Genomic DNA, 230,686 nt, shown 5'->3' with positions numbered 1-230,686 from the left:
AAATTCTGGCATCCGTCTTCTTGAACATGCACGCCGGAACAAACTGCCGATCATCATCATCAACCGTGGCGAAACTAAGGGCGACGCGCGTGCCAGTGTGAAGATCGATGCCGGTGCGAGCGAAACGTTGACAGCGTTGGCGGATCGGTTGCTCGCCTAGCGGGACTCAAGATCCGAGGAGCCCAGCCTCAAGTTCGGGAGCGAGGCCGACGGGTGGCCGGTCGGCGCGCTGCGGCGGTACTCCCCCGATGCTTTGGAGCCAGTTCCAGGTGTCGTGAACGGTTTCAGTGATGGGGCGGATCGTCAACCCAGCTGACATAGCTTTTGACACGTCGATGTTGAACATGGTGTCGTGGACTTCTCCGGGTGGTAACCAGATCGGCAGTTGGGTCCATGGTTCTATTCCGGCGTTGAGAACCGTCTCGGTCGACGTCCATTCGAGGTGTCCCGTTGAGTCGGTTGCGTCGAGGCACGAGGTGAGGAGTTCGCCCATGGTTGTGGCGGCGGGCTCGCTGATGACATTGACCGGACCCGAGACACTATTTTGTGCGGCGCCCAGAGACCACGACGCTAAATCGCGTGCGTCGATGTACTGAATACTCGCATTCGGTTTGCCCGGTGCCAGAATTGAGCCGCCTCGAGCTGCGCGGAGCAGCCACCACGGCAAGCGGCCGATGTTTTCATGTGGTCCGAGGATGAGGCCTGGCCGTGCAAGGAGTGAGCGGTCACCGAAGGCATCGAGAACCGCGCGCTCGGCGCCTGCCTTGGCGCGGGCATAGTCATCGAACGTTTCGTCGTCGGGTGAGCTGTTGACCAAGGGAGCATTCTCAGCGGAACCTGCTTCCGTCGGGAATCGGTAGACGGAGCAGCTGGAGACGTACACGTAGCGACCGGCATCATCCTTGAGTACGCGAGCCGTGTCACGCACTGCCGACGGGGCCCATGACCAGGTGTCTGCGACGATATCCCATTCGAGACCTGGAGTCTTGAGTGCCGCTAGCCCTTGAGGATCCGTGCGATCACCCACCAAAGGGGTGACTCCGGGCAACGGCTGTCGGGTCCCACGATTGAATGTGGTGACGTCCCAACCGCGACTGAGTCCTTCCTCGACCAGTGCGCGTCCAACGAATTCAGTGCCGCCCAAAACCAGAAGTCTCATCCGCCCATATAACCGTGTGCGGTTTGTCGAGGACCAGAGCGGTTCACTCCAGGCGTAACGGCGGGTCAGAATGGTGGTGTGTTTGGGTCTCTCGACTCGACTGTGCTCTTGCCGCTGTCGTCGTCGCCGGTGCTGTGACTGTCGCTCTTCTTCCTTTTCAGCCGCTCGACGAATTGTTTGTAGATGTTTTGGCGTCGGGCTTCGTCTTCGGCGGCTTGGGACAGCGGTTTACTTGTCGTGCTGTTCACGCCCGTTGCGTCAGAAGCACCTGCTGCATCCGTTGCGCCTGTTGCACCCGTCGGGTCCGTGTTACCTGTCGCCTCCGTTGGGCGTGCGTGGTCGGGTGGGACGGGCCCTCGGACCGGGTTCTCTGGGTGGGTGAGGTAGGTGCGGCCTTGCGGTGAGGTCCATTTCAGCACCCCGTCACCGAGTTGTTGGACTTGCCAGTCTGTTTCGTGTTTCATTTTGTGGTGCTTCGGGCAGAGGCTGGCGAGGTTGTCGAAGTCGGTGCCGCCGCCGGTGCTGAACGGGTCGGTGTGGTCGATATCGCAGGTGACGGCTTTGCGGGTGCAGCCGGGGAATCGGCAGTACCCGTCGCGGTAGCGGAGGAACCGTTTCATCGCGTTCGATGGTTTGTACTTCGTTTGCCCTAACGACAGTGCGACCCCGTTTTCGGGATGGGTCAGGATTCGGCTGAACTCCGGTGCCTGGGAGGCCAGGTCGCGGGCGGTTTCCGGGTCGATCGGACCGTACCCGTCGAGATTGCCGGGCTCATCACTTCTGCCGAGCAGGGTGAGTACCGGAACGGTGACCATCACGGTCGGCACGATCTTCCGGAAGGCGCCGACTGGATCCGCGCCGGGACCGGTGCAGGAGATTCGGTACACACCGGGCGCCACGGCAGAACCCGTACGCGGCGCGGTTGTGGTGCTGGTCCGGGTGTCGAGGTCTGTGTTGGTGTCGTGTGGGGGTTCGGTGGTGTAGCGGTGGGTGCCGAGTCCGGTGCCGAAGATTCTGGTGCCGGTCGGGTCGGGGGTGGAGAACTCTCCGGTGAAAGATTCGAACATCGCCCCGACGACCACATCAGCATCCAGTTGGGACAGGGTGCGCGGGTCGACCGGTGACTGTAACCGCATGGACTGTGCTCGGATGGTGGAGAACAACGCTTCGGCCAGGGGTGCGGTGGTGAACAGGCTGATCCATGCCATCCCGTCCGCCGCCGGCAGAATTTCCACCCGGCGGTCGCGCACGGATTTGATGCACCGGTCGACGGCGGAGTCCGGGTGTAACCGTTCCCGCAGCATCCGGGTTTTCTGCCGAAATCGTGCCACGGTCATCGTTTTCGCGAACGGTAACGCTGTCTCTTCCAGTTCGGCGGCAGCGGCGTCGGACAGGGTCGAGCTTTGATCGACAAGTTGCTGGGCATGCCGGTAACTGATCTCCCCTCCCCGGAGAGCGTGCAGGGTGAGTGGTAGTCGGTGCATCAGGGCGGCGCTGTCCTCGATCAGCCCGGTCGCGGTGCGTTCCGACACCCGTAAGGTGCAGGCCAGTTCGGAGACGAAGGACCGCAACGCCAAATCCTGACGCTGCGAGGTGGTGCGGGGGTGCTCGGTCGGGGTGACGCCTTCCTCGTTCGTGATCGCGAGGATTCTCGCCCGGTCAATGAACTCGACCTTCCACGCCGCCTGTTTCGCCTCGAGCTTCTCGACCTCAGCGACCGCGTCGATCAGGGTGCTGCAGACATCCGCGACCCGGGCATACTCCGTCGGCGGCGCCGGAGGCGACGGGGGTGGTTCAACAGCCCAATCCTCACCGACGTCGTCAGGGTTCGGATCCGGCGGAACATCGGCCTCCCAATCCGGGCCAGGCTCACAGTCGGGAGTGTCGGGATCGAAAGGGTCGGGCCCGCAATCGTCGAGCTCGCACCCGTCCGACTCGGAATCCTCGAAAGGCACACAGTCCCAACGCGGATCTCCCATGCCTGGCGCCGGTGGAAGATCGATCGCTTCCGGGAACGGATCAACCTGAGCATCATCGTCTGCACGGAGTGCGGGGTCGGGAACGAAATCAACACCGAAATCACCACCGAAATCAGGATCAAGATTGACCCTGGGATAGAGCTCGATACCGCGATCAGGATCAGGATAAGCAACGCCAACAGCATAAGCACGAGCAGCAGCGTCAGCCGCGTCAGCCGCGTCAGCAGCATCGGCAGCGGCAGCGGCGTCGGCAGCAGTAGCGGCAGCGGCATTGATAGCGGAAGCGGCATTGATAGCGGAAGCGGCAGCAACATCGGCAACCAAAGCCGAATCTCCACCCGAAGCGGCGTCGGTAAGGGTAGCGGCGCCGGCAGGGGTCGCAGCTTCGACAGGGGTGGTGGCGTCGGCATCGGCATCGGCATGGGAAGCAGCAACGTCAGCAGCATCGGCATCGTCATCGGCGGTAACGGCGGCGTCGTCGGCTGATGTAGGCGTGGGTGAAGATGCATCGACAGTTGCGGGCGCCGGCGCAAGTGGATGTGCGTTCAGTGGCTTCGCAGACGCATCTCCACGGCCATCAATCGCAGCGCCCGGGCGGACGATGTCAGCCCCGGGTGGATCGTGGTTCTCGTCGCCGGAAGGCCCGACTTCCCTGTCGTTCTCCATAGCTCAAGTCAACACCACACCACCGACATAGCTTCGAATCTAAGTCGACCTGTGGACAAGCGAAGCTGAACACAAGTTCGATGAGGACCAAGCGCCCAAACAAGTGCGCCCTCAGTTCTTCGAAGCGCTCCGCCGCGTGTTGTCGAGGTCGATAAGGACCTGTTCGAGCTGCTCAGCCGACGAACGCCACGCAGACGCATCGTCACTTGCCGTGTCCTCGGCATGCAAAGTCACAACGGGCTGCCCGGTCGCGCTGCCGGTAAGTAAACTCCGCTGCTGCGCACGGGAAACGCCGACAATCACATCGGCTCGACGCGTCATTAAGCTGCGAGTGAGCGGAAAACGCCACAGCAGAAGCCGTGTTCGCATCGACCACGGCGCATCCGCCCGCGCTTCAGGGACACCGCCAGCAATGACAAGGCCGTAGCGACGACCGAATCCTCCCCAGGTCGGCGCAGGCGAAAACATCACGTCAGCCCCGATCGAATTGAGCCGGCGTCCGGTTAGAACTTCGTTCGGACTCAGTGGACTCGGCAACAGCTCCCACGGCAGGTCCGGTAAAGCCTCCAACCGCGTTCCTGGGCCAACGAGCATGACGAACTGTCGACGCTCAGCCAGCGCGTGAATGAGCCCACGACTCATCCGACTCAGGTGGTCATCGGGATCATCGGTCACCCACCGACAATCAACAACGAGCTTCACCGGGACACCTCGTCAGAATCCGAGCTCCTCATCACGCCCGCATCCGCATCCGCATCCGCATCCGCATCCGCTGCATCCGCACCGCGATCCGCTGACGTTCCTGATTCAAAAATGCGATCGGCGTCATGCACATCAGCAGCATCAACCGCGTCTGCGGCACCGTTCTCCCCCGGCACAAGGAATTTCTCAATGAGCGACGCCGCTCGAGCCGGCAATTCATAGTGAATGAGGTGCCCGACGTCCGGAAGAACCTTGAGCGTGGCATCCGGAAACAGATCAACAAGCGTGTGCTGCGCACTCACCGGTGTGATGTCGTCACGGTCGGCCGCGATCAGCAGCGTCTGCACATCAATCGACCGCGCAAACTCACTGACGTCATGTGAAACGGATGCCTTGAACGCTTCAAGCACAACGTCACGATCGCTGAACGCACTGAAGTACCTGTCATGCTCGCTATGAATCCACCGACGCAGCGACCTCGATTTGGTCTTGGCCATCGTGATACTCATCACTCGCACGATGATCCGATTTTTGAGCAACGCAAACCCCAGCCGCTCAGGAAGAATTGCGCCCATCTGATAGTAGAAAACAGCAAGTCGAGTGAGGATGCCACGTGGCCCTGAGAGCGCGGGAGCCGCGATCGGATTCACCAGGACAAGCTGATTTGTGGAAAGGTCTGTGCGCGCCAGGGCTGCAGAGACCACGATGGACCCGAACGAGTGGCCAAGCAAAACGGGAACTTCATCGAGGTGAAGCGCATCAACAAACCGCTGAAGCCACCCGGCATACCCGTCAATGTCGTGGCGGCTGAGCCGAAGCGGTTCGGACTCGCCAAAGCCGGGCAGGTCAGGGCTGATCATGTGAAACCCGGGCAGGTGGGCGACAACCGGCTCAAGTCCGTGGTGGTCGCCTCGAAATCCATGCACCATCACGATTGTCGGACCATTCGACGGCGTTCCGTACTCCCAGTACGTGGTGAGGCTAGCGCCGATCAGAACCGAGTGCTTTGTCACCGGGATGCGACCGAGAAGAGTGGAATAGGGCGAAGTGGGTGTCATTTGTTTCCAGTTTAGGCTTTGACATCCCGTCCAGCCTGAGACCCGCACCTAGACTTGCTCCAAGTACTCACCGAGCACCTGATCTTCCTCACAGAGACGTGATTGGAATCCAGTGACGTTCACCGCACCGATCCAACTTCCCGGCCTCGCGCGCGACCCGCTCTGGTACCGCAGGGCCATCTTCTACGAGGTCATGGTTCGCTCGTACGTCGACAGTAACGGCGACGGCGCTGGCGACCTGCAGGGTCTCGTCACTCGACTCGACTACCTGCAGTGGCTCGGAATCGACGCACTCTGGCTTCCCCCGTTCTACTCGTCGCCGTTGCGGGACGGCGGGTATGACGTGTCCGACTACCGCACCATCCTGCCGGAGTTCGGCACGCTGGACGAGTTCAGGGACCTCGTCACCAGAGCCCACGAACGCAACATGCGCATCATCATCGACCTGCCGCTCAACCACACCTCAGACCAGCACCGCTGGTTTCATGAGTCACGGGAAAACCCCGACGGTCCATACGGCGACTTCTATGTCTGGAGCGACACAGACGAGAAATGGCCTGACGTCCGCATCATCTTCACCGACACCGAGGATTCGAATTGGGCGTTCGACCCGGTCCGCCGACAGTTCTTCTTCCACCGGTTCTTTTCGCACCAGCCTGACCTCAACTTCGAGAACCCCGCAGTGCACGATGCCATGTTTGAGACCGTTCGCTACTGGCTTGATATCGGAGTCGATGGCATCCGTCTCGATGCCATTCCTTATCTTTACGAATCGGATGAGGGAAACGGCGAAGGTGAGCCCAAAACCCACGATTTTGTGAAGAAGCTTCGCGCCATGGTCGATCTGGAGTACCCAGGACGGGTGCTCATCGCCGAAGCCAACCAGTGGCCACGCGAAGTTGCCGAATACTTCGGTACCGATGAGGAGCCCGAATGCCATATGGCGTTCGACTTCCCTGTGATGCCACGCATCTTCTACTCCCTACGTTCGCAACAGGCTGAGGAACTCGCTCGAGTGCTTTCTGAGACACAGGATGTTCCGGAGTGGGCCGGGTGGGGAGTTTTCCTTCGAAACCACGACGAGCTCACCCTCGAAATGGTGAGTGAGGACTATCGTCAGGCGATGTACGGCTGGTACGCCTACGACCCGCGAATGCGTGCCAATATTGGCATCCGGCGTCGGCTCGCTCCCCTCCTGGACAACTCACGCGCCGAACTCGAACTCGCCCACGCACTTCTGTTCTCGCTCCCCGGCAGCCCTTTCATCTACTACGGCGACGAGATCGGAATGGGCGACAACATCTGGCTCGCTGACCGGGATTCGTCCCGCACGCCGATGCAATGGACACCCGACCGTAACGCTGGCTTCTCGTCAGCAGACCCAGGAAAGTTGTTCCTGCCCGTCGTGCAGTCACTTGTCTTCAACTACACGCTCGTCAACGTCGAGTCACAGCTCGCCCAGTCCCGATCGCTGCTGCACTGGGTGCGCAACGTTATTCACGTTCGACGGGGACATCCGGCGTTCGGCCTTGGTGGAATCGACGTGCTCGAAGCCAGCCACGAATCGGTGCTGAGCATCGTCCGCAGCTATCAGGGGTCGGGAAGAACAGGCGACCAGAAAGAAGACATCCTCTGTGTGTTCAGCTTCTCCCATCACCCGATCGCCACGACGATCACCGCTCCGGACCTCGCGGGCTGTCGTCTGTTCGATCTCTTCGGCGGCGGTGAATTTCCGCCGTTCGACGAGAACGGCACGGTGACACTCACGATCGGAACCCAGAGTTTCTACTGGCTTCATGTTGCACGGCCAACAGACTCACCGTTTTCGCAACACCGGCACGGCTGAGTGGGGGTGTCGGTTGTCGCGCTTAGAGTGACAACCGTGGAAACAACAGCGGTAAAGCACTGGTCAGAATCACTCGCCGTCTTCGATTTGGAGACCACGGGAATCGACGTGACAACCAGCCGCATTGTCTCCGCAAACGTGGGGGTTCTCGATCAAGACGGCACCGTGCTTCGGCGTCGTGACTGGATCGCAGACCCCGGCATCGAGATCCCCGCCGAGGCAACAGCCGTTCATGGCATCACCACTGAATACGCTCGATCGGTTGGCCGTTCAGCGAGGATTGTGGTCGCCGAGATCGTTGACACCCTCCGCGAGATCTTCGATGAGGGAACCCCCGTCGTCATCTACAACGCGCCATATGACTTGTCTCTGCTCTTCAACGAAGCGCTGCGCCATGGCATCCCGCCGTTGAGCAGTCCGATGCCGGTGATCGACCCCCTCGTCATCGACAAGGCGCTCGACAAATACCGCAAGGGCAAGCGCACCCTCGAAGCGGCCGCGGCGTTCTACGGTGTCGAACTCACCGATGCCCACGACGCCGGTGCAGATGCCATCGCAGCTGGGAGAGTAGCTCAAGCCCTTGCCCGGGTCCACGAACGAGCCCTCGACATCGATGCCCTCGAGCTGCACACGCTGCAGACCGGCTGGTGCCAGGAGCAGTCAGACAGCTTCCAGGACTACATTCGCCGCACCAAGGATGCGACCTACGTCGCGTCGTCAGGATGGCCAGTTCGCTGAGTGCAATGTCAGAGCTTGCAATGTCGGTGATTGCAATGTCGGTGGCGCCAGGTGGCGCCAGGCCGGCATGAAAAAAAGACCCGCAACTTGCGTTGCGGGTCTTCTTTTCGAAAGCTGCTGATCTAGGCGCCGAAGCCCTTGAAGCGCTGGTTGAACTTCTCGACACGACCGGCCGAGTCCATGATGCGCTGCTTGCCCGTGTAGAACGGGTGTGACTCGGAGGAGATTTCAACGTCGATGACCGGGTAGGTGGTTCCGTCTTCCCACTCCATGGTCTTCGAGCTCGTCACCGTCGAACGGGTGAGGAACGTTGCGCCCGAAGCGAGGTCGCGGAAAACTACAGCCTGGTAGTCGGGGTGGATGTCAGTCTTCATGAGGACTTCCTTGTGAGTCGTGTGGATTGTTTCAGTCTCGCGCTTCATCCGAGTTGAACAACCCGGAGTGCGGCAAGAAAGCTTATGGCCCCTCGGGCCAGCTACCTACTTTATCAGATAGACAGCGTTACTGGGCACGGGCCGAGAATCGGCCGTTGTTTTCACTGAGTTCGATCGACAGTCCGAACGTCGCGGTGAGGCTCTCTGACGTCAGAGCCTCTGTCAGCGGGCCGCTCGCGACGATACCGCCGTCTTTCAGGAGCAAGGCGTGAGTGAACCCGACCGGGATCTCCTCGACGTGGTGGGTGACCATGACGATGGCGGGTGAACCTTCGGACTGCGCGTATCCGCCGAGCAGTGTGACGAGCTCTTCACGTGAGCCGAGGTCTAGGCTCGCGGCGGGTTCGTCGAGAAGCAGAAGCTCTGGGTCGGTCATCACGGCACGGGCGATCTGGACGCGCTTCTGCTCGCCGTCGCTCAGTGTGCCGAACTTGCGGTCGGCCAGGCCTTCAAGGTGCCACTCAGTCAGGACGCGCTTTGCGCGCTTGACGTCGATGTCCTCGTACTCCTCGTTCCACCTGCCGGTGACCGAGTACGCCGCGGTCATCACAACGTTGAGGACTGACTCATCGGCTGGCACACGGCGAGCCATCGCTGTCGACGCAATGCCGATGCGCGGACGAAGCTCAAAAACGTCGACCTTACCGAGGGCGGAGTCGAGGATGTCGACGGTGCCGCTGCTCGGATACATCATTGTCGACGCCAGTTGCAGCACCGTTGTCTTTCCTGCTCCGTTGGGGCCGAGAACGACCCAACGCTGGTCGGCCTCGACCGACCATGACACGGAATCCACGATCGCACGACCATTGCGTACGACCGATACGTCACTCAACTGCAAAACGCTCGACATGGTTCAAGCCTATCCGTCCGAGAGCCTCACCCTCGTCCATTTCGCCTCTGTCGGGAGGGTGGGTCAGTTGCCGGCGAGCACCGAGCGGTAGAGGTCGACGGTCTGGCGACCGATCTGTGCCCAGCTGAACTCGGATTCAGCCCGCTTGCGCCCGGCCTCACCCATCTGACGCGCGCGTGCGGGGTCCGATACAACCTCAGTGAGTGTCGCTGCAAGGTCGGCAACGAAGCGCTCCGGGTCGACAGGCGTGCCCGTTCCGTCGGTCACCTGCTCGATGGGAACGAGTCGCCCGGTGACGCCATCGTCCACAACCTCAGGGATTCCCCCGGTCGCGGTACCGACAACGGCTGCGCCACACGCCATGGCTTCAAGGTTGACGATGCCGAGCGGTTCATACACGGACGGACATACGAAGGTTGTCGCCGCAGTCAGGATCGCGCACAGTTCGTTACGCGGCAGCAGCCGGTCGATCCAGACAACGCCTGACCGCTGCTTCTGCAGTTCACGAACACCCGCCTCGACCTCGGCGAGAATTTCCGGGGTGTCAGGCGCACCGGCGCAGAGCACGAGTTGCACATCGGCTGGCAACAGCGCAGCAGCGCGGAGCAGATACGGCAGGCCCTTCTGGCGGGTGATGCGCCCGACGAAGACCACACTGGGGCGGTCCGGGTCGATACCGAGCGAACGCACAAGCTCATCGTTCGAGAGCGGCTTCCACTGGGTGAGGTCAATGCCGTTGTAAATCGTGTGCACGCGGGACTCATCCAGTGCCGGATAGCTTCGCAGGATGTCACGCCGCATTCCGTTGCTGACGGCCACGACAGCATCCGCTGCTTCAAATGCCGTCTTCTCGATCCAGCTGGAGACACGATAGCCGCCGCCGAGCTGTTCGGCTTTCCACGGGCGGAGTGGTTCAAGACTGTGCGCAGTGACGATATGCGGGATGCCATGCAGCAGCTTCGCAAGATGGCCAGCGCCATTCGCGTACCAGGTGTGTGAGTGCACAAGGTCGGCGCCCCCGGCATCCTGCGCCATCAGCAGATCGGTGCCGAGGGTGGTCAGTGCGGGGTTCGCGCCGGACAGCTCGGTTGGGATGCCGTAGGCGACGGTGTCGGGTTCGGTCCTTTCGGCGCCGAAACACCGCACAGTGACATCGATGTCCGACCGCATGGCCGTCACCAGTTCGGCCGCGTGCACTCCGGCTCCGCCATATACCTCCGGGGGAAATTCCCGGGTCAGAAGATCAACTCGCATGACACGAACGCTAGTACACCCCTGAGGCCTGCAATAGTCTGGATGCATGGTCGCATCAAAGAAGATCTTCGGGATCGTCCTCGCCGGAGGTGAGGGCAAGCGTTTGATGCCCCTGACCGCCGACAGGGCAAAGCCCGCAGTCCCGTTCGCAGGTCAGTACAGGCTCATCGATTTTGCCCTGTCAAACCTCATCAACTCCGGACTCACCCAGATCGTGGTCCTCACGCAGTACAAGTCACACAGTCTCGACAGGCATGTCTCCCAGACATGGCGCCTGTCAGGCCTGCTGAACTCGTATGTGGCCTCGGTGCCAGCGCAGCAGCGACTGGGCAAGCGATGGTTCTCCGGATCAGCCGACGCGATCCTGCAGAGCCTCAACCTCATCCGGGATGAGAAGCCAGACATCGTTGTGGTTGTCGGAGCCGACCACGTCTACCGGATGGACTTCCGCGAGATGGTTCAGGCGCACATTGATTCCGGTCGCGGTGCAACGGTTGCGGCCATTCGCCAGCCGATCGAACTCAGCGACCAGTTCGGTGTCATCCAGCTCGACGCGAACGACCCGACGAAAATTTCCGAGTTCCTCGAGAAACCCATCAACGCCGACGGCCTCGCCGATGCCCCGCACGAGGTGCTCGCGTCGATGGGTAACTACGTGTTTTCGACGGATGCCCTCATCGAGGCGGTCATTCGCGACGGGGAGCGCACCGATTCCAACCACGACATGGGTGGCGACATCATCCCCGCCTTCGTCGAGGCAGGCGACGCCGGCGTGTACGACCTCAAGAACAATGACGTCCCAGGTTCCACCGACCGCGACCGGTACTACTGGCGCGACGTCGGAACCATCGACTCATTCTTCGAGGCGCACCAGGACCTCATCTCCACGCTCCCGATCTTCAACCTGTACAACAGCGCGTGGCCAATCTTCAGCCAGCAGCTGAACTCACCCCCGGCGAAGTTCGTGAGGGATGCCAAGGGCAACCTGGGCACCACCATCGACTCGATCGTCTCGCTTGGATCGCTCATCTCAGGGGCACACATCGAACGCAGTGTGCTCGGCTCATGGTCAAAGATCGAATCCGGCGCACGCGTGGTCGACAGTGTGCTGTTCGACCGGGTCGAAGTTCAACCGGACGCCATCGTGCAGCGGGCAATCCTCGATAAGGACGTCGTCGTTGAGGCGGGAGCCACCATAGGGGTCGATCATGCTCGTGATCGGGCCAGGGGGTTCACCGTGACCGAATCCGGACTGACCGTCGTCGGCAAGGGAGTGCGCGTCACTCCATGAGTGTTTCTCCGACGCCGGGCGCACCAGCCCCGGCACGTTTCCTTGTCGTGCTCGACGCCGATTCAACACTCATCGAGAATGAAGCAATTGAGCTGCTCGCGGAAGAGGCAGGCTCCCTTGACCACGTCGCTCGGGTGACCGAGCGAGCCATGCGAGGTGAACTCGATTTCGCCGCCAGCCTTCGCGAACGTGTTGCAACGCTCGCTGGTCTCAGCGAATCGGTGTTTGGCGCCGTGCGGTCTCGCATTCGTATCACGCCTGGCGTCCCCGAACTTATTGCGGGTCTGCACGACGCCGGATCGCTTGTCGGCGTTGTGTCTGGCGGTTTTCACGAGTTACTTGATCCGCTCGGCGAGACGCTCGGGCTCGATCACTGGCGGGCCAACCGCCTCGAGGTGGTCGACGGTCGCCTCACAGGTAAGGTTCTCGGACCCATCATTGACGCTCGCGCGAAAGCAGACACCCTTGCAGACTGGGCCGCAGCGGACGGTATCCCCCTCAGGCAAACGGTCGCCGTCGGTGACGGAGCAAACGACTTGCTCATGATGGAGGTTGCTGGCCTCAGCGTCGCGTTCAATGCGAAGCCCGCTGTACGCAAGCGCGCGAACGTCACGGCCGGCCGCGTCAACCTCAGCGACGTGCTGCCGCTTCTCGGGCTCCGCGGCTGACACACCAGTCGTTGAAAGCGTGCACGCACGCCGGTTGGGCCTTGCTGCGGGTACAGTTCAGCGCACCGAGCGGCTACCGCGCATGACATTGCGGCAGTCGCTCGGTGCGCTGTAGTCCTGCTTCGGGGTTAGTGTCCCATGCCGAGGCCGCCATCGACGGGAATGACGGCACCGGAGATGTAACCGGCGTCGTCTCCGGCCAGCCACGCGACCGCTTTCGCCACCTCGGCTGGCGTGGCGAATCGGCCCGCCGGAATGCTCTTTTTGTATTCAGCCTGTGTCGCGTCAGGCAGCTCCGCCGTCATGTCGGTCTCGATGAAGCCAGGAGCAACAACGTTGGCCGTGATGCCTCGAGCACCGAGCTCCCGGGTGATCGACCGCGCCATTCCAACGAGGCCGGCCTTTGATGCTGAGTAGTTCACCTGGCCTGGTCCCCCGTACAGCCCGACGACGCTCGAGATCAGGACGACGCGGCCGAACCGCGCCTTGAGCATCCCTTTCGACGCACGCTTGACTACGCGGAACGCTCCGCCGAGGTTGGTGTTCACGACACTGTCAAAGTCATCCTCGGTCATGCGCATCAAAAGCGTGTCTTTGGTGATGCCCGCGTTGGCAACGACAACTTCGACCGGGCCGAGCTCACGCTCGATCTCCGTGAAAGCGGCGTCGATCGAATCGGCGTCGGTCACGTCGGCGCGTACCGTGAGGCTGCCCGCTGGGCCCTCGCCTGACCGTGCCGTCACGGCCACACGGTGACCCTGGGCGATGAACTCTTCAGCGATGGCGAAACCGATTCCGCGGTTGCCGCCCGTGATGAGGACCGTGCGGGGGGTGACAGATGTCTGAACCAAGAAATGACCTTCCGGAGGGTGCGTTATCGGAGGTGTGAGTCTGCTTTCACTCACACTGTGAACCAGCTTATGGGCTGAGAAAGGAGCGTAGTCTTGGGGGTGATGAAACAGCCATCCATCACCTCACTCCCACCGTCGCCCGAAGCGGAGCGACGGGCGCGGATGATCAAGTACACGATCGCCATGAGCGTTCGTGTGGTTTGTCTCGTTCTGATGCTGTTCGTCCACGGCTGGTGGCAAGCACTGTGTGTCGCTGGGGCCATCATTTTGCCATACGTCGCAGTGGTGCTCGCCAACGTTGGAACGACCGCGCCCGCAGCTGAAGTCATCAGCCCAGGTGCGCTGGTTCCGCTGCGCGAGCAGCCACGTATGCCAGACTCACATGCCGCCGAGCCTGATGTGAGCAACGGTTCGGCCCCATGGCCCGACTCCGACGAGAACAAGCGGAGCGCATGATCGGTCTGTCTTCAGAGCCGGAACGTCTGGCTTGTTCACGTGCGGGATGCTCAGTCACTGCCGATTTTCGCATCGAATGGCGTAACCCCAAGATTCACTCGGCTGATCGGGTGAAAGTGTGGCTCGCGTGCGCCGAACATCGGGAATATCTCGAGAATTTCCTCTCATCGCGGGACTTCCCGGTGAACGTCGTTCAGCTGAGCCCGGAGGATGCACCGTGAGAAATTGGCGATTCGTGATGAGCCGCCGGTGGTTTGGCTATTTGGCCGTCGCCGTCGCATTCGCGATTGTGTGCGTACTCCTTGCCAACTGGCAGCTGTCACGCAAGGACGAGAAGGCCGCAGAAATCGCGCTCGTCGAGGGCAACTACGACCGGTCTCCCGCGCCGCTGACAGACGTGCTCCCCACTCTCGACGCATTCGAGGACTTGGACAAGTGGGTTCCTGTCACGGTGACGGGAACCTACCTGGAAGACGAGGAACTACTGGTTCGGAACCGCCCACGGAGCGGCCAACCCGGTTTCGAGCTCCTCACGCCACTTCAGCTCGCCGATGGCAGCGTCTTTATCGTCGACCGCGGCTGGCTCCCGACCGGAAACGAACAGGATCTCCCCGACACCATTCCTGCCCCGCCGACAGGCGAAGTGACGGTCGTGGCGCGCCTGAAAGCGGGCGAACCGCCTTTGCCAGGGCGAGGAGCAGCGGAGGGTCAGATCGCCACGGTGAACCTCAGCGATCTGCAGCAACGACTCGATGTTCCCGTCTACACAGGGGCGTACGGTCTGCTTGAATCCGAAACTCCCCCGCCGACAGAAACACCACCGCTTCCAGCGCTGAAGCCGGTGTTCGACGAGGGCATGCACCTGTCCTATGCATTTCAGTGGTTCATCTTCGGGCTGCTTGGGTTCGCGTTCCTGGCGTACGCCGTGCGCGAGGAATACCGTCATCTCAATGCAGACCACCCGGCCGAACAGAAGCGGGCAGCGGAACGCGAGCGGAAACGCGCGGCGAAGCGTTCGGACTCGGACGTCGAGGACGAACTTCTTGACGGTGCGCCCGAATCAGAGTCGGTTCGTTAGAACGGTAATGCGCGGTCTGGCCGATACCGTCGAGTGTCGGCCAGAGGCGCGCTACGCGAGCTCGATGAGCTCGAGGTAGTCCTTGTTCCAGTGGTCCTCGACACCGTCGGGCAGGATCAGGACCCGTTCGGGGTTGAGCGCCTGCACGGCACCTTCATCGTGGCTGACCAGAACGACGGCGCCCGTGAAGTGGGCAAGTGCATCGAGGATTTCGGCGCGGCTCGCTGGGTCGAGGTTGTTCGTTGGCTCATCGAGCAGCAACACGTTGGCGCCAGAGACGACGATCATGGCCAGCGCAAGTCTCGTTTTCTCTCCACCGGAGAGCACTCCGGCCGGCTTGTGCGAATCGTCGCCGGTGAAGAGGAACGAACCGAGAACCTTGCGCGCTTCGGTTTCCGTGATGTTCGGCGAACTCGACACCATGTTTTCAAGCACGCTGCGCTTGACGTCAAGGGTCTCGTGTTCCTGGGCGAAGTACCCGATCCGGAGACCGTGGCCAGGTTCGACCTGACCGGTGTCCGGTTTGTCGACTCCGGCGAGGATACGCAGCAGCGTGGTCTTACCTGCACCGTTGAGGCCGAGGACGACGACCTTTGAACCACGGTCGATAGCCAGGTCAACCGCGGTGAAAATTTCCAGCGATCCGTAGCTCCTGGACAGGTTCGACGCCATGAGCGGTGTCCGTCCGCACGGAGCGGGGTCGGGGAAGCGCAGCTTCGCCACTCGCTCGACCGACCGAACCTCTTCAAGCCCGGACAGCATCTTCTCCGCACGCGCCACCATCTGGTGCGCCGCGGCAGCCTTCGAGGCCTTCGCCCCGAAGCGGGCAGCCTGAAGCTGCAGCGTCGAAGCCTTCTTCTCGACGTTGACACGTTCTTTCTTGCGACGCTCCTCGTCCGATGCCCGCTGGCGCTGGTAGTTCTTCCAGTTCATGTTGTAGACATCGATGACCTGGCGGTTGCCGTCGAGGTAGAACACCTTGTTGACGGTCTCACCGACGAGCTCGACATCGTGGGTGATGACGATGAAGCCGCCGGTGTATGACTTGAGGAACTCACGGAGCCAGACCACGGAGTCGGCGTCGAGGTGGTTTGTCGGCTCGTCGAGGATCATCGTCCGCGCATCAGAGAACAGGATTCGTGCCAGTTCGATCCGTCGGCGCTGACCGCCGGAGAGTGTGCGGAGCGGTTGGTCGAGGATGCGGTCTGGCAGGTTGAGGTTGCTGGCAATCGATGCCGCTTCAGCCTCAGCCGAGTATCCGCCGAGCATCTGGAATCGCTCTTCCAGGTTGCCGTACTTCTTCATGGCGGCAGCGCTCACGGCAGCATCGGTTGAAGCCATTCCGAGAGTGGCGTCCTGCATCTCGAGAACAATGGATCCGAGACCGCGAGCGTTGAGGATTCGGGTGCGGGCCAGTTCGTCCGGGTCTCCGCTTCGTGGATCCTGCGGCAGGTAGCCCAGTTCGCCAGAGCGATCCACGCTGCCGTTCGACGGCAGCAACTCGCCAGCGAGAACTTTGGTCAGAGTGGTCTTTCCCGCGCCGTTTCGGCCAACCAGACCGATCTTGTCTCCGGCAGCTACTCGAAAGTTGACGCCCTCCATGAGGACTCGTGCCCCGACGCGAATTTCGAGATCGTGCACAGTGAGCAAAGCAAAGTCCGTTTCAAGCAAGGCGCGCCAAAGAGCGCAAAAAGTGGGGGTCAGCCCTCTAGTCTACGTCGCTGGGCCTCCGCGTGATCACCACAAGTTCCCGGCAAGCCGATCATTCGGTCAATCGGCACCACCCGTACCGTCAGTTCTGGCGAGAAATTTGCGCGATTCGGGTGACAGCATCCGTCAATAAATCAGGTGAACAGGCCAGGTTCAACCGCGCATACCCGGCACCGTGCTCGCCGAAATCGACGCCAGCGCTCAACGCCACCCGAGCCTCGCGCAGAATGACGTCGGCCGGATCGTCGCCCCACCCCAGCGCCCGAAAATCGAGCCACGCGAGGTAGCCTGCATTCGGACGCGTCCAGGTCACCCCAGGAAGGTGTTCGGCGAGCAGCTGATCGAGCAGGTCGATATTGGCGGCAATCGACGCGAGGACACCATCGAGCCACGCCTCTCCCTCAGAGTACGCCGCGACGCCTGCCAGAACACCGAACTGTCCGGTGCGCCAGGAAACCTCGATCGGCAACGCTGCCATTACTTCCGCCGACTGCTCGCCCTGACCGACAATCACCGCGCACTTCAACCCGGCAATGTTCCACGCCTTGCTGGCCGAGTGCACGGCGAATCCGGTAGCACGTGCGTCGTCTGAGACACTCAGATACGGGGTGAACGTCGAGCCCGGCTGTGTCAGCGGTGCGTGGATCTCGTCGCTCACCACGGTGACCGAGTATGCGGCGGCGAGTCGCGCCACCGCCTCCAGGTCCTCGCGGGTATGCACCAAACCGAGAGGGTTGTGCGGGTTGCAGAGCAGGAACGCGCGGGCCCCGTCCCGGAACGCCGACTCGAGGGCGTCGAAGTCCAAACGGCGTTGTGTGGTGCCGGTCTGGGTCGACTCAGCGAGAGGGATGGCGAGAACGGATGCTCCGGCCTCAGTCACCAGGTCGAAGAACGGCGCGTAGACCGGTTCAGTGATCACCACGCGGTCACCGGGTTTCGTGACAGCCCGGAGTATCTCGACGATGCCCATTGAGACATCAGCCGTCGAGAGGAAGGACGCGTCCTCCAGGTCCCACGCCCAACGGCGGGAAGCGAATCCTCGGAACGCCCCGAACACGGGATTTGACGACGAGACGTAGCCGGTGTCGCCGCGATCGACAGCGGCGTGGAGGGCCGTGCGGATCGGCTCGGCCAGCGGATAGTCCATCTCGGCGACGAACATGGGGAGCACGTCCGGCGGGTGCTCTGTCCATTTCTCGCTCGTGCGCGCACGAAGGACCTCGAGTGGAGCCGCCGAAACAGGGTTCATGCTCCGACAGTACAGACTGCAGCTGTCCACAACGAACGAACGCCCCCTTCAAAAGAAGAGGGCATTCGAACACGAGCTGGTTAGATACTGAAGCCGAGCGCGCGCATCATGTCGCGACCGTCGTCCGTGATCTTCTCCGGACCCCACGGCGGCATCCAGACCCAGTTGATCCGGAACGCCTCGACGACGCCGTCCAGCGCCTGCGCGGTTTGCTCCTCGAGCACATCGGTGAGCGGACAGCCGGCGCTGGTGAGCGTCATGTGGATGACGAGCGCATCGTTCTCGTCGTCCCAGCCGAGGTCATAGATGAGCCCGAGGTCGACAACATTGATCCCGAGTTCGGGATCCATTACGTCCTTGAGCGCCTCTTCGACCTCGTCGAACTTCTGCGGACTGAGCGTTGTTACCATGACGTTACTTTAGACCGTAGCTTCGTCGGTGAGGAAGCGGTCGTAGCCTTCGTTCTCGAGACGGTCGGCGAGCTCGGGTCCACCCTGCTCGGCGATGCGTCCGTTGACGAACACGTGAACGAAGTCCGGGCGGATGTAACGGAGAATGCGCGTGTAGTGAGTGATGAGAAGCACGCCGAGGTTGGTGTTCTCCTTGGCACGGTTCACGCCCTCAGACACGATCTTGAGTGCGTCGACGTCGAGCCCGGAGTCGGTTTCGTCGAGAACAGCGAAGGTCGGTTTGAGCAGCTCGAGCTGAAGAATCTCGTGACGCTTCTTCTCGCCGCCGGAGAAGCCTTCGTTGACGTTACGCTCGGCGAAGGTCGAGTCCATACGGAGGTTCTTCATCGAGCTCTTGACGTCTTTGATCCAGTGACGGATGGGCGGTGCCTCACCGTCGATGGCCGTCTTGGCTGTCCGGAGGAAGTTCGTCACTGTCACACCTGGGATTTCGACCGGGTACTGCATGGCGAGGAACAGGCCAGCGCGTGCGCGCTCATCGACGCTCATCGCGAGCACGTCCTGGCCATCGAGCGTGATCGACCCGGAGTCAACCGTGTACTTCGGGTGGCCGGCGATCGTGTAGGCCAGCGTCGACTTGCCCGAGCCGTTTGGTCCCATGATGGCGTGGGTCTCACCCTTGTTGATGGTGAGGTCGACACCGCGCAGGATCGGCTTGGTGCCCTGGTCGGTCTCGACGCTGACGTGCAGGTCGCGGATTTCAAGTACAGCCATTGCTAAATCTCTTTCGTTACGGAGGTGTCGATGAAAATGGTGCCGTCAGCCAGCTCGACGGAGTAGACGGGGACCGGCTCGTATGCCGGCAGCGTCAGGGGCTTGCCGGAAAGGAGCGAGAACTGTGAACCGTGCGCCCAGCACTCCAGGGTCTCCCCCTCGACGAATCCCTCGCTGAGCGAAATGTCGCCGTGAGTGCAGGTGTCACCGATTGCGTGAATGTCACCGGCCGAATCAAGCACGAGGGCGATGGGGGTGCCTTCAACGACAACCCTTTTCGCTTCGTTTGTCTTCAAATCGGTCACGGCGCATACCTGGGTTCGTGCCACGTTCAGCTGCCGTCCGTCGACAGTCGTGTGCGGGTGAGCTCCTGCTCGATCGCGTCCTGAAGCTTCTCCTGAAGCTCCGGGTCGCCGATCTGCTGCACGATGTCGGTGAGGAATCCACGAACGACGAGGCGACGTGCTTCATCTTCGCGGATGCCACGCGCCTGTAGGTAGAACAGCTGCTCGTCATCGAAGCGGCCGGTAGCACTTGCGTGTCCGGCGCCGGCGATGTCACCGGTTTCGATTTCGAGGTTCGGAATCGAGTCAGCCCGGGTGCCGTCGGTCAGGACGAGGTTGCGGTTCTGTTCGTAGCTGTCGGTTCCCGTCGCGCTCTGGCGAATGAGAACGTCGCCGATCCATACGGTGCGAGCGCCAGTTCCCTGCAGCGCGCCCTTGTAGTTGACCCGGCTGCGGGTGTGCGGTGCGTCGTGGTCGACGTACACCTGCTGCTCGAGGTGCTGGCCTGCGTCGGCGAAGTACAGCCCGAGCGCGTCAACGTCAGCGCCAGTCCCGACGAGGTGCGTCGACGGGTTGATCCGGACGACACTTCCTCCGAGCGTGACGACGACGTGCTTGATCTTCGCGTCGCGTCCCACCTTCGAGAAGTGCGAAGCCAGGTGAACAGCATCGTCGTCCCACTGCTGAACAGTCACCACGGTGATGTTCGCGGCGTCGCCGACAATGATCTCCACGTTCTCGGTGAGGCGCGCTTTGCCGGTGTTGTGCAGGATGATGAGTCCACGGCTGAGCGGCTTCGCTTCGATCACTGTGTGTGCTGCCCGAGGTGCCGAACCCAGGTTCGCCCGCTCAATACGGACAGTACCGGACTCCTCACCACTGATGGTGATGGAGAGAGCCTTTTCGACCTGGCTCCACGCGTTCGCAGCGGCCCGATCTTCGGGCTTTCCTGCCGTTCCGATGCGGGCATCAGAGCGGTTCACCCACTCGACGCTCACTCCGGGCGCTTCGGTGACGGTGAAGTTGTACTCTGTCCCGTCAAGCTGGCCGTCGATCAGGTCGGAGACACGATCAACAGGGGTAAGTTTCCAGGCGGCTTCCCTGCCGGTGACAGCGGGAAAGTCGGTGACGTCGGTCGAAGCGAAGCGTTCGGACCGGGTCTGGATCGGGACGAGTCCCCATCCGCCGTCTGTGTGCTTCTTATAACCGAGCGCTCCGGTGTTCTCGAGCTTGGTCGTCGTAGTTTCTGGCGCAGAGATCGTCATTTAGCCGACTGATCCTTCCATGCCCATTTCAATGAGCTTGTTGAGTTCGAGAGCGTATTCCATGGGGAGTTCGCGGGCGATGGGCTCAATGAAGCCGCGCACGATCATGGCCATGGCCTCGTCTTCGGGCATGCCTCGGCTCATCAGGTAGAAGAGCTGCTCTTCGCTGACCTTGGAGACCGTCGCCTCGTGTCCGAGCTGGACATCATCCACACGGATGTCGATGGCTGGGTAGGTGTCGCTTCGGGAGATCGTGTCGACGAGAAGAGCGTCACAGCGAACGGTGTTGGCGGAGTGGTGAGCGTTGGCGTCCACTCGAACTTCACCGCGGTATCCGGCACGGCCGCCGCCACGGGCAATCGACTTCGACACGATGGAGGACTGCGTGTGGGGTGCCATGTGGATCATCTTGGCGCCGGCATCCTGGTGCTGTCCCGGCCCCGCGAATGCGACTGACAGGGTCTCGCCCTTGGCGTGCTCACCCATGAGGTAGATGGACGGGTACTTCATGGTGACCTTGGAACCGATGTTTCCATCGATCCACTCCATCGTCGCGCCCTCTGCGGCCGTGGCTCGCTTGGTGACGAGGTTGTACACGTTGTTCGACCAGTTCTGGATCGTCGTGTACCGAACGCGAGCGTTCTTCTTCACGATGATTTCGACGACAGCCGAGTGCAGGGAGTCCGACTTGTAGATCGGAGCGGTGCAACCTTCGATGTAGTGGACGTAGCTGCCCTCGTCCGCAATGATGAGCGTTCGCTCAAACTGGCCCATGTTTTCCGTGTTGATACGGAAATAGGCCTGCAGCGGAATCTCTACGTGCACGCCAGGCGGCACGTAGACGAACGAGCCACCCGACCAGACGGCCGTGTTGAGTGCGGCGAACTTGTTGTCACCGGAAGGGATTACGGTTCCGAAGTACTCCTCGAAGAATTCCGGGTGTTCCTTCAGCGCGGTGTCGGTGTCCATGAAAATGACACCCTGGCGCTCGAGGTCCTCGTTGATCTGGTGGTAGACAACCTCGGACTCGTACTGCGCAGCGACGCCGGAGACAAGCCGCTGCCGCTCAGCCTCGGGGATACCGAGCTTCTCGTAGGTGTTCTTGATGTCGTCGGGGAGGTCTTCCCAGGTCTGAGCCTGCTTTTCCGTCGACCGGACGAAGTACTTGATGTTGTCGAAGTCGATCTCTGAGAGATCGGCGCCCCACATGGGCATCGGCTTACGCTCGAAGAGAGCGAGCGCTTTCTGGCGGCGAGCGAGCATCCACTCGGGCTCGGCCTTGAGGGCGGAGATGTCTGCAACAACTTCGGGAGAAATACCACGGCGTGCTGAAGCACCTGCAGCATCGGAATCAGACCAACCGAATTCGTATTGCCCAAGGCTTTCCAGCTCGGGGCGGTCTATCAGAACGTCTGACATGTCAACCTCTTTCCTTACAGCTTGCGTAACAGCTTCTTCGCATCACGCATTCCCGCGCACGCCGAACCTGCGGTGATCTCTTGGATCCCCGTAGTCTCGAAAGTGTGCGGGCCGCTGAAATGCATACCTACAATGTTCAAGGACCAAGCTGCGCTGCCCAACGTCAGGATCGGCGGATTGCCGAGACGCATTGCCTGAACCCAATAATTCTACAGGCAGGCGCGGTAAATTGCAGTAAACCTGCTGGCAGTCACAGCAACAACACAACTACCCCCATAACTTTTCCAGCCGGCAGCGGCGGGGCGCCCAGCACCCACTGTCCAGGCGGGCGAGCCGGCACCAAGCAAGAGGAACTGACGAGAGTGAACGCGATCACGAAGGCAGCACAGCGATTCTGGAACTGGCTTCCAACGGAGGTTGATCGTCGGGTGCGGGTGGTCGCATGGCTCAACCTCGTGGCGCAGACCGCGCTGGTGGGGACCGGAGGCGCGGTTCGGCTCACAGGCTCGGGCCTCGGCTGCCCGACCTGGCCTCGCTGTACGGCGGAGTCGTTCATCAGCACGCCAGAGATGGGGATCCACGGCGTCATTGAGTTCGGCAACCGAACCCTGTTCTTTGTGTTGCAAATCATCGCCCTGACGGCGCTGCTCTTCGTTCTGAAGTACCGTCGCCAGCGCCGCGACCTTTTCATCCTGACGTTGATTCCGGCGTGCAGCGTGCTCTTCCAGGCCGTCGTGGGCGGCATCACCGTGCTCAGCGGTCTCAATCCGTATGTCGTCGGACTGCACTTCGTGTTGAGCGTTGTTCTCGTCGCCCTCGGCTCCGTCCTCGTTTATCGCGTTTATCACGGCAACGGCGACCGGACCCTGGCAGTCCCCCGCTGGTACGCCATCACCACTCACATCACTTCCTTCTTTGTGGCCGTCACGGTGATCGTCGGCATCCTCACCACGGGATCCGGCCCGCACGCCGGAGACTCCGGAGCCGCACGCAACGGGCTCGACTCTGAAATCCTCCAGCACCTCCACGCATGGCCGGCGTACGTGACGTTCGGCCTGACTCTTGTGCTTCTCGTCGCGGCCTGGGCCCTGCGCCTGGATTCGCAGCGACGAATCGTGGTTGCTCTCGTCGCCGTCGAACTCGTCCAAATCGCTGTCGGACTCGCTCAGGCCCGGATGGGACTTCCCGAAATCCTGGTCGGGATTCACATGGTTCTCGCCTGCGTACTCACGGCGGTGATGACGATAACCGTCCTCAGTCTGAAAGCGACAGCATCCGTTCGCTCAGGAACGGCGCCGGCCGAGGCCATTCGGGCGTACTAGGCGTCCGCGACCTCGCGGGAACTACGGCGTCGGCTCCGGCTAGCTCACAGCGGATGCGGCTGCCACGACTCTTGCGACCCGGCCGGGAAAGCCATCAGGCACCTCCGTCGGAAGCGCGCCGACCGGCCACCACCGAACATCGTCGCTTTCGTCACTGGTGATCGTCGGCAGCGCCGGGTCTGCGATCGCAACGAAGCCGACGTCCCAGTGCACGTCGCACTTGGAAAATCCGGCGTGCAGGCTGTGGCGGTCGACATCGATCGGTTCAGGGCTGAGCGGTGTTACGACGATGCCAGCCTCCTCCGTGGCCTCCCGGAATGCTGCAGCCGAAACGGTGCCGTCCGCGGCCTCGATGTGGCCCCCGAGCTGAACCCAGAACCGCCCCTTTTTGTGGAAGCAGAGCAGGACCGCAGAGAGGTCCTCTGTGAAGACAAAGCAACTGGCCGTGAGGTGCGATCTGCTGGCGTTCCGATCGAGAGCGGCCGGGCCGGTTGCAGTGAGGTACTCGAGGTAATCGTCGCGCAAGCGCGCCTGGGCGGGCGTCGCAGGTTGCCACAGGTCGAGACGGCGCTCGAGGTCGGCCAGGAGCGCTAGCGGATTCACGTCGCGGCGCGTTGGCACTGGCCGGATATCAGAACGGCAGAAGCGGGTCGATGCCGACCGCGAGGAACAGCAGCGTGAGGTAGCTGATCGAACCGTGGAAGACGCGCATGGGTGACACATGCTCGTGACGGATCGCGAGGTTATAGAGACGGTGGGTCTCGAAGATAAACCAGCCGCCCGAAACGACCGCAACCCCCGTGTAGAGAACCCCCATGGAAGCAACGGGCACGAGGAGCAGCGAACAGGCGACGGTTGCCCACGCATAGAGGATGACCTGAAGGCCTACCTGCGCACGACCACGAATGACGGCGAGCATCGGAACGCCAGCAGACTTGTAGTCGTCGCGGTACTTCATCGACAGCGGCCAGTAGTGGGGTGGAGTCCACAGGAAGACCACGGCGAAGAGAATGAACGGTGCCCAGCTCAGCGAGTTGGCGACGGCAGCCCAACCGATGAGGACAGGGAAGCAACCGGCGATTCCGCCCCAGATGATGTTTTGGCTCGTCCAGCGTTTGAGCCAGAGGGTGTACACAACGACGTAGAAGAAGATCGCGCAGACCGAGAGCGCCGCGGTCAGCGTGTTCGTGGTGAAGTACAGCCACACGGTTGAAAGTATGGTCAACGACCAAGAGAAGACGAGGGCCTCTCGCGGCGAAAGAACCCCTGTCACCAATGGACGATTCTTCGTCCGTTTCATGACCTTGTCGATGTCGCGGTCGATGTAGCAGTTGAAGGCGCCGGCAGCCCCGGCACTCATCGCCCCGCCGATCACTGTGGCGAGAACGAGCCACAGGTTCGGGATGCCACGCTCCGCAAGGATCATCACAGGAACCGTTGTGACAAGGAGCAACTCCATCACCCGAGGTTTGGTGAGAGAGATGTAACCCTTGACTTTTTCGACACGTGTCACACTTTTCAGCGCGACGCGGTCCTCTACTGCAATGTTCATCGCTCCTCTAACGGGTGGACTTCAACCTCAATTCTAGGTCATCGGTCGCTGCGCGTAATGTCCGGCGGCCGTTCAGACGCATTACCTATACTGGAACTGCTCGCCAAACTGTTCGCTGGCTCACACAACCCAGACTCTCGAAGTACGGGTGAAGTCTGTCCATCGGCGCCAATGAAGCCAACAGGCGTGGGAACACGCTTCATCGGTGGGTCAGAGATGGCCCCTGATTCGAACGAGAAGGGTCCAATATAGTGGCAGCTTTGCAATGGAACTCCATTGACGACACAGCGGTGAACACAGCGAGATTGCTCGCAGCAGACGCGGTGGAGAAGGTAGGAAACGGGCACCCGGGCACGGCCATGAGCCTCGCCCCCGCAGCGTACCTCCTGTTCCAGAAAGTGATGCGCCGTGATCCCAAGGACCAGAACTGGCTTGGCCGCGACCGCTTCGTCCTCTCAGTTGGGCACAGTTCGCTTACGCAGTACGTCCAGCTGTACCTGGGCGGATACGGACTGGAACTTGAGGACCTCAAGGCACTTCGTACGTGGGGTTCACTCACTCCGGGTCACCCCGAGTACGGCCACACGGACGGAGTGGAGATCACAACTGGTCCGCTCGGACAGGGCCTCGCCTCTGCCGTTGGCTTCGCATACGCTGCACGCTACGAGCGTGGACTTTTTGACCCGGACACAGAAGCAGGCAAGAGCCCGTTCGACCACTTCGTCTACGTGATCGCCGGCGACGGAGACCTGCAAGAGGGCATCACCAGTGAAGCGTCGTCCCTCGCTGGCCACCAGCAGCTCGGCAACCTGATTGCCATCTACGACAGCAACCAGATTTCGATTGAGGACGACACAAACATCGCCTTCACCGAAGATGTTGCGAAGCGCTACGAGTCCTACGACTGGCACGTGCAGACCGTCGACTGGAAGAAGACGGGCGAGTACGTCGAAGACGTCCAGGCTCTGAACGACGCGATCGAGGCGGCGAAGGCCGAGTCCAGCAAGCCGTCGCTCATCATCCTCAAGACCATCATCGGATGGCCAAGCCCCAAGAAGCAGAACACCGGAAAGATCCACGGATCCGCCCTCGGTGCCGACGAACTCGCCGCTGTCAAGGAAGTACTCGGCTTCGACCCGGCCGAGAGCTTCGTCGTTTCTGACGAGGTCATTGAGCACACTCGCAAGGCCATCGATCGTGGCGCAGATCAGCGGGCTGAATGGCAGGTTGGCTTCGACGCGTGGAAGAGCGCCAACCCAGACAAGAGCGCACTGCTTGACCGCCTTCTGGCAGGCGACCTGCCCGACGGCGTTGAGGATGTCCTCCCGGTCTTCGAGCCCGGCAAGGAGGTGTCGACACGTGCCGCATCTGGCAAGGTCCTCAACGCGCTCGGACCCGTTGTTCCCGAACTCTGGGGCGGCTCAGCCGACCTCGCCGAGTCGAACAACACGACGATCGAGGGCGCTTCCTCCTTTGTGCCGGCCGAGCACTCCACACACGAGTGGACCGGCAGCGAGCACGGCCGAGTTCTGCACTTCGGAATTCGCGAGCACGCCATGGGAGCCATCCTCAACGGCATTGTCCTCCACGGCCCGACCCGCGCATACGGCGGAACCTTCCTCATCTTCAGCGACTACATGCGCCCAGCGGTGCGCCTCGCTGCGCTCATGAACGTGCCGTCCATTTTCGTATGGACTCACGACTCAGTGGCTCTGGGCGAAGACGGGCCGACGCACCAGCCGATCGAGCAGCTGTCGACCCTGCGTGCCATCCCGAACCTCGCAATCGTTCGGCCGGGTGACGCAAACGAAGTCAGCTACGCCTGGCTCGAGATCCTCAAGCGACGCGGCGGGCCAGCCGGTATCGCTCTTACCCGCCAGAACATCCCGGTCTTCGAGCGTGGTGACGGCGAGGCCAGCGGAGACACCTTCGCTTCGGCCGCCAACGTCGCCAAGGGGGCATACGTACTGGCTGAGGCTCCCAACGGAACGCCAGACGTCATCCTTATCGCAACGGGCTCTGAAGTGCAGCTCGCAGTGAACGCTCGGGAAACGCTCAAAGCGGACGGCATCAACGCACGCGTTGTCTCAGTGCCATGCCTCGAGTGGTTCGAGGAACAGGACGAGTCTTACCGCGAGTCGGTTCTCCCGAAGGCGATCACCGCCCGGGTATCGGTCGAGGCCGGACTGGCCCTGACCTGGACAGGGATTGTCGGCGACCAGGGTCGTTCCGTATCGATCGAGCACTTCGGCGCCTCCGCTGACTACAAGACCCTGTTCAATAAATTCGGCATCACCACCGACGCCGTCGTTGCCGCCGCCAAAGAATCACTCGGCAAGTAGACGCCGGTAAAAGGAGAAGAACATGACGAACTCAACACCAACCACAAAGCTGTCAGACGCTGGAGTCAGCATTTGGCTCGATGACCTCTCACGCGGACGTATCGAGACCGGCAACCTCCAGGAACTCATCGACACCAAGAACGTTGTCGGAGTGACCACCAACCCGACGATCTTCGCTGGTGCTCTGAGCAACGGTGAGGTCTACGCAGCGCAGGTCGCCGAGCTGGCCGCCGCAGGCAAGAATGTGACCGAGGCGGTCTTTGAGATCACCACGGACGATGTGGCACGGGCATCGGACATCTTCCGTCCGGTCTTCGACGCATCGAACGGCTACGACGGGCGCGTCTCGATCGAGGTCGAACCGGGTCTCGCTCACGATGCGCAGGGCACCATCGAGCAGGCCAAGGCGCTGTGGGCCAAGGTCAACAAGCCCAACGCAATGATCAAGATCCCCGCGACCATTGAGGGCCTCGAAGCCATCACTGAGACGATCGCCGCAGGCATCAGCGTGAACGTCACGCTGATCTTCAGCCTCGACCGCTACCGGGCGGTCATCAATGCCTACCTGACCGGACTCGAGAAGGCAAAGGCCGCTGGAATTGACCTGTCGACCATCCACTCGGTCGCTTCGTTCTTCGTCTCGCGCGTTGACACCGAAATCGACAAGCGACTGACTGCGATCGGCACGGACGAAGCTCTCGCACTCAAGAGCAAGGCGGGCGTAGCAAACGCCCAGCTGGCATATGAGGTCTTCGTTGAGTCGTTCGCGACCGAGCGCGCCGAAACCCTTCTGGACGCCGGCGCGAACAAGCAACGGCCGTTGTGGGCATCAACCGGTGTCAAAGACCCGAGCCTTCCCGACACCCTTTACGTAACACAGCTTGTCGCCAACTCGGTCGTCAATACGATGCCCGAAAAGACCCTCGAAGCGACATTCGATCACGGTGTCATCGAGGGCGACAGCGTGACCGGTTCGTACGCGGACGCCAATGAGGTTCTCGACGCGATCGCTGCACAGGGCATCTCCTACGACGACGTCACCCTCCTTTTGGAGAAGGAGGGTGTTGAGAAGTTCATTGTGTCCTGGAACGAGCTCCTCGATACCGTCACCGCTGCTCTCGAGGCCGCAAAATGAGTTTCAGAATCCACGTGAGCGGTGCGGCACGCGATGCCGTCACCGCTGTCGTTCCGACACTCGTCACCGACCTGGTCGCGTCGGGCATCACCGGTCAGAACCCTGCACTGTGGGGCCCAGAGGCTGAGGAAGAATCCGCCAAGCGCCTGGGTTGGACGGAAGCGACAACCGTCTCCCGTCCGCTGGTGGCCGAGATCGAGGCGCTCCGCGCCGAATTGACGGCCGCTGGTATCGATCACATTGCCCTCGCCGGCATGGGCGGGTCTTCTCTCGCCCCTGAGGTCATCACCCAGACGCTGGGTGGCAACCTGACCGTGCTCGACTCGACTGCCCCCGGTCAGGTTCTCGCGGCTCTGGCGGACCGGCTCGCTTCGACAGCGATCGTTGTCTCGTCAAAGTCCGGATCGACTGTCGAGACCGACAGCCAGCGCCGGGCGTACGAGAAGGCGTTCACCGACGCGGGAATCGACCCCCGCGAACGCATCATCGTCGTCACCGACCCCGGGTCGCCTCTCGACGCATCAGCCCGCGAAGCCGGGTACCGCGTCTTCAACGCGGACCCGAACGTTGGCGGCCGGTACTCGGCGCTCACAGCATTCGGGCTTGTGCCCTCGGGGCTCGCCGGAGTTGACGTCGGCGCGCTGCTCGACGAAGCAGACTCTGTAGCCGTCGAGCTCTCGATCGACGACAAGCACAACCCCGGTCTCATCCTCGCCGCGGCGATCGCCGGAACGTCACCGCTTAAGGACAAGCTGGCCATCGTCGCAGACGGCACCCACATCGTCGGTTTCCCCGACTGGGCTGAGCAGCTCCTCGCCGAGTCGACCGGAAAACAGGGAACCGGGCTGCTCCCCGTCGTGGTGGACACTCTGTCACCTGAGGTGACTGAGCCTCAGGCTGACGTTCAGGTCGTTCGCCTGGTCGACGACGCCGACGCGCCTCACCTGTTTGCCAAGGATCGTCACAAGGGTGAGATTCTCGTGAGCGGTACGCTCGGGGCCCAGATTCTGGTGTGGGAGTTCGCGACAGCTGTCGCCGGTCGCATCCTCGGCATCAATCCGTTCGACCAGCCCGACGTCGAGTCGGCCAAGATCGCCACGCGCGGCCTCCTGGACGCACGACCCGAGCCAAGTGCACCGCTGTTCGTCGAGAACGGCATTGAGGTGCGCGGGGACGCGGCATTCCTCGAAGGTGTCACGACGGTCCGCGGAGCGATCGAAGCGCTTGTCGGTTCGATCGGTAGCGACGGCTATCTCGCCGTCCAGGCCTACGTCGACAGGCTCGCGCTTCCGCAACTCGCGGGTATCCGCCAGCTGCTCGCCGGAAACGCTCAGCGTCCGGTGACCTTCGGCTGGGGCCCGCGGTTCCTGCACTCAACGGGCCAGTTTCACAAGGGCGGACCGGCTGTTGGAGTGTTCCTTCAAATCACCGAGAACGCTCCGGTTGACCTGGAGATCCCCGGTCGCCCGTTCACGTTCGGCCAGCTCATCCAGGCGCAGGCGCAGGGCGACGCGACGGTCCTGGCCGAGCACGGTCGCCCTGTGCTCGTACTCAACCTCACCAACCCCGAGAACAACATCGTCTCGTTGTTTGAGGCTGTCAACTAAGTTCATCCGAACCGGATCCCCACGTGCCTTACGGCCGTATCTAGGAGCTGTATGTCCCCCGTGGATATCACCCCCGAGTTCAACCCACTTCGGGTGGACTCAGACCGCCGTCTCAATCGCATCGCGGGTCCGAGCGGCCTCATCATCTTCGGCGTGACAGGTGACCTGTCCCGCAAGAAGCTGATGCCGGCTGTCTACGACCTCGCGAACCGCGGCCTCCTGCCGCCCGGCTTCTCGCTCGTCGGTTTTGCCAGACGGGACTGGGAAGACCAGGACTTCATGGAGGTCGTGCACGAGGCTGTGAAGTCATACGCACGCACGGAATACCGTGAGGAGGTGTGGCAGCAGCTCGCCCAGGGCATCCGTTTCGTTCCTGGTGAATTCGGTGACGAGCAGGCGTTTGTGAAGCTGAAGGAAACCATTGATCTTCTGGACGCGGAACGCGGCACCATGGGGAATCACGCGTTCTACCTGTCGATTCCTCCGAAGGCATTCCCGGAGGTCACCGAACAGCTGCGGCGTTCGGGAATGGCAGATGCCAAAGACGGTGAGTGGCGACGCGTGGTAATCGAGAAGCCATTCGGGTCCGACCTGAAGACGGCTCGAGAACTCAACGCTGTCGTCGAATCGGTCTTTCCGCCGGACTCGGTGTTCCGGATCGACCACTACCTGGGTAAGGAAACGGTCCAAAACATCCTGGCGCTCCGGTTCGCCAACCAGATGTTCGAGCCGATCTGGAATGCACACTATGTCGACCATGTGCAGATCAGCATGGCCGAGGACATCGGTGTGGGCGGTCGGGCCGGTTACTACGACGGGATCGGCGCGGCCCGCGACGTCATCCAGAATCACATTCTCCAGCTCCTCGCGCTCACGGCGATGGAAGAGCCGCTCTCATTCGACGCCGCTGACCTTCGAGCCGAGAAGGAGAAGGTGCTTGCGGCGGTCAGCCTGCCGGAAGACCTCAGCACGGCGACCGCCCGCGGGCAGTATGCCGGCGGCTGGCAGGGCGGCGAGAACGTTCCCGGCTTCCTCGAGGAGGAAGGCATGAACCCGGAATCGACCACCGAGACCTTCGCGGCCATGCGCCTCGACATCAAGACCCGGCGCTGGGACGGTGTGCCGTTCTACCTGCGTGCTGGCAAGCGTCTCGGCCGCCGCGTGACGGAAATCGCCGTGGTCTTCAAACGCGCACCGCAGTTTCTTTTTGCCGAAAGCCAGACCTCCGAGCTGGGCCAGAACGCGCTTGTCATTCGTGTTCAGCCTGATGAGGGTGTCACCATTCGTTTCGGTTCCAAGGTGCCGGGTGCCGGTACGCAGGTGCGCGACGTCACCATGGACTTCGGATACGGCCACGCGTTCACCGAGGCAAGCCCTGAAGCATACGAGCGCCTCATCCTCGATGTGCTCCTCGGCGACCCGCCCCTGTTCCCCCGTCACCAGGAAGTCGAACTGTCCTGGAAGATCCTCGACCCGATCGAGGAGTACTGGGCACGACAGGGCGGACCCCTCGAGCAGTATCAGCCAGGCTCATGGGGCCCGGCTTCAGCAGATGAACTACTTGCCCGCGACGGCAGAGTTTGGAGACGTCCATGATCGTCGACCTGCCAGACACGACAACAAGCAAGGTCTCGAAGAAGCTCGTCACTCTGCGCGAAGACGGCGGCGTCGTCTCGCTCGGACGTGTCCTCACCCTCGTGATCGTTTCCCAACTGGGTGAGGAAGAGGAAGCCATCGAGGCCGCGAATGACGCCTCACGTGAGCACCCAATGCGCGTGCTCGTGCTCTCCCGCATCCCCGCTGACAATGAGGGTGGCGCCAAACCTGCTCGCATCGATGCTGAGATTCGCGTCGGCGGCGATGCCGGCGCAAGCGAGGTCATCATTCTTCGCGCGTACGGTGACGCAGCGAGCAACGAAGACAGCCTGATCAATGGACTGCTCCTGCCCGACGCGCCCGTCGTCGCCTGGTGGCCGATCGAAGCTCCGGCCGATGTGTCTCGCACGGCGATCGGTCGCATCGCACAGAGAAGAATTACGGATGCATCGGAGCACGAAGACCCGCACGCTGCACTTCTCGAAATTGCCAAGTCGTATGCCCCCGGCGACACTGATTTCGCATGGACCCGGTTGACACTGTGGCGTGCGCAGCTCGCCGCCGTGCTCGACCAGCCACCGTACGAACCGGTGACGGCTGTCACTGTCTCGGGAGCGTCAGACTCGGCTTCCACGGTGCTGCTTGCCGCGTGGCTTCGGATGCAACTGCAGGTGCCGATTATCCAGGAGCTCACACCACGCGGGTCAGGTGACACCGGAATTCACGGCGTAACGCTGTCTCGCCCGAGCGGTGACATCGTGCTTGAGCGTCCAACGGACAACGTTGCCAAGCTCACCCAGCCCAACCAGCCAATCCACGAACTCGCACTCCCCCGCCGCAGCCTGCGTGACTGCCTCGCGGAGGAACTGCGCCGACTCGATCCCGATCCGTTGTACGGTGAAGTGATCACCAAGGGGCTCGTTCAACTCGAGAACGAAGCCCTTGCACCGGAAGGTACCAACTGAATGACGAATGAACGCCGAGTGCTTGTTGCCACGGACAGCGACGCCCTCGCTGCATCCATCGCGGCACGATTCCTCACCAAGACCGTCGATCTGCTCGACGAACTCGAGTTCGTCAACGTAGTCCTCGAGGGAGGCCGGGTTGCGATCAAGGTGCTTGAGAGCATCAACGCATCACCGGCACGCGACAGCGTCGACTGGACCCGAGTGCACTTCTGGTGGGGCGACGAGCGCTGGGTGCCTGCGGATGACCCCGAGCGCAACGATGGCAAGGCACGTCGCGCACTTCTCGACCACATCGAGATCCCGGCTGAAAACGTCCACAGCTATCCCGCCTCTGATTCGGGCATCGATCTTGACGAGGCCGCGCGGAGCTATGCGGCCACCCTGGCCGAGTACGGCACAGGTGAGAACGGTCTCCCCCGATTCGACATCACCTTTTTGGGAGTCGGTCCTGACGGACACACCGCATCGCTGTTCCCCGACCGGCAGGAAGTACTCGAACGCGAGGCGACTGTCGTCGCCGTCCGGGACTCCCCCAAGCCGCCGGCTGAGCGGCTCAGCCTGACGCGGCACGTGATCAACTCGTCGCAGCGCATCTGGGTGGAACTCTCCGGTGCAGACAAAGCGTCGGTTCTTGGTCTCGCTCTCGCGGGTGCTGCCTACAGCGAGGTGCCCATCGCCGGCATGAAGGGCCGCAAACGTACGGTCTTCTTTGTTGACCAGCAGGCGGCATCCGAGGTTCCTGAGAACCTCATCGCCCCGACCTACTAGGCCATACCAAACGCCAGACATAGGAAAAGCCCCTGTCCTCGGACAGGGGCTTTTCCTATGTCTCTTGAGCGTGCCTTACGCGGATGCGGTTCCGCGGCGAGCACGCAGGGCCTGAAGTGCCTCATCGAGGAGAGCTTCTGCCTCTTCCTCCGTACGACGTTCCTTCACGTAAGCGAGGTGCGTCTTGTACGGCTCCAGCTTTGCGACCTCAGGCGGGTTCGCCTGGTCCCTTCCGGCAGGAAGACCTGACGAGGGGCTGTCGATTGTCTCGGGGATCTCTTCATCAGGGAGGCTTGCGGAGAAATACCGCACAGTCTCGTTTCCGAGTGCGTCCCAGTACGAGACCGCGACGCGATCCGCGTGGAACCCGTGATCCTGTTCGCCCATGGGGCCAGCGCCAACGCGCGAACCTCGAATTGCACTACCACCGGCAGCCATATGTACTCCTACGCACCCGTCGAGAACTTGGTGATGAGACCAAGCGCAACAATTGAACTGAACCAGACCAGTCCGAGCACAACGGTGAACCGGTTCAGGTTTCGCTCAGCGACCCCGGATGAACCGAGGTTTGAACCCATTCCGCCACCGAACATGTCGGACAGTCCGCCACCACGACCCTTGTGCAAAAGGATGAGGAAAGTGAGCAGGAGGCTCGTTATACCGAGCACAACCTGCAGAACGACCTGAAGTATCTCCACAAAGGACCTTTCACGTGGGCGGCCCATGATTCCATGGACCGCCCCCAATTATAGCCTGAGGCCCGTCCGGCTAAACGCCGACGTGCTTCTGGTATCGCACAATGCTGGAGAACTCGTTGAGATCCAGGCTCGCGCCACCGACAAGGGCACCATCGACGTTGGGCTCACGCATGAAACCAGCGATGTTCGCAGCCTTCACACTTCCGCCGTAGAGGATGCGGGTTTTGGCGGCGACGTCTTCCCCGAGAGTCTCGCGGAGTTCGGCGCGCAGCGCCGCAGCGACCTGCTCAGCCTGCTCCGGAGTTGCAGCCTGCCCGGATCCAATCGCCCACACCGGCTCGTACGCAACGACGATATCCGCCGTCGCCGAGACGCCGGAGAGCGCGGCCTTCAGCTGGGCTACCGGAACCGCACTCGGGCCGTGCTTCTCAAGGTCCTCAGAGGTCTCGCCGACACAGATGATCGGAACGAGGTTGTGCTTGAGCGCAGCGGAGACCTTCGCAGCCACCTGTTCGTCGCTCTCCGAGTGGAGGGTGCGACGTTCGGAGTGACCGATCAGGACGTATGCGCACTCGAGGGCCTTCAGGAAGGCTCCGGAAATCTCGCCGGTGTACGCACCCGAGTCGTGTTCGGACAGGTCCTGGGCGCCGAAGGCGATCGGGAGCTTGTCCGCCGAGACGAGCGTCTGCACACTGCGAAGATCGGTGAATGGAGGGAAGACGGCAACCTCGACACTCGCGTCGTCGTGCTTAGCGTCGGCGAGGCTCCACGCCAGCTTTTGCACGAACGCGATCGACTGCAGGTGATCGAGGTTCATCTTCCAGTTGCCCGCAATGAGCGGAACGCGATTTACTGCCATCCCAAAACCTCCAGTCCAGGAAGACGTTTGCCTTCGAGGAATTCGAGGCTCGCACCGCCTCCGGTTGATATGTGTCCAAACTGTGCGTCGTCAAAGCCCAGGGCACGGACCGCCGCGGCTGAATCGCCGCCACCGACGACACTGAGGCCGTCGGTTTCGGTGAGCGCCTGAGCGACAGTCTTCGTTCCCGCCGCGAACGGCTCGAGCTCGAAGACGCCCATCGGGCCGTTCCAGAACACTGTCTTCGATGAGCTGATGATGCCCGCGAAACGCTCAGCGGTCTCAGGCCCGATGTCGAGTCCGAGACCGGAGGCACCGAATGCGGTGTCCTCGATGGCGTCTGCCGGCTGGACGACGTGCTCAGCATCCGCACCGAACTTGCTGGCTACGACGACGTCGGTCGGGAGGATGATCTCCACACCCAGCTTCTCGGCCTCGGCCAGATAGTTCTTCACTGTGTCGATTTGATCGGCTTCGAGCAAGCTCGCACCGACCTTGTGACCCTGTGCTGCGAGGAACGTGAAGAGCATTCCGCCACCGATGAGCAGCGTGTTCACCCGTGGGAGGAGGTGACCGATGACTCCCAGCTTGTCGGAGACCTTCGATCCACCGAGTACCACGGTGTATGGGCGCTCGGGTGACTCAGTGAGACGGTCGAGCACAGTGAGCTCGGCCGTGATCAGTTCGCCAGCCGCGCTTGGCAGCAAGCTCGGGAGCTCATACACGCTCGCCTGCTTGCGGTGCACGACGCCAAATCCGTCTGAGACGAAAGCGTCGCCGAATGCAGCGAGCTTTTCTGCGAACGCTGCGCGTTCCGATTCGACCTTGCTGGTCTCCCCCGGGTTGAAACGGAGGTTCTCGAGAACAGTGATTTGTCCGTCGGAAAGATTGCTGACAGCATCCGTCGCCGATTGTCCAACAGTGTCGGTCGCGAAGGTGACCTCGGAACCCAAGAGTTCGGAGAGGCGCTGCGCGACCGGCGCGAGGCTGTACTGGGCATCGGGGGCGCCGTCGGGACGGCCCAGGTGGGACACAACGACGACGCGTGCTCCCTGGTTGAGGAGCGTGTTGAGTGTGGGAAGCGACGCACGCACGCGCCCGTCGTCGGTGATGACCCCGTCCTTGAGAGGAACGTTGAGGTCACACCGAACGACGACGCGCTTGCCTGCGAGCGAGCCCAGCGATTCGAGAGTGCGAAGCGGCACGGCTAGCCCAGGACCCTTAGAGACGGTCAGCGACGTACTCGGTGAGGTCGACGAGACGGTTGGAGTAGCCCCACTCGTTGTCGTACCAGCTGACGAGCTTGACCTGGTTGCCCATGACGCGCAGGAGGCCAGCGTCGAAGATTGAGGAGTGCGGGTCGGTGACGATGTCACTCGAGACGATCTCGTCTTCGGTGTAGAGCAGGATTCCCTTGAGGGGGCCCTCTGCGGCTGCCTTGTACGCTGCCTTAACCTCGTCAACCGTGACCGGGCGTGAGGACTCGACGGTGAGGTCGGTGATCGAGCCGGTGGGTACCGGTACGCGAAGTGCGAAGCCGTCAAGCTTGCCCTTGAGCTCGGGGAGAACGAGGCCAATGGCCTTTGCCGCACCGGTGGAGGTCGGAACGATGTTCACAGCTGCCGCGCGTGCGCGACGGAGGTCGCTGTGCGGGCCGTCCTGCAGGTTCTGGTCAGCGGTGTACGCGTGGACCGTGGTCATGAGACCGCGCTCGATGCCGAACTCGTCGTTGAACACCTTGGCGAGCGGAGCGAGGCAGTTCGTGGTGCACGATGCGTTCGAGATGATGTGGTGGTTCTCGGGGTCGTAGAGGTCCTCGTTCACGCCCATGACGAAGGTGGCGTCTTCACCCTTGGCCGGAGCCGAGATGAGGACCTTCTTCGCGCCAGCATCGATGTGCTTCTTGGCATCAGCGGCGTTGGTGAAGAAACCTGTGGACTCGATGACGATGTCGACACCAAGCTCGCCCCACGGGAGGTTCGCGGGGTCGCGCTCCGAGTAGACCTTGATGGCCTTGCCGTTGACGACGATCTTCTCTTCGTCGAACTCCACTGTGGCGTCGAGACGGCCGGTGATGGAGTCGTACTTCAGCAGGTGGGCAAGTGTCTTGTTGTCAGTGAGGTCGTTGACAGCAACGATCTCAAGGTCGCTGCCCTTGGCAAGCGCTGCGCGGAAGTAGTTGCGGCCAATGCGGCCGAACCCGTTAATACCGATCTTTACGGACAAGGATCTCTCCTGTTTCTCGAGCGCCGAAGCGCTTCTCTATTGTGCTGATGGAACAAGGTATATGGTGCGCTGTCCGGGGAATCAGACAGGCAAAGTCGGGACTACGAGAGTAGCAGCAGGCCTTTGGTCTGCTCACGAGCGGCGACGAAGCGGGCCTGCACGTTCTCCCAGTTGGTGATGTTCCAGAAGGCCTTCACGTAGTCGGCGCGTACGTTCTTGTAGTCGAGGTAGTACGCGTGCTCCCAGACGTCAAGCATGAGCAGCGGAATGGTGCCGGCCGCGAAGTTCGACTGCTGGTCGAAGAACTGCTGGATGATGAGTCGCTGGCCGATGGAGTCCCACGCGAGGACGGACCAGCCGGAACCCTGGACGCCAAGGGCCGTAGCCGTGAAGTGGGCGCGGAACTTGTCGAATGATCCGAAGAAATCATCGATGGCAGCGGCCAACTCACCCGTCGGCTTGTCTCCACCGTTCGGGGACATGTTGGTCCAGAAAATCGAGTGATTGACGTGACCGCCGAGGTTAAAGGCGAGATCCTTCTCGAGCTTGTTCACGTACGCGAGATTGTCTGAGTCGCGAGCTTCGGCAAGCTGGGCGATGGCGGTGTTCGCACCTGTGACGTAGGTCTGGTGGTGCTTCGAGTGGTGGAGCTCCATGATGGCGCCCGAGATGCTCGGCTCAAGCGCCGAGTAGTCGTATGCGAGTTCAGGGAGGGTGTATTCAGCCATTTATATTTCTCCTCTTTGTGTGTCGCCAGCGCGCCTGGATCCAGTCCGGGCGACCTCATCAGTCTAGTCAGGTCGACTGATTGCGCGATTGTGTTGGGTGTTACACCTCGTCATAGTCCGGTGGCAGATTGGCATCAGTTCCGGGAAGTCCGAGGTCTGTTGCGCGTTTGTCTGCCATCGCGAGCAACCGACGGATACGCCCGGCGATGGCGTCCTTTGTCATCGGAGGATCGGCGTAGTGCCCGAGCTCGTCGAGGCTGGCTTCGCGGTGGCTGAGCCGAAGCTCACCGGCATATCGGAGGTGATCGGGAATGTCGTCGGCGAGGATCTCCATGGCACGCTCCACGCGGGCACACGCCGCGACTGCAGCCTGAGCCGATCGGCGCAGGTTAGCGTCGTCGAAGTTGACTAGGCGGTTGGCCGTTGCACGGACCTCGCGACGCTGGCGAAGCTCTTCCCACGCCTTCACTGTGCCGTGCGCGCCCATAAGAACCAGCATGGCGCTGATGGCTTCACCGTCACGAATGACGACTCGATGAACTCCGCGTACCTCGCGTGCCTTTGCCTGGACACCAAGTCGCCCGGCTGCTCCGACTAGCGCCATGGCGCTCTCGTTACCTGGGCAGGTGATCTCGAGCGCAGCAGAACGACCGGGGTCGGTGAGCGAGCCGGCAGCGAGGAAGGCGCCTCGCCACACGGCGGCGAGCTCGGCGCGTGAACCGGTGGTCAGGCGGTTGGGCAGCCCACGAATCGGACGCCGCCGAGCGTCGAGCAGTCCGGTCTGCCTGGCAAGGGTCTCGCCGCCGTCAACGACACGCACGAGGTAGTACTCGCCGCGCCGGGACGTCGAGGGGCTGACTGAGGTGACCTCACTTCGTACTCCGTACAGTTCGGCGAGGGCTTTACGAACCCGCCGGGCGAGGTGTGGTGTGTCAAGTTCGCTCTCGACCGCGATCCGGCTGGAGATCAGGTGAAGCCCACCGCTGAAGCGCAGGGTGGACGTGAGCTCGGCAGCGCGTACCGTCGTCTTTTCTTCAACGATGTCGGCCAGTTCTTCTTTGACCTCAGCTGTCAGTGCCAAGCGGGGTCCAATCTCATTCGTGTCTGTTGTTGTTCCTGGCGGGAACGGCTTGATGCCGTTCGATCCGCGTGTGCTATTCCTTGCCGAGGTCGCGGTGTTTGACGTTCACGGCCACTCCGGGGAGCATCCTCAGTTTGTCGGCGAGCACATTCGCGAGCGCCACTGACCTGTGTTTTCCGCCGGTGCAGCCGATGGCGAACGTCGCAAAACGCTTGCTCTCTCGCTGGTACCCGTGCAACACCGGCGCGAGGGCCGCCGCGTACGCGTCAGTGAACTCGGATGCGCCTGCCTGGCCGAGTACGTAGTCTCTGACCTCGGGGTCGAGTCCAGTATGCGCCCGCAGCTCGGGAACCCAAAACGGATTTGGGAGGAAACGTGCGTCCGCGATCATGTCGGCATCAAACGGGGCCCCATATTTGAACCCGAAACTCATGACTGTCAGTTTGACGCCCGGAGTGCCTTCTGCCGCGAACAGGTCGGCGACGCTGTTGGCGAGCTGGTGGACGTTGAGGTCCGAGGTGTCGATCACCATATCGCTCGACTCGCGAATCGTCGACAGCCTGGCCCGCTCGGTGGCAATGCCGTCGAGGATTGTTCCCCCGCCCTGGAGCGGATGAGGCCTGCGAACAGCGTCAAACCGTCGAACCAGTGCCGAGTCGGTTGCGTCGAGGAAAAGAACACGGAGTTTGGTGCCGTCGCGGAGTGACTGGATCATCTGTTGCAGGTCAGTGAAAAAGTCACGGCCTCGTACGTCAACGACGGCAGCGATCCGCGGCAGCGCCCCTTCGGCCCGGCCGGCCAGATCGACGAGAGGGCGCAGCATTTGCGGTGGCAGGTTGTCTACGACGTACCAGTCGAGATCTTCCAGCGCATTGGCTACCGTCGAGCGCCCTGCGCCAGACATTCCCGTGACAATCAAAACTTCCTGGGTGGGGATCTCTTGGTCTGTCACTCTTCACTCTCCGCTTCGCTCGATCGGACGTTGCCGTCGGGCTGGACTTACTAGCCTACCGACTGTTCGCACCAGCGCGGCTTGAAAGGGTGTCCGCGATGGTTTGTGCGAGGGCGGGGCCCACCCCTTTGACCGCTGCAATGTCGTCTGGTGTCGCGTCACGCATTGCCGCAACCGAGCCGAAATGCACGAGTAACGCCTTGACGCGTGCCGGGCCAAGGCCGGGGATCTCGGTCAGCACGCTTGCGATGTCACGTTTACGCTTGGTGCGCTGGTAGGTGATAGCGAACCTGTGTGCTTCATCGCGGGCCCGCTGGAGGAGGAACAGGGCCTCCGAGTTGCGGGGCAGGATGACGGGATAGTCGTTGTCTGGCAGCCAGATCTCCTCGAGGCGCTTCGCCATACCCACCAGTTGGATATCGGTCCGGCCTGACTCCACGAGCGCGCGCTGAGCCGCCTGCACCTGAGGCTGGCCGCCATCAACGATCAGCAGTTGTGGCGGGTACGCGAATTTCTTGCGCTTCACGTCATCGGCGACCACTTCGTCTGTCGTCGGGTCAACAGTTGGTTCGACGGTTTCCGGCTCCCTGAGATAGGCGAGGCGCCGCGTGAGGACCTGATAGATCGAGTCGGTGTCGTCGGTGGAGCTGGGGATACTGAACCGGCGATAGTGATCCTTTCGAGCCAGGCCGTCTTCAAAGACGACCATCGACGCGACGATGTTGGTGCCGGAAAGGTGTGAGACGTCGTAGCACTCGATGCGGAGCGGGGCCTGCTCCATCCCTATGGCTTCCTGGATGTCCGTGAGCGCCTGGGAGCGCGCAACGAAATCAGCGGTGCGACGCATCTTGTAGAGCTGAAGCGCATTCTTGGCGTTGACATTCGCGGTCTGCATGAGCGCCGCTTTCTCGCCGCGCTGCGCGGTTTTCAACTTGACCCGCCCCTTACCACGGATCTCAGCGAGCCAGGTTTCCAGCTCGGCGGCGTCCTCAGGGAGCTCGGGAACGATCACTTCCTTGGGAACCTCAGTGGCAGCGCCGTCGTAGGCGCGCTGGAGGATGCTGTCGACCAGTTCCGCCGTCGACAGGTCGAGTTCCTTGTCGACGGTCCACGAGCGCACTCCTCGAATTCGTCCGCCGCGCACGAGAAACTGCTGCACGGCCGCGGACAATTCGTCGTGCTCCACACCGAACAGGTCGGCGTCAACCGAATCGTTGAGGACGACGGCGCTCTTCTCGAGAACTGCTTCGAGAGCCTGGAGGCGGTCGCGATATCGAGCAGCACTCTCGTAGTCCTGCGCGGCCGCCGCTTCCTTCATCTTCTTCGTGGCATCCGTCACAAATCGGCGATCGTTACCGGCCATGAAACTGATGAAATCGTTGACCATGGCGCGATGCTCTTCGAGCGTCACCTTGCCTGAGCATGGCCCGCCGCAGCGCCCGATCTGGCCCGGAAAACAGGGCTTGCCCGACTGCGTAGCTCGCTTGTAGCTCGAGTCCGAGCACGTGCGGATTGGGAATGCCTTGATCATCAGGTCGATCGTGTCGTGAACTGCCCAGATCTTGGGATACGGGCCGAAGTATTTGGCTCCCTTGATCCGCGGGTTTCGCGTGACGAGCACCCTGGGCGCTTCATCGCCCAGGGTGATCGCCATGTACGGATAGGTCTTGTCGTCCCGAAACTTCACATTGAAGGGCGGATCGAACTCTTTGATCCAGGTGTATTCGAGCTGCAGGGCTTCGATATCGCTTCCGACGACCGTCCACTCCACGCTCGACGCCGTCGTGACCATCCGTCGGGTGCGCTCGTGGAGCGTCCGCAACGGGGCGAAGTAATTGCTCAGCCGCGCCCGCAGGTTTTTGGCTTTACCGACGTACAGCACTCGGGAGTTCTCATCGCGAAACCTGTAGACGCCGGGGGTCGTCGGAATTTCACCGGGTTTGGGCCGGTAACTCAGTGGTGGTGCCACCTATCCCGCCTTACGCGCCTGAACTTCTTCGGCCTCGAGAACTTCGTTGAGGTAGAAACCTGTGTGGCTCTTCTTTACCTTCGCGATCTTCTCGGGCGTGCCGGTCGCGAGAACCTTGCCTCCGCCTGCACCGCCCTCGGGTCCGATGTCGATGATCCAGTCCGCCGACTTGATCACGTCGAGGTTGTGCTCGATGACGACAACGGTGTTGCCCTTGTCGACAAGGCTGTTCAGCACGAGGAGAAGTTTACGAACGTCTTCGAAGTGCAAACCGGTTGTCGGCTCGTCCAGCACGTAGATGCTGCGCCCGTTGGTGCGCTTCTGGAGCTCTGTCGCCAGCTTCACGCGCTGAGCCTCACCACCGGACAGGGTGGTTGCGCTCTGGCCGAGGCGAACGTACCCAAGCCCGACCTCGACCAGGGTCTTCAGGAAGCGGTGGATCGACGTGATCGCTTCGAAGAAGTCGGCGGCCTCGGCGATCGGCATGTCGAGCACCTCGGCGATGTTCTTGCCCTTGTAGTGCACCGACAGTGTCTCGCGGTTGTACCGGGCTCCCCCACAAACCTCACATGCCACGTAGACGTCGGGCAGGAAGTTCATCTCGATCTTGATGGTGCCGTCGCCGGAGCATGCCTCGCAGCGGCCTCCCTTGACGTTGAAGCTGAATCGGCCGGGCAGGTAGCCCCTCGCTTTCGCTTCCGTCGTCTCGGAAAAGAGCGTGCGGATACGATCGAAGACGCCGGTGTAGGTGGCAGGGTTGGACCGTGGCGTACGCCCGATGGGTGCCTGGTCAACATGGATAACCTTGTCGAGCTGGTCGATACCAGTGACACGGGTGTGCTTGCCCGGTACTTTTCGAGCGCCATTGAGCTTATTGGCGAGAACGCGGTAGAGGATGTCGTTGACCAGCGACGACTTTCCTGAGCCGCTCACCCCGGTGACCGCCGTGAATGTTCCCAAAGGGAAGTCGACGTTGATCTTGCGCAGGTTGTTAGCTTCGGCGCCGATGACAGAGATCATCCGGTTGGGGTCGACAGGGCGACGGATGTCTGGAATCGCGATTTCTTTTCGGCCAGACAGGTAATCACCGGTGAGTGACTCCGGGTTGTCGAGCAAGTCTTCGTATGATCCCGAGTGCACGACACGACCACCGTTGACGCCCGCTCCGGGTCCGATGTCGACAACCCAGTCCGCCGTTCGGATGGTGTCTTCGTCGTGCTCGACGACGATGAGCGTATTGCCCAGATCCCGCAGGGTCACGAGGGTCTCGATCAGGCGACGGTTATCCCGCTGGTGGAGGCCGATGCTCGGCTCGTCGAGGACATAGAGTACTCCGGTCAGACCGGAGCCGATCTGCGTTGCGAGGCGGATGCGCTGGGCTTCACCACCGGACAATGAGCCGGCCGTTCGTGACAGGTTCAGGTAGTTCAGGCCGACCTGGATGAGGAAGTCGAGGCGGAGCTTGATCTCGCGCAGCACCTGCGCGGCGATGGTTGACTCTCGCGCCGACAGCTCCATCTGGTCCATGAACGCTCGTGCGTCTGTGAGGCTCAGCTGAGCCACATCCGCGATGTTCTCGCCGTGGATGAGTACAGACAACACCTCGGGCTTGAGGCGCTTCCCGTCACAGACGGGGCAGGGGATCTCGCGAAGGTACTCGCCCCACCTGGCTCGCTGAACATCTGTCTCAGCCTGTGCGTACTGGCGTTCGATGTACGGCATGACGCCCTCGAAGCCCGAGGTGTAGCTGACCTCACGGCCGTAGCGGTTCTTCCACTTGACCTTGACCTTGAAGTTCTCGCCGCGGAGGACCGCTTCCTGGACCTTCTTGGGCAGTTCGCTCCACGGTGTGCGAAGCGAGAAATCGAGGTCTCGCGCCAATCCGTCGAGGAGTTTTTCGTAGTACTGGTAGAGGCCCTTCCCCTGTGTCGTCCAGGGGATGATGACGCCCTCGTCGATGCTGAGGCTGGGGTCGCCGATGAGGAGGTCGGCGTCGACGGACATACGGGTGCCGAGCCCGGAACATTCGGGGCAGGCGCCGAACGGAGCGTTGAAGCTGAACGTGCGCGGTTCGATCTCGGTCAATTGGATCGAGTGATTGTTGGGGCAGGACAGCTTCTCGCTGAACGTGCGCACCGAATCGGGTCCTTCTTCGTCGACGAGTTTGATTTCTACGATGCCGTCGGTGAGGCGCAGGGCAGTCTCGAGTGAATCGGTCAGTCTGCTCAGTGCATCAGGACCGGCTACCAGCCGGTCGACTACAACGGAGATGTCGTGTTTGTAAGACTTCTTCAGCGTGGGCGGCTCGGAGAGCTGAATTTGCTCGCCGTCGACGACCGCGCGGGCATATCCGCTTGCAGCGAGCTCTTTGAAGAGGTCAACGAACTCGCCCTTTTTCTGTGAAACGACAGGGCTCATCACCATGTAGCGTGTGCCGGTTTCGAGCTCCATGAGCTGGTCGGCAATCTGCTGGACGGTCTGTCGCTGAATCGGTTGGCCGCACTCGGGGCAGTGCGGAATCCCGATGCGCGCCCAGAGCAGGCGCATGTAGTCGTACACCTCGGTGATCGTGCCCACAGTCGAACGTGGGTTGCGGTTGGTCGACTTCTGGTCGATCGACACGGCAGGGCTGAGGCCCTCGATGAAGTCGACATCGGGCCTGTCGACCTGGCCAAGGAACTGTCGGGCGTATGCAGACAGTGATTCGACGTACCGGCGCTGACCTTCAGCGAAAATTGTGTCGAAGGCAAGCGACGACTTTCCTGACCCGGACAGCCCGGTGAACACGACCAGGGAATCGCGCGGGATATCCAGATCCACATTGCGTAAGTTGTGAACGCGCGCTCCGCGGACACTGAGTTTTGACGTTGAATTTACCTTCGTTATCGACACCTCAGAAGTCTACGATGACCCGCTGACATCAAGCTGGGCACGGGAGCACAATGAGACCCATGTACGACTTTCGTCGACTGCGGGAGCGGATGGTTTCGGAACAACTCGAGTCCCGCGGTATTCGGGACGAGCGAGTTCTCGACGCTATGCGACGGGTGCCTCGCGAGGAGTTCGTACGGCAGAGCACGAGACGCAACGCCTACGAAGATCACCCGCTGCCGATCGATGAAGGACAAACGATCTCTCAGCCCTACATCGTTGCGTTGACGCTTCAGGCCGCACAGCTTGCAGAAACCGACTGCGTGCTCGACGTGGGGACCGGCTCCGGCTACGCAGCAGCAGTCGCAGCGGAGCTCGCGGGGCGCGTTATCTCGATCGAACGCCACCCGGAACTCGCCGCCGCCGCGGAATCGGTACTCAAACGGCTCGGCTGCGACAGAGTCACCGTCATTGTAGGCGACGGCACGCTGGGCTACCCCGACCTGGCGCCATTCGACGCGATCGTTGCCGCCGCGGCCGGGCCTCGCATCCCCGCCCCGTGGGTGCACCAACTTGCGGTCGGCGGTCGCATTGTGATGCCCATCGGCGACTCCCGATTTGGCCAGGCTCTCACCAGGGCGACCAAGTCATCGGACGGAGCCCTCCGGCGGGAGAACCTGGGTGCTGTCGCGTTCGTGCCTCTCATCGGTGAGTACGGAGTTTCCGACCGGAGCTGACGAGCGGGTTAGAGGTGCCCTGCCTTCTCCATCTGCCGCAGATCACGTTTGAGGTCTGAGAGCTCGTCGCGGAGTCGCGCCGCCAGCTCGAACTTGAGTTCAGCGGCCGCCGTCAGCATCTGGTCGTTGAGGTCGGCGATGATCGACTCGAGCTGGTCTGCGCCCTCCCCCGCAATTCCCTGCCGTTTGAGCCGCGGTGTTGGGCTCTTCTTCTTCGCGTCGCGACCAGCCAACATCTTTGCGGTGTCTGCACCTTCGCGCGCGAGTACCTCCGTGATGTCTGCAATGCGCTTCCGAAGAGGCGTTGGGTCGATGCCGTGTTCGAGGTTGTAGGCGATCTGGGTGTCGCGGCGCCGGGTGGTCTCGTCGATTGCCCGCTTCATGGAGTCCGTCAGGACATCGGCGTACATGTGAACTTCGCCCGACACGTTTCGGGCTGCACGACCGATGGTCTGAATGAGTGATGTCGACGAGCGCAGGAAGCCTTCTTTATCTGCGTCGAGGATGGCGACAAGCGAGACCTCAGGGAGGTCGAGTCCCTCACGGAGGAGGTTGATGCCCACCAGGACGTCGTATATGCCCGCCCTCAGTTCGCTCAGAAGCTCAACACGGCGAAGCGTGTCGACATCGGAGTGCAGGTAGCGCACACGAACGCCGGCCTCGGTCAGGAAGTCGGTCAGCTCCTCCGCCATCTTCTTGGTCAGCGTCGTCACCAGGATGCGCTCGTCGCGGCTGGTGCGAATCCTGATCTCTTCGAGCAGGTCGTCGATCTGGCCGTGTGATGGCTTCACAATGATCTGAGGGTCGACGAGCCCTGTCGGCCGAATGATCTGCTCGACGATTCCGTCGGCGATGCCCATCTCGTAGCGCCCAGGGGTCGCCGAGAGGTACACCGTCTGTCCAACACGATCTTTGAACTCGTTCCACTTCAGTGGCCGGTTGTCCAGGGCGCTCGGCAAGCGGAAGCCGTGCTCAACGAGCGTGCGCTTCCGGGAAGAGTCACCCTCGTACATTGCGCCGATCTGCGGCACCGTGACATGCGACTCGTCGATGACGACGAGGAAATCGTCGGGGAAATAGTCGATAAGGCAGTGCGGTGCCTCCCCCGGTCCACGGGCTTCCATGTGGCGAGAGTAGTTCTCGATTCCGGAGCAGAATCCGATCTGCTGCATCATCTCGAGATCGAACGTGGTTCGCATCCGGAGTCGCTGTGCCTCCAGCAGCTTGCCTTGGCGTTCAAGCTCGGCGAGGCGCTGCTCCAACTCTTCCTGAATCGTCCCGATAGCCCGCTGCATGACGTCAGTGCTTGCAACGTAGTGCGAGCCCGGGAAGATCGAGACGTTGTCGAGCTTGCGAACGATGTCTCCCGTGAGCGGGTGGAGCGAGTACAGGCCCTCAATCTCGTCGCCAAACATCTCGATACGAATGGCGAGTTCTTCATAGACCGGGATGATCTCGATCGTGTCGCCGCGGACACGGAAGTTGCCGCGCGAGAAGTCGACGTCGTTGCGGTTGTACTGCATCGAAATGAACTTGCGGATGAGCCAGTCACGGTCGAGCCGCATGCCCACCTGCAGAGCCATCATCGCGTCGAGGTATTGCTCTGGTGTGCCGAGGCCATAGATGCACGACACCGTGGAGACCACGATGACGTCCCTCCGCGAAAGGAGCGAGTTGGTGGTCGAGTGCCTGAGCCTCTCCACCTCCGCGTTCACGGATGAGTCTTTTTCAATGAATGTGTCGGTCTGCGGAACATACGCTTCGGGCTGGTAATAGTCGTAGTAGGACACGAAGTATTCGACAGCGTTGTTCGGCATGAGCTCACGAAATTCGTTGGCCAGCTGCGCGGCGAGCGTTTTGTTGTGGGCGAGCACCAGCGTCGGACGCTGGACTGCTTCGATCAGCCAGGCCGTCGTCGCGGACTTTCCGGTACCGGTCGCACCGAGCAGGACGACGTCGGTCTCACCTGCGTTTATTCTCGCGCTGAGCTCGGCGATGGCCTTCGGCTGGTCACCTGAGGGCGAGTATTCACTGACGACTTCAAAGGGGTGAACTGCGCGGGTTGCCATAGTTCGAGTTTAGGCACCGCCACTGACATTGCTGCCCTTGGGGCCGTCGCTTGACTTTTCGATCAGCTTGGCCCAGAGGTCGTTGGCCTGGCGAAGGGTCTCAGCGAGAGTACCGTCTGTATCGATGACCACGTCGGCGAGAGCAAGCCTCTCCTCGTCACTGGCTTGCACTCCGATGCGTCGGTCAGCCTCCTCCGGGCTCATCCCGCGGAGGGACACCAGGCGCTCCCGGCGTGTGCCAGCGTCAGCGTGCGCGACGACGATCAGGTCGTACGAGCGGGGCAGCTTCGCCTCGGCGAGCAACGGGACGTCGTAGACGATCACAGCGCCAGGGTCTTTTGAGGTGGCTTCCGCGATGCGTTTCTCGGTGAGCGCTCGAACGGCTGGGTGCACGATGCCGTTGAGGGTAGCGAGCGCCTTCGGGTCAGAAAAGACCAGCGCACCAAGCGCAGCGCGATTGAGCCGACCATCTTCGGCAATCACATTTTCGCCGAAAGCGTCCCGGATCAGGTCGAGGGCCGCTGTACCCGGCTCGACAGCATCTCGAGCGAGTTGATCTGCGTCGATATGAACCGCGCCCAGACCAGCGAGGTGGCGGGCGATTGTGGACTTTCCGGAGCCGATTCCCCCGGTGAGGCCGACGAGGAACATACGTACCTTTCGGGAACTGGCTGTCGCCTAGACGGCGGGAACCAGGTGGCCTTCGAGGTAGGCGATGGGCACAGCGCGAGCTTCCTGGAGAAGCCAGGAATCGCCATCCGGTGACTGGTCGAACGCGAGGCGCTGCAGTGCGCGGGACAGCTCGACCGCAACACTCACGTGCCCGCGCCAGCGCTCATCACCGGGGAAGTCGAACTGCGACAGCATCTTCACAACTGCGGCAACGTACTCGCGCTGGCTGCGGCTGTACTGCTCTTGGCTGTCCTCGTCTCCGAGAATCCGATACTGCGTGGCCTTGAATCCCGGAATTGTGCGACGCGCGACGACGGATGTATCCATCATGATGCCGAGAGCGTCTTGCCAGGTGTCCGGCTTTTCCTCAAGCAAACGATCGATGCACAGGGCCACAAACTGGTCCTGCATGTACTGGTAGACACCGATCATGAGTGCGATGCGATCGGGGAAGAACCGGTAAACGGTGCCAATCGCCATCTCGGCGCGCTTCGCGACCTCGGCCGTTGTCACCCCGGCGTGTCCGGATTCGTCAATGATCTGTCCGCAGACCCGAAGAATCGACTCGAGACTCTGCCTGCTGCGTTCCTGCTGCGGATTGTTTCTCAGTGACTTCTCGGCGGACGTGTCCGTTTCGAGGTACTGCTTCAGGGATTCAACGTCCACGTCGCACCTTCGAATAGTGTTTGGGCTTTGATGTCGGCAATCGGCCGCGCCGCAACGTTATCAGCGGATTCCTCGGGGAAGCTGGAGGCGCTCCGACCGCGCTTCGTGTTGCGTGGGCCGAAAAAACTGGCCGGCCCCAGGTGGAGCCGGCCAGTTTTCGGGTGTTGCTTAGGAGTTGCTCGAGAGCTTCTCGCGAAGAGCCGCGAGGGACTCGTCGTCAGCAAGGGTTCCTGCGCCTGCGGTCTCGCTCGAGAACGAGGATCCGGCGGCCGGAGCCGCTGCTGCTGCCTCTTCGACAGCTGCGGAAGCGACAACCTGCTTCTTGTGAGCTTCCCAGCGAGCCTGGGCTGCAGCGTAGTCCTGCTCCCACTTCTCGCGCTGGGTCTCGAAGCCCTCTTTCCACTCGTTGGTCTCGGCGTCGAAGCCCTCAGGGTACTTGTAGTTGCCCTGCTCGTCGTACTCCGTGAGCATTCCGTAGAGTGCCGGGTCGAACTCGGTGCCCTCGGGGTCGACACCCTCGTTGGCCTGCTTGAGGCTCAGCGAGATGCGGCGACGCTCGAGGTCGATGTCGATGACCTTGACGAAGACCTCGTCGCCAACCGAAACGACCTGCTCGGCGAGTTCAACGTGCTTGCCGCTGAGCTCGGAGATGTGAACGAGGCCTTCGATGCCGTCTGCGACGCGAACGAACGCACCGAACGGAACGAGCTTGGTGACCTTGCCCGGTGCAACCTGGCCGATGGCGTGGGTGCGGGCAAAGACCTGCCACGGGTCTTCCTGCGTCGCCTTGAGCGACAGGGAGACACGCTCGCGCTCGAGGTCGACCTCGAGGATCTCGACGGTGACCTCCTGGCCAACCTCGACAACCTCAGATGCGTGCTCGATGTGCTTCCAGCTGAGCTCGGAGACGTGAACCAGACCGTCAACGCCACCGAGGTCGACGAACGCACCGAAGTTGACGATCGACGAGACGATGCCCTTGCGGACCTGTCCCTTCTGGAGGTTGTTGAGGAACGTGGTGCGGCTCTCGGACTGAGTCTGCTCGAGGAGCGCGCGACGCGAAAGCACAACGTTGTTGCGGTTCTTGTCGAGCTCGAGGATCTTGGCCTCGATCTCCTGGCCGAGGTACGGAGTCAGGTCGCGAACGCGGCGAAGCTCGATGAGCGATGCCGGCAGGAAGCCACGGAGTCCGATGTCGACGATAAGTCCACCCTTGACGACCTCGATGACCGAACCGGTCACGACGCCATCGGTTTCCTTGATCTTCTCAACGTCGCCCCACGCACGCTCGTACTGTGCGCGCTTCTTGGACAGGATGAGGCGGCCTTCTTTGTCTTCCTTCTGGAGGACGAGGGCTTCAACCGTGTCGCCGACCTGAACAACTTCGCTCGGGTCAACGTCATGCTTGATGGAAAGTTCGCGCGAGGGAATGACACCCTCGGTCTTGTAGCCAACGTCGAGGAGAACCTCGTCGCGGTCGATCTTCACGACTGTGCCTTCGATGAGGTCACCGTCGTTGAAGAACTTCAGGGTTTTTTCGACCGCGGCCAGGAAGTCTTCAGCCGATCCGATGTCGTTGATAGCGACCTGCTTGGCGGTCGTTGCGGTTGTCATGTAGTAGTTGCTCCAGTGAGGACATATTTCGGGCCGTGCGCGACCTTCCATAATCAAGGGATCATCGAAGGCTGTTACCGCGCCAGGCGAACGGATAGAACGTCACAAATGTGACATGCCAGTTTAGCTGGAAAATTGCCGCGAGAGCAAACGGCGAAACGACGGCGGGCGGATGCCATCTCAGCGGCTTCGGATCGTCTCGATCCGTCGCGAGACGGCCTCGACAAATCGCCTAACGGCATCCGGATCGGTATCGATGAAAAGTGACGGTTCGAAGAGCTCAGCTTCGAGGACAAGCGGTCCAGTCGACGGGTCGTCGACGATGTCAACGCGAGCGTAAAGCGGGAGCGCGTCGAACTCGGACAGGCCACGCGCCAGTAGCACGGTATGCACCGCGGCGATGAGCTGGTCGCCCACCGCACGCTCTTCGGGCGTCGGGGTGACCGGGGCGATCTCTTCGACGTAGGTTCCGCCGCGAAGCCCTCCGCCCACAGCCAGGAGCGGGCCCTTCGAAATGGCGTGCGAGAAGTCGCCGTCGAAGTACAGCAGCGCGCGTTCGCCGCGGTGCTGGACCGATGGGATCGCCGGTTGAACCATGACGGTCTTGCCGATCCGCAGAATGTGCCCGGCGAGGAGGAGTGCTGCGGGGTCGTTTCGCTCGAAGAGCCCGGTGTTCTGCGAACCGGCTGACACCGAGGGTTTGACCACGACGCGTTCTTCCGAGACGGTCGACAGGGCCGCCCGAACCTCGTTCGACGTGAGGCAGAAAGTGGTCGGCACAATAGGCACATCGGAGACGGAACCGAGCTCGCGCAGGTGCACCTTGTCGATATTCCAGCGGATGAGACTCGGGGCGTTGAGCACGGGGGCAACTGCCGCTGCGCGATCCAGCCAGTCGAGGAATTCGGACGGCGAGTCGGGATAATCCCACGGCGAGCGGATCACGATCAGCTCGAAGCTCGCCCAGTCCACGTGGGGATCGTTCCAGACCACGATGCGTGGGGCGAATCCGGATGCTGTCAGCCCGGTTTCGAGGAACGGCAAGTCGGTATCCACATATGGCGCGGGCCGAGCGTTGGTCACCAGTGCGATGCGGCCTCGGGTCATGTGGTGTGCTCCTGCCTTCGGGGGTGAGAGCTGCGTGTCGGGCTGGGACGGAGGATCTCGGTGAGGGCGGCGCCGAGGTGCGGGTGGGAGAACCGATAGCCGGCCTCGACCAGCCGCTCGGGCAGCACCCACCGGCTCTTGAGCACGAGTTCGGGTTCTGTTCGGAGAACAAACATGCCGAGCTCGAGCATCCAACGGAACGCAGGAAGGCCGATCGGTACCGTCAGGATGCGCCGGATCGTGGCCATGACCGTTCGGTTGTCGCTGGGGTTCGGTGACGAGACGTTGAGCGCGCCGTCGATGTCGGGGCGCTCTCGAACGAACCGGAGCACGCCGACCACGTCATCAATGTGTACCCAGCTGAACTTCTGACGGCCACCTGGGGTGCGGAACTCGTGGAATGTCCCCGCGTCCCGGCGGCGTCGCCCGGCGAGCCATCGCCCGTCGAGCTGAGGGCCTCCGAGGCCGAAACGGGCCAGCATCACCAACGGGCGAAGTGCACCACCGTCACCGAGCACGATGGCCATCCGAAGAGCCACCCGGCGCGTGCTCGGAAGGTTCCCGGTGAAGAACTCCTCTTCCCACGCGCGGGCGATGCTCACACTGAACCCTGAGCCGATGTCGCCCGAGGACTCGGTCATCGGCCGGTCGTCCGCGTGCCGATAGATGGTCGCTGTCGATGAGTTGACCCACAGCTCTGGCGGAGCAGCGCAGCGCGAGATCGCCGTGCGGAGTTCTCGGGTGGTTTCAACTCGAGACCGGAAAATCTCGTCACGGTTTCGCGCCGTGTACCGGCAGTTGACGCTCTTGCCGGCGAGGTTCACGACCATGTCAGCCCCATCAAGAAGCCGGACAATCCCGTCACTGTCGCCCCACGCGACGTCAGCCGAACCGCGGCCGATCGTGCTCACGATTGCGCCGTCGGCGCGATAGTGGGCGACAAGGTGTCGTCCGAGAAAGCCCGAAGCGCCAGCGATGACAATGCGGTTGGTCATAGTGGTTCTCCCCCGGTGGCAACGGGATACCGAGCGGTCCCGCAGTCTTTCTGAAGCGTAGCGAGTCGGGGCACCTCGACGCCTCGTCGGTGACCAGGCTCAGTCGGCAAGAAGGAAGTGCTTCAACGTATCGAGTCCGACGCCACCGAGGTCGAGGGCGTTCCGATGGAACTCCTTGATGTCGAACGCGTCGCCCTTCCTGCGTTTCGACTCGTCGCGCAGCTCTTCCCAGATCCGCTGGCCCACCTTGTACGACGGTGCCTGGCCTGGCCAGCCGAGGTACCTGTTGACTTCGAAATGCACGAAGCCCTCGTTCATGTTGACGTTCCTGCCGAGGAACTCGAATGCGTCCTCCGCCGTCCACGTTCCCGTACCGTCTGGGTGCTGCTTGCCCAGGTGCACTCCGATGTCGAGGACAACACGCGCTGCCCGCATCCGCTGCCCGTCAAGCATGCCCAACCGGTCGGCCGGGTCGTCGAGGTAACCCAGCTGCTGCATGAGACGCTCGGCGTACAGCGCCCAGCCTTCCGCGTGCCCGGACGTGCCGGCCAGTTGCCGCCGCCAGGTGTTGAGCTTCGCACGGTTGTAGACGGCCTGGCCGATCTGCAGGTGGTGCCCGGGAATACCCTCGTGGTACACGGTTGTCAGTTCGCGCCAGGTGTCAAATTCGGTGACGCCCTCCGGCACTGACCACCACATGCGGCCCGGCCGCGAGAAGTCATCGGTGGGGCCGGTGTAGTAGATCCCGCCCTCCTGGGTCGGCGCGATCATGCACTCCAGCGTGCGGATCTCCTCGGGAATGTCGAAGTGCGAGCGGCCCAGCTCCTCGACGGCGCGATCGCTCGTCTCCTGCATCCACCTCTGCAGGGCGTCCGTGCCGTGCAATTTCCGGCTCTGGTCGTTGTCGAGGAAGGCGATCGCTTCTTCGACGCTTGCGCCTGGCTTGATCTCGCGCGCAATGGCTTCCTGCTCGGCGACCATACTGCGCAGTTCCTCGATACCCCACTCGTAGGTTTCGTCGAGGTCGATCGTTGCTCCGAGGAATCTGCGTGACTGGAGGGCATAGATCTCCCGGCCGACGGCATCCGCTTCTGTTGCTACAGGTTCGAGTTCGTGAGCCAGGAACTCGGCCAGCGAACGATAGGCGACGGCAGCCTTGCCCGCGTTCTGAGAGAGGTCGGACGCGAGCGAGGCGGGCAGTTGGCCTTCAGTCGGAGCGGCCGTCGCGGCAAGTTCCACGAAGAAACCCTGGTCGGCGTAGAGTTTTTTTGTCTGTTCGAAGACCTCGCGAACCTGACGCTTCGCCGGAGTGATGCCGCGTTCGATACCGAGCCTGAGCGTCTCGATGTAGCCGTCGATCGCCTCGGGAAGCGCGTTCAGGCGGGACGAGACGTTCTCCCAGTCGGAAACGGTTGCCGTTGGCATGAGATCAAAAATCTCGCGGATGCCCTGGGCGGGTGACGCGATGACGTTCAGGTCGCGCAGGTGGAGACCGGCGTCCGCGCTCTCGACGTCGAGTAGTAATTCGTTGCGCAGGTCGGTGCGGGTGACACGGTCGACGTCGTCGACGGGTTCGGCGTGATCGAGTGCGGTGATAACCTTGCGCGCCTCGTCGATAAAACGCTCGTGTCCGGCCGGTGAGAAGTCGCCGAAGCGCCCGTTGGCCTCGTCGCGGCCGATGTAGGTGCCGACGAGCGGATCGATGTCGACGAGGGTATTGACCCAGTCCTCGGCGATGGCGTCGATGGGGGTCGGCGTGCGCTGCAGTTCAGTCATGACTGCGAGCCTACGACAGGGCCGCCCCGCGAGCACAGGCCGGTTTCCGAACGAGCTCGCGGGGCGCCCTGGTTAGTGCGCTGCGGCGTCCCAGTTGTGGCCGCGGCCGACCTGAACGTCGAGCGGGACGACGAGTTCGCCAGCCGACGCCATGTGCTGCCGCACGACGGCTTCGAGGTCGTCCCACTCCCCAGGTGTGACCTCAAAGATGAGCTCATCGTGCACCTGCATGAGCATGCGGCTCGACAGTTGCTTCTCGGTGATGTCCTTCTCGATGTTCACCATGGCGATCTTCATGATGTCCGCGGCCGAACCCTGGATGGGGGCGTTGAGCGCGGCACGCTGGGCGTTGTCGCGCAGAACCCGGTTGGGGCTCTTCAGGTCGGGGAACGGCCGGCGCCTGCCGAAGATCGTTGTCGTATATCCGTCTTCGACGGCCTGTTCGACGACGTTGCGCAGGTAGTCGCGCACGGCTCCGAACCGTTCGAAGTACCCGGCCATAAGTTTTTTCGCTTCGGACGAGTCGATCCGCAGCTGCTTCGAGAGCCCGAACGCACTGAGCCCGTAGGCGAGCCCGTACGACATGGCTTTGACCTTGGTTCGCATTTCGTTGGTGACGTCTTCCGGGTCGACCAGGAATATCTTCGAGCCGACAAACCTGTGCAGGTCTTCACCTGTGCGGAACGCTTCGATCAGGCCGGGGTCACCCGAGAGGTGGGCCATGATCCGCATCTCGATCTGCGAGTAGTCAGCGGTGAGGAGCGTCTCGTAGCCCTCACCGGCCTGGAAGGCGGCACGGATGCGACGACCTTCTTCGGTGCGGACCGGAATGTTTTGTAGGTTCGGATCGGTTGACGAGATGCGTCCGGTCGTGGTTCCGGTCTGAACGTAGCTGGTGTGCACGCGCCCGTCGGAGCCGATCGCCTTATCGACGGTTTCAACGATCTGGCGCAGCTTTGACGCGTCACGGTGTTCGAGCAGGAGACCAAGGAAGGGATGCGGATTGGAGGCTTGAAGGTCGGCGAGAGCGCCGGCATCCGTCGAATAACCGGTCTTGTTGGCACGAGTCTTCGGCATGTCGAGCTCGTTGAAGAGGACCTCCTGGAGCTGCTTTGGCGACCCCAGGTTCACCTCGTGCCCGATGATCGCGTAGGCCTGGCTGGCCAGGTCGGCGGCGCGCGCGGCCAGCTGGCCCGAGAGCTCTGAGAGCTGCTCGTGATTGACCGTGACGCCGCGCAACTCGATGTCGACGAGGGTAAGGAGCGTCGGCATCTCGATGTCGCGAAGAACCCGCAGCGAACCCTCATCGAGTGCCTCGGTCAGCGGGGCGACGAGGCGCAGGGTATACCAGGCTTCGAGCGGAGCGGTGGCAGGGTCGTCGAGGGAAAGCTGGTTCGGGTCTGACTTCGGCAGCGACTCGTCGAGGTAGCGCGAAACGAGGTCGGCGAGAGTCTTCTCCGTGCCGTTCGGGCGCAACAGCCACCCGGCGATATGGGTGTCGAACGAAATTCCGTCGAAGGCCAGACCGACACTCTTGAGGGCCTTGAGCTGCTTCTTCGAGTCGGTCATGAGCTTGGGCGCATCGCTGGCCAGCCATGCTTCGAACGGCGCGTAGTCAGCCCGCCCGGGCTGCCAGGCAAGAGCGACGGTCTCGGTGGGTGTTGCGATGCCCGCACCGACGGGTTTGCCGTCGAAAATGTCGAACGAGAGGCCAAGGCCGCCGGGGTTCGCGGCTGTCGCGCGATTCAACCAGGCGCCGAGTTCCTCATCGAGCAGCTGCTGAGGCACGGGGATTTTCTCCGCGCCAGCACGAACGGACGGGATGCCCGTGGTTTCTTCATCGAGCCCCTCGGCCTTGAGCAGGCGGTCGAGCATGGTGCGGAACTCGAGGCGCGCGAAGATCTCGCGCACGGCCTCTTCGTCGATCGGCCGCTTCTCGAGCGAGCCGACGGTGACGGGCAGCTCGACATCGGTGAGCAGGTGGTTCAGGCGACGGTTGCGGACCGCGTTTTCCTTGTGCTCGCGGAGGCTCTCCCCCACCTTGCCTGTGATCTTGTCTGCGTTCTCGAGGATGGCATCGAGGCTCCCGTACTGGTTAAGCCACTTCACGGCCGTCTTCTCGCCAACCTTCGGGATGCCAGGAAGATTGTCGCTGGTCTCGCCGACGAGGGCGGCGACCTCGGGATACTGGTGCGGCTGGATGCCGTACCGCTCCATTACCTTGGCTGCGTCGTATCGCGTCAGGTCGGAAACGCCCATCCTCGACGGGTACAGCAGTGTGACGTCGTCGTTGACGAGCTGGATCGTGTCGCGGTCACCGGACACGACGAGCACGCGGTAGCCCTGCTCGCGGCCCTGGACGCTAAGCGTCGCGAGGATGTCGTCCGCCTCGTAGTCCTCGATCGAAATCGTGGTGATGTTCATCGCGGCGAGAACGTCCTGCAGCAGAGGGACCTGGCCGATGAACTCGGACGGGGTCTCACCACGGGTGCCCTTGTAATCCGGATATTCACGGGTGCGGAAGCTGAATCGAGAGATATCGAAGGCAACGGCGACGTGCGTCGGCTTGTGATCACGAATGAGGTTGATCAGCATGGCCAAGAAGCCGTGGATCGCGTTCGTGTGTTGACCGTCTTTGGTGGAGAAACTGTCGACCGGGAGCGCGTAAAACGCCCGGAATGCTAGGGAATGACCGTCAATGACGAGGAGGGTAGGCTTTTCGTTGTCCGACACCCTCCCAGCCTACAAGCGACCGGTGACAGCCGATCGCGGCGCGAGGTTTCGTGTAGAAGCAAAGGCGACGATGACTGAAACCACCGAGAACGCACTCGAATACGTCCTACAGCGTGGGGGTGGAGCTCTCGCGGCGAAGATGGGCATCGAGTTCACCGAGTTTTCTCTCGACCGGGCAGTGGCGACAATGCCGGTCGAAGGTAATACTCAACCGGCGATGCTGCTCCATGGCGGCGCCTATGTGGTGCTCGGCGAGTCACTCGGCTCGATGTCTGCAAACCTGTGGGCTGGACCGGGGAAGCTCGCGGTCGGTATCGACATCAACGCGACGCACACACGTTCGGCCACATCGGGCGTCGTCACCGGAGTGTGCACACCGATTCATCTCGGCCGTTCGATGACCGTCCACGAGATCGCCGTCACAGACGAGCAGGGCCGTCGGTGTTCGACCATTCGGATCACGAACCTGATCAAGGACGCGCCGACCAGCTGACGGCATCCGCTGTCTTGAGTTCGGCCGCAGAACAGGTGCCGGCTCCCAGCGCTGATGGATCGTTCCCCTTGTTGGGTTTCAATGGGGAAAGGCTCCTTTTCGGACCGATGAGCGAAGCGTTGTTCGGCGGAGCGTGGTTCATCGGTCCCGTGTGTGCCGCTTCGTCGAGGAGACGCTTCTTTACGGACCGATGAGCGAAGGGTGCTTCGGCGGAGCGTGGTTCATCGGTCCCGTGTGTGTCGCTTTGTCGAGGAGACGCTTCTTTTCGGACCGATGAGCGAAGGGTGCTTCGGCGGAGCGTGGTTCATCGGTCCCGTGTGTCCCTCTTTGTCGAGGAGACGCTTCTTTACGGTACGGACCGATGAGCGAAGGGTGCTTCGGCGGAGCGCGATTCATCGGTCCTGACTGTCGCTATCCGCCCGGTGCAGACGCACTGATACCTGCACAGCCCACAAAAAGCACGAGGCGGGCCGGATAAACCGGCCCGCCTCGTGTGAAAAATTTTGCGAACTACTTCTTCGCTGTGAGCTGCTCGACGATCGCCTGGGCGACGTCGTGCATGGTGAGGCGGCGGTCCATGGATGCCTTCTGGATCCAGCGGAAGGCTTCGGGCTCGGTCAGGCCCATCTTCTCGTTGAGGAGTCCCTTGGCCCGGTCGACGAGCTTGCGGGTCTCGAAACGCTCGACCATGTCGGCGACTTCGGCCTCGAGGGTGATGATCTGCTGGTAACGGCTGAGTGCGATCTCGATGGCGGGGAGCAGGTCGTTCGGAGTGAACGGCTTGACGACGTAGGCGAGGGCGCCCGCTTCGCTTGCGCGCTCGACGAGCTCCTTCTGGCTGAACGCGGTCAGGAGGACGACGGGAGCGATCTGCGCCTTGTGCAGGCGCTCAGCTGCGGAGATTCCGTCGAGCTGGGGCATCTTGACATCCATGATGACGAGGTCAGGGCGGAGCTCCGTCGCGAGCGCGACTGCGGTCTCTCCATCACCCGCTTCACCGACAACTTCAAAGCCGTTGTCTCGAAGGATTTCGACGATGTCGAGGCGAATCAGTGATTCGTCTTCTGCTACGACGACACGTCGCGGGGCTGGGGTTGATGCTTCTTGCTCGGTCACGACTTAATCCTACGGTAATCTTGTGGACGTTGTTGTGCGCCGGTGTGGCGGAATGGCAGACGCGGAGCACTCAAAATGCTTTGCTCGAAAGGGCGTGTGGGTTCGAGTCCCACCACCGGCACGGCACCTAGACCCCTCTACTTCCCAACGAATACGCGGAAGTAGAGGGGTCGTTCTATTTTGGTGTGCACGGTCATCCCTCCTTTCGTCCCTTCATTGGGTTCGGTTCGTGCACCTGAGGTCGACGACACCGCACAGACACCGGGTAACGATCCATCGACCCGGAGGCACTGTGCCAGCAGCAAAAAAGAACCCGAAGGAGCTCGCATTTGCGAGCGTCCAAACCAGAACCGCCGCTTCAGGAGCGACCAAATTTGTCGTCCGTTATACCGACCCGGGAAAGAAGCAGCGTTCAATCTCGTTCGACGGCCAAATGGCCGCAGAAGAGTTCGCGAGTCGCACACGACGTGTCGGGTCGGAGAAAGCCATGCAGATGTTGCTTTCAGAGACCGCCGCCGGAACGACGTTCGCTGAGTATGCCTGGGGCGCCATCGACATCAGGCGCGGTGTCATCGGACAGAAGAGCATCGACGACTACTCATACTGGATGCGTTCAAGCATCCCAGACGCCTTCGGCTTCATGCTGCTCGGCGACGTCACCCAAGATGATGTTCAACAATGGGTTCTCGGGCTGAGTGAGGCAGGTCTCGCCGAGAAGACAATGAAGAATCGACACGGTTTCGTTTCAATGGTGTTCAAGCAGGCATACGACGGCGGTGAGATCCGCATAAACCCGTGCAAAGAGACGGTTATCCCCCGGACCGTCTCCCGAGAGATGGAATGGCTCACGCTCGACGAGTTCAGCCGGATTGTCGCGTTCATCCCGGATCACTACAAAGCACTAGTTAGGACCATGGCCTTCACGGGGCTTCGATGGGGCGAAGTGACGTGTCTGACTAAAGGGGACGTCAACCGCGAGACGGGGCTCATCTCCGTTAATAAAGCCTGGGTGAAGGACCGTATGGCGACGGGCGGTCTGAGGATCGGGCCACCAAAGACGAAACGAGGCAAGCGTCATGTGCGACTTCCGCCTGAGATTCTGAAAGCGCTCATGACCCTGCTCGAGTCGGGATCACGCCGCGACCTCTTGTTTACCAAGAAGAATGGGGAAGCGATCCGTCAGCAGTACTTCTGGCAGTGGGTCTGGGTTCCAGCCCGGAATCTAGCAAATGGACGTCCGGCATTCAACTATCGCGGTAAGGCTGCCGGCGGTGTCTATAAGCCAAGAGAGGGATACGACTGGGATAAGTCCCCCATCGACGCTGACATCGCCATCGGGAAGGAGATCCGAATACATGACCTGCGGCACACGTTCGCTTCCTGGATGCTCGCCGAAGGTGTCGCTATGGATGTTCTGCAACGGTTACTTGGCCACGAATCGATCACGACGACCGTTGACCGCTACTCGCACATGGCACCGGAGCGGATCAACGCGTCGGCGGCAGCGGGTTCAAGGATCATTGCTGAAATGAGCGACTTCGTCACGGCGCCATATGGCTCATTATCGTCCCCAGGCAGTTCGGAAGAGGACGTTCAAACTAATGATGGAGGACCGGCCGTGTCTCGTAGGACTGGAGCGAACGATAGCCGGCATTCGCCCCGGGTATTGGCGGCACGCCTCGTGGAAATCGAGGGCACGATGTGTGGTGTGGAAGCCGATTGAGCCATAGCGGAAATCGCGCAACTTCTTATGAGAGCAACCCAAACGGTATAGGTTGCGTTCCGGCGACTCCTGAGGCAATGGTGCACGAGGTGGATTCGGTCATGATGTAGCTCCTTCTACTAGTGCGGCGCGGCGGGCCTTCTCTGAGTTGATGCGGTTGGTGAGCGTGTTCTTCGAGACGTTGATTTCCTTCGCGGCCCCTCGCACCGAGATGTCACCAGAGAGGACACGATCCTTCACCCGATCGAAGAGTTCCAGCGTCAGTGGCACCGTCGCGATAGAGGTGCTGGCGTCCGTCACCTGCTGTACCGGCTTCGCAACATTTGATGAGGGGGCCGCCGTCGCACGATGTACTGGAGCGATGGTCGGCTTGGCTGCCTTGCTGCCTCCCTTGCCGGTCGAACCCACCGGGACACCCTTCTTCCTCCGCCCCGGGCGGATCTTCCGTTTCGGCGCATCGGCGATGGCGAGGGTCTGCAAGGCGTGGGTTGCAGCGAACACGATTGCGGGGAATGAGGCTGCGAGACCGGCACCTACATACGTTTCGGCGGTGATAGTGGCCGCATCCAGCACGACGTGAGCCGCCTGTAGAGCCATCGACGCGGCGGTAAGTACAGCTACCGCCGTCCAAGGAAACTTATTGCCCTGATTGCGCCCGCGAAGTACCAACGCCGAGAGGCTGAACACCACCAAGCCGCCATCAAGGAGCACCGGCACGAGGGCCGGCATGACGCCGGGGAGCAATGCCAGCTGGCCCATGGCGTATAGCCCGGGAACTCCCGCCGCAAAGGAAGCAACGGCGAGCAACCCAGTGAACGCGACGGCCGTCATGACGATCGGCCGCGTATCGGCCTCGACCTGTGATGAGCGGCGGGGTGCGACCGTCACCGCATGCGCTGCTGCGGGTGCCGGTTCGGTTGCCGGCTTACTCATAGGGGCGCCTCGGTACTGGCCGAAGGCGGGGGCTGCTGTTGTGCTCATGGGGTTGTGCTCCGGTTCTCTCAGTTGTTGTATGCGCGGCACCAATTGCCAGGTGCGCCGATGGCATGTCGGCATGGGTCATGCCGGGTTGAAGTAGGCGTCGAGTAGCTCTTGCACCATGAAGGCTGGGTCCGTTTGGCGCATGTGCGCTTCCCGCATGACCGTGCGTTTGCGATCGATCGCCTCTTCGGCCCCTGCTTGTCCTAATGGGCCTTCTAGGAGGGTTCGAACCGCGACGATGAATTCCTCGAATGGCTCGCCCTGCTCCTCACGAACGCTTGCGCGGTGGCTGGGGAAATCGCAGATCCGATGGAACCTCGCGTCGAGGCTCCAGGCCGCGCGGTCATCAGGGTTGGGCAGTGCCTTCGGCAGCACCTTGCGGTGATAGCGGCTCGTATCATGTGTGGCGGTCATGGTGAATCCGATTCTCCTCAAGCGGGCGTTCGTGACTGGCGACCCCGCAAGACGCGTGGTCATACCCGTAATGTGTGCGGCTGCCCTGCTCGCCGTTCAGAACCCGCTCACGCCGGCGGTGCCGCCACGCACGCTGTACGCCTCTCTGAGCCCCCTGCGCAGTACGCGGTCCGGCTGGACGACGAGGGCCTGAAAGCCCCGCCGGCGGGCGGTGGGGGCTTTCTGGGCTAGGTTTTGTGCTTCTTATTAGCTGAACAGCGTGCTGATAATCTGCTAGTACCGGATTATCACTTCCCAGTACGAACGGAGCACCTAGATGAGTTGGCGCGCCGTGAAGTACGAGATCCTCGAATGGCGACGCCCGGGGCTGCCCGCGGTTTTATATGAGGCAGCCATCCCCGCCCTAATCGGGGACCTCACTCCTGAGCTCTCCCCAGATATCGCGGCGTTGGCTGAGGGGGCCTCTTTCGAACTTGTGAGGTTGGATGCTGAACTCGCTGGAAACGCCGCCGTCCAGTCATTGACACCGCTGGTCGAGGCAATCTCCTCTTCCCGAATCGAGGGTGTAGTTGCGACCGCCGGTGCGGTGCTGGCCGTGGAACTCACCGGGGTTGGCGAGTCGGACGCACGCGCCGTTGCCGCGAACCGGCGAGCCACACTAATGGCCTCGAACCTGCCGACGATCGGCGGCGGCGGCATGCAATCAGTTCATGCTGAACTGGTGAATGGCATCGCCGATGAGAATCCCGGCGAGTACCGAAGCAGACCGGTCTGGATCGGGCGGCCCGGATCCTCCCCTGCCACCGCCGACTTCGTGCCGCCTGCATCCGAACGGATCGCCGGGGCGACCAAGGATCTCGCGGGGTTCACCAATCGAGTGGGAATACCTGCGCTCACCCTGACCGCCATCGCCCACGCGCAGTATGAGACTGTGCACCCTCACGGAGACGGCAATGGCAGGGTTGGCCGGGCGCTCGTGCACCCTTTATTCCGCACCCGTGGCCTCACCCGAACCACCGTTACGCCCCTCGCCGCCGGGATTTTGGCTGACCCTCGGGGTTATGTTTCAGCGCTCGAGGCCTACCGGAGTGGGGACGTCGAGCAGATTGTTCGATTCTTTGCGGAATCAATCCTCCGCGGCGTCCACATCGCTCGAACGCTTCGACGCGAACTGACCGACGCTCAGGCTGGCTTGCGCAGCCGAGTTCACGCTCGCGGCAGCTCCGGAGTGTGGCATGTCCTCGACCTCTTGGCCAGGCAGCCCGTCGTCACCGCAGAGCTGCTGGCTGCGCACATGGGCATCGCGCCGACAAACGCCTACCGGCACCTCAACCAGCTTGCGGAAGCCGGCGTCATTACACCCAAGCATGTGCCGCGTGCCGGCACCACTTGGGTGGCCGAAGACGTCCTCACCCTCATTGATGGGTTAATACCCGAGCGACGAGCGGGCCACACCTCGCCGGCACTCAGTAACGCTGGTGCGAGGAATGAGCGCCAGGCGTAGGCGAAGCCTTCCCCCTCCGTTTCTTTGCCGGTTGGACGCACGCCTCGGAAGCTGAAGACGGTTCGGTCAAGAGCTACTCGAGAAAGTTCTGCGATCAATCAAAAACGCTCGTCGAGGTGTCGGACCGATGGGTTCGTCGATCACGATTTGGCCGTCGTGAGCGAACTAAAAAACATGCAGGCAATGCTGGCGCCGCTTCCGAGTTAGTCGGCTCGACGCCAAATGGTAATTTTCCGGGGTCGTAACGGCCCCGTCCGCGGTTCTATTGCCATGCCCGCGGCACGGTCGACACCCTTTTAGATCACGCTCAAAAGCACGTTGACGCCAAAGGCCACCGGGACCGTTATGGCGAACAAAACTATGGAGGCGATCAAGATGACGAGCGGCACGTTCCCGTGAACCGGCCTCCGTCTGCTCGCCAATTCCACACCAGATAGCACCGCCGCGACCGCCGCGAGGACTGTCGCGGCCAGGGAAAAGGCAATACCTGCGAGTCGCCCGTATACCTCGATGGAGGGGTTCGAACTCGGCGCAAGCACGATGACGTTCGAGATTATGAACGCGAGGAGCCCCGCCATCAACACGCGAGCTCCAGGGGCGCGCGTCCACGACTTCGCCCCAGCGCGCGGCCTTTTCACCGCGGGAGCGTCACGTCGAGATTCAAACTGAGCGCGCCGACGACGTTCGGCAGTGTTCATGGGGTGGGGTTCCGAAGGCATGGGTCGATCGTAATGGCCTCTCCGTGAATGCAGCGGGAGCGAACCCTCAAGCGCTGGAATGCGCTCGTGCAACCGCGCCAACCGCACCGGGGCTGTTCCCGTCAGCGATTGGCTCGCGCTGAGCAACGCCGGCAGATGGAGGCGACCGGGTGCTCAGCCCGAATTGGGGCACCGAGGCGGCGGATGCTCGATGTGGCGCGCCGCTAACTTTGGATTGTGTCTTCATTGCCTCCTCCCTCGCAGATTCCAGCGGGATGGTACCCAGATCCGTCCGACGCCCGCGTGTGGCGGTATTGGAACGCAACCGCGTGGACCGAGAACACCGCACCGCGGACGCTGCCCGCTCCTCTGCCTCCAGTGATCGCGCCGAATACTTCCGAGGTCCCAATACCAGCCGGTCGAACGAAGCCTGGGAAGGGTGCCGCGCCGAAGTGGCTTTGGCCGACGGTGATTGTCGTGGCGATCATCACCTCGTTGCTGCTCTCCGAGCTGGCAATGAACTTCGCGGCTGACGTGGCTGTGCGCGACTTCTAGGATCGACGTCGATGCTTCACCTGGCAAATACGAAATTTGGATAGTCGCCGGCCTCATGGAGAGTGTGACTCGCGAAGCGTCCTCCGACCTGAGCGCCCCTATTTCGTGGGCTGCCCGTGGACAACCGTTCTCAGTACCTTGAAAACGTGCGCCATGCCCCGAACCTGATCGCTGCGTTCGCGGAGGGTGAGCGCCGAATGATCTTCGCCCGGCACATCGACGGCGGAGACCTACTCTTACTCCCTGACGGGGAGGCGAAGCAATGGCGTGAGCGCACGAAGACTGAGCTGCGCTGCCCCATCCCCGGGTGCCCCTCCCCGGAACTTCGGACGGTTGCTCGCCACCCGCACAAGCGCGATGGATTCACCCACATCGGTGGCGGCAGCGGTGGACATAGCGCCGAGTCCTATGCGCACCTTGAGTCGAAGGGCAGAATCGCTGAATGGCTGCGGCGCCGCTACCCACATTGCAAAGTGACTGAGGAACAGTCGACGACTGATCGTGAGCGGATAGCCGACGTCATGATTGAAAACCCGAACGGTCGCAAGATGGCATTTGAGATCCAGTTCTCAGCCCTCACCCCTGCCGAGTGGAAAAGGCGGCACGAGTCGTATCGGCGTCAAGAGATTGTGGACATTTGGCTGTTCGGGAGCACCGGGGCGCAGTTCCGGCGTTACGCGCGCGAGGATCGCTCCGTCCTCTTGAACCCCACCCACGAGATGGTGGCAGCTAGCGGCCAACCCGTGTACTGGTTCAACCCGTTCGCCCAAAAGATTGCGGCGGCTGTGAATCTGGTTACCGCTGACGGCCGCGAGTATCCGGTTCCCGCCACAAGCCACCATGGCGAGTTGGCGGTCTACGACCTTGAGTCGTTTGCCCTGTTTGAAACCGGTTTCTGGAACGAACCGGTTCGCCAGCACCATGCCAATCGAGATGAGCTCGCCAGGCGCGAGATGGAACGTCAGGCCCGACAGGCAAAGCAACTTCGGCAGCGCGAGGTGGCACGCGCACAAACACTTCAAATGGCGGAAGCAGAATGGGCGCAATCGCTTTTGCGCCAACGGATTCTCAAACGCTTCGGTGGTGCTTTGCCTGGCTACCTCGAGGCACCGATCGGGGGAAAGCTACCGGTCGTTCCAGCTGCATGGCAGTGCTTTCTCTACGAGCGCTTTGTTCAGGGCGACCGGGATGGCCGCACGGTCAGCATTGATGAGTGTGCACGCGCGCTTTCCGGCTCCGTCGCCGCTAACCACGAGATCCGATACTCGATCGCCGCCGCATGGCTAACAGGGCTAGAGAAAGCTGGCCTGCTGACGAGAACGTCAAACGCCCCCTGGTGGGTGGGAAGCGATGAGTCCAAGTTCCTCATCATCAGCCGCGAGGATGCAGAACGGCGGCGCCAGGTGCACGCACAAAGGAAAGTGGATTGGATCGACCCATTGCCTCTGGAAGATGACGAGATAGAGACGCACCGCCCCAGGTGGGACCGACCACGTCGACCGAGTCCGATGCTTGGCCGTGCGAGACCAGCGCCAGTACCCGTCCCCCAAAAAGCCGCGGTGCGTACCTGTGGGCGCTGCGAGAAGCCGCTGGACCCAGTTCTGTGGGACATCGGGCTGCATGTAATTTGCTGAAGGCCGGCCTTTGACGAAGGGCTAACCATCGTGAGTGGTTCGCGCTCTAAGAGGAACCCGTTTCTGTTGTTGATTCTGCCCTCGGGGCGACGAGAACGGATTGGCCGTGACAGACGGCCAGCCTCGATCATGCACAGGCCGAAGCCCCAGCCGATGGTCGGCATAGTTCGGGTCGATATGGTGAATGCTGTGCAGCCCGAACGCGATGATGGTCATGACGATGCAGACGACGTCCAGTCCCCCGAAGTTACCGAGCAGCAGGGCGTCGCGCTTCTGCAACTGAGCTTTCAGCGCCTGGACACGCTCACAGGAAGAGCCGACCAGGCTCGAGTGGCCCCAACGACGTCGTTGGCTGGCGATGACCGGGCAACCCCATACGCCCCTCTCTCCTCACAGGTGAACTCAGCCATTGCGGTGGCGACAGACCATTTGATGGGTCTTCGAGTGGCGATCGAAGATTCGAACTGGAAGATCATGACCTTCGCGTGGTGGACGCTCATTCGATCCGCTTACGAATCGTGCGGCAACGCTCTATGGCTTATGAGCCCGAGGCAGCGAGACACGCGGGTACTCCGGTCGCTCCAAATCACGCATGATTCGCGGAGGAGCGTTAACAAGGTGATGCTGGAGCTTGGCCGAGACGACCCCGGCTTTGACCGCATGAACGCTCGGATGATCGAGTTGCGAGACGCGCGACCGGGGAATTTTGGAAAGTCGCTCAAGCCGGATTTCCTCACCTCTCGTCTGCGAGAAATCAGCCCACTGGTTCCAAACGCCTTTGAAACGCCCGTGGCCCTGTGGATGCTCTCCAGCGGAATGGCCCACGGCAACTCAGCGATGTTTCTGAACTTGCTGGAGCGGAAACGACTGACGCTGCCGGTCAATGGCACATCTGAACACCGTTTGACTACAAGTGTCGGAGTACTTGCAATGTTCTACACAGCCGCACTGGACATGATTGAGGTCGCGCTGGAGCTCTTTGACGAGCGCAACTGCCCGCTGATAGGTCAAAAAACGCCGACCTGGGTCGAGTGGTCACACCTCGCGCTGGCTCCCGAGATTGCGGGGCTGCTCGACCTACCTGAGCACCCGGTACGCCTGCTTCGTCGAGCTGAGTCCAACGGGGCATAACCCTTAGCGCCTCATCGCTGCCATCCCGCGCCGCCGGCCGAAGCCCGGAAGGTGTCCCGATGGTTTGAACAGTACGACGACTCGGACGCTTGCCTATCTCTTCAACGGCACGCCCCGACCTGCCAGTATGCGCTGTCCGGTCCCTAAGCGAACCCACGGCTTCATCTGTCCGAAAGGTACGCCCCGCTCAGAGCTCTTTTGCCTAAGCGAATTGGCCTCGATGTGGAACGCTGCGCTGGCGCCCGGCTCCAGACGATGCGGCAAGATCGCGGACTGCGGATGTGGCCTAATCGCAGCGAGATTGCCATGTTTTCGGACAGCGATCCCCCAATTTTCGATAGTGACAGCACCCGAACCGGTGTTGTGGGCTATTACGCAGACCAGGTCTTCACTCAGGCTGCCATCGGCGTATGCGATCCATCGATTCTCAGCTCGGACCTTGACGTTATGCGTGGACTTCCGCCAGGTCGCGACCTGCCACACCAGAGCGGCGACGCCAGTGAGGGCACCGATCCAGGCGAGCACAGTGGTGAGGTCCGGGATAGACAAGGTGATAGTCACCGGCTCAGAATACCGGTGAGCAGCGCCATGCTTGTGAAAGGAAATACAGCTCGGCCCCATCCGATGTTCCGGTTGACGACAGAGTCGTTCGAGGCGAACTCCGGTCTGCGACAGGTTCGGTTCTCAAGGGCCGGGTGCAAATTTTGCGAAGAGCAAGCACAGAGTGCATCAGGTGATGAGACACCAGTCGGACCGGAGCAAAAGCAGCAACGCCTGACAGCGGGACCGGTCTGCGGGACCCGAGCGAATAACGCCCGCAGCAGCGACACCGATGGCGGGAGCGACACCGCAATGGTTGCCCGAGCCGGGAAGACCGACCGCGGAGCCGAGCCGGAAGGAAAGACAGGGGGAAGCGAAGAGCGCGCAAGAGAGGGAGGAAACTACAAAAAGCAGAAGGAGAGGAAAGCATCTGAATGAGAGAGCTTTTGTTTCAAGACAGAACTAGCTCTGACTGAACAGAGGATCTCGACTGACCGGAGGAAAGAAGTGATCATCTGAGAGGGAGAGAGGTAGCTCTCTCTTAGAAGCATGTAGTCATCGCTCGGCCACCAAGGGGCTTGCCCCTCTTCGCCTGCTTCCCCTCGCATCGCGATCCCCCACCGCTCGCTAGCGCTCCCTCGCTCCCCCGCATTCTGTACTCAGCCCGTGGTCTGCACTCCCCGGCGGTTCGCTTCTCCGTGCTGCCGATCACAACGGTGTCGATTCGACCGCTTCTCGTGATGCTTTCTCGCTGTCACAACCTGCCCTCCACACCGCGCTCTTCCTGTGCGTTGCATGACGTCTCGATGCGCTGTCAATGAGTGGCGCCCCGAGCCTGCGAGGGGGATGCAGGCTCCACCCATATTGCTTGGTCGTTGTCTGTGTTTCTGACGCCTTGCCGCACACATTGTTTTCGAAGCCGTTGTACTACCGCGCACCGAAGAGACGGCTCTGCTTCGCGCCGCCGCTACTTCGGGCTTGTTGGACCTGGCTTTTCAACTCGTTTGCTTCAAATCTTCGAAAGGAACTCCCGGCCATGGTCACCTTCTCCTCCTACACCCCGAAACCCTCCATTGCCGTCCTCGATGCTGCCGCCCGTAAAGCTATGGCCGGGCGTTCCGACTCCGACGCTTTCTCTTGCGTTCTCACCGTCCTTTGTCGCCTGCTCGAGTACCCGCACGTCACACCGACCGACGTCAGGTTTTCGCTGTCTCGTATCGACACGGACGAGCGCTACCGCGCCGTCACGAAGAGCCAACGGCAATGGCGTCTCGCTGTTCGTAAAGCGCTACAGGCGCGCGCCCTTCGCTCTTTCGCTCCTGAGGACGCGGCCCGCGTGGCAGAGCGGATCGCCCACGCGCGCAAGTTCGTAGGTCACCTCCTCACTGAACAGAACCCGGATCGGCCGCGATTGAAACCGCAGGCGGAGGTGAACGCAAGGGATGCTCTGTTGATTGCAGGAGCCACCATCACCGGGACTCTCTTGGACGAGAAGTCTCAGAACGCAGTGTTGATGACGGGCGGTTGGCTCGCGATGCAGATGGGAAAATCGACGACCGCGTCGAAGGCTGCGGCTGATGCAGTCAAGGCAGGGTGGCTGACGAGGGTTGGCACTGCGAATGGCACGCCCCGGTACCGGGTCGCTCCGCTCCGGTCAGACGCTGCCCGAGCCACCGCCGCGGCGAATGAGGATCTCATCACAGCGCTAGCCACCGGCGCTTTCGATTCGCACGAGGCAGCCGAACTCATCATGACGGCCACGCACCCGGCTTGGTCGTTCGGTGCCGAAGCTGGCCTCAGCAGGCGCGTCTTCTTCCGCCTACTGGCCGACATGACGGCTCCGTCGCGAAGCCTGGCCGAAGGCTGGTGCTTTGGCATTGTGGCTGGCTCTGGCCAGAAGACCTTCAAGGCTTTGGCCGGCCAGGGCATCCTGGCCCTACCGAATCTGGCGACTAGTCAACCGTTGGCCGATCAGCTGGACTTGGCCGCCGCGAACGCTGGGCAGGCCAAGGCCAAACTGCATGAGGCCAACATCGCCAAGGCCGCAGCCAAAGCCGAGCTGGCCGCCGTGGCCAAAACGAACTACGTCAATGGTGGCCAATGGGGCCGGGACCTCGTAGCCCACTTCGGCGGCGCGCCGCGGATAACCAATCTGGCCGACCCGGCTCAACTCACGGCGGTCCGGGTCTTCGCGACGGCTCTACGTGACGCTGTCCTGACCAGCCCGCTCGACGTCAGCGGCCAGGCGGGCGTTCGGAACGCGGTCGCCTACGAGCGGAAATGATCTGACGCGGACGACCCACACAGGCGCAAGGATCAAACTTGCGTTTCCACTACGATGCTTTCTTGGAGTCAGGAATCACCCAGGTCTCGATCGGCTCGGCCTTCTCGCGAAGCACATCCTTTTCGTAATCTTTTCGGAGGGTTGCAGCAATGGCGTTCGACTGCGAAGGGCTCTTCAAAACTGATTTGTAATCGAATTCGCCAGCAGCTGCGACGTTGAGGTCGACGATGAGGGTCTTCAGAATCTCGGCAGAGGTCAGTAACAACGACTCGATAGTCCGCTCGTCAAAGATCGAGGGATTTTTGATCACTTGACCCGACGCCGAACCCCCCCTGAGGATTTCCGCTAATACGCTCAGAATAAAGAATCGTGTGAGGGTGTAAGACGCCATTGGCCGATTCTTCACTCGCGCCATGCTGTCTTGGACGACCAAGTTGAGTCGGTACAGGAAAACAATGCGAGCAGCGTTGACCTCGGGACGGCCGAAGATAGCCGCGTACTTTTCATCGAACACTTTGTAGATTTGGTGGGCGGACCAGGGTTCGTTCAAGTCAAATGAAAGCAGTATTCGTCCGGCCAGCTCATTGGTAATGGTTGTCTTCCCAGTGGGCGTTTTTTCGCCCCTTTTGATCTCGAAGAAATAGTCTGGCCTCGACGACGACATTTCCGTTTGGAGCCTGGTCATAAGGACGTGGTTCGACCTCATGTCTCTCGGCTTGATTGCGTTCTGATTGTTGCTGTTTTCGGTGATGGTGCGAGCGAGTGCGTCGTCACCTAGGGCAATTACTTTCACTAGAACGCGAAGATCGTCCGTCAGCTTCGCCTTGTTGTTATAGAAGTTTGTGAGACTCTGAGCACCGTTCACCACGGTATAAGTCTTTACCTTCAGTTGGCCTTCGGTGCTGGCATCGACTTCTTTGCACAAGACCGTAATCCCGTTGTGGAAGAGCAGGAAGTTAGCATGTGTGGACTTGTCCACCACCGAAGCCTTGATGGATTTGTTGACGGAGGTATTGCCCAGAGTGAACCTGACGTTGTCCTCAAATAAGGAGCCATCGCTTATCCCCTCCATATGGACGAGCTGTAGGGCTGAAGCCGGGAACACGTACATCGTCGATCGTGATGTAGGGGTGCCAGCTTCAACCTCCATCGGCTCGACATACGAGGTGTTGAAAGTGAACTCATCTTTGCCGGTCGAGGCGGCTGGGTCCACAACGCTGGCGGCAATCTCTTTTCGATCAAATATGCGCAACTCCGGTGTCAGCGCTTCATACGCGTTCGAGTCCGTGTCACTGAGCTCATTGGATACGTATATGGCCCGGATCGAGTAATCGGAAGAGAGAAGATCGGAGAGTTGAATTCGCTGGACGAGTCGTTTCAGTTCCGGGCTCGCATTCCCAGCCAATATTGTCGCCACCTTTTCGGGGGTCCCGAACTGATGCATCGACGACATCAAATTCTTTGGTCCAACGTCGCCTACGGTGCCGTTGTTCTTCTGACGAATCTTGGCCTGAAGGAAATGCACTTCTTGTTCGTTGTGGTCGACATAGATTCCGTCAATACCTTTATCGTTCGGCTTATCGCAAATCGCGTCGCGAGCGTCCGTCTCCTCCAGCCGATAGACATTGATCAAAAACCAGTAGAGAAAGGACGCCGATTCGGGCAGCCCAGTGTCCGTTTGAACTCTGCCTAGTTCGGCGGAGAGCGGCTTATAACGAAGATCATTCACATCCATGCCCAAACCCTATATGCGCGGCTCGATCGCTTCGCGCTACTCGACGGAATCTTCCTGACCCGAGTTCGGGGCGTTGAGGTTCGAACCAAGCAGCCAGCTCTGTCGCTTTCCTCGTTCGCCGAATCGAGGTGTGCCTGATCCCTCGTCGGCACCGATATGCGGTCTATCGATAGCCGGCTCATGAGGGCAATAGCCAGTTTGAGCCCGGATAGCGTCGTCGTCGTGCAGGGCATTTTTGCTCCGGCTGTTACACATCTGGCCAGCCCGACCTTCAGTTGCGCAACGAGGCGGCGTGCTCCTGGAGCACACGGGGATCCCTTCTCTCGAGATCGAGGCGTCTAGCTCTCGAGCCGCCGCACGATTCTGTCGAGCAGAAACTTCGCGGACCGATGCAGCGCGTCCACGTGCCCGAACCGCCGAACGAGCACCGGGCTTATGACGTAGTACCAGTGGATGAAACCGCGCCCTGCCGCTGAGAGGGACAGCCGTTCATCGCGGAAACGGCGAAGCGTGAGCACCGGATCTGCGTCGTATGAGCCGTACACTGCGGTGGCAATGTAACAACCACCCTTGGCCTCATTACCGCTTGTTTGGGATGTGTTTCGCTCTGTGGCCTGTCGCCTTGCCTCAGTAGCCGCTCTCAATAAAGCCTCATTTAAGCCGGGGAAGCGCTCAACGATAACGCCGTCGGCGTTCTCGTAGGCCCAAGCGGCGACCTGTCCAATGTCTTGATCCAACCAGAAGTCTTCGTGGTGGTAGTTCACCCAGCTCGCGAAGGTTTCCGGAGACTCCTCGCGAAGGATGGCGAACAGCGCGAGCCATGTCCCGTTGTCCGTGCCCAAGGAATATGCGCGTTGGTCCGAAAGTCGAACCATCAGGCGAAGGAGCGGATCTTCTATGCTGACGGGATTTTGATGCTTCACGCGTTCGTAAGCTTCAAGCAAGTGGATTCGAAACAACCCTGCTGTACCTTCATCAGGCTCTTCGACCAGTAGGTTGACCAGCAATTCTTAGCGCGGAGTCGTGCGCATCTCAATCGCCCACGGTGGCATACTGCGCAAAGTTTTCCTCCATCTTGTAGCGATCAGCCACCCGTCGCAACGGGCTCCTTCCAAGAGTCGGAGGTGAACTTGAGGCGCTCTTTCGGGCCGATTATGGTCAGCCTATCGATGCCGCCGAACAGTTCCGTTCCCCAGTCCGGGGCGGCCGAACCGCGTTCAGCTCACTCGACGCTCCCCCGGTGAAGGCGACTTCGTCGCGCCCTTCCGTCGGTCGTTCAGTCCACACCCGAAGAGCGCATACACACCGCCGCCTCCCGTAACTGTCGCTGCGCGTTACAGCTCCAACCGATCGGACGGGGCTACAGTTATCTTCTGCTCGAGCACCGAGCCCGCGGGACCAATGCAAGGACTCGGGCGCTGACACTCCCTGACAACAACCGCTTGTGGATCCACTCGTCAAACCGGTTGATGTCCCGCGTCATCAGAACGACGGTGCTGCTCGGAGCCAGAGATGTGGATCTCCGATCGGCCCCGGCTAGAGCGTGCGCCTCGGCATGGGCCAGCCGAGTGTCAACCAGGAGGCTCGTGGCCTGCCCCTGAGCGCCGCAGCATGAATGCGCTCTTGACTGGCCATCTCAATCGCTCGAGGGCGCTCCACGCCGCGCGGCTCGACAGTCCTCCAACCGCTCCCCCTCCCGCCTGTTTAGGCCGGGTTCGCCGACGCCGAGCAGTTGGTCGCTGAACGGCCTCGACCGCCGAGCGGCCTAAAGCGCTGAACGAAGAGCCGCCCTACAGCTCAGGTGAAGGGCGGCTCTATCGTGCGCACGCGGGGCCCTTCATCGTGTTGTGACGCGCAGGGTGCTCTTCGAAGGCAACACCGCTGTCTGCGGGTAGTCCCGATAAAGAAGCGCACAAACATACTGACGGGTCCGCGTCGTGCATGCAGGGCCGGTGCGCACGAATGCGATCGGGAGCGGTGACGTAAATCTCGTGGAATGTTGGGGGCTTCCGCTCGGGTGCCCCGCCCGTTCGGCGCCTCCGGTGACCTCCACGAACCTTCGTCCGCCAGGTCCGTCCTTGATAAGAGTCCGATCCCAGGGAGCGCCAACCACATAGCGGATCTCGCGCTCGGATCGGAACCCGCGGTTCTTGCACGAGATAATCAGCTCCGAGAGGGCGAACCCGGCCGACACATTCGCCCTCTGCCACATCGAAAAGGATACTGAATCAGAATCGGCCCGCTCCATCAAGTCCGCAGCAGCCGCCAACCGTTCTCGCGCAATCTGAAGTTGGTTGCGTTTGGTATATCGCATCGTCATCCAATGCAGCGGGTAGTCCATCAGGTTGGTGTCGACCGCCGACGAGAACTGCCCCGTTCGATCGAACAGCATTGGGAAGTGCCATCGGTTGACGCCAATTGCTACTCCGTCAGTTCCGGCATAACGCTCCCACTGCGAGTTGTCGTCACCGTCCCTGCTGAAGGAGATACCGAACCCGCCTGTCTCGAAGACGTTCTCAACAGCTGCCTCGACGACATCCTCAAGATCCCCGACGAACTCCCCACGCGCCGCGCGCATCTCTCGCACGGCTCTCCTCAGGCGGCGCTGGCCAAGCCGCAACTCATCCAAGTCGTTCATGTCGCGAACGGACGAGGCGCGCCAGATACTCGAGCCCACGATCGCCTCCAGCGAATTGACAGACGTATAGTGCCAGAGCACTCCACGCGTGCTTGCCGGAGGTGCATCCATCCCCGGCAGCGGGGGCTGGTAAACGGTCACGCTTAAGTTGTACCAATAGTCGTCCCGTTCGCCTGTCGCGGTCTTATTGTGGTTGTCGGACCGAGCTACGCGGACGCCTCTCTCAGGCGCGCAGACGAAGCGACCGTCGTGCGGACCACCACGATCAACTCCAGCGTCGATGTCGCACAAGCGAGAGCGTGTCTATGTAGCGGCTCCACATGAGGCCCCGCTCGTTCCTCGCGGCTGCTCACGACCCGCCTCTGCCGTTGCCGGAACGCCCACCAGCACGGTCAACAGCCGGTGTAGGAGTTGCGGCGGACCGGCATGAGGTGCAGGAGGGTCGGGCGGTGTCGCCGTAGGAAGGTGCACACTGGGGCGGCCCTCAGCAGATCTTCGCCATGCCGCGACCAACGAGAACACATTCCGCTCTGTCACGCAACCGCTGCGAGGCTTCCCGTGCCACGGTGTCCGCAGCCTCGAGCTCTGCTGCCCGCTCCTGAACTCGCTCTCCGGTTGGCCAAAGCGCGTCGTCAATCAAGGCCGCTGCCGCACGCTGTGGCCAAGTGCAGCCGGATTCGATGTACGGTTTGTCTCCGCGGTTCGCCAGGTCCACAGAACATGAAGCACTGGCCTCGAGCGCACCGAGCACCAGGCGCCCATGCCGCTCATGGATTGGCGGCGCATCGGTTGTCAACACGGCATTTAGCTCGGCCCAAGCAAATAGCCTGGCCCAACCACCGTGAGGCGCTCGGGCATCCACTATCTGTTTCTGGCGAATATGTGCAAGCTCGTGGAGGAGGACGGTCGCCCACTCACCAGCGGTCCGAAACCGGCTCTTCGGCGCCATCAGAATCTCGGTCGTAGCGGGCCCCAGAGCGGCGACAGTGCCCTCCGGTGTCTCGCCGAGAACGGTCAGGCCTTCCACCTCCGTGATGACGATGTTTTCCACGCCCTCAACATCGTAAATGGCGAAGATTCTTTGAGCAGCGGCAGTCACGTCTGTCCGTGTTTGGCCCGTCGGACCAGCGAAGACCTGCACAGCCACAGGGGCGAAAAGCAGCACTGAGAGGGCGACCGCGAGCGTGGGAAGAACCATCTGACGGCGCGGTTTGTGTTCCATGTCTGGTTCATGCGCGGCGCCGACCCTGTGATGCGCTTGGTAGCTTGCTGTGAGGCCCGCTGCGGGGCTTGCCCGGCCCTCCGTCTGGTAGCCCGCCTTGCGGCACTGCCGGCTTAGACGGCGCCGTGACGTCTCTGCTCTCAACAGGAAATGGCCGGCCGCCTCTCCTTGCACAAGGAAGCGACCGACCCGCAGAGGGTGCCCTCCGCATCCTTTATGGGCGGCGCATCCTTAGCCGTGCGCATATCTCAGGGGAGGTCAGGACACACTGGCGTCAGGACCAGGGAAGATCACCATAGCGCCGCTGGTGTGATGCCCGGGCTGCTCCGTCCATCGTCGCCCGGCGCAACGCAACGCCCACGACATGATCCCGCTGGCTGGCTCCCCCTGGCGTGACGTCCGCTGCACCCGTGAGACCACAGATGCGTAACCGCTACGCCGGCATTTCGCGGTCGAACACCTGGATGGACTCGACCCGCATAGAGCTAGGACCGGCAGCTTGAAGGGAAGCCAATGTCAATCCAGCAGATCTACACCGCAGAAGAGGCAGCAGCCATCCTGCGAACCACGCCACGACACCTCTGCACGCTGGCGAGGAACGGAGAAATCAGGGGCATGAAGATTTCCCGTACCTGGGCATTTCCAGAGGACGCCATTCAGGAGTTCATAGTTGCGAAGAGCCAACCGATCGTTTCGGGGGCCAGCCAACAGCGCACCGGTCTCTCCGCGGGTGCACTGAGAAACCTGGAGCGACGCGCGCGCCGGTAGCTTGACGACCTCGCACGTTTCGGTGTCGATGGATCATGCGGGGATTTTTGCGGTTCGAAATGAAGGGATCATCCCTTTATTCCAAGTCATTTCGTGGCATGCTGTGTTGTTACAGGCCCGGAATTGCGCGGAAACGTTGGTTCGGAGAGGGGCGTCGTGTGGGTTCGAGTCCCACCACCGGCACAACCGTTTGACCCCTCTTCTTCCCAGCGAATACGCGGGAGTGGAGGGGCTTTCTTTTGCGGGGCGTGATGCTGGCGAGCGGTTCCGCCCGAACACCGAAGCCGGGCCCTGAGCGGTACAGCCTCATCCCCTGAACGGCGCGGGTGACCTTAGCGCTGACCTCTCCTCGCAGATTGCACGCGTTCGCGGAGGAACTCTAAGGATGTTTGGCGAGTGGTTCGGCCGGTCGATGGACAATTTCCATCTACTCGTGAGCGTCGAGAACGGCCCCGACCCGCCACAGGCAGGCCCAACGTCCAGCCGCGGGGGCCTTTCAGTCGGCCGACGCTGCTTTCGCGTTTGGCGAGGGCGAGGACCACCTTTCGTCGAGGAGTCGGTCGCATGACCACCGCCTCTACTGGCAGAGCGAGGCGGGCCACGGACACCGTTTGTTGAATAGGGCCACGGTGTTCCCGGATCCTTTCGGCAATGCGGCCACCGAAACTGGCCGACTGACACCGATCAGATCAATCCGAGGTACTCGCCCAGAACGTCACCTCGCTGATGGAAGTGTCTTCGGTGGCGTTTGCGCCCGTGCCCGGTCGAGCGGACGTGAGTACAAGCCGTACGGTTGCGGTCATCCCCTGTTGGAACTCAAGTTCCTGCGCGTTCGCGTACTCACTCGGGGCCTTCACACCGAGAGAGTCGGTACTCGTTCCGGTTTGAGTCGTGATCTCAAACTGACCGACCCTGGCGTTCTTTTCATACTGTGCAAGCGTCCCCGCGTACCCGTTCACAACACAGATGAGTTTCAAATCCACGGGTTCGTCGAACGTGAAGTCCAGTTGTTCGCCGACCCCATAGCCTTCGGCTCCTTCAACCCAAGCGCGGTTGAGATTTCCATCGATCAGCCGACTCGCGCTATGCACGATCGGTGGCTCCGCGAGTTCGCTACTGGCGACGAGTCCCTCGACGGCGACTTCTTTGAGCGAGCCCGGGTCGTTGCAGGTTGGGGCGTTGGCCACCCGGGAACTGCTGAAGGCTCCGACGATCGCGGTAACACCGGCGAGTATGGTCACCAACCCAGCAGCCACCCCAACGGCCACGGACGCCTTTTTCATGCTCCAACGGCTGGATTGCGTCTTTTTTGCGGGCGGTTCGGGGACTTCGGGCATCGAGACTCCTCTGAGCCGACCCCTCGTCGTTTCCCGGATCCGGGTCCGTCCATTGTGACGCCGATCTATGGGGGCCGAAACTCTCAATTCCGCCGCCAGAGTCCGTTCATGGTGGGTTCATCTGAACGCGATTCCGGGCGCGATCGGTCAAGCCTGCCGAGGTTCGGAACGCAACAAGCTGCTGCGGGAGGAGCTTTCACGCCCGCGTGCGGGGTTATATTTCGCGGGCCGCCCGTGCGCGCTCTTTGATCGCGAGGACGACGTCGGTCTTTGCGTCTGCATAGTCGTTCATGTCGTCCCACCGCTGGTTGAGCAACGCTCGCTTGGTGTTCTCGTACAGACTGCGGTCGTCGGCATCGGACCGCAGATGATCACGGAACAGCAGATACTCGTCGACAGCAGGAGCGCCCTGCTCGTAGAGGTGCACATGGACGTCGCGGGTCGGCGTGCGGACAAGGCGATGGCCCGGCTCGCGGACCCGCAGCTCAAATCCGGCAGCAAGGAGCGGATCGAGGTAGTCCTCCTCAGCGGTGATGTCGGGCACCGCGACCACGATGTCCACGATCGGCTTCGCTGCTAGCCCGGGAACCGAGGTGGACCCGATGTGCTCGATCTGGATGGCGAAATCTCCGAGGACATTGCGGATCGTTCGTCGGTGCTCCAGGAAAATGCCAACCCAACCGTCGTCGTAGGGATGAATTGTGACGGAGAGAGGCTCAGCTCCCCCGACGATTTGTACGGTTGTTACATCGGGTCGACGCGGGCTGTCACTGTCGTTCACGTGAACATTCTTACACCAGGCTTCCTGGTGACCCAGACGGTCGGCACGCAATAGCTCGATGTAGGAAGAGGCTACCGCCGCGTCCAATGTAAACGTGGGCCGAGAGCACCCCAACAATCGGGCGGCAGGGCCGCGGTCTGCTGGGACGGGTCCGAACCGCTGAGGGCAGAAGCAGGATCGATCGGAATGGGAGGATGGCTCCATGGTTATGGAACGATCTCCCAACGCCCCACTTGCCAGAGCAGAATCCATAGCCATGTGGGAGGCGTACGCGACCGCTTTCCCCGACTCCGTGCGCGCATGTCCTGACTACACCATTGAGGCATTCGGTGACTCTGCCGAGCTGGCGGACGCACTGCTCGGTCAAGTGCTGCACGGTTCCAAGCGGGCAACGTCTGAACTCACGGAGGCCTTCCTAGCGGACGGCGATCCGCTCCCCCGTGTCGGCTCTCACTGGGTTGTGTGCGACGGGGCTGGGAGACCGCGCATCATTGTTCGCAGTACGGAGTTGCGGATCGAAACATTCGACACGGTCGACGCCGCATTCGCGTTTGACGAGGGCGAGGGTGACCGCTCTCTGGAGAGTTGGCGGCGCGAACATCGGCGTTTCTGGGAACGAACCTGCGCTGCCCGGGGCGCCATTTTCTCCGAGAGGGACGAGATTGTGCTTGAACGATTCCGCGTGGTGTGGCCACCCGATCTGGCCGACTGACTCAAAGTGTCGTCGAGCGCGGTCGACACGGCTGGTGCGCTCGGACCGTGGCGACCTGGGGCACTCCACCGCACCGTTCCCCAGTGGAACGGTTCGGCTATGCAGAACTGACTCGCACCTTGCCTCAGATTTCCACGGCATCGCTTGCTGGGCGTTTTTCCGGCCAGCCTTGGTCCGCGATTTTCCAACCAATGAATAGCATCCGCTCATTGGGTCCCAACACCGAAGGAAGCCATGCCCAACGTTGTAACCCTTATTCGCTCAGACGCGCTTTTTGCCGCTGCTGAGTACGCCTACGCGGCCACTGCCCCCGCGGACGCGCGTTTGATCTTCCTCGCTGGAGCCTGCCCGCTCGAGTCCGACGGCTCAATCGGCGCCGTCGGAGACTATGCCGCGCAAGCCGCAAAGTGTATCCAGAACCTGAATACAGCCCTCGCCGGCGCGGGCGCAGGCATCGATGATGTGATCAGCACGCGCGTTCTCGTCGCATCGACCCAACGGTCAGACCTTGTGACCGCCTGGAGTGTCGTTCGCGAGGCATTTGGTGACCACGATGTTCCCAGCACGCTCCTCGGTGTCACTGTTCTCGGGTACGACAACCAGCTTGTTGAGATCGAGGCTGTCGCCGCCGTTTCGAACTGATGAAGCGATAGGCCGGGCCCACATCTGGTCGACTACCATTCGGGTATGACGAACCCACTCCCCATCGACGATGTCGCGATTGGTGGAGAGACCATTCGCCTCGGGCAATTCTTGAAATTCGCCGGACTCCTCGACTCCGGAGGAAACGTGAAAGAGGCCATCATCGACGGCTTTGTGGCCGTGAACGGCGAGGTCGATCGCCGACGCGGAAGGCAGCTGGAACTCGGCGACATCGTCAGCTTCGACGGACGCAGAGTTCGCGTCTGTGCTTGAGAGTTGTGACCCGGGCGTGAGCTGGATCGGCGAACAACGAAACCGGGGATCCGCGGTTTGGGGACCCTGAGCGGGCTGAGGCTTTGCCCGGATGGAACGTCGAGCAAACCCGGACGGTGACGCGCGCAGTCGTTGAATGCTGCAGAAGGGTTTCAGATCGGCAAGCGGAACGATTCGCTTCGAGGCGTCTCCAGTCACTATCTCTCGGGCGTCCGCACGTCAGGGGTGCGCCGACCCGCCGCCAGCAGCCGGATCCCCTGGTGGGCAAGTGTCGCCGCGAGAGCGATGAAGATGACACCGGAAACGTAGTTGAACCACTCCGACGCGTTCCCGAACGTGAGTACTGAGAACATCAGCACGATGATCGCACCGCAGAGATAGACGACCGCGGTACTTGTCGAGCCGGCTTCGGATTTGTGGTCCTCAGGATTGGTCATGCTGGAACCCTATCGCGCTGGGTCGTCCTGGAAGAAGACCCGCTGTGGGCGAGGCGCTGCGCGGCAGACGCGCCGGAGGCCCGACGCGAACCCGGCAACGGGTCGGAGTTGGTCTACCCGCGCTCGTCGTCGCCTCCGAGCCGCGCCCACCACCGCTCTGAAGTTTTGCCCGACAGCGGCCCGCAGACGTTCTCCCGCTGACACGAATCGGCACCGAACGCAAGGGACTCCGCGCGGCTAGCGCGCCGAATGCGGCCGCCGCAATAATGGCTCACTATGAACTCTTCCCCCGCGAACGGTCCCGATTTCGCCCACCAGCGCCCCGAAGGCCTCGACGATGCCACGGTCACAGCGCTCGGCAAACTCTCCGAGGCGCTTGAGGTTGTCGAACACGCCCGCGGCCTCCTTTACGGTTTCCACAGGCTCACCGGTACGGCGGATCTCGCCCTCGGTGAAGCCGTCGATCTGCTGCGCGAGGCCGGTCATGACGACATCGCCGATTCGATCGATCGCGAGATTGTTGGCCGCAACGTGCTCGAAGGACGCTGGACCTTCCAGATCGTCGAGGACTACGACGACAACTACTACACGGCGTTCAAAGACGCGGAACGTTCGGCTCGAACCCAGCTTGCCGACGGCAAACGCCACCTGTTCGAAGCGGAAATGAAGGAAGACCGCCGCACACCACACGCTCGCCACCACGAGGCAAGACCGGCCGACGCTTCGTAAGACGCAGATCTTCCCGCACGCAACCCACACACCTTGCGTCACCCCCTAGTCCCGCTGAGGTGAACATGAGCGATCGAAAGCATTGGCTTGACGTCATCGCACCGGTGAGAAAGGGCGCGCGCACCGAGGGCGGTGCTGGGCTTCTTCTCGTAGCTGTCGTCGCGTTCGGATTGGGCATATATGGGCTGTTCCAGCCCCCGGGGGAAATGTCGACGCGCTTGCCGATCCCGTACGGAGTGTCCAGTCCGCTGCTCCTTCTGTTCGCCGTCTGGTGCACGCTGCTCGCTATCAACGTGTTTCGGCGAGCGCGCCAGCGCTGACGCGACCAGGCAGAACAACCGGAAGTCAATTTCGAGAACGGATGCTCACAGCATCCGTTTCGCAATGTTGAACGAAGGGGGCTAGATACTTTGTCGTTGCGCCGCGAGAGGGCAGTAGAACGGGTCGCTCTCGCCGAGCCCGACCCGGTTGATGTGCCGTACGACGATTCCGTACGACTCGAACAGGCCGGTCTGCGTGTATGGAACATCCAGCGACCTGCAATACGCGGCGACCATTGGCGCCGCCCTGCGCAGGTGCGGGCGCGGCATCGACGGGAAGAGGTGGTGCTCGACCTGATAGTTGAGGCCGCCCATCAGCACATCCACGAACCGACTCCCCCGGATGTTACGACTCATCAGCACCTGTCGCCGCAGGAAATCGACCTCGATCCCGCGCGGTAGCAACGGCATGCCCTTGTGGTTCGGTGCGAACGCCATACCCATATAAAAGCCGAACAGCCCGAGCTGCACACCGAGGAAGGCGAAGCCGATGCCAGGCGAGAGCACGAGAAACACCAGCGTGAGGTAGCCGGCGATGCGCAGAATGGTGAAGGTCAGCTCAATCCAGCGCCGCTGCAGCGGCTCGCGCGAGAACAGCCGCCGCACACTCGATGCGTGCAGTGAGAGGCCCTCGAGAAACAGGATCGGAAAGAAGAACCAGCCCTGGTGGCCAATCAGCCACGACGTCACAGGGTTACGGCGAATGTTCGCCTGCTCAGGCGTGAACGAGAGAACCGGCAGCTCGAGGTCGGGGTCGGCACCCTCCTGGTTGGGCCGGGCGTGATGCCTGGTGTGCTTGTGCTGCCACCAGCCGTAACTCATTCCGACGAACAGGTTGGCGATCACGAGGCTGGTCCACTCGTTCCACCTGCCAGACCGAAAGATCTGCCTGTGAGCGGCATCATGACCGAGAAACGCCGTCTGGGTGAACAGCACGGCAAGGCCAGCGGCGAGGAACAACTGCCACCAGGTATCGCCGATCCAGACAAACGCGACACCGGCGCCCGCGAAGACCACAGGCACGGCGAGCAGCTTCGTCCAGTAATAGCCATAGCGGCGGCGAAGCAACCCCGCGGCCTGCACCTGGCGGGATAGCGCCGTGAAATCGCTTCCCGGCGCTCGCACCCCAGGCTGGCGAGGATGAGTCCGGCGTATTCCGGAGCTGTGCAAAGTAGTCATGGAAAGACCTCCGTCCGAGCGGCAATTCGCGTCGGTAACCGGGGTCTTGGGCAACCTGTTTGTCACGATACGCCTGTGCAGACCCGGTGGCAGATATTCACAGCGGATGCCACGGTGTGCGTTGGTGAGACACTCTCCTGTGCGCTCCTATAGCTCATCGGACTCGAATTGGTGAGGGGTTGAACGGAGCGCGATCCGACGGTTGACTTCCGGTATGGAACGTATTTTTTACGCGACGGATTCGGTTCTCACCGGTACAGACATCGCTCGCGCACTCGTGCTCTACGCGGAGGCCCTCGCCAAGGTGGGTTCGTCCGCATCCGTCGACATTCCGACGCGGCACGAAGACGGCAGCGTCGGGAACGCGATGTTCCTCGTCGGTCCGGCCAGCCAGTTGGTGGCGGAGTCCGAGGACAGTGAGTACCCCGAACTCACCGATGACGAACTGGTCGAAAAGATCCGCAGGGCCACTCTTGCGCTCGGCGACTCACACCCGCAGTATTCGGACACCGAGGTGTTTCCTGGGGGAGGCGACATTCTGGAGTTCCCCGACCGAGCCTGACCGGCTCGGCTCGGCTTGGCTTGGCTTGGATATGCCAGCCTGTGTGTTCAGTCGCTGAGCCGCTTCACGCGTTCCCGCGCCCGCGACACCGCGCGTTCCGCAACGTCCGACTCGGTGCGGGCGTCCCCGATTTCTCGGGAGAGCTTGTCGTTCTCAGCCGAGCGTTCGGCTAACTCCGCCTCAACGTCGGCAAGCTGAGCTCTTAGCGTTCGCCGTTCCTCTGCCAGCCGATCGAGGTCTGGTACCACATCGTTCAGTTGCTTTCGCAACGCTTCGACGGCGTCAAGCGCATCGTCGGCACGGTCTTCGGCATCTCGAAGCTTGCGTCGTGCTTCGTTGACATCACGTTCTGACTCGGTTGTGTCGACCGCGCGAAGCCGTGGTGCGGATACTCTTTTTGACGCCAGCGGAGCAGACGGGGCATCGACCGCGAGTGCGCCTGCCAGATCGACCGGTTCGACACCGTTCGAGGTCAACCCACGAACGAGCACACCGGTGAGGACAGCGTCGGCAGCGGCCGGATCAGCGAGAGCCGCCTGCAGCGTTTGCTCCAACTCGTGCACAGCGGCTGCGCTGGCCTTCGAACCGGCGTTCTTGCCGAGCTCAGCGCCGATCCGTGACACCGAAGCGAGCAGCTGCTGACGGGTGCGCCCCAGTTTGCGTAACTCCTGGGGGTCGAGCTTCTGCTCAGCATCCCGCAGGTCTTTCCCCAGCGACACGACCTCCTCGACGCTGTCTCTCCGCTCAGCGACGAGCAGATTGACGAGCCAGGCACCGGTCGACGGTTTCGGCAGAGCACCGATCTCGCGTGCGAGCTCCTTCTCCCCCGTCTCTTTGGCTGCCGTCGCCGCAGCGGTACGAGCTCGGACGAACCCGTTCAGCGGCAACGCATAGAGCTCGGCGGCCACGGACTCGATCGACATTCAGCAAGAATAACGTCGTGCACATCGATCGCAGCGCCGTCAACCCCGTTCGGGGTCAGAGGTCAAAGCGGCGAAAGGGCGCCGGCGTGGGTCATGATGGAGTTTGTGACCCTCAGTTTCCTCTCGCGAATGCGCCAACGACCCGTCGCTTCGCACGGCCAGGACACGTCCTATTCACCTCCGGCTGAGGGCTGTGACCTTCTCGGAACGGGCGTCGATCATCTTCGTGCGTACCTGAGGACGCAGCCGACCAGGCTCGAGACGCTGGAGGAACTGTGCGCGCCCATCGGTGAGCACCTTCGAACAGCGCTGGACGAGCCACAGCGCACGTCGTCGAGGTCCGTTTTCTCCCATTCTCTGGCCGCAGTGGCCGCTGGCCAGCCTGTGCTGTGGGAAGCGCTGCTTCAGGATCTTCTCGACGCGACGAGCGGTGGGCCTGGCCTCACCGTCACGCCGCTCCTTGTACTGATGAGCCGCGCCATCTCGAACGTGCTCTATGACAGTGACGACAACGGCCTGTTTTTCGCGGCTTCCGAAGCGCGCACCACCGCGAACCGGCTCGTCGACGAACTGCCGACACTGCTCCCGGCCATCACCATCTTCGTCACATCGTCGCGCGACGCGATCGGACTCCGCGCCGCACGAATGGGGCTGGACAGTGTGCTCCTGCATCGCCGCATCCCCAACATCAGCGCCGAGGATATCCTCGCCCTGCACCGGATGGGCCCGCTCGGTCGAGAGCAACTCGCCGACCCGGATACGGCGAACGCCCTACGGGCGATGGCTCCGTTCCGCACGCTCTCCGCCTGGGCCTCAGACATCTCCGCTGCCCGCGACTGGCCGCTCGGCGACGATCCGGGAACCCCGAGCAGTGTTGTGGTGAGCATTCGGGTGCCAGTGACGTCGCTTTGGTTCGCTCCGCGCAGCCACGACCGCGAGTTCCTGATCAGCCCGGAGGGAGTTGTTCTCGACCACGTCGAGGTACTCCACCGTGTCTGATCGCGCGACACCGGCCGCGTCGGAAGACCGACCGTTCGACGTTGACGTGCCCACCGGCATCCGTCGTCGCTTTCGTTTGGTCCTGGTCGCGCTCGTCACTGTCGGCGTCGGCCTCGCCGTGTCGACGTTGCTCTCGGGTTTCGTCGCTGACGCCGTAGCCGACGCGCTCTACACGGTGCTCGTGTACCTGCTGGTGGCCGCGGCAGTGCTGCGGCTCAGCCCGATCGTCGTCGGCTGTGCGGCCTTCGCGGTCTCGGCGGTCATCGAGTTCTCGCAGCTGACCGGCATTCCGGCCGCCCTCGCGGTGGTGTTTCCACCAGCACGACTGGTGTTCGGCACCACGTTCGTCGCCACCGACCTGATCTTCTACGCTATCGGCGCTACCGCAGTTGCCGGAATCGACGGCCTTGTCAGGCGTCGGTCTCGTCGGCTTCAGGGTCGCCGGGGCGGTACTTCGCGTCGTCCCTGACGTCGATCCTCGTCACACCATCCGGTTTCTCGGTCACATCGATGCGCGGTGCGGCATCGGACTCATCGGCCTGCGGCGCTGTGGTCAGCTGGTCGTGGCGCTTTTCGTCAGCATCCATGGGGATCCTTTGTTCGAGGAGAGGGTGTTGTTCACGTTACAGGGCGGCGCTCAGCCGTGCCTCGCGAGCGTGCGAGACGGGTCTCAGCCGAGGACAGACCAGATCAGCAGAAGGGTCACGCAGAACCCGGAGACGAAGTTGAGGGCCAGGAAGTGTTTCCAGCCACGGTTGGCCGACTCGGCCGTTTCGTCCGTGATGTTCCAGAACGGCAGGGCGTTCACGACATACGGGATCGCCAGAATCGCGGCGAGCGACCCCGGCCAGCTCGTGACAAGCAGAAGCAACCCGGCGAGCAGATAGGCGAGTACCGAAAACCGAACCGTGGCGCGCGCACCGATCTCGGTGGCAATTGAACGGATGCCTCCCTCACGGTCAGCGAGGACGTCCTGGACGGCACCGAAAGCGTGGCTCCCCATGCCCCACAGGAAGAAACTGCCGAGGATGGCGAGAAGTCCGGCGTCGGCGAAGGACGCTCCAGCCAGGGCGAGGCCGTAAACGGCAGGACTGACGAAGTGTGTCGACGAGGTCACCGAGTCGAGAAAGGGGATCTCCTTGAACCGCAGGCCCGCGGCGCTGTACGCGATCACCGCGAAGATGCTCACGGCAAGCACCAGCCAGGACAGGGGGGAACCGACCACAACGAGATAGACGAGGAATGGGATGTTGGTTACGGCGACGGCGACAAGGATCGGCCGGTGCAAGGACCGGTCGAGAACGGCACCTTCGACACCGCCCTTACGCGGGTTGCGGAGGTCGGACTCGTAGTCGAAGACATCGTTGATGCCGTACATGGCGAGGTTGTACGGAATCAGGAAGTAGAGAGTTCCGACCCAGAACGTCAGGTCGAGTTCACGCGTGGTGAGGAAGTAGGCGGCCGCAAACGGGAAGGCGGTGTTCACCCAGCTGAGCGGGCGGGAGGACAACAGGATTGCGCCAAGACTTTTCATCGGGCACCCTCCGCTTTCTTCGCAGGCAACAGCAGCCACAGGCCAGGCAGCAGGATGGACGCCGCGATGGCGTACGCGAAGTCCTCGAGCGGCGCCAGACCGAGGAACAGTCCGCTAATTCTGTCCGGGTTGTAGCCGAACAGCCCGACCGCGATCATGAGGTTGTCAAAGATGGCCGTCATGACCAGGACGACGACCAGCGTGAGACCCATGCGGGCAAACGGACGCTGATGCGGCGTTGCGCGTTGCGCTCGAGCCGCTCCCGAAAGACCGATCACCAGCGCGGGCACCAGGAACACCAGATTGAGCAGCCAGTAGGTCACGACGCCTGCCCCGCGGCCGAACGACGGTCGAGCACCAGCCTGGCGCCTGAGAACACGTTCATGGCGACATAGCAGAGCAGGGTGAGGAAGAAGACCTCTTCGAGCGGCAGCTCCGGTGCAAGCAGGACACCGGTCATGAACTCCGTCTCACCGCGATAGAAGATCGACAGGCCGATGCCTGCGAGGTCCCAGGCCAGGAAGAACACGATCCCCACGACGAGAACGATGCTTGCGCGGCGGGCGTCTGCCCAGAAGAACAGCCGAAACCGGGAGTCGAGCAGCACCATGCAGCCGAGTGAGACGAGAAGCGCGCCGAGGTAGAGAAACCCCATCAGCTGGCCGCGCCTGCATCCCGGGCGGGCACAACAGTTTGGGTGGGAAACAAGGGCGTGGGCATCGCTTCTGTGCTGAGGTCACCGCGAAGCCGCTTGATCACCAGCTCGGCGCTGATCAGGCACATCGGCAGTCCGATTCCCGGAATGCTCGACCCGCCAGCGTAGAACAGCCCGTCGACCTTCTTGCTGACGTTGCCAGCACGGAAGAACGCGCTCTGGGTGAGGATGTGCGCCGGGCCAAGCGCTGTACCCTTCCAGGCGTTGAGGTCGCTGGCGAAGTCGGCTGGCCCCGTCACCTCGCGCACCACGATGCGCTCGGCCAGGTCAGGGACATCTGCCCACTCGGCCACCTGCGTGAGGGCACGATCCGCGATCGCCTGCACCGTGGCATCCGCTCGCCCGCCGATCGTGACGTCGGCTGGAACAGGAACGAGGATAAAGAGGTTTTCGGTGCCCTCTGGCGCAACGCTGCTGTCGGACGCGCTCGGCTTGCAGACGTAGAGCGAAGCGGGGAACGGCACGCTGGTCGGCTCGGTGAAGATCTGCTCGAAGTTGTGCTTCCAGTCGCTCGTGAAGAACAGGCTGTGGTGCGGCAGCTGCGGCAGCGTTCCTCGGACGCCGAGCGAGACCAGCACAGCGCTCGGGCCAGCGGTCTTGGAACGCCAGTACTTCTCCGGATAGGTCTGCAGCGCCCTCGGCAGCAACTGTGTCTCGCTGTGGTGCAGGTCTGCGGTAGAGACAACGATGTCGGCGGTCAGCCGCTGAGTGTCGCCGGTCGCGTTTGTCCAGGTGACGCCTGTCACCGACGGTTTGCGAGCGGATGCCGTCGGTGCGGTATCGATGGACGTCACCGTGGCGTTGGTGCGAATATCGACGCCCTCTGACCGGGCGAGCGCAGCGATGCTGTCGATGATCGTTGTGAAACCGCCGCGTGGGTACAGCACGCCGTCTACGAGGTCGAGGTGGCTCATCAGGTGGTACATGCTCGGTGTGGTGAACGGGCTGGAGCCGAGGAAGACGGCCGGGTAGCCGAGAATCTGTTTCAGCCGTTCGTCGCGGAAAAAGCGCGAGGTGAAGCTGTCGAGCGACTCGGTGAGAAGGCGCACAAGCAGCTTTGTCCGGCGAAGCACGTCGCGGCGGAGCAGCGGGAGGAAAGATTCGAACGTCGTGTAGAGGAACCGCTTTTTCGCGATCTCGTACGTCACCGCAGCGGAGTCGAGGTAGCGCTCGAGCTTCGCCCCAGCCCCGTTTTCGATGCTTTCGAAGAGCGCGACGTTCTCCTCTTTGGATGCCGCGACGGTGACAGGGTCGGTTCGACCTTCGAAGAAGACCCGGTAGGCGGGGTCGAGGCGAACGAGGTCGAGCTGCTCAGCCGCCGTCGTGCCGAGCGAGCGGTAGAAGTGGTCGAACACCTCAGGCATGAGATACCAGCTCGGGCCGGTGTCGAAGCGGAACCCGCTGTTCTCGCTCAGGCCGGCGCGACCGCCGACGTTCTCCCGCTTTTCGAGGAGGGTCACCGAGTAACCGTCACGCGCCAGCAGCGCCGCGGTGGCCAGACCAGAGATACCGCCGCCGATGACGACGGCTGACGTGCCGCGGCTCACGGCAGTTTTCCGGCCGCTGCGGCTGCGGCGAGACGCAGCTTCACCGAGTTCGGAACTCGAACCCGGGTCTGGATCAGTGCGCTTGCCGGGGTGGAGCGGATTCGCTCGGTGAGCTCACCAAAAAGCAGTTGCGCGAGTGCGACAGCGCGTCTCGACGACGCCGGAAGCCCGGGAAGTGCTGCGGACGACGCTGCGAGGTCGGTGTCGATGTCAGCGAGGAGCCTGCTCTTGTCGTTCTCGGAGAACGAGCTGAGCTCCACGCCAGGGAAGTAGTTGCGGCCGAGGCCGTCGAAGTCAGCGGACAGGTCGCGCAGGAAGTTGACTTTCTGGAACGCAGCGCCCAGGTGACGTGCACCGTCCACCAGTCGTGCTTCTTCGTCAGCGGTCACCGTGTGGCCGTAGAGGAACGCGCGAAGGCACATGAGACCGATCACCTCCGCTGAACCGTATACGTATGCCGTGAAGCTCTCAGCGGTGTGGGTGGTCTCTGTGCAGTCGGCTCGCATCGATGCGAAGAACGGACGGGTGAGGTCCCCAGGGATCCCCATCCGCCGCGCGGTCAGAGCGAAGGCGTGGATGACCAGATTGGTGCTGTACCCGGTCGCGCAGGCCAGGTCGGTCTCTGCTTCGAACGCGTCCAGCCGGCGGGCGATCTCCTCAGCGCTGAGGCCAGCCTCCTGGGCGACTCCGTCAACGATCTCATCGGCGACACGCACGAGCGCATAAATGTTCCGGATGTGCGTGCGGACGTCGGGAGCCAGAAGGCGGGATGCCATACCGAACGAAGTGGAATAGCGAGCGATGACGCGTGCGGACGTTTCAATTGCCACATCGTCGTACAGCGCACTCCCGGTTGCTGCACCCGAAGGCCGCACTCGGAGGGCAGGAAAATTCAACGGACACGCTCCAAAACTTTTCGTACGACGGGAGACAGCTCATCCCTCAGGCTGGCCGGAATTGCGTCGGAGGCCAGGTGTTCCCAGGCCCGATTCGCGAAGTCGGCGGCGAGCCGCTCAGCGAAGCCTTTCGCTCCAGAGTCTACGAGTACACCGCGGATCCGGGCGGCCTCGTCTTCATTCAGGTCTGACTTGCCGAAGAGGTCGGCGACCGAGCCCCACAACTCCGACGAGAACGCCTGCGCCGTGAGAACTGTGCGCTTGCCTTCGCGCAGGTCACCGAGGGTGCTCTTCCCCGTCGACTCCTGCCGACCGAACACCCCGAGGATGTCGTCGACGATCTGGTAGGCGATGCCGATGTTGCGCCCGAACTCACCCAGTTCATCGATGGTCTCGTCGAATGCCCCGGCAAGCACTGCACCCGATTGGAGCGGCGCCTCAAACGAATAGACTGCCGTCTTCTGCCGTTCCATCTCGACAATGTCATCGACGGACGGCGGCCGAGGGCTGAGGGAGAAGTCCACGTCAGCGAGCTCTCCCGCGGCAGCTGCCGTGACAGCGTCGTCGAGGATCTCGCGCAGCCGGAAGCGCACATTGTCGGCCGCTCCTGTGCGATCGACGAGGCGGTATGCGCCGGAGAGGGCAAGGTCGCCGGCGATCACGGCGGCTGACATGCCCCGGTGTTCAGCGGCAGGCAGCGGGATCCCGGCCGTTGTTGCGATGTCGCGGTAACTGCCGGAGACGTTGGCGTGGCCACGCCGGACAAAATCACGGTCGATGACGTCGTCGTGCACGATGAGCGCTGTGTGAAGCATCTCGTACGCCGCAGCGAGTTGCGCTGCAGCCTCGAGGTCTGCTCCACCGAGCGACGTGTACGCGGCCATGACCATGCGGGGGCGAAAGCGTTTGCCCCCTGTCGTGTTGCGTTCGATCACGTCCCAGAGACGCTCGAAACGATGCCCGTACTTGCCGGCCTGCGTTCTCGACAAACTGAAGTACCGCGCGAGCGCCGCGTCGACGTGTTCGGCCCCACGCCAGGGCACCGCGATGAGCTCGTGCTGGTCCATCCGTCCAACGTATCCGAGACGCCTCACGGGTGTCACATACTTTCGGTTGATTTCACCCGGTCCCTGCGTGCTCGCCTTTGTCCTTCCCGCCGACGGGGCACAGAATGGTCACATGAGTTCACTAGAACAGGTGGTTTTGCTCGCCGACGATGGTTCGGCGATCGGAGTTGCTGACAAGGCGGCAGTGCACACCGAGGCGACACCTCTCCACCTCGCATTTTCCTGCCATCTGTTTGACGAGACTGGACGCATTCTGGTCACCAGGCGCGCGTTGACCAAGGTGGCGTGGCCTGGAGTGTGGACGAACTCATTCTGTGGTCACCCCGCTCCGGGAGAGGACATCGAACGGGCAGTGCACCGCAGGGCCGAGCATGAGCTCGGGGTGCGCCTGAATTCGGTCGAACTGGCGCTGCCCGACTTCAGGTACCGCGCCGTTGACGCGTCGGGCATTGTCGAAAATGAAGTCTGCCCCGTCTACCGGGCAACGGTGGATGGACCACTTCGCCCGCGCCACGATGAGGTCTCGGAGTGGCACTGGGTTGACCCCGATGCTCTCGAACGCGCCGTGACGGCAACACCATGGGCGTTCAGCCCGTGGCTGACACTGCAGCTTCCCCTGCTCTCAGCGCTGGCTCAGCGACGCGTGGGGTGAGCAGAGGCAAGCGCGTCGACCCTAGCGTCCAGGAGCCGAAGAGACGCGACCACAGCTGACTCGACGATTTCCTCTGGACTGCCGCCAAGCATCCGCTCTGCGACGTAAATCTCACCGTGCGGAGAACGCAGGCCAATAAACACGGTGCCTACCTCGCAGCCGTCCTGCTCATCTGGACCACCGACACCCGTGATCGACAGTGCGAGGTTCGCGCCGGTGAGTTTGGCGATTCCCGCCGCCATCTCTTCGGCGGCCCTCGCCGACACAACCGGCCCGGGTGACAGGCCGAGCACCCGATGTTTCGTCTCAGTCATGTACGCGACGAGACTTCCGGCGAACCACGACGATGAGTTTGCTGCCGCAGCCAGTCGCATGCTCAACTGTCCGCCGGTGAGAGACTCGGCAATCGCAATGTGAAGGGTCGATCCTTCGATGCGCGCCGCGATGGACTCGGCGAGTTCACGTGCCTGGTCTGCGGAGGACGGGGAGTCTGGCGCGGTCATTCTTTGATTCTTTCGGCACGTCGGCACCGCGCCAAGGGGTTGACACCGGAAAGGCTCAGTCATCGCCGAGGATCAGGCGCCGCAGAGCGGGCTCTGGTTGTGTTCCGCGGCTGTCGAGCACCTCCCCGGCACGATATCGATCGAGCACTCGCGGGTCGATATAGCTTGCCCGAGCGATCGCAGGCGTGTTGCCGAGTGCGTCAGCTGTCTCCGCGACGGCCGCGCTGATCACCTTGGCCTGCTGGCGCCCCGACTTCACCACGCCGAAGTCACGCAACGCCCGCGCCGCGATGATGCTGCCGTGCAGCGTGCGGAAGTCCTTGGCCGTGAAGTCGCCGTTGGTGCGGAGGCGCACATAGTCGTTCATGTCCTGGGCGCTGAGCCCTCGCCACTCTCGCCCGTTTTTCCAGGCGAGAAGACGCGAGTCGCCTCCCCGGGTTTTCAGCGAACGGATGACCTTCGCGAGGTCCTCGTCTGTGGTGTCGCTCGACCAGGCCTGGCCGCTCTTGCCGGGAAAATCGAGCGAGACTGTGTTGCCTGAGACCGTTGCATGCGCGCACAGCAGCGTGGTGAGTCCATGGCTGCCGTGTTCGAGCGCAAAGCGTTCGCTGCCAACGCGCAGACGGGCAGAATCGAGGAGTCGGAACCCGGTGGCCAACGCCCGATCGCGTGAGCCGGTTGGACCTCGCAGGTCGGCGGTGACTCGCCTTCGCGCTGACGGCAGAGCGAGGGCGAGCTCGAGTGCGCGATCAAACTTCCGTTCGTCCTGTTTCTGCCGCCATACCTCGTGGTAGAGGTATTGTTTCCGACCGGCGAGGTCGGTTCCGACCGCCTGGATGTGTCCGTTTGGATACGGCGAAATCCAGACATCCGTCCACGCGGGGGGAATGACCAGGGCGGCGATCCTCTCGACGGTCTCAGCGTCGTGGACCGGTTGACCGTTCGCGTCGATGTAGCGGAAGCCCGATCGAGTCTTCCGCCGGCCGAGCCCAACTCCCCTGGTATTGCTCTTTCTCAACCGTGGCATGAGGATCCCCCGGTGTGTACAGGAAGCAGGAGGGGGAAAGCGTCGCCGCTCACGAGTTGCGCAGCGCTGAAATGAGGTCCGACTTCTTCTTTCGCGAGTACCCGGCCTGACCAATCTCCTTCGCGCGCTTTCGCAGGTCGTCCACCATCCAGTCTTCGTAGCTGCCGAACTCGCCACCCTTTTGGCCCAGTTTCGACCTGCCCTGTGTTCCGGCCGCGTTGGCGATGCGCGCTGCCTTCTGCTTCGACTGACCGTCGTCCCGAAGCTTGTCGTAGAGCCCGGGATCCTTCAGTCGTGAAGCCGCGTTTTGTGGCATTCCGGTCCCCTACAGCCCGGTGCCGCCGGTGACAGGGAGGACAGCACCCGACACGTATGACGCATCATCCGACGCGAGGTACACATATGCGCCCGCCAGTTCGGCTGGTTGCCCGGCGCGTCCGATCGGAGTGTCTCCGCCGAAGTTCTCAAGCTTGTCCGGCCAGGATGTCGCAGGAATCAACGGAGTCCAGATCGGGCCAGGAGCGACGGCGTTCACCCGGACGCCCTTTTCCCCGAGCTGCTGGGCCAACGCCTTCGTGAAGGCCACCTGCGCGGCCTTCGTCATGGCGTAGTCGATGAGTTCCGGTGACGGGTCGAATGCCTGGATGGAGGACGTCGTGATGATCGACGCCCCAGCATGCAGGTGCGGAATCGCTGCCCGCGCCGTCCACATGATGGCGTACAGGTTCGTCTTGAAGACCCGGTCGAACTCGTCGGTCGGCAGATTCTCGAGACCTTCCCTGTTCTCCTGGTATGCCGCATTGAGCACGACAACGTCGAGGCGGCCAAACTCCGCCACTGTCATCTCGACAATCTCGGTGGCGTACTGCTCGTCGCGGGCGTCTCCCGGGAGAAGAAGCGCCCGGCGGCCAGCCTTCTCCACCCACTCGGCGGTTTCCTCGGCGTCGTCCTGCTCTTCAGGCAGGTAGGAGATAGCAACGTCGGCACCCTCACGGGCGTACGCGATCGCGACAGCGCGACCAATTCCGGAGTCTCCACCTGTGATCAGCGCCACCCGGTCGGTGAGCTTGCCCGAGCCCGTGTAGTCGTTCTCGCCGTGATCAGGCCGAGGGTCGGTCCGCTCGGTCAGCCCCGGCTGGTCCTGCTCCTGTTTGGGGAAACCTCCGACGTGGTACTTGTTTCTCGGGTCCGGATTCTGCGCCTGGGTTGCCACGTGCTCTCTCTCCTTGAGTATCGACTTCCGGTCCGGCGTTTGAACGGCGGACACACTCCGCTGAGTCGCTGCGTGCGTCCCCAATCGCCGGAAACTGCCCCAACAATACGCGGCACAAATTCGGACGCTCAAGGGGTGGCGAAACACCGTTCGCCCCGCTACGGTCGGACGAGCCGCCGCGCCAGCGGGCGCAGAGAATCCTGCAACCCTGGCACCGCCCACCCGGCGGATTCAACCAGGAGACATTCGTCATGACAACGCCCTCAGTCCCCCAGGGACCCTCGCTTTGGCTCGATCGCCCGAACCGTATCGAGACGGATCCCTGGCGCGACGGACTCTCCGCTGACGTTGTCGTGCTTGGCGCTGGCCTGACCGGACTTGCAACCGCCCTCACTCTCCTTGAACAGGGCAGCTCGGTCGTTGTGCTTGAGGCTCGATACATCGGGGCGGTGTCCACCGGGCACACCACAGGCAAGGTTTCCCTGCTGCAGGGGTCCCAGCTTTCCTCACTCGACAAGACGGTGCCACGGGAGTTGCTTGAGGCCTACGTGTCCGCCAACCGTGCCGGGCAGGAGTGGATCCGGGCGTTCGCCGAGACCGAAGGAGTGACGATCGAGGTCCGGGATGCCATTACTTACGCGGCAACGGACGAGGGCGCTCCGACCATCGAGGCTGAACTTGAGACGGCGTCGTCTCTCGGACTCGGCGTTACCGCACTGTCGTCCCTCGAGCTTCCCGTCGACATCACAGGGGCGGTATGCCTCCCCGGCCAGTTCCAACTCGATGCTGTTGAGCTGCTTGCAGCGCTGGCCGCTGCTGTCCGCCGCAACGGTGGCATCATCATCGAGGGAGTCCGCGGGCTCGACGTCCACTCAAGCTCTCCGTGCGTGGTGGAGACGGAACGCGGCGACGTTCGGGGTGACCGTGTCGTCCTGGCGACCGGCATGCCGTTCCTCAAGCGCGGAGCGCAGTTCGCAACTATCCAGGCGCACCGCTCCTATGCTCTGGCCTATCGCTGGGACCAGCCGGCGCTCAGCGGGATGTATCTGTCCGTCGACTCTCCGTCACGCTCCGTCCGCGATTCGGAACAGCCGGACGGCCGTTACCTCGTGGTTGGAGGCAACGACCACCGGGTCGGAACAGGCCAGCCGACCGCAGCACGTGTGGCCGATCTGGCCGATTGGACCGCGGGGACTTTCGGAGCGTTAACCGAGACGCACTCCTGGTCGGCACAGGACTATCGGGTCTCAGACGGGCTCCCCCACTTCGGCCCGATCTCCCCGGGTGACGATCACGTGTTCGTCGCTACCGGTTACAACAAATGGGGAATGGCGAACGCAGCAGCAGCCGGTATCTCACTCGCAGGGCAGTTCGCGGACACAGCCCCCGGCTGGGCAACCGCTCTTCGCGGCCGGGTGCCGACGGGCAGCGCCATTCGCACAACGCTTGCCGCTGGGGCGACCGTGGCCGGCGACCTCGCCAAGGGCTGGGTTGGTGCTGAGCTCTCAAGCCTGCCGGAGGACGGGCCAGCGGAGGGCGAAGGCGTCGTCGTTCGCGACGGCGTCAAGCCTGTCGCCGTGTGCCGCGTCGACGGGGTCGTCTCACGCACCTCCGCTGTCTGTCCACACCTCGGTGGCATCGTCGCCTGGAACGATGTCGAGCGGTCCTGGGACTGCCCGCTTCACGGTTCGCGATTCAGCGCGACAGGCGACGTGCTCGAGGGCCCTTCCGTGACCGGGCTGCGCAACTGACGTGTAAGCGTTCGCCGGAACTTAGGCGGGCTTTTTCTTCGACGGGGCTTTCTTCTTCTTGGCGTCTCGCGACTTTTCGACGCTGCGACGGAGGGCTTCCATCAGGTCAATGACCTCCCCGGATTCCTCTTCCTTCTCGGTCTCGCCGAAGGTGGCATCCGTGTCGAGGGCCTCGCCCTGCTCCAGTTTCGCGTCGATGAGGGTGCGCAATTCTTCCTGGTACTCGTCGGAGAACTGGTCGGGCTTGAAGTCGTCGGCGAAGCTGTCGACCAGCGCGTTCGACAGCTCAAGCTCCTTGGCGGAGATTCGAACCCGCTCTTTCAGGCTGTCGAACTCGGCAGCGCGGATCTCGTCTCCCCAGAGCAGTGTCTGGATCACGAGCACACCGTCGCGCGCCCGCAACGCTGCCAGCCGTGTCTTCTGACGCAGGGCAAAGCGAACAATCGCTGTCCGCTCGGTGGATTCCAACGTCTTACGCAGGAGAACATACGCCTTCGATGATGACGAGTCTGGTTCGAGAAAATAGCTGCGGTCGAACATGATCGGGTCAACCTGTTCGGTCGGAACGAATTCGACGACCTCGATCTCCCGGCTCTTTTCCTGCGGGAGGGATGCCATATCCTCAGCAGTCAGGACGACGGTACGTTCCCCGTCGTCGAAGGCCTTGTCGATGTTTTCGTACTTGATGATCTTGCCGCAGACCTCGCAGCGTCGCTGGTAGCGGATGCGACCACCATCCTCGTCGTGGACCTGGTGAAGCGGGATGTCGTGATCTTCGGTTGCGCTGTAAACCTTGACGGGCACGTTGACGAGGCCGAACGTGATGGCGCCCTTCCAAATTGCTCTCATAGGGTTCAGTGAACACCGTTTCCCAGCCGTTGCCTAGCTCTTGACATGCACGGTTCGCTCAGGCAGCTCTCAGTTCGGACCGTCCGGGTCCGGCGGTGACCCTCGCCGGACCACAAGCGGTAGAACAAGCCCGAGGGTGACCAGCACAGCGGTGAGGGATCCTGCGGCGAGAAAACCGGCCGCCCGGCTCACGACAAAGTCGAAGATGAGCATCGCTGTGCCGATCGTCGTCAACGACACGCCGACGAGGACGGCTCGTACCATCGCGTCGCCGATGGCCACCGTCGAACCCTTGAGTTGGCGGCGAAAGAGCAGCCGATGAAGACTCACCGGGAGCAGGCTCAGGATGGTTGTAAGAATGGAAACCGAGACCAGTGCGAGGTAGAGCATGCGCTGAAAGTCATCCAGCTCGGTGAAACGGGGCTGGAACGCAATCGCCAGAAGGAACGCGGTGAGAATTTGTGTGCCAGCCTGCAATACCCGCAGTTCCTGCAACAGGTCGATCCAGTTGCGATCGGAGCGTTCCGACTCTGTTTCGTCACGCTGATCATCGGCGTCTGCGCTCGGGTGGTCGGAACTTTGAGGGGCCGCGTTACTCATCTGAGCTTCCTTCCGTCGCGGGCTTGAACCGACGTAAACCTCAGCCTAGGGTTTGTGTCGGGCGACCGCCCGAGCGAAAAGAAGGGAGACAGCGCACATGACGAACCTGTCAGACGACGACGGCACCCTGATTGCCCCGGAAGACGACGAACTCGAGGTGCTCCCAGACGACGACGAACCGGTTGATGCCGTCGCGGGTCTCGACGAAGAGCGTCCCATCGACGACACGGAGTTCGACCTCGACGGCGAACTCCCCCTCGACGACATCTGAGTCCGCCGCGCGAGCTCGGAACAACAAAACGCGGACCCGTTCGGGTCCGCGTTTCGTCGTGCGACTGGTTAGTTCTGGTAGGCGGGTGCGGCACCGTGGTGCGCGTCACCGACCTTGTGCACACGCAGGTCGTTGGTCGAGCCGCTGATTCCGGGAGGGGAACCGGAGATCACGACGACCTTGTCACCGACAGCGGCCTTTTCGAGACCGAGCATGATGTCATCGACCTGCCCGAACATGGCATCCGTGTGCGTGACACGGTCAACGAGGAACGTTTCGACGCCCCAGTTCAACTGCATCCGACGACGGATGCCTTCATCCGGCGTGAGTCCCAAAACGGGGATCTGGGTGCGGAGACGCGCCATCCGGCGAACTGAATCTCCGGACTCGGTGAAGACACAGAGGAACTTGGCCTCGACGAAGTCGGCAACCTCACTCGCCGCGAGGGTGATAGCACCGCCCTGTGTGCGCGGCTTGGTGCCGAGCGGAGCGATGCGTTCGAGTCCGTGCTCCTCGGTCGACTCGATGATGCGTGCCATGGTCTGCACGGTGATCACCGGGTACTGGCCGACGCTGGTCTCGCCGCTGAGCATGACCGCGTCAGCACCATCGAGAACGGCGTTCGCGACGTCGGAGGTCTCCGCGCGGGTCGGGATCGGGCTTGAAATCATCGATTCGAGCATCTGTGTCGCCACGATGACCGGCTTGGCCATGCGGCGGCACAGCTCGACGGCACGCTTCTGAACGATCGGCACAGCTTCGAGAGGAAGCTCGACGCCGAGGTCACCGCGGGCAACCATGATGCCGTCGAAGGCTTCGATGATCTCCTCGAGGTGATCGACAGCCTGGGGCTTCTCGATCTTGGCGATGACGGGGAGGCGCTTGCCTTCTTCGTCCATGATCTCGTGAACACGCTTGATGTCTTCGGCGTTGCGCACAAAGGAGAGCGCGATGAAGTCAGCGCCGAGCTTGAGGCCCCACCGGAGGTCGGCCTCGTCCTTGTCACTCAGAGCGGGAACGTTCACCGCAACACCTGGCAGGTTGATGCCCTTGTTGTTGGAGACGGCTCCGGCGACGATGACCTCGGTGGTCACGACGACTCCGTCGGTCTCGAGAACCTTGACCTTGACCTTGCCGTCGTCGATGAGGAGGAAGTCTCCTGGTTTCACGTCTTGAGGAAGGCCCTTGAACGTGGTGCCTGAGAGCTCCTTGGTTCCGAGTACATCTTCCGTTGTGATCTTGAAGATGTCACCCTTCGCGAGTTCGTATGGGCCACCCTCGAACTTCCCCAGGCGAATCTTGGGTCCCTGGAGGTCGACAAGCACAGCGACGGGCTGCCCTGCATCGGCTGCGGCCTTGCGCACGTTCGCGTAGACGCCCTCATGGACGTCGTAGGTTCCGTGGCTCAGGTTCATCCGGGCGACGTTCACCCCTGCGTCGATGATGGCCCGAATGTCCTCATAGCTGGCGGTTGCCGGCCCGAGGGTAGCGACGATTTTGGCTCGTCTCATACTTGTCGTTCTCCGTGCTTCTGCGCATGCGCGCTCTGGCTTGGTGTTGTGGCGGGATTTCAAAAAAGGGGCGGGATGGACACGCGGTCCAAGTCTAGAGCGCGAGAGCGCGATCCGTCGGGCGAACCGGAGCTGGAAGGTCCGTCTCACCCTCGAGGTACTTGTCGACAGCGGCTGCCGCTGCGCGACCCTCCGCGATGGCCCAGACGATCAGTGACTGGCCGCGGCCAGCGTCTCCGGCGACGAAGACGCCGGGTTCGCTCGTTGCGTACTCGCCGTCACGTTCCACGTTGCCGCGGGCGTCGAACGGCAGGTCGAGCTGGCTGTTTAGGTCGTGGGATTCAGGGCCGGTGAAGCCGAGAGCGAGGAGCACGAGGTCAGCGGGGATCTCGCGCTCGGTTCCGCTTTTCGGAACACGGCGTCCGTCAACGAATTCGGTTTCGGCCACGCGGATCGCGCGCACCTCCCCCGACTCATTGGCGAGGAATTCGACGGTCGAAACGAGGTACTGGCGTTCGCCACCCTCTTCGTGAGCGCTGGACACCTCGAACAGGGTCGGCGTCATCGGCCACGGCTGAGCGTCGGTGCGGGCGGTCGGCGGCTGCTGTCCGATGGCGAGGTTCGTCACGCTTGCCGCGCCCTGGCGGTGCGCTGTCCCGATGCAGTCCGCTCCGGTGTCACCTCCGCCGAGAACCACGACGTGCTTGTCCTCGGCAGAAATCTGCCCTGGCACGTCGTCACCGGCACCCGCTTTGTTCTGCTGCACCAGGTAGTCCATAGCGAAGTGCACACCGGCCAGGTCCCGACCCGGGATCGGCAGGTCGCGCGGGACCATCGCACCTGTTGCGATAACGACGGCGTCGTACCGTGCACGAAGAGCGTCCCAGCTGATGTCGACGCCGATGTTCACCCCGGCCCGGAACCGCGTTCCCTCGTCGGTCATCTGCTTCAGGCGAGCATCGATGTGCTTCTTTTCCATTTTGAAATCGGGGATGCCATACCGCAGCAAACCACCGATTCTGTCGTCGCGTTCGTACACGGCAACCGTGTGACCTGCGCGAGTGAGCTGCTGTGCGGCGGCAAGACCAGCCGGTCCTGAGCCGACGACGGCGACGGTCTTGCCCGTGAGGCTTTCCGGTGGGTGTGAGTCGACCCAGCCGTTGGCGAATGCCTGGTCGATGATCGACACCTCAACCTGCTTGATGGTTACCGCAGGCTGATTGATTCCGAGCACACAGGCGCTCTCGCACGGTGCGGGGCAGAGCCTGCCCGTGAACTCCGGGAAGTTGTTTGTGGCATGCAGGCGTTCGATCGCCTGGCGACCTTCCCCGCGCCAGGTGAGGTCGTTCCACTCGGGAATGAGGTTGCCAAGGGGGCAGCCCTGGTGACAGAACGGCACTCCGCAGTCCATGCAGCGCCCCGCCTGACGGCGAAGCTGTGTCGGGTCGCCCTGCTCGTAGACCTCTTTCCAATCCATTAGACGGATCGGGACGGGCCTGCGCTTCGGCAGTTCGCGTTCTGTGACCTTCAGGAAGCCTTTCGGATCAGCCACCGGTTACCTCCAGGATTCGGCCCCACACGACATCTCCGTCGGGATCGAGTCCCTCGGCGACGGCGTCCTGACGGGTACGCAGCACTGCTGCGTAGTCGCGGGGCAGGACTTTGACAAATTCCGCGAGACCCGATTCGCCTTCGGCGAGCAAACGAGCCGCGAGGGGCGAACCGGTCTCGGTGTGGTGACGCTCGAGCAGGTCGCGGACGATCTCCAGGTCTGCGCTTCCGAGCGAAGACAGTTCAAGCTCACCCGACGCGAGAGCCTCACGGTTCACCTTCTCCGCGGTAAGGCGGTAGACGTATGCGGTGCCCCCCGACATTCCGGCGCCGAGGTTTCTGCCCGTTTCGCCGAGGATGAGGGCGAGGCCACCTGTCATGTACTCGAGGGCGTGGTCACCGACACCTTCGACGACGGCTGTGGCGCCCGAGTTTCGGACGAGGAACCGTTCGCCGACGGCACCCGAGAGGAACATCGTTCCCTGCGTCGCGCCGTAGCCGATGACGTTGCCCGCGATCACGTTCTCTTCAGGCGCGAAGGCGCTGCCCTTCGGCGGCGCAATCACGATCTCGCCACCGGAGAGCCCCTTACCGACGTAGTCATTCGATTCACCCTCCAGACGGAGCGTGATTCCGCTCGGCAGGAAGGCACCGAAGGACTGGCCGGCCGATCCGGTGAGGCGGACCTCGATGGAACCGGACGGAAGACCGTTCTCGCCGTGACGCAGGGTCACCTCGTGCCCGAGCATGGTTCCGACGGCACGTTCCGTGTTGCGGATCGGCAGGCTGATCGACACCCGGCCTCCGTGATCCAGCACGTTGCGGCTTTCGGCGATGAGTTGAACGTCGAAGTGTTTGTCGAGTTCGTGCTCCTGGCTGCGCGACTGCGTCCGCGGTTCCGACTCGGCGAACTTCGGCCCGACCAGGATCGGCTCAAGGTTGAGTCCCGATGCCTTCCAGTGCTGGATGGCGGTGTTCGTATCGATGAGCTCGTTGTGCCCGATCGCCTCCTGGAGGCTTCGGAAGCCCAGCGCAGCGAGGTACTCACGGACTTCCTCAGCAATGAACTGGAAGAAGTTCACAACGAATTCCGGCTTGCCGCCGAAACGTTCACGGAGAACAGGGTTCTGTGTTGCGACGCCGACCGGGCAGGTGTCGAGGTGGCAGACGCGCATCATGATGCAACCGGAGACGATCAGCGGTGCAGTGGCGAAGCCGAACTCCTCAGCGCCGAGCAGAGCACCGATGATGACGTCGCGGCCGGTCTTCAGCTGACCGTCGACCTGCACCACTACCCGGTCGCGCATGCCGTTGAGCATGAGCGTCTGCTGGGTCTCGGCGAGACCGAGCTCCCACGGGGTACCGGCGTGTTTGAGGGAGTTGAGCGGGCTCGCGCCGGTTCCTCCGTCGTGCCCGGAGACCAGGATGACGTCCGAGAGCGCCTTAGCCACTCCAGCAGCGACGGCTCCGATCCCGGACTGGCTGACCAGTTTGGTGTGAATCCGTGCTGACGGGTTGGCCCGCTTGAGGTCGAAGATGAGCTGCTTGAGGTCTTCGATCGAGTAGATGTCGTGGTGGGGAGGCGGCGAGATGAGCCCGACGCCGGCCGTTGCGTGACGAGTGCGCGCCACCCACGGGTACACCTTCGTCGGTGGCAGCTGACCACCCTCACCCGGCTTCGCGCCCTGGGCGAGCTTGATCTGGATATCGTCGGCGTGAGTGAGGTACATGCTCGTGACGCCGAAGCGTCCTGAAGCGACCTGCTTGATGGCGCTGCGGCGTTCCGGGTCGAGAAGTCGCTCGGTGTCCTCACCACCCTCACCTGTGTTGCTCTTCGCGCCGAGGCGGTTCATCGCGATGGCGAGCGTCTCATGAGCCTCGGCGGAGATCGAGCCGTAACTCATCGCCCCAGTGGAGAATCGCTTCACGATCGATTCGACGGATTCGACCTCGTCGATGGGAACCGGCTGGCGGTCGCCGGTGCGGAGCTTGAACAGCCCGCGCAGCGTCATCAGATTCTCGGCTTGGTCATCGACCATCCGCGTGTAGTCACGGAAGATGTCGTACCGGCGGGTGCGGGTGGAGTGCTGGAGCCGGAAGATCGTGTCCGGGTTGAACAGGTGCGGCGAACCGTCGCGGCGCCAGGAGTACTCGCCGCCGGTCTCGAGCCGTTCGTGCGAGATCTTCGCAGTGTTGAGCGGGTATGCGGCTTCGTGACGCTTCAGGTTCTCTGCCTGGATGACGTCGATGCCAACACCACCGAGAGTCGATTCGGTTCCGGTGAAGTACCGGTCGACGAACTCCGAGCTGAGCCCAACGGCTTCGAAGCACTGTGCGCCTGCGTAGGAGGACACCGTTGAGATGCCCATCTTGGACATGATCTTCAGAACACCCTTGCCGAGCGCGTAGATCACGTTGCGCACGGCCTTTTCGGCGGTCACCCCGGTGATCGCGCCGCTACGTACCAGGTCTTCGCAGGTTTCCATGGCGAGGTAGGGGTTCACAGCTGATGCGCCGTAGCCGATCAGGGTAGCGACGTGGTGAACCTCGCGAACGTCCCCGGCCTCGACGACGATGCCCACCTTGAGCCGGTTCTCGGCGCGGATCAGGTGGTGGTGCACAGCGGCGAGGCTGAGCAGCGAAGGGATGGGCGCGAGGTCCTTGTTGGAGTCGCGGTCGCTGATCACAATGAACAGGGCACCGGCGGCGATAGCCTCGTCGACCTCTGTGCAGATGGCGTCGAGTCGGTCACGAAGCGCGTTTGGTCCTTCGTCGAACCGGTACAGCGCACGAATGGTTGTTGTGGTGCGCGAACCGTGCCGCGGATCGATGTGCTGGATCTTGGCGAGCTCATCGTTGTCGATGACCGGGAAGTCGAGCACCACCTGGCGTGCGTGCTCCGGCCCAGCGCTCAGCAGGTTCCGCTCCGGGCCGAGGCCCAGCTTGAGCGAGGTGACAACCTCTTCACGGATGGAGTCGAGTGGCGGGTTGGTGACCTGTGCGAACTGCTGGGTGAAGTAGTCGAACAACAATCGCGGGCGCTTCGAAAGCGCGGCGATCGGCGTGTCAGATCCCATGGCGCCGAGAGGCTCGGCGCCGTTCTGGCCCATCGGCTTGAGGAGGATCCGGACCTCTTCCTCGGTGTAGCCGAAGGTGCGCTGGCGACGGGTCACCGATGCTGGTGTGTGAACGATGTGCTCACGCTCGGGCAGGTCGGAGAGGTTGATACGCCCGGCATCGAGCCACTCCCCCCAGGGCTGTGACGCCGCGAGGGTTGACTTGATCTCATCGTCCTCGATCAGGCGCTGACCCTCGGTGTCGACGAGGAACATCTTGCCTGGACGAAGTCGTCCCTTGCGCTTGATCCGGTCTGGAGCGATGTCGAGGACACCGATCTCGCTGCCGAGGACGATGAGGCCGTCTGTGGTCTCGAGCCAGCGACCCGGGCGGAGCCCGTTGCGGTCGAGGGTGGCTCCGACGAGGGTGCCGTCGGTGAATGTCAGCGCTGCCGGACCGTCCCATGGCTCCATCTGCATGGAGTTGAACTCGTAGAAGTCACGGAGTTCCTTGGGGAGGCCGCTCTGCTTCTCCCATGCCTCAGGCACCATCATCATCATGGCGTGTGGCAGTGTCCTGCCGGTGAGCGTCAGCAGTTCGAGTACCTCGTCGAACGAAGCCGAGTCGCTTGCGCCAGGGGTGATGATGGGCAGCAGTGGCCGGATGTCGCCGAGCAGTTCGCTTTCAAGCTGCGACTGGCGGGCCCGCATCCAGTTGCGGTTGCCTTCAACCGTGTTGATCTCACCGTTGTGCGCCATCATTCGAAGCGGCTGCGCGAGTGGCCAGGACGGGAACGTGTTTGTTGAGTAGCGCGAGTGAACGATGGCGAGCTTCGACGCGAACCGTTCGTCGCTGAGGTCAGGGTAGAACGGTTCGAGCTGGAGCGTCGTGACCATGCCCTTGTAGACCATGGTTCGACAGGACAGCGAGATGAAGTAGGCGTTGATTTCACGCTCGGCGCGTTTGCGCAGACGGAAGGTCTGGCGGTCGAGAGCTATCCCGCTCACCGAGCCCCCGGCATCCGTCGTTCGTGTACTTGTGACGAAGAGCTGCTCGAACGCTGGCATCGCATCGAAGGCGAGCTTGCCGAGGTGAGAGTCGTCGACGGGCACTTCGCGCCAGCCGAGGACACGGAGCCCCTCGGAGCTTGCGATTTCCTCGATTCCGGCCTTCAGCGTCGCACGAGTGTCAAGGTCGAGCGGGAGGAAGGCGATACCGACCGCGTACTCGCCTGCGGCCGGGAGCTCGAACTCTGTGACGGCTCGAAGGAACTCGTCGGGGATCTGGGTGAGGATTCCCGCACCATCACCTGTTCCGGCGTCGGAGCCGATCGCCCCGCGGTGTTCGAGGTTTCGCAGCGCGTCGAGCGCGGACACGATGATGTCGTGTCCCGCCGTGCCGCGTAGCGTCGCGACCATGGCGAGGCCACACGCGTCTTTCTCACGAGCCGGGTTGTAGAGCCCCTGAGCGGGGGGAACAAGGCTGAACTGTGAAAAGGTGGGCCTGGGCTCCATCGATTACCGTCCTCACGTACTTAGGAATTGCGCGGGACAACGGTGGCCCTGAATGGTTGAGGAGGTCGCCTGCCCGACATTGGGCTGAGCATTGTGCTCGAAGGTGACCGCTCGGTTTTTAGAAGCCGCCCGGTAATGGCAATCCTAGGATTTCGAGCCGATCTCGCTTGTGGCGGTGGTCTCTGACGATTCGACAGCTGCGTGGTCAGGCTCGCTGACATCCACATAGTCCGAATCCGTGTGTGTCGATTGTACACCGGGCGCGCCGCCGTCCCACTCACGGCCGGGAACGTAAGCGCTCGGCTCGAATCCGGTGTGGCGACGCGACTGAACGACCACGATGACCAGGCCGACGACGATGGCGAGCAGAGCAGCCCAGATGTTCACACGCAGGCCGAGGATGACCTCACTCGGGTCGACGCGGATCGACTCCCAGACCGTGCGTCCGAGGCCGTACCAGATGAGGTAGAGGCCGAGGACTTTGCCCCACTGCAGACGGAAACGGCGCTCGAGGAAGATCAGGACGACGACGCCGATCAGGTTCCAGATCGCTTCGTAGAGGAAGGTGGGGTGGAAGAGTGTGCCTTCGGGCAGGCCCTGTGGCCACGCCGGGTTCGAGGAGTCGATCTCGAGTCCCCACGGCAGGGTGGTCGGTGTGCCGAACAGTTCCTGGTTGAAGTAGTTGCCGAAACGGCCGAGGGCCTGGGCCAGCAGCAATCCGGGAGCAACGGCATCCGCAAACGTCCAGAACCGGATACCGGTCATCCTGCAGCCGAGCCACGCTCCGACAGCGCCACCGAGGATCGCGCCGAAGATGGCGATACCGCCCTCCCAGACGTAGAGGGTGCGGAGCAGATCAGCGCCGGCGTAAAAGTAGTCGTTCGGGTGAGTCAGCACGTGGAAAACGCGGGCACCGATGATGCCGAACGGCACAGCCCAGAGGATGATGTCAAGGACGATCCAGGGCTCTGCGCCACGGCGCTTCAGGCGCGCGTTGGTGAGGAAGGTGGCCGCGATGATGCCAGCAAGGATGCAGAGGGCATAAAAGTGGATCGTGAAGTTGCCCAGCTGGAATGAGCTGACGTCTGGACTGGGGATGCTGAGGTGGAAGGACACTGAGCTCCACGCCTTTCTCGGGGGAATGCTTCGGACGTGCGCGTATAACTTTAGTTCGGGGCTCGGGTGCCGCGGGACAACTCCCTGGCGACGGAGGCGACACTGTCGATTCCGCCGGTGGCAAGTGCCTTGACGAGGGCGGATCCGACGATCGCGCCGTCCGCGTACTCGAGGACCTCACGGACCTGGTCTGCGGTTGAAATTCCGAGTCCGACGCAGGCGTTCTGGGCGCCGACCTCGCGCAGCCGGGCCACGAGCGACTTCGCCGCTGAGTCCACGTCTGTGCGCGCGCCGGTGATTCCCATCGTCGACACGGCGTAGACGAACCCGCGGCTCGAATCGACGGCCTGCTGAAGGCGAGCTCGAGTCGATGACGGCGCTGCCAGGAAGACCCGGTCAAGTCCGGTGCGCTCAGAGGCATTCAGCCACGGCTCTGCCTCGTCAGGGATCAGGTCGGGTGTGATGAGCCCTGCTCCCCCTGCAGCGGCGAGGTCGTCGGCGAACCGATCGACGCCGTATTGCACGACGGGGTTCCAGTAGGTCATCAGGAGCACGGGAACGTCGACCTGCGCGGTGATGGCGCGCACAGCGTCGAAGCCGTGTTTGAGCCGGAAGCCGTTCGCGAGGGCCTTCTGTGTCGCCTGCTGGATGACAGGGCCATCCATGACGGGGTCCGAGTACGGCAAACCGAGCTCGATGACGTTCACGCCGTTCTCCGCGATGGCGACGGCCGCGTCGACGCTCTCATCAAGCGTGGGGAACCCGGCAGGCAGGTACCCGATCAGCGAACCGGTTCCGTTATCGCGACGGAGCTGAAGAGCGGATGCCACGCTTGTCACGATTGTTCTGCTCCCGAGTCGATGAGGTCGAAGTACCGACCGGCTGTCTCCATGTCCTTGTCGCCGCGGCCGGAGAGATTGATGAGGATCGTGGCGTCCTTGCCGAGCTCCTTGCCGAGCTCGAGGGCGCCGGCGAGAGCGTGTGCGCTCTCGATCGCCGGAATGATGCCCTCGGTGCGGCTGAGCAGCCGAAGTGCGCTCATCGCAGCAGCGTCGGTTACCGGGCGGTAGGTTGCACGCCCGAGATCGGCAAGCCAGGCGTGCTCTGGACCGACACCTGGGTAGTCGAGACCAGCCGAGATCGAGTGCGACTCGATGGTCTGGCCGTCCTCGTCCTGCAGCAGGTAGCTGCGTGCGCCGTGCAGAACGCCGGGGCGACCCTTGGTGATGGTTGCGGCGTGGCGGAGGGTTTCGGCACCCTCGCCTGCCGCCTCGAAGCCGTAGAGGGCGACGTCGGCGTCATCGAGGAAGGCGTGGAAGATGCCGATGGCGTTCGATCCACCTCCGACACAGGCGGCGACCGCGTCCGGAAGTTTGCCGGTGAGGGCGAGGACCTGTTCGCGGGCTTCCTCGCCGATGATCTTCTGCAGGTCGCGCACCATCGCGGGGAACGGGTGCGGGCCTGCAACGGTTCCGAAGATGTAGTTCGTCGAGTCGACGTTGGTCACCCAGTCGCGCATGGCGTCGTTGATGGCGTCTTTGAGTGTGCGTGAGCCGGTCTTGACAGCGACTACTTCGGCGCCGAGCAGTCGCATGCGAGCGACGTTCAGAGCCTGGCGTTCGGTGTCGACCTCACCCATGTAGATGACGCAGTCGAGACCGAACAGGGCCGCGGCGGTCGCGGTGGCGACACCGTGCTGGCCCGCTCCCGTCTCAGCGATCACGCGCGTCTTGCCGATGCGCTTGGTGAGCAGTGCCTGGCCGAGCACGTTGTTGATCTTGTGCGAGCCCGTGTGGTTGAGGTCCTCACGCTTGAGGATCATGCGTGCTCCGCCGCCGTGCGCAGCGAAACGGGGTACCTCGGTGATGAGTGACGGCCGCCCGGTGTAGGTCTTGTGCAGTTCGGTCAGCTCGGCCGAGAACGCGGGGTCGAGCTTGGCGAGTTCCCACGCCTCCGAGAGTTCGTCGAGGGCGGCGATGAGGGATTCGGGCACGAAACGCCCACCGAACTCGCCGAAGTATGGGCCTGTTTCGTCCCGAAGTGCCATTTTTATACCGCCAGGAATTCGCCGAGGGTGAGGATGGGGTCATTCGTCACGAGCGCTTCGCCGATGAGGACGACGTCAGCGCCGGCCTCGCGGTAGTGAGCCACGTCGGCGGGCGCCAGCACCGCGGATTCAGCCACCCGGATCACCCCTGAGGGGATCTGCGGCGCGAGCGTGCCGAAGAGGTCGCGATCGAGTTCGAAGGTGGAGAGGTTGCGTGCGTTCACACCGATCAGTTCAGCGCCGAGGTCGAGTGCTCGCTCGAGTTCGTCCGCGCTGTGCGTCTCAACGAGCGCCGTCATGCCGAGTTCCCGGATCAGCCCGTAAAGCTCGGTCAGCGTCTTCGTGTCGAGCGCCGCAACGATCAGGAGCGCAAGATCGGCTCCTGCGGCGCGAGCCTCGAACACCTGGTACGGGATCGAGATGAAGTCTTTTCGCAACACGGGGATGGAAACCGCATCGCGGACGCTTTCCAGATCGGCGAGCGACCCTTGAAAGCGGCGACCCTCGGTGAGCACGCTGATGGCGCTTGCTCCCCCGGTCTGGTACGACACAGCCAGTTGTGCGGGGTCGGGGATATCAGCGAGCGGTCCGCGCGATGGGCTCGCTCGCTTGACCTCAGCGATGATCTTGACGCGGTCGGCAGGCGCGAGCGCTGACAGTGCGTCGAGAGCGGGAGGCGCGGCAAGCGCGGCGGACTCTACCTGCGAAAGCGGGCGCTGGAGTTCACGCTCGCGTGCGTCGGAGAGTGCGCCGGCCGTGAGATCGGCCAGCACAGTCCTAGTGCTCCTTCGCGATGTACTTTGAGCCGTTGACGCCGTAGCCGATCTTCGACATGATCCAGCCGACGATCGCGCCGACAACGAGGAGGCCTGCTGAAGCCCAGACGAGCCAGGGCATGTCGAGCCAGAATGCCACTGTGCCGATCGCGAAGGCGATCAGCATGATGGTTACAGCGGTCCACGCCGCTGGTGAGTGGCCGTGTCCGAGATCGTTCGACTCTTCGCTCATGGGTCTCCTTCAAAAAAATCTGGTGCTGGTTCAGTCTATCGGGTGGGTGTCGCGGCCCGGTGCGCCGTCAGTTGGTGGGGTCGTCGCCCCGAGTCAGTTCGTCCCAGCTGTCGACGGCGTCAGGCATTTCAGCGGTCGCGACCGGCTCAACCCGAACGGCGGAGTACTTCTTGGACGAGCGCGGCCAGCGCCTGGCGGTTGCGACGATGCCCACTCCGGCGAGTGCGGTCAGGACTCCGAAGACCAGGGTGAGAACCGGGCATGCCGTGAGGACGGCGGTCTCCACGATCGCAGCGACGGATTCCGCACCTGCGATGCCCGTGGCATCCGTCACCGCCGGCTCTGCCGCGCCGACCGGGTCGGTGAAAACGAGGATCGCCGAGAGGACGATGCTTCCGCCGAGCAGGACCTGAAGGGCGCCGAGGATGTAGCGGAACGCTGTGCCTGCGATCGCGAGGGCGGCGGCGAGTGCGAGTGCCGCGAGGGCCAGTGCAGCCAGCGCGGGGGCCGCGACTGTGCCGTCGACTGGGAGCGGCTCTACGCCGGGCTCGGTGAGAGTGACGGTCAGCCACTGCTGCGTCCACGCGATCAGGGTCAGCCCGGCCAGAACGAGCGAGCCGAGCATGAGCGAGTACTTGAGGCGCTTGCCGTTGTCCTTCGGCACCGAGGCTGCCTCGGTCACTTCACCCTCGTCATGGCGTTGGCGACAGCGACGGCACGGAGGGGGGCCGCTGCTTTGTTCTGCGACTCGAGGAATTCGCTGTCCGGATCGGAATCGGCGACGAGGCCGCCTCCCGCCTGGACGTGGGCGACACCGTTCATGATGGTGGCCGTGCGGATAGCGATGGCCAGGTCAGTGTCGCCGGAGAAGGCGAAGTAGCCGACCACTCCCCCGTAAACGCCGCGCTGGGCGGGTTCAAGTTCGTCGATAATTTCGAGCGCCCGCGGTTTTGGTGCGCCTGACAGCGTTCCTGCGGGGAATGTCGCTGTGAACACGTCGATGGGGGATGCGTCTTTCCGCAGGTCTCCCTCCACGCTTGAAACCAGGTGCATGATGTGGCTGAAGCGCTCGATGCGCATGAACTCGGTGACCTCGACGGATCCGGCAGTGCACACCTTGAGCAGGTCGTTTCGAGCCAGGTCGACCAGCATGAGGTGCTCGGCGCGTTCCTTCTCGTCGGCGGCCAGCTCTGCCGCAAGCTCAACATCGCGCTCCGGCGTCTCGCCCCGTGGCTTGGATCCGGCGATCGGGTGTGTGAAGACACGGCCTTTCTGCACTTTCACAAGTGCCTCGGGCGACGAGCCGACGATCGAGTACGGTGTTCCATCCACCGTGTGCAGGTTGATGAGGTACATGTACGGGCTCGGGTTCAGGCTCCGCAGAATCCGGTACACATCGATGGGGTCTGCGACGCACTCCTGGTCGAAGCGCTGGGAAACGACCACCTGGAAGATGTCGCCGTTTCGGATGTGCTCCTTCGCCGTGACCACAGAGTCGAGGAAATCCTCGCGTCTGGTGCGGTGCGTCGGCGATGGTGGGGTGGAGAGGTCGACGTTGGCGAGCCAGGCTTCACTCGGCTTCGCCAGCTGGGTCTGCATCGCGTCGAGTCGGTCCTGCGCGTTTGCCCACAGCGCTTCACGGTCGTCGAGGCCGTCGTTGAGCACGTTGGCAATGAGCTGGACCGTGCCGGTGCGGTGGTCGATGACGACGAGGTCTGCGACAAACGAGAGCGCCTGACCTGGGACATCGAACTCGCGGACCGGCTGGTTCGGCAGGCGTTCAATCTGCCGGATCGCCTCCCAGCCGATGAATCCGACGAGTCCGCCTGTGAGCGGAGGGTGGTCAGCGATCGGCGCGGTCTCCCAGCGCCTGTGCAGTTCGGAAATCGCCTCGAGCGGCGAGAGCGTGTCGATGTTTCCCAGGGCACGTTTGGCGTTCATGCCGTAGTCGAGCCAGGTGACCGAGTTCTCGGTCTGGGTGAGCACTCCAAAGCTCGATACTCCGACGAACGAGAAGCGCGACCAGATGCCGCCCTGCTCCGCCGATTCGAGCAGGAAGCTGCCCGGCCGGTGGATCGCGAGCTTTCGGTAGATCCCGACCGGTGTCTCGCCGTCAGCGAAGAGTTCACGGATGACCGGGATCACCCGGTGATCCTCGGTGAGGTCCCGGAAGGCGGCGTGCGTTGTTGTGCCGGCAGATGTCGGAGCCGAGTGTTTAGACATCGTCGCCCTCGGGAGTTGAGTCGCTGGAGTCGGCGTCAGGAATGTCCCCGATGACCGGGCTCAGGTCGCGGGAGTCGAAGCAGGTCCGTGTTCCGGTGTGGCAGGCAACGCCGACCTGTTCCACCTGGACGAGCAGCGTGTCGTTGTCGCAGTCGAGCGAAGCGCCACGCACGTACTGCGCGTTGCCGGAGGTGTCGCCTTTGCGCCAGTACTCCGAACGTGACCGCGACCAGAAGGTCACCCTGCCCTCGGTCAGTGTGCGGCGAACGGCCTCATCGTTCATCCAGCCGAGCATGAGCACCTCACCGGTGTCCCACTGCTGGATGATCGCGGGTACGAGCCCGTCCGCGTTGAACGAAATGGACTCGATTGTCGATGAGACGCTCATGAGCGCACCAGGATCCCTTCGTGTGCAAGTTCACGTTTGACGTCGCCGATCGTCAGTTGGCCCGAGTGGAAAACGCTCGCGGCAAGCACAGCGTCCGCACCGGCCGCGATGGCTGGCGGGAAGTGTTCGACGCGCCCGGCTCCCCCAGAGGCGATCACAGGGACCGTGCTGATCTCACGCATCAGTGCGAGCAACTCGAGGTCGAAACCCTCCTTGGTGCCGTCAGCGTCGATCGAGTTGACGAGAAGTTCGCCTGCGCCTCGCTCGATCGCCTCGCGCGCCCAGGCCACGGCATCCAGCGTTGTCTCGGTGCGCCCACCGTGCGTGGTCACCACAAAGCCCGACTCCGTCGTTTGTGATCGTTTGACGTCGAGCGAAAGCACGAGCACCTGAGCGCCGAACCGGTCCGCGATCTCGCCGAGCAAAGCAGGCCGAGCGATGGCGGCGCTGTTCACGCCGACCTTGTCTGCTCCGCTTCCCTGCAGTCGAGCGACATCTTCGGTACTGCGGATGCCACCGCCAACGGTGAGAGGAATGAACACCTGTTCAGCGGTCCTCGTCACAACGTCATAGGTCGTTGCCCTGTTATCGACGGTCGCTGTGACGTCCAGGAAGGTGAGTTCGTCTGCGCCCTGCTCGTAGTACCGACGGGCCAGTTCAACGGGGTCTCCCGCGTCGCGGAGGTTCTGGAAGTTGACCCCTTTGACCACGCGCCCGTCGGCGACGTCGAGGCACGGTATGACGCGGCAGGCTACGGTCATCGTCCGCTCCGCCTAAAGCCTCGCCGCGTGGATCGCGCTCACCAGGATGGCGCGTGCGCCGATCTCGTAGAGTGCGTCCATGATCTGATTGGTTCGCTCGCGAGGAACCATCACCCGAACGGCGACCCATTCCTTGTCACGGAGCGGTGAGACGGTCGGAGACTCAATGCCGCCCGCGATGGCCGTTGCCTGATCGAGCAGGCGTTCCGGAAGGTCGTAGTCCATGATCACGAACTGGCGGGCAACGAGCACGCCCTGGAGTCGACGACGCAGCGTGGCCAGTCCGGCCTTTTCCTCCGGAGCACCGATGAGCACAGCCGTTGATTCGAGAATCACCGGCCCGAAGATGTCCAATTCCGCTTTGCGCAGGGTGGTACCTGTCGAGACCACGTCAGCGACAGCATCCGCTACCCCGAGTCGGACAGCGGATTCGACGGCACCATCGAGGGGAACGAGGTCTACCGAGACGTTGTGATCGGCCAGGAAGGATCCAACGAGGCCAGGGTAGCTGGTGGCCACGCGAAGCCCGGCGAGGTCTTCGAGGGTGGAGAACTTGCCGATTGGCCCGGCGAACCGGAATGTGGAGTCTCCGAAGCCGAGGCTTTCGATCTCGACGGCTTTCGAGCCGGAATCGAGCAGCAGGTCGCGCCCGGTGATTCCAACGTCCAGCGCGCCTGAGCCAACGTAGGTCGCGATGTCTCGGGGGCGGAGGAAGAAGAACTCGACGTCGTTGCGGGCGTCGATCAGGTGAAGCTCTTTGGGGTCTCGGCGACCGGCGTAGCCTGCCTCAGACAGCATCTGTGCGGCGGTGTCTGCGAGTGAGCCTTTGTTGGGCACTGCGATTCTCAGCATGGGAAATTCTCTCGTTTGTGGTGGTCTGATCGACATGGCGTCGGGAGTTGCCTCCCTGGCGTCACAGATGTCGATAGACGTCCTCAGGCGAGAGTCCCTTGGCGATCATGAGGACCTGCAGGTGATAGATCAACTGGGAGATCTCTTCGGCGGTCTCGGTGTCGCTCTGGTATTCGGCGGCCATCCAGACTTCGGCAGCCTCCTCGACGATCTTCTTGCCGATGGCGTGGACGCCAGCATCGAGTTCGCGGACGGTGCCGCTGCCTTCCGGCCGGGTTTCGGCCTTGACAGAGAGCTCCGCGAACAGATCGTCGAATGTTTTCACAGGTATCAGGGTACTAGCGATTCGCCCGGTGGTCGTGCGCGTGACGAGAGGCCGTTTGGCGCAGAGTGTCGATCTGCAACGCGGGGTTATCCGAGGCGAACACACTTGAACCGGCGACGAAGGTGTTCGCTCCGGCTTCCGCCGCGACAGCGATGGTGTCTTCAGTGATGCCGCCGTCGACCTGAAGCCACAGCTCCGAGCCGGTTCGCGTCGCCGTCTCGGCGAGCAGACGCAGCTTAGGCATGGTCTCGTGCATGAACTTTTGACCACCGAACCCGGGCTCGACTGTCATCACGAGGATCTGGTCGAACTCGTCGAGGAGCTCGAGATACGGCTCGACGTCGGTGCCGGGTTTGAGCGCGAGTCCGGCTCGAGATCCGATTTCGCGCAGGCGCCGTGCAACGGCGACCGGGTCGCTCGTCGATTCAGCATGGAAGGTCACTGAGAACGCACCGAGCTCGGCATAGCCCGGAGCCCACCGTTCTGGATTCTCGATCATCAGGTGCACGTCGAGCGGAATCGGTGACACGTCCTGAATTCGGCCGACCATCCCCGGTCCGAAGGTGAGGTTCGGAACGAAGTGGTTGTCCATCACGTCCACGTGCACAAGGTCAGCGGAACTGATCGAGTGCAGGGCGCTCTCCATGTTCACGAAGTCAGCGGCCAGAATGCTCGGGTTGATCCGGATCGACATGGATCGAGCCTATCGAAGTCCGGCGCGCTCAGACCTTGGTGAGAAGGGCGATGAACATGGCATCAGTTCCGTGGCGGTGGGGCCACAACTGAACGGTTGTTCCGGCTCGTTCCGTCTGCTGCTCGCCGAGGTCGACCGGTTCGCGCACGACGTTTTGCACGACGGCGGCCGTGTCGAGGAGCTCGGCGGCGTCACCGAGACGGCGGAGCGAGTCGAGCACAACGCCGCGCGACTCAGCCAGGTGCGGCGAACAGGTGACATACGCGAGCACTCCCCCTGGCTTGAGCGCGGCGAACGCTGACAGCAGAAGCGACTGCTGCAGTTTGGTCAGGTCACCGACATCCTTGGCGGTCTTGCGCCAGCGGGCTTCGGGGCGACGGCGCAGGGCACCGAGCCCAGTGCATGGCGCGTCGACGAGAATCCTGTCGAAACTTTCCGGGTGCAGCTCGCCGACCAGGGTGCCGTCAAGTTCGGTGACCTGTATGTCCCCTGGAACGGGAGCGACCGCACGTCGAACGAGTTCGGCTCGGGCCGGAACCACTTCGTTGGCTGTCACAACGGCGCCGGAAAGTGCGGCTTCGGCACCGAGGAGCGCGGTCTTCCCACCTGGCCCGGCACACAGGTCGAGCCAGCGCTCCCGGTCGGCGATGGGTTTGGCCCTGCTGAGAGCGAGTGCGGCGATCTGGGAGCCTTCGTCCTGTACGCGCAGGCGTCCCGACTCGTGGCGGATGGCCGCATCAGGGTCGCCGCTTGCGAGTACGAAACCGAACGGCGAGTGCGAGTTCAGTTCGGCGTCGTTCGGCGGTGTCGCGAGTCCCGGCAGCGCGATCAGGTTGACGCGTGGAGCGATGTTGTCTGCGGCCAGGAGCGCTTCCAGTTCGTCCGGCCGGCCCTCGGCGGCGAGGGCCTGGCGGAACGCGCGGACGATCCATGCCGGGTGGGCATGCTCGGTCGCGAGGCGATCGTCAGCGGTCTTGGTTGTCGCGAGCACCCGCTCTTTCCACTCTTCTGGCGTCGAGCGCGACAGAGTGCGCAGTACCCCGTTGGTGAACCCGACGGCGGAGCGGGACCCGACGCTTCGGGCCAGGGCAACCGACTCGTTGACTGCGGCGTGTGGTGCCACCCGGGTGGCGAGCAACTGGTGCGCTCCGAGCCGAAGCACATCGAGAATGTCCGGATCAATGTCGGTGACCGGGCGGTTGGCGGCCATCGCGATCACGCGGTCATAGTAGCCGCGCATCCGAAGCGTCCCGTAGGTGAGTTCTGTGGCCAAACCGGCGTCTGCGGTGTTCAGCGCCTGACGGGAGATTAACGTCGGAAGCAGAAGGTTCGCGTATGCGTCGTCCCTGCTTACCGCGGAGATGACGTCGAACGCAACGCGGCGGGCTGGCTGGACCTGAGCTGAGGAAGGAGGTGCTGAATTCATTGTGTGGCTCTACTCTGCCACGATTCGCGGATCGGGGCCGAGGCCTCTCCACCAGTCGGCTGCGCGCATCGCGGACTTCCCCGCTGGCTGCACAGACACCAGCTCGAGCGCCGTTGAGCCGGTTCCGATGAGCACGACCTTGTCGTGCAGGGCAAGCTCTCCAGGCTGGAGCGTTAGCTCTGGCCGTGGATTGGCTTCGAGAATTTTGAATCGGGCTCCACCGATGGTGGTGTGTGCACCCGGCTCAGGAGTCACGCCACGGATCCGGGAATAGAGCGCGCCAGCATCCTCTGACCAGTCGAGTCGGCCGTCGTCGAGAGTGAGTTTCGGCGCGAGCGTGACCTCACCTGACTGGGGTAAGGCCACGGCGGTTCCCGTGGCAATGTCGTCGACGACAGAGACCAGGAGATCACTTCCGACGGCGGCAAGCTCGTCGAGCAGGGCTCCGGCGGTGACGTCAGGCGACACCTGGTGCTCGACAGTGCCGAAGACATCGCCGGCGTCGAGCGCGGGAACCAGTTGGAAAACGCTCGCGCCCGTCACTGTGTCGCCAGCGATCAGCGACCGCTGTACGGGCGCGGCACCCCGCCACGCTGGCAGAAGTGAGAAGTGAAGGTTGATCCAGCCCAGCCGCGGTGTGGACAGCAGCGGTTCGCGCACGAGACCGCCGTACGCGACGATCACGCCGAGGTCGGCGTTCAGTGCGCGAACGGTCTCGGCCATCTCTGCGGTGAGACGGTTGGCCTTGAGCACGGGAATACCGCGTTCCTCGGCTGCGTGGGCGACCGGCGACGGTGTGAGAACTCGCTTGCGCCCCAGTGGCGCGTCCTCCCGTGAGATCACAGCGACGATTTCGTGATCGCTCTCGATCAGTGAGAGCAGGCTGGACACGGCGACGGACGGGGTCCCTGCGAAGATGAGCCTCATGCGGACGGTGCGTGGGTGGTGCGAGGGGTCATGACAGGATCTCCGGGTCGTCGAATCGTACTTTCAGTGTAGGAGCCTGCCGGTAGACCGCCTTGCCCGCCGGTGGTTTGCGCCGCTTTGTCGCGTTCTTCACAACCGCAGCCCGCAGTTCGCGCGCGGCGGCCGGTGCCTTGCCGAAATCGAGTCGAAGAATCGTCCGAACACCGTCCTCCGTTGGAACAGGGCCCAGGACATCCGCTGGAACCAGGGCCGTCACCGCTTCAACAGCGTCGCGCACCGCAGCGTCTTCCCCGGTGACGGATGCCACGCGCACAGCGGGCGGGAAGCGCAGGACGCGTCGATCGGCGAGTTCTGCTGACGCAAACGCCGGTTGATTCCAGGTGGCGAGGGCGGTTGCGAGGGTGCCGGAGACACCGGTGAGAACGACGGGAGCACCCGGGGCTGAGAGCGCGGCCGCATTGGACCACCAGCGGAGGCAGTCTTCGGCGATGCGCAGCGATTCAGCGGCGAGCATCCGGTCGCCATCGAGCAGCAGAACGGCAGCATATCCACCGTCGGCGACGGGCTCGGCGCCTCGTGTCGCTACAACGAGAGCCGGCGATCCTGACACTCCGACGACCTGGCGTTCACCGTCGGACACCACAACCCGCACGCCGGGAAATGCACGACCGAGCTCCTCAGCTGTTCGGCCTGTTCCTCGGGTAACGAGGCGGAGTTTGGTTGCCTCACAGTGATCGCACGCCCAGTTGCTCGCGATCGCCCCGCAGAGTGTGCAGGCCGGCAGCGCTCCGGCGCGTGGAATGCCGAGCGGGCCGGAGCACGCGGTGCACCGGGCGGCCTGGGAACAACGCGCGCAGGCGATCACCGGCGCGTACCCGGGCCGGGAAACCTGCACCAGGACCGGGCCGGTGGCCAGGGCTTCTCTGGCCTGGCGCCACGCCATCGATGGGATTCGCGCGGCGACGGCCCCGGCCTCTGTTGTGTCGGAATTTGCGGTGAGCATTACCCGAGGGGTGTACACCCGGGTGGGTGCAACGGCGGTGACCCAGCCAATCTCGACAAGGCGCTGCACATCGGCGCTTCGAGTGTGGCCGGCAAAGACCAGTGCCGCGCCGGACTCCTCCTGGCGGACGAGTGCCGCGTCTCGGGCGTGCACGTACGGCGACAACGGTTCGGAGTGCAGCGGGTCGCCGTCGTCCCAGACGACGAGGAGGCCGAGGTTCGCCGCTGGCGCGTAGACGGCAGACCGGTTGCCGACAATCACACGGGGCTCGGCCGTCAGACAGTCGAGGAAGGATCGATATCGCTCGGCGTTCGATTGTCGCGCATCGACCCGGGTGAGCTGTTCCGGCGGGATCACGCGCTCCAGGGCGGCGTACAGCTGGTCCTGGTCGCGGTAATCAGGGAGAGCGACGATCACGCTTGCCCCACCAGCGAGAACCCGGGCGCTGAGTTCAGCGACGGTGACAGCCCATCGGCCGACCCAGGCGCCGCCAATGTCGGTCACCGTTGGAATCGCGGCAAGCGCGACGCGGCCGCGGGCGTCTAGCGCCTCCGCGAGCGACTCGGGGTAATCGGTGATTCCGGGCAGCGGCGTCGGATTCGGCTGGGACGTGAGGTCAGTGGCATCCGTTTTCGAAGAGGACTCAGCGCCGTTCTGCGTCGTCGCCGCCTGCTCAGCCAGCCACGCCTTCTCGACCCGCACCTGACGCGGAGGGATCGCCAATCGGAGGATGTCGGTTGCCGAACCGGCTGCCCTGTCTGCGAGCCGGCGCGCCAGGCTCCACAGCTCCTGGGTGAGAACGGGCACGGGCGACACGACCGAGTCGAGCGCGCTCAGGGTGCCATCGAATCCCTCAGCCTTCGCTGCAACGTCGACAATGTAGCCACGGTTCAGCCGGCCGGCCGACCGGAACGGCACCATGACCCGGACGCCTGGCACCGCGGTTTCGGCAAGCTCCGGGGGGATGCTGTAGTCGAAAAGGTGGTCCAGTTGCGGGAGTGGCGAATCGATGGCGACCCGAGCAACGGACCCCGGGGCGGCCTTCACCGGCGTGCTTTCAGCCGGTGTGGTCATTGTTACAACCCGGCCGCGCTCTGCAGCTCGGAGACCCGGTCGAGGCGCTCCCAGGTGAAATCGGGAAGCTCACGACCGAAGTGACCGTATGCCGCAGTCGCAGCGTAAATCGGCCGAAGCAGGTCGAGGGAGGAAACGATGGCGGCGGGCCGCAGGTCGAAGACCTCGCGAATCGCATCAACTATGGTGTCTTCAGAGATCTTGGCTGTGCCGAAGGTTTCGACGTAGAGGCCAACCGGAGCCGCCTTGCCGATGGCGTAAGCAACCTGCACCTCGAGCTTGTCAGCGAAGCCGGCGGCGACAGCGTTCTTTGCCACCCAGCGCATCGCGTACGCAGCTGAGCGGTCAACCTTCGACGGGTCTTTTCCGGAGAACGCGCCGCCGCCGTGGCGTGCGGCTCCTCCGTAGGTGTCGATGATGATCTTGCGGCCGGTGAGCCCAGCGTCGCCCTGCGGGCCACCGATGACAAACCGTCCGGTCGGATTGATCAGGAAATTCACGTTCGAGGTGTCGAGATCGACTGAGTCGAGAACGGGCTTGATCACGAGTTCTTCCACGTCTGCGCGGAGTGTTTCGATCTCGATGCCGTCGCGGTGCTGCGTTGACAGAACAATAGTTTCAACGGTGCGTGGTGTGATGCCGTCGTAGCCAATGGTGGCCTGCGTCTTGCCATCTGGGCGCAGGTAGTCGAGCTCGCCTGACTTGCGAACCTCGGCGAGCCGCTCCGCGAGCCGGTGCGCGATCCATCCGGGCACCGGCATCAGCTGCGGTGTCTCGGTGGTGGCGTATCCGAACATGATGCCCTGGTCGCCTGCGCCCTGAGCGTCAAGCGCGTCGGAGCTGGACTGTTCACGTGCCTCGAATGCGGAGTCGACACCCTGTGCGATGTCGGGTGACTGCTGACCGATCGACACGGACACTCCGCAGGATTTCCCGTCGAAACCGACGTCGGAGTGGTCGTAGCCGATCGACGTGACGAGGTCACGGATCAGGGTGGGGATCTCGACGTACGCCTCGGTTGTCACCTCACCTGCGACGTGGACGAGGCCGGTGGTGACGAGGGTTTCCACGGCGACACGGCTGTGTGGATCCTGCTCGAGCATGGCGTCGAGGATGCTGTCGGAGATTTGGTCGCAAACTTTGTCTGGATGCCCTTCGGTGACAGATTCCGAGGTAAACAGGCGCAGTTGCGTCATACCAACTCCAAGTGGGACGGGGTACGGGTGGGGCTAACGAGGAATGAGCGAGTCGAGGATGCTGTGTGCAACGTCAAGTTTCTCGCCCGAAGCCTTCATCACTATATCTCCGCCCCGGGACAGGACCACGACACTATTACGGTCGGTGGAGAAACCTTCCGACCAGCTCACCCGGTTGAGGACGAGGAAGTCACATCCCTTGCGGGCAAGCTTCGCGGTGCCCAGAGAGAGGAGTTCCTCCTCAGATTCGGCGGTTTCTGCGGCGAAACCCACGACAAGTCCACGCGGTTTCGACGCGGCGAGGCCAGCGAGGATGTCTGGATTCTTGACGAGCGAAAGCGTTAGCTTATCGCCCGTCTTTTCCTTCTTGATCTTGCTGTCGCTCACCTCGGCCGACCGATAGTCGGCGATGGCGGCGGCCATGATTGTGATGTCCGCTGTCGCCGCCGCATCCGTCACTGCTTTCTGAACATCGGCGGCCGTTGCCGCCGAGATGACCTCAATGCCGTCCGGGACGGGAACGTCGAGGTGCGACGCGATCAGGGTGACCGTCGCGCCGCGGGAACGCGCGGCCTCGGCCAGCGCAACCCCCTGTTTTCCGCTCGACCGGTTTCCGATGAATCGTACGGGGTCGAGGGGCTCGCGGGTGCCACCCGCTGTGACGACGATTCGCGTGCCGACCAGGTCCCGGCGCGCTGGACGAATTCGATCCAGCGCTGCGGCGACGATGGCTTCCGGCTCTTCCATCCGCCCGGGACCCGAATCGGCTCCAGTGAGCTGCCCTGTGGCTGGACCGACAATCGACACTCCGCGCGCGCGGAGTGTCGAGATGTTCGCAACCGTCGCGGGGTTCTGCCACATTTCGGTGTGCATGGCCGGCGCGATCACGACGGGCGCGGTGCTCGCGAGCACCGTGTTGCCGAGCAAATCGTCAGCGAGACCTGCGGCGAGCTTGGCGATGGTGTTCGCGGTCGCCGGTGCGATCACGATCAGATCCGCGGCCTGACCGATGGCAACGTGGCGGACTTCGGCGACGCCTTCATACAACTCGGTGTGAACCGGATTGCGTGAGATTGCTTCAAGCGTCGGTCTGCCGACAAATTTGAGCGCGCCGGCCGTCGCGACAACCTGGACGTTATGTCCTTGTTTCACGAAAAAACGGATGACACCGACCGCTTTGTATGCGGCGATGCCACCCGTTATGCCGACAACGACGTTCAGTGGGTCTGTCATCGGGAAAAGAAAAAACTAGTCGGCGATGGGACGCACAACGAGCTTGTTTTCGTTGATCTCGTGGAGTGCAACGGAAAGCGGCTTGTCCTCGACCTGTGAGTCGACGAGCGGTCCGACGTTGTCAAAGAGGCTGCCTTCATGAAGGTCAGCGTAGTAGTCGTTGATCTGGCGTGCGCGCTTGGACGCGAAGATCACGAGAGCGTACTTCGAGTCAACCTTGCTGAGCAGGTCGTCGATGGGCGGGTCAATGATTCCCTTGGGTTTTTCAGCCATAACTGAAGTTCACACTCCTCGTGCGTCGCGGATTTCTGGAAAGAAGGCCTATCGGCGGCTGCATCACAATCGTGAACACGCAGGTATCGGTACCTGCCTGTCCGCCCGTCTGAGCACAGTTTTTACACTGTGCGCCGGGGTCGTGCGCCGCGAGTCTGGATCAAGTCTACGACCTCTTGGGCGGCATCAGCCACTGTGCCGTTCACGACGCGGTAGTCAAACTCGTCCTGAGCAGCCAATTCGTGCCGCGCGGTCTCGAGTCGCCGCTCCCGTTCTTCAGCGCCTTCGGTGCCCCGGCCGACGAGGCGTCGGACGAGTTCGTCCCAGCTCGGCGGGAGGAGGAAGACGAGGGTAGCCTCCGGCATGGCCTCGCGAACCTGTCGCGCACCCTGGATGTCAATCTCGAGCAGGACGCTGTCTCCCCTGTTCAACGCTTCGTCGATGGGGCCGCGTGGTGTTCCGTAGCGAGAGGCGTTGTGAACCGTCGCGTGCTCGAGAAGTTCGCCGTTTTCGATGAGCCTGTCGAACTCTTCGTCGTTGACGAAGAAGTAGTTGATGCCTTCGACTTCGCCAGGACGCGGGCTGCGGGTCGTTGCGGAAACTGAGAGCAGCACGTCGGGGTAATTCTCCCGGATGTGGGTTGCAACGGTTCCCTTGCCGACGGCGGTCGGCCCGGCGAGAACAATGAGCCGTGACCGCTTGTGCTGGCGGTTCTTCGACTCGCGGTCAGCGATGAAGTCACGGATGCGCAGGCGCTGGTTGGGTCCAAGCCCACCGAGCCGTTTGGATGGCGAGATTTTGAGGTCCTCAAGAATTCGGGTGAGCTTCGTTCGCCCGATGGCGGGAACGCTCAGCAGGAAATCTGTGGCTCGCATTCGTCCAGCGACACCCTCAGGGTCCGCGAAGGCGTCGTCGAGCACCGTGAGGGCAGAAACGGTCCCAGTTGCGATGTTGTTCTTCACCTCTGCGCGCTTGCGCCTGGCCTCGACAGCGGCGCGGGATGCCGCAACCCGATCGACTTCTGGTGGGGTGCGGACTGTTTGCTCAGGCACTGGCCTGCCTCACATCTTCTGCTCGAGTGCGTACTGCGGCGTGGATCCCGTTCGGGCCAGCGCCGAGCACGCTTCGTGATTCGGAAACGATGACACCGCTGGTCAGTGCACCGTAAATGGAACGCATCGCCGGCACAGAGGCTCCCTGGTGGCCAAAGCCTGGTGCGAGTACCGGAGGCGCTGGAGTTGGAGCGACGTCGAGATCGAAATCGGCGAGGTTCAACGTTGCGCCGATGACGACACCGATCGAGCCGAGGCCCGTTGTGCTGTGCGCGGCGTTCCAGGTGTTGACCTCGTCGACGATCGCTCGCGCAACCGTCGTGCCCGACAGCATCCGTGCCTGTTGAAGTTCGGATCCTTCAGGGTTCGATGTCGCCGCAAGGACGAAAAGTCCCTTGCCGGTGGACTCGGCCAGTGCACTTGGCGCGGCAAGGGAGCCGACGCCCTGGTATGCGCTCACGGTGAGAGCGTCCGCCTCGAGCGGAGATCCCGGTGTGAGCCAGGCCTGCCCGTATGCCTCGACACTCGTTCCGAGGTCGCCTCGCTTGCCGTCGGCGATCACAAAAACGCCTCGGGATCGTGCGGAGGCGAGGATATCCTCGAGCGCAGCAAAACCGGCGGATCCGAACCGTTCGAAGAACGCCACCTGGGGTTTCACGATGCCGGCGTTGCCTTCGACGGCATCGAGCACACGGAGACCGAACTCGCGAGTGCCGGCTGCGGTGTCGGGAAGGCCCCACTCAGACAGGAGCCAGGCGTGGGGGTCGATTCCCACACACAGGCGCCCGTAGTCCGAAAAAACTCGCTCGAGTCGCTCCCCGAACGTCGCTGTCATGCCCGCAACGCCCTGTCCTTGGCGTATTCCTGCAGCGAGCGAACGTCGAACCCGTTGCGAACCGCCTCGATCGATGCCACAGCGGCGGTCAGCTCGGCGATGGTTGTGAAGAGCGGCTTGTCTTCAGCAACCGCTGCAGCACGGATCTCGTAACCGTCGGCTCGGCCACTCCGACCCGACGGCGTGTTGATGACGATGTCGACTTCGTGACGGTTGATGAGCTCAACGATCGACGGTTCGCCGAGCGTGGACTCGTCGCCCTCGCTGTATTTCCGGACAGTGCGTGCCGAGATGCCGTTGCGGTTGAGGATCTCGGCGGTGCCCTCCGTGGCCAGAATGTCGTAGCCGAGTTCCTGGAACCGGAGGATCGGAAGCACGATCGAGCGCTTGTCGCGGTCGGAAACCGAGACGAATACGGTTCCGGAGAGTGGCATTCCCCCGTATGCGGCGGTCTGGCTCTTGGCAAAGGCGCGCGGGAAGTCTTTGTCGATTCCCATCACCTCACCGGTTGAGCGCATCTCTGGTCCGAGGATGGAGTCGACGATGCGACCGTCTGCTGTGCGGAACCGCTTGAACGGCAGAACGGCTTCCTTCACCGAGACGGGCGAGTCGATGGGGATCCGCGAGCCATCGACGGGTGGGAGGAGCCCGGATTCCTTCAGCTCGGCGATAGTAGTGCCTGTCATCACGAGCGACGCTGCCTTGGCGAGCGGGATGCCGAGCGCCTTCGATACGAACGGAACCGTGCGGGACGCGCGTGGGTTCGCCTCGAGGACGTAGAGAATGCCGGCACCGATGGCGAACTGAACGTTGATCAGGCCCTGAACGCCGATTCCCTGCGCGATGGCGAGGGTGGCTTCGCGGACACGGTCGATCTGGGCACGCCCGAGGGAGATCGGTGGGAGCGTGCAGCTCGAGTCGCCGGAGTGGATCCCGGCCTCCTCAATGTGCTCCATGACGCCGCCGATGTACAACTCGGTTCCGTCGTAGAGAGCGTCGACATCGATCTCGATGGCGTCGTCAAGGAACCGGTCGACGAGCAGCGGGTGCTGCGCGTCGATGATGCCCTGACCGGCCATCCGGACGAAATAGTCCTCGAGTGAAGCTGTGTCGTAGACGATTTCCATTCCACGGCCGCCGAGCACGAAGCTCGGGCGGACGAGCACGGGGTAGCCGATGTCTTCGGCGATGGTGATGGCACCGGTGATCTCGGTCGCTGTGCCGTTCTTCGGAGCGAGCAGCCCGGCTTCGGTCAGAATGCGTGAGAAAGCGCCGCGCTCTTCGGCCAGGTCGATCGCCTCGGGGGTTGTTCCGAGGATGGGAACGCCAGCGGCTTTGAGCCCGGTTGCGAGGCCGAGCGCTGTCTGCCCACCGAGCTGAACGACGACACCGACGAGTTCACCCGACTGGCTCTCCGCGTGGATGACCTCGAGCACGTCTTCGAGTGTCAACGGTTCGAAGTACAGCCTGTCGCTCGTGTCATAGTCCGTCGACACGGTCTCGGGGTTGCAGTTGATCATGATTGTTTCGAAACCGGCGTCGCTCAGCGCGAACGAGGCGTGGACGCAGGAGTAGTCGAATTCGACTCCCTGGCCGATGCGGTTCGGGCCTGACCCCAGGATGACGACCTTGCGGCGGTCAGACGGTGCAACCTCGGTTTCGGCGTCGTAGCTCGAGTAGTGGTACGGCGTCAGCGCTGGGAACTCCCCCGCGCAGGTGTCCACAGTCTTGAACACTGGACGGACGTCGAGGATGTGACGGACCTCGCGGACCTGCGCCTCACCGAACCCGCGCAGCTGACCGATCTGCACGTCAGAGAAGCCATGGTTCTTGGCGGTGACGAGTACCTCGGTGTCGAGGACCGCTGCGTTACGGATGTAGTCGGCGACCTCGTTGATGAGCACGATCTGGTCGAGGAACCACGGATCAATTTTGGTAGCTTCGAAGACCTGCTCCGGAGTCGCACCGAGTCGAAGTGCCTGCTGGACAACGACGATTCGACCGTCGGTCGGCACCTTCGCGATTTCGAGCAGCTCCTCAACCGAACGGGACTCGTCGCCCCAGGAAAAGCTGGATCCGCGCTTCTCGAGTGACCGGAGTGCCTTCTGCAGCGCTGAGGAGAAGTTGCGGCCGATGGCCATCGCCTCACCGACGGATTTCATCGTCGTTGTCAACGTGGCATCCGCTGCCGGGAACTTCTCAAACGCGAACCGCGGAACCTTGACGACGACGTAATCGAGAGTCGGTTCGAAGCTGGCCGGAGTGACCTTGGTGATGTCGTTCGGGATTTCGTCGAGGCGGTATCCGATTGCGAGCTTGGCGGCGATCTTCGCAATCGGGAAGCCCGTGGCCTTGGAAGCGAGCGCGCTCGACCGCGACACACGCGGGTTCATTTCGATGACGATGATGCGTCCGTCGGCCGGGTCGATGGCGAACTGAATGTTGCAACCGCCGGTGTCGACGCCAACGGCGCGGATGATGTCGATTCCGATGTCGCGGAGCTTCTGATACTCGCGGTCGGTCAGGGTGAGGGCCGGAGCGACGGTGATCGAGTCACCCGTGTGAACGCCAACCGGGTCGACGTTCTCGATCGAACAGACGACAACCGTGTTGTCGGCTGTGTCTCGCATCAGCTCGAGTTCGTATTCCTTCCAACCGAGGATGGACTCCTCAAGGAGCACCTCGGTGGTTGGGCTCTGGTGCAGGCCGTCGCCGACGATGCGGCGCAGTTCTACCTCGTTGTAGGCGAAGCCGGAGCCAAGGCCACCCATGGTGAACGAGGGGCGGACGACGAGCGGGTAGCCGAGGTCCTCAGCGAAACCGACGGCCTCTTCGACCGTGTGGGCGATGTGCGAACGGGCGACGTCGGCTCCGGCGTCGAGGACGAGCTGCTTGAAGATCTGACGGTCTTCGCCCTTGTTGATGGCCTCGAAGTTCGCGCCGATGAGTTCGACGTTGTACTTCTCGAGGATGCCGTGCTCGTGCAGCTGGATGGCCGCGTTAAGAGCCGTCTGGCCGCCGAGCGTCGGCAGGATCGCGTCGGGCTTTTCCTTCGCAATGATCGTCTCGATGACTTCCCATGTGATCGGTTCGATGTACGTTGCATCGGCGAAGTCAGGGTCGGTCATGATGGTGGCCGGGTTGGAGTTCACGAGGATGACGCGAACGCCTTCCTCGCGGAGCACCCGGCATGCCTGGGTTCCCGAGTAGTCGAATTCAACGGCCTGCCCGATGACGATCGGGCCCGAGCCGATGACGAGGACGCTGGAAATGTCGTCGCGTTTTGGCATTAGTTTGCGTCTCCTGCTGAAGTCTGGTTGTTCGCGATCACGAGGTCACGGAAGCGATCGAAGAGGTGGTTGGCGTCGTGCGGACCAGCAGCGGATTCCGGGTGGTACTGAACGCTGAACGCCGGGATGTCGAGGCAGGACAGGCCCTCGACGACCTGGTCGTTGAGGCTGTAGTGGCTGACGGTGACACGACCGAAGCCCTCGGGAGACTGGTGGTCGCCCTCGATCGGCAGGTCAACAGCGAAGCCGTGGTTCTGCGAGGTGATCTCGACCCGGCCTGTCGTCTTGTCGAGCACGGGCTGGTTGATGCCACGGTGGCCGAACGGCAGCTTGTATGTACCGAACCCGAGCGCGCGGCCAAGCAGCTGGTTGCCGAAGCAGATTCCAAAGTACGGCACGTTCTCGCGCAGTACCTCGCGCAGCAGTGTGACGTGCGCGTCAGATGCTGCGGGGTCACCGGGGCCGTTGGAGAAAAAGAGAGCATCCGGCTTGAGGCTCAACACGTGGTCAGCCGTCACATTCTGCGGCAGAACGAGCACGTCGAAGCCGCGTTCCGAGAGGTAGGTGACCGTCGACTTCTTGATGCCGAGGTCGAGCACGGCGACACGGCCGATGCGCTCACCCTGAGCAGGCACCTCGTACGGGTCGATGGTTGAAACTTCACCGGAGAGGTTGCGGCCCGTCATCTCAGGTCCCTGGCGAACCTGGTCAAGCTGGTCACCCTCCGAGAGGCGGAAGTCCTCGCCGGAGAAGATGCCCGCTCGCATGGCACCGCCCGAGCGAATCCGCCGAGTGACGGCGCGGGTGTCGATGCCGCTGATGCCGACGATGCCGTCGCGGGTCAACTCACTGTCGAGGCTGTTCTCCGAGCGGAAATTCGACACCATGCGGGAGGGGTCGCGCACGACGTATCCGGCAACCCAGACGCGCGACGACTCCATGTCTTCGGCGTTCATTCCTGTGTTTCCGATGTGGGGCGCCGTCATGAGAACGATCTGCCCCGCGTACGACGGGTCGGTTAGCGTCTCCTGGTATCCGGTCATTCCGGTCGAGAAGACGACCTCACCGAGTGTCTTGCCGGTTGCGCCGTATGCGCGTCCGACATAGCGGGTGCCGTCTTCCAGAACGAGGACCGCGGGTTCTGCTGAGCCGAATGTGCTCATGATTTCTTCCTCTCGGTGGAAGTGGTGGGTGCCGGCGGGGACGAATCCGGGCCGGTCGACGAAAGTGACGCGAGAGCGTCGAGAACTGAAGTGTGTTGAGCCGGATCGATCACGCGAACGTAACTGTCGGCATCCGTCTCACCGCTTCGCCAGGTGATCGCAATCAGGCCATCCGATTCGACAACGCGATCGATGGTCCACGTTGCAGGACGAGACGAGCGGATGCTGGCGGCCGGCAGAAAGATCGGCTCCTGTCCGGGAACGGAGAGCACTACACCCTCCGTCGCGACGATGAGTTCGGCACGGGCGCGGAACGCGAGCCCACGGATCGCGAGGCGTTCGAGGGGCTGGCCGGCGTGAGTTGTCGCTACATAGAGGACGTCGGTGGTCACCACGGGGTGGATGCCGCTGTCTGGAAGCGGCTCCCCCGCCGACACTCCGCTGTCTCGCTTCACCCGTGCGCGCCAGGCGAGCCACATACCGGTCAGGAGAAGCGCGAGCAACCCTAGAACGAGAATGGCGGGAATCAGGCGATCAGACATGCGAGCCTGCCCTTCTGCTGAGCGCGGCCTGCGCAACTTCGTCTGCCGGGCGCAACGTACCGTCGAGCACGGTGGCATAGCCGTCGTGGAAGGTGGCAACTACCCGGCCGGGCAGCGTGAGGTCGAGATATGGCGAATTCATCCCCTTGCCCGCGAGCTGCTCGGTGCCGAAGACTCGTGCGGCGGATGGGTCGTAGAGCAGCACCTGTGCCGGAGCGCCCTGCACGATGCCTTGCCCGTGGCCCGAGAGGCGGCCGATTCGAGCCGGAGTCGCCGAAAACACGCGAGCGAGGTCCGTCCAGGTCAACAGGCCGTTGTCGATCACTGATGCCTGCACAACGCTGAGAGCCGACTCAAGGCCGACCATCCCGTTGGCCGCCGCGTCCCACTCGCAGTCCTTGTGTTCGGTGGGATGCGGTGCGTGGTCGGTGGCGACAATGTCGATGGTTCCGTCAGCGAGCGCTTCGCGGAGCGCGAGCACGTCTTCCTGTCGCCGAAGCGGCGGGTTCACCTTGTACCTCGCGTCGTAACTGCGAACCAGTTCTTCGGTGAGCATCAGGTGGTGCGGCGTGACCTCGGCCGTGACAGCGATGCCGCGAGCCTTGGCCCAGCGGATCACGTCCACACTTCCCGCCGTCGAAACGTGGCACACATGCAGCCGTGAACCGACGTGTTCGGCGAGCAGCACATCGCGAGCGATGATCGACTCTTCAGCGACGGCCGGCCAGCCCTGCAGGCCGAGCTCACTCGACACAGCGCCCTCGTTCATTTGGGCGCCGACCGTGAGTCGGGGGTCCTGGGCGTGCTGCGCGATGACACCGTCGAACGACTTGACGTATTCGAGGGCGCGACGCATGAGCAGCGGGTCTGAAACGCAGGAGCCGTCATCGGAAAACACACGCACCCGTGCCCGCGATGTCGCCATTGCGCCGAGTTCGGCGAGTTGTTCGCCAGCGAGACCGACGGTGACGGCACCGATGGGCTGCACGGTGGCGTACCCGGCTTCCTGGCCGAGTGCGAGTTCCTGTTCGACGACACCAGCGGTGTCTGCGACAGGTGAGGTGTTCGCCATGGCGAACACGGCGGAGAATCCGCCGGCCGCTGCGGCCTGGGTGCCGGTGAGCACGGTCTCGCTTTGCTCGTAGCCCGGTTCACGGAGGTGCGTGTGCAGGTCGACGAGGCCGGGAAGCGCGAGCAACCCGTCTGCGTCGATGACCGACGCGCCGTTTGCAGAGAGCGAGCCGCCGAGTTCAGCGATGATTCCGTTGGCAATACGGATGTCGGCGGTGCTGCCGTCTGCGAGGGTCGCCCGGCGAAGGACATAGGTGTGTGTCGTCATGATTATGCGTCCTCCCGATCGCCAGACAGCAGCAGGTAAAGTGCGGCCATCCGCACGGAAACTCCGTTGGTCACTTGTTCACGAACCGTGGATTGGGGTGAATCGGCTGCCGCAGCGGAGATTTCCAGACCCCGGTTCATCGGTCCGGGGTGCATGACAATCGTAGTCGCCTGAAGCTTGCCCAGTCGTCCATCGTCGAGGCCCCAGCGCTTTGAATACTCCCGGCTGTTGGGGAAAAACGCGTCACGCATCCGTTCAGCCTGAATGCGAAGCATCATGATCACATCCGGCTTCCCCTCGATCGCCTCGTCAAGGTCGTAGCCGATGGCGACGGGCCAGCCAGTGGTGTTGACGGGGACGAGGGTTGGTGGTGAAACCAGGGACACGGTCGCGCCGAGTGTCGTGAGCAGCCAGACGTTGCTTCGTGCGACCCGCGAGTGGAGCACGTCGCCGACGAGAGTCACCCGAAGTCCGTCGAGGTCCTTCCCTCGTGACGCTGAACCGTGCACCCGCTTGCGGATTGTGTACGCATCGAGCAAGGCCTGGGTGGGGTGCTCGTGGGTGCCGTCGCCGGCGTTGAGGATACCGGCGTCGATCCAGCCGCTCGTTGCGAGTGTCTGCGGCGCCCCGGAAGCGGGGTGACGAATCACGACGGCGTCCGCGCCCATCGCCTGGAGGGTCTGGGCGGTGTCCTTGAGACTTTCGCCCTTCGAGACGCTTGATCCCTTTGCGCTGAAGTTGATGACATCCGCACTCAAGCGTTTCGCCGCGGCCTCGAATGAGATTCGGGTGCGGGTGGAGTCTTCGAAGAAGAGATTGACGACGGTTTTGCCGCGCAGCGTTGGGAGTTTTTTGACCTCGCGCAGCTGGGTGTCAGCCATGTCTTCGGCGACATCGAGAAGTTCGATCGCTGCGTCGCGGCTGAGGTCTCGCGTGGAAAGCAGGTGACGCATCAGGCCCGCACCTCATCAATAGAGACGAGGTCGGCTCCGTCGAGCTCGACCAGGTGCACGTTGATCCGCTCGGTTTGGGCGCTCGGCAGGTTTTTGCCGACAAAGTCGGGGCGGATCGGCAACTCTCGGTGCCCCCGATCGACGAGCGTTGCGAGGCGCACGGCTCGTGGGCGACCAATGTCACCGATGGCGTCCAGGGCCGCGCGGATCGTCCGGCCCGAGTAGAGCACATCATCGATCAGTACGACGGTCTTGCCGTCGATGCCTGACGCGGGAATGTGTGTCGGCGCCGGGGTTCGTGTCGGGTGTTTCGCGAGGTCGTCGCGATACATGGTGACGTCGAGTGATCCGGCTTCGATCGCCGTGCCAGCGATACCCGAGATGAGGGCAGCGATGCGATCGGCGAGGATGACGCCACGGGTTGGAATGCCCAGGAGAACGAGGTCGTCTGCGCCTCGATTGGACTCAAGGATCTCGTGGGAAATCCGGGTCAACGCTCGGGCGATGTCAGCCTGCTGAAGTACGACGCGCGCACTCATGCCGACTCCCTTCTCCGTCTCTCGGACGGTGTTAAAGGTTGTCAATGATGAGGTCGACTCTATCAGCCGGTGAGTGGACATTTTTGCGAGGTTACGCCGTCAAGCAGTCGTGGTCATGGACGCGCTTCTCGCGGTCGGCGGTTGTGGAGCTTGGCTCGGGACCCAGTTTCAACGGAAGTACGGCTTCCGAAGCAGCCAATCCGGGATCGTGAAGACCGGTGTGCCATTCTCCATGGTGATGGTGAAGATATCGGCATCGACCATATGGTGGTGGAACCAACACAGCAGCACACCGTTGTCCACCGAGGTGGGTCCGCCCTCGCTGTGTCGCACCACGTGGTGTCCCTCGCAGCCGGTCGCGGGTATTTGACAACCCGGCATAGCGCACGTAGGTCCGTCCCTCGCAATCATTGCCATGCGCTGGCCGCGGTGAAACGCCCTCTTGGTCGTCCCGAGTGCAACGACCCCGCCACCCGGGTCGAGGTATGCAGGGACGACGTCGCTGTCGCAGAGTATCTGCTGAACGGCGGAGTACGGGAGCGGGTCGCTTATGCCGACGACGTCTGCTGTGCCGGACCGCCGCTCGAGAACATCGGCGCTCACCCTGACTACGACGGTCGGTGCTGCTCCCGAAACGGTCGGAACCTCAGCCGAACGGGCGAGGGCGTCGATCATCGCGGCGAATACGTCTGCACGCTGCTGCCCTGCGCTGCGAGTGTCGCGGACCTTTCCGGCGCGGCCGGATTCGGTGCGAACCAGCCCACCCTGGCCCGTTCCTGCTAAGCCGACAGGGTCGTCGACGGGTTCATTCGCGCCGAGCATCTCTGCCACTGGAAAGTCGATGGTGTCGTCAGCATTTTCGTCCACGAATCGGGGTTGCGTGCGCGAGCTGAGGATGGCGTCCATCAACGCGTGCAGCTTCGCGCCGACATCGATGGTGACGTGCCCGCCGAACCTGATGAGCCCGTCCTTTGCAGTTCGACTCATCCAGAAGTCGCGATTGTTGAACGCCTTCTCCGCTCGTGGCTCAATCCCCTTTTCGTCCAACCGATCACGCCATGCGCGGGCCTGCATCGCGACAAGGTCAGTCGGCAGCGGGAGGCCATGCTGGTCTGTCGTACCAGCGGCTTGACCAACCAGCGTCTGCTCGGCCACCTCGAGGTGTGCCACGTCCGCCCGAGGGGCGGCCAGGGTGAGCTCTCGAGTGATGACGTCTGCGGTCTCGACACTGATCATCCCGGCGCGGAACGCCTCCGCGACATGTGGGAACAGCGGAGGGAGCGTTTGCCCAACGGTTACCCGTGTGTTCGTTCGGGATCCGACGCGAATGAGTCGGCTGGCTGTCGCCGACGAGACACCGGCCACTTGCTCGATGAGAAACGATGCACGCGGGTAATTCATGCGCGCCGCGAGTCCTTCTCCGCCGAGCACGGCATCGCTGCGGACAGCGACCTCCTGGCTCGCAGCGACGAGAACCGTCTCGACACCTCTCCCGAGCGCAGCAGCCTGGGCAACCACCGACAGGACGGTGTCGGAGGTGAGTCGATCGAGGTGATCCAGATCGAGAGTTTCGAGAACCTCGGACAGATGATGAAGAACATCACCCAGCGCCACGATCTCCGCGTCGTCTGTGACGGGAAGAACAGCAACCGAGGTGTTCATAAGGTCAGTACACCACCCACCACTGACACTGCCGGCTCCGCCTTCGACCGCCCGATGTGGCGGTGCCGGTAGCACTTGTCGAGGTGTTCATGTGTTAAGTGAATCACCAGCCACCGACATCGCTCTCGCGTGCAAAGCCGCCCGCCATCCGCCCGTGTGGGAAGGACTTGCCTGCCTGCAGAGTTACACCACACGTGCCCCTCACGACTCCCTCACTCGGTGACGCCCATGTCAATGTCGCTGGTGATGTCGATGTCGTTGTGATCGGAGCTGGACAAGCCGGGCTCTCCGCCGCATACCATTTGCAACGTCGAGGCTTCGTTGCCGCGAGCGCACAAAAATCTCGAACGGATGCTTACACGTACGTCGTTCTAGACGCCGAGAGCGGTCCGGGCGGTGCGTGGCGTCACCGCTGGAAGAGCCTCGTGATGGCGACGGTGAACGGCATAAGTGACCTGCCCGGTATTCCGAAGCCGGAGGTCGACCCGGCGACCCCAAGCTCTGAATTCCTCACCGACTATTTCGGGGAATACGAGCGTGAGCTCGACCTCGCCATTGTTCGGCCCGTTCGGGTTGCCCGAGTATTCCGTACGAACGACGATCCCCACGGCCGCCTCCAGGTGGAGTCCGACGTCGGGACGTGGTGTGCACGTGCCGTGATCAACGCAACGGGAACTTGGACCCGCCCGTTCTGGCCCCTGTACCCCGGCCAGTCGACGTTTCAGGGCCGGCAACTGCACGTAGCCGACTACGTGTCGGCGAACGAGTTCGCTGGGCAGCATGTGGTCGTGGTCGGCGGTGGAATCTCCGCTGTGCAGTTGCTCGATGAGATCTCAGCCGTGACGACGACGTCGTGGTTCACCCGGCGGGAACCGGTGTGGCGGGATTCCGAGTTCGACAGCAACGCCGGCTCCCACGCCGTTGCCCTCGTCGAGGAGCGCGTGAGGCAGGGCCTTCCCCCGCGGAGCGTCGTGTCCGTCACCGGCCTGATTTGGACACCTGCGCTACGGGCAGCAGCCGCTCGGGGCGCGCTCGACCGTCTGCCGATGTTCACAGCGATCGAGCCGGAAGGTGTACGGCTTGCCAACGGCGGGTTCGCCAGCGCCGATGTCATCCTGTGGGCCACCGGCTTCCGAGCCGCTCTCGACCACCTTGCGCCATTGCACCTGAGGGAGTCCGGTGGCGGCATCGCGATGGACGGCACTGCGGTCCGAAAGGAACCACGCGTTCACCTGGTGGGGTACGGGCCCTCGTCGTCAACGATCGGCGCAAACAGGGCTGGTCGGGCAGCGGTCGCAGCCCTGGTTCGGCGGCTCGATTAGGGCTCGGTCGACCAGACGGGCTGATCAGCCCCCTCCCGAAGCGGGGTCTGGTGCGCGCATACTGGCGAGGATGGCGTACCGACACGGGAGGCGACATGGCGGAAATCATGGTCGCGGTCATGCCGTTCGCCGGACACGTCGCCCCGGTGCTTGCCGTTGTTTCAGAGTTCGTGGCACGTGGCCATACCGTGCGGGTCTATACCGGGGCAGCGTACGCCGATCGTTTCGCTCAAGCCGGTGCCCACGGTGTGCTGTGGAACGATGCCCCCGACTTCGACGAACACGACCTTGCGGCCACGTTTCCGCAGCTGCGAGGGAGGAAAGGTCCGCGGCAGACGCTCGCGAACCTCGAGCATCTGTTCATCCGTACCGGTGCGGCGCAACATCGAGACCTGATGCGAGCGTGGGAGGAGCGACCCTGGCAGCTCCTAGTTGCCGACAGCCTGAGCTGTGGCACCGCGCTCGTGGCCGAAAGCACGCCAGCACCGTGGGCCACCTTCTCTCTGGTCCCTCTGACCACTCCAAGCCCGGACCTTCCCCCGGCTGGCTTGGGCATCCGGCCCGGAGTCGGTCATCTCGGACGGGCTCGCGACGCCGCCCTTCGGGGCGCATTCTCGCTCCTCGGCCGCGGACTGCACAGAGCCTGGAACGAGACGCGCGCATCCGCCGGACTGGTTTCGACAACCACACGGTTCGACAGCGCCTGGGTTTCGCCCACCTTGACCTGCGTCGCGGGTTTGGCGTCACTGGATTTCCCACGTTCCGACCTGCCCGACACCACTCACTACGTCGGGACCGTTCGCACCACCATTCCGACGCTCCCGCGACGTCCTCCGTGGTGGCCTGACGTCGAGTCCGCAACAACGCCGATCGTGCACGTCACCCAGGGGACATTGAACGTCGATCCGAACGACCTCCTGCGCCCGGCGATGATTGGACTCGCGGATGCTCCTGTGCTGGTGGTCGCTGCTACCGGACCCGCCGCCCAGCCGATGGCCGGATTCAAGATCCCATCGAACGCCAGGGTGGCCGGGTTCCTGAACTATGACGAGCTTCTCCCCCGAACGAGCGTAATGATCACCAATGGTGGATGGGGCGGTGTCCTCGCCGCATTGAGCCACGGAATTCCGCTGATCGTGGCGGGTGGCGACATCGATAAGCCGGAAATTGCGGCGAGGATCGCATACAACGGCGTCGGAATCGACCTCAGGACAGGTACACCGACACCCGAGGCAATAGCCGCCGCCTATCGAAAGCTCACCAGCTCTCCGTCGTTCCACGCTGCAGCGGGCCGGGTTGCCGATGAGCTTGCCGCATCGGGAGGCGCTGGGGAGATCGTGGCGAGGTGCGAGGTGTTGATTCGCTGAATGGTCTGCCCACGTCCCAGACGAGAAAACGCCCGCCACCGCGCGAAGCGGTGACGGGCGTTCTTCGAGAACGTGTCCTAGCCGTTGGCTTGGGCGATCTTCCCCAGTAGTCCATTGACGAAACCGGCCGAGTCATCGGTCGATAGCGTCTTCGCTGACTCAACGGCCTCGTCGATCGCGACGGCCGCGGGTACCTCGGAGTTGAACAGAATTTCCCAGACACCGATGCGCAGGATCGCGCGGTCGACAGCGGGCATCCGTGCCAGTGACCAGCCCTGGGCGTAGGTCTCGATCTGCTCGTCGATCTCCTCGGCGTTGTCAGCAATGCCGTCGACGATGTCACGCGCGTACAGCCAGCTGGCTTCACGGTCGGGCTCGCTTGCGGCACGCTTCGCTTCAACGGTGAGCGCGTCGCTCAGCGTCAGGTCGCGGAGGTCGGCTCCATACAGAATGTCGATGGCCCGCTTGCGGGCCTTGCTTCGAGCGCTCACTAGTCGTTGACGCGACCCATGTAGTCACCGGTGCGGGTGTCAACCTTGACCTTGGTGCCCTGCTCGAGGAACAGCGGAACCTGGATCTCGTAGCCGGTCTCAACCGTCGCTGGCTTGGTGCCACCGGTCGAGCGGTCGCCCTGGAGACCAGGTTCGGTGTAGGTGATCTCAAGAACGACGGATGCCGGCAGCTCGACATAAAGCGGGTTGCCGTTGTTGAGGGCAACAGTGACAGCCTGGTTCTCGAGCATGAAGTTCGCGGCGTCACCGACGACGGTGGCCGGAACGGTCAGCTGGTCGTAGTCTGCGGTGTCCATGAAAACAAACGCTTCACCGTCGTTGTACAGGTAGGTGAAGTCGCGTCGGTCGACGTTTTCGATCTCGATCTTCGCACCTGCGTTGTACGTGCGGTCGACGGTCTTGCCTGACACAACGTTCTTCAGCTTGGTGCGCACGAAAGCGCCACCCTTGCCTGGCTTGACGTGCTGGAACTCAATGACGTTCCAGAGCTGGCCGTCGATGTTGAGGACAATTCCGTTCTTGATGTCGGCGGTAGATGCCATGAAGAGGGGGTTCCATTTCAGTGGGAAGACAATGTGGTCCGAGAGGACCGATGGATCAAGTTTACCGCAGGAGCCTGTTCATTCCGGGCGAGCGGCTGTGAGCCGGAGAACTGCATCGAGCGCCAGCAGGTACGAATCGAAACCGAAGCCCGCGATAACGCCGGTGGCCACACCGGAGATGACGCTGTTGTGCCGGAACGTCTCCCGGGCGTGCGGGTTGGAAATATGTACTTCGACCAACGGAATGCCGGCCTTCGTGACGAGAGCAGCGGCATCCCGAAGCGCGTAACTATAGTGAGTAAAAGCGGCAGGATTCAGGATGACGGGCGCCGCGGCATCCGTCGCTTCATAGAGCCAGCCGATCAGCTCGGCCTCATCGTTGGTTTGGCGCAGGTCGATTGACGCTTCGCTCCCCGCTGCGGACTGGAGCATGGCACGGAGGTCGTCGAGGTTCGCGTTGCCGTACACGTCGGGTTCGCGGGAGCCAAGCCTGCCGAGGTTGGGGCCGTTAAGCACCAGGATGCGGGTCATGATTATGAACCTATCTCCTGGTATGCGGCGAACAGCAGGGCCGTCTCGGGGCCCGCAAGCACCGTGGGCTTGGCCAGGTCGTCGAGCACAATGAACCGCAGCATGCCTGCTCGCGCCTTCTTGTCGCGCTGCATGGTTGCGAGGAGGGTGTTCCAGCGGCCGACCGGGTACTCGGTGGGCAGCGAGAGTGAGTCGAGAATGGTGCGGTGCCTGTCGGCGACGGCGTCTGGCAGGCGCCCGGCCAGCCGGGACAGTTCGGCCGCGAACATCATGCCGACCGAGACGGCCGCACCGTGACGCCACTGGTACCGTTCGGCGTGTTCGATGGCGTGGCCGAGGGTGTGCCCGTAGTTGAGGATCTCGCGAACGCCGCCCTCCTTGAAATCGGCACTGACAACGCGAGCCTTGAGCGCGATCGACAGCTCGACGACGCGCCGGAACTCTTCGGTCGACGGGTCCGTTACCCGGTCGACGTCCGCTTCGATGAGGTCGAGGATCTCGGGTTCGGCGATGAAGCCGCACTTCGCGATCTCGGCGAAGCCGGCGAGGATCTCATTCTTGCTCAGGCTGTCGAGCAGGTTGAAGTCGACGATCACGCCGGCCGGCGCGTAGAAGGCGCCGACGAGATTCTTGCCCTCGTTGGTGTTGATGCCTGTCTTGCCACCGATGGCGGCGTCGACCATGCCGGCGACCGTTGTCGGCACCTGAACCAGGCGAACACCGCGGAGGAAAGTGGCGGCCACGAAGCCGGCGAGGTCGGTGGTCGCTCCCCCGCCGAAACCAACGACCGCATCGGTCCGTGTGAAGTCGGCCTGGCCCATGATCTGCCAGCAGAACGCTGCGACCTCGACCCGTTTGCCCGTTTCGGCGTCCGGAATCTCGGCCAGGAGCACCTGGTAGCGGTCGGCGAGCTGCTCGCGCAGCGCCTCTGCCTTCTCGCTGAGCGTCGGCGGGTGTACGAGAAGAACCTTCTGGACGGTGTCGCCAAGTGCGACCGGGATGCGATCCAGGATGCCACGACCGACTTCGACGGTGTAGCCGTCGGTTCCCGTCACCTCAATAGTGGTGATGCCGCGGTCCGTGATGTCGTTTGTCATGCTCGTCCCTTCGCCCAGATGGCTATGTTTGCCGCGATTCTTTCGATTGGTTCGTTCGACGTATCGAACGTTGCAACTGCCAGAGATTCGTAGAGTGTGCGTCGTTCGTCGTAGATCCGCTGCCAGTCGCCCGTGCCGTTCTTCAGCAGCGGGCGCTTCGACGTGTTGATCCGCGCGGCGACCGCTTCAGCCGTGACGGTGAGGAACACAACTGTGGTGTGGGCGAGCGCCCTCTGCGTGTCCTCATGCAGCACCGCTCCTCCGCCGAGCGAAACGACAGCGCGCTCCGACAAAGCCTCAGCGACAGCATCTCTCTCAAGGTCCCGGAACGCTGCCTCGCCCCGCGTTTCGAAGATTTCGGCGATCTGCCCGTGCTCAGCAACCACCATCTTGTCGGTGTCAAGAAAGCGGACATCCAGCGCTTTCGCGACCCGACGACCGATGCGGGTTTTCCCCGCTCCCATCGGTCCGATGAACACCAGCGGGAAAAGCGCTCGAGCGTCGGTCACGCGGGCAGGTCCGAGGTGGACGTGTTCGCCGTGCGAAGCCCGACCGGAATCGACGCGAGGTAGGAGTCCATGTTGCGCCGTGTCTCTTCGAGGGAATCTCCCCCGAACTTCTCCAGAACGCTGTTCGCGAGGACAAGCGCGACCATGGCCTCGGCAACCACGCCGGCGGCCGGGACCGCACAAACGTCTGACCGTTGGTGATGTGCGCCAGCGGCCTCACCCGTTGCGACGTCCACGGTGCGCAGCGAGTGCGGAACGGTGGCGATCGGCTTCATGCCTGCGCGAACGCGGAGCACGGTACCCGTGCTCATGCCACCCTCAGTGCCGCCGGCTTTGTCGCTCGACCGGGCGATTTCGTTGCCGATCTGGAACAGCTCGTCGTGGGCATCGGAGCCGCGGCGCGTCGTCGTGAGGAAGCCGTCGCCGACCTCGACACCCTTGATGGCCTGGATGCCCATGAGCGCCTGCGCGAGCTGGCCGTCGAGACGACGGTCCCAGTGCACGTGCGAGCCGAGTCCGGGTGGAAGACCGTATGCGAGCACCTCGACAACACCGCCGAGCGTGTCACCGTCTTTCTTGGCTGCATCGACCTCGGCGATCATCAGCGCGCTCGTCGCCGCATCAAAACACCGCAGCGGATCTGCGTCGAGCGTGTCGACGTCTGTTGGCGCCGGAATGGCAGAGTTCTCGGGGACTCGGACCGGCCCGATCGACAGTGTGTGGCTGACGAGGGTGATTCCCAGTCCGGCAAGGAAGCCGCGTGCGACAGCACCGAGCGCAACCCGTGCGGCTGTTTCGCGGGCGCTGGCGCGCTCGAGGATCGGGCGTGCCTCGTCGAAGTTGTACTTCTGCATGCCGACGAGGTCAGCGTGACCTGGGCGCGGGCGTGTCAACGGGGCGCTCCGTCCGCGGGACTTCTCGGTTTCCTCGACCGGCTCCGGATTCATCACCTCGACCCACTTCGGCCACTCGGTGTTTCCGATGCGCAGGGCAACGGGGCTGCCGAGGCTGAAGCCGTGGCGCACACCACCCGAAATGTGGAGTTCATCCTGCTCGAACTTCATCCGCGAACCGCGGCCGTAGCCGAGCTTGCGGCGGGCCAGGTCGGCGCGAATGGCACCGAGCGAGACGGGAACGCCGGCGGGTAGACCCTCGACGATTGCAATGAGTTCCGGGCCGTGAGACTCTCCGGCTGTGAGCCAACGAAGCATGGCTCTATCCTTCCACAGCGCTCGACCCCGCTCGGACTGTGTGTCGGTCAGCGAGTGTGCGGGACGCCGTTCTGGTCGAGACCGACCGACGCCAGCATCGCGGACAACACCATCTCTTCGTTGGGCAGTGCCGAAAAGGGATCGTTGGAGACAAAGATTCGCACCTGTACCAGCGCCTGGTGCACCAGCATTGACAGTCCGTTGGCAACTGTGCCACCGGCATCCGTCCAGTCAAGAGCGAGTCGGCTCGGCCATGGGTCGTATGCGACGTCGAGAAGTGCTGAGCGTGACCGCACTCCTGTGGGATATGCGATGGGAGCGATGGCACCGCCTGGCAGTGTGCTGATCACGAGTTCCGGCTCCGGGCGGTCCGGCGCGACTGAGAAGGTGTCGAGAGTGACGGTCAGCCCGGCGCGCCGACCGAGGTCTATGAGAGCCGCTGATTTCTGAGGAGAGCGGGCGAAAACCGAAACCGAAAGAGCGCCGAGCTCAGCAGCCGCGACCACAGCACTTGCCGCGGTCGAGCCATTCCCGAGGATGTGCACGTGCGTTGCCTGGTTGACTCCAACGGCGGCAAGCGCCCGGGTGATTCCGACGACATCAGTGTTGAACCCGAACAGCGCTCGGGTGGGACCGGAGCCCACAACGCGGAGGGTGTTGACAGCTCCGGTGAGCAGAGCCATGGTGTCGCGTGTTCCCGCCAGATCGAACGCGGCACCTTTGAGCGGCATCGTCAGCGACAGACCGCGCCAGCTCGCATCAAGACCAGTCACGATCGCGGCGAGTTCGGGAGCGATGACTTCGCGTGACGAGTACTCCCAGTCCAAATCGAGCATCTCGTAGGCGGTGCGATGCAGCACCGGCGACTTGGAATGCCCGATCGGAGAGCCGAGGACGGCAAGCCGATCGGTCATCAGCAGCCCTTGTCCGGGTTCTCTGCGCACCATGTTTTGAGCAGCTGGACGGCCGCTTCATGCTCCTCGACTGTGTTGGTGAAGACGGTTTCTCCTGTGTCCAGGTTGACGGTGACGAAGAACAGCCAGGAGCCTTCCGCCGGCACCATGGCCGCGGCGATCGCCGTGTCGCCAGGGCTCGCGATCGGCCCAACCGGCAAACCGGTGCGCTGGTAGGTGTTCCAGGGGTTGTCCGACTCGAGGGCTGCCTGCGTCGACCAGACTGAATCGGTTTTGGTGGTGTCCCCGTATTGCGCTGTCGAGTCCATCTCGAGTTTCATGTTCACGGCCAGGCGGTTCTGGATGACCCGGCTGACCTTATAGAAGTCGTCCGGAATGCGCGCCTCGCGTTCGATCACAGACGCGATGGTGAGGATGCGTTCACGGTCTTCGACAGGCACAGCCGCCGCGTCGAGCGCTGTCACCGTTCGATCGACGAGCACCTGGATGATCTCCTGGGCCGACAAATCGGGATCGAACGTGTAGAGCGCGGGGAACAGCCAGCCCTCGATCGAGGGAGCTGTCGGGGTGATCCCGTAGATCGTCGGGTCGACGACGGCGGCTTCGAACTCGGCAACCGGGATGTCGGTCCCCGCTGACAGTTCGGCGAAAATGTCAGCGCCCTTCATACCCTCACGAACCAGAACTGTTCGCTCCACCTTGCTCTCGGGGTCGAGCAGCGCGGTGAGCGCCCCCTTGGCTGTCATTTCCTTCTTCAGCGAATAGACGCCGGGATGGAAGACGGGTTCGGGGGTTTCATCCAGAAGGGCCTCAAGGAAAGCATCGACCGTCTTCGTGACGCCGCGGGTCTTGAGGGTTCGCGCAATATCCTGCCCGGTGTCACCAGACGCAATGGAGACGAGGACTTCGCCACTGCCGGGACCCTCGTAGTCGATGGGCTCTTCCCAGCCCATCACGCTCCGGATCTGCGGCTCAAATGTGTTCCACACATAGAGGCCGCCGCCAGCGATGCCAGCCAGCAGAACCAAAGTAACGATCGACGCGATCAGGCCCCGATGCCTCCCCTTCTCCCGGCGCGGGTATGCCGACTCTCGCGACGAAGCAGCACGGCGAGACGACCGTGTCGACGCCGCAGCGGCGCGCTCGGCTTGTTCTCGCGCCTCGCGGCGAGATGTGGGAGCCGACGCGGACGATGGCGGCGTTGCTGGCGCGTTGGGCTCTTCGCGTTTCGACGACAGGATTGCGTCGAAAGAATCGTCGCCTTGGGGTGGCTCGGGGGTCACGGCCTAAGATCCTTCACTCAGTGCGACGAGAGAACCTGGAGGGTGTGAACTGCCGCGCTCCGCGTCGAGGGCATGCTGCAGGATGATCACTGCAGCGACTTGATCGACAATATTACGGGATCGGCTGGCCTTTTTGCCCGAGGACCGCAGCGCGGAATGGGCAGACACCGTCGAGAGGCGTTCGTCAACGAGGCGGACAGGAATAGCGGATGCTGTCGCCAGCTTCTCAGCGAACGTCACGGCATCGCTGGTCGACGCCGTGTGCGAACCGGACAGGGCGAGTGGAAGGCCAACGACAAACTCGATTGGGTCCAGGTCACCGGCGATCTCGAGTATCCGCCGAATATCTGCGTCCCCGTCGGTGGCCCGCTGGACCGTCTCGATCGGTGTCGCCAGCATCCCGTGGAGATCGGAGCGGGCGACACCGACGCGGGCCTTTCCCACGTCGATGCCCAGGCGGACTCCCGTGCGCATAGCGCCCGTCACCCGTTACCTCGTTGCCGCTTCGACTATCGCGGCGAGTGCATCCGGGATCACCGACGCGTCGGTTCCCCCGCCCTGCGCCATGTCGTCCTTACCGCCTCCGCCTCCGCCGAGCACACCAGCAGCGGTGCGGGCCAGAAGACCGGCCTTCGCTCCAGCAGCGCGCGCTTCGGCGTTGGTGGCAACAATCACGATCGGTTTCTCGTTGACCGTCGCGGCAAGTGCCGTGATGCTCGGGACAGAGCCAAGGCGCTCACGCACGGTCGAGACCAACAGTCTGAGGTCATCGGCGGAGTTGAGGACTCCGAGGTTCTCGGTCACCACAGTGAACGATCCCGCGGAGTGCTGGGTCGAAACAAGTGCAGGAACCCGTTCGGTCAGAGCGCGCGCCTCGAAGGCCTGGATCTTCTTCTCCGCCTGCTTGAGGTTCGCCACGAGGTCGGCGATACGCTCCGGCAATTGTTCCCGCGGCGTTTTGAGAGACGAGGTCAGCTGCGAAACGATCGCGCGCTCTGCAGCGAGGTCACGGAACGCCTCGAGCCCGACAAGAGACTCGACGCGACGGTTGGTCGAACCGACGCTCGATTCGCTGACGAGGTTGATCATGCCGATCTCGGCGCTTGACGACACATGGGTGCCGGCGCAGAGCTCGCGGGACCAGGGGCCGCCAATGTCGACGACGCGCACAACGTTGCCGTATTTCTCCCCGAACAGTGCCATTGCTCCGAGGGACTTGGCCTCGTCGAGCGGCAACTCGCGCGTGACAACCTCGAGGTTGTCACGGATGGCGTTGTTCGAAATGTCTTCGATCTCGCTTCGCGTCTCAGCCGACAGGCCGGAGTTCCAAGAGAAGTCGAGACGCAGGTAGCCAGCCTTGTTGTACGAACCTGACTGGTGCGCGTTTGGGCCGAGGACCTGTCGAAGCGCTGCGTGGATGATGTGTGTTCCCGAGTGGGCCTGTTTCGCTCCCCTGCGGTATTCGCGGTCGACGACGCTCGTTGCGCTGTCACCGACACCGACCTCACCCTTGGCGACCTGAACCTTGTGGCTGATGAGTCCCTTGATGGGCTTCTGGACGTCGAGAACTTCCAGCTCATATCCGGGCCCGACGATGAGGCCCTGGTCGGCTTCCTGGCCGCCGGACTCCGCATACAACGAGGTTTCGGCGAGGATAACCTCAGCGATGTCCCCAGCTGCGGCCTTTGTTACCGAGTGGCCGTCCACGATGAGGCCGAGGATCTTGGACTCAGTGGTGAGGTCGGTGTAGCCGGTGAATGTTGTCTCACCGAAGGCCCGGAACGCGCTGTACACGCTGAGGTCGGCCATCGCCGTCTTCTTGGCCTTGGCATCTGCCTTCGCCAGCGCGCGTTGGTTCGCCATCAGCGCGTCGAAGGCTGGGCGATCGACGCTCAAGCCCGCTTCTTCAGCGATCTCAAGCGTGAGGTCGATCGGGAATCCGTAGGTGTCGTGAAGCAGGAACGCGGTGTCGCCCGGCAGCTTCGCGCTGCTGTGGGCCTTTGACTTCTCCACAGCAAGGTCGAGGATTGTCGTTCCGCCTGCGAGCGTGCGGAGGAAGGTTTCTTCTTCTCCGAATGCCGACTGTGAAATGCGACTGTAGTCGTGCTCGACCTCGGGGTAAGCGGCCTTCATGGCGTCGCGGGAGGCAGCAAACAGCTCGGGGAACGTTGCGGTGTCGACGCCGAGGAGACGCATCGAGCGCACAGTACGTCGCATGAGGCGTCGAAGAATGTAACCGCGGCCCTCGTTCGACGGCGTGACGCCGTCGCTGAGCAGCATGAGTGACGACCGAACGTGGTCGGCGATCACGCGCATCCGAACGTCGTCGGTGTGGTCTGCGCCGTACCGACGGCCGGAGAGTTCAGACGCCATGTCGAGCACCGGGCGGACCTGGTCGATCTCGTACATGTTCTGAACGCCCTGCTTGAGGAAGGCGACGCGTTCGAGACCCATACCGGTGTCGATGTTCTTGCGCGGAAGGTCGCCGAGAATCTCGAAGTCGTTCTTCCCGCTGCCCTCGCCGCGGAGGTACTGCATGAAGACGAGGTTCCAGATCTCGACATACCTGTCGTCGTCAGTCGCCGGCCCGCCGTCGCGGCCGTAGGCAGGTCCACGGTCGAAGAAGATCTCTGAGCAGGGGCCAGCGGGGCCAGGCTGGCCCGTGGACCAGTAGTTGGTGTCCATGCCGAGGCGCTGAATGCGCTCGTCGGGTAGACCGGCGACCGACTTCCACAGGCGGATGGCCTCATCGTCGTCCTTGTAGACGGTGACCCAGAGGTCCTTCTCGTCGAATCCGTACCCGCCTGCGCTCTCCGGTGAGGTGAGCAGTTCCCAGGCGTAACTGATGGCGCCTTCCTTGAAGTAGTCACCGAACGAGAAGTTTCCGTTCATCTGGAAGAACGTGCCGTGCCGCGGCGTCTTACCGACTTCCTCGATGTCATTGGTGCGGATGCACTTTTGGACGCTCGTCGCGCGGGGGTACGGCGCGGGGACAAGCCCCGTGAGGTACGGAACGAACGGCACCATGCCCGCCACCGTGAAAAGCAGTGATGGGTCGTCTGAGACGAGTGATGCGGATGGAACTACGGTGTGGCCACGCTCGGCGAAAAATTCTAGCCAGCGCTGGCGGATATCAGCGGTCTTCATGGGTCCGTTCGGGGAGGGATCTGCGCGGGGCAGGGGGGTGTTCTAGTTCTGAGCTGGGCCTGCGTTGAGGCCGCCGATGGCGTCCTCAGCGTCTTTCGCGAGCTCGTCGATCTTTTCGCGCAGCTCTGCCTCGCGTTCTTTGTACGCGTCAGCGACCGTCTCGCTGAATTCGCGGAGCTTTCCGTCGAGATCGGAGAAGAACTCCTTACCCTTTTGGGTCTTGTTGATCTCGTGTGCAACGACGAAACCGGCCGCGATGCCGGTGACGAGCCAGAAAATGTTCTTCACAGGTGCTCCTCCTGAGGTAGGGGACGGATGCTTTCCAACCAGAATTTCATCCTACCGGTTATGCCTTACCCGCCGCCGTGAGGGTGTGCAGGGTAAGAAAAACGGGGTCGCGGCATAAGCCGCGACCCCGTTCATAGTGCTGTGTTTAGCGTGCTGCGTAGTACTCAACAACGAGCTGGACTTCACAGGTCACGGGGACCTCTGCGCGCTTCGGGGCGCGCACGAGGCGAGCCTGCAGCTTGTCAAGCTCGACCTCAAGGTACGCCGGGAGCTTCGGAAGAACATCGACGTGACCGCCGGCTGCTGCAACCTGGAAAGGCTCGGTGCCTTCGCTCTTGGCCTTGACGTGGATGAGCTGGCCCGGCTTCACGCGGAAGGACGGACGGTCAACGATCTGGCCGTCAACGAGGATGTGGCGGTGCACAACCATCTGACGAGCCTGAGCTGTGGTGCGGGCGATAGCCGAACGCACGAGAAGAGCGTCAAGACGGGTCTCGAGGATCTCGACGAGGTTTTCACCCGTCAGGCCCTTGACGCGACGTGCCTCTTCGAAGGCGATCTTCAGCTGCTTCTCGCGGATGCCGTACTGGGCGCGCAGACGCTGCTTCTCGCGAAGGCGCACAGCGTAGTCGGAGTCGGTCTTGCGCTTGGTGCGGCCGTGCTCACCCGGAGCGTACGGACGCTTCTCGAGGTACTTTGCTGCCTTCGGGGTGAGGGCAATGCCCAGTGACCGCGACAGGCGGGTCTTGCTACGGGTACGTGACTTGGTAGACACGGTTTCCTTTCGATGGAATCTCTGACGATGTTGTGCCGGCACGCAAAAAGCGAACCGGAAAGTAAGAGGGGTGAGCCGGAACAGTTCGGCTAAAGAACATGTCCGTCAACCCGATTCTGTGCAGCCATACAGTCAAACCGGGCCTAGGCCAGAAATAAGCCTAACACGGCTCAGCTCCGCCCACCGCGAACGATACGGAGGAGTTTTGCCAGCCGGGAAGACACATCTCGTTCGTTGCCGTGCTGGGTGGGCTGGTAATAACGGACTCCGAGAAGTTCGTCGGGGAGGTACTGCTGTTCCACGACTCCAACATCTGCGTCGTGCGGGTACTTATAACCCTTGCCGTGACCGAGTCGCTTGGCTCCCGCATAGTGGGCATCCCGCAGGGGCTTGGGCACCCTGCCGAAGTTGCCAGCTCGCACGTCAGCGATAGCTCGGTTGATTGCGTTGTATGACGCGTTCGACTTCGCGGCGGTCGCAAGATAGACGACAGCCTGGGCCAGCGGGATCCGACCTTCAGGCATCCCGATGAACTGGACGGCGTCTGCGGCCGCCACCGCAACGGACAGCGCATTAGGGTCGGCCATCCCGATGTCTTCCGACGCACTCACAATGATTCTGCGCGAGATGAACCGCGGGTCCTCCCCCGCCTCGATCATCCGGGCCAGGTAGTGCAGCGCCGCGTCGACATCTGAGCCGCGAATGGATTTGATGAACGCGCTGATGACGTCGTAGTGCTCGTCACCGTTCCTGTCGTACCGGAGAAGAGCGCGGTCGACCGCACTGGCGACGATGTCGGCTGTGATGACGGGACGAGGCGCGGAAACTTCGTCGACCGTCGGCTCGTCGCCCACGGCGTCGTCGTCATCGCGGTCATCGCGGTCACCGTCGTCGTTATCGTGGTCGTCGTTGTAAGGGGACTCCGCTCTCTCGGCAACACCTTCGGCTGGCGGGTTGGAGAGCGAATCTGCACTGACGGATGCTGCCTCGAGCGCGGTCAGCGCACGCCGAGCATCACCGGACGCAAGTCGGATAATCGTGTCTCGCGCGTCATCCGTTACGTCGAATCGGCCGCCGAGGCCGCGCTTGTCTTCGATGGCTCGGTCCACAACAACGCGGAGGTCATCGTCGCTCAACTGTTCGAGCGTGAGGAGGAGCGAGCGTGACAGAAGCGGGGAAATCACGGAGAACGACGGGTTCTCTGTGGTCGCGGCGACCAGGATAACCCAGCCGTTTTCGACGCCGGGAAGGAGTGCGTCCTGCTGTGCCTTGCTGAACCGGTGAATCTCGTCAAGGAACAGCACTGTTGAGAGTCCATAGAGGTCACGACTCGTCATGGCCTCGTCCATCACCTGTCGAACGTCGCGTACTCCGGCTGAGACCGCCGAGAGTTCGACGAAGCGGCGGCCTGAGCTGTGCGCGATGGACTGCGCGATAGTTGTCTTGCCCGTGCCAGGCGGGCCCCAGAGAATGACGGAAACGCTGCCTTGGTCTCCCGACTTACTGTGGGCGAGGCTGACAAGAGGTGACCCCGGTTTGAGCAGGTGGCGCTGGCCGGCAACCTCGTCAAGGCTCTTGGGGCGCATGCGAACAGCGAGCGGGACGTTGCCTGAGTGCAGTCCTGCCGTCGTGTTCGCCATGGTTCAAGGCTAGCCGCCGTCACCGACAACGCTCTCCACACGAAATGGAGGCTGCAGATGTGACACCGAAATCCGCGACCTTTCGCGGCAGCGTCGCCGTTGCGGTCGTCATTTTGCTCGCGAGAGAACGAGCACCGTAAAGTTCAACGGGAGACCGCACCGGGTGCGGTCTCGAGAACCGGCGCACAAGCGCCCATCCGACGGAGGATTCCACGTGGCACCGAGTAAGTCCGAAGAGCGCCAGGCACGCGAGAACCGCGAACGACTCAAAGGGTATAAAGCCCGCCGTGCGATGCACGAGTACAAGGCGAAGCGCCGGGTGCGCGACAACTGGATCGCCGGGATCGCCCTAGTCGTCGTTGCGGCCGCAGTGACCGCAGGACAAATCGCTTACTTCTCGGCTGGCCCGGGTACTCCGGTCGCGACCGCCACACCGACTCCCACGGAGTCCGCCCCTGCCGCCGGCGCTAACGAGGGTGACGTCCCTGACGCAGACCTCGCCGAGGGCAGGGTGTGGACCGGGACGATGACGATCAACGACGTGCCTCTCGGCGTGGAGGTTGACGGCGCTGCTGCCCCTCAGGCTGTGTCCTCGCTCGTGTCTCTCTCACAGAGTGGTTTTTACGACGGTGTCAGTTGCCACCGCCTGACGAACGGTGGATTCTTCGTTCTCCAGTGCGGGGACCCCGACGGCACGGGTGGGGGCGGCCCCGGCTACAGCTACGGGCCGGTGGAGAACGCACCCGAGGACAACGTCTACCCCGCAGGGACACTCGCCATGGCGCGCCAACAGGACAATGCCTACAGCATGGGTAGCCAGTTCTTCATCGTCTACGAGGAAACAACCATCCCGTCTGACAAAGCCGGTGGATACACCGTACTTGGACAAGTGACCAGCGGACTGGACGAACTCAAGGCGCAGGTCGTCGACGCGGGGATTAAGGACGGCCTGACCGATGGTGCTCCGGCAATCCCCGTCGCCATCACGAGTGTGACCCTTCAATAGCCGAGGGGGCGTTGAGCTTTCCCGCCGGGAGGGGTCAACGTAATAGGCTGGACCAGAGTTTCCGGTCGCACACCTGTGCGACATTCAAGCAAGGTGAGGCACGTGTCTATTTCTGAGCAGCAACCATGGGGTCGTGTAGACGAGTCCGGCGCCGTTTTCGTGCGCGAGAGCGACGACAACTGGCGTGAGGTTGGGCAGTATCCCGACGGCACAGCCGAGGAAGCCCTCGCCTACTTCACACGGAAGTTCACGGAACTGGCCGGCCAGGTCACACTCCTCGAGCAGCGCGTCAAACGTGGTGCCCCCGCGGCTGACGTGGCCAAAGCGGTTGCACACCTCGCGACGGCCCTGGAGAACGCCAATGCCGTCGGTGACCTCGACAGCCTGAAGACCCGGGTTGCCGCGCTTGATTCCACAGTGGGCGAGCTGACCGAGCAGCAGAGCGAAGAAGCGAAAGCTGCCGTCGCCGAAGCGATCACCGCCCGCACCGCGATCGTTGTCGAGGCCGAGAAGCTTGCCGCACAGGACCCGGCCAAGGCCCAGTGGAAAACGACGACGGAACAGATCACCGCCTTGTTCACCCAGTGGCAGACGCACCAGCAGGAGGGCCCGAAGCTCCCCAAGGGTGAAGCGAACGAGCTGTGGAAACGGTTCCGTACGGCGAAGTCCACCATCGAGCAGAATCGCCGTGCCTTCTTTGCCGAGCTTGACTCCGTGCACCGTGACGCCAAGAGTCGGAAGCAGCAGCTGATCGATCAGGCCGAAGCACTGATCCCCAAGGGTGCAGACGGAATTCACGGTTACCGCGCTCTTCTGGATGAGTGGAAAAAGTCCGGTCGTGCAGGCAAGCGCCACGACGACGCCCTCTGGGCCCGTTTCAAGGCAGCCGGCGACGCGATCTACGCCGCGAAGTCGGAGATCGATGCCATCGATAACGCCGAATACGCCGAGAACCTGAAAGCGAAGCTCGCTCTGCTCGAAGAGGCAGAACCATTGCTCAAAGAGAACAACCGCGACACCCTGCGGTCGGCTCTCGCGTCGATCCAGCGTCGCTGGGACGACATCGGCAAGGTCCCTCGAGACCAGGTCCGCGTCGTCGAGGATCGACTGCGCAAAGTGGAGAACCACCTGAAGAAGCTCGACGAGGAGAACTGGACGAAGAATAACCCGGAGACGAAGGCCCGCGCAGAGGGTCTCGCCGGCCAGCTGAACGCGGCAATCGCCAAGCTCGAGGCAGAGCTCGAGGACGCGAAAGCGACGGGCGACAAAGCGAAGATCGACGCAGCAACTGAAGCCCTCGAGGCGCGGAAGCTCTGGCTCAACGCACTGTCCTGATCTGCCTCCACAACCGCGACGGCGGGAGCGAATTCTTCACAGATTCGTTTCCGCCGTTTGGTTTTTCGGGGCGAAGCTCAGGCTGGGCTCATGCCCAGACTTTTGCCAACCGTGCTCGGTCCGGCATTCCTCCCGCTCGCTGAACTCTGCGCGGCCTGCCGCGACGGTGACCTCATCCGGCTGGATGACGTGTTCATCCTCGTTGATGAACCCGACAGGGCCGACCTGCGCGCGAGTGCGCTCCGAACGGCGCTTCCCGATGTGCGAGCGGCCGAGCATCTTGTGGCCATCGGGTGGACTGCGGCCTGGATCCATGGCGCGCTGGACAGCGCGCCATGGCAGCATGAAATGTGCGTTCGCGCCGACGAGCGGGCAAGCGTTCGCCTTGCCCCGAGGTTTGTGCAGCGGGAGCTTCGACTGCGGGACTACGACGAGGTGTTAATCGCGGGACTCCGGGTGACAACGCCACGTCGAACCCTCCACGATCTCACCAGACGGAGTGCTCACTCCCCCGGTTTCAGCTCGGCAGAGCAGCGACTCGCGCGGCTCGTGACGGGAATCGTCAGCCCCCGTTGACGCGGTAGACATCGTAGACGGCGTCGATCCTGCGCACGGCGTTGAGGACTCGCTCGAGATGAGTTGTGTCGCCCATCTCGAACACGAAGCGGGAAATAGCCAGCCTGTTGTTCGAGGTCGAAACCGTCGCGGAGAGAATATTGACGTGGTGCTCGCTCAGCACGCGGGTCACGTCGCTCAGAAGACCGGCGCGGTCCAGCGCCTCAACCTGAATGTGGACGAGGAACAGGCTCTTCGAACTCGGTGCCCACTCCACGTCGATCATGCGTTCAGGTTCCTTGAGGAGTTCCTGGACGTTGTGGCAGTCACTCCTGTGCACAGAGACGCCAGATCCACGCGTTACGAACCCGACGATGTCGTCTCCGGGAACAGGCGTGCAGCACTTCGACAGCTTCACGAGAATGTCGGGGGCACCCCTGACGAGAACGCCTGAGTCGCTGTGTGTGACCGAGCGCGCGCGTCCGCGCACCGGGAAATCGATGGCAGCCTGCTCGGCTTCGTTGTCGCCCTGCAGCAGAGCCGCAACCTTCTCGAGCACCGACTGCGTCGACACGTGCCCCTCGCCGACGGCAGCATAGAGTGCCGAGACGTCTTCGTACCGCATCTGAGATGCGACTTCAGCGAACGAGTCCTGGCTCATCAGTTTCTGAAGCGGCAGGTTCTGTTTGCGCATCGCGCGAGCGATGGCATCCTTCCCCTGCTCAATAGCTTCGTCGCGACGTTCTTTCGTGAACCACTGACGGATCTTGTTTCGGGCGCGGGTGCTCTTGACGAAGCTGAGCCAGTCCTGGCTCGGCCCTGAGTCGGGGTTTTTCGACGTGAACACTTCGACGACGTCGCCGCTGTTCAGTTCAGATTCGAGCGGTACGAGCCTGCCGTTCACCTTCGCGCCCATGGTGCGGTGGCCGACCTCGGTGTGGACGGCATATGCAAAGTCGACGGGCGTCGCCCCGGCAGGAAGACCGATCACACGGCCCTTCGGCGTGAAGACGTAAACCTCTTTGGCGCCGATCTCAAAGCGGAGCGAGTCGAGGAACTCTCCCGGATCGCTGGTCTCTGCTTGCCAGTCCGAGATGTGGGCCAGCCACACCATGTCGTTCTCGGTCGTCTTCGACGCACCCTTGCCGCCGTTGACGGTCTCCTTGTACTTCCAGTGCGCAGCAACACCGTATTCGGCGTGCTGGTGCATCTCGTGAGTCCGGATCTGGATCTCGACGCTCTTGCCCTGCGGACCGATGACTGTCGTGTGCAGGGACTGGTACAGGTTGTACTTGGGAGTCGCGATGTAGTCCTTGAAACGCCCGGGAATCGGCGTCCAGCGAGCGTGAATGGCTCCGAGCACTGCGTAACAGTCGCGGACGGAATTGACGAGGACACGGATTCCGACGAGGTCATAGATTTCGTCGAAGTCACGACCGCGAACGATCATCTTTTGATAGATCGAGTAATACTGCTTGGGACGACCGACGACCTTGCCACGGATCTTCGCCGCCTTGAGATCCTCATTGACGGAGTCGATGACGGTCTGCACGAGCTCTTCACGCTGCGGCGTCCGCTGTTTCACGAGGCTTTCGATTTCGGCGTACAGCTTGGGGTAGAGCACGGCGAATGACAGGTCCTCAAGCTCCCACTTGATCGTCTGAATTCCGAGACGGTGCGCGAGGGGCGCGTAGATCTCGAGCGTTTCGGTCGCCTTCTTGGCAGCCTTCGCAGCTGGGACGAAGCCCCAAGTGCGGGCGTTGTGCAGACGATCGGCGAGCTTGATGACGAGCACTCGGATGTCTTTCGACATCGCAACGATCATCTTGCGGACTGTCTCCGCCTGTGCGCTCTCGCCGTACTTCACCTTGTCGAGCTTGGTGACTCCGTCGACGAGCATCGCGACTTCATCACCAAAGTCGGCGCGGAGTTCGTCGAGCCCGTAGTCCGTGTCCTCTACTGTGTCGTGCAGGAGAGCTGCGGCGAGCGTCTTCGGCCCAATGCCCAGGTCAGCGAGAATCTGGGCAACAGCGACCGGGTGTGTGATGTACGGCTCTCCACTCTGCCGCTTCTGCCCCCGATGCGCCCGCTCGGCAACGACATAGGCCCGTTCGATGACTGCGAGGTCAGCTTTCGGGTGGTGCAGTCGTGCAGTGCGAACGAGCCGGTCAACCGCTCCTGCGGGCTGCGCCTTCGAGAAAATTCGTGGAACGAGGCGTCGAAGGGACGCGCTCGACGACTGTGTCTCCGTCATTCGCTCACCTCCGAAGCTTCCATTATCCCGCGTACACGACCGGTATTAGACCGCGGGGACGACCGCGGACTCCGAGCTCGACCGCGCCCGAGTTGCGAGGACGCGAGCGTCACGCTTCTTGATCTCCGGTTCGTTCTGACGGAACAGGGCGTAGAGCGGTGCGGCAACAAAGATCGTGGAGTATGTCGCCACAAGGATGCCGACGAAGAGCGACAGCGAGATGTCACGCAGAGTCTCGGCTCCGAGGAGGAAATCACCGATGATGAGGATGGATGCGACCGGCAGTGCAGCCACAATCGACGTGTTGATCGAGCGAACAAGCGTCTGGTTCACAGCGAGGTTCACACTCTCCGCGAAGGTGCGCGGCGCGTTGTCGCCATCCTCAGTTGTGTTCTCTCGAATCTTGTCGAACACCACCACTGTGTCATAGAGCGAATACCCAAGGATCGTCAGGAAGCCGATGATCGCGGCAGGGCTGATCTCGAACCCGCTGAGGGCGTAGACACCGAGGGTGATGACGAGAACGTCGAGCAGTGCGATCATCGCGGCCGCTGACATCTTCCAGGTGCGGAAGTACAGGGCCATCGTGAGGAACGCCAGAGCGAGGAACACAACGAGGCCTGTGATTGCCTGCTTGGTCACGTCCTGACCCCACGACGCACCAATGAAGGATGTTGTGACTTCAGATTCCGGGACGTCGTACGCCTGCGCGAGGGCCGCAGTCACATCATTGGTGTCAGCGGGCGTCAACTGGTTCGTCTGCACCCGGATGGCGGAATCGCCGACCGTTGTGACCTTCGAGACCGCGTCAGGAACGACGCTGGCGACAGCATCCGTTGCCTTGTTCTGGTCTGTATCTTCGATCGAGTTGACGGTGAACTGCGAGCCACCGGTGAACTCGATGCCGAGGTTGAACCCGCCCTTGACGACCGGGACGAGGATGGACGCGACAACGAGGAGAATCGCGACGCTGAACCAGATCTTGCGGTTGCCGACGAAGTTGAACGAGCGCTTGCCTGTGAACAGGTCGTTGCCGAATGTGGTGAGGCTTGCCATTAGGACTTCTTCTCCTCAGACTTCTTGCCGGCGCCAGCGGCGACCAGTTCAGCCTGCTTGCGTTCTGCGATCGTTTGCCGTTTGGCTGCCTCACGGCTGGACTTGGTGGTTTTGCCTGCGACGGCAGCCTGGGGCGCGCGGAACTGAGCACGCCCACGGTAGACGGCACCGAGGGCATTGGGGTCAAGCCCGGACAGCGGGTGGCCGCTGGAGAAGAACCGCGTCTGCGCGAGCACCTGAAGCGCCGGGTGTGTGAAGAGCAGCACGACAAGGACGTCGATGATCGTTGTGACACCGAGCGTGAACGCGAATCCCTTGACGTTTCCTACCGCAACGGCGTAGAGCACGACCGCGGCGAGGAGGTTCACGCCCTTTGACGCGTAGATTGTGCGTTTAGCACGCTTCCAGCCTGCTTCAACCGCAGATTCGAGACCGCGTCCGTTACGGAGTTCGTCTCGTATTCGCTCGAAGTAGACGATGAAGGAGTCGGCCGTGAAGCCGATCGCGACGATCAGACCTGCGACGCCGGCCAAGGACAGGCGGTAGCCGTTGCGCCAGGACAGGATCGCAATGACCAGGTAGGTCAGGACGCCAGCGACCACGAGCGATGCGATGGTGACGAGCCCAAGCAACCGGTACTGGAACAGGGTGTAGATGGCGACGAGGATGAGGCCAATGATTCCTGCGATGATTCCGATCTGCAACTGCGCAGACCCGAGTGTCGCGGAGATCTGATCTGAGCTCTGCACCTGGAAGCTGATCGGCAGTGCGCCGTACTTCAACTGGTCGGCGAGTGACTTCGACGACTCCTGAGTGAAGTTTCCGGAAATCTCTGCATTGCCATCGGCAATCACGGCGTTGGTTTGCGGTGCTGAGATGACCTGGTTGTCCAGCACGATCGCGAACTGGTTCTGCGGGCTCTGAAGCGCGTTGAGGCGCTGGGTTACTGCGGCGAACTGCTTAGTGCCTTCACCATCGAACTCGAGGTTGACCACCCAGGCGCCGGTCGTTGCACCGGTCTGGGTGGTCTGCATGCCGTTGGTGGCATCGGAGATCTTGGAGCCCTCAACCTCGACAGGTCCGAGCACATACTTGACGCTGCCGTCGACCTCACACGCGATGACCGGCTTGTCAGCCGGCTGAACCGTGCCGGCCTCGACAGGCGCTGCGCAATCGAACGCCTGGAATTCAGCCTGAAGCTTTTCTGTGACCCAGGCGAGGTCGCTCGCGTCGGTTGGTTCCGTTGCCGGAGTGTCAGGGAGCGCCGGATCCGGGGTCGGGTATGGAGTCTCGTTGCCGTCCTCACCGACGAATGTGTTCGCTGGTTGGCTGGCGACCAGAACGGGACGGAACTCGAGCTTCGCCGACGCCTCAATGCGGTTGCGAGTCTCTTCGTCTGCCTCACCGGGAATAGTGACAACAACGTTGCTGCCCTCGGTGTTGACTTCGGCCTCTGAAACACCTGAGGCGTCCACGCGCTGGCGGATGATCCCTACGGCCTGGTTGAGCTGTTCGGTCGAGACCGACTCACCGCTCTCGACATTGGGCTGCAGAATGATCTGGGTTCCGCCCTCGAGGTCAAGGGCGAGCTTGGGGGCCCAGGTGGCGTTGCCCCAAATCACTCCTCCGGCAAGAATGCCGAAAAGTGCCAGGGTGATTACGCCAAGCCAGACCAGTGAGCGACTCGCTCTACGGATCGGCGTCGACTTCGACTTTGCCAACTACGTACTCAGCTTTCTCTGACCGTTTCGCGCCGCCACGCAGGCGGCGCGAAACGCTTCTGGTTTTACTGCTCGGTGACTACCTGCTCAGAGAGACTACTGGTCAGCCTTCTTGTCACGTGAATCGGTGACGTCGGTCGTTGCGTCGAACTCGGTGGGGAGAGCAGTCGCCGGTTCAACGTGCGTGTCATCGGCCTCGACGATTTCGGCGTTGTCTGCAACGACAACTGGCTCGTCTTCGACGACCTTGGCGATGGCCTGACGGTGCACGGTGACAACCGTTCCTGGGCTCGACTCGAGCAGAACCTTGTTGGTGTCCTCATCCATTTCGAGGATGGTTCCAAACAGTCCAAAGGTCGTCATGACCTCAGCGCCTGGCACAACCTTCGAGAGCAGGGCCTCCTGGTCCTTCTTGCGCTTCTGTCCGTTGCGGAACATGAAGAAGATGAGGACGGCCAGGATGACCAGCATTCCGATGGTTAATGGATCCATAAGAGGTAAAGAACCTTTCGCAGCCACGAGGCCGCATGGGAGGGAAAATGACCGAGAGGCCAGCTTGAATTATAGAACACCGGGCAGGAAAGAACCCTGAGGGTTTGGTGCGCCGAAATGCGCAAACGCCTGCGGCGTGGCCACGCGGCCACGGGGTGTTCGAGTGATGAGCCCTATCCGTACGAGGAACGGCTCCACGACGCTCTCGATCGTTTCCGCTTCTTCTCCGACGGACACCGCGAGGGTGTTGAGCCCGACGGGTCCACCGCCGAAGCGAGTCAGCATGATTTCCATCACCGCGCGGTCGAGCCGGTCGAGTCCGAGCTCGTCAACGTCGTACAGGGTGAGCGCTGCTTTCACTGCGCTGAGATCGGCCGCGCCACCGTGAACCAGGACGTAGTCGCGAACTCGGCGAAGCAGGCGGTTCGCGATGCGTGGAGTTCCGCGGCACCGACCGGCTATCTCGGCGAGCCCAGCGCGGTCGATGTCGAAATTCAGCATGCGCGCCGCGCGGAACAACACCTGCTCGAGTTCCGACTCGTCATAGAACTCCAGGTGCGCTGTGAAACCGAACCTGTCCCGCAGCGGGTTAGGCAACATGCCTGACCGCGTCGTTGCGCCGACCAGCGTGAATGGGGCCAGATCCAGCGGTACCGAGGTCGCCCCTGCCCCCTTGCCAACCATGATGTCGATCCGGAAATCTTCCATCGCCAGGTAGAGCATTTCCTCGGCTGACCGGGCCATGCGGTGGATTTCATCGATGAACAGCACTTCGCCGGGCACAAGGCTCGAGAGAACGGCGGCCAGGTCTCCGGCGTGCTGAATGGCCGGGCCACTCGACATCCGCAGCGGCTTGTCGCTCTCGTGCGCCACGATCATCGCCAGGGTCGTTTTGCCCAGACCGGGAGGGCCAGCAAGCAAAATGTGGTCGGCGGTTCTGCCCTGGATTCCGGCTGCCTGCAGGAGGAGCTGTAGCTGCCCGCGCACCTTCGCTTGCCCGACAAACTCGTCGAGGCTCTTCGGGCGGAGAGCGCCCTCGAAGACGAGTTCCGCCTCTGAGATCGGCTCGGGTGTCGTGAGTTCGAATCCGCTCACTGGCGGGCTCCTGCCGATGCGGAGGAAGTGCTGTGCTGAGCGGGACCAAGCTGGGCGAGGGCGAGTCGAAGCACCGTCTGCACCGGCGCGGTCTCTGCGTCAGGGTGAGTGCTCAACACGTCGCTCACGGCCTGCACCGCCACCTTCTCGCTCCAACCAAGCCCGACGAGCGCGACCACAACGCTGTCTCCTGCTGCCGGAACCGCAACCGGCTCTTCCACAGGAGTCGTGACGATCAATTTGCCCGTCAAGGAAAGCACTATGAGTTTCGCCGTCTTTGGGCCGATGCCGGACACCTTGCGGAAGACCTTGTCGTCTTCGGCGGCAACCGCCGCGGCGATCTGGCCCGGGCCGAGCACGGAAAGCACGCCGAGCGCTGACTTCGGACCGACCCCGGTCACACCGGTCAGCAGGTCGAAGACGTGCAGCTGTTCCGTTGTCTCGAAGCCGAACAGGGACAGCGAGTCTTCGCGCACGATCAGGCTCGTGTGGATGAGGGCCTGCTCCCCCACCCGCAGCGAGAGCGAGTGTTCCGGCGTGACCTGAACGGCGTAGCCGATGCCTCCGACGTCGATGATGACACTGCTGCCGACGGCAGACAGCACGGTTCCGCGCACACTTGAGATCACGCGTCAAGCCTACGGTGGGCGTCAGACAGAGAGCGGAACGCCACGCGATCGCAGGCCTCAGACTCGGCCTCGCGCCGCCTTTTCGGCTCGAGCCCATGCCGCTTGTGCTGGGGTGAGTGTTGCGGAGGCGCCAGCTGCTGTCGGTGCCCGCAGTCCCCCTCGCCAGGCATGGCAGATGGCTAGCGCAAGCGCGTCTGCTGCGTCCGCAGGCTGCGGAAGTTCAGCGAGTCCCAGAACGCGGGCCACCATGGTCTGCACCTGCTTCTTCTCGGCGTTGCCGTAGCCGGTGATCGCTGCCTTCACTTCGGACGGCGTGTGCAATCCGACGGGCAAGCCCCTTTTCGCAGCGGCGTGTAGCGCCAAACCGGAGGCCTGTGCCGTTCCCATCACCGTTCGCAGGTTGTGCTGTGCGAACACACGCTCGACCGCGACCGCGTCGGGCGCGAACTCATCCAGTGCGGCGTCGATTCCCCGACCGATGACCAGCAGGCGCTGGTCTATGTCGGCCGAGCTGTCGCTGCGCACAACTGAGTAGTGAACGAGCACCGCAGTCCGGTTGGGCTCGACATCGACAACACCGACTCCACACCGGGTGAGGCCTGGGTCGATGCCGAGCACCCGAAGGCTCATCGTGACCTAGTCGTCTTCAGACTGAAGCTCGGCCTGAACCTCAGGCGAGAGGTCGTAGTTGCTGTAGATGTTCTGCACGTCATCGGAGTCCTCGAGAGCATCGATGAGCTTGAAGATCTTGCGAGCCGTCTCGGCGTCAACTTCGACCTTGAGGTTCGGCACGAAAGCGGCGTCGGCCGAGTCGTAGTCGATGCCTGCTTCCTGAAGTGCCGTTCTTGTCGCGACGAGATCGGAGGGATCGGTAATGATCTCGAAGGTTTCGCCCTCGTCGACAACCTCTTCTGCGCCGGCGTCGAGCACAGCGGCCAGGATGTCGTCCTCCGTGGTGTTCGCGGCCGGAACGACGATGATGCCCTTGCGAGCGAAGTTGTATGCGACGCTGCCCGGGTCACCCATGGTGCCGCCGTTGCGGCTCATGAGCGTGCGAACGTCGGCCGCCGCGCGGTTCTTGTTGTCGGTGAGGCACTCGATCAGCAGGGCGACTCCGTGCTGGGCATAACCTTCATACATGATCGTCGTGTAGTCGACGGCCTCACCGGAGAGACCGGCGCCCCGCTTGACCGCACGGTCGATGTTGTCGTTGGGAACCGAGGTCTTCTTGGCCTTCTGGATGGCGTCGACCAGGGTCGGGTTGCCAGAAAGGTCGGCGCCGCCCATCTTTGCGGCGACCTCGATGTTCTTGATGAGCTTCGCGAAGGCTTTAGCACGGCGCGAGTCGGTGATCGCCTTCTTGTGCTTCGTTGTTGCCCATTTGGAGTGACCGGACATGTGCTCCCTAACTGGATCTGTAACCGCACCATTCTAAATCACTGGTGCGTTCGGCGCTGGATTTCGATTACGCGGCGCGCACCTTGTCGAGGAAATACTCGTGGAAGCGCGTGTCGCCGGTCACTTCGGGGTGAAATGAGGTGCCAAGCAGGTTGCCCTGCTCAACGGCAACAACCCGTCCGTCGGTGAGTGCCGCGAGCGACGTCGCCCGAGCGCCGACGGATTCGACGATGGGAGCCCGAATGAAAACAGCATGAAGCGGATGCCCGCCAAGCGCGGGAATGTCGAGGTCTGTTTCGAACGAATCACCTTGCGAGCCGAACGCATTCCGGCGCACCGCTACATCGAGCCCGCCAAGCGACTGCTGGCCGCGGATCCCGTCAACTATCGAGTCGGCCAGCATGATCAATCCGGCGCAGGTGCCGTAAACCGGAAGGCCGGCACCAATGGCTTCCTTCAGCGGCTCAGCAAGCCCGAAGGCGCGCGACAGTTTGTCCATAACACTGGACTCACCGCCGGGGATCACGAGCCCATCGACAGCTTCAAGCTCTTCCGGCCTGCGCACCAGGGTGACGTCGGCGCCGAGGCTCCGAAGAACAGCCGCGTGTTCGCGGAAATCGCCCTGGAGGGCGAGAACGCCTACCTTCGGCGAGCCGCTACCAGCCACGCTCAGCGAGGCGGTGAGGAGCTGCCAGATCCGAGACGTTGATGCCGACCATGGCTTCGCCAAGTCCGCGGGACACTTCGGTGATCACGGCTGGGTCGTCGTAGAACGTTGTGGCCTTTACGACAGCAGCCGCGCGCTTTTCGGGGCTGCCCGACTTGAAGATTCCGGATCCGACGAAGACGCCGTCAGCACCCAGCTGCATCATCATGGCCGCGTCTGCGGGGGTCGCCACTCCACCTGCGGTAAACAGCACGACGGGCAGCTTGCCAGACTCGGCGATTTCGGCGACGAGTTCGTACGGAGCCTGCAGTTCCTTGGCGGCCACGTACAGCTCGTCCTTCGACATCGAGGTGAGCTGGGCAATCTCGCTCTTGATCTTGCGGATGTGCTTGGTCGCCTCTGAGACGTCACCGGTTCCGGCCTCGCCCTTCGAACGGATCATGGCCGCACCCTCGTTGATGCGGCGAAGCGCCTCTCCGAGGTTCGTTGCGCCGCAGACGAAGGGAACGTTGAAGCCCCACTTGTCGATGTGGTTGACGTAGTCAGCCGGGCTGAGCACCTCTGACTCGTCGATGTAATCGACGTTGAGCGACTGGAGAACCTGAGCCTCGACGAAGTGACCGATCCGGGCCTTGGCCATCACCGGGATGGACACCTCTGCGCGGATCGCCTCGATGAGGTCGGGGTCGCTCATGCGGGCGACGCCGCCCTGCGACCGGATGTCGGCTGGAACGCGCTCGAGCGCCATGACAGCGACCGCGCCGGCATCCTCGGCGATTCGAGCCTGGTCAGGAGTGACGACGTCCATAATGACGCCACCCTTCAGCATTTCTGCAAGACCGCGCTTGACGCGGTTGGAACCCTGTTCGCCGGTGTTGGTGCTGTTCGTCATAATGCTCAATCCTAGTTCGTTCTGTCGAGAGATAGCCTCGGGCGGTCGATGGGACTCGCTCGGAGTTCGTGGGGTCAGGCCGATGGGGCGGGCCAGGCGTCGGCGAGAGCCTCGCGGACGTCCCCGAGCAGCTGCGGCAGCGCCTTCGTTTTTGCGATGATCGGGAGAAAGTTCGCGTCCTGCGCCCAACGAGGCACGATGTGCTGGTGAAGGTGTCCAGCGATACCGGCCCCGGCAACGACGCCCTGGTTCATTCCGATATTGAAGCCATCGTTCCGCGAGACGGTCCGGACGACCTTCATAGCGGTCTGAGTCAGTTCACCTATCTCAGCGACTTCGTCAGGTGTTGCCAAATCGTAGGTCGAAATATGACGGTACGGGCAGACGAGCAGGTGGCCGCTGTTGTAAGGGAACAGGTTCAGAAGCACAAAAGCGTGTTTGCCTCGCGCCACGATCAGCGCATCGTCGTCCGGCATGGCAGGCGCGTGGCAGAACGGGCACTCGTGCTCGTCCGGCTGCTGTCCGTGCTGGATGTAGACGAGCCGGTGCGGCGTCCACAGTCGTTGGAACTCGTCCGGAACCCCGGCCAGGTGAGCCGCTGACTCAACGCCGGCTGCAGGGCTGACCGTTGGATGCATCGGCTGCTCGTCGCCGTAATCGTCGAGGCCTAGTCGAGCCATGCCGTCGAAACCTGCGCGTGCGACTCGATCGACGAGACGATCCTTTCGATCGCTTCATCGACTGGGATGCCGTTGAGTTGCGTTCCGTCACGGAATCGGAAGCTGACCGCGTTGTTCGCACGGTCTTCCTCGCCGGCGATGAGCTGGAATGGAATCTTCGCCTTCGTGTGTGTGCGGATCTTTTTCGGCATCCGGTCGTCGCTGTGGTCGACCTGCACCCGGACACCGCGCTTCTTGAGCTTCGCGGCGATGTCGTCGAGGTACGGTGCGTACTCGTCAGCGACGGGGATGCCGATGGCCTGCACCGGAGACAGCCAGACCGGGAATGCACCAGCGTAGTGCTCGAGCAGGATCGCGAAGAAGCGCTCGACAGAACCGAGAAGCGCACGGTGGATCATGGCCGGCCGCTGGCGGGTTCCGTCAGCTCCGGTGTACTCGAGCTCGAACAGCTCCGGCTGGTTGAAGTCGAGCTGCACTGTCGAGAGCTGCCAGGTGCGGCCGATTGCGTCGCGCGCCTGCACCGAGATCTTCGGGCCGTAGAACGCCGCTCCGCCCGGGTCGTCGACGAGCTCGAGGCCAGAGTCGATAGCCACCTCACGGAGGGTCTGCGTCGCGGTTTCCCAGATCTCGTCTGAACCGACGAACTTCTCCGGGTCTTTGGTCGAGAGCTCGAGGTAGAAGTCCTCAAGGCCGTAACCGCGGAGGGTCTCGAGGACGAACGCGAGCTGGCGGCCCACCTCGTCCTTGATCTGCTCAGGCGTCACGTAGATGTGGGCGTCGTCCTGGGTGAGGCCGCGCACGCGGGTGAGTCCCGAGAGGGTTCCGCTCTTCTCGTAGCGGTACACGGTTCCGAACTCCGCAAGCCGGAGGGGCAGTTCGCGGTAGCTGCGTCCGCGCGCCCGGAAGATCAGGTTGTGCATCGGGCAGTTCATGGGCTTCAGGTAGTAGTCCTGGCCCATCCTCGTGACGTTGCCGTCGGCATCCGTTTCTTCATCAAGATGCATGGGCGGGAACATGCCATCGCGGTACCAGTTCAGGTGCTGGCTGGTCTCGAACAGGTGCCCCTTCGTGATGTGGGGTGTGTTGACGAGTTCGTAGTCGTTCTCGATCAGCTGTTCGCGCAGGTAGTTCTCGATCTCGGACCGGATGATTCCGCCCTTGGGGTGGAACACAGCGAGGCCGGAACCGATCTCGTCCGGGAAGCTGAACAGGTCAAGCTCGGCGCCGAGCTTGCGGTGGTCACGTTTGGCGGCCTCTTCGAGCCGCGACTGGTAGGCGCGCAGCTCATCCTTGGTCGGCCAGGCCGTGCCGTAGATGCGCTGGAGCTGTGGGTTCTTCTCCGAGCCGCGCCAGTAAGCTGCGGCGACGCGAGTGAGCGCGTAGCCGTTTCCGATCATGCGCGTGTTGGGCAGGTGAGGCCCGCGGCAGAGGTCCTTCCACTCCGTCTCCCCCGTCTTCGGGTTGACGTTGTCGTAGATGGTGAGCTCTGCTCCCCCGACCTCGACGTTCTCGTCGTTCTGGCCGTCGCCTGATCCGCCCTTGAGACCGATCAGCTCGAGCTTGAATGGCTCGTTCGCCAGTTCTTCGCGCGCCTCGGCGTCGGTGACGACCCGGCGAACAAAACGCTGCCCCGAGCGGATGATGCGGTCCATCTCCTTCGACAGTGCCTTGAGATCTTCGGGCGTGAAGGATTCGCGCACGTCGAAGTCGTAGTAGAAACCGTCGGTGACGGGTGGTCCGATGCCGAGTTTCGCGTCGGGGTTGACCTTCTGAACGGCCTGGGCGAGGACGTGCGCAGCCGAATGGCGGAGGATGCTGAGCCCGTCGGGCGAGTCGATGGTTACAGCCTCGACCTCGTCGGTGTCGGTGATCGTCGTCGCGAGATCTTTCAGCTCGCCGTTGACGCGCATGGCGACAACGGACCGATCGGTGAATCTCTCGAATCCGTCAGACACGTGATTTGCTCCTCTAAGTAGTAAGACCCTTCAACTTTAGCGCCGCGGAAGGAACCGATCGTGCGCGAGCGGCGGCGGGCGAAACGGCTCTAGAGTGAACGCACCCGTGAGGAAAGCGAAGGAGCGCCAGTGTCTGCCACCCCGACCCGTTCGGCATTCGTCGCGATTGCGGTTTTCGTGGCGGTGAGCGTCCTGCATCTCGGTGCGCTGATTATCGGTGCAGAACAGCTCAGTTCGTGGACGAAGCCTCTACTCATGCCAACGCTGGCGATTGCGGTGATCGTGGTCGGCGGACTCCGATCTGGCGGGCGTGGGTACCTTCTGATGATTGCTCTGCTGTTCAGCACCGTGGGCGATATCGCGCTCCTCGGAGAAGGAAACACGCTCTTCCTCATCGGCCTTGGCGCGTTCCTGGTGGCGCACATCGTCTACATCGCGATCTTTGTCGGACCGACCGGACGCGGTTGGCCACGCTGGTGGAGCGCCATCTTCGTCGTGTGGTTCGGCATCCTTATGGCCGCTCTGGTGCCCCACCTGGATGAGCTGCTGCTGCCGGTGGTCGGATACGGCGTTGTGATCGCGACGATGGCCATCGTTTCGACCCGGTGCGCTCCCCGGGTGATGCTCGGTGCCCTTCTGTTCCTGATGTCAGACTCGATACTGGCCCTGAACCTGTTCGTACCGAACCTGGAGATGTGGCAGCCGGACCTGCTGATCATGTTCACCTACCTTGCCGGCCAGGGCCTTATCGCCTGGGGACTCGTCGTCTCCTGGCGTGACCGTGCCTCCGATCTCTCCCCCACGTCGAAAGTTGCCTCCAGATGAGTTCCCGTTTTCCTGACGCACACAGCCACGTTTTCGACGATCTCGTTCTTCGAGTCAGACGATGGGATGCTGTCTCCCCCGATCCGCGGAACGTCATAGTTCTGGTTCACGGGATTGGCGTCTCGTCCCGGTACTTCATGCGGCTCGCCAATGTGTTGGCGCGATCGGCCACGGTTCTTTCGATCGATCTTCCGGGGTTCGGACCCAACAAGCGCCCGGATCGGCAGCTCAGCGTTGAGGATCTGGGGGCTGTGGTCGCAACCTACCTCGTCGATGCCGGCATTCGCGCGCCGATCCTCGTCGGCCACTCGATGGGAGCGCAGGTCGTGGTTGAGACCGCTCGGCGGCTCCCCGCAGCTGGCCTTGTCCTGATCGGGCCCGTCGTAGACGAACGCGCGCCAACCGCGTGGCAGCAAGGCATGCGACTCGCGCGTGATGTGGTTCACGAGAGCCCCAGTTCGAACTGGATAGTGCTTACCGATTACCTGCGCAGTGGCATCCGCTGGTATCTCACTGAACTGCCGGCGATGCTCGGTTATCGGATTGAAGAGACGCTTCCGCTGCTCGACGTGCCGGTGCTCGTGATCCGGGGAGCGCAGGACCCCGTCGCGCCTGAGGGGTGGGCACGAGCGCTGGCCCGTCGCTCCCCCGGAGCCCGGGTTGTCTCAGTTCCCGGATCAGGCCACGTTGTTCAGCACACCGGGACAGCGGCCGTTGCGGCCGAGATCGAGCAGCTTGCGGAAAACATCCGGGCACGCACGGTCGCAAACGGCTGAACGGAACCGCGGAGGCCTTTGTTCGGTCAAATCCGGTGGGAAATTTTGAGAAAACGCCGCCGTTTGCGACCACGCAAGGCTACTCCAGCCGTTTGCGACGACGCAGGCCGGCGCTCCAGCCGTTCGCGACCGAGGAGATTAGCGGGCGCGGGCGCGGGCGCGGGCACGAACGGGTTGTGCGAGTTGCGCGTTCCGCTTTAGACGGCCTCCGGCTGAGCCGTGGGCGGCCCAGCCGTGAGGTCAGCTTCGAGCCGGCTCAGTCGGCAGGAAGCGGAACAGGCTTCTTCTTCCGGCGAGGGTTACGCTGCACAGCGACCGGCACCGGCTGCGGGGACTTCCACGTCTTGATGATGGCCCACGTGACGGCGGCGATCGGCACAGCGAGGACGGCGCCGATAATGCCGGCGACGATGGTTCCTGCCGTCAAGGCGACCAGGATGACGAGCGGGTGCAGTTTGAGCGACTGCGCCATGACGGTTGGCTGAAGGAAGTTGCCCTCGAGCTGGTTCACACCGATGGCGATGGCAATCACGATGAGTGCGACGAACGGACCGTTCTCGGTTCCGACGAGAGCAACGAGTGCTGCCAGTCCACTGGCGACGGTGGCGCCGACGATGGGAACGAAGCTCGCCACGAACACAATCACGGCGAGTGGCAGCGCGAGGGGCACCTGAAGGATAACGAGGCCGAGGCCGATGAAGAACGCGTCGACGAAAGCGATGATGGCTGTTCCGCGGACGTAACCGCCGAGAACGCGCACGGCCGTGTGGCCGATGCGGTGTCCACGCTCGAGTCGTTCACCTTCGAACGGGCGGAGGAAGAACTCCCAGATGGTGTCGCCGTCTTTGAGGAAGAAGAACAGGATCACCAGGACGAGAACGGCACCTGTAACGATGCTCGCAGCTGCGGACACTCCGGCAAGCGCCCCCGAGCCGAACTGGGCGCTTGTGACGAAATCGATGAGAGCATCACGTGCGTCTTCGATCTGCTTCTGGTCAATGGGCAGCGGGCCTGTGATGAGGAAGTCGTAGAGCTTGTCGATGCCCTCTACCGCGGAGGACGCGAGGTCACCCCACTGATCCCGCACAGCGAAGACGATGAGCGTGACGACGCCACCGAAAATGGCGATGCCGCTGAGCAGGGCAACCCACGCCGCGAGAACGGGAGGCATGAAGCGGCGAAGCCAGACGATCACCGGCGACGCTGCGGCCGCGATGATGATGGCAATGAGCACAGGGATGACTACAAGTTTCAGTTGGATCATGCCGAGAACGGCCACAGCGGCGAGCGCGAGGATCACGAGAATCTGCAGGCTGCGAATACCAACCGTGCCCAGCCGGTCAGTCCAGATCGTGCGGATGGGCGGGCGTTCCCGGTCAATGTCGGTTCTCATAGCCCTCAGCCTAGTGAAGGCATGAACCCGCGCACGGTACTTGCACTTGGGGGCACCGTCAAGGTATGGACGCGGCTCGCAGTATCCCGATACAAAGGGGGAATGAAGGCACTCACCTGGCAAGCTAAGCGTTCCGTTTCCGTCGAGACAGTTCCTGATCCGGAAATCCAAGAACCGACGGATGTTGTCATCCGCGTGACATCCGCCGCAATCTGCGGCTCAGACCTGCACCTCTATGAGACATTCGGCCCGTTCCTTCACAAGGGCGATGTTCTCGGTCACGAGACCATGGGTGTGGTTGAAGAGGTCGGTTCAGCCGTGACGCGGCTCTCCCCCGGTGACCGAGTGGTGATCCCATTCGTCATCGCCTGTGGGCACTGCTACATGTGTTCGCGCGGCCTCCACTCGCAGTGCGAGACCACCCAGAACACCGAGAAGGGAACCGGAGCGTCCCTCTACGGGTATACCGAGCTCTACGGCTCCGTTCCCGGTGGGCAGGCCGAGCGTTTGCGCGTGCCCCTCGCTGACTTCAATGCGACGAAGGTGGGACACGACCTGCCTGACGATCGGTACCTCTTCCTCAGCGACATTCTCCCGACAGCGTGGCAGGGTGTGAAGTACGCTGCCCTCCCAGAAGACGGTGTCCTCGCCGTCATGGGGCTCGGCCCGGTTGGGCAGTTCGCCGCCCGGATCGGCAAACACCTGGGGCACAGGGTTCTCGCCGTTGAGCCGGTGCCCGAACGCCGTGCCATGGCGGAGAGGTACGGCATCGAGACGTTCGATCTCACCGGAGACGTTGTCGAGCGGTTGCGCGACGCCACAGAGGGCAGAGGCGTTGACTCTGTCGTTGAGGCGGTCGGCATGGAGGCGCACGGCAGCCCTGGCGCAGCCTTCGCACAGGGCGCGGTAGGCCTGCTCCCCGACGCTGTGGCGAAAAAGGTAATGGACACTGCCGGTCTCGATCGGATGGCGGCCCTGTATGCGTCGTTCGATGCGGTTCGTCGCGGCGGCACTGTCTCCCTCAGCGGTGTGTACGCAGGTGAGGCTGATCCGTTCCCGATGAAGACCCTGTTCGACAAGCAGGTGGGTATCCGAATGGGACAGTGCAACGTGCAGCACTGGCGCGACGAGCTCATCCCCTTGGTCGAGGACCCGGCAGATCCGCTCGGCGTGGAGGATCTCGTCACACATCGCGTGCCTCTCGACAAAGCACCGGACATGTACGAAATGTTCCAGAAGAAGGAGAACGGCTGCATCAAGGTGGTGCTGAAGCCGTAGCGCCGCAGCCGGTGTGAATGGGCCAGTGAAGGTGTGCGCTGTGGATCCGCTCGCGGTGATCCGCAGCCGGCTGGTGCGTCAGGGGCTGGACGGCGAGGCGTTCGGAGAAGTTGCGGACGCCGTCGCCTGGTTAGGCGCAGTGCAAGCGCAGGAGTTCGCCGAAGCCAAGTGGTCACTGGCCGAGCGGGTGCGCGGCGCGACGGACGAGAGTGTCGAGGCCGCGTTTACCCGTGGTGACATTCTCCGCACTCACGCGCTTCGTCCGACCTGGCACTTCCTGTCCAGGTCGGATGCCCGCTGGATTCTGCGACTGACCCGTCCGCGGGTGCACGCGCTCAACGCGTACTGGTACCGAAAAGCAGACCTCGACGGTGCCCTGTTCGCCAGGGCCGATCACATCGTCACTCGAGCCCTGGCGGACGAAGAGTTCCTCACTCGTTCGGAGTTGGCCGACCGGTTGCGAGAAGCAGGCATTGAAGCGACGGGACCGCGGCTCGCGTACATCCTGATGCATGCCGAGCTGGAGGAGCTGGTCTGCAGCGGTCCGCGCCGTGGACGCCAGCACACCTACGCGCTCTTCGACGAGCGAGTGCCGACTTCGGAATACGAGGACCGCTCAGTCGAGTCCGGACTGCAGGAACTGATCTACCGCTACCTGCGGAGCCACGGGCCCGCAACACTTCGGGACGTCACCACCTGGGCGAGTCTGCCTGTGCGGGAGAGCCGTATCGCTCTCGCAGAACTCGGCACGAGGATCGAGTCCGTCACCGACGACAACGGAACCGTGTGGCACTGGACTGGCCACGTGGCATCCGCTGTGCCGAAATCGGAACCGATGACCCGGGCATTCCTCCTTCCGATGTATGACGAAATGACCGTTGCCTATCAAGACCTTCGGGTGGTTCTGGATACAGCGTTGCCTCGGGTGGACTTTCTCGAACGCGCCGTGGTGATCGACGGAACAACCGTCGGCACCTGGAAGCGAACGCTCGCGGCGCGCTCGGTTGTCGTTGAGGTGACCCTGGTGCGAGAACTGTCTCTGGGTGAGAGGTCGGCGCTCGACGTCGTGATCGAGCGGTTTGGGCGCTTCCTCGGTCTGTCGGCGTCCCTCGAATGCTCCGTAGGAACCTGAACGTTCGACGCTCAGAAGACCATGGCGACAAGCGCGATGAGTGGGGGCAGGGTTTCCGCGAGAGCTCCGCTGACCCCTTTGCCGCGCTCGCGACCGAGGGCCATGCGATCGGCGACGAAGAGTACGACGCCGCACAGCACCATGAAGATGCAGATGTAGGCCACGAGGGTTCGTCCCACGGTCTGGTTGCCGGTTGCCCACATGATCACACCGAAGAGCAGGCCGATGGCGAGAAACAGGTTGTAGAAGCCCACACAGAACGACCACAGTTTGATGGCGGGCACATCGGTCGACCGGATAGCGAAGACTCCGGAATGGACGCCGGGCCGGGAGAAAAGTAGTGACTCCCAGACAAAGACGAGGATGTGAACGGCTGCGGCAATTCCCGCGAACACCCAGACCACGATCGTCATGGGGATACCTCAGCCTTCTCGAAGGCAACGTCATGGCGGCTGAGCACCTGGACGATCTGCTCAAGGACCTGGTCCACCGGACGGTCTGTCGGAACTGATGCGTCGAGGTCGGCGTGGAACCTGCCCATTCCGCCGGTGAGGGCGAAGACGAGGAACTTGGTGGACGACGACAGTACCCGGAAGGTGTGGAGCGCGTTCGGCGGGATGGCTATCGAGGAACCTGGCCCGAGTTCGAAGCTCTCGCCGTCCACCACGACGAGAATCTCACCGGTGAGAACGTAGTAGGTCTTCGCCCACCCTGTTCGATGGAAGGGTGTTGGTTCGACGTCGGGTGCGTCAATCTCGAAGATCTCATACGCGTCGTCGGTGTGCTGGCTGTCCACCTTCACGGTGAGCGTCGCGTCCGGTGCGTGCAAGCGGGCTCCCTCGCCCGCGGAGACGTGTTGTGGTGAGTAGCTCATGGCAAAACGTTAGGGCGCCGCCGTGCGCCGGTCGATCCCAGAAATCAGGGAATGACGCGCGACCGACCCGGTGCAATACTGAGGCCATGTGGGAGGAACGTGCCTACCGCGCTCGCCGAGAAATCGCAGCGCTCGCCGCATCCGGTCTGGGTGTGAGCGACCTGCACGCCGAGGCGATTCGCGTCGTCGGCCGCGATGTGAAGACAGAGCTGACCTGCTGGGCCACGCTCGATCCCGAGGCGCTGGTGATCAGCATGATCACCAGCGGAGACCCGCGCATTCCTGTTCAATTCGAACCGTTGCTCGTGGATGCCGAATTCTCGACATCCGAGCCACACTCGTTCTCCGCCATGGCGAAACGCAAAGAGCCGCTCGCGCGTATGTCGGACCTTTCGATGCGAGACCACGACCGGAGCGAACGATTCCAGAATGTCTGGCGACCGCTCGGCCTCGATCAGGAGCTCCGATTGCTGTTCGACTCGGACGGGACATCATGGGGTGCGGCTGGGCTGGTCCGCGCCGGACACGATTTTTCCGCACGCGAACTCGAATACCTCGCCGCTGTGGCGCCGGCCATCGCTACGGCAACCCGAATCGCAGTCAGAACCGATATTGCCGGTCGCACGGCAGGCGCCTCCCCCGCGATCGTGATCCTGAACGCGCAAGGGGAACCGAGGTCAGCGACGCCTGAGGCGCGGGTGTGGGAAGAAAAGCTTAACCAGTGCGACTCGGGTCGGTTTGCCGTGATGATGCGCATCATGGCACAAGGCGCAGCGACCAGCGGTCCCGGCGGGTTCCACACCCGGATGAGTGATGGTCGAGGCGACTGGGCGGTCCTCCAGGCCAGCAGCCTGGTGGGTGGAGAGGAAGACGGGGAGGTCGCCGTCTCGATCGAATCGGTCAGGGGTGAACAGCTCACGTCCATGCTTCTCGTCGCGTACGGGCTGTCGCCGCGGGAAAGTGACGTGTGCATGGAAGTGATGGCCGGGTACCGCACGACCACGATCGCACAACACTTGTTCGTCAGCCCAAACACTGTGCAGGATCACCTCAAATCCGCGTTCGCCAAAGTCGGCGTCCGAAGTCGGGGCGAACTCGTTGCTCGTCTTCAGCCTCGCCCGACAGTGCCGTCCGGAAAGTGATCACGGCGAGATTTACGGGCGAACGACAAAAGCCCGGACATTTCTGTCCGGGCTTTTTCAGTGAGCGATACTGGGATCGAACCAGCGACCTCTTCCGTGTCAGGGAAGCGCGCTACCGCTGCGCCAATCGCTCAAGGTCATTTCATTTTACTACAGAGTGTGTGAGGTGGCGACGGGATTCGAACCCGTGTGGACGGCTTTGCAGGCCGCTGCCTCGCCTCTCGGCCACGCCACCGCGTGTGGGTTTGCCCACATGCCGTGGTCAGTCGTGAGACTGACCCCAAACACTCGAGCGGATGACGAGATTCGAACTCGCGACCCTCACCTTGGCAAGGTGATGCGCTACCACTGCGCCACATCCGCATTGCCTGTATCTCTACCGGCTTTGCTACTCGCATTTCTGCGTGCGTTGAAGACTCTACTTGATGTTTCCCCGAGAAACCAAATCGAGTGGCTCGGGTGCCTTTCGTGTCGTTTTGCGAGCGGATGCCACGGCCAAATGGTTCGCAGGACGTCTCGCGGTCGGCTAACATAAGACGTCGTTGTGAACTCTTTTTTCAGTTCACTACGGGCGATTGGCGCAGTTGGTAGCGCGCTTCCTTCACACGGAAGAGGTCATCGGTTCGAGTCCGGTATCGCCCACTTACACCAGGTCCGCGGAACTTCGCGGACCTTTGTCGTTTCCGGGTTCGTGCACACGATCCAGAACACCCTCGGCGCGCTGCGTCTTTCCCGCGTCCGCGCCGCCGAGAGCAACTCGAGAAGCAGCACCGTGGCGGCGTTCGTGTGCGATAACGACGCCCCAACCCCGTCTCGACCAGGCGGCGTGGCTGGGATCACGCCCGCCTCACTCGGATGATTCGTTCTCGCGCAGATCGCGTTGCTGGGATGGGGCTGGCGTTCCTTCGTCACCGGGCAGAATTCGGATAACCACCGACTCTGACAGCGGTCGACGTCGTGCGGCACGCACGGCTCGGTATCTGTCGCCATACTTTCGCTCGAGAGCCTCCTCGATGATCTGACGGCTCTCCGGGTCATCGACGACGAATCCCGTCGCCCTGACAATCGTGGCGCGTTCGGAAACAGTGCCGGTGCGGTCGCAGGCCGTGAGTTCAACTGACGAGTTTCTCCGGATGCGTTTCACCTTGCCAGACGCCCCTGACGTCGTGACCAGCAGTCCGCCCAGGCCGCCAGCTACCCAAACCGGCGTCGACACGGGAGCTCCCGAGGCCCGAAACGTTGTCAACAGAATGTACGGCTCGACAGAGAGGGCGGTGAGTGCGGAGCCGGTCATGTCTGTTGAGCCTAACCGCCACAAACTGAGGGCCGTGCCGCGGAGTGTACGTCCGTGTCGCGGCCCTCAGTCGGTAACGGGGGTCAGCCGAGGTGCTTCTTCAGCAACGGGCTGGAGACCGTCACTTTGGTGAGCTTGCCGACGGGTTGGGGGTTGCCCGCTTCGTCCGTCAGGAAGGCGTCTCTCGTGACGTAGATGCTTGTGCCGACGAGTTCGATGGCCGCAGGTGACACCACCGGGAGCGCGGCCACTGGCTTGCCTCCCCACGGAAGAACTACGGAGACCTGTCCTGCGCCATTTGCTCCGCCAAACATCTCGGCGACGAAGATCGCGCCGGTCCGCTGTGACACAGCCAGTCCCGTAGGCCCGACGAAGCCCGTGGCGACCGTGGCCACCTGGCCTGACGTCGGATTCACCTTCACAACAGACCCGCGCATTCCGAGACTTGCGTCCTCAGGGCCACCAGGGAGGGACGTGACATACAGCCAGCCGTCAGGGCCGACCTCCACGTCTGTCGGTACCCCTTCAAACCGGTAGGACGCACCGGCAACACAGGCCGGGAAGCCCGCTTTGGCGGCCAGCTCAGCAGACACCACAACCGGTGCAGTTGGCGGCAGAACGGCGACAGTCGAGACGGCGCCGTCGTAGCCCGCCTTCAGGATGGCGTTCGCCCCTGCGTCCGCTACGTAGACTCCGGCAGACGTCGCGGCCGATGCATACGGGTGGGTATCAACGATGCCCGTGTAGGTGGCAGGACCAAGCGGCCCGGTCGGATCGAACTGGTCGGCGCACGACTGGGGCAGATCAACGAAGCCGTACGTGTTCACCTGGTCAGGGTTGATGGTGTTCTCGTGCTCCCACAGGTCCGCCACCTCAACAGGAGCCCCCTGTCCTGTGACACTCATCAGGACGGCGCTTGAGTGCAGGGCAGGCTCAACCTGTGCGTAGTAGACCGTGCCGTCCCGGCTGGAAACAGCACTGAGCTCAAAGTTTGGCGCGCTCGCTACCGTTGAGGTCGACCGGTCGGGGTTGACCTTCGTCAGTTCCCCGATGAAGCTCTGCGTGACGTAAGAGGCGCCGGAAGCGTCGACGTCGAGCGAGAACGGTGTGACCAGTCCACTGGCCAGAGTGGATTGCGAAATGCGGACTGGTGGTGCTGGCGCAGCGCTCGCCGGAGCGGCGATCGCGACAGTTGCGAGAACGGCGGCTGCGGTCACCGCTGTCACTGGTAGATATTTCACTTCAGTACTCCCTTGCTTCATTCCAAACAGAGAAGCCACGAGGTCATCGCTGGGATTTGTGCTGGGGCAGGAGTGCTGGGCAGAAGGACTAGCGCATCATCGCGAGTCGTTCATGATTCTCTCTCACATTTGCGAAAGCGTACTCACGAAACCATCTCTTGTCGAGGCTCAGCGTCGACAGAAAGATAACTGGTCGTTACGAGGATGGGGCGGTGGTCCGATGCGCCGCGAGGGAGCGTTTTAACTTCATCGATACCCATGTTGACCGAGGTGACAAAGTCGAAGTGCCCGCGGAAAATCTTGTAACGGGAGTACGTCCGAGCGTTACTCAGTGAGAGCTCGTAACCCATTTCCTGAATGCGCCGGCGCAGATTGTTCTTGAAAATCGGGTAATTGAAATCGCCGACCATCACTGTGGGGATGCCCGCGGCAAGGGAACCCAACTCTCGATGCGCCGTCGAGATCTGCTTCCGACGGAGGGAATTAGGCGCGGTCAGCGGTGCAGCGTGGAACGACGCGATGAGAATCTCACGCTCGGCTTCTTTGTCGTAGAGACGAGAAGCAATCAAACGCTCGTTGGCCGGAGAGAACAACCTGTCGTGCAGGGACTTCTTGAGCTCGAAAGCAGTGGTGTCGCCGATTGTGAAACGCTCGTCATTGACGTAGATGGCCAATCCGAGCCGATTTGCCTTGGTTGCGTCGGCGAGTCGAAGGTGCCCGACCCTGTCAGGCAACAGCACGGCATCCGCTTCCTGGAGGCAAAGCACATCAACATCGTAAAGATGCTCGATGTCGACGAGCTCAGCGCTGGCGGCGTGCTTTCGAAGGTTATAACTGACGATCTTAATGAGCTATCCCCCGGTCAGGTGAATGTGTGGATGCACAATTGTAGTGAGGCAAGTTCGCGAGTTGGCACCAAATTCAATGCCAACCGTAAAGGTCGCGCAGAGCGGCTGCGACACGCACGAACGCGCTCTTGTCGATGGCGGATGCCTCGCGACGCATGCCAGCGGGGAGAACCCGGAACACTCGATCAATGTTGGCCCAGCTCTGGCGTCCCTGAGCGTCCCACGGTCCGCTGCCAACGGGAATATAGTCCCGCGAGCCATCGTGGGGTTTCGAGGTGAGCTGCACAGCGAGTCGAGTCCCGCCCGGCTCCTCCGCGACGATGAGGACCGGGCGGTCCTTGCCCCGGCCATCACGCTCTTCGAACGGCACCCAGGTCCACACAATCTCGCCAGGGTCGGGATCACCGTCTGTTGATGGAACGTACGTCATCCGGACCCGGCCGATCGCCGCTGGGTCAACTTCCACTGTGGCTGAGTCGCCAAACCTGCCTGGCTCTTCCATGCCGGACGCCGCTGTCTTGCCCTCGGCGTGCGGCGACGGCGAAGGCGTTTGGCGGGAGGGTGTCGTTGACCGCCCGATCGCCGACGAGACGAGCGAACGGATGACGTCGCCGAACCTGCTCACTCCGAACCCTTCTCTCGACGCTCTGATCTCGCGTCTCTGCCCGGCCCATCCTAGTTCCCGTGCCTGGTGCCGTGGACGCCAGAACGGGACGCCACCGGTTGGTGGCGCCCCGTCCCTAATGAACTTCCGAGGGGTTAGACGACCTCGAGGGCGTAGCCCTCCTCGCCGTGCACGCTGGTGTCCACTCCGGCGATTTCGTCTTCGTTCTTGACGCGGAAACCGAGCGTCTTCTGGATTGCGAATCCGATGATGAAGGCAACGACGAAGGAGTAAGCGAGAACCGCGAGTGCTGCGATCACCTGAACGATGAGCTGCTCGAATCCGCCGCCGACGAACAGGCCGGTCTCGGTGGCGAAGAAGCCCAGGTACAGGGTTCCGACGAGGCCACCGACGAGGTGGATGCCGACAACATCGAGCGAGTCGTCAAAGCCGAGCTTGAACTTGAGCTCAACCGCGAGTGCGCAGATCGCTCCGGTGATCACGCCGAGGAGCAGCGCCCAGCCGGGCGTCAGGTTGGCGCAGGCCGGTGTGACCGCGACGAGACCGGCGACTGCACCCGATGCTGCTCCGACGCTCGTGGCCTTGCCGTCCTTGAATTTTTCGATGACGAGCCAGCCGATGATGGCAGCTGCCGTGGCGCCAAGCGTGTTGATGACGATCAGTCCAACGTTCTCAAGACCGTTGAGCCACTCAGCACCCGCGTTGAAGCCGAACCAGCCGAACCAGAGGATCGATGCTCCCAGGAGGGTAAGAGGAACGTTGTGCGGCTTCTGAATTCCCTTCTGGAATCCAACGCGCTTGCCGAGGACGAGAGCGAGCGCGAGGGCCGCGGCACCCGCGTTGATGTGGACGGCGGTACCACCCGCGTAGTCGATGACACCGATGCCGGCGTCTTCACCGAAGAGCGTCGTTCCGAGGTTCATGATCCAGCCGCCGCCCCACACCCATGCGGCGATCGGGAAGTAGCCGACCGTGGCGAAGATGCCAGCGAAGATCATCCAGGAACCGAACTTGGCCCGGTCGGCGATCGCACCGGAGATGAGGGCGATGGTGATGATCGCGAAGGTTGCGCCGTATGTGGCACCGAGCAGGTCGGTGTTGCCAGACTCGCCCTGCGAGAGGGCGGTGAGCCCGAAGTCAGAGAAGGGGTTGCCCGCGAAGTCGGCCGGGCTGGTCACGGCGCTCATGTTGAATCCGTAGAGAATCCACAAAACAGTGATGAGGCCGAGCGCCCCGAAGCTCATCATCATCATGCTGATGACGCTCTTCGCCTTGACGAGGCCGCCGTAGAAGAATGCGACGCCGGGAGTCATCAGCAGCACAAGTGCGGTAGCTGTGATCCCCCAGGCAATGCTGCCGGTGTCCATATTGTGTCCTTAGTTCTCTCGAGTGCATCGGGCTGACCGAGACTGACGCGCTGTGCGCTTGTCGGTGTGGAATCAGCATGCGCGTCGGAGGTTTCGGACGCGGTGCACTCGATGTTTCAGGACTGTTACGTGCGGCCCGGCTGTGTAAAAACCGTGTTACGCGGGGCTAGGAACCTCTGGTCAGGGCGATCATCCGCGACATGGCGCGCAGGTACTTCTTGCGGTACCCGCCGGAGAGCATGTCGCCGCCGAACACCTCATCAAGCGGAACACCCGTGGCGTGAATCGGAATCTGCGCGTCGTAAACCCTGTCGATGAACGCAACAAGGCGAAGCGCCTCGGTCTGTGATGACAGCTCGTGCACGTCTCGGAGCCCGATCGCGCCGACGCCGGCGAGCAACTTGATGTAGCGCGACGGGTGCACACCGGCGAGGTGGGTGATCACCGTGTCGAAGCTGTCGTCTGTGACCGTCAGCCCCGAACTGGTTGCTCCCTCAAGCCGGGCGTCGTACTCAGCAGGGGTGATCGCCTCAGCGTGCCCCTCCATCGACCGTCGGCGATAGTCTTCCCCGTCGATCCGCAGGGTCGTGAAATGCCCCGACATGGCGTGGATCTCCCGAAGGAAGTCCGCCGCGGCGAACCGCCCCTCGCCGAGGGCATTGGGCGGCGTGTTCGATGTGGCTGCGATTCGAGTTCCGGATGCCACCAACTCGGTAAGCAGGCGGGTTATCATCATCGTGTCGCCCGGGTCGTCCAGTTCAAACTCGTCGATGCACAGAAGGGTCGACCCGCGAAGGGACTCAACAGCGTTCGCATAGCCGAGGGCGCCAACCAGCGCCGTGTACTCGATGAACGTGCCGAAATACTTGCGCGGCCCGGGAGCCGCGTGCCACAGCGCTGCGAGCAGGTGGGTTTTGCCGACGCCGAATCCGCCGTCGAGATAAACGCCTGGTTTCACGTCAGGCGTCTTCTTCTTCCGCCCGAAGAACCCGCCAGACGACTTCGTCACTCCCCAACTCCCGGCGAACGCGCTCAACAACTCGACGGCTTCCTGCTGCGACGCAAACGCTGGGTCCGGTCGATAACTCTCGAAGCTGGCATCCGTGAACTGAGGTGGTGGAGTTAAACTCGCCGCAATCTCAGCTCCTGTGGTCTCTGGGTTGCGGTCAGCGATGCTTACTCGAACAGAAGACTGTGAGTTTGTCATGGGAGAATACCTCGTGTGTCGAAGTCTTACGGCGCGTAAAACTTCAGCCGCAATCGTGCGTAAATTCAGCTCAGGGAGCCGAGTTTCCAGCCTAATCCCCCGCGTGCCGCGCCCGGAACGCAGCGGGTCAATTCCCGGAGGTACCCCATTCCTGTCGAAACCGACGCCACCAGCGACAAGTTCGCCGCTTACGCTCACCCCGACCGCCTGGTCACCGCGGACTGGCTCGAGGAACGACTGGGCCAGCCCGGACTCGTCGTTGTCGAATCCGACGAGGACGTTTTGCTCTACGAAATCGGACACATCCGCGGTTCGGTCAAGGTTGACTGGCACACCGATCTCAACGACCCGGTACAGCGGGACTACATCGACGGTGCTGCGTTCGCCGAGCTGATGAGCGAGAAGGGCATCGCCCGCGACGACACGGTCGTGATCTACGGCGACAAAAACAACTGGTGGGCCGCGTACGCACTCTGGGTATTCACCCTCTTCGGGCACTCGGACGTTCGTCTCCTCGACGGCGGTCGAGACAAGTGGATCTCCGATGGACGATTGATGACGACGGATGCCACGGAGCGGCCGCGGACCGAATACCCGGTTGTCGAACGAAACGACTCCTCCATCCGTGCATACAAGGACGACGTGCTCGCCCACCTCGGTAAGCCGCTCATCGACGTGCGTTCACCCGAGGAGTACAGCGGTGAGCGCACAACGGCTCCTGCGTACCCCGAAGAGGGCGCCCTGCGCGCCGGCCACATTCCTACAGCGAGGAGCGTGCCGTGGTCGCAGGCCGTCGCACCTGACGGAACCTTCAAGCCGCTCGACGAGTTGAACTCCGTCTACCGGGACGGAGCGGGATTGTCCGACGGAGACGACGTCGTGGCCTACTGCCGCATCGGGGAACGGTCCAGCCACACCTGGTTCGTGCTGCACCACCTGCTTGGCTTCGAAAACGTGCGCAACTACGACGGCTCATGGACCGAGTGGGGCAGCGCCGTTCGGGTGCCGATCGCCGTCGGTACCGAACCGGGCGAGCTGGCCTGAGGATCCGATGACTGACGCAGCGCTACCCGACCAGCTGGCCGAAATTCGCGACGACTTCCTCGAACTCGACGAGAAGTCGCGACTTCAGCTCCTGCTCGAGTTTTCGCAGGAACTCCCTGACCTGCCGGCGAAATACGCCGATCACCCGGATCTGCTTGAGCGGGTTGTTGAGTGCCAGTCGCCCGTTTACATCTTTGTCGACGTCGAGTCGGACGCCGTTCACCTGCACGCAACGGCACCGCGCGAGTCGCCGACCACCCGCGGGTTCGCCAGCATCCTCGCTCAAGCGGTCGACGGCCTGACCCCGGCTGACGTGCTCGCAATTCCCGATGATTTTCCGCAAATGCTCGGCCTCACCCGCGTGGTTTCCCCGCTTCGGCTCAACGGCATGAACGGAATGTTGCGCCGCACCAAACGCCAGTTGGCCGAGCGTATCGCCGACTAGGCTCGCTCAGTCGCCGGCCAGCCAGTCCCGGATGGCCGATGTCCACCTGGCTTCGTCGAAGTTCCAGAGCTTGGTGTGGCGAGCCGTTTCGAACGGCACAAACGTGACCAGGTCACTGCGGAGTGTTGCGAGCTCGTGGGCAGCATCCGCGGGAACAAAACCGTCATCGTCGCTGTGCAGCACGAGCATTGGCTTGTTGAGCTCGCCAGAGCGACGCACCATGTCGAGCGCCGGAAAGTTCACGACTGTGTCAAGGCCGGTGAGTGAACGACCCCAATGATTGCTGATGGCCGCGATTGCCGCACGACGCACGAAAACGGGGATCCTGCCCGCATCGGCCTGGTACTCGAGCACACTCCCCCAATCGACAACGGCCGACTCCAGGATGATTCCGGAGATGAGGTCAGCGCGGTCAGCGCGAAGCGAGGCCTGAAGCGAGATGGCGCCGCCCATCGACCAACCCATCAGAACCACCGAGGTTGCACCGTGCTGAGCGGCGAACGCGATGGCCGCGTCAACGTCCTCCCACTCGGTGTCGCCGAGGCCGTACAGGCCGTCGCCGCTCTGCGGTGCGTCGCCGTCGTTGCGATACGACACGAGGAGGGTGGTGTACCCGGCGTCGTGCAGAACAGGAACCGCGCGCAGGCACTCGCTCCGGGTTGTTCCCCGGCCGTGTACCGCGATAACCCAGCGATCGGTATCGACGGGAAACAGCCACGCGGGCGCCGGGCCCACCGGAGTCTGGATGGTCTCGTCGCGCCAGTCCAGGTTCAATTGCTCGGGGTGAGAGTAGAACCATCCGCTGAACGTCGCCGGCCCCGACTCGGCGACACCCTCAAGCTCGCTCGCCGGGGTCAGCAGGGTGCGTGTCACGGTTGAGGCATCCGAACGGAGAATTGGCCCGAGCTGCAGATACCGGTCGTCCGCCCCGAACCACAGCCCGTACCGGCCGGGTAACGCCGTATCCGGGTTGCGGCCAAGCGTGATCGTCCCCTCGGCTCGGTCGAGCGCGAGAACATCGGTCTCACGCGCGCGCTTCCGTGCGGGGGTCACCACGCGGCGAGCGACCGTCGAGACCAGGAAAACGGATGCCGTCGCTGCGGTCACGAGGAAGCCTCCGAGGGCGAGCGACGCTCGCAGCATCTGTCTTTGCGGTCGTCTGGCAGGCTCGACGGCGTGGCTGTGTCGTTTCATTGGCAAGTAACTCTAGTCTGCAATCGTGGCTGACAGACCAACAGACGCGGAGCTCCCTGCGCCGTTCGCGCGCGCACTGGAATCCGTGCGCCGCGCCCAGGCGCGCGACGAGCTCAGTGTGCACGAAATCCCGGCGCCGAACAACCTTGCGCCGTACTCCGTCGCGCTGGCCGCTGACGTGACTCCGACCAGGCACGGTGCCGACTCCGAGCTCGGTACAGGGCGATTCATCCTCCTCTACGACCCGGCGGAGCCGGAGGCGTGGGGCGGCCCGTTCCGCGTCGTGTGCTTCGCTCAGGCCCCGCTCGAAACGGAGATCGGACTCGACCCCTTCCTGGCCGAAGTGGCCTGGTCCTGGCTCGTCGACGCCCTTACTGCCCGCGGCGCGAAGTATGCGTCCCCGTCCGGCACAGCCACCAAGATCCTCTCGACCGGGTTCGGCGAACTCGCCGATCAGCCCGATGGCGCCCAGATCGAGTTGAGGGCGTCCTGGACGCCTCTCGAAGACGACGTGTCCTCCCACGTCGAAGGCTGGGGTGAGCTGCTGTGCATGCTCGCCGGGCTTCCGCCAACAACCGAAGGTGTAACCCTGTTGTCAACCCGCAGGACGGCACGTGACTGACCGTCACGTCATCGATACCGAGGCCGAGTACCTCGATGCAGTCGCACAGATTTTCAACGGACACGGACCGGTCGCCGTCGACGCTGAACGAGCAAGCGGTTACCGCTACTCACAGCGCGCCTACCTGATCCAGGTGTTTCGACGCGGTGCAGGCGTCTTCCTCTTCGACCCGCCGGCAATCGGCCGGTTTGACGTACTGAACGAGGCGATTCGGGACGAGGAGTGGATCATTCACGCCGCGAGCCAGGACCTGGCCTGCCTCCGAGAGGTTGGACTCGACCCGACACGCGTGTTTGACACCGAGCTGGCCGGTCGGCTGCTTGGCCTTCATCGGGTCGGTCTCGGAGCTGTCGTTGAGGAGCTCCTCGGCATCCATCTCGCCAAGGAACACTCAGCTGCTGACTGGTCGACGCGTCCGCTGCCGGAAACCTGGCTCGAGTACGCGGCACTCGATGTTGAACTCCTCGTCGATGTGCGCGACAAACTCGACGAGATGCTCGTCGAGTCGGGCAAAGAGCAGATCGCTCGCGAGGAGTTCGAGGCAACCCGCATGCGGCAGCCCAAGGCGAGCCGTCAGGATCCCTGGCGACGGCTCTCCGGACTCCACGGCGTCCGCGGCGCACGAAATCTCGCCGTTGCACGCGAGCTGTGGACGGCGAGGGATGCCCTCGCTCGCGAACGAGACGTCGCTCCAGGCAGGCTCGTTCCCGATGCGTCGCTCGTCGCCGTCGTGAAAGCGCAACCGCGGTCAAGCGCTGCGCTTGCCGCTCTTCGCGACTTCAAGGGACGCGCGAGCCGCACAGACCTGTCGGTGTGGTGGAACGCAGTTGAACGCGGGCTCACCACCGACGACCCGCCGCCCCTGCGCCCGGCCGCCAGCGACGTACTGCCCCCGGCTCGGGCCTGGTCCGAGCGCAACCCGGAGGCCGATGCGCGGCTCAAGGCCGCGCGAACCTCGCTCACCCTCGTGGCCGAGTCGCTGTCCATCCCGCTCGAGAACGTCCTCACGCCCGAGACTCTTCGCCGAGTGGCATGGACTCCGCCCGAGCCGCTGTCCGTTGAGGCGGTGGGTGACGCCCTGCGCGAGCTCGGCGCCCGTGCGTGGCAAATTGAAGCTACCGTACAGACGATCGTCGATGCCTTTGTAGAAGGTGACCAAAAGGCATCCGAACTGCAGAAAAGCGAGTCGTAGGAAGAGTCAAAGGATGCGGCGGCGTTTTTTCCCGCTCCTAGGATCGAGTTCGTATCCGAGAATTGGGAGGCAAAGTGGCCGAAATAGCTGACGTCTTTTTTGTTGATGGAGTGCGAACCCCCTTTGGTCGCGCCGGACAAAAAGGCATGTACTGGAACACCCGCGCAGACGACCTGGTCGTGAAGGCCATGATCGGTTTGCTTGAGCGCAACCCGGACGTGCCGAAGGACCGCATCGACGAGGTGGCGATCGCCGCCACGACGCAGCAGGGCGACCAGGGACTCACGCTCGGCCGCACGACAGCTCTCCTCGCCGGACTGCCGCAGTCCGTTCCTGGATATGCGATCGACCGGATGTGTGCTGGCGCGATGACCGCTGTCACGCAGGTGGGTAGCGCTATTGGCTTTGGCGCGTACGACTTCGCGATCGCCGGAGGCGTCGAGCACATGGGACGGCACCCGCTCGGAGCCGACGCCGACCCGAACCCGCGGTTCCTCACGGAGAAGCTTGTCTCAGCAGACGCACTCGACATGGGTAAGACCGCCGAGCGCATCCACGACCGTTTCCCCCACCTGACCAAGGAGCGCGCTGACCGCTTCGGCATGCGCAGCCAGCACAAACTGCAGGCAGCGTACGACGCCGGGAAGATCCAGCCCGACCTCATTCCGGTCGCCATCAAGAGCGAGACCGGCTGGGGACTTGCGACCCGCGACGAGGGAACACGGCCGGAGACAACCATGGAAGGGCTCGCCAATCTCAAGACGCCGTTCCGCGCGCACGGCCGTGTCACCGCCGGCACCGCATCTCCCCTCACCGACGGTGCAACCGTGAGCTTGCTCGCCGGCGGTTCAGCGGTGAAGGAATTCCGCCTCAAGCCGAAGATGCGCATGGTGAGCTTCGCATTTGCCGGTGTTGAACCGGAGATCATGGGCATCGGCCCTGTGCCGTCGACGGAGAAGGCGCTCAGAAAGGCCGGACTGACGATCGACGACATCGGTCTCTTCGAGCTCAACGAAGCGTTCGCCATCCAGGTGCTCTCGCTGCTCGATCACTTCGGTATCGACGATGACGACCCACGAGTCAACCAGTGGGGCGGTGCCATCGCGGTCGGGCACCCGCTCGCCGCGTCCGGCGTTCGCCTGATGAACCAGTTGGCTGCGCAGTTCGCTGAGCGTCCTGACGTGCGTTACGGCCTCACCGCCATGTGCGTTGGTCTCGGCCAGGGCGGAAGCGTCATCTGGGAAAACCCGAACTGGAAGGGAAAGAAGTAACCGCGATGACCGATTACTCCACACTCGACTTCTCCCCGCTCGTCGAACTGAGCGCCGATGAGGTTGTCACCCACTCCTTCGTTCGCGATGTGACCCTGGCAGGTGGCCGGACGATCGCACTCGTGACTCTCGACAACGGTCGTGACCACACCCGCCCGAACACCTTCGGGCCGAACACACTGCTCGAACTCGGCAAGGTTCTCGACGAACAGCGGGAGCGCGCTGCGCGCAAAGAGATCGATGCGGTCGCCGTCACCGGAAAGCCTTTCATCCTCGCCGCTGGCGCCGACCTCAGCAAGGTCAGTGAAATTGAGTCGCGCGAGACGGCTGTGCTCCTCGGCCAGCTGGGCCACTTCGTATTCAACAAGCTCGACACCCTCGGAGTGCCGTCGTTTGTGTTCATCAACGGGCTCGCTCTCGGTGGCGGCCTCGAGATCGGGCTCCACGCTACCTACCGCACCGTCGATGCCTCAGCACCGGCGATCGCGCTTCCCGAGGTCTTCCTCGGCCTCATCCCTGGTTGGGGTGGCGCCTACCTACTGCCGAACCTCATCGGCATCGAGAACGCGCTCAAGGTCGTCATTGAGAACCCCCTCAAGATGAACCGCATGCTCAAGGGCCCTGACGCTTTTGAGCTCGGTATTGCGGACGCCATGTTCCCTGCGGCGACGTTCCTCGAGGATTCGCTGCGCTGGGCCGGCGCCGTTCTCGACGGCTCAACCAAGGTGACGCGCAAGAACCAGCCGGGCAAGGTGGAGCGGCTCGTCAAATGGGACGCGGCCGTGAGCATCGCACGCAAGATGCTCGAGTCGAAGATCGGCTCAGTGCCGAAGGCGCCGTACCTCGCACTTGACCTGCTCAAGGCCGCGAAGAGCGGTAGCCGTTCCGAGGGCTTCGAGCGCGAAGACCGCGCTCTGGCTGAACTCTCAACCGGCGACCAGTTCCACGCCAGCAACTACGCATTCAACCTCGTGCAGAAGCGCGCCAAGCGACCCGCGGGCGCTCCGGATAAAGCGTTGGCCCAGAAAGTCACGAAGATCGGTGTGATCGGCGCCGGTCTGATGGCCAGCCAGTTCGCACTGCTGTTCGTTCGCCGCCTCCAGGTTCCCGTCGTGATTACCGACCTCGATCAGGGTCGCGTCGACAAGGGACTCGACTACATCCGCGGCGAGATCGCCACGCTCCTGGGCAAGAAGCGTATCTCCCCCGATGAAGCGAACCGGCTGAACGCCCTCATCTCCGGCACAACGAACAAGAGCGACTTCGCCGACTGCGACTGGGTGATCGAGGCTGTCTTCGAAGAACTCGGCGTCAAGCAGGACGTCTTCGCCGACGTTGAGCAGTACATCTCTGAGACAGCGATCCTCGCCACAAACACCTCGTCGCTGTCTGTCGAGGAGATCGGCGCCAAGCTGGCGCATCCGGAACGGCTCGTCGGTTTCCACTTCTTCAACCCGGTCGCGGTGATGCCGCTCATCGAGGTTGTCAAAACTCCGAAAACAACGGACGAAGCACTGGCAACGGCAATGGCCACCGCGAAGAACCTGCGCAAGAACGCGGTCATCACCCGCAACACGCCCGGCTTTGTCGTCAACCGTGTGCTGGCCAAGGTGCTCGGCGAGGCGATGTTCGCCGTTGACTCCGGAACGAGCTTTGCAACGGTCGACGAGGCACTCGCGCCGCTCGGCCTGCCGATGCCGCCATCGCAGCTGCTCGATCTGGTTGGACTCAAGGTCGGTGCGCACGTGCTCGACACCCACCACGCTGCCTTCCCTGAGCGGTTCTACCGCAGCGACAACCTGCACAAGCTCGCTGAATATGGCACGTTGCTTGAGAAGGACTCGAAGGGCAAGGTGAAGGGCTTCGACAAGGGCGCGCTGAAGGTCGTCTCCGGTGGCAAGACCCCTTTGACAACGGATGCCATTTTGCGGCGTCTCGAGGATGGCCTGGCTGATGAGATCCACCGGATGCTCGACGACCAGGTGGTTGAGGCCCCGGAGGACATCGACCTGTGCATGATCCTCGGAGCCGGCTGGCCATTCCACATGGGCGGTGTGACACCGTACCTCGACCGCACAGGTGCGAGCCAGCGTGTCTTTGGCGGGACATTCCACGATCCGGAGATCCGTGGCATCCGCTAGTTAAATAACTGCAACGAGGAAACGCCCAGCTCTTCCGCTGGGCGTTTTCTCGTTAACCGGGCGATACCTCGTGCGGGTACGCGGCTGCGCGGTGCTGGAACGCGAGGATCGCCGGGTTCTGGATGACGCCGTCACGAATTTCGACGGCGCGACGGATGGTTTCGTTCTGGTCGTCGTCGGTCGGACCGTCCATGACCGTGCGAAGGAACGGCAGAAGGGCTTCGCTGATCTCCCAGGTGGCGGAGTTCCACAGGTGGGACGGTGTGTGGTCGACGGCGTAGTAGCTGATGTGGTCGCCGACCTCGACGAGGGGCTCGTCGAAGGTCGTCATCTTCGCCCACTCGAACCCCATGGCCTCATCACATGACACGTCGATCAGCAGGCTGCCTGGGGTGAACAGAGCGAGGTCGTCTGTTGTCACGTAGATCATCGGGTCGTTCGGATCCTGGAGCGAACAGTTCACGACGATGTCGTGCTGTGCCAAGAAAGGTGCGAGCGGTTTTCTGCCGTCGTCAGTGAGTACCGCAGAGAGAAATGCGCCGTCATCGTCCTGGGCGAACTGGACGATCGTTGCGGAGTGGATGGGCGCGCTCACTGCCGCACGCTCGCGGCTGGTCAGCACGGTGACGTCGTGAACGCCGAGGGCGTTGAGCGCGGTGACCGCTCCCCTGGCCGTCGCTCCAAAGCCAATCACGACGGCGTTGAGGCGCCGTCCATAGTCGCCGGAGGATCCGACAAGCTCGAGTGCGTGGAGGACCGCAGCGTAGCCGGCGATCTCGTTGTTCTTGTGGAACACGTGCAGGGCGAAGCTGCCCTCCCGCGTCCAGTGGTTCATGGCCTCGAACGCGATCAGCGTGAGTTTGTTGTCGATGGCGAGCTGAGTCAGTTCTGGGTCCTGGACACAGTGCGGCCAGCCCCAGAGCGTCTGTCCATCGCGAAGCTCTGCGAGGTCGGCTGCCTGCGGTTTCGGGAGGACGACAATGTCGGAGCGGCTCAACACCTCAGCGCGAGGGAGCACGGCCGCGACGAGCCCGCGAAGAGTGGCGTCCGAAACCCCGAATCGCGCCCCGTAGCCCTCTTCGACAACCATCCGTGCGCGGAGGTCGTCCTCGATTCGTTCGAAGTGCAATGGGTGGATCGGGAGGCGCCGCTCGTGCTTTTTTCGCGACGTGGCCAAGACGCCGAGCGTTCGGAAGTCGGTGGCTGGTGCGGCGTGAATTGACCTGTCGGTCATGAGTCTCCTTGAGCAAGATCAGCGTTGAACGTGCCTCAGAGACTACGCCACAGCGGCGTCGGCGAGCCGCCTACGCCTGTTCGCTGTTCTCTCGCTCGTTCGCGGGCTCCCGCTCGTCAGCGTGAGAAACGGGCCGTGCGACCGGAATGCGACTTCCGAGAACCTGGGCAACAACATCGCGCGCAATCTGCTGGCCGGTGAGACCAGCGTCGAACATGATCTGCTCGCGAGTGGCGTGCGAAATGAACGAGTCAGGCAGACCGAGTTCGTCGACTGCCGTGTCAACGCCGGCGCTGCGAAGGTCCTGTCGGATTCGTGTTCCAATCCCGCCGACGCGAATACCGTCTTCGATCGAGATCACGAGCCGGTGCGTGCGGGCCAGTTCGATGACGCTCTGCGGCACAGGCACCACCCAGCGAGGGTCGATAACCGTTGCGCCGATACCCTGGGCCTCCAGGCGGCGGGCGACGTCGAGACCGATGTCGGCCATCGGGCCGACCGTGACGATGAGGACGTCGGGCTTTTCGCTCTCGTAGAGCACGTCGACCTTGTCGGCCGTGCGTCGGAGTGCCGGGATGGGCGCTTGCACGTTGCCCTTGGGAAAGCGAAGCACAGTTGGTGCGTCGTCGACGGCGACGGCTTCGGCGAGCTCCTCCTGCAGGCGCTCGGCGTCACGAGGGGCGGCGAGGCGGATGCCGGGAACGAGCTGAAGGATAGCGAGATCCCAGATGCCGTGGTGGGAGGGGCCGTCCGGTCCGGTGACGCCAGCGCGGTCCAGTACGAAGGTGACACCCGCCTTATGCAGCGCGATGTCCATCAGGATCTGGTCGAATGCACGGTTGACGAATGTCGCGTAGATGGCGACGACAGGGTGTAACCCTCCGAAAGCGAGGCCAGCGGCGCTTGTCGCGGCGTGCTGCTCGGCGATGCCAACGTCGTGCACCCGGTTAGGGAATCGCTCAGCGAATTTGTGCAGCCCGGTTGGGCGAAGCATGGCGGCGGTCAGCCCGACAATCTTCTCGTTCTTCTCTGCGAGCGAGACGAGGGTGTCGCTGAAGACCCCCGTCCAGGACTGGCCGCTGCTTGCCGAGATCGGTTCACCGGTGATCGGGTCGATCTTTCCGACGGCATGGAACTGGTCGGCCTCGTCATCGACGGCCGGGGCGTAGCCCTTGCCCTTTTGCGTTATGGCGTGAACGATGACGGGCGCGCCATAGCTTTTCGCCTGCTCGAGCGCTTCCTGCATGGCGTGGAGGTCGTGACCGTCAACGGGGCCGATGTACTTGATGTCCAGGTTCGAGTACAGCGCTTCGTTGTTGCTGAAGCGGCTGAGGAACCCGTGGGCGCCGCCCCGCACGCCGCGGTAGACAGCGCGTCCAGGGGCACCGAGGCGGTCGAACATGCGCTGGCTGGTGAGGTAGAGATCCTTGTAGGCCCGACGTGTGCGCACGGTGTTGAGGAACCGTGCCATGCCGCCGATCGTTGGCGCGTAGGAGCGGCCGTTGTCGTTCACAACGATGATGAGGCGACGGGTGTTGTCGTCGCTGATGTTGTTGAGCGCTTCCCAGGTCATTCCACCGGTGAGGGCGCCGTCGCCGACAACTGCAACAACGCTGCGCTCGGTCTGCCCTGTCATCTCGAAGGCGCGGGATATTCCGTCAGCCCAGCTCAGTGAACTCGAGGCGTGTGAGCTTTCCACGATGTCGTGGGGTGACTCGCTGCGCTGGGGATAGCCGGCGAGTCCGCCGCGCTCGCGCAGGTTTTCAAAGTTCTGGCGACCAGTGAGCAACTTGTGCACGTAGGACTGGTGGCCGGTGTCGAAGACAATGGCGTCGTTCGGCGAGTCAAACACCCGGTGGATCGCGAGGGTCAATTCGACAACACCGAGGTTGGGCCCGAGGTGCCCGCCTGTGCGCGAGACCTCGCTGACCAGGAAGGTACGAACCTCCGCGGCCAGTTGCACGAGTTGATCCTTCGAGAGGGCATCGAGGTCACGTGGACCTCGGATCGACTCAAGAAGACCCATTCGAACTCCCAACATTTCTGCCATCGCTGGTGCGATCGGCGCGCTCCACTCTACGCGCTGCCCCTGAGCGTTTCCGGTTGGAATCGTTCAGGGGCAGCCGTGAGAGGTGGTGCTTTCTTAGACGAGGCTCCGCAGAACGTACTGCAGGATGCCACCGTTGCGGTAGTAGTCCGCTTCACCCGGGGTGTCGATCCGTACGACAGCGTCGAACTCAACCGGCTGCTTGCCCTCCGGCGAGTGCTCGGTCGGCTCTGCGACGACGTGCACGGTCTTCGGGGTGGTGCCGTCGTTGAGCGCTTCGAGTCCGATGATGCTGATCGACTCTGTGCCGTCGAGGCCGAGGCTCTCCCAGCTCTCGCCCGCGGGGAACTGCAGCGGGACGACGCCCATTCCGATGAGGTTCGAGCGGTGAATACGCTCGAAGCTCTCGGTGATGACTGCCTTCACTCCGAGGAGGCTTGTGCCCTTTGCAGCCCAGTCGCGCGACGATCCGGAGCCGTACTCCTTGCCACCGAGGATCACCAGCGGAACGCCGGCTGCCTGGTAGTTCTGCGACGCGTCGTAGATGAAGGACTCAGGGGCGTCTGCCTGGGTGAAGTCGCGGGTGTACCCACCCTCGACTCCATCGAGCAGCTGGTTCTTCAGGCGGATGTTCGCGAAGGTTCCGCGAATCATCACCTCGTGGTTTCCGCGGCGGGAACCATAGGAGTTGAAGTCCTTGCGCTCAATGCCGTGCTCAGTGAGATAGCGACCGGCCGGGCTGTCCGCCTTGATGGAACCGGCTGGGCTGATGTGGTCGGTTGTCACCGAGTCGCCGAGCTTGGCGAGCACGCGGGCACCGGTGATGTCGGCGACCGGAGTCGTCTCCATCGTCATGCCCTCGAAGTACGGGGGCTTCCGCACGTACGTCGACTCGGGGTTCCAGTCGAAGGTGCTTCCTGCCGGGGTCGGCAGTGAACGCCAGCGCTCGTCACCCTCGAACACCGAAGCGTACTCGTGGGTGAACATTTCGGTGTCGATTGAGCTGTCGATCGTGCTCTGGACCTCTGCGGAGTCCGGCCAGATGTCCTTCAGGAAAACGTCGTTTCCTTCTGTGTCTTTGCCGAGCGCATCCGTTTCGAAGTCAAAGTTCATCGATCCGGCAAGTGCGTAAGCAATGACCAGCGGCGGGCTGGCCAGGTAGTTCATCTTTACGTCGGGGTTGATGCGCCCCTCGAAGTTTCGGTTACCCGAGAGCACTGCCGTCACGGCGAGGTCGCTCTCGTTGATTGCTGCCGAGATTTCTTCGGCGAGCGGGCCGGAGTTACCGATACAGGTGGTGCAGCCGTATCCAACCGTGTAGAAGCCGAGGGCCTCCAGGTCGTCGGTGAGGCCGGCCTTGGCGTAGTAGTCGGTGACAACCTTGGAGCCGGGAGCCAGGGTGGTCTTGACCCACGGCTTCGCCGTCAGGCCCTTCTTCGCCGCGTTGCGGGCGAGAAGACCAGCAGCGAGCATGACGGAAGGGTTGGACGTGTTCGTGCACGAGGTGATCGCGGCGATGGTCACAGCGCCGTGGTCGAGTGTGAACTTCGAGCCGTCGTCCAGCGTCACTTCCGTCGGCTTCGACGCCGTTGAGGGCGCGTGGCTCGTGTGCGAGTGCGTGTGGTGGTTGTGCTCGCTCTCCGGTGTGTTGGCTGGCGGGTCAGACGCCGGGAAGGACTCGCTGGTTTCGAGATCGACGAGGTCGTGTGTGACGTCAGCGTAGTTGTTGAGGTCAAGTTCGAACTGGTTCTTCGCTGCGCTGAGCTCAATGCGGTCCTGCGGACGCTTCGGGCCGGCGATCGACGGCACCACTGTCGACAGGTCGAGTTCGAGGTACTCGCTGAACGATGGCTCAACGGACGGGTCGTGCCAGAGTCCCTGAACCTTCGAGTACTCTTCGACGAGCTTGACCTGCTCTTCGCTTCGGCCGGTGAGGCGCAGGTAGTCGAGCGTCACGTCGTCGATGGGGAACATCGCGGCCGTCGAGCCGAACTCGGGGCTCATGTTTCCGATGGTGGCGCGGTTAGCCAGGGGAACCTCGGCAACACCTTCACCGTAGAACTCGACGAACTTGCCGACGACACCGTGCTTGCGGAGCTGCTGGGTGATGGTGAGCACTACGTCTGTTGCGGTCACTCCCGTTGGAATAGAGCCGGTGAGCTTGAAGCCGACGACCTTCGGGATGAGCATCGAAACGGGCTGGCCGAGCATGGCCGCCTCTGCTTCGATTCCGCCGACACCCCAGCCGAGTACGCCGAGCCCGTTCACCATGGTGGTGTGCGAGTCGGTTCCGACGAGGGTGTCCGGGTATGCCTGGAGCGCGCCGTTGACGGTGCGGGTGTATGTGACGCGGGCCAGGTACTCAATGTTGACCTGGTGCACGATGCCGGTTCCTGGCGGAACGACCTTGAAGTCCTCGAACGCGGTCTGTCCCCAACGGAGGAACTGGTAACGCTCACCGTTCCGCTGGTACTCGATCTCGACGTTGCGCTCCAGAGCATCTTCGGTGCCGAAGAGGTCGGCGATCACCGAGTGGTCGATGACGAGCTCGGCTGGAGCGAGCGGGTTAATCTTGGTCGGGTCTCCCCCGAGCTCAGCTACGGCCTCACGCATGGTGGCGAGGTCGACGATGCACGGCACTCCTGTGAAGTCCTGCATGACGACGCGTGCCGGGGTGAACTGGATCTCGGTGTCGGGCTCTGCCGACGGGTCCCAGCTGCCGAGAGTGCGAATCTGCTCCGCCGTGACGTTTTTGCCGTCTTCGGTGCGGAGCAGGTTCTCAAGGAGGACCTTGAGGCTGAACGGCAGCTTCTCGTAGCCCTGGACTGTGTCGAGACGGAAGATCTCGTAGTCGGTGCCACCGACTGTGAGAGTGTTCTTCGCCCCGAAGCTATTAACGGTAGACACGTTTGCCTTCTCCTTCGTTGGCACAGGCACTGACACGACTGCCTGCCTTGGGTCAATCTTGGGTTCCCCTGCGCCAGTTTTTCTAGCAAGGTTTGCCTAACTCTCAGGCATAGCCTGAGGGGCCACCTGCGACCAATTTATCTTGATGTCGAGATAACTCTATCAGGAGGCGACAGGGTATTTGCGGTACAACGCGCGCACGGCCAGCCACGTGACGATCAGCATCGGCGCGTACAACGGCAGCCCCATGAACAGTTTGGTGCCAGCGAGCCACTCAACGTTCCCCGAGAAGTACAGAGGGAGCTGCACGGCCAGTCGCGCCAGGAACATTCCGGCCCAGCACAGGGTGAGGAGCGCGAAAGTGCGCCGCTTGACGGTGTCCTTCTTCCAGGCCGTCGAGTCATTCATGAGGTAACCCGCGATGAGGCCGATCAGAGGCCAGCCGACGAGGATCGAGACCAGCAATGCAGCGGCGTACGCCCCGTTGGTGACGAAGCCAAGGACAAAGTTGTCCTCTGGTCGGCCGGTGAAGAGCGCGAGCGCCGCCGACACCACGGCCCCGATCAGCCCACCGACGGCGCTTGCCACCGGTGTCTTCTGGATCAGTCGAGCAACAGTGAGCACCGCTGCAATACCGACAGAGACCACAAGGGAAAGGAGCAGGTCCTTCGAGAGCGTGTACACCACAAGAAAGAGGAGCCCAGGGACAACGGCTTCTACGAGGCCCCGGATGCCACCCATCGCCTCGAGCAGGACGTGACCGTTTGGCTTCTCCGCCTGCGCAAGAACGTTGAGCCCCGACTTCCGTGCCGCTTCGGCAATCGCCGCATTTACCGCTGCTGCGGCTTCGCTCTCCTGCGGTGCGGCCTCTTTTGCCCCATCGGCACCGGCGTTGGTGCCCCGCACGTGGTCGTCTGAAAGCTCAGGCATTAGTCCGTCGGTGCGGCGGTTGGCGGCATGACAAGCGGAATCAGGTCGCGCGGAGGCATCGGTGACGAACCTCGCACAACGACGACACTTCGGAAAAGGTCCTCGACAAGTGCTGCAGCTTCCGCATTGGTTGCCGCCTCTCCGGCAATGACGCCGCGCAGGAACCAGCGGGGACCGTCAACACCGACGAAACGAGCGATGCGGGTGCCGGCTGAACCGTCCGAACCTGACACGACGGGAACCTCGGCAAGCAATTCCGGGCCGAAAGTGCCGTCGCGTTCCGTTACGGTTCCGCCCTGTCGTGCGATCTGGTCCTGGATCTGCTCGCGGGTCTCGTGCCACAGACCCGTGCTTCGCGGTGCCGCGAACGGCTGGATCTGCAGGGTCGACCCGGCGTAATCGAGCCCAACAGCAACGATGCGCTTGGTGCTCTCCTCGACCTCGAGCCGCAGGTTGAGGCCATCGCGCGGAAGGATCTTGACTCCTCCCAGGTCGATGTATGGGCGGACCGCGTTGGCCTCAGACTCGTCGAATGGACCTTCGGTGGCCCGGTCTACCGGCGCGGACTTCGAAATATCCAGTGCGTCCGCGTCCTCAGCGTCGACCGCGCTGACAGCTGTCGACTGGGCGTCTGAGGACTCCTCGAGCTCCGCGCTCTCGGGTTCCGTCACGTCAGCGGCCAGTTCCGTCTCGGCTGCGGTGTTCTTGTTCTTCTTGCTCATGCCTGAGCTCCTGTCTGAATCGTGTCATAACCGGTCGAGCCGAAGCCGCGATCCCCACGGGAACTGCCGGGGAGGGACTCGACGGGCACGAACCGTGCTTTCGATACGGGCATGACGATGATCTGAGCGATCCTGTCGCCCGCGGCAATCGAATACGGGTTGCTGTTGTCGGTGTTCAGCAGAGTCACTCGGATCTCCCCGCGGTACCCGGCGTCGACGGTGCCAGGCGAGTTCACGATCGTGATGCCGTGCTTGGACGCCAGTCCCGACCGCGGCACGACAAACGCGACGTAACCGTCTGGGAGGGCGATGGAGATGCCGGTGCCGACAACAGCACGCTCACCGGGTGCGAGAGTCAGGTCTTCAGTAGACTTGAGGTCTGCGCCCGCATCGCCCGGGTGGGCGTAAGCAGGCAGTTCCGGGGCGACAATGAGTACGTCTACGCTTTCGGTCACGTGTCGAGGGTAGTGCAGAAGTCTGGATGAGAAGAGACATGGCCGAATATCGCGAACGTTTATGGCCTGCACCGTGGATCCTGGTGGCGACTGCGCTCGTCATCCCGGCCAGCCTGCTTGTGCTTGCTCCGCTTTCCATGCTCGTCGGAGCTGTCACTGGAATCGTGCTGTACGCCGGTTGCGTCGGTTTGTTTGTCTACGGAGCGCCGATCCTCGCTGTTCGCGACGGCAAGCTGTCAGCGGGGCGCGCAACGATCGGGGTTAACCTGGTCGGCGATGTCGTCCCGTTCGACGGGGAAGAGGCTTCTCTGGAACGCGGCCAAAGGCTCAACGCGAGGGCTTTTCTGATTCTTCGTGGTGGCATCCGTGGAGTGGTCAAGGTTCAGATCCTCGACCCGAATGACCCGACACCGTACTGGCTTCTCTCAACACGTCGACCAACAGAACTGGCCGCTGCGATCGTACGATCGCAACGGCCAGATGTTCCCGTCGAAAACTAGGCTGCACACTCCAGGCAGACCGGTCCGAGCTTTGACTCGTGGTCGATCTGTGAGCGGTGCTTCACGAGGAAGCACTCAACGCAGGTGAACTCGTCAGCCTGCGGCGGCAGAACGACGACATCGAGGTCGAGGTCCGAAAGGTCGGCGCCCGGCAGGTCGAAACCGCCGGGGTTGTCGGCATCTTCGTCACCGACAGATCCAGACAGTTTGTCTGGCACGCGCTCCTTGAGGGCCTCAATCGACTCTGAATCGTCGTCGGTTTTCCTGGGGGCGTCGTAATCCGTTGCCATGTCCATCCACTTCTTGTGTTGTCTTCCGATCGCTTTCGGCGGCCACAGTTTGCATCAATCTGGATCGAATAGCAAACCGGGTTATCTCTACGAGAAGCGACACGGTGTGGAACCTGCGGCACGCCCACGTTATTCCCAAGGAAACGGCATATCCCGTGACACCATTTGGATAACAAATCACAGCCTGAGAGGCAGTTGATCATGCACGATTTGAAGGTCATTGGCGTCGAGGACGGCGCACTCATTGCCGCAACAGAGAGCGGCGAGCGTTTTCGTCTCGTTATCGACGAGGTTTTGCAATCCCATGTGCGCCGGAGCCGCAAGGAACCGTCACACGGGCCAAAGCCGAGCCCGCGCGAAGTTCAGGCGCACATCCGGTCCGGACTGTCGGCAGAGGAAGTTGCAGACATCACCGGCGCCGACCTCGAGTACGTTCAGCGCTTCGAGGGACCTGTGCTTGCCGAGCGCGAGCACATTGTTGGCGCCGCACTGAGCGTCCACGTGCTGACTACCGTCGACCCGACGCGTGACGATGATGACGACAGCTTCGGTTCAGCGATTCGCGCGAGGCTCGAATCACTTGGTGCCTCCGAAGAACGGTGGACGAGCTGGAAAGAGGCGACGGGTGGCTGGGTGGTCAAGCTTTCGTTCACGGCGAACGACATCGACCACGACGCCCGCTGGAGCTTCGAACCGAAGAAGCAGGCGCTCGCTCCGTTGAACGGTGAGGCAGTGACCCTGTCCAAGCAGGGTGAACTCCCCCAGCAGGGCCTGATCCCTCGGCTCCGCGCCGTCGAGCGTGACGACGCACGCCCGGACGACAGTCGGTTCGACAGCGGTGCATTCAACTTCCGCGATAACTCTGATGACAGCTTCGACCTGTCTCCGACGATCGACATCTCGGCGATCGGGCGGCCACAGGCATCCTCGAAGGCTGCAGCAGCTGCTGCGATCAATCGAGCCGAAGATACCGGATCGTCGAACCAGTCCAACCAGACCGCCGACCTGCTCGAGGCCCTGCGCAAGCGCAGGGGCGAGCGGGAATCAGCGCCGGTCGACCAGACGCACATGGAAACAGCGAAAGCACCGCGTCTCGTCGACGCGCCAGTTCCTGAGCCGAAGGCGCCTGAGGACGCTCCGGTTTCTTCGCCAGCCGAAGCGCCTGTGACATCCACCCGCGGAAGCAGCAAGCGCGGACGCACTGCTATGCCGTCATGGGACGAGATCGTCTTCGGGGCGCGAACAGACGAGGACTGATCCGGCCCGGCGAACGTCCCAGCTCAGCGGCGGAAGGCTCCGAGCCTGATCAGGGGAATCGAGCGTTCGTCGTGTGTGAGCGAACCGTGCTGGCCGATCATCCTGCGCGCCGACTGGTCTGCCGGCCTCGAGTCGTAGTAGACAACTCGCTTCCGCGCCGCGACCATGACGTCACCGATGCGGGGAACAACGTCGGGCGCAACGTCGCCAAGCAACCCTGAGGCGATGACGTCTTCTCTCGTAGCCACCCAGGCGCGGTCTCCCTCGCTGTCATTCCAGACGGAGGCGACTGCCTCGCGGTCGGCTGCGGTTGCTCCGGCTTCGAGATACAGGTGAAGGCAGCGAGGCTCTCCGCCGACGTGGCGCACACCCTGGATTAGTTCGGGGGCTGTGTCGAACAGTATGTGTCCAGAGCCGGGAACGTCGATTGAGCCGTGGTCGGCTGTGACCAGGAGACCGGTTCTGACCGGCAGTTCCAAGCTGAGCTTGTGCAACTCGGCGTCGACCGATTCCAGTGCGTTGAGCCACTGGTCGGATTCCCAGCCGTACTGGTGGGACGCCTTGTCGAGCTCTGGGATGTAGAGATACGTCAGCGACCCGGGGTGTTCCCGCGCGATCCGGACAGCAGCGGCGCGGCGGTCGGCCAGGCTATTGGCTGGCACGTATCTGGCCCCGCGCAGGATGGCACGAGTAAAGCCGGAACTGGCGTACTTCGCCTGCCCGATCGCGAACGAGGCAATCCCATCGTCGCCGGCGGTCTCGAACACCGTGCGCTCGCGCTGCCAGGTTTCGGGAACCATCAACTCATCCCAGCCGCTGAGCTGGTTGACGACCCTGTCGTTCTCGGCGTCGAGCGCGCGATAACCGACCAGCCCGTGGCGGCCAGGAAGCGTTCCAGTGGCGAACGTGGCCAGTGCGGCAGCGGTTGTGGACGGGAAGACGCTCACAAGTGAGTCGCTCTTTGTCGCCGTCAGGAACCGGGCGTGTCCGGCTCGAGCCTGCAGCTGCGTCCTGCCCAATCCATCGACAACAACGACGACGACGGATTCCGCGGGCGGCAGGGACAAATCGTTCGATTTTCCGTGCAAAGCCGCGACCGAATCCGGGAGAACATCGGCAAGGCTGCGGGCGCCGGCTTTGTCGGTGGGTAGCATTGTGGCCATCGGGCCAATTCTGGCACAGAGTCGCCATGCGGCCGATCGCCCGACGGCACCCGCCATCTTTCCCTCCTGCCTGAGAAACGCCGAATGACCCCGAAGAAAACCCCAGCAGCTCCAGAAGCATTCACCGAGCGCATCCAGGACGTCGACGTCTCCACCGAAATGCAGGGCTCGTTCCTCGAGTATGCCTATTCGGTGATCTACTCCCGAGCCCTCCCCGACGCGCGAGACGGTCTCAAACCGGTGCAGCGTCGCATCCTGTACATGATGACCGAGATGGGTCTCCGCCCGGAACGCGGCCACGTGAAAAGCGCCCGCGTCACCGGCGAGGTCATGGGCAAGCTGCACCCGCATGGCGACAGCGCGATCTATGATGCGCTCGTTCGCCTCGCCCAGTCGTTCACGATGCGAGTTCCCCTCATCGATGGCCACGGCAACTTCGGTTCGCTTGACGACGGTCCGGCCGCGGCGAGGTACACCGAGGCGCGACTCGACGCTGCGGCCCTTGCTATGACGGACGGGCTCGACGAAGACGTCGTCGACTTCATCCCCAACTACGACAACCAGCTCACCCAACCCGACGTTCTCCCCGCCGCATTTCCGAACCTCCTTGTCAACGGCGCAAGCGGAATCGCAGTCGGCATGGCCACGAATATGGCCCCGCACAACCTCGTCGAGGTCATTGGCGCCGCCCGTCACCTCCTCGCCCACCCCGACGCGACACTCGACGAACTCATGGAGTATGTGCCGGGCCCTGACCTGCCCACCGGCGGCACCATCGTCGGACTTGCCGGCATCAAGGACGCATACGCAACAGGCCGAGGCAGCTTCAAGACCCGGGCGAAGGTCTCCGTCGAGAGCCTGTCCGCACGCAAGACAGGACTGATCTTCACGGAGCTCCCCTACCTTGTCGGGCCGGAACGCGTCATTGAGAAGATCAAGGACGGCGTCACCAACAAAAAGCTCAGTGGTATTTCGGATGTCACGGACCTCACGGACCGCACACACGGGCTGCGACTCGTCGTCGGTATCAAGACCGGGTTCAGCCCCGAAGCCGTTCTTGAACAGTTGTATCGGTACACCCCGCTCGAAGACGGCTTCAGCATCAACAATGTCGCGCTTGTTGGCGGCGGCCCACAGACTCTCGGGCTTCGCGAACTTCTGCAGGTGTACGTCGACCACCGGATCGAGGTCGTCACAAGGCGATCGGCCTACCGGCTGGCACGCCGCCGCGAACGGCTGCACCTCGTCGAGGGAATGCTCATTGCCATCGTCGACATCGACGAGGTCATCCAGGTAATCCGGGCGAGCAACGACACCGATCAGGCTCGCACTCGGCTCATCGAGGTGTTCGACCTGTCACAGTTGCAGGCCGAGTACATCCTCGAGCTGCGTCTGCGCCGCCTGACACGTTTCTCCCGCATCGAGCTTGAGACCGAACGCGACAAACTCAAGGCTGAGATCGCCGAACTCGAGACGTTGCTGGCGAGCGAAGCGCTCATCCGTAAGCAGGTGTCCGTTGAGTTGGCTGAGGTGGCTGAGCGGTTCGGCACCCCGCGTCGCACGCTGCTCACCGAGGCGCGTCCGAGCATCGCAAGTGCATCGGCGAAACGGCAATCTGCCCAGCTCGAAGTCGCTGACGTCCCCTGCAGGGTCTACCTGTCCGCGACCGGACGTGCGCTTCGCATAGACACGGCCGAGCGGCCTGACGGTGAGGAAACGACGTCGAACGGACGCGTCCGCAGACGAACCAAGCACGATGCGATTCTGTCGACGCTCGACACCACGTCGCGCTCGGAGATCGGAGCGGTGACATCTCTCGGACGGCTTGTCAGGTTCAGCCCGGTCGATCTTCCAGTTGTCCCGACCAATTCGCTGCAGATGGGCGCCGGAGTCAAGATCGGCGACTACCTCGCGCTGCCCAACAAGGCCGAACGAGTGCTTGCCCTGGTTTCTCTTGAGAGCACCGACGCGATCGCCCTCGGAACACGGCACGGAGTGGTCAAACGCGTCACCCCCGGCGACTGGCCGAACAAGCCCGACTTCGAGGTGATTGGACTCAAGCCCAAGGACGAGGTGATTGGCGCTGTCCAGGCCCCAGAGTCCGTCGAGCTGGTTTTTGTCAGCTCAGCAGCCCAACTCCTTCACTTCCCAGCGTCTGCCGTTCGACCGCAGGGACGTCCCGCAGGCGGTATGGCCGGAATGAACCTGCCAGCGGATAGCCACATCATCTTCTTTGGCGCGGTCGCTCCGGACGCAGAGATCTCGGTCGCGACCGTTTCGGTGAGCTCCGCGACCATCCCGGGTACCGACCCTGGTCGAGTAAAGATTTCGCCATTCTCGGAGTACCCGGCCAAGGGTCGCGCCACTGGCGGAGTTCGCACTCACACGTTCCTCAAGGGCGAAGACATGCTTGCACTCGCCTGGGTCGGCGCCTCCCCCGCCATGGCGATTGGTCCGGACGGATCAGCGCGCACTCTGCCGGAGATCCCGGCGAAGCGTGATGCGTCTGGCACAGCTATCGATAGCGTGATCGGGTTCTTCGGAGGCGAAATTTCGGTCTGATGGTTGGCGCGGGTCACGCACAAGAAAAGGCGGCGGAGTTATCCGCCGCCTTTCTCGTTCCGCCTGACGTTCACAGCCGTTAGGCGTCGATGCGGTCCCGGTTGAGCCGGTCTGAGCTATCGATGATGAACTCCTTGCGTGGAGCAACATCGTTGCCCATCAGCAGTTCGAAAACATGCGCCGCCTGTTCGGCGTCCGGCACCTGCACGCGACGCAGGGTTCGGTGGCGCCGATCCATGGTCGTCGTCGCGAGTTGATCCGCGTCCATCTCGCCGAGACCCTTATAACGCTGAATCGGCTCCAGGTATCGCTTGTTCGTCTTCTTGAGATTGGCAAGCACCGCGTGAAGTTCCTGCTCGGAGTACGTATAAATGGTGTCGTTCGGCTTGGACCCCGGGTTGATCACGATCACCCGGTGCAGCGGTGGGACGGCCGCGAAGACACGCCCCTCAGTAATCATCGGCCGCATGTAGCGGAAGAACAGGGTGAGGAGAAGGGTCCGGATGTGTGCGCCGTCGACATCAGCATCGCTCATGATGATGACTTTGCCGTACCGCGCAGCAGAGAGGTCGAAACTGCGCCCCGACCCAGCACCGATGACCTGGATGATCGAGGCGCACTCGCTGTTGGACAACATGTCAGAAACGGATGCCTTCTGGACGTTGAGAATCTTGCCACGAATCGGCAGAAGGGCCTGGTATTCGCTGTCGCGCGCGTTTTTCGCGGTCCCGAGCGCAGAGTCACCCTCAACAATGAGCAGTTCGCTGTTCGCGACGTCACTGGACCGGCAATCGACAAGCTTCGCCGGAAGCGTCGAGCTCTCCAGGGCGTTCTTGCGTCTCTGTGTTTCCTTGTGCGCCCTCGCTGAGATTCGGGACTTCATTTCGGACACGATCTTGTCGAGGACGAGTGCCGTTTGCGCCTTGTCGTCCCGCTTCGACGACGCGAAACGTTCCTTCAACGCTTTCGTGACAACGGCCGCAACGATGTTGCGTGCCGCGGGTGTGCCGAGGATCTCCTTCGTCTGCCCCTCAAACTGCGGCTCGGGCAGTCGAACAGTCAACACCGCGGTGAGCCCAGCAAGTACGTCGTCTTTCTCGAGCTTGTCGTTTCCGACTTTGAGCCTGCGAGCGTTCGCCTCAACCTGGGCGCGAAGCACTTTGAGCAGGCCCTGGTCGAAACCAAGCTGGTGTGAGCCACCCTTCGGTGTCGCGATGATGTTCACGAAGCTTTTGGATACGGTGTCGTAGCCTGTGCCCCAGCGAAGAGCGATGTCCACCTCGCAGGTGCGCTCCAGTTCGGTCGGCACCATGGCGCCGGTCTCGCTGAGGACCGGCACCGTCTCCTTGAAGGTTCCGGAGCCCTGCAACCGCCAGACGTCTGTCACAGGGGTGTCGGTGGCGAGGTGTTCAACGAACTCCGAAATGCCGCCCTCGTACTGGAACAGGTGCGACGTGCCTTCCGGCGACCGCCTGTCGTCGATAGTCAGGGCAAGGCCCGGGATGAGGAACGCCGTTTGCCGCGCACGGCCCACGAGGTCGTCCATTTGGAACGCAGCCCCCTGGGTGAAGATCTGCCGGTCAGCCCAGTACCGCACACGCGACCCGGTGACGCCCTTCTTGACCTTGCCGACCACGCGCAGTTCGCTGCCGAACTCGAAAGGCGCAAACGGGGCATCCGGGCTCGCTTCCTTGCCTTTGTCGTCGAATATCCCCGGCTCACCGCGGTGGAACGACATGGCCCAGGTCTTACCGTCGCGGTCGACCTCGACATCGAGCCGCTCGCTCAATGCGTTCACGACTGACGCGCCGACGCCGTGCAGTCCACCAGACGCCGCGTACGAACCAGAACCGAACTTGCCGCCCGCGTGAAGCTTCGTGAAAACGACCTCGACCCCGCTGAGGCCCGTCTTCGGTTCAATATCGACGGGGATGCCACGGGCACGGTCTCGTACTTCGACGCTTCCGTCTGGGTGCAGAACCACATCGATGTGATCGCCGTGTCCCCCAAGGGCCTCATCGACGGAGTTGTCGATGATTTCCCACAGGCAGTGCATGAGGCCGCGGGAGTCAGTGGACCCGATGTACATGCCGGGCCGTTTGCGAACGGCTTCGAGGCCTTCAAGAACGGAAAGGTGGCGGGCGGAATAGTCGGAACTCACCTGTCAAGCCTATAGACGGCACCGCCGCTTTCCGCCAAAGACACGGGACCCCGGCGGGCTTCCGGGCTGAATGACGCAATGATCTACGCGCACAGCGAAATACTCCGGCCGTCGGGACGATTCCCGGGTTCACGTGGTTTCATTGGGTAACACAGCATTTTTGTGAAAACGCGAGGTCAGGAGGAGCTCATGTCACAGGGAGAAAACGGTACCGTCCGAGAAGAGACCGGTGCCGTCGACACGCTCGAGCCACAGCTGACCGCGGCAGACCGCTGCGACAGCTGCGGTGCACAGGCGTACATCCGCGTGGTAGTGAAGAGCGGGGAACTGCTGTTCTGCGCACACCACGGCAAGAAATACCAGGAAAAGTTGAGCGCGATCGCGCACAGCTGGCACGACGAGTCGGCCAGGCTCCTCGAAGACCAGCGGGCCTAAGCAGCTTCAGTCCGCAAAAAACGCCGCCCGGGACCCGGGCGGCGTTTTTTAGTGCGGTTACTCTATGACTTCTGCGCGGTGGCGGGCACTTTGGCCAGCAGAATCGAGCGTGCGAGGTCGACAGTCTTGTCGAGGGACGTATGTTCAGCGTTGGGAACGTAATCGACGCCTGCCCGTGATGTTGCACGAGTGATGAGGTCATCAGCCAGCCTCGGGTTCAGCACGAGCGCCGGGCCGTGCAGATGCGTACCAAAACTGTTCCCCGTGACGGCGCCATCAGTGCCGTCGCCGTTCCCGACGCCGTGGCGCACCCGCCCCAGTGGTTTCTGGTCAGGGCGCCCGACAAAGACTGACGTGTGGTTTTCGGTGCCGATGAGCAGGCCGAGGTCGCTTTCGACGGCGAACGCTTCGGTAATGATGCGCGGCCTCGATGCGTCGACGGACCCGGCGAAAACCCCCGCGCCGGGGATCACTTCGTCGGAGCCGAACCGGACGGAGGCACTCAGCAGGTGGAAGCCCGCTCCAGCGGCGAAGATCACCACGCCGGCCTCAGACCACTCAGTCAGCAGCGGAGCAATGCGCGCGATGTCCGAGGCGAGCGACCGTTGCGCGCTCGATGTTCCTGTTCCGATCGTCACGATGTCCGGAGCAGCTGGCAGCTCGTCACCCGGGTGGTACGCGTGCTCAGACACGTCAAGCCCAGCCAGCCGCATGCGTCGAACGAGCGCCGTACGGTTTCCAACGTCTCCGTTCAGCGAGAGATGCGCTGGGTAAAGTTCCAGGACAGAGATCGTCATGCTGCACCCGCTTCCAGGTCTTTGTAGCCCAGGTATCGGCGCGTCGCCATCATCTGGTCATAGTCGAGGAAGAAGGTGTGGCGTCCGCTTGTCGGCCGTGGGCCATCAAGCATCCGTTGCACAGCCTTCGTGATGTCTGGCTCGATGACTCCGAAGTCCTTGCCCTCGTACGCGAGGCGAAGCGCTACGAAGGCGCCCTTCGGTCCGGAGATGACGTTCACGTGGTCGAGTTTGCTCAAGTCGGCTGCGTACAGCCACGACGGGTCCTTACTCGACTCGTCATAGGCGAACAGCACGGATTCCGGCGTTCCCTCGAGGTAGTCGAGGTTGAGTTGCAGACTCGCGAGGTTCTTCAGCATGAGAATTTCAACCTCAACGCCGTTCACCTGCAGGATCTCACCGCGACCGTACACGGTCTTCGTGGTCTGCACTGCCGTGATTGCCCGGGTGATGTCGAACTTGTCACCGAGGTTCCGCGCAGCGAGGGTGAAAGCTGCCGCGATGTCGACGGCGTAGTGCAGTCCTCGAGACGGCATCCGAATGTCGTACACGTCGCCAGCCCAGGATATTTGGGCGTCGTACCCGTCAGCGCGAACAACTTCGGCAACCGCTGTGCGGAAGTTCACGGTTTGCGCGTCGGTGAAGTCTCGAGCTGACACCTGGCCATGCGGGGCCGCAGCCTGCACCTCGGCCGTTGCACCGAAATACTCGACGTTCAGCCGACCCTCGGCCTCGAGCTCGCTGCCGAGCTTGCCCAGGAAATTATCGTCACGGTTGAGAACGATCGACGACGTGATTTCCGCGGCGATACCGCGGAACATCTGAGCGACCTTGTCGGGCTCACCGAAGCGGTAGATCTGATCGACGAGCAGGTTGAGAATGACAGCTGACGCTGGCTTCAGCTGACGGGCAATGGCAGCACCGTAGCCCTCGTCGATCTCGAGGATCGCGATATCGGCATTCATGCGTCCGGTCAGACTGGTTTCGGCGAGGATCGCCGAGGCGATGCCCTGCGGCATATTCGCGCCGGACGGGTTAGTGAAGACCCGAAGCCCGTGCTCACGCATGACTGCTGAAAGCAGGTTGGTCGTCGTCGACTTGCCGTTTGACCCGAGGACGAAGACGACGCCATACGGAAGCTGTGAGGCGACATCCCTCATGATGTGTGGTGCGAGTTTCTGCACCACAACCCCGGGCATGGCGCTTCCGCCACCTCGCAACCGCGTGACGAAGCGCGTCACGCGGCCGGCGAGGATGGGAAGGACGTAGTGCAGGCCGGTCGGTTTACTCAAGGTAGTCCCGAAGCGACTGCGACCGTGACGGGTGACGCAGCTTGGCCATGGTCTTCGATTCGATCTGGCGGATGCGCTCACGCGTAACACCGAAGGTGTCGCCGATCTGATCGAGGGTCTTGGGCATGCCGTCACCGAGGCCGAAGCGCATGCGGATGACTCCGGCTTCACGCTCGCTCAAGGAATCGAGCAGGCTCTCGAGCTGCTTCTGCAGCATGGTGAACCCAACAGCGTCAGCGGGAACGACGGCTTCGGTGTCCTCGATGAGGTCACCGAACTCGCTGTCTCCATCTTCACCGAGCGGGGTGTGAAGTGAAATCGGCTCGCGGCCGTACTTCTGCACCTCGATGACCTTTTCGGGAGTCATGTCGAGCTCGCGGCTGAGTTCCTCAGGCGTCGGCTCGCGACCGAGGTCCTGCAGCATCTGCCGCTGGACGCGGGCGAGCTTGTTGATGACCTCCACCATGTGCACTGGGATTCGAATGGTGCGCGCCTGGTCGGCCATGGCGCGAGTGATCGCCTGACGGATCCACCAGGTGGCGTAGGTCGAGAACTTGAAGCCCTTGGTGTAGTCGAACTTCTCGACGGCACGGATCAGGCCCAGGTTGCCCTCCTGGATCAGGTCCAAGAACTGCATTCCGCGACCGGTGTACCGCTTGGCGAGCGAGACGACGAGTCGAAGGTTTGCACCGAGCAGGTGGCTCTTGGCCCGGGCGCCGTCCTTCGCAACCCAGGTTAGTTCGCGACCGAGCTGGGTACGCTTCGCGGCGTCATCCATCTGAGACAGTTTGTCCTCTGCGAACAAGCCAGCTTCGATACGCATGGCGAGCTCGACCTCTTCAGCCGCGTTGAGGAGCGCGACCTTTCCGATCTGCTTGAGGTAGTCCTTGACCGGGTCTGCCGTGGCGCCGGTGATCGCGGAGGAATAGACGGGAACTTCGTCCTCGTCGTCCGTCGCGGAGAGCACGAGGGCACCCTGCGGGAGAGCCTCGGTGGCAATCGTGCGGGTCTTCGAATCTTCTTCGTCGTCGTGGTCGTCATCGGCGACGTCAGGAGCCGCGGCAGCCTCTTCCACGTCGTCGGCTACCTTCTTCTTCGCTCCACGCTTCGCGGGAGCGGCCTTGGCAGGCGCGTCGACGGCGCCTGCCGCTGCGGCTGCTGCTGCCTTGTCGGCCTTCGCTTTCGCTGCTGCGGTCATCTTCTTTGCGGCGGGAGCCTTCACGGCTGCTGTTGTCGCAGTTGTCTGTTCTTCTTCTGCCGAAGTTTGTGCGGCCTTGGTGGCCATAAGAGCACCTTTCAGTCCCCGAGCTGGGAAGTCGCCAGAACCCGCTCGTGGGCCCAGATTTTGTTTTCGGACATTACGAGGACCCATGTCAAGTCCGGGCAGTTCGCTGCACGTTTCACAACGAGCACGCCACGGGAACCTGAACGGGTCCTTATTAGCATTATGTCACGTTTTCGTCCACTACCCCGCCACCTTCGGGTTCGGCCGGATTAAGTCGACGTGGCGGCATGTCAACGGCGGCGGCGGATCTTCTCGATAGCTGCAACCCACAAGGGGCCCACTTCAATTCCCTCATCGAGCACGATTCTGCGCCGCGTGCGCCTACGGGCACCGATGAGCATGACGATCCCGAACCCAATAACGAGGTATTGCACGAGGAAAGCTACCTTGAACGACGAGATGCTGTAGAGCTCGGTCGAGCTGGCTCCAGGCGCCGCCTGCAGGTCGAGGATGAGCCCGATGAGGTACATCATGATGAAGCTCGCGAGGAATCCGCCAACGTTCACGACGCCATTGGCGGCGCCGAGCACACGCACCGGATTGAACGTTCGAGCGAAGTCGAATCCGATCAGCGAGCCGGGGCCTCCGGCACCCAGAACGACGAGAAGCAGGACCAGCAACCACAGAGGCGGGACACCGGGCCAGGCGAGGAACACTGCCCACGCCAGTGCGATGGCAAATACGATGCCGAGAACGAGGTTGCTTCTCCGGTACGGGTATCGGGCCGAGAGAAGACCGAGGATTGGACCGATGATGACGCCGGACGCCACAACAACGAGCAGCATCGACGCGGCCAGTCTCTCATCGAGTCCCATGGCGTAGACCATGAACGGATATCCCCAGAGCAGAGAGAAGACCGTGCCGGACGACTGGGTCGAATAGTGTGCCCAGAAGCCGAGCTGGGTTCCTGGGCGGGCAAAACTCGCGCGGAGTTCTCGCATCGCCTCCCGCAGTGTCCCGACGCGCGGCTGCTCTGTCGATGTCGACGGACGATCACGAATCACCGCAACAGACAGCACAAGGGCGAGAGCGACAAAGGACGCCGCAGCCACAAACGCGCTTGTCCACCCGGATTGGTGCAGGACCCAGGCGAAAGGGATAGCAGACAGAATCTGGCCTGCTTGGCCGAGGTTGCCCATCCACTGCGACAACTGCGGAACTGTGCGCCCGGAGAACCAGGACGTCACCAAACGCATGACGGAGACAAAGATCGCTGCGTCACCAGCGCCGACCAGAACACGGCCGATGACCGCGACACCGATGGTTGGGGCGAACGCCAAAACGAGCTGGCCCGCCACCATGAAAGTCAGACCGCTGAGAATGAGGACGCGCGGGCCAAGTCGGTCGATGAGCACACCGATGGGCACCTGGAGTGCCGCATAGACGATGAGTTGAACGACGGCAAGCGCGCTGAGTGCTGACGCCGAGGCGTCGAACCTGTCAACCGCCGACACTCCGGCAACGCCCAGGGTCGACCGCTGCATGACCGCGGCGATGTACGCAATTACCCCCACCCAGAAGACGAACCAGGATTTGCGGGAGTTCACGCTCTCAGCATAGGACGGAGTCTGGTCAGGAGCGTGCGCCAGGCCCCATCGAGCCGCCAGAGCCCTCGTCGGGACCCTTGCGTCCCGCGAGGAACTTCTCGAGCTCCGCTGCGATCTCATCCGCGCTCGGGAGTACTCCGTCAGAGTCCATCAGCGGCGACTTCAGCGCGTTGTTTTCCATGTAGGCGTCATAGCGTTGCTCGAGCGTTCCGACCAGACGACGAAGCTCCTCATTGCCCTGAACCTGCTCGTCGATCCTCGACACGAAATCCCGGCCTTCTTCGCGGAGCTCGTCGGTCGGCAGAATCAGACCGGTGGCAGCACTGATGCTGTCGATTGTGGCGAGTGCCGCGGAAGGGAACTCGGTGTCAGCCAGGTAGTGCGGGATCAGCAGTGCGAAGCCGGCAACATCTGCCCCTAGTTCGGTGAGGCGGTACTCAAGCAGGTGAAGTACGTTCGACGGCACCTGGGTGTGCGGTCGCCAGACGCTCATCGCGTCGATCAGGTCATCGCGAGTTCCGCTGACGGTCACTCCGATCGGCCGGGTGTGAGGAACCGGCATCGGAATGGCGTGGACCCAGGTTGTGCGGGCAACCGCAAATCGCTCGATCAATCCGATGACGTCGCGAACAAACCGCTCCCACAGGAAATCCGGCTCGTAACCGGTGAGCATGAGGAAGGGCTGGTGCAGGTCATCCTGCGCGAGCGACAGCTGAAGGAGCGGCGGCGTGTACTCAGTGAGCCTGTCTTCGTTGAAGTAGATGATCGGGCGCCGCGCCCGGTAATCCAGCAGCAAGTCGTTGTCGAAAACCGCGATCGGTTCACTCGTGACTGCCTGCCGTGAATACTCATTGAACTGCCCGGCAGCCCCGCCTGCGTCCGAGAAGCCGGTGAGCGCAATCACGAGGTCCAGGCCGGCTGGCACAGTGGACGCAGCTGGGGTCAGCTCGAACAAATCACCGGTAACGCTCATGCGTCCACTCTAATCCGCGCCCGTTGGTGAACCTCCATCGCCACGGAGTCCGGGAAGTGCCGAGAGCGAACAGCACCTGCTTGTTCGGAGTCACCCAACGTCTACCATGAAGCAATGCCCGTTTTTGATCTATCCGTGTCCTCTTCCCCCGCTTCCGACTTCGCCACCGACGTACTCGTTCTCGGTGCGACAGCCAACGGGAACGGGCCGGAGCTTCTTGCCCCGGCGGGATTCGACTGGCTGGCCGACTCGCTGAAGGCGATCGGAGCCACCGGCGCCGTCGACCAGCTCATTCGCGTTCCCGGCAACTCGACGGCGAACAGTATCGCCATCATCGGGATCGGTTCTGAGGTCACGCCTGACGCACTTCGCATCGCTGCCGGTTCTGCCATCCGCCAGCTCGCCGGAGCTGTTCACGTCGCGCTGGCCCTGCCGGTGAGAGACGCTGCCGAACTCGAAGCGGCGCTCGAGGGTGCCGCCCTCGGCGCCTACTCATTCACGGCTTACAAGAGCACATCGCTTGACAGCCAGAAGCCCCCGGTGGCGAACATCACGGTCCTCGCCGATGGGGCCCTTGCGACGTCCGATGAGGCTCAGGCTGCTGTCTCCCGCGCACGCGTTGTCGCCACAGCGGTCGCCGAACTCAAGGATCTCGCCGCGACGCCCGCTAACGATCTCTACCCTGAATCCCTCGCTGCCGCAGCCGAAGCATCCGTTCGTGATCTTCCTGTGGAGGTCACCGTGTGGAATGAGGAGTCGCTGCGCCGCGATGGCTTCGGCGGCATTCTTGGAGTCGGGCAGGGCTCGAGCCGCGGTCCGCGGCTCGTCAAGCTCGCATACTCCCCCGCTGGAGCGACCCGCCACATCGCCCTCGTCGGAAAGGGCATCACCTTCGACACCGGCGGACTCAGTCTCAAGCCGGCTGCCTCAATGCTCGGCATGAAGGACGACATGACTGGCGCCGCAACGGTGCTCGCTGTCGTTCGAGCAGCGGCCGAACTGGGGCTGAACGTTCGTGTCACCGCCTGGCTCTGCATCGCGGAGAACATGCCATCTGGAACGGCCATCCGGCCGGGAGACGTATTGCGGATCGCCAACGGAACAACTGTTGAAGTGACGAACACGGATGCCGAAGGCCGCCTGGTGATGGCAGACGGACTTGTGGCTGCGAGTGCCGAGCGGCCCGACGCCATCATCGACGTCGCGACGCTCACCGGAGCCCAGGTTGTCGCGCTGGGCAACCGCTACACCGGAGTCATGGGAGACGAAGCTCTCGTTGGCCACGTGCTGGACGCCGCGAAGGCAACTGGTGAATTCATGTGGCCCATGCCGTTCGCTGAGGAGCTTCGCAGCCTGCTGCGTTCGGACGTAGCCGACATGGTCAACGCCAAGGTAGGAAACCGTGCCGGCGGCATGCTGGTGGCCGGCCTGTTCCTGCGCGAGTTTGTCGGCAAGGTCAGCGACGACGACGGCGCGCCCTCAATTCCGTGGGCTCACCTCGACATCGCCGGCCCAGGAACGAACGGCGAATCGCCATACGGCTTCACCGGAACGGGACCGACCGGAGTGGCCGTGCGAACACTGCTCCGGGTGGCCGAAGACTTTTCCCGCCCGTAGTAAGGTCATATGGGCAGTCAAACGCCTACAGCGTTGCCGGCCCGACCCAGGGAGGCGACTTACGCATGAACCCAGATGCACGAGGGAGTAACTCAGTGTCGGAGCAGAATTTTGACATCGTCATTCTCGGTGGTGGAAGTGGTGGTTACGCAGCCGCATTGCGCGCGAGCGAACTCGGATTCACCGTCGGACTTGTAGAGAAGGACAAGCTCGGTGGCACCTGCCTCCACCGCGGCTGTATCCCAACAAAGGCCCTTCTGCACTCCGCAGAAGTCGCCGACGTCTCACGCGAGTCGTCGAAGTACGGTGTCAACGCGACGTTCGACAGCATCGACATCGCCGGTGTCACGTCGTACCGCGAAGGCATCGTTGCCAAGAAGTACAAGGGACTTCAGGGCCTGATCAAGGCTCGCGGCATCACGGTCATCGAGGGTGAAGGTCGACTGACCTCCCCGACGACCGTGCAGGTGGGCGACACCACGGTCACTGGCAAGAACGTCATCCTTGCCACCGGCTCATACAGCCGTTCGCTTCCCGGCCTCGACATTGGCGGCCGTGTGATCACGAGCGAGCAGGCTCTGGCACTCGACTTCGTGCCGAAGAAGGTTGCTGTCCTCGGTGGCGGCGTTATCGGTGTCGAGTTCGCGAGCGTCTGGAAGTCCTTCGGCTCCGACGTCACGATTATCGAAGCTCTCCCCCACCTCGTTCCCAATGAGGACGAGGCCATCAGCAAGGGACTCGAGCGCGCATTCCGCAAGCGCGGCATCAACTACTCCCTCGGAATCCGGTTCCAGTCGGTCACCCAGGACGAGACCGGCGTCGTTGTCACTTTGGAGAACGGCACCACCATTGAGGCGGAACTCCTCCTCGTTGCTGTCGGACGCGGACCGTCGACCGCCAACCTCGGCTACGAAGAGGTCGGCGTCAACATGGACCGCGGCTTCGTTCTCACGAACGAGCGCCTCGAGACCAACATCCCCGGGCTGTACGCCGTCGGCGACATCGTCCCCGGACTTCAGCTTGCACACCGCGGATTCCAGCAGGGCATCTTCGCTGTCGAGGAGATCGCTGGGCTCAAGCCAGTGCTCATCCCCGACGTGAACATCCCCAAGGTCACCTACTGTGACCCCGAAGTTGCCTCCGTCGGCCTGAGTGAGGCCAAAGCCGCCGAGCAGTACGGCGCCGACAAGATCAAGGCATACGACTTCAACCTGGCCGGAAATGGCAAGAGCGAGATCATCGGAACCACCGGAAACGTCAAGGTCGTTCGTGTGATCGACGGTCCAGTTGTCGGTGTGCACATGATCGGTGCCCGCGTCGGAGAACTCATCACCGAAGGCCAGCTCGCGGTGAACTGGGAAGCGTACCCGGAGGACCTCGCTCCTCTGATCCACGCGCACCCCACGCAGAGCGAAGCACTCGGCGAAGCGTTCCTCGCCCTCGCCGGAAAGCCACTGCACGCACTTTAGTTCTCGCCCGCCGCGGGCGCGTTCGTCACTAAGCTCAATACAGCAAGAATTGGTTTCAAAGGAGACAAGGTCATGTCAGAATCCGTAAGCCTTCCGGCACTCGGTGAGAGTGTCACCGAGGGTACGGTCACCCGCTGGCTGAAGAACGTCGGAGACCGAGTAGAGGTCGACGAACCTCTACTCGAGGTATCGACCGACAAGGTCGACACCGAAATCCCGTCGCCCATCGCCGGAGTGATCGAAGAGATCCTCGTGCAGGAAGACGAAACGGTAGAGGTCGGTACGGCTCTCGTCAAGATCGGTGACGGTTCTTCCGCACCGGCCGACGACGCCGCACCTGCCGCTGAGACCGAGTCGGAAGAACCAGCGGCAGAAGCACAGGAAGCGGAGTCGCCGTCGGTTCAGCCGTCGACCGAGGTTCCTGAGGAAGCCGAAGCTGCACCCGCAGAAGCCCCGGCTGATGCACCGGCACCTCCGGCACCCGCAGCCCCGGAGCCCGCTCCGGCCGCTCAGGCGCCCGCGCCGGCACCGGCGGCTCCTGCTGCCCCAGCACCGGCCGCACAGCCAGCAGCACCGGCAGCAGCACCAGCAGCACCGGCAGCACCGGCAGGTGGAGAGTCGCTCGGCGGCGGATACGTCACGCCGCTCGTGCGTCGCCTCGCCAACCAGCAGGGTGTTGACCTCTCCACGGTCACCGGTACCGGTGTCGGTGGGCGCATCCGCAAGGAAGACGTCCTGCAGGCCGGTCAGGCAGCATCCGCTTCTTCGGCTCCCGCCAAGGCAGCCCCGCTCGAGATTTCACCGCTGCGCGGAACCACGAAGCCGATGTCTCGTCTTCGTAAGGTCGTCGCTGAGCGCGCCGTCCAGTCGATGCAGACGTCTGCCCAGCTGACCACGGTGATCGAGGTTGACGTCACCAACATCGCGACGCTTCGCGACAAGGTAAAGGCCGACTTCCTTGCCAAGACCGGCAACAAGCTGTCGTTCCTGCCGTTCTTCGTCAAGGCAGCTGCCGAAGCGCTGACCGCATACCCCGTGATCAACGCCACCATCGATGGTGACTCGATCGTCTACCCCGACCACGAGAACGTCTCGATCGCCGTTGAGACCGAGCGCGGCCTGCTCACCCCTGTGGTGCGCAACGCAACCGACCTCAACATCGCCGACACGGCAGCACAGATCGCAGATCTCGCTGACCGCACCCGCGCGAACAAGCTGAAGCCGGACGAACTGTCCGGTGGCACCTTCACGGTGACCAACACCGGTTCACGTGGAGCGCTCTTCGACACCCCCGTCGTGTTCCTGCCGCAGTCGGCCATCCTCGGAACCGGCATCGTCGTGAAGCGTCCGGTTGTTGTGAAGGCAGCCGGCCAGGAGGCCATCGCGATTCGTTCCATGGTTTACCTCGCCCTGTCATACGATCACCGCATTGTTGATGGTGCGGATGCCGCTGGTTACCTCGTTGCGGTCAAGAACCGTCTTGAGGCGGGCGCGTTCGAGGCTGACCTCGGCATCTAGTCCAGAAAGTCACCCGGGCACCGCAAGGTCCCGCACCCGCCAGCCGGCGTTCGTCTTCATCACGAGGACGAGCACCGGCTGGCTTTCTTTGTCCCCGGCCGGATGCACTCGGAAGAGCGCAGCGTGCCCGGTGTGCTGGAGCAGCGCCGTCTCTTCCGCGGCGATCGGACCAGCGATGAGCGGCTCACCCTTCGTGCTGAGTGCGTGCTCATCGGTGGCCTCTGCCGCTGATCCCGGCTCAGCGAACAGCGAGATGCAGTTCAGGCTTCCCGTGGCAAGGCACCGGGAGCGCAGGGCGAGAAGAGCGGTCAGCGCGGCCAGCGGTTCGTCCGCTTCCACCGCCGCCTTTTCTTTCTCGGTCATTGTCAGCTCGGGCAGCGATCGCCGCTCTGTTGAACCGTCGTTCGCGCCCACCGCATCTTCGGTATCGGGCAGGACGACGAGCCCGCCCCAAACGACGGCGACCGCCACTCCGGTCGCAACGACGAGCATTGTGGCGCGTCCCCGAAGGACACGCGAGAACCATCCGCCCAAACCTGTCGCGTGGGCAGCGAGCTTTCGCGAAAGCGAGGAGGTGTCGGTGATCTCGGCGAGGGCCCCGAGCCCGGTGCTGTCGAAGAGACCCGCCAGCCAGCCGGGGGCGTGGCGCTGACGGCCAGCGGCCGGGTCTTCCCGGTTCACCGAACCGATCAACGATTTGGGGTCACTCCCTGGAACCCTCAATTCCGGCGGGTCCGGCGCGAACGAGATGGGAAGCGGGTTCGCAAGCGCAAACAGCCTGAGGTCCAGCTGCGCGAAGAACGCATCATCCGCTTTGAGCGTCGCGACTCGATCGAACCAACGTAGCAACGACGCCACAGGTTCGTTCCCTCCCTCGTCGCATCGCTCGAACAAATGAGCCAACATTCTCCTCAGTGCAGCGATGTCCTGTCTCCTCAGTTCGGCGACCGTCGCGTCCCGCTCCGTCGCAACAGCTGGCGCGTCAATCAGCACAAGGAGTGGCCTGCCTTCTGAGGTGAAGCCAACAACCGCCGGAGAGAGCCCGCCGTGGGCGAAGCCAGCCTCGTGGAGCGTGTGAAGCGCCGACGCCACCGGCGCGACGACGGTGATGATCTCGCCGAGCGGCATCCGTTGGCGTATCCCCAGAAGGTCGGCAAGCGTCGCTTCGGTCCGCTCGGCGATCACCACCAGGTGACCGGCGTCGTCGGTGGCCACGTCGAGGGCACACTGCAAATGCGGCGAGGTCAGCGAGAGCGCAGCGCCAGGAATCTGGGCCTCGTGCGGAGCGTGTTCGAACCGTGTGAGGGCGACGGGTCGTTCCTCAGGAGCGTTTGCCCGGCCGCTCGCACCAGGCGCTGTGGTGGCGAGCCACGTCGTACGGTCAGCTTCGCGCTGGAGCACTCGAATGAGCCGGTAACCGCACACCTCGCTTACCGGGGACGCCGTCACGCCCTCACGGGTGCTCGGCTCATTCGCGTTACTCCCAATGGATCGGTTGTTGCGCGTCATGTCTCGATCTTCGCAATGAAGTCTCCGACTGCCGACTGAATGTTAGAGCTTCGTGGACTGGCAACGCACGTGAAGGCGCTGTTCAGGAATCGGCTTGCGAGTTTGCTCTGTGAGCTCCCTACGGCACATCCGGCGAACCAGAATGCCGGTATCCTTGACGGTATGGCACGCAAAGAGAAGCCAGCTAAGGCTGCGAAGGAACCAGGCCGTTTGAAGCAAATATGGCAGGTGTTCCAGATGACCCGCCGCTACGACAAGACCGCAGTCTGGTGGATTCTTCTCGGGTTCCTCGGAAGCATCGCCGTCTCCGTCGTTCTCGCCATCCTCATCTCGGGTGGCAGCGTTTTCGGCATGGTGCTCTGGATCATTGCCGGCGTGCTCACTGGCATCCTCGTTGCCATGATTATTCTCGGCAGGAAGGCCGAAAAGGCCGCATACAGCCAGATCGCCGGCCAGCCTGGCGCCGTCGGCGCTGTGTTCCGCAGTTCACTCCCCCGCGGCTGGCAGGGAAGCGAGATGCCTGTCAACGCGAACGCGAAGACTCAGGATGCTGTCTACCGAGCGGTTGGCCGCGGCGGAGTCGTTCTCGTCGGAGAAGGACCACGTTCCCGTTCATCGCGTCTCGTTGAAGACGAAAAACGCAAGGTGAAGCGCGTTCTGCCGAATGTTCCTGTCACGGTTCTTTTCGTCGGTCCGGACGAAGACTCGATCCCGCTGTACAAGCTGACGAAATCGGTGCGCAAGGTCAAATCGACGCTCACCAAGCCCGAAGTTCTGGCCATCATGAACCGTTTGTCTTCCCTGAGCACGAGCGGGCTGCCGATTCCAAAGGGCGTTGACCCCTTCAAGGTCAAGCCTCAGCGCGCGCGGTAAACCGCGAAAGCGGGCCCACGCTCAGGCGCGGATGAGAACCGTTCCGGCAACTTTGTCGTGGAAACCGCGCTGATCTGAATCCCAAACCAGCGCCGGAAGAACAATGATGAGCAGGGCTGTCCGAACAAGAGGACGCCAGACCCCGGCCCAACCGCCGGTGATACGGATGAGTCGGAGGCCGAAGATACGGTGGCCGATGCTTCCACCGAGTGTCGGCAAGAAGACTATCTGCATCAGAGCGAAGATGGCGGTGTTCGCCCACGCCTCACCGCCAAAGAACATCCCAGACACCAGCATGGCGACTATCCAGTCCAGTACCAGTGCTCCGATGCGCCGACCTGCGCGCGCGACGCTGTGCTGACCCGACTCCGGTAGCCCCAGTCGTTCGCCAGGAAATAGGCTCGGAGCGACGTCGCCGGATGATGCTGAAGGTCGGGTATTCGCAGGCATTGTTAAATCTTACGGGCGGTGACACGTGTAACATGCCAGAAACATGGGTGTCACGGTCGGGTAATCCCGGGTGCATACCCTTCAAAGAGGTTGCATCTTGCAGCCTTCTCGGTATCAACCTTCTATTGGAGTTCTCCATATGTTCAGCGATTCATCCGAGGTGCTTAAGTTCATCAAGGACACCGACGTCAAGTTCGTCGACATCCGCTTCACCGATCTCCCCGGTGTACAGCAGCACTTCAACATCCCGGCATCGACAGTCGACGAGGAATTCTTCACGGTCGGGCAGCTGTTCGACGGATCGTCGATCCGGGGATTCGCGAACATCCACGAATCGGACATGCAGCTGATTCCTGATGTGACGACCGCGTACATCGACCCGTTCCGTATCGAGCGCACACTCATCATCGTTTTCGATATCTACAACCCGCGTAACGGTGAGATCTACTCGAAGGACCCGCGCCAGGTCGCCAAGAAGGCGGAAAAGTACCTCGCATCCACCGGTATCGCCGACACGGCGTTCTTTGCCCCAGAGGCAGAGTTCTACATCTTTGACGATGTCCGGTACGAGATCAACCAGCACTCCAGCTTCTACTCGGTCGACTCGAGCGAAGGAGCCTGGAACTCGGGGCGCGAAGAGCCAGGCGGAAACCTCGCGAACAAGACCCCGTACAAGGGCGGCTACTTCCCGGTTAGCCCGGTTGACCAGCACGCTGACCTTCGCGACGACATCTGCATCAAGCTCGCCGACTCCGGGCTCATCCTCGAACGTAGCCACCACGAAGTCGGCACCGCCGGCCAGGGTGAGATCAACTACCGCTTCGACACCATGGTGCACTCGGCAGACGACATTCTCAAGTTCAAGTACATCGTCAAGAACACGGCCCAGCAGTGGGGCAAAACTGCCACGTTCATGCCTAAGCCCCTGTTCGGTGACAACGGCTCGGGCATGCACGTCCACCAGTCACTGTGGAACGGTGGAACCCCGTTGTTCTACGACGAAGCCGGCTACGGCGGACTGTCGGACATCGCCCGCTGGTACATCGGTGGCCTGCTCAAGCACGCTCCGGCTGTTCTCGCGTTCACGAACCCGACGGTGAACAGCTACCACCGCCTCGTTCCCGGCTTCGAAGCACCTGTGAACCTCGTTTACTCGGCTGGTAACCGTTCAGCATCCATCCGAATCCCGATCACAGGCACGAACCCCAAGGCGAAGCGCATCGAGTTCCGCGCGCCGGATGCGTCGGGTAACCCCTACCTTGCGTTTGCTGCTCAGCTGATGGCAGGCCTCGACGGAATTAAGAACCGTATCGAACCGCACGAGCCCGTTGATAAGGACCTTTACGAGCTTCCTCCGGAAGAAGCGAAGAGCATCCCCCAGGTCCCGTCGACGCTCGAAGGAGCCCTCCAGGCTCTCGAGGCTGACCACGAGTTCCTGCTTCAGGGCAACGTGTTCACGCGCGAACTGATTGAGACCTGGATCGATTTCAAGCGCGAGCACGAGATCAAGCCGCTCGCACAGCGACCGCACCCGTTCGAGTTTGAGCTCTACTACGGCGTCTAAGCCGGTAGATGAAACGGGCCGCACCCTTCGGGGTGCGGCCCGTTGTCGTTACTGGAACGACCAGCGATCCATGCCGGGGCATAAGGGCTAAGGGGTTCCGTAGAACTGCTTCTCGAACACCCTGCGTGACCGCCTGGTCACTGCGAGGTAATCCTCCTCGAGGCGGGCGGCCGAGCCGGACGGGTACGCCAGCACGCGCGCGATACCGTCAAGCTGCATCCTGTCGCTCGGCAACACGTCAGTGGTTTTGTTCAACCAGAGTGTCATCGCCGAGCGTAGCCGGGATGCGAAGATCCAGGCTGCTCGCAGGAGTTCCGCGTTATCGGCCGAAACGAGGTTGTTCTCGACAGCGACCTGCAACGCGCCCAGAGTGCTTGGTGTGCGAAGACCAGGGATTCCCGCTCCGTTCTCAAGCTGAAGCAGCTGGACGAACCACTCGACATCGCTCAGCGAGCCGCGTCCCAGCTTCACGTGACGTGACGGGTCGGCACCCTGCGGTAGCCGTTCGTTCTCCACTCGCGCTTTGATTCGCTTGACCTCGCGTACCGCTGCTTCAGAGATCTCCGCCGGGTAACGAATCGCATCAGCGAGTTCTTCGAAATCGGCGATGAGGGCTGAGTCCCCCGCGACGCCCTGCGCGCGGAGAAGAGCCTGCGCCTCCCAGGCTAGCGACCACCGGCTGTAATACGCGCGGTAGGAATCAAGGGACCTCGTGACTGGGCCGTTCTTCCCTTCGGGCCGAAGGTCCACGTCGAGGTCGAGCGGTAGGCGATGGTCTTCGCTCAGGCGGTTGAGCTCGGAGACGATCCGGTTCGCGGCCTTGTGCGTCTGTTCCTTATCCAGGGCCGTTGACCGGTACACGTACATCACATCGGCATCGGACCCGAAGCCCAACTCTGCTCCACCGTAACGCCCCATGCCAATCACAGCGAACTCGAGGTCGTTTTCGCCGAGGCCTTCGGTACGGCGGATCAACCGAAGCAAACCACGGATCGTCGCTGTCGTGATGTCGGTCAATCCCCTGCTCAGCTCGGGCAGTTCGATCACGTCGAGGACGCCGCCGAGCGCAAGCCGGAGAATCTCTCGACGCCGCACCCGACGAATGGCCTGTGCGGCCGCGGCATCGGTGTCGTGACGCGCGAGGATAGCCCGCATCTCATCTTCGATCGCGCTGAGCGACCGACTGTGCAGGTCACTGTCGTCGGCGAGCCAGGCGGCGGCTTCGGGGATGTGGTCGAGCAGCTCACCGATGAAGCGGGATCCGGAAAGCACTCGGGTGAGGCGCTCCGCAACGCCGGATGAGTCGCGCAATGTCCGCAGGAACCAGTGAGTGCCGCCAAGCGATTCGCTCAGTCGGCGAAACGCAATGAGCCCATAGTCAGGGTCGGCACCATCCGCCAGCCAGCGAAGCATGACCGGCAGGAGGTGCCGCTGGATGGTCGCCCGCCGAGACACACCGGTGGTGAGCGCGGCGATATGGGAAAGCGCGCCCTTCGGGTCACGGAAGCCAATCGCGGCGAGGCGCGCTTCGGCCTGTGCGGGGCTGAGCGCAACCTCCTCCTCCGGGAGCGCAGCGACCGCTGCGAGAAGGGGACGATAGAACAAGCGCTCGTGGAGGCTGCGCACTTCATGCTTGGTGCTTTCCCACAGTGTGACGAGCGCATCGGCGTTAGGGGCCAGGGTGGACGCCCTGGCCAGCACACGCAGTTCATCCTTGTCTTGCGGCATGAGGTGCGTGCGGCGAAGGCTGCCCAGCTGTAACCGGTGCTCAAGAACCCGAAGCAGTCGGTAATCGGCGGCGAAGGCGTTAGCCTCTTCCCTCCCGATGTAGCTGTTTGCGCTCAATGCCTCGAGCGCGCCGAGCGTGCTTCGTTGGCGCACCTGCTCGTCGACGGCCCCGTGGACGAGCTGGAGCAATTGAACGGTGAACTCAATGTCTCTCAACCCGCCAGGGCCAAGCTTGAGTTGATAGTGCACCTCGTCAGCGGGGATATTCTCAGTCACGCGCTCGCGCATCCGCTGGACGGAGTCCACGAAGTTCTCCCGGGAAGCGCTCGACCATACGAGGGGCGCCACAGCGTCGACGTACTCTCCACCCAACTCCAGGTCACCCGCGAACGGCCGAGCTTTGAGCAGCGCCTGGAATTCCCAGCTCTTCGCCCAACGTTCGTAGTAAGCGAGATGCGAATCGAGCGTGCGGACGAGCGCGCCCTGCTTGCCTTCCGGACGGAGGTTCGGATCAACTTCCCACAACTCGGGCTCGATGCCCGCCTGGCCGAGGCCCCGCATGGAGAGCATGGCCAGTCGCGTGGCAACGTCGATGGCGCGGGGGTTCGAAAGCCCCGCGCTCTCGTTACCCGCGGCGACGAAGATCACATCGACGTCACTGACGTAGTTGAGTTCGCCCGCGCCTGCCTTACCCATTCCGATGACCGCGAACCGGGTCGCACGCACCTCATCTTCACTGAACACCATTGGCCCGTTACCCGGCTGGGTGATTTGGGTCCGAGCGACAGCGATCGATGCTTCGAATGCCGCAGCCGCGGCATCCGACAGCGCAAGGGCAACATCGTCAAACGCGGCGACTGGATCGTCTGTTCGCAAGTCGTGCGCTGCGATGCGCGCGAGCCAACGGCGGTATCGCACCCGGAGGCGCAGCCAACCATCTTCCTCGGTGTGTTCGGCGAAGCCATCCACGGCTCCGACAGAATCGAGCAGGCTGTCGACCAACTCTTCACGGGTCGGCAGTCGGCGAGGCCGATCAGGGAGCCGTAACAATTCGTCGGGGTGGCGGTGGAGAAAGTCAGCAAGTCCGCTTGACGCGCCGAGGATCCGGACCAAAGTTTTGGTGCGCCCGGCGCTGGTCAGCAGCTCGCTCACCTGCACGGGGTGTGAACGCCCGAGACGCACGAGGCTGGTCAGCGCCTGGTCGGGGTCCGCTGCCCGTCCGAACAGGGGAAGCAGTAGTTCACGATCAACTGCCACAGTGGTGTCGAGCTCGTCCAGGAGCGCGCGAACACCGCTCAGCCCGGAGAAACCGAGCCGAGCGAGTTCGCTCAGCGTTGTCTGGTCGCGTCGCATTCGGTGTCGCTACCGTCGCATCGTTAGAGGATTTCGATGTTCTTCTCGAGTTCGTACGGCGTCACCTGGGCGCGGTACTCCTGCCACTCCTGCCGTTTGTTGGCGAGGACATAGTTGAACACCTGCTCTCCGAGTGTCTCGGCAACGAGCTCGGACTCTTCCATCAGCTGCGTGGCGTGGTCGAGGCTGGCAGGGAGCGCCGAGTAACCAAGCGCGCGACGTTCGGAGTCGCTGAGACTCCAGACGTTGTCCTCAGCTTCGGGCGGCAACTCGTATCCTTCTTCGATGCCCTTGAGCCCGGCGGCCAGGAGCAACGAGTACGCCAGGTACGGGTTGGCTGCTGAGTCGATAGCGCGGTATTCGACACGCGCGCTCCCGCCCTTGTTCGGCTTGTACAGGGGAACCCTGACGAGTGCGGAACGGTTGTTGTGTCCCCACGTGACAAAGCTCGGTGCCTCGGCCAGTCCGTTGCGGCCGACAGTTCCCCACAGACGCTTGTACGAGTTCACGAACTGGTTGGTGACGGCGGTGATTTCAGGAGCGTGCTGCAGCAAGCCAGCGATGAACTGACGGCCGACGCGGGAGAGCTGGTACTGCGCACCTGCCTCATAGAATGCGTTGCTGTCACCTTCGAAGAGCGACATGTGCGTGTGCATGCCCGAGCCCGGCTGGTCCGAGAGGGGTTTCGGCATGAACGTGGCGTAGACGCCCTGCTCGATCGCCACCTCTTTGATGACCGTGCGGAACGTCATGATGTTGTCAGCCGTGGTCAGGGCGTCCGCATAGCGCAGGTCGATCTCGTTCTGGCCAGGGCCAGCCTCGTGGTGGCTGAACTCGACCGAAATACCAAGATCTTCGAGCATCCGGACCGACCGGCGACGGAAGTCATGGGCAGTGCCACCGGGGACGTTGTCGAAGTAGCCGGCCGAGTCGACTGGGACTGGCCCTTCTTTGCCGAGCTTGGCTGACTTGAGCAGGTAGAACTCGATCTCAGGGTGGGTGTAGAACGTGAACCCGCGGTCGGCGGCCTTGGCGAGTGTGCGCTTGAGAACGTTGCGGGGGTCCGAGACGGCTGGGAGCCCGTCGGGCGTGGTGATGTCGCAGAACATCCGTGCGGTCGGGTCGATCTCGCCGCGCCATGGAAGCAGTTGGAACGTGGTGGGGTCAGGCACAGCAAGCAGGTCGGACTCGTATGAACGACTCAGGCCTTCAATGGCTGAACCGTCGAAGCCGAGCCCTTCAGCGAAGGCTCCCTCGACCTCAGCCGGGGCGATAGCAACTGACTTGAGTGTGCCGACGACGTCGGTGAACCACAGTCGAACGAACTTGACTCCCCGCTCCTCGATAGTACGAAGAACGAAGTCACGCTGCTTGTCCATTCACTCCCCTTAGCTGTTCCGCGCTGGCTGCCCTCATAGGCTATCCGTTCCCACACCTCGACGCAGGCAGGCTGGACCATAATCCCGGTAGCTAGACTGACGGTCATGAGCGAGTCTATGAAGCCAGCACCGTCGACCAGCCCCGCCCGGGTGCGCACCCGCCACTTCCAGCGTGCCAAAGAGCAGGGCATCAAGATCACCGGCCTCACCAGCTACGACATGCTCACCGCGACAATCTTCGACGAGGCCGGCATCGATTTCCTGCTCGTCGGCGACTCGGCCGGCAACACGGTGCTCGGGTACGACACAACACTTCCGGTCACGATCGACGAGCTCATCCCACTCACTCGCGCGGTCGCTGGCGCGGCCAAGCGCGCTCTGGTCGTCGCTGACATGCCGTTCGGCTCATATGAAAACGGTCCGGAAGAAGCGCTCAAGACCGCGCTGCGCTTTATGAAAGAGACCGGGGCACAGGCTGTGAAGCTCGAAGGCGGGGAACGCAGCCACGACCAGATCCGCCGCATCGTCTCGGCAGGCATTCCGGTGATGGGACACATTGGCTTCACCCCCCAGAGCGAGCACGGCCTCGGCGGGCACATCATCCAGGGTCGCGGCGACGCGTTCGACCAGCTGATGCGCGACGCGCGTGCCGTTCAGGACGCCGGTGCGTTCGCCGTCGTCCTTGAAATGGTCCCGGCCGAAGCGGCTGAGCGGGTCACGGCCGAACTGGACATCCCGACCATCGGTGTCGGCGCCGGACCGCACGTGTCAGGTCAGCTGCTCGTGTGGACCGACTTCGCCGGCCTCACCACCGGTCGCATACCCTCATTCGTGAAGAAGTACGCTGACCTGCGCGGTGCCCTCACCGATGCCGTATCCACGTTCCGCACCGAGGTTGCTGACGGCGTCTACCCGGGTGACGAGTACAGCTACCACTAGGCCAGCCTCAGCGGTCGTCGGCTTCCTCTTCCTCGGCCCACTTGCGACTGTTCGCCCGCATCTTGTCGAGCGCGTGTGTCGCTTCGGCCTCGGTCGCAAACGGACCTGCACGGTCGACGGACGGCGACTGATAGCCGCGTTCAACCTGCCCGGTCTTCATGTTGTACCAGTATTGCTTCGACGGATCTTCGGCCACGAGGTGCCCCTCTCTGGATCGCTAAGCTTGATCCTATGCCCAAGGACATGAACGGCCATCTGATTCCCGGCGTCCGCTCCCCCGAGCGCCAGGTTCCCCCGCGTATTTCCCGTCCAGAGTATGTCGGCAAGAAAGCCCCGGCAAAGTACACCGGAACTGACGTCTACTCGGCGGAGGACGTCGAACGAATTCGCAGGGCAGGACGAATTGCAGCGGATGCCATCGCTCTCGTTGGCGAGAACGTCAGGCCTGGCGTCACAACTGACCAGCTTGACGAGATCGGGCATCGCTATCTCATCGAGAACGACGCGTATCCATCCACACTCGGCTACCGCGGGTTCGCGAAGTCGCTCTGTAGCTCGGTCAACGAGGTCGTCTGCCACGGCATCCCCGACGACACCGTGCTCGAGGACGGCGATATCGTCAACATCGACATCACGGCGTTCGTCGATGGGGTCCACGGCGACAGCAACCGTACCTTCATCGCAGGCGAGGCCCGGGATGAGGTGCGACTCCTGGTCGAGCGCACCGAAGAAGCCCTGCGACGCGGCATGAAAGCCGTCGCACCTGGCCGCCAGGTCAACGTAATCGGCCGAGCCATCGAGTCATATGCCAAACGCTTCGGCTACGGCGTCATCCGCGACTTCACCGGGCACGGCGTCGGCCGGGCGTTCCACTCCGGCCTGATCATCCCGCACTACGACTCGGCTCCCCAGTACGACACGGTGATGGAGGTCGGCATGGTGTTCACCATCGAGCCCATGCTCACCCTCGGAACCCACGAGTGGGACATGTGGGCAGACGACTGGACAGTGACCACCAAAGACAAGAGCATGACCGCGCAGTTTGAGCACACCCTCGTCGTCACCGAGTCCGGCGCTGACATCCTCACCCTGCCATCAGGAGCAACGGCATGACGAGCACCACAACCGCCGTCGGAATCGACATCGGCGGAACCGGAATCAAAGGCGCCATTGTCGACCTGGCAACCGGCACACTCGTGACCGAGCGCATCAAGGTGCCCACACCGGCCGGCGGGTCCCCTGAGGGCATCCTCGAGGTCACCGCGCAACTCATCGACCGGCTGGGCCTTCCCCACCCCGACATTCCGGTCGGCGTTTGCTTCCCCGCCGTGGTCAAGCACGGCGTCACCCTGTCGGCAGCGAACATCTCGAAGGAGTGGATCGGCCTCGAGGCCGAGGCTCTTTTCGAAGAAACTCTCAAGCGGGACATCACATTTGTGAACGATGCGGATGCTGCCGGTTACGCAGAAGCGCAGTTCGGCGCTGCGAAGGGAATCGAGGGTGTTGCTCTGATGACGACCCTCGGCACCGGTATCGGCACAGCAATTCTGCACAACGGTGTCCTCGTCCCGAATGCTGAGTTCGGGCACATCGAGATCGATGGTGTCGACGCGGAAACGCGCGCATCGAATGCGGCTCGTGAGCGCGAGGGGCTGTCGTGGAAAGACTGGTCCAAGCGGCTGCAGACCTACTATTCACGGCTCGAGATGTACTTCTCCCCCGACCTGTTTGTCGTCGGAGGAGGCGTCTCGAAACACCATGAGCAGTTCCTGCCGCGGCTCACGCTCACCACGCCGATCGTTCCTGCTGTTCACCGCAACAACGCCGGTATCCTCGGCGCAGCGTCACTCGCCGTGCGCACGATCCCACCGCTGAGCTGAGTGCGGGTGAATGGGCCGGCTGATACGCCGGGTTCTGTTCAGGTGCTTTCACACCCTGGACGACCATCTCTCTCGAGGCTACGTTGCCGCAGCCTTCTAGCGGCCCACCCGAGGACGGGACGAGCAGCCCCATAGTCCTCTGTCTGACCTTGCTCCGGGCGAGGTTTACCGAGCCGGCCGGGTCACCCCGGCCGCTGGTGGTCTCTTACACCACCGTTTCACCCTTACCAAACGCTTTCGCGCCTGGCGGTCTACTTTCTGTTGCACTGTCTCGCGGGTTACCCCGGGTGGGTGTTACCCACCACCCTGCTCTTTGGAGCCCGGACGTTCCTCGGCGCCATTGCTGGCGACGCGGCCGTCTTGCCGACCCATTCACAGTTCGAGCTTACCCGTCGGCGAACGGCTCAGAGTTCGATTACCAGAGCCCTGACTCTTCGGTGCGCACCATGATGGCGCCGCATTCGGGGCACTCGAGCACCTCGTCGATCTCGGCGGCACGCACTTTCGCGAGTTCGTTTCCGGTCAATGACATGGTGCAGGCGCCGCAGGTTCCCGCCTGGAACAGGGCAGCGCCGGTTCCGGTCTTGGCACGCAGCTTCTCGTAGAGGGACAACAGGTCCTTCGCGACCGAGTCCTCAAGCAGCCCACGCTGTGCGCTCAGAGTGGCATGTTCCTGCGCCAGTTCGTCGAGGGCAGCCTTGCGCCGGTTCGCAATATCCTGCAGCTTCTCAGCCAGGTCATTGTCGAGGTCGCGAGTCGCCGAAAGCTGTGCTTCGGCGATCTCGACCCGTTCCATCACCACAAGTTCCATATCTTCGAGGTTCGTCTTGCGGCGGTACAGCGATTCGAGCTCAGACTCGAGCGCTGTGACGTCTTTCACACTCGAGCTGTGGTTCACGCGCTCGGTGTCACGCGCGATTCGTGCGTCAACGACTCCGGCGTCGGACTCCAGCCGGCCAAGCTCGGTCTTCGCGTCCTCGAGCTCACCGAGGTCCGCGGCCAGGCGCGCGCTGAGTTCGGTGCGTTCCTTGGAGACCGCGACGTGTTCAGCGATCTCGGGCAGGCTCTTCTCGCGATGGGCGACGCGGGCGAGCCCGGAATCGATGGTGTGCAGTTCAAGCAGTTTCTTCTGCTCGGCGAGGCTAGATTTCACGTCGGTTCCCTTGTGGTTTTCGAGTTTGGAGTTATAGGAAGGGATCGTCACTGCGTGACGACGAAGTCCCAGGGGTCTGTGCGGATGTCGCTCACCTGAACGGTCAGATCCGGAAGTCGTTCACGCAGCTGAGCGGCGGCGACATCGAGCCAGAGCCATTCGCTTGCCCAGTGCGACACATCGATCAGAGCTGGGCCGTGACCCAGACCCGCCTGCTCTCGGGCTTCCGAGGCGGGATGGTGCCGAAGATCGCTCGTGACATACACGTCTGCGCGAGTGACGGCATCCGTCGATAACAGAGAATCACCCGCACCACCGCACAACGCCACCGACTCAATGATGCTGTCGTAGTCGCCGGAGACACGAATGCCTGTCGCGGTCGCCGGGAGAATCTTGGCCAGCGAGTGCGCCAGATGACCAAGCGTTCGCGGCTCGGGTAGCCGGCCGGCCCTGCCGATGCCGGTTTCGCCGTCGGCGGAAGGAACGAGAGGAGTGATGTTGGTGAGGCCGAGCAGCGTGGCCAGGACACCTGAGGTTCCGTCGCTCACCACGTCGGCGTTGGTGTGCGCGGCCAGAAGCGCGCAGTTGCCGCGAATCAACCGGGTCAGAATCGACCCCTTATACCGATCGGCCGCGACGGTCGTCACGCCGCGAAGCAAAAGCGGGTGGTGCACCAGGAGAAGGTCGGCACCGATGTCGAGAGCTTCACTTGCGGTGTCTGCGACCGCGTCGACCGCGAGCAGCACACGGGAGACGGAATCGTCGGGGTGGCCAGCAATTAAGCCTGAGGCATCCCAGCCTTCGGCTCCGGCGATGGGCCACAGCGATTCGATGACGTCGGAGACCTCGCGAAGTGAATATGGCACAGGGCCAGCCTACAGAAAGCGTGGTGCTTCCTGGGCCGGCCCTGTGCCGAGTTGCCTGGTGTGGCTTAGTACCAGTTCACCGACTGGGAGTGGGACCAGGCGGAACACGGGGACCCGTATGCGCGCTGGATGTAGTCGAGACCCCACTTCACCTGGGTGGATGCGTTGGTCGCCCAGTCACTGCCAGCCGAGGCCATTTTGCTCCCGGGGAGAGACTGCGGAATTCCTGTCGCGCCGCTCGATGCGTTGCGTGCCGTGTACGACCAGCCGGACTCTTTCTGCCAGAGCTTGTCCAGGCAGGAGAACTGAGCTTCGCCCCAGCCGTAGGAGGACTGGGCGAGAGCACGTGCTGTAGCGCGGGCGCCGTCAGGCGTGTTAGCTACTCGTTGCGCCTCTGCCGCCGCCGCAGCGGCTGCCGCGGCAGCTTCAGCGGCCAGACGATCGGCTTCGACTGCTGCTGCCTGAGTTTCGGCTGCCGTCTGCTGTGTCGACGCAGCGAGGGCCAGTACGGTGTCGCCATCATGGCTCGCGTATGAGGCCAGCGACGCGACACTCGCGGCGAGAGGAGTGGTGTCTACCTTCTCCTGCACAGCAACAATAACCTGGTTCGCTTCGGCCAGAACGGCTTCGGCCTGCTGGTTCGCTCGGGCCTCAGAAACGGTATCGGCTGTCGCGTTGAGGGCGGTGGCGAGCTGGGTTTTCGATCCCTCTATCTGTTCGCCTGTCGCGATCGACTGAACCCTGGCAACATTCGCCTGGATTGTGAGGAACGATGCGATGGCGACGCCGAGGACGACGACCGCTGCGATGAGAATTTGGGCGCGGGTGAATCGTTTGAGTATGAGCATGATTTCCGGGATTGTGCCGGCGCGCGTCAGTTCGCACGTGGCGTGAGCCTGGACACAGCTCTGCCGTGCTCATAAAGAGGAACGGCGGCCGGGTCGTGGCAAACGGGCGCCAATAAGGCTGCGCGCTCTGCGGCTGCGTGGATGACTGTCAATGTCGGGACGACGCGGAACCTGCCGCGTCACACCTGCTCGTTCGGGACCGCAGGCGACTGATTGTCACAGTCTGTACGGCCCGTCTGTGAAAAACCTGCCTCTGACCTGTACAAACCGTGTGTGGCCACGCGCCAGCGTTCAGCGAATACTAGACCCGCACACCACATTGGTCCACCCGCTGTCGCGCTCCGTGTTGAGGGAGAAGAGTTCGATATGGCAGATCGCCGACGCAAATTGGGAGGTAACAAGTGTTTCTTCACGTGCAACGACTGATCAACGAGATAGTGCCAGACGAGCCGGATCCGGCGGCAGCGAACGCCCTGCAGGAAGGGCTCGGAGGCCAGTTCGGTGAGATGCGTACGATGATGCAGTATCTGTTCCAGGCGATGAATTTTCGCGGACCGAACGGTAAGCCGTACCGTGACTTGATGCAGGGCATCGGGACGGAGGAGATCAGCCACGTCGAACTGATCGGCACCACGATCTCGCGGCTGCTCGATGGTTCGCCCGAGTACTCCGGGAAACCAGGCGACCCGCTCGACAAGCCCGGATCCGGCGGAGCAACTCCGCTGAACATCGCACTCTCCGAGAGCAACATCCACCACTACCTCGTCGCTGCGCAGGGCGCGATGCCGGTTGACGCGGCAGGCAACCCGTGGAACGGGAGCTGGGTGTACAACTCAGGAAACCTTGTGCTTGACCTGCTGTACAACCTGATGCTCGAGTCGACCGGGCGGCTCCAGAAATGCCGGATTTACGAGATGACCGCCAACAAGACCGCGCGTTCGACACTCTCTTACCTGATCGTTCGCGATCAGGCACACGAGAATGCCTACGCCAAGGCGCTCGAAACCCTCGGTGTCAACTGGAAGACATCGCTCCCGATCCCGAAGACCAACGCCGAGAAGTTCCCTGAGGTCAAGAAACTGCTTGACCTGGGACTGCAGAGCAAGCAGTACACGTTCGATCTCACCGGCGCATCGGAGGCGGGAAAGATCTTCCAGGGGATGTCCCCTTCAAACGATGGAACGGAGCTCATTGCGAACGAGCAGGCGCCAGCTGGGGTCCCGTCAGTCATCGCACCTGAGCGTTTTGAAGAGTTCGCTCCTGGTCTCGACAAGGACCTGATGGCGTTGATCCAGGCGACAGCGGAGATGGAACTCGCCGACATCGAGGCGCTGTACGCGCCGGTCGCACCGAACAAATAAAAACAAAAAAAGGACGGTCCGCGCTTTTGCACGGACCGTCCCTTTTTCCTGTTTGTGGGCCCTACCGGGATCGAACCGATGACATCCACGGTGTAAACGTGGCGCTCTACCAGCTGAGCTAAAGGCCCCCACTGCGCAAGGCAGCGTGATCATGTTACACAGGTTTCGAGTGCACCTCGAAATCGCGGCACTCAGGCCGGCTGGTACTGCAGGCGCTCGATCGCGGTGCGGTACGCCTCGAGGGAGCGTGACTCCCCGGGTGCCGTGATGAAACTGGCGCGAATGATTCCGTCGATGTCGATGAGGAACGTTGCGCGGTTTGCGAATCCCTTCTCGCCGAGGAAGACGCCGTACTCCTTGCTGACCTGCCCGTGCGGCCAGAAATCGGAGAGGAGCGGAAAGTCGTAGCCCTCCTGCTCAGCCCACGCCCGCAAAGTGAATTTCGAGTCAACAGAAATACCCATCAACTCGACGCCCTCACTCTGAAACAGTGAGAGGTTATCGCGGAGCTCGCACAGCTCGCTTGTGCATCGTCCGGAAAAAGCCAACGGGAAGAAAACCAGGGCAACCGCTCGGTTCCCGCGAAAGCTTCCCAGTTGAACGGTCTCACCAAACTGGTTGACCAGTTCGAAATCGGGGGCTCGAGTGTCGTTCTCCAGAGCCATAGGTGCTGCTTCCTTTCAGGCCTAAGCCCGGTACCGCCGCACGAGGAATGCCCGCGCGGATCAGGAACACATGCTAGACCTCGACATCCGCATCACCAAAGTGAAGGGGTATTTGACGCTCGGCCATCACAATGTCACCCGCGGGGTTTGTAAGTCGCTAGGCTGATCTGAGGTGCCTGCGCGTGTCGTAACCCGACCCTGTCTGACATTTGCACCTCGGAAAACCAGGCACGATCTGCCCATACAGAAAGGTCGACGGTGACTGTAAACGACCAGGACCCCTACTCGGTTGACAACTTCGATGCTGATCCCGAAGAAACCGCGGAGTGGCAAGAGTCGCTCGACCAGCTCGTCGCAGCCCACGGCCACGGCCGTGCGCGCGAAATAATGCTGAGCCTGCTCAAGCGTTCCCGTGAACTGCACCTCGGGGTTCCGATGGTGCCGACAACGGATTACATCAACACCATCGCGCCGGAAAAC

At 62.7% G+C, this 230,686-nt stretch carries 212 protein-coding genes, 6 tRNA genes, 1 other RNA gene and 1 pseudogene (2 of these 220 running past the window's edge); 66 read left to right on the top strand and 154 right to left on the bottom strand.

All coding sequences use genetic code 11. The features are described 5' to 3' along the window. Positions 1-160, top strand: the end of a protein-coding gene (locus D9V28_RS05240) for a Sir2 family NAD-dependent protein deacetylase (RefSeq protein ID WP_121658597.1). Its footprint begins 692 nt before the window's first position; 160 of the gene's 852 nt are visible here — the last part of the coding sequence; its start codon lies beyond the left edge, outside the window; the stop codon is at positions 158-160. Positions 161-166: 6 nt separating this feature from the next. Here the strand turns inward: D9V28_RS05240 and D9V28_RS05235 are convergent, their stop codons facing one another. The 4 genes and pseudogenes from D9V28_RS05235 to D9V28_RS05220 all read right to left on the bottom strand — a co-directional run. After that, complete coding sequence (locus D9V28_RS05235) at positions 167-1,159, bottom strand: NAD-dependent epimerase/dehydratase family protein (RefSeq protein WP_121658596.1); 993 nt, start codon at positions 1,157-1,159, stop codon at positions 167-169. Positions 1,160-1,224: 65 nt separating this feature from the next. After that, on the bottom strand, positions 1,225-3,804 hold the full coding sequence (locus tag D9V28_RS05230) for an HNH endonuclease signature motif containing protein (RefSeq protein WP_121658595.1): 2,580 nt from the start codon (positions 3,802-3,804) through the stop codon (positions 1,225-1,227). A gap of 111 nt (positions 3,805-3,915) precedes the next feature. Further along, positions 3,916-4,479, bottom strand: a complete 564-nt coding sequence (locus tag D9V28_RS05225) for a hypothetical protein (RefSeq protein WP_147440916.1) — start codon at positions 4,477-4,479, stop codon at positions 3,916-3,918. Between the two features lie 185 nt (positions 4,480-4,664). After that, positions 4,665-5,564: pseudogene (locus D9V28_RS05220) on the bottom strand (alpha/beta fold hydrolase); the annotation flags it as partial. A gap of 112 nt (positions 5,565-5,676) precedes the next feature. Between D9V28_RS05220 and treS the strand changes: the two are divergent. Further along, positions 5,677-7,410 (top strand): maltose alpha-D-glucosyltransferase, encoded by a 1,734-nt coding sequence (gene treS / locus D9V28_RS05215; RefSeq protein ID WP_121658592.1) that lies wholly within the window; start codon positions 5,677-5,679, stop codon positions 7,408-7,410. A 36-nt stretch (positions 7,411-7,446) separates the two neighbouring features. Beyond that, positions 7,447-8,148, top strand: a complete 702-nt coding sequence (locus tag D9V28_RS05210) for an exonuclease domain-containing protein (protein WP_229727727.1) — start codon at positions 7,447-7,449, stop codon at positions 8,146-8,148. Between the two features lie 122 nt (positions 8,149-8,270). Here D9V28_RS05210 and D9V28_RS05205 read toward each other — a convergent pair whose 3' ends face one another. The 3 genes from D9V28_RS05205 to glgA all read right to left on the bottom strand — a co-directional run bounded on the left by D9V28_RS05205 (position 8,271) and on the right by glgA (position 10,686). Beyond that, a complete protein-coding gene (locus D9V28_RS05205) occupies positions 8,271-8,522 on the bottom strand; it encodes a type B 50S ribosomal protein L31 (protein ID WP_121658590.1) in 252 nt (83 codons plus the stop codon). Between the two features lie 127 nt (positions 8,523-8,649). Continuing rightward, on the bottom strand, positions 8,650-9,432 hold the full coding sequence (locus D9V28_RS05200) for an ABC transporter ATP-binding protein (RefSeq protein ID WP_121658589.1): 783 nt from the start codon (positions 9,430-9,432) through the stop codon (positions 8,650-8,652). Between the two features lie 63 nt (positions 9,433-9,495). Next, positions 9,496-10,686: a glycogen synthase gene (gene glgA, locus D9V28_RS05195; protein ID WP_121658588.1), complete on the bottom strand. Its 1,191-nt coding sequence runs from the start codon at positions 10,684-10,686 to the stop codon at positions 9,496-9,498. 46 nt (positions 10,687-10,732) lie between these two features. On the opposite strand from glgA, the gene D9V28_RS05190 reads away from it, so the two are divergent. Both D9V28_RS05190 and serB read left to right on the top strand, forming a co-directional pair. After that, positions 10,733-11,977: a glucose-1-phosphate adenylyltransferase gene (locus D9V28_RS05190; protein WP_121658587.1), complete on the top strand. Its 1,245-nt coding sequence runs from the start codon at positions 10,733-10,735 to the stop codon at positions 11,975-11,977. Next, positions 11,974-12,645, top strand: coding sequence for a phosphoserine phosphatase SerB (gene serB / locus D9V28_RS05185; RefSeq protein ID WP_121658586.1), 672 nt, complete (start codon positions 11,974-11,976; stop codon positions 12,643-12,645). The genes D9V28_RS05190 and serB overlap by 4 nt, the downstream gene beginning before the upstream one ends. Positions 12,646-12,773: 128 nt before the next feature. On the opposite strand, the gene fabG is transcribed toward serB, so the two are convergent. Next, positions 12,774-13,496 carry a 3-oxoacyl-ACP reductase FabG gene (gene fabG, locus D9V28_RS05180; RefSeq protein WP_121658585.1) on the bottom strand — a complete coding sequence of 241 codons (723 nt, stop codon included), beginning with the start codon at positions 13,494-13,496 and terminating at the stop codon, positions 12,774-12,776. A gap of 102 nt (positions 13,497-13,598) precedes the next feature. Between fabG and D9V28_RS05175 the strand changes: the two genes are divergently transcribed. Together D9V28_RS05175 and D9V28_RS05165 are read left to right on the top strand one after the other, a co-directional pair. Then, complete coding sequence (locus D9V28_RS05175; RefSeq protein WP_121658584.1) at positions 13,599-13,952, top strand: DUF3099 domain-containing protein; 354 nt, start codon at positions 13,599-13,601, stop codon at positions 13,950-13,952. 217 nt (positions 13,953-14,169) lie between these two features. Continuing rightward, positions 14,170-15,030 carry an SURF1 family cytochrome oxidase biogenesis protein gene (locus D9V28_RS05165; protein ID WP_121658582.1) on the top strand — a complete coding sequence of 287 codons (861 nt, stop codon included), beginning with the start codon at positions 14,170-14,172 and terminating at the stop codon, positions 15,028-15,030. 51 nt (positions 15,031-15,081) lie between these two features. On the opposite strand, the gene D9V28_RS05160 is transcribed toward D9V28_RS05165, so the two are convergent. The 7 genes from D9V28_RS05160 to sufB form a co-directional block, all read right to left on the bottom strand. Then, positions 15,082-16,680 (bottom strand): ABC-F family ATP-binding cassette domain-containing protein, encoded by a 1,599-nt coding sequence (locus D9V28_RS05160; protein ID WP_121658581.1) that lies wholly within the window; start codon positions 16,678-16,680, stop codon positions 15,082-15,084. Positions 16,681-16,822: 142 nt separating this feature from the next. Beyond that, positions 16,823-17,989 carry a MalY/PatB family protein gene (locus D9V28_RS05155; protein WP_121658580.1) on the bottom strand — a complete coding sequence of 389 codons (1,167 nt, stop codon included), beginning with the start codon at positions 17,987-17,989 and terminating at the stop codon, positions 16,823-16,825. Positions 17,990-18,069: 80 nt separating this feature from the next. Further along, on the bottom strand, positions 18,070-18,399 hold the full coding sequence (locus D9V28_RS05150) for a metal-sulfur cluster assembly factor (protein WP_121658579.1): 330 nt from the start codon (positions 18,397-18,399) through the stop codon (positions 18,070-18,072). A 9-nt stretch (positions 18,400-18,408) separates the two neighbouring features. After that, entirely contained in the window at positions 18,409-19,173 is a 765-nt protein-coding gene (gene sufC, locus D9V28_RS05145; RefSeq protein WP_121658578.1) for a Fe-S cluster assembly ATPase SufC, read from the bottom strand. A gap of 2 nt (positions 19,174-19,175) precedes the next feature. Further along, on the bottom strand, positions 19,176-19,502 hold the full coding sequence (locus tag D9V28_RS05140; RefSeq protein ID WP_121658577.1) for a non-heme iron oxygenase ferredoxin subunit: 327 nt from the start codon (positions 19,500-19,502) through the stop codon (positions 19,176-19,178). Between the two features lie 2 nt (positions 19,503-19,504). After that, a complete protein-coding gene (gene sufD / locus D9V28_RS05135) occupies positions 19,505-20,722 on the bottom strand; it encodes a Fe-S cluster assembly protein SufD (protein ID WP_121658576.1) in 1,218 nt (405 codons plus the stop codon). After that, a complete protein-coding gene (gene sufB, locus D9V28_RS05130; protein ID WP_121658575.1) occupies positions 20,723-22,141 on the bottom strand; it encodes a Fe-S cluster assembly protein SufB in 1,419 nt (472 codons plus the stop codon). It lies immediately after the preceding gene. Positions 22,142-22,503: 362 nt separating this feature from the next. Here sufB and D9V28_RS05125 point away from each other — a divergent pair, with 362 nt between their 5' ends. Continuing rightward, a complete protein-coding gene (locus D9V28_RS05125) occupies positions 22,504-23,463 on the top strand; it encodes a COX15/CtaA family protein (protein WP_371869989.1) in 960 nt (319 codons plus the stop codon). Between the two features lie 39 nt (positions 23,464-23,502). Here D9V28_RS05125 and D9V28_RS05120 read toward each other — a convergent pair whose 3' ends face one another. Then, the gene (locus D9V28_RS05120; RefSeq protein ID WP_244934439.1) at positions 23,503-24,084 is read right to left on the bottom strand and encodes an NUDIX hydrolase; all 582 of its coding nucleotides are present in this window, start codon (positions 24,082-24,084) and stop codon (positions 23,503-23,505) included. A gap of 10 nt (positions 24,085-24,094) precedes the next feature. After that, positions 24,095-25,015, bottom strand: a complete 921-nt coding sequence (locus D9V28_RS05115; RefSeq protein WP_121658572.1) for a heme o synthase — start codon at positions 25,013-25,015, stop codon at positions 24,095-24,097. Positions 25,016-25,266: 251 nt separating this feature from the next. Between D9V28_RS05115 and tkt the strand changes: the two genes are divergently transcribed. Genes tkt through pgl form a run of 6 tightly spaced genes read left to right on the top strand, consistent with a single transcriptional unit; the run spans position 25,267 to position 33,431 of the window. Then, positions 25,267-27,357, top strand: coding sequence for a transketolase (tkt, locus tag D9V28_RS05110; protein ID WP_121658571.1), 2,091 nt, complete (start codon positions 25,267-25,269; stop codon positions 27,355-27,357). Positions 27,358-27,379: 22 nt separating this feature from the next. After that, positions 27,380-28,492: a transaldolase gene (gene tal, locus D9V28_RS05105; protein WP_121658570.1), complete on the top strand. Its 1,113-nt coding sequence runs from the start codon at positions 27,380-27,382 to the stop codon at positions 28,490-28,492. Beyond that, a complete protein-coding gene (locus tag D9V28_RS05100) occupies positions 28,489-30,099 on the top strand; it encodes a glucose-6-phosphate isomerase (protein ID WP_121658569.1) in 1,611 nt (536 codons plus the stop codon). Before tal ends, D9V28_RS05100 begins: the two co-directional genes overlap by 4 nt. Positions 30,100-30,150: 51 nt before the next feature. Beyond that, positions 30,151-31,695, top strand: coding sequence for a glucose-6-phosphate dehydrogenase (zwf, locus tag D9V28_RS05095; RefSeq protein WP_121658568.1), 1,545 nt, complete (start codon positions 30,151-30,153; stop codon positions 31,693-31,695). Then, on the top strand, positions 31,692-32,660 hold the full coding sequence (locus D9V28_RS05090) for a glucose-6-phosphate dehydrogenase assembly protein OpcA (protein WP_121658567.1): 969 nt from the start codon (positions 31,692-31,694) through the stop codon (positions 32,658-32,660). Before zwf ends, D9V28_RS05090 begins: the two co-directional genes overlap by 4 nt. After that, complete coding sequence (pgl, locus tag D9V28_RS05085) at positions 32,661-33,431, top strand: 6-phosphogluconolactonase (RefSeq protein ID WP_121658566.1); 771 nt, start codon at positions 32,661-32,663, stop codon at positions 33,429-33,431. A 75-nt stretch (positions 33,432-33,506) separates the two neighbouring features. Here the strand turns inward: pgl and D9V28_RS05080 are convergent, their stop codons facing one another. The 10 genes from D9V28_RS05080 to uvrA form a co-directional block, all read right to left on the bottom strand. Next, positions 33,507-33,869: an RNA polymerase-binding protein RbpA gene (locus D9V28_RS05080; protein ID WP_121658565.1), complete on the bottom strand. Its 363-nt coding sequence runs from the start codon at positions 33,867-33,869 to the stop codon at positions 33,507-33,509. Positions 33,870-33,877: 8 nt separating this feature from the next. Then, positions 33,878-34,129, bottom strand: coding sequence for a preprotein translocase subunit SecG (secG, locus tag D9V28_RS05075; protein WP_121658564.1), 252 nt, complete (start codon positions 34,127-34,129; stop codon positions 33,878-33,880). 70 nt (positions 34,130-34,199) lie between these two features. Further along, on the bottom strand, positions 34,200-34,988 hold the full coding sequence (tpiA, locus tag D9V28_RS05070; RefSeq protein WP_121658563.1) for a triose-phosphate isomerase: 789 nt from the start codon (positions 34,986-34,988) through the stop codon (positions 34,200-34,202). Then, positions 34,979-36,193, bottom strand: coding sequence for a phosphoglycerate kinase (locus tag D9V28_RS05065; protein ID WP_121658562.1), 1,215 nt, complete (start codon positions 36,191-36,193; stop codon positions 34,979-34,981). Before D9V28_RS05065 ends, tpiA begins: the two co-directional genes overlap by 10 nt. Before the next feature lie 16 nt (positions 36,194-36,209). Next, entirely contained in the window at positions 36,210-37,214 is a 1,005-nt protein-coding gene (gene gap, locus D9V28_RS05060) for a type I glyceraldehyde-3-phosphate dehydrogenase (RefSeq protein WP_121658561.1), read from the bottom strand. Positions 37,215-37,315: 101 nt separating this feature from the next. Next, entirely contained in the window at positions 37,316-37,942 is a 627-nt protein-coding gene (locus D9V28_RS05055; protein ID WP_121658560.1) for a superoxide dismutase, read from the bottom strand. Positions 37,943-38,042: 100 nt separating this feature from the next. Next, on the bottom strand, positions 38,043-39,023 hold the full coding sequence (gene whiA / locus D9V28_RS05050) for a DNA-binding protein WhiA (RefSeq protein ID WP_121658559.1): 981 nt from the start codon (positions 39,021-39,023) through the stop codon (positions 38,043-38,045). 73 nt (positions 39,024-39,096) lie between these two features. Next, positions 39,097-39,975 carry an RNase adapter RapZ gene (gene rapZ / locus D9V28_RS05045; protein WP_121658558.1) on the bottom strand — a complete coding sequence of 293 codons (879 nt, stop codon included), beginning with the start codon at positions 39,973-39,975 and terminating at the stop codon, positions 39,097-39,099. A gap of 55 nt (positions 39,976-40,030) precedes the next feature. Continuing rightward, positions 40,031-41,944, bottom strand: a complete 1,914-nt coding sequence (gene uvrC / locus D9V28_RS05040; protein ID WP_121658557.1) for an excinuclease ABC subunit UvrC — start codon at positions 41,942-41,944, stop codon at positions 40,031-40,033. Beyond that, positions 41,945-44,836 carry an excinuclease ABC subunit UvrA gene (gene uvrA, locus D9V28_RS05035; protein WP_121658556.1) on the bottom strand — a complete coding sequence of 964 codons (2,892 nt, stop codon included), beginning with the start codon at positions 44,834-44,836 and terminating at the stop codon, positions 41,945-41,947. It abuts the gene before it with no gap. A 59-nt stretch (positions 44,837-44,895) separates the two neighbouring features. Between uvrA and D9V28_RS05030 the strand changes: the two genes are divergently transcribed. Then, on the top strand, positions 44,896-45,552 hold the full coding sequence (locus D9V28_RS05030) for a protein-L-isoaspartate(D-aspartate) O-methyltransferase (RefSeq protein WP_229727725.1): 657 nt from the start codon (positions 44,896-44,898) through the stop codon (positions 45,550-45,552). Between the two features lie 8 nt (positions 45,553-45,560). On the opposite strand, the gene uvrB is transcribed toward D9V28_RS05030, so the two are convergent. The 8 genes from uvrB to polA form a co-directional block, all read right to left on the bottom strand. After that, entirely contained in the window at positions 45,561-47,621 is a 2,061-nt protein-coding gene (uvrB, locus tag D9V28_RS05025) for an excinuclease ABC subunit UvrB (protein WP_121658555.1), read from the bottom strand. A gap of 9 nt (positions 47,622-47,630) precedes the next feature. Then, positions 47,631-48,272 (bottom strand): dephospho-CoA kinase, encoded by a 642-nt coding sequence (coaE, locus tag D9V28_RS05020; RefSeq protein WP_121658554.1) that lies wholly within the window; start codon positions 48,270-48,272, stop codon positions 47,631-47,633. Positions 48,273-48,299: 27 nt separating this feature from the next. After that, the gene (locus D9V28_RS05015; RefSeq protein ID WP_183086425.1) at positions 48,300-48,959 is read right to left on the bottom strand and encodes a TetR/AcrR family transcriptional regulator; all 660 of its coding nucleotides are present in this window, start codon (positions 48,957-48,959) and stop codon (positions 48,300-48,302) included. Positions 48,960-49,127: 168 nt separating this feature from the next. After that, on the bottom strand, positions 49,128-50,573 hold the full coding sequence (rpsA, locus tag D9V28_RS05010; protein ID WP_121658552.1) for a 30S ribosomal protein S1: 1,446 nt from the start codon (positions 50,571-50,573) through the stop codon (positions 49,128-49,130). 180 nt (positions 50,574-50,753) lie between these two features. Next, positions 50,754-51,680 (bottom strand): ATP-grasp domain-containing protein, encoded by a 927-nt coding sequence (locus D9V28_RS05005; protein ID WP_121658551.1) that lies wholly within the window; start codon positions 51,678-51,680, stop codon positions 50,754-50,756. Continuing rightward, positions 51,677-52,675: an epimerase gene (locus tag D9V28_RS05000; RefSeq protein WP_121658550.1), complete on the bottom strand. Its 999-nt coding sequence runs from the start codon at positions 52,673-52,675 to the stop codon at positions 51,677-51,679. Before D9V28_RS05000 ends, D9V28_RS05005 begins: the two co-directional genes overlap by 4 nt. Positions 52,676-52,774: 99 nt before the next feature. Continuing rightward, entirely contained in the window at positions 52,775-54,451 is a 1,677-nt protein-coding gene (locus D9V28_RS04995; RefSeq protein WP_121658549.1) for a DUF885 domain-containing protein, read from the bottom strand. A gap of 72 nt (positions 54,452-54,523) precedes the next feature. Then, a complete protein-coding gene (gene polA, locus D9V28_RS04990; RefSeq protein WP_121658548.1) occupies positions 54,524-57,184 on the bottom strand; it encodes a DNA polymerase I in 2,661 nt (886 codons plus the stop codon). 70 nt (positions 57,185-57,254) lie between these two features. Between polA and D9V28_RS04985 the strand changes: the two genes are divergently transcribed. Beyond that, on the top strand, positions 57,255-57,677 hold the full coding sequence (locus D9V28_RS04985; protein ID WP_121658547.1) for a hotdog fold thioesterase: 423 nt from the start codon (positions 57,255-57,257) through the stop codon (positions 57,675-57,677). Positions 57,678-58,187: 510 nt separating this feature from the next. Here the strand turns inward: D9V28_RS04985 and D9V28_RS04980 are convergent. Further along, a complete protein-coding gene (locus tag D9V28_RS04980) occupies positions 58,188-58,793 on the bottom strand; it encodes an ANTAR domain-containing response regulator (protein ID WP_121658546.1) in 606 nt (201 codons plus the stop codon). Between the two features lie 38 nt (positions 58,794-58,831). On the opposite strand from D9V28_RS04980, the gene D9V28_RS04975 reads away from it, so the two are divergent. Both D9V28_RS04975 and D9V28_RS04970 read left to right on the top strand, forming a co-directional pair. Next, positions 58,832-58,914: transfer RNA gene (locus D9V28_RS04975), tRNA-Leu, on the top strand. Between the two features lie 171 nt (positions 58,915-59,085). Then, complete coding sequence (locus tag D9V28_RS04970; protein ID WP_121658545.1) at positions 59,086-60,516, top strand: tyrosine-type recombinase/integrase; 1,431 nt, start codon at positions 59,086-59,088, stop codon at positions 60,514-60,516. A gap of 99 nt (positions 60,517-60,615) precedes the next feature. Here the strand turns inward: D9V28_RS04970 and D9V28_RS04965 are convergent, their stop codons facing one another. Together D9V28_RS04965 and D9V28_RS04960 are read right to left on the bottom strand one after the other, a co-directional pair. Next, a complete protein-coding gene (locus D9V28_RS04965; protein WP_121658544.1) occupies positions 60,616-61,449 on the bottom strand; it encodes a hypothetical protein in 834 nt (277 codons plus the stop codon). A 126-nt stretch (positions 61,450-61,575) separates the two neighbouring features. Continuing rightward, positions 61,576-61,911 (bottom strand): hypothetical protein, encoded by a 336-nt coding sequence (locus D9V28_RS04960; RefSeq protein ID WP_147440915.1) that lies wholly within the window; start codon positions 61,909-61,911, stop codon positions 61,576-61,578. Between the two features lie 316 nt (positions 61,912-62,227). Here D9V28_RS04960 and D9V28_RS04955 point away from each other — a divergent pair, with 316 nt between their 5' ends. Then, positions 62,228-63,415, top strand: a complete 1,188-nt coding sequence (locus tag D9V28_RS04955; RefSeq protein ID WP_121658542.1) for a Fic family protein — start codon at positions 62,228-62,230, stop codon at positions 63,413-63,415. Positions 63,416-63,711: 296 nt separating this feature from the next. Here D9V28_RS04955 and D9V28_RS04950 read toward each other — a convergent pair whose 3' ends face one another. Further along, positions 63,712-63,993, bottom strand: a complete 282-nt coding sequence (locus D9V28_RS04950; RefSeq protein WP_147440914.1) for a hypothetical protein — start codon at positions 63,991-63,993, stop codon at positions 63,712-63,714. 357 nt (positions 63,994-64,350) lie between these two features. Here D9V28_RS04950 and D9V28_RS04945 point away from each other — a divergent pair, with 357 nt between their 5' ends. The 4 genes from D9V28_RS04945 (at position 64,351) to D9V28_RS04920 (ending at position 70,257) form a co-directional block, all read left to right on the top strand. Next, positions 64,351-64,668: a DUF2510 domain-containing protein gene (locus tag D9V28_RS04945; RefSeq protein WP_220700447.1), complete on the top strand. Its 318-nt coding sequence runs from the start codon at positions 64,351-64,353 to the stop codon at positions 64,666-64,668. Positions 64,669-64,865: 197 nt separating this feature from the next. After that, a complete protein-coding gene (locus tag D9V28_RS04940) occupies positions 64,866-66,302 on the top strand; it encodes a competence protein CoiA family protein (RefSeq protein WP_183086424.1) in 1,437 nt (478 codons plus the stop codon). Positions 66,303-66,431: 129 nt separating this feature from the next. Beyond that, a complete protein-coding gene (locus D9V28_RS04935) occupies positions 66,432-67,433 on the top strand; it encodes a hypothetical protein (protein ID WP_147440913.1) in 1,002 nt (333 codons plus the stop codon). Between the two features lie 1,576 nt (positions 67,434-69,009). Further along, entirely contained in the window at positions 69,010-70,257 is a 1,248-nt protein-coding gene (locus tag D9V28_RS04920) for a hypothetical protein (RefSeq protein ID WP_121658536.1), read from the top strand. Between the two features lie 49 nt (positions 70,258-70,306). Here the strand turns inward: D9V28_RS04920 and D9V28_RS04915 are convergent, their stop codons facing one another. The 4 genes from D9V28_RS04915 to D9V28_RS04900 form a co-directional block, all read right to left on the bottom strand. Then, positions 70,307-71,992, bottom strand: a complete 1,686-nt coding sequence (locus tag D9V28_RS04915) for an AIPR family protein (RefSeq protein ID WP_121658535.1) — start codon at positions 71,990-71,992, stop codon at positions 70,307-70,309. Positions 71,993-72,330: 338 nt separating this feature from the next. Further along, a complete protein-coding gene (locus D9V28_RS04910; protein ID WP_147440912.1) occupies positions 72,331-72,834 on the bottom strand; it encodes a CFI-box-CTERM domain-containing protein in 504 nt (167 codons plus the stop codon). 995 nt (positions 72,835-73,829) lie between these two features. Beyond that, positions 73,830-74,771, bottom strand: a complete 942-nt coding sequence (locus D9V28_RS04905) for a DUF2971 domain-containing protein (RefSeq protein ID WP_147440911.1) — start codon at positions 74,769-74,771, stop codon at positions 73,830-73,832. Positions 74,772-75,114: 343 nt separating this feature from the next. Continuing rightward, positions 75,115-75,852 carry a hypothetical protein gene (locus tag D9V28_RS04900; RefSeq protein WP_121658532.1) on the bottom strand — a complete coding sequence of 246 codons (738 nt, stop codon included), beginning with the start codon at positions 75,850-75,852 and terminating at the stop codon, positions 75,115-75,117. Positions 75,853-76,365: 513 nt separating this feature from the next. On the opposite strand from D9V28_RS04900, the gene D9V28_RS04895 reads away from it, so the two are divergent. Further along, positions 76,366-76,620: a helix-turn-helix domain-containing protein gene (locus D9V28_RS04895; protein WP_121658531.1), complete on the top strand. Its 255-nt coding sequence runs from the start codon at positions 76,366-76,368 to the stop codon at positions 76,618-76,620. Between the two features lie 689 nt (positions 76,621-77,309). Here the strand turns inward: D9V28_RS04895 and D9V28_RS04890 are convergent. Both D9V28_RS04890 and D9V28_RS04885 read right to left on the bottom strand, forming a co-directional pair. After that, positions 77,310-77,957, bottom strand: a complete 648-nt coding sequence (locus D9V28_RS04890) for an NADase-type glycan-binding domain-containing protein (protein WP_147440910.1) — start codon at positions 77,955-77,957, stop codon at positions 77,310-77,312. Between the two features lie 214 nt (positions 77,958-78,171). Next, complete coding sequence (locus D9V28_RS04885; protein ID WP_229727724.1) at positions 78,172-78,738, bottom strand: GrpB family protein; 567 nt, start codon at positions 78,736-78,738, stop codon at positions 78,172-78,174. Between the two features lie 202 nt (positions 78,739-78,940). Between D9V28_RS04885 and D9V28_RS04880 the strand changes: the two genes are divergently transcribed. From D9V28_RS04880 to D9V28_RS04870, 3 genes are all read left to right on the top strand, one after another. After that, positions 78,941-79,450: an ASCH domain-containing protein gene (locus D9V28_RS04880; protein ID WP_121658528.1), complete on the top strand. Its 510-nt coding sequence runs from the start codon at positions 78,941-78,943 to the stop codon at positions 79,448-79,450. A 234-nt stretch (positions 79,451-79,684) separates the two neighbouring features. After that, a complete protein-coding gene (locus D9V28_RS04875; protein WP_121658527.1) occupies positions 79,685-80,092 on the top strand; it encodes a RidA family protein in 408 nt (135 codons plus the stop codon). A gap of 45 nt (positions 80,093-80,137) precedes the next feature. After that, positions 80,138-80,365, top strand: a complete 228-nt coding sequence (locus D9V28_RS04870; RefSeq protein ID WP_121658526.1) for an RNA-binding S4 domain-containing protein — start codon at positions 80,138-80,140, stop codon at positions 80,363-80,365. 197 nt (positions 80,366-80,562) lie between these two features. Here D9V28_RS04870 and D9V28_RS04865 read toward each other — a convergent pair whose 3' ends face one another. Further along, positions 80,563-80,802, bottom strand: coding sequence for a hypothetical protein (locus D9V28_RS04865; protein WP_121658525.1), 240 nt, complete (start codon positions 80,800-80,802; stop codon positions 80,563-80,565). A gap of 276 nt (positions 80,803-81,078) precedes the next feature. Here D9V28_RS04865 and D9V28_RS04860 point away from each other — a divergent pair, with 276 nt between their 5' ends. Together D9V28_RS04860 and D9V28_RS04855 are read left to right on the top strand one after the other, a co-directional pair. Further along, a complete protein-coding gene (locus tag D9V28_RS04860; protein WP_121658524.1) occupies positions 81,079-81,531 on the top strand; it encodes a hypothetical protein in 453 nt (150 codons plus the stop codon). Between the two features lie 65 nt (positions 81,532-81,596). Then, positions 81,597-81,851 carry a hypothetical protein gene (locus tag D9V28_RS04855; protein WP_121658523.1) on the top strand — a complete coding sequence of 85 codons (255 nt, stop codon included), beginning with the start codon at positions 81,597-81,599 and terminating at the stop codon, positions 81,849-81,851. A gap of 81 nt (positions 81,852-81,932) precedes the next feature. Here D9V28_RS04855 and D9V28_RS04850 read toward each other — a convergent pair whose 3' ends face one another. Next, on the bottom strand, positions 81,933-83,030 hold the full coding sequence (locus D9V28_RS04850) for a fatty acid desaturase family protein (RefSeq protein WP_121658522.1): 1,098 nt from the start codon (positions 83,028-83,030) through the stop codon (positions 81,933-81,935). A gap of 214 nt (positions 83,031-83,244) precedes the next feature. Here D9V28_RS04850 and D9V28_RS04845 point away from each other — a divergent pair, with 214 nt between their 5' ends. Then, positions 83,245-83,592 carry a hypothetical protein gene (locus D9V28_RS04845; protein WP_121658521.1) on the top strand — a complete coding sequence of 116 codons (348 nt, stop codon included), beginning with the start codon at positions 83,245-83,247 and terminating at the stop codon, positions 83,590-83,592. Positions 83,593-83,639: 47 nt separating this feature from the next. Here the strand turns inward: D9V28_RS04845 and D9V28_RS04840 are convergent, their stop codons facing one another. Next, positions 83,640-84,515 (bottom strand): hypothetical protein, encoded by an 876-nt coding sequence (locus tag D9V28_RS04840; protein ID WP_121658520.1) that lies wholly within the window; start codon positions 84,513-84,515, stop codon positions 83,640-83,642. A gap of 105 nt (positions 84,516-84,620) precedes the next feature. Here D9V28_RS04840 and D9V28_RS04835 point away from each other — a divergent pair, with 105 nt between their 5' ends. Together D9V28_RS04835 and D9V28_RS04830 are read left to right on the top strand one after the other, a co-directional pair. Further along, entirely contained in the window at positions 84,621-85,514 is an 894-nt protein-coding gene (locus tag D9V28_RS04835; protein WP_147440909.1) for a hypothetical protein, read from the top strand. Next, entirely contained in the window at positions 85,507-85,983 is a 477-nt protein-coding gene (locus D9V28_RS04830; protein ID WP_183086423.1) for a ribosomal maturation YjgA family protein, read from the top strand. Before D9V28_RS04835 ends, D9V28_RS04830 begins: the two co-directional genes overlap by 8 nt. On the opposite strand, the gene D9V28_RS16045 is transcribed toward D9V28_RS04830, so the two are convergent. From D9V28_RS16045 to D9V28_RS04800, 7 genes are all read right to left on the bottom strand, one after another. After that, positions 85,925-86,101 carry a hypothetical protein gene (locus D9V28_RS16045; protein ID WP_183086422.1) on the bottom strand — a complete coding sequence of 59 codons (177 nt, stop codon included), beginning with the start codon at positions 86,099-86,101 and terminating at the stop codon, positions 85,925-85,927. The two genes, D9V28_RS04830 and D9V28_RS16045, sit on opposite strands and share 59 nt — an antisense overlap. An 83-nt stretch (positions 86,102-86,184) precedes the next feature. Continuing rightward, the gene (locus D9V28_RS04825; protein WP_121658517.1) at positions 86,185-87,048 is read right to left on the bottom strand and encodes a prenyltransferase; all 864 of its coding nucleotides are present in this window, start codon (positions 87,046-87,048) and stop codon (positions 86,185-86,187) included. Beyond that, positions 87,045-87,371, bottom strand: coding sequence for a lycopene cyclase domain-containing protein (locus D9V28_RS04820; RefSeq protein ID WP_121658516.1), 327 nt, complete (start codon positions 87,369-87,371; stop codon positions 87,045-87,047). Before D9V28_RS04820 ends, D9V28_RS04825 begins: the two co-directional genes overlap by 4 nt. Beyond that, positions 87,368-87,703, bottom strand: coding sequence for a lycopene cyclase domain-containing protein (locus tag D9V28_RS04815; RefSeq protein WP_121658515.1), 336 nt, complete (start codon positions 87,701-87,703; stop codon positions 87,368-87,370). Before D9V28_RS04815 ends, D9V28_RS04820 begins: the two co-directional genes overlap by 4 nt. Beyond that, positions 87,703-89,310 (bottom strand): phytoene desaturase family protein, encoded by a 1,608-nt coding sequence (crtI, locus tag D9V28_RS04810; protein ID WP_121658514.1) that lies wholly within the window; start codon positions 89,308-89,310, stop codon positions 87,703-87,705. The genes D9V28_RS04815 and crtI overlap by 1 nt, the downstream gene beginning before the upstream one ends. Next, on the bottom strand, positions 89,307-90,206 hold the full coding sequence (locus D9V28_RS04805) for a phytoene/squalene synthase family protein (protein ID WP_229727723.1): 900 nt from the start codon (positions 90,204-90,206) through the stop codon (positions 89,307-89,309). The genes crtI and D9V28_RS04805 overlap by 4 nt, the downstream gene beginning before the upstream one ends. Next, positions 90,203-91,273: a polyprenyl synthetase family protein gene (locus tag D9V28_RS04800; RefSeq protein ID WP_121658513.1), complete on the bottom strand. Its 1,071-nt coding sequence runs from the start codon at positions 91,271-91,273 to the stop codon at positions 90,203-90,205. Before D9V28_RS04800 ends, D9V28_RS04805 begins: the two co-directional genes overlap by 4 nt. A 112-nt stretch (positions 91,274-91,385) precedes the next feature. On the opposite strand from D9V28_RS04800, the gene idi reads away from it, so the two are divergent. Then, complete coding sequence (idi, locus tag D9V28_RS04795) at positions 91,386-91,925, top strand: isopentenyl-diphosphate Delta-isomerase (protein WP_121658903.1); 540 nt, start codon at positions 91,386-91,388, stop codon at positions 91,923-91,925. Here idi and D9V28_RS04790 read toward each other — a convergent pair. From D9V28_RS04790 to D9V28_RS04775, 4 genes are read right to left on the bottom strand one after another with little or no spacing between them, the layout of a single operon-like run. Next, the gene (locus D9V28_RS04790) at positions 91,907-92,428 is read right to left on the bottom strand and encodes a CinA family protein (protein ID WP_121658512.1); all 522 of its coding nucleotides are present in this window, start codon (positions 92,426-92,428) and stop codon (positions 91,907-91,909) included. The genes idi and D9V28_RS04790 overlap by 19 nt on opposite strands. 55 nt (positions 92,429-92,483) lie before the next feature. Further along, positions 92,484-93,455: a DNA topoisomerase IB gene (locus D9V28_RS04785; RefSeq protein ID WP_121658511.1), complete on the bottom strand. Its 972-nt coding sequence runs from the start codon at positions 93,453-93,455 to the stop codon at positions 92,484-92,486. A 49-nt stretch (positions 93,456-93,504) separates the two neighbouring features. Further along, positions 93,505-93,771 carry a DUF7218 family protein gene (locus D9V28_RS04780; protein ID WP_121658510.1) on the bottom strand — a complete coding sequence of 89 codons (267 nt, stop codon included), beginning with the start codon at positions 93,769-93,771 and terminating at the stop codon, positions 93,505-93,507. A gap of 9 nt (positions 93,772-93,780) precedes the next feature. Further along, a complete protein-coding gene (locus D9V28_RS04775; RefSeq protein ID WP_121658509.1) occupies positions 93,781-94,668 on the bottom strand; it encodes a glucose 1-dehydrogenase in 888 nt (295 codons plus the stop codon). 251 nt (positions 94,669-94,919) lie between these two features. Between D9V28_RS04775 and D9V28_RS04770 the strand changes: the two genes are divergently transcribed. Next, positions 94,920-96,419, top strand: a complete 1,500-nt coding sequence (locus D9V28_RS04770; RefSeq protein ID WP_121658508.1) for an FAD-dependent oxidoreductase — start codon at positions 94,920-94,922, stop codon at positions 96,417-96,419. A gap of 21 nt (positions 96,420-96,440) precedes the next feature. Here the strand turns inward: D9V28_RS04770 and ku are convergent, their stop codons facing one another. Then, complete coding sequence (gene ku / locus D9V28_RS04765) at positions 96,441-97,268, bottom strand: non-homologous end joining protein Ku (protein WP_121658507.1); 828 nt, start codon at positions 97,266-97,268, stop codon at positions 96,441-96,443. A gap of 69 nt (positions 97,269-97,337) precedes the next feature. After that, on the bottom strand, positions 97,338-97,868 hold the full coding sequence (locus D9V28_RS04760; RefSeq protein WP_121658506.1) for a DUF6328 family protein: 531 nt from the start codon (positions 97,866-97,868) through the stop codon (positions 97,338-97,340). A 97-nt stretch (positions 97,869-97,965) separates the two neighbouring features. Between D9V28_RS04760 and D9V28_RS16040 the strand changes: the two genes are divergently transcribed. Beyond that, complete coding sequence (locus tag D9V28_RS16040) at positions 97,966-98,139, top strand: hypothetical protein (protein WP_183086421.1); 174 nt, start codon at positions 97,966-97,968, stop codon at positions 98,137-98,139. Between the two features lie 68 nt (positions 98,140-98,207). Here D9V28_RS16040 and pyk read toward each other — a convergent pair whose 3' ends face one another. From pyk to D9V28_RS04610, 30 genes are all read right to left on the bottom strand, one after another. Continuing rightward, positions 98,208-99,650, bottom strand: coding sequence for a pyruvate kinase (pyk, locus tag D9V28_RS04755; RefSeq protein WP_121658505.1), 1,443 nt, complete (start codon positions 99,648-99,650; stop codon positions 98,208-98,210). A 94-nt stretch (positions 99,651-99,744) separates the two neighbouring features. Further along, positions 99,745-101,202: a glutamate synthase subunit beta gene (locus D9V28_RS04750; RefSeq protein ID WP_121658504.1), complete on the bottom strand. Its 1,458-nt coding sequence runs from the start codon at positions 101,200-101,202 to the stop codon at positions 99,745-99,747. Then, entirely contained in the window at positions 101,195-105,772 is a 4,578-nt protein-coding gene (gene gltB / locus D9V28_RS04745; protein WP_121658503.1) for a glutamate synthase large subunit, read from the bottom strand. The genes D9V28_RS04750 and gltB overlap by 8 nt, the downstream gene beginning before the upstream one ends. 144 nt (positions 105,773-105,916) lie before the next feature. Next, positions 105,917-106,888 (bottom strand): prolipoprotein diacylglyceryl transferase, encoded by a 972-nt coding sequence (gene lgt, locus D9V28_RS04740; protein ID WP_229727722.1) that lies wholly within the window; start codon positions 106,886-106,888, stop codon positions 105,917-105,919. Between the two features lie 50 nt (positions 106,889-106,938). Continuing rightward, positions 106,939-107,730 carry a tryptophan synthase subunit alpha gene (gene trpA, locus D9V28_RS04735; protein WP_121658501.1) on the bottom strand — a complete coding sequence of 264 codons (792 nt, stop codon included), beginning with the start codon at positions 107,728-107,730 and terminating at the stop codon, positions 106,939-106,941. Further along, a complete protein-coding gene (gene trpB, locus D9V28_RS04730) occupies positions 107,724-108,935 on the bottom strand; it encodes a tryptophan synthase subunit beta (protein ID WP_121658500.1) in 1,212 nt (403 codons plus the stop codon). The genes trpA and trpB overlap by 7 nt, the downstream gene beginning before the upstream one ends. A 2-nt stretch (positions 108,936-108,937) precedes the next feature. Further along, the gene (gene trpC, locus D9V28_RS04725) at positions 108,938-109,708 is read right to left on the bottom strand and encodes an indole-3-glycerol phosphate synthase TrpC (RefSeq protein ID WP_121658499.1); all 771 of its coding nucleotides are present in this window, start codon (positions 109,706-109,708) and stop codon (positions 108,938-108,940) included. Between the two features lie 4 nt (positions 109,709-109,712). After that, on the bottom strand, positions 109,713-109,943 hold the full coding sequence (locus D9V28_RS04720) for a DUF6704 family protein (RefSeq protein ID WP_121658498.1): 231 nt from the start codon (positions 109,941-109,943) through the stop codon (positions 109,713-109,715). Positions 109,944-110,010: 67 nt separating this feature from the next. Beyond that, complete coding sequence (locus D9V28_RS04715) at positions 110,011-110,625, bottom strand: Trp biosynthesis-associated membrane protein (protein ID WP_229727721.1); 615 nt, start codon at positions 110,623-110,625, stop codon at positions 110,011-110,013. Next, positions 110,622-112,166 carry an anthranilate synthase component I gene (locus D9V28_RS04710; RefSeq protein ID WP_121658497.1) on the bottom strand — a complete coding sequence of 515 codons (1,545 nt, stop codon included), beginning with the start codon at positions 112,164-112,166 and terminating at the stop codon, positions 110,622-110,624. Before D9V28_RS04710 ends, D9V28_RS04715 begins: the two co-directional genes overlap by 4 nt. Further along, complete coding sequence (gene hisI, locus D9V28_RS04705; protein WP_121658496.1) at positions 112,159-112,554, bottom strand: phosphoribosyl-AMP cyclohydrolase; 396 nt, start codon at positions 112,552-112,554, stop codon at positions 112,159-112,161. Before hisI ends, D9V28_RS04710 begins: the two co-directional genes overlap by 8 nt. Then, positions 112,551-113,315, bottom strand: coding sequence for an imidazole glycerol phosphate synthase subunit HisF (gene hisF / locus D9V28_RS04700; protein ID WP_121658495.1), 765 nt, complete (start codon positions 113,313-113,315; stop codon positions 112,551-112,553). The genes hisI and hisF overlap by 4 nt, the downstream gene beginning before the upstream one ends. 12 nt (positions 113,316-113,327) lie before the next feature. Continuing rightward, positions 113,328-114,167, bottom strand: a complete 840-nt coding sequence (gene hisG / locus D9V28_RS04695) for an ATP phosphoribosyltransferase (protein WP_121658494.1) — start codon at positions 114,165-114,167, stop codon at positions 113,328-113,330. A 61-nt stretch (positions 114,168-114,228) separates the two neighbouring features. Then, positions 114,229-114,492 carry a phosphoribosyl-ATP diphosphatase gene (locus tag D9V28_RS04690; RefSeq protein WP_121658493.1) on the bottom strand — a complete coding sequence of 88 codons (264 nt, stop codon included), beginning with the start codon at positions 114,490-114,492 and terminating at the stop codon, positions 114,229-114,231. A gap of 13 nt (positions 114,493-114,505) precedes the next feature. Next, a complete protein-coding gene (rpe, locus tag D9V28_RS04685) occupies positions 114,506-115,186 on the bottom strand; it encodes a ribulose-phosphate 3-epimerase (RefSeq protein WP_121658492.1) in 681 nt (226 codons plus the stop codon). 28 nt (positions 115,187-115,214) lie between these two features. Next, positions 115,215-116,612, bottom strand: coding sequence for an RsmB/NOP family class I SAM-dependent RNA methyltransferase (locus D9V28_RS04680; RefSeq protein ID WP_121658491.1), 1,398 nt, complete (start codon positions 116,610-116,612; stop codon positions 115,215-115,217). Between the two features lie 9 nt (positions 116,613-116,621). Next, a complete protein-coding gene (gene fmt, locus D9V28_RS04675; protein WP_121658490.1) occupies positions 116,622-117,539 on the bottom strand; it encodes a methionyl-tRNA formyltransferase in 918 nt (305 codons plus the stop codon). Between the two features lie 28 nt (positions 117,540-117,567). Next, the gene (locus tag D9V28_RS04670; protein WP_121658489.1) at positions 117,568-119,616 is read right to left on the bottom strand and encodes a primosomal protein N' family DNA-binding protein; all 2,049 of its coding nucleotides are present in this window, start codon (positions 119,614-119,616) and stop codon (positions 117,568-117,570) included. Positions 119,617-119,618: 2 nt separating this feature from the next. Then, entirely contained in the window at positions 119,619-120,812 is a 1,194-nt protein-coding gene (gene metK, locus D9V28_RS04665) for a methionine adenosyltransferase (RefSeq protein WP_121658488.1), read from the bottom strand. 33 nt (positions 120,813-120,845) lie between these two features. Next, entirely contained in the window at positions 120,846-122,045 is a 1,200-nt protein-coding gene (coaBC, locus tag D9V28_RS04660; RefSeq protein WP_183086420.1) for a bifunctional phosphopantothenoylcysteine decarboxylase/phosphopantothenate--cysteine ligase CoaBC, read from the bottom strand. A 15-nt stretch (positions 122,046-122,060) separates the two neighbouring features. Next, on the bottom strand, positions 122,061-122,318 hold the full coding sequence (rpoZ, locus tag D9V28_RS04655; protein WP_121658487.1) for a DNA-directed RNA polymerase subunit omega: 258 nt from the start codon (positions 122,316-122,318) through the stop codon (positions 122,061-122,063). 122 nt (positions 122,319-122,440) lie between these two features. Continuing rightward, the gene (gene gmk, locus D9V28_RS04650; protein WP_121658486.1) at positions 122,441-123,370 is read right to left on the bottom strand and encodes a guanylate kinase; all 930 of its coding nucleotides are present in this window, start codon (positions 123,368-123,370) and stop codon (positions 122,441-122,443) included. Continuing rightward, positions 123,363-124,205, bottom strand: a complete 843-nt coding sequence (gene pyrF, locus D9V28_RS04645) for an orotidine-5'-phosphate decarboxylase (RefSeq protein ID WP_121658485.1) — start codon at positions 124,203-124,205, stop codon at positions 123,363-123,365. The genes gmk and pyrF overlap by 8 nt, the downstream gene beginning before the upstream one ends. Continuing rightward, positions 124,202-127,495, bottom strand: coding sequence for a carbamoyl-phosphate synthase large subunit (carB, locus tag D9V28_RS04640; RefSeq protein ID WP_121658484.1), 3,294 nt, complete (start codon positions 127,493-127,495; stop codon positions 124,202-124,204). Before carB ends, pyrF begins: the two co-directional genes overlap by 4 nt. Continuing rightward, the gene (carA, locus tag D9V28_RS04635; RefSeq protein WP_121658483.1) at positions 127,495-128,658 is read right to left on the bottom strand and encodes a glutamine-hydrolyzing carbamoyl-phosphate synthase small subunit; all 1,164 of its coding nucleotides are present in this window, start codon (positions 128,656-128,658) and stop codon (positions 127,495-127,497) included. The genes carB and carA overlap by 1 nt, the downstream gene beginning before the upstream one ends. Next, complete coding sequence (locus tag D9V28_RS04630; protein WP_121658482.1) at positions 128,655-129,200, bottom strand: PH-like domain-containing protein; 546 nt, start codon at positions 129,198-129,200, stop codon at positions 128,655-128,657. The genes carA and D9V28_RS04630 overlap by 4 nt, the downstream gene beginning before the upstream one ends. After that, a complete protein-coding gene (locus D9V28_RS04625; RefSeq protein WP_121658481.1) occupies positions 129,193-130,539 on the bottom strand; it encodes a dihydroorotase in 1,347 nt (448 codons plus the stop codon). Before D9V28_RS04625 ends, D9V28_RS04630 begins: the two co-directional genes overlap by 8 nt. Positions 130,540-130,541: 2 nt before the next feature. Further along, positions 130,542-131,492 (bottom strand): aspartate carbamoyltransferase catalytic subunit, encoded by a 951-nt coding sequence (locus D9V28_RS04620; RefSeq protein WP_121658480.1) that lies wholly within the window; start codon positions 131,490-131,492, stop codon positions 130,542-130,544. Beyond that, positions 131,492-132,031, bottom strand: a complete 540-nt coding sequence (pyrR, locus tag D9V28_RS04615) for a bifunctional pyr operon transcriptional regulator/uracil phosphoribosyltransferase PyrR (protein WP_121658479.1) — start codon at positions 132,029-132,031, stop codon at positions 131,492-131,494. Before pyrR ends, D9V28_RS04620 begins: the two co-directional genes overlap by 1 nt. A gap of 168 nt (positions 132,032-132,199) precedes the next feature. Next, entirely contained in the window at positions 132,200-133,693 is a 1,494-nt protein-coding gene (locus tag D9V28_RS04610; RefSeq protein WP_121658478.1) for an HNH endonuclease signature motif containing protein, read from the bottom strand. Between the two features lie 194 nt (positions 133,694-133,887). On the opposite strand from D9V28_RS04610, the gene D9V28_RS04605 reads away from it, so the two are divergent. Both D9V28_RS04605 and D9V28_RS04600 read left to right on the top strand, forming a co-directional pair. Then, on the top strand, positions 133,888-135,015 hold the full coding sequence (locus D9V28_RS04605) for an NAD(P)-binding domain-containing protein (protein ID WP_121658477.1): 1,128 nt from the start codon (positions 133,888-133,890) through the stop codon (positions 135,013-135,015). 95 nt (positions 135,016-135,110) lie between these two features. Continuing rightward, positions 135,111-136,382 carry a glycosyltransferase gene (locus D9V28_RS04600; protein WP_121658476.1) on the top strand — a complete coding sequence of 424 codons (1,272 nt, stop codon included), beginning with the start codon at positions 135,111-135,113 and terminating at the stop codon, positions 136,380-136,382. Between the two features lie 77 nt (positions 136,383-136,459). On the opposite strand, the gene nusB is transcribed toward D9V28_RS04600, so the two are convergent. The 13 genes from nusB to D9V28_RS04535 form a co-directional block, all read right to left on the bottom strand. Beyond that, complete coding sequence (gene nusB / locus D9V28_RS04595) at positions 136,460-136,873, bottom strand: transcription antitermination factor NusB (protein ID WP_121658475.1); 414 nt, start codon at positions 136,871-136,873, stop codon at positions 136,460-136,462. Continuing rightward, a complete protein-coding gene (gene efp / locus D9V28_RS04590; RefSeq protein ID WP_121658474.1) occupies positions 136,873-137,436 on the bottom strand; it encodes an elongation factor P in 564 nt (187 codons plus the stop codon). The genes nusB and efp overlap by 1 nt, the downstream gene beginning before the upstream one ends. A 78-nt stretch (positions 137,437-137,514) precedes the next feature. Next, a complete protein-coding gene (gene aroQ, locus D9V28_RS04585; protein WP_121658473.1) occupies positions 137,515-137,967 on the bottom strand; it encodes a type II 3-dehydroquinate dehydratase in 453 nt (150 codons plus the stop codon). A gap of 2 nt (positions 137,968-137,969) precedes the next feature. After that, positions 137,970-139,064 carry a 3-dehydroquinate synthase gene (gene aroB, locus D9V28_RS04580; RefSeq protein ID WP_121658472.1) on the bottom strand — a complete coding sequence of 365 codons (1,095 nt, stop codon included), beginning with the start codon at positions 139,062-139,064 and terminating at the stop codon, positions 137,970-137,972. After that, the gene (locus D9V28_RS04575; protein WP_308472400.1) at positions 139,061-139,573 is read right to left on the bottom strand and encodes a shikimate kinase; all 513 of its coding nucleotides are present in this window, start codon (positions 139,571-139,573) and stop codon (positions 139,061-139,063) included. The genes aroB and D9V28_RS04575 overlap by 4 nt, the downstream gene beginning before the upstream one ends. Further along, positions 139,570-140,784: a chorismate synthase gene (aroC, locus tag D9V28_RS04570; protein WP_121658471.1), complete on the bottom strand. Its 1,215-nt coding sequence runs from the start codon at positions 140,782-140,784 to the stop codon at positions 139,570-139,572. Before aroC ends, D9V28_RS04575 begins: the two co-directional genes overlap by 4 nt. Before the next feature lie 47 nt (positions 140,785-140,831). After that, positions 140,832-141,698, bottom strand: coding sequence for a shikimate dehydrogenase family protein (locus D9V28_RS04565; protein WP_121658470.1), 867 nt, complete (start codon positions 141,696-141,698; stop codon positions 140,832-140,834). Continuing rightward, entirely contained in the window at positions 141,698-142,981 is a 1,284-nt protein-coding gene (mltG, locus tag D9V28_RS04560; protein ID WP_121658469.1) for an endolytic transglycosylase MltG, read from the bottom strand. Before mltG ends, D9V28_RS04565 begins: the two co-directional genes overlap by 1 nt. Before the next feature lie 3 nt (positions 142,982-142,984). After that, the gene (gene ruvX / locus D9V28_RS04555) at positions 142,985-143,455 is read right to left on the bottom strand and encodes a Holliday junction resolvase RuvX (RefSeq protein WP_121658468.1); all 471 of its coding nucleotides are present in this window, start codon (positions 143,453-143,455) and stop codon (positions 142,985-142,987) included. 15 nt (positions 143,456-143,470) lie between these two features. After that, the gene (gene alaS, locus D9V28_RS04550) at positions 143,471-146,128 is read right to left on the bottom strand and encodes an alanine--tRNA ligase (RefSeq protein WP_121658467.1); all 2,658 of its coding nucleotides are present in this window, start codon (positions 146,126-146,128) and stop codon (positions 143,471-143,473) included. A 42-nt stretch (positions 146,129-146,170) separates the two neighbouring features. Next, positions 146,171-146,416 (bottom strand): hypothetical protein, encoded by a 246-nt coding sequence (locus tag D9V28_RS04545; protein ID WP_121658466.1) that lies wholly within the window; start codon positions 146,414-146,416, stop codon positions 146,171-146,173. A gap of 145 nt (positions 146,417-146,561) precedes the next feature. Next, positions 146,562-147,191 carry a 30S ribosomal protein S4 gene (gene rpsD, locus D9V28_RS04540; protein ID WP_121658465.1) on the bottom strand — a complete coding sequence of 210 codons (630 nt, stop codon included), beginning with the start codon at positions 147,189-147,191 and terminating at the stop codon, positions 146,562-146,564. Between the two features lie 170 nt (positions 147,192-147,361). After that, complete coding sequence (locus D9V28_RS04535; protein ID WP_121658464.1) at positions 147,362-148,831, bottom strand: replication-associated recombination protein A; 1,470 nt, start codon at positions 148,829-148,831, stop codon at positions 147,362-147,364. A 214-nt stretch (positions 148,832-149,045) separates the two neighbouring features. Between D9V28_RS04535 and D9V28_RS04530 the strand changes: the two genes are divergently transcribed. From D9V28_RS04530 to D9V28_RS04520, 3 genes are all read left to right on the top strand, one after another. Further along, a complete protein-coding gene (locus D9V28_RS04530; RefSeq protein ID WP_121658463.1) occupies positions 149,046-149,837 on the top strand; it encodes a peptidylprolyl isomerase in 792 nt (263 codons plus the stop codon). A 102-nt stretch (positions 149,838-149,939) separates the two neighbouring features. Further along, positions 149,940-151,172: a DUF349 domain-containing protein gene (locus tag D9V28_RS04525; protein ID WP_121658462.1), complete on the top strand. Its 1,233-nt coding sequence runs from the start codon at positions 149,940-149,942 to the stop codon at positions 151,170-151,172. Between the two features lie 90 nt (positions 151,173-151,262). Continuing rightward, positions 151,263-151,748: a type IV toxin-antitoxin system AbiEi family antitoxin gene (locus D9V28_RS04520; RefSeq protein ID WP_121658461.1), complete on the top strand. Its 486-nt coding sequence runs from the start codon at positions 151,263-151,265 to the stop codon at positions 151,746-151,748. Here D9V28_RS04520 and D9V28_RS04515 read toward each other — a convergent pair. The 12 genes from D9V28_RS04515 to thrS all read right to left on the bottom strand — a co-directional run bounded on the left by D9V28_RS04515 (position 151,735) and on the right by thrS (position 164,566). Further along, the gene (locus tag D9V28_RS04515; protein WP_121658460.1) at positions 151,735-153,981 is read right to left on the bottom strand and encodes a RelA/SpoT family protein; all 2,247 of its coding nucleotides are present in this window, start codon (positions 153,979-153,981) and stop codon (positions 151,735-151,737) included. The genes D9V28_RS04520 and D9V28_RS04515 overlap by 14 nt on opposite strands. Positions 153,982-154,026: 45 nt before the next feature. After that, positions 154,027-155,037, bottom strand: coding sequence for a protein translocase subunit SecF (gene secF, locus D9V28_RS04510; protein ID WP_121658459.1), 1,011 nt, complete (start codon positions 155,035-155,037; stop codon positions 154,027-154,029). Next, the gene (gene secD / locus D9V28_RS04505) at positions 155,037-156,758 is read right to left on the bottom strand and encodes a protein translocase subunit SecD (protein WP_121658458.1); all 1,722 of its coding nucleotides are present in this window, start codon (positions 156,756-156,758) and stop codon (positions 155,037-155,039) included. The genes secF and secD overlap by 1 nt, the downstream gene beginning before the upstream one ends. A 96-nt stretch (positions 156,759-156,854) precedes the next feature. Continuing rightward, positions 156,855-157,250, bottom strand: coding sequence for a preprotein translocase subunit YajC (gene yajC / locus D9V28_RS04500; RefSeq protein WP_121658457.1), 396 nt, complete (start codon positions 157,248-157,250; stop codon positions 156,855-156,857). Positions 157,251-157,319: 69 nt separating this feature from the next. Next, positions 157,320-158,345 carry a Holliday junction branch migration DNA helicase RuvB gene (ruvB, locus tag D9V28_RS04495; RefSeq protein ID WP_121658456.1) on the bottom strand — a complete coding sequence of 342 codons (1,026 nt, stop codon included), beginning with the start codon at positions 158,343-158,345 and terminating at the stop codon, positions 157,320-157,322. Then, complete coding sequence (ruvA, locus tag D9V28_RS04490) at positions 158,342-158,974, bottom strand: Holliday junction branch migration protein RuvA (protein WP_121658455.1); 633 nt, start codon at positions 158,972-158,974, stop codon at positions 158,342-158,344. The genes ruvB and ruvA overlap by 4 nt, the downstream gene beginning before the upstream one ends. Before the next feature lie 57 nt (positions 158,975-159,031). Next, a complete protein-coding gene (gene ruvC / locus D9V28_RS04485) occupies positions 159,032-159,604 on the bottom strand; it encodes a crossover junction endodeoxyribonuclease RuvC (protein WP_121658454.1) in 573 nt (190 codons plus the stop codon). 6 nt (positions 159,605-159,610) lie between these two features. Further along, positions 159,611-160,372, bottom strand: coding sequence for a YebC/PmpR family DNA-binding transcriptional regulator (locus D9V28_RS04480; RefSeq protein ID WP_121658453.1), 762 nt, complete (start codon positions 160,370-160,372; stop codon positions 159,611-159,613). Positions 160,373-160,439: 67 nt separating this feature from the next. Continuing rightward, complete coding sequence (pdxT, locus tag D9V28_RS04475; RefSeq protein WP_121658452.1) at positions 160,440-161,039, bottom strand: pyridoxal 5'-phosphate synthase glutaminase subunit PdxT; 600 nt, start codon at positions 161,037-161,039, stop codon at positions 160,440-160,442. Beyond that, the gene (gene pdxS, locus D9V28_RS04470; protein WP_121658451.1) at positions 161,029-161,931 is read right to left on the bottom strand and encodes a pyridoxal 5'-phosphate synthase lyase subunit PdxS; all 903 of its coding nucleotides are present in this window, start codon (positions 161,929-161,931) and stop codon (positions 161,029-161,031) included. The genes pdxT and pdxS overlap by 11 nt, the downstream gene beginning before the upstream one ends. A gap of 74 nt (positions 161,932-162,005) precedes the next feature. Beyond that, positions 162,006-162,569 carry an HIT family protein gene (locus tag D9V28_RS04465; protein WP_183086448.1) on the bottom strand — a complete coding sequence of 188 codons (564 nt, stop codon included), beginning with the start codon at positions 162,567-162,569 and terminating at the stop codon, positions 162,006-162,008. Between the two features lie 29 nt (positions 162,570-162,598). Beyond that, positions 162,599-164,566: a threonine--tRNA ligase gene (gene thrS, locus D9V28_RS04460; RefSeq protein ID WP_121658449.1), complete on the bottom strand. Its 1,968-nt coding sequence runs from the start codon at positions 164,564-164,566 to the stop codon at positions 162,599-162,601. Positions 164,567-164,695: 129 nt separating this feature from the next. On the opposite strand from thrS, the gene D9V28_RS04455 reads away from it, so the two are divergent. Continuing rightward, positions 164,696-165,391: a lysoplasmalogenase gene (locus D9V28_RS04455; RefSeq protein WP_121658448.1), complete on the top strand. Its 696-nt coding sequence runs from the start codon at positions 164,696-164,698 to the stop codon at positions 165,389-165,391. Continuing rightward, on the top strand, positions 165,388-166,167 hold the full coding sequence (locus D9V28_RS04450; RefSeq protein ID WP_121658447.1) for an alpha/beta fold hydrolase: 780 nt from the start codon (positions 165,388-165,390) through the stop codon (positions 166,165-166,167). The genes D9V28_RS04455 and D9V28_RS04450 overlap by 4 nt, the downstream gene beginning before the upstream one ends. Positions 166,168-166,423: 256 nt before the next feature. Here the strand turns inward: D9V28_RS04450 and D9V28_RS04445 are convergent, their stop codons facing one another. Then, positions 166,424-167,560 (bottom strand): AI-2E family transporter, encoded by a 1,137-nt coding sequence (locus D9V28_RS04445; protein ID WP_183086419.1) that lies wholly within the window; start codon positions 167,558-167,560, stop codon positions 166,424-166,426. 102 nt (positions 167,561-167,662) lie between these two features. On the opposite strand from D9V28_RS04445, the gene D9V28_RS04440 reads away from it, so the two are divergent. Both D9V28_RS04440 and D9V28_RS04435 read left to right on the top strand, forming a co-directional pair. Next, a complete protein-coding gene (locus tag D9V28_RS04440; protein ID WP_121658446.1) occupies positions 167,663-168,838 on the top strand; it encodes an alcohol dehydrogenase catalytic domain-containing protein in 1,176 nt (391 codons plus the stop codon). 40 nt (positions 168,839-168,878) lie between these two features. After that, positions 168,879-169,970 (top strand): winged helix DNA-binding domain-containing protein, encoded by a 1,092-nt coding sequence (locus tag D9V28_RS04435; protein WP_183086418.1) that lies wholly within the window; start codon positions 168,879-168,881, stop codon positions 169,968-169,970. Between the two features lie 11 nt (positions 169,971-169,981). Here D9V28_RS04435 and D9V28_RS04430 read toward each other — a convergent pair whose 3' ends face one another. Both D9V28_RS04430 and D9V28_RS04425 read right to left on the bottom strand, forming a co-directional pair. Further along, positions 169,982-170,383, bottom strand: coding sequence for a DUF1304 domain-containing protein (locus tag D9V28_RS04430; protein WP_121658444.1), 402 nt, complete (start codon positions 170,381-170,383; stop codon positions 169,982-169,984). Beyond that, complete coding sequence (locus D9V28_RS04425; RefSeq protein ID WP_121658443.1) at positions 170,380-170,844, bottom strand: cupin domain-containing protein; 465 nt, start codon at positions 170,842-170,844, stop codon at positions 170,380-170,382. Before D9V28_RS04425 ends, D9V28_RS04430 begins: the two co-directional genes overlap by 4 nt. An 86-nt stretch (positions 170,845-170,930) precedes the next feature. On the opposite strand from D9V28_RS04425, the gene D9V28_RS04420 reads away from it, so the two are divergent. Then, positions 170,931-171,986: a helix-turn-helix transcriptional regulator gene (locus D9V28_RS04420; protein ID WP_121658442.1), complete on the top strand. Its 1,056-nt coding sequence runs from the start codon at positions 170,931-170,933 to the stop codon at positions 171,984-171,986. Positions 171,987-172,047: 61 nt separating this feature from the next. On the opposite strand, the gene D9V28_RS04415 is transcribed toward D9V28_RS04420, so the two are convergent. The 3 genes from D9V28_RS04415 to D9V28_RS04405 form a co-directional block, all read right to left on the bottom strand. Then, positions 172,048-172,119, bottom strand: a tRNA-Val gene (locus D9V28_RS04415). A gap of 31 nt (positions 172,120-172,150) precedes the next feature. Continuing rightward, positions 172,151-172,221, bottom strand: a tRNA-Cys gene (locus D9V28_RS04410). 56 nt (positions 172,222-172,277) lie between these two features. Continuing rightward, a tRNA-Gly gene (locus D9V28_RS04405) sits at positions 172,278-172,349 on the bottom strand. A 206-nt stretch (positions 172,350-172,555) separates the two neighbouring features. Between D9V28_RS04405 and D9V28_RS04400 the strand changes: the two genes are divergently transcribed. Continuing rightward, a tRNA-Val gene (locus tag D9V28_RS04400) sits at positions 172,556-172,628 on the top strand. A 205-nt stretch (positions 172,629-172,833) separates the two neighbouring features. Here the strand turns inward: D9V28_RS04400 and D9V28_RS04395 are convergent. The 6 genes from D9V28_RS04395 to zapE all read right to left on the bottom strand — a co-directional run bounded on the left by D9V28_RS04395 (position 172,834) and on the right by zapE (position 178,568). Then, positions 172,834-173,280, bottom strand: a complete 447-nt coding sequence (locus tag D9V28_RS04395) for a PPOX class F420-dependent oxidoreductase (protein ID WP_121658441.1) — start codon at positions 173,278-173,280, stop codon at positions 172,834-172,836. 83 nt (positions 173,281-173,363) lie between these two features. Next, the gene (locus tag D9V28_RS04390) at positions 173,364-174,521 is read right to left on the bottom strand and encodes a ScyD/ScyE family protein (RefSeq protein WP_183086417.1); all 1,158 of its coding nucleotides are present in this window, start codon (positions 174,519-174,521) and stop codon (positions 173,364-173,366) included. 143 nt (positions 174,522-174,664) lie between these two features. Then, positions 174,665-175,369: an endonuclease/exonuclease/phosphatase family protein gene (locus D9V28_RS04385; protein WP_121658439.1), complete on the bottom strand. Its 705-nt coding sequence runs from the start codon at positions 175,367-175,369 to the stop codon at positions 174,665-174,667. A 73-nt stretch (positions 175,370-175,442) separates the two neighbouring features. Then, positions 175,443-175,994 carry a type II toxin-antitoxin system PemK/MazF family toxin gene (locus D9V28_RS04380; protein ID WP_229727720.1) on the bottom strand — a complete coding sequence of 184 codons (552 nt, stop codon included), beginning with the start codon at positions 175,992-175,994 and terminating at the stop codon, positions 175,443-175,445. 134 nt (positions 175,995-176,128) lie between these two features. Then, positions 176,129-177,361: an ammonium transporter gene (locus tag D9V28_RS04375; protein WP_121658438.1), complete on the bottom strand. Its 1,233-nt coding sequence runs from the start codon at positions 177,359-177,361 to the stop codon at positions 176,129-176,131. Positions 177,362-177,527: 166 nt separating this feature from the next. Continuing rightward, positions 177,528-178,568: a cell division protein ZapE gene (gene zapE / locus D9V28_RS04370; protein ID WP_121658437.1), complete on the bottom strand. Its 1,041-nt coding sequence runs from the start codon at positions 178,566-178,568 to the stop codon at positions 177,528-177,530. A gap of 147 nt (positions 178,569-178,715) precedes the next feature. Between zapE and D9V28_RS04365 the strand changes: the two genes are divergently transcribed. Then, positions 178,716-179,612: a sulfurtransferase gene (locus tag D9V28_RS04365; RefSeq protein ID WP_121658436.1), complete on the top strand. Its 897-nt coding sequence runs from the start codon at positions 178,716-178,718 to the stop codon at positions 179,610-179,612. A 7-nt stretch (positions 179,613-179,619) separates the two neighbouring features. Then, positions 179,620-180,057 (top strand): SufE family protein, encoded by a 438-nt coding sequence (locus D9V28_RS04360; RefSeq protein WP_121658435.1) that lies wholly within the window; start codon positions 179,620-179,622, stop codon positions 180,055-180,057. A gap of 6 nt (positions 180,058-180,063) precedes the next feature. Here the strand turns inward: D9V28_RS04360 and D9V28_RS04355 are convergent, their stop codons facing one another. Further along, positions 180,064-181,251, bottom strand: coding sequence for an alpha/beta hydrolase family protein (locus tag D9V28_RS04355; protein ID WP_229727719.1), 1,188 nt, complete (start codon positions 181,249-181,251; stop codon positions 180,064-180,066). 25 nt (positions 181,252-181,276) lie between these two features. On the opposite strand from D9V28_RS04355, the gene D9V28_RS04350 reads away from it, so the two are divergent. The 4 genes from D9V28_RS04350 (at position 181,277) to D9V28_RS04335 (ending at position 186,477) form a co-directional block, all read left to right on the top strand. Continuing rightward, positions 181,277-181,873 (top strand): DUF3000 domain-containing protein, encoded by a 597-nt coding sequence (locus D9V28_RS04350; RefSeq protein ID WP_121658433.1) that lies wholly within the window; start codon positions 181,277-181,279, stop codon positions 181,871-181,873. Beyond that, the gene (locus tag D9V28_RS04345; RefSeq protein WP_121658432.1) at positions 181,866-183,065 is read left to right on the top strand and encodes an HRDC domain-containing protein; all 1,200 of its coding nucleotides are present in this window, start codon (positions 181,866-181,868) and stop codon (positions 183,063-183,065) included. Before D9V28_RS04350 ends, D9V28_RS04345 begins: the two co-directional genes overlap by 8 nt. A 74-nt stretch (positions 183,066-183,139) precedes the next feature. After that, positions 183,140-184,336, top strand: a complete 1,197-nt coding sequence (locus tag D9V28_RS04340) for a thiolase family protein (RefSeq protein WP_121658431.1) — start codon at positions 183,140-183,142, stop codon at positions 184,334-184,336. Positions 184,337-184,341: 5 nt separating this feature from the next. Beyond that, on the top strand, positions 184,342-186,477 hold the full coding sequence (locus D9V28_RS04335) for a 3-hydroxyacyl-CoA dehydrogenase NAD-binding domain-containing protein (RefSeq protein WP_121658430.1): 2,136 nt from the start codon (positions 184,342-184,344) through the stop codon (positions 186,475-186,477). 52 nt (positions 186,478-186,529) lie between these two features. Here the strand turns inward: D9V28_RS04335 and D9V28_RS04330 are convergent, their stop codons facing one another. From D9V28_RS04330 to dut, 6 genes are all read right to left on the bottom strand, one after another. After that, a complete protein-coding gene (locus D9V28_RS04330) occupies positions 186,530-187,711 on the bottom strand; it encodes a N(5)-(carboxyethyl)ornithine synthase (protein WP_121658429.1) in 1,182 nt (393 codons plus the stop codon). 70 nt (positions 187,712-187,781) lie between these two features. Next, complete coding sequence (dxs, locus tag D9V28_RS04325) at positions 187,782-189,737, bottom strand: 1-deoxy-D-xylulose-5-phosphate synthase (protein ID WP_121658428.1); 1,956 nt, start codon at positions 189,735-189,737, stop codon at positions 187,782-187,784. 117 nt (positions 189,738-189,854) lie between these two features. Further along, a complete protein-coding gene (acnA, locus tag D9V28_RS04320; protein ID WP_121658898.1) occupies positions 189,855-192,665 on the bottom strand; it encodes an aconitate hydratase AcnA in 2,811 nt (936 codons plus the stop codon). Positions 192,666-192,827: 162 nt separating this feature from the next. Then, positions 192,828-193,595, bottom strand: a complete 768-nt coding sequence (locus D9V28_RS04315) for a DUF3159 domain-containing protein (protein WP_121658427.1) — start codon at positions 193,593-193,595, stop codon at positions 192,828-192,830. Continuing rightward, positions 193,595-194,317 carry a DUF3710 domain-containing protein gene (locus tag D9V28_RS04310; RefSeq protein ID WP_121658426.1) on the bottom strand — a complete coding sequence of 241 codons (723 nt, stop codon included), beginning with the start codon at positions 194,315-194,317 and terminating at the stop codon, positions 193,595-193,597. The genes D9V28_RS04315 and D9V28_RS04310 overlap by 1 nt, the downstream gene beginning before the upstream one ends. After that, positions 194,314-194,772, bottom strand: a complete 459-nt coding sequence (gene dut, locus D9V28_RS04305; protein ID WP_121658425.1) for a dUTP diphosphatase — start codon at positions 194,770-194,772, stop codon at positions 194,314-194,316. Before dut ends, D9V28_RS04310 begins: the two co-directional genes overlap by 4 nt. 38 nt (positions 194,773-194,810) lie before the next feature. On the opposite strand from dut, the gene D9V28_RS04300 reads away from it, so the two are divergent. Continuing rightward, positions 194,811-195,272 (top strand): DUF3093 domain-containing protein, encoded by a 462-nt coding sequence (locus tag D9V28_RS04300; RefSeq protein ID WP_121658424.1) that lies wholly within the window; start codon positions 194,811-194,813, stop codon positions 195,270-195,272. Here D9V28_RS04300 and D9V28_RS04295 read toward each other — a convergent pair. Continuing rightward, positions 195,269-195,562, bottom strand: coding sequence for a DUF4193 domain-containing protein (locus tag D9V28_RS04295; RefSeq protein ID WP_121658897.1), 294 nt, complete (start codon positions 195,560-195,562; stop codon positions 195,269-195,271). The genes D9V28_RS04300 and D9V28_RS04295 overlap by 4 nt on opposite strands. 201 nt (positions 195,563-195,763) lie before the next feature. Between D9V28_RS04295 and sepH the strand changes: the two genes are divergently transcribed. Beyond that, entirely contained in the window at positions 195,764-196,819 is a 1,056-nt protein-coding gene (gene sepH / locus D9V28_RS04290; RefSeq protein WP_121658423.1) for a septation protein SepH, read from the top strand. A 23-nt stretch (positions 196,820-196,842) separates the two neighbouring features. On the opposite strand, the gene D9V28_RS04285 is transcribed toward sepH, so the two are convergent. Continuing rightward, the gene (locus D9V28_RS04285; protein WP_121658422.1) at positions 196,843-197,982 is read right to left on the bottom strand and encodes an alkaline phosphatase family protein; all 1,140 of its coding nucleotides are present in this window, start codon (positions 197,980-197,982) and stop codon (positions 196,843-196,845) included. Positions 197,983-198,066: 84 nt separating this feature from the next. Here D9V28_RS04285 and D9V28_RS04280 point away from each other — a divergent pair, with 84 nt between their 5' ends. Then, positions 198,067-200,544: a DNA gyrase/topoisomerase IV subunit A gene (locus D9V28_RS04280; RefSeq protein WP_121658421.1), complete on the top strand. Its 2,478-nt coding sequence runs from the start codon at positions 198,067-198,069 to the stop codon at positions 200,542-200,544. Positions 200,545-200,623: 79 nt separating this feature from the next. Here the strand turns inward: D9V28_RS04280 and D9V28_RS04275 are convergent, their stop codons facing one another. Then, positions 200,624-202,705, bottom strand: coding sequence for a DNA gyrase/topoisomerase IV subunit B (locus tag D9V28_RS04275; RefSeq protein WP_121658420.1), 2,082 nt, complete (start codon positions 202,703-202,705; stop codon positions 200,624-200,626). 189 nt (positions 202,706-202,894) lie between these two features. On the opposite strand from D9V28_RS04275, the gene D9V28_RS04270 reads away from it, so the two are divergent. Next, complete coding sequence (locus D9V28_RS04270; RefSeq protein ID WP_121658419.1) at positions 202,895-203,140, top strand: DUF7455 domain-containing protein; 246 nt, start codon at positions 202,895-202,897, stop codon at positions 203,138-203,140. Between the two features lie 62 nt (positions 203,141-203,202). On the opposite strand, the gene D9V28_RS04265 is transcribed toward D9V28_RS04270, so the two are convergent. The 5 genes from D9V28_RS04265 to D9V28_RS04245 form a co-directional block, all read right to left on the bottom strand. Then, positions 203,203-203,937, bottom strand: coding sequence for a type 1 glutamine amidotransferase (locus D9V28_RS04265; RefSeq protein ID WP_121658418.1), 735 nt, complete (start codon positions 203,935-203,937; stop codon positions 203,203-203,205). After that, complete coding sequence (locus D9V28_RS04260) at positions 203,934-205,229, bottom strand: Mur ligase family protein (RefSeq protein WP_147440908.1); 1,296 nt, start codon at positions 205,227-205,229, stop codon at positions 203,934-203,936. Before D9V28_RS04260 ends, D9V28_RS04265 begins: the two co-directional genes overlap by 4 nt. Beyond that, on the bottom strand, positions 205,222-206,514 hold the full coding sequence (locus D9V28_RS04255; RefSeq protein WP_121658416.1) for an RNA polymerase sigma factor: 1,293 nt from the start codon (positions 206,512-206,514) through the stop codon (positions 205,222-205,224). Before D9V28_RS04255 ends, D9V28_RS04260 begins: the two co-directional genes overlap by 8 nt. Positions 206,515-206,744: 230 nt before the next feature. Beyond that, positions 206,745-208,061, bottom strand: coding sequence for an MFS transporter (locus D9V28_RS04250; protein ID WP_121658415.1), 1,317 nt, complete (start codon positions 208,059-208,061; stop codon positions 206,745-206,747). Between the two features lie 25 nt (positions 208,062-208,086). Continuing rightward, positions 208,087-209,034, bottom strand: a complete 948-nt coding sequence (locus D9V28_RS04245) for a proteasome assembly chaperone family protein (protein ID WP_121658414.1) — start codon at positions 209,032-209,034, stop codon at positions 208,087-208,089. 114 nt (positions 209,035-209,148) lie between these two features. Here D9V28_RS04245 and D9V28_RS04240 point away from each other — a divergent pair, with 114 nt between their 5' ends. The 3 genes from D9V28_RS04240 to sucB all read left to right on the top strand — a co-directional run bounded on the left by D9V28_RS04240 (position 209,149) and on the right by sucB (position 213,638). After that, the gene (locus D9V28_RS04240) at positions 209,149-210,651 is read left to right on the top strand and encodes a leucyl aminopeptidase (protein ID WP_121658413.1); all 1,503 of its coding nucleotides are present in this window, start codon (positions 209,149-209,151) and stop codon (positions 210,649-210,651) included. A 95-nt stretch (positions 210,652-210,746) separates the two neighbouring features. Beyond that, complete coding sequence (gene lpdA / locus D9V28_RS04235) at positions 210,747-212,120, top strand: dihydrolipoyl dehydrogenase (RefSeq protein WP_121658412.1); 1,374 nt, start codon at positions 210,747-210,749, stop codon at positions 212,118-212,120. Between the two features lie 72 nt (positions 212,121-212,192). After that, positions 212,193-213,638 carry a 2-oxoglutarate dehydrogenase, E2 component, dihydrolipoamide succinyltransferase gene (sucB, locus tag D9V28_RS04230; RefSeq protein WP_121658411.1) on the top strand — a complete coding sequence of 482 codons (1,446 nt, stop codon included), beginning with the start codon at positions 212,193-212,195 and terminating at the stop codon, positions 213,636-213,638. 9 nt (positions 213,639-213,647) lie between these two features. On the opposite strand, the gene D9V28_RS04225 is transcribed toward sucB, so the two are convergent. Beyond that, a complete protein-coding gene (locus D9V28_RS04225; RefSeq protein ID WP_121658410.1) occupies positions 213,648-215,147 on the bottom strand; it encodes a serine/threonine-protein kinase in 1,500 nt (499 codons plus the stop codon). A 162-nt stretch (positions 215,148-215,309) separates the two neighbouring features. Here D9V28_RS04225 and D9V28_RS04220 point away from each other — a divergent pair, with 162 nt between their 5' ends. Next, a complete protein-coding gene (locus D9V28_RS04220; protein WP_121658409.1) occupies positions 215,310-216,020 on the top strand; it encodes a DUF4191 domain-containing protein in 711 nt (236 codons plus the stop codon). 21 nt (positions 216,021-216,041) lie between these two features. Here D9V28_RS04220 and D9V28_RS04215 read toward each other — a convergent pair whose 3' ends face one another. Beyond that, positions 216,042-216,470 carry an RDD family protein gene (locus tag D9V28_RS04215; RefSeq protein WP_121658408.1) on the bottom strand — a complete coding sequence of 143 codons (429 nt, stop codon included), beginning with the start codon at positions 216,468-216,470 and terminating at the stop codon, positions 216,042-216,044. Positions 216,471-216,609: 139 nt separating this feature from the next. Here D9V28_RS04215 and glnA point away from each other — a divergent pair, with 139 nt between their 5' ends. Next, positions 216,610-218,034 carry a type I glutamate--ammonia ligase gene (glnA, locus tag D9V28_RS04210; protein ID WP_121658407.1) on the top strand — a complete coding sequence of 475 codons (1,425 nt, stop codon included), beginning with the start codon at positions 216,610-216,612 and terminating at the stop codon, positions 218,032-218,034. An 87-nt stretch (positions 218,035-218,121) separates the two neighbouring features. On the opposite strand, the gene D9V28_RS04205 is transcribed toward glnA, so the two are convergent. Beyond that, entirely contained in the window at positions 218,122-221,115 is a 2,994-nt protein-coding gene (locus D9V28_RS04205; RefSeq protein ID WP_121658406.1) for a bifunctional [glutamine synthetase] adenylyltransferase/[glutamine synthetase]-adenylyl-L-tyrosine phosphorylase, read from the bottom strand. Positions 221,116-221,138: 23 nt separating this feature from the next. Next, positions 221,139-222,494, bottom strand: a complete 1,356-nt coding sequence (locus tag D9V28_RS04200; protein ID WP_121658405.1) for a glutamine synthetase family protein — start codon at positions 222,492-222,494, stop codon at positions 221,139-221,141. 105 nt (positions 222,495-222,599) lie between these two features. Here D9V28_RS04200 and panB point away from each other — a divergent pair, with 105 nt between their 5' ends. Continuing rightward, positions 222,600-223,433, top strand: coding sequence for a 3-methyl-2-oxobutanoate hydroxymethyltransferase (gene panB, locus D9V28_RS04195; protein ID WP_121658404.1), 834 nt, complete (start codon positions 222,600-222,602; stop codon positions 223,431-223,433). Positions 223,434-223,440: 7 nt separating this feature from the next. On the opposite strand, the gene D9V28_RS04190 is transcribed toward panB, so the two are convergent. After that, positions 223,441-223,629, bottom strand: coding sequence for an SPOR domain-containing protein (locus D9V28_RS04190; RefSeq protein ID WP_308472395.1), 189 nt, complete (start codon positions 223,627-223,629; stop codon positions 223,441-223,443). 35 nt (positions 223,630-223,664) lie between these two features. Between D9V28_RS04190 and map the strand changes: the two genes are divergently transcribed. Together map and ppgK are read left to right on the top strand one after the other, a co-directional pair. Continuing rightward, positions 223,665-224,546 (top strand): type I methionyl aminopeptidase, encoded by an 882-nt coding sequence (gene map, locus D9V28_RS04185; protein WP_121658403.1) that lies wholly within the window; start codon positions 223,665-223,667, stop codon positions 224,544-224,546. Then, positions 224,543-225,313, top strand: a complete 771-nt coding sequence (gene ppgK, locus D9V28_RS04180; RefSeq protein WP_121658402.1) for a polyphosphate--glucose phosphotransferase — start codon at positions 224,543-224,545, stop codon at positions 225,311-225,313. Before map ends, ppgK begins: the two co-directional genes overlap by 4 nt. 7 nt (positions 225,314-225,320) lie before the next feature. Here the strand turns inward: ppgK and rnpB are convergent. The 4 genes from rnpB to D9V28_RS04160 form a co-directional block, all read right to left on the bottom strand. Beyond that, an RNA gene (rnpB, locus tag D9V28_RS04175) (RNase P RNA component class A) lies at positions 225,321-225,684 on the bottom strand. A gap of 44 nt (positions 225,685-225,728) precedes the next feature. Continuing rightward, the gene (locus D9V28_RS04170; protein ID WP_147440907.1) at positions 225,729-226,466 is read right to left on the bottom strand and encodes a zinc ribbon domain-containing protein; all 738 of its coding nucleotides are present in this window, start codon (positions 226,464-226,466) and stop codon (positions 225,729-225,731) included. A gap of 47 nt (positions 226,467-226,513) precedes the next feature. Next, positions 226,514-227,332, bottom strand: a complete 819-nt coding sequence (locus D9V28_RS04165) for a Nif3-like dinuclear metal center hexameric protein (RefSeq protein ID WP_121658400.1) — start codon at positions 227,330-227,332, stop codon at positions 226,514-226,516. Positions 227,333-227,397: 65 nt separating this feature from the next. Beyond that, on the bottom strand, positions 227,398-228,180 hold the full coding sequence (locus D9V28_RS04160; protein ID WP_121658399.1) for an aggregation-promoting factor C-terminal-like domain-containing protein: 783 nt from the start codon (positions 228,178-228,180) through the stop codon (positions 227,398-227,400). A gap of 401 nt (positions 228,181-228,581) precedes the next feature. Between D9V28_RS04160 and D9V28_RS04155 the strand changes: the two genes are divergently transcribed. Continuing rightward, the gene (locus D9V28_RS04155; RefSeq protein ID WP_121658398.1) at positions 228,582-229,541 is read left to right on the top strand and encodes a manganese catalase family protein; all 960 of its coding nucleotides are present in this window, start codon (positions 228,582-228,584) and stop codon (positions 229,539-229,541) included. Positions 229,542-229,596: 55 nt separating this feature from the next. On the opposite strand, the gene D9V28_RS04150 is transcribed toward D9V28_RS04155, so the two are convergent. Beyond that, a tRNA-Val gene (locus tag D9V28_RS04150) sits at positions 229,597-229,669 on the bottom strand. 63 nt (positions 229,670-229,732) lie between these two features. After that, positions 229,733-230,206: a peroxiredoxin gene (locus D9V28_RS04145; RefSeq protein ID WP_121658397.1), complete on the bottom strand. Its 474-nt coding sequence runs from the start codon at positions 230,204-230,206 to the stop codon at positions 229,733-229,735. Between the two features lie 258 nt (positions 230,207-230,464). Here D9V28_RS04145 and aceE point away from each other — a divergent pair, with 258 nt between their 5' ends. Next, on the top strand, positions 230,465-230,686 hold the 5' end (the start) of the coding sequence (aceE, locus tag D9V28_RS04140; protein ID WP_121658396.1) for a pyruvate dehydrogenase (acetyl-transferring), homodimeric type. It continues 2,505 nt past the right edge of the window; the window shows 222 of its 2,727 coding nt (coding positions 1-222); it begins with the start codon at positions 230,465-230,467; its stop codon lies off the right edge, out of view.

It is taken from the genome of Mycetocola zhadangensis (assembly GCF_003668565.1).
GTDB classification, from domain to species: Bacteria; Actinomycetota; Actinomycetes; order Actinomycetales; family Microbacteriaceae; genus Mycetocola_A; species Mycetocola_A zhadangensis.
The sequence above is the reverse complement of the archived record's forward strand: the minus strand, read 5'-3'. Positions and strand labels throughout refer to the sequence as shown.

Excerpts from the sequence above, each read along its gene's own strand:
- aroC (WP_121658471.1), bottom strand. The coding sequence starts at position 140,784 with ATGCTTCGTTGGCTCACAGCCGGAGAGTCTCACGGCCCGGAACTCATT.
- D9V28_RS04770 (WP_121658508.1), top strand. The coding sequence starts at position 94,920 with ATGACAACGCCCTCAGTCCCCCAGGGACCCTCGCTTTGGCTCGATCGC.
- D9V28_RS04285 (WP_121658422.1), bottom strand. The coding sequence starts at position 197,982 with ATGGCCACAATGCTACCCACCGACAAAGCCGGCGCCCGCAGCCTTGCC.
- D9V28_RS05235 (WP_121658596.1), bottom strand. The coding sequence starts at position 1,159 with ATGAGACTTCTGGTTTTGGGCGGCACTGAATTCGTTGGACGCGCACTG.
- zapE (WP_121658437.1), bottom strand. The coding sequence starts at position 178,568 with ATGACAAACTCACAGTCTTCTGTTCGAGTAAGCATCGCTGACCGCAAC.
- serB (WP_121658586.1), top strand. The coding sequence starts at position 11,974 with ATGAGTGTTTCTCCGACGCCGGGCGCACCAGCCCCGGCACGTTTCCTT.
- tpiA (WP_121658563.1), bottom strand. The coding sequence starts at position 34,988 with ATGGCAGTAAATCGCGTTCCGCTCATTGCGGGCAACTGGAAGATGAAC.
- pyrR (WP_121658479.1), bottom strand. The coding sequence starts at position 132,031 with ATGAGTGCGCGCGTCGTACTTCAGCAGGCTGACATCGCCCGAGCGTTG.
- D9V28_RS04535 (WP_121658464.1), bottom strand. The coding sequence starts at position 148,831 with ATGGCGAACACGACGGCAGGACTGCACTCAGGCAACGTCCCGCTCGCT.
- D9V28_RS04895 (WP_121658531.1), top strand. The coding sequence starts at position 76,366 with ATGTCAATCCAGCAGATCTACACCGCAGAAGAGGCAGCAGCCATCCTG.
- D9V28_RS04245 (WP_121658414.1), bottom strand. The coding sequence starts at position 209,034 with ATGAGCGTTACCGGTGATTTGTTCGAGCTGACCCCAGCTGCGTCCACT.
- D9V28_RS04785 (WP_121658511.1), bottom strand. The coding sequence starts at position 93,455 with ATGCCACGGTTGAGAAAGAGCAATACCAGGGGAGTTGGGCTCGGCCGG.
- D9V28_RS04720 (WP_121658498.1), bottom strand. The coding sequence starts at position 109,943 with ATGAGCGAAGAGTCGAACGATCTCGGACACGGCCACTCACCAGCGGCG.
- D9V28_RS04915 (WP_121658535.1), bottom strand. The coding sequence starts at position 71,992 with ATGGATGTGAATGATCTTCGTTATAAGCCGCTCTCCGCCGAACTAGGC.
- secF (WP_121658459.1), bottom strand. The coding sequence starts at position 155,037 with ATGGCAAGCCTCACCACATTCGGCAACGACCTGTTCACAGGCAAGCGC.
- D9V28_RS04145 (WP_121658397.1), bottom strand. The coding sequence starts at position 230,206 with ATGGCTCTGGAGAACGACACTCGAGCCCCCGATTTCGAACTGGTCAAC.
- panB (WP_121658404.1), top strand. The coding sequence starts at position 222,600 with ATGAGCGAGTCTATGAAGCCAGCACCGTCGACCAGCCCCGCCCGGGTG.
- pdxS (WP_121658451.1), bottom strand. The coding sequence starts at position 161,931 with ATGACGAACAGCACCAACACCGGCGAACAGGGTTCCAACCGCGTCAAG.
- D9V28_RS05100 (WP_121658569.1), top strand. The coding sequence starts at position 28,489 with ATGAGTTTCAGAATCCACGTGAGCGGTGCGGCACGCGATGCCGTCACC.
- map (WP_121658403.1), top strand. The coding sequence starts at position 223,665 with ATGCCCAAGGACATGAACGGCCATCTGATTCCCGGCGTCCGCTCCCCC.
- D9V28_RS04960 (WP_147440915.1), bottom strand. The coding sequence starts at position 61,911 with ATGACCGCCACACATGATACGAGCCGCTATCACCGCAAGGTGCTGCCG.
- D9V28_RS05000 (WP_121658550.1), bottom strand. The coding sequence starts at position 52,675 with ATGACCAACCGCATTGTCATCGCTGGCGCTTCGGGCTTTCTCGGACGA.
- D9V28_RS04920 (WP_121658536.1), top strand. The coding sequence starts at position 69,010 with ATGGTCACCTTCTCCTCCTACACCCCGAAACCCTCCATTGCCGTCCTC.
- D9V28_RS04200 (WP_121658405.1), bottom strand. The coding sequence starts at position 222,494 with ATGGACAAGCAGCGTGACTTCGTTCTTCGTACTATCGAGGAGCGGGGA.
- D9V28_RS04360 (WP_121658435.1), top strand. The coding sequence starts at position 179,620 with ATGACTGACGCAGCGCTACCCGACCAGCTGGCCGAAATTCGCGACGAC.
- D9V28_RS04940 (WP_183086424.1), top strand. The coding sequence starts at position 64,866 with ATGATCTTCGCCCGGCACATCGACGGCGGAGACCTACTCTTACTCCCT.
- D9V28_RS04225 (WP_121658410.1), bottom strand. The coding sequence starts at position 215,147 with ATGACGCGCAACAACCGATCCATTGGGAGTAACGCGAATGAGCCGAGC.
- efp (WP_121658474.1), bottom strand. The coding sequence starts at position 137,436 with ATGGCATCTACCGCCGACATCAAGAACGGAATTGTCCTCAACATCGAC.
- pgl (WP_121658566.1), top strand. The coding sequence starts at position 32,661 with ATGACGAATGAACGCCGAGTGCTTGTTGCCACGGACAGCGACGCCCTC.
- D9V28_RS16040 (WP_183086421.1), top strand. The coding sequence starts at position 97,966 with ATGACGAACCTGTCAGACGACGACGGCACCCTGATTGCCCCGGAAGAC.
- D9V28_RS04875 (WP_121658527.1), top strand. The coding sequence starts at position 79,685 with ATGCCCAACGTTGTAACCCTTATTCGCTCAGACGCGCTTTTTGCCGCT.
- D9V28_RS04280 (WP_121658421.1), top strand. The coding sequence starts at position 198,067 with ATGACCCCGAAGAAAACCCCAGCAGCTCCAGAAGCATTCACCGAGCGC.
- D9V28_RS05230 (WP_121658595.1), bottom strand. The coding sequence starts at position 3,804 with ATGGAGAACGACAGGGAAGTCGGGCCTTCCGGCGACGAGAACCACGAT.
- zwf (WP_121658568.1), top strand. The coding sequence starts at position 30,151 with ATGTCCCCCGTGGATATCACCCCCGAGTTCAACCCACTTCGGGTGGAC.
- D9V28_RS04310 (WP_121658426.1), bottom strand. The coding sequence starts at position 194,317 with ATGAGCAAGAAGAACAAGAACACCGCAGCCGAGACGGAACTGGCCGCT.
- D9V28_RS04900 (WP_121658532.1), bottom strand. The coding sequence starts at position 75,852 with ATGGAACACAAACCGCGCCGTCAGATGGTTCTTCCCACGCTCGCGGTC.
- D9V28_RS04330 (WP_121658429.1), bottom strand. The coding sequence starts at position 187,711 with ATGACCGACAGGTCAATTCACGCCGCACCAGCCACCGACTTCCGAACG.
- trpB (WP_121658500.1), bottom strand. The coding sequence starts at position 108,935 with ATGGCACTTCGGGACGAAACAGGCCCATACTTCGGCGAGTTCGGTGGG.
- D9V28_RS04880 (WP_121658528.1), top strand. The coding sequence starts at position 78,941 with ATGGTTATGGAACGATCTCCCAACGCCCCACTTGCCAGAGCAGAATCC.
- D9V28_RS04335 (WP_121658430.1), top strand. The coding sequence starts at position 184,342 with ATGACCGATTACTCCACACTCGACTTCTCCCCGCTCGTCGAACTGAGC.
- D9V28_RS04430 (WP_121658444.1), bottom strand. The coding sequence starts at position 170,383 with ATGACGATCGTGGTCTGGGTGTTCGCGGGAATTGCCGCAGCCGTTCAC.
- glnA (WP_121658407.1), top strand. The coding sequence starts at position 216,610 with ATGTTCAGCGATTCATCCGAGGTGCTTAAGTTCATCAAGGACACCGAC.
- pyrF (WP_121658485.1), bottom strand. The coding sequence starts at position 124,205 with ATGACAGCGACGTTCGGGGAGCGACTCGAGCGAGTTTTTTCGGACTAC.
- gltB (WP_121658503.1), bottom strand. The coding sequence starts at position 105,772 with ATGGAGCCCAGGCCCACCTTTTCACAGTTCAGCCTTGTTCCCCCCGCT.
- D9V28_RS04860 (WP_121658524.1), top strand. The coding sequence starts at position 81,079 with ATGAACTCTTCCCCCGCGAACGGTCCCGATTTCGCCCACCAGCGCCCC.
- metK (WP_121658488.1), bottom strand. The coding sequence starts at position 120,812 with ATGACGCAACTGCGCCTGTTTACCTCGGAATCTGTCACCGAAGGGCAT.
- D9V28_RS04480 (WP_121658453.1), bottom strand. The coding sequence starts at position 160,372 with ATGTCCGGTCACTCCAAATGGGCAACAACGAAGCACAAGAAGGCGATC.
- D9V28_RS04625 (WP_121658481.1), bottom strand. The coding sequence starts at position 130,539 with ATGACGACACACACCTATGTCCTTCGCCGGGCGACCCTCGCAGACGGC.
- D9V28_RS04965 (WP_121658544.1), bottom strand. The coding sequence starts at position 61,449 with ATGAGTAAGCCGGCAACCGAACCGGCACCCGCAGCAGCGCATGCGGTG.
- D9V28_RS04220 (WP_121658409.1), top strand. The coding sequence starts at position 215,310 with ATGGCACGCAAAGAGAAGCCAGCTAAGGCTGCGAAGGAACCAGGCCGT.
- aroB (WP_121658472.1), bottom strand. The coding sequence starts at position 139,064 with ATGACAAACGACATCACGGACCGCGGCATCACCACTATTGAGGTGACG.
- D9V28_RS04515 (WP_121658460.1), bottom strand. The coding sequence starts at position 153,981 with ATGACGGAGACACAGTCGTCGAGCGCGTCCCTTCGACGCCTCGTTCCA.
- D9V28_RS05080 (WP_121658565.1), bottom strand. The coding sequence starts at position 33,869 with ATGGCTGCCGGTGGTAGTGCAATTCGAGGTTCGCGCGTTGGCGCTGGC.
- D9V28_RS04520 (WP_121658461.1), top strand. The coding sequence starts at position 151,263 with ATGCCCAGACTTTTGCCAACCGTGCTCGGTCCGGCATTCCTCCCGCTC.
- ppgK (WP_121658402.1), top strand. The coding sequence starts at position 224,543 with ATGACGAGCACCACAACCGCCGTCGGAATCGACATCGGCGGAACCGGA.
- D9V28_RS05205 (WP_121658590.1), bottom strand. The coding sequence starts at position 8,522 with ATGAAGACTGACATCCACCCCGACTACCAGGCTGTAGTTTTCCGCGAC.
- coaBC (WP_183086420.1), bottom strand. The coding sequence starts at position 122,045 with ATGACAGACCCACTGAACGTCGTTGTCGGCATAACGGGTGGCATCGCC.
- D9V28_RS04760 (WP_121658506.1), bottom strand. The coding sequence starts at position 97,868 with ATGAGTAACGCGGCCCCTCAAAGTTCCGACCACCCGAGCGCAGACGCC.
- D9V28_RS05030 (WP_229727725.1), top strand. The coding sequence starts at position 44,896 with ATGTACGACTTTCGTCGACTGCGGGAGCGGATGGTTTCGGAACAACTC.
- D9V28_RS04240 (WP_121658413.1), top strand. The coding sequence starts at position 209,149 with ATGCCCGTTTTTGATCTATCCGTGTCCTCTTCCCCCGCTTCCGACTTC.
- D9V28_RS04870 (WP_121658526.1), top strand. The coding sequence starts at position 80,138 with ATGACGAACCCACTCCCCATCGACGATGTCGCGATTGGTGGAGAGACC.
- D9V28_RS04205 (WP_121658406.1), bottom strand. The coding sequence starts at position 221,115 with ATGCGACGCGACCAGACAACGCTGAGCGAACTCGCTCGGCTCGGTTTC.
- D9V28_RS04425 (WP_121658443.1), bottom strand. The coding sequence starts at position 170,844 with ATGAGCTACTCACCACAACACGTCTCCGCGGGCGAGGGAGCCCGCTTG.
- D9V28_RS04680 (WP_121658491.1), bottom strand. The coding sequence starts at position 116,612 with ATGAATTCAGCACCTCCTTCCTCAGCTCAGGTCCAGCCAGCCCGCCGC.
- alaS (WP_121658467.1), bottom strand. The coding sequence starts at position 146,128 with ATGAAGACCGCTGATATCCGCCAGCGCTGGCTAGAATTTTTCGCCGAG.
- pyk (WP_121658505.1), bottom strand. The coding sequence starts at position 99,650 with ATGAGACGAGCCAAAATCGTCGCTACCCTCGGGCCGGCAACCGCCAGC.
- D9V28_RS04300 (WP_121658424.1), top strand. The coding sequence starts at position 194,811 with ATGGCCGAATATCGCGAACGTTTATGGCCTGCACCGTGGATCCTGGTG.
- D9V28_RS04610 (WP_121658478.1), bottom strand. The coding sequence starts at position 133,693 with ATGAACACCTCGGTTGCTGTTCTTCCCGTCACAGACGACGCGGAGATC.
- D9V28_RS04465 (WP_183086448.1), bottom strand. The coding sequence starts at position 162,569 with ATGCATCCAACGGTCAGCCCTGCAGCCGGCGTTGAGTCAGCGGCTCAC.
- D9V28_RS04865 (WP_121658525.1), bottom strand. The coding sequence starts at position 80,802 with ATGACCAATCCTGAGGACCACAAATCCGAAGCCGGCTCGACAAGTACC.
- rpe (WP_121658492.1), bottom strand. The coding sequence starts at position 115,186 with ATGTCGATCCGGATCAACCCGAGCATTCTGGCCGCTGACTTCGTGAAC.
- D9V28_RS04255 (WP_121658416.1), bottom strand. The coding sequence starts at position 206,514 with ATGGCCACCAAGGCCGCACAAACTTCGGCAGAAGAAGAACAGACAACT.
- glgA (WP_121658588.1), bottom strand. The coding sequence starts at position 10,686 with ATGCGAGTTGATCTTCTGACCCGGGAATTTCCCCCGGAGGTATATGGC.
- uvrB (WP_121658555.1), bottom strand. The coding sequence starts at position 47,621 with ATGGCAACCCGCGCAGTTCACCCCTTTGAAGTCGTCAGTGAATACTCG.
- D9V28_RS04355 (WP_229727719.1), bottom strand. The coding sequence starts at position 181,251 with ATGAAACGACACAGCCACGCCGTCGAGCCTGCCAGACGACCGCAAAGA.
- idi (WP_121658903.1), top strand. The coding sequence starts at position 91,386 with ATGAGTTCACTAGAACAGGTGGTTTTGCTCGCCGACGATGGTTCGGCG.
- D9V28_RS04935 (WP_147440913.1), top strand. The coding sequence starts at position 66,432 with ATGCACAGGCCGAAGCCCCAGCCGATGGTCGGCATAGTTCGGGTCGAT.
- hisG (WP_121658494.1), bottom strand. The coding sequence starts at position 114,167 with ATGCTGAGAATCGCAGTGCCCAACAAAGGCTCACTCGCAGACACCGCC.
- aroQ (WP_121658473.1), bottom strand. The coding sequence starts at position 137,967 with ATGACCCGCATCCTGGTGCTTAACGGCCCCAACCTCGGCAGGCTTGGC.
- fmt (WP_121658490.1), bottom strand. The coding sequence starts at position 117,539 with ATGAGGCTCATCTTCGCAGGGACCCCGTCCGTCGCCGTGTCCAGCCTG.
- dxs (WP_121658428.1), bottom strand. The coding sequence starts at position 189,737 with ATGGGTCTTCTTGAGTCGATCCGAGGTCCACGTGACCTCGATGCCCTC.
- D9V28_RS05155 (WP_121658580.1), bottom strand. The coding sequence starts at position 17,989 with ATGAACCCTGTTTCGGCGGCTCCACTCGAGGTCCTTCGTGCGCGCACG.
- D9V28_RS04630 (WP_121658482.1), bottom strand. The coding sequence starts at position 129,200 with ATGTCTGATCGCCTGATTCCCGCCATTCTCGTTCTAGGGTTGCTCGCG.
- sufC (WP_121658578.1), bottom strand. The coding sequence starts at position 19,173 with ATGGCTGTACTTGAAATCCGCGACCTGCACGTCAGCGTCGAGACCGAC.
- D9V28_RS05200 (WP_121658589.1), bottom strand. The coding sequence starts at position 9,432 with ATGTCGAGCGTTTTGCAGTTGAGTGACGTATCGGTCGTACGCAATGGT.
- D9V28_RS04845 (WP_121658521.1), top strand. The coding sequence starts at position 83,245 with ATGGAACGTATTTTTTACGCGACGGATTCGGTTCTCACCGGTACAGAC.
- D9V28_RS04420 (WP_121658442.1), top strand. The coding sequence starts at position 170,931 with ATGTGGGAGGAACGTGCCTACCGCGCTCGCCGAGAAATCGCAGCGCTC.
- D9V28_RS04780 (WP_121658510.1), bottom strand. The coding sequence starts at position 93,771 with ATGCCACAAAACGCGGCTTCACGACTGAAGGATCCCGGGCTCTACGAC.
- D9V28_RS04995 (WP_121658549.1), bottom strand. The coding sequence starts at position 54,451 with ATGACTGAACTGCAGCGCACGCCGACCCCCATCGACGCCATCGCCGAG.
- D9V28_RS05055 (WP_121658560.1), bottom strand. The coding sequence starts at position 37,942 with ATGGCTGAATACACCCTCCCTGAACTCGCATACGACTACTCGGCGCTT.
- D9V28_RS04985 (WP_121658547.1), top strand. The coding sequence starts at position 57,255 with ATGACTGAAACCACCGAGAACGCACTCGAATACGTCCTACAGCGTGGG.
- D9V28_RS05150 (WP_121658579.1), bottom strand. The coding sequence starts at position 18,399 with ATGGTAACAACGCTCAGTCCGCAGAAGTTCGACGAGGTCGAAGAGGCG.
- sufD (WP_121658576.1), bottom strand. The coding sequence starts at position 20,722 with ATGACGATCTCTGCGCCAGAAACTACGACGACCAAGCTCGAGAACACC.
- D9V28_RS04265 (WP_121658418.1), bottom strand. The coding sequence starts at position 203,937 with ATGACGATCTCTGTCCTGGAACTTTACCCAGCGCATCTCTCGCTGAAC.
- D9V28_RS04800 (WP_121658513.1), bottom strand. The coding sequence starts at position 91,273 with ATGGACCAGCACGAGCTCATCGCGGTGCCCTGGCGTGGGGCCGAACAC.
- D9V28_RS04395 (WP_121658441.1), bottom strand. The coding sequence starts at position 173,280 with ATGACCGGCTCCGCACTCACCGCCCTCTCTGTCGAGCCGTACATTCTG.
- D9V28_RS04565 (WP_121658470.1), bottom strand. The coding sequence starts at position 141,698 with ATGACCGATCGGCTTGCCGTCCTCGGCTCTCCGATCGGGCATTCCAAG.
- D9V28_RS04955 (WP_121658542.1), top strand. The coding sequence starts at position 62,228 with ATGAGTTGGCGCGCCGTGAAGTACGAGATCCTCGAATGGCGACGCCCG.
- D9V28_RS04160 (WP_121658399.1), bottom strand. The coding sequence starts at position 228,180 with ATGCTCATACTCAAACGATTCACCCGCGCCCAAATTCTCATCGCAGCG.
- yajC (WP_121658457.1), bottom strand. The coding sequence starts at position 157,250 with ATGGATCCATTAACCATCGGAATGCTGGTCATCCTGGCCGTCCTCATC.
- D9V28_RS04315 (WP_121658427.1), bottom strand. The coding sequence starts at position 193,595 with ATGCCTGAGCTTTCAGACGACCACGTGCGGGGCACCAACGCCGGTGCC.
- sucB (WP_121658411.1), top strand. The coding sequence starts at position 212,193 with ATGTCAGAATCCGTAAGCCTTCCGGCACTCGGTGAGAGTGTCACCGAG.
- carB (WP_121658484.1), bottom strand. The coding sequence starts at position 127,495 with ATGCCAAAACGCGACGACATTTCCAGCGTCCTCGTCATCGGCTCGGGC.
- D9V28_RS05090 (WP_121658567.1), top strand. The coding sequence starts at position 31,692 with ATGATCGTCGACCTGCCAGACACGACAACAAGCAAGGTCTCGAAGAAG.
- D9V28_RS04850 (WP_121658522.1), bottom strand. The coding sequence starts at position 83,030 with ATGACTACTTTGCACAGCTCCGGAATACGCCGGACTCATCCTCGCCAG.
- D9V28_RS04450 (WP_121658447.1), top strand. The coding sequence starts at position 165,388 with ATGAGTTCCCGTTTTCCTGACGCACACAGCCACGTTTTCGACGATCTC.
- sepH (WP_121658423.1), top strand. The coding sequence starts at position 195,764 with ATGCACGATTTGAAGGTCATTGGCGTCGAGGACGGCGCACTCATTGCC.
- carA (WP_121658483.1), bottom strand. The coding sequence starts at position 128,658 with ATGAGCACATTCGGCTCAGCAGAACCCGCGGTCCTCGTTCTGGAAGAC.
- D9V28_RS04890 (WP_147440910.1), bottom strand. The coding sequence starts at position 77,957 with ATGCCCGAAGTCCCCGAACCGCCCGCAAAAAAGACGCAATCCAGCCGT.
- D9V28_RS04855 (WP_121658523.1), top strand. The coding sequence starts at position 81,597 with ATGAGCGATCGAAAGCATTGGCTTGACGTCATCGCACCGGTGAGAAAG.
- D9V28_RS04840 (WP_121658520.1), bottom strand. The coding sequence starts at position 84,515 with ATGTCGATCGAGTCCGTGGCCGCCGAGCTCTATGCGTTGCCGCTGAAC.
- ruvX (WP_121658468.1), bottom strand. The coding sequence starts at position 143,455 with ATGCGCACGGGAGTCCGCCTGGGCATCGACGTGGGAAAGGCCCGCGTC.
- rpoZ (WP_121658487.1), bottom strand. The coding sequence starts at position 122,318 with ATGGCTGAAAAACCCAAGGGAATCATTGACCCGCCCATCGACGACCTG.
- D9V28_RS04440 (WP_121658446.1), top strand. The coding sequence starts at position 167,663 with ATGAAGGCACTCACCTGGCAAGCTAAGCGTTCCGTTTCCGTCGAGACA.
- ruvC (WP_121658454.1), bottom strand. The coding sequence starts at position 159,604 with ATGAGCCTTCGGGTGCTCGGCATCGACCCAGGCCTCACCCGGTGTGGA.
- D9V28_RS04815 (WP_121658515.1), bottom strand. The coding sequence starts at position 87,703 with ATGGGGTTTCTCTACCTCGGCGCGCTTCTCGTCTCACTCGGCTGCATG.
- hisI (WP_121658496.1), bottom strand. The coding sequence starts at position 112,554 with ATGAGCGTCTCATCGACAATCGAGTCCATTTCGTTCAACGCGGACGGG.
- hisF (WP_121658495.1), bottom strand. The coding sequence starts at position 113,315 with ATGACCGTAGCCTGCCGCGTCATACCGTGCCTCGACGTCGCCGACGGG.
- D9V28_RS05190 (WP_121658587.1), top strand. The coding sequence starts at position 10,733 with ATGGTCGCATCAAAGAAGATCTTCGGGATCGTCCTCGCCGGAGGTGAG.
- D9V28_RS04375 (WP_121658438.1), bottom strand. The coding sequence starts at position 177,361 with ATGGACACCGGCAGCATTGCCTGGGGGATCACAGCTACCGCACTTGTG.
- sufB (WP_121658575.1), bottom strand. The coding sequence starts at position 22,141 with ATGTCAGACGTTCTGATAGACCGCCCCGAGCTGGAAAGCCTTGGGCAA.
- D9V28_RS04620 (WP_121658480.1), bottom strand. The coding sequence starts at position 131,492 with ATGCGTCACCTGCTTTCCACGCGAGACCTCAGCCGCGACGCAGCGATC.
- D9V28_RS04670 (WP_121658489.1), bottom strand. The coding sequence starts at position 119,616 with ATGACCACACCGGCTGAAAGCACGCCGGTGAAGGCCGCCCCGGGGTCC.
- D9V28_RS04600 (WP_121658476.1), top strand. The coding sequence starts at position 135,111 with ATGGCGGAAATCATGGTCGCGGTCATGCCGTTCGCCGGACACGTCGCC.
- D9V28_RS05115 (WP_121658572.1), bottom strand. The coding sequence starts at position 25,015 with ATGAACATTGCAGTAGAGGACCGCGTCGCGCTGAAAAGTGTGACACGT.
- D9V28_RS04445 (WP_183086419.1), bottom strand. The coding sequence starts at position 167,560 with ATGAGAACCGACATTGACCGGGAACGCCCGCCCATCCGCACGATCTGG.
- D9V28_RS16045 (WP_183086422.1), bottom strand. The coding sequence starts at position 86,101 with ATGGATGCTGACGAAAAGCGCCACGACCAGCTGACCACAGCGCCGCAG.
- D9V28_RS05005 (WP_121658551.1), bottom strand. The coding sequence starts at position 51,680 with ATGACCCGAGGCCGCATCGCACTGGTGACCAACGCTCGGCCCGCGCCA.
- coaE (WP_121658554.1), bottom strand. The coding sequence starts at position 48,272 with ATGTTCCTCGTCGGCCTCACCGGGGGAATCGGCTCCGGAAAGTCCACA.
- rpsA (WP_121658552.1), bottom strand. The coding sequence starts at position 50,573 with ATGACAACCGCAACGACCGCCAAGCAGGTCGCTATCAACGACATCGGA.
- D9V28_RS04950 (WP_147440914.1), bottom strand. The coding sequence starts at position 63,993 with ATGGCGGGGCTCCTCGCGTTCATAATCTCGAACGTCATCGTGCTTGCG.
- D9V28_RS04825 (WP_121658517.1), bottom strand. The coding sequence starts at position 87,048 with ATGAAAAGTCTTGGCGCAATCCTGTTGTCCTCCCGCCCGCTCAGCTGG.
- ku (WP_121658507.1), bottom strand. The coding sequence starts at position 97,268 with ATGAGAGCAATTTGGAAGGGCGCCATCACGTTCGGCCTCGTCAACGTG.
- tal (WP_121658570.1), top strand. The coding sequence starts at position 27,380 with ATGACGAACTCAACACCAACCACAAAGCTGTCAGACGCTGGAGTCAGC.
- D9V28_RS04215 (WP_121658408.1), bottom strand. The coding sequence starts at position 216,470 with ATGCCTGCGAATACCCGACCTTCAGCATCATCCGGCGACGTCGCTCCG.
- D9V28_RS05175 (WP_121658584.1), top strand. The coding sequence starts at position 13,599 with ATGAAACAGCCATCCATCACCTCACTCCCACCGTCGCCCGAAGCGGAG.
- D9V28_RS04790 (WP_121658512.1), bottom strand. The coding sequence starts at position 92,428 with ATGACCGCGCCAGACTCCCCGTCCTCCGCAGACCAGGCACGTGAACTC.
- D9V28_RS04295 (WP_121658897.1), bottom strand. The coding sequence starts at position 195,562 with ATGGCAACGGATTACGACGCCCCCAGGAAAACCGACGACGATTCAGAG.
- D9V28_RS04710 (WP_121658497.1), bottom strand. The coding sequence starts at position 112,166 with ATGTCTAAACACTCGGCTCCGACATCTGCCGGCACAACAACGCACGCC.
- D9V28_RS04270 (WP_121658419.1), top strand. The coding sequence starts at position 202,895 with ATGTCACAGGGAGAAAACGGTACCGTCCGAGAAGAGACCGGTGCCGTC.